At 46.8% G+C, this 230686-nt stretch carries 209 protein-coding genes and 1 CRISPR repeat array; of the genes, 113 read left to right on the top strand and 96 right to left on the bottom strand.

What is annotated here, in order from left to right; translation table 11 throughout:
- Positions 1-247 precede the first annotated feature (247 nt).
- From RIG68_RS22045 to RIG68_RS22090, 10 genes are all read right to left on the bottom strand, one after another.
- The gene (locus RIG68_RS22045; protein ID WP_350127343.1) at positions 248-937 is read right to left on the bottom strand and encodes a heavy metal transporter; all 690 of its coding nucleotides are present in this window, start codon (positions 935-937) and stop codon (positions 248-250) included.
- Positions 938-1087: 150 nt separating this feature from the next.
- A complete protein-coding gene (locus RIG68_RS22050) occupies positions 1088-1648 on the bottom strand; it encodes a DUF4256 domain-containing protein (RefSeq protein WP_350127346.1) in 561 nt (186 codons plus the stop codon).
- A gap of 4 nt (positions 1649-1652) precedes the next feature.
- Entirely contained in the window at positions 1653-2231 is a 579-nt protein-coding gene (locus tag RIG68_RS22055; RefSeq protein WP_350127349.1) for a YdeI/OmpD-associated family protein, read from the bottom strand.
- Between the two features lie 71 nt (positions 2232-2302).
- The gene (locus tag RIG68_RS22060) at positions 2303-2704 is read right to left on the bottom strand and encodes a DoxX family protein (protein ID WP_350127352.1); all 402 of its coding nucleotides are present in this window, start codon (positions 2702-2704) and stop codon (positions 2303-2305) included.
- A 49-nt stretch (positions 2705-2753) separates the two neighbouring features.
- A complete protein-coding gene (locus RIG68_RS22065) occupies positions 2754-3215 on the bottom strand; it encodes an SRPBCC domain-containing protein (protein ID WP_350127355.1) in 462 nt (153 codons plus the stop codon).
- A gap of 10 nt (positions 3216-3225) precedes the next feature.
- Positions 3226-3546: a metalloregulator ArsR/SmtB family transcription factor gene (locus tag RIG68_RS22070; protein WP_350127358.1), complete on the bottom strand. Its 321-nt coding sequence runs from the start codon at positions 3544-3546 to the stop codon at positions 3226-3228.
- A 114-nt stretch (positions 3547-3660) separates the two neighbouring features.
- A complete protein-coding gene (locus tag RIG68_RS22075; RefSeq protein WP_350127361.1) occupies positions 3661-4026 on the bottom strand; it encodes a DUF2200 domain-containing protein in 366 nt (121 codons plus the stop codon).
- 354 nt (positions 4027-4380) lie between these two features.
- A complete protein-coding gene (locus RIG68_RS22080) occupies positions 4381-5283 on the bottom strand; it encodes a hypothetical protein (RefSeq protein WP_350127364.1) in 903 nt (300 codons plus the stop codon).
- A gap of 482 nt (positions 5284-5765) precedes the next feature.
- Positions 5766-6122: a bleomycin resistance protein gene (locus RIG68_RS22085; protein ID WP_350127367.1), complete on the bottom strand. Its 357-nt coding sequence runs from the start codon at positions 6120-6122 to the stop codon at positions 5766-5768.
- Between the two features lie 87 nt (positions 6123-6209).
- Positions 6210-6449 carry a DUF1059 domain-containing protein gene (locus RIG68_RS22090; protein ID WP_350097697.1) on the bottom strand — a complete coding sequence of 80 codons (240 nt, stop codon included), beginning with the start codon at positions 6447-6449 and terminating at the stop codon, positions 6210-6212.
- 181 nt (positions 6450-6630) lie between these two features.
- Between RIG68_RS22090 and RIG68_RS22095 the strand changes: the two genes are divergently transcribed.
- The gene (locus RIG68_RS22095) at positions 6631-9570 is read left to right on the top strand and encodes a WD40/YVTN/BNR-like repeat-containing protein (RefSeq protein ID WP_350127370.1); all 2940 of its coding nucleotides are present in this window, start codon (positions 6631-6633) and stop codon (positions 9568-9570) included.
- A gap of 179 nt (positions 9571-9749) precedes the next feature.
- Here the strand turns inward: RIG68_RS22095 and RIG68_RS22100 are convergent, their stop codons facing one another.
- Complete coding sequence (locus RIG68_RS22100) at positions 9750-10004, bottom strand: hypothetical protein (RefSeq protein ID WP_350127373.1); 255 nt, start codon at positions 10002-10004, stop codon at positions 9750-9752.
- An 84-nt stretch (positions 10005-10088) separates the two neighbouring features.
- Here RIG68_RS22100 and RIG68_RS22105 point away from each other — a divergent pair, with 84 nt between their 5' ends.
- The 16 genes from RIG68_RS22105 to RIG68_RS22180 all read left to right on the top strand — a co-directional run bounded on the left by RIG68_RS22105 (position 10089) and on the right by RIG68_RS22180 (position 23270).
- Complete coding sequence (locus RIG68_RS22105; RefSeq protein ID WP_350127376.1) at positions 10089-10583, top strand: BP74-related protein; 495 nt, start codon at positions 10089-10091, stop codon at positions 10581-10583.
- Positions 10584-10638: 55 nt separating this feature from the next.
- Positions 10639-11463, top strand: coding sequence for a DUF4349 domain-containing protein (locus RIG68_RS22110; RefSeq protein WP_350127379.1), 825 nt, complete (start codon positions 10639-10641; stop codon positions 11461-11463).
- Between the two features lie 49 nt (positions 11464-11512).
- The gene (locus tag RIG68_RS22115) at positions 11513-11986 is read left to right on the top strand and encodes a hypothetical protein (RefSeq protein WP_350127382.1); all 474 of its coding nucleotides are present in this window, start codon (positions 11513-11515) and stop codon (positions 11984-11986) included.
- A gap of 178 nt (positions 11987-12164) precedes the next feature.
- Positions 12165-12638 (top strand): hypothetical protein, encoded by a 474-nt coding sequence (locus RIG68_RS22120; RefSeq protein WP_350127385.1) that lies wholly within the window; start codon positions 12165-12167, stop codon positions 12636-12638.
- A 113-nt stretch (positions 12639-12751) separates the two neighbouring features.
- The gene (locus tag RIG68_RS22125) at positions 12752-12994 is read left to right on the top strand and encodes a UPF0175 family protein (protein ID WP_350069845.1); all 243 of its coding nucleotides are present in this window, start codon (positions 12752-12754) and stop codon (positions 12992-12994) included.
- Between the two features lie 4 nt (positions 12995-12998).
- Positions 12999-13481, top strand: coding sequence for a PIN domain-containing protein (locus RIG68_RS22130; RefSeq protein ID WP_350127388.1), 483 nt, complete (start codon positions 12999-13001; stop codon positions 13479-13481).
- A 109-nt stretch (positions 13482-13590) separates the two neighbouring features.
- Positions 13591-14019 carry an SRPBCC family protein gene (locus RIG68_RS22135; RefSeq protein WP_350127391.1) on the top strand — a complete coding sequence of 143 codons (429 nt, stop codon included), beginning with the start codon at positions 13591-13593 and terminating at the stop codon, positions 14017-14019.
- A 21-nt stretch (positions 14020-14040) separates the two neighbouring features.
- Positions 14041-14883 carry an AraC family transcriptional regulator gene (locus RIG68_RS22140; protein ID WP_350127393.1) on the top strand — a complete coding sequence of 281 codons (843 nt, stop codon included), beginning with the start codon at positions 14041-14043 and terminating at the stop codon, positions 14881-14883.
- 102 nt (positions 14884-14985) lie between these two features.
- Positions 14986-15780, top strand: coding sequence for an SDR family NAD(P)-dependent oxidoreductase (locus RIG68_RS22145; RefSeq protein WP_350127396.1), 795 nt, complete (start codon positions 14986-14988; stop codon positions 15778-15780).
- A gap of 1 nt (position 15781) precedes the next feature.
- Entirely contained in the window at positions 15782-16192 is a 411-nt protein-coding gene (locus tag RIG68_RS22150) for a hypothetical protein (protein ID WP_350127399.1), read from the top strand.
- 53 nt (positions 16193-16245) lie between these two features.
- The gene (locus RIG68_RS22155; RefSeq protein WP_350127402.1) at positions 16246-19257 is read left to right on the top strand and encodes a VPS10 domain-containing protein; all 3012 of its coding nucleotides are present in this window, start codon (positions 16246-16248) and stop codon (positions 19255-19257) included.
- Between the two features lie 110 nt (positions 19258-19367).
- A complete protein-coding gene (locus RIG68_RS22160) occupies positions 19368-19832 on the top strand; it encodes a hypothetical protein (protein ID WP_350127405.1) in 465 nt (154 codons plus the stop codon).
- On the top strand, positions 19822-20025 hold the full coding sequence (locus RIG68_RS22165; RefSeq protein ID WP_350127408.1) for a helix-turn-helix transcriptional regulator: 204 nt from the start codon (positions 19822-19824) through the stop codon (positions 20023-20025). Before RIG68_RS22160 ends, RIG68_RS22165 begins: the two co-directional genes overlap by 11 nt.
- Before the next feature lie 34 nt (positions 20026-20059).
- The gene (locus RIG68_RS22170; protein WP_350127411.1) at positions 20060-20743 is read left to right on the top strand and encodes an SGNH/GDSL hydrolase family protein; all 684 of its coding nucleotides are present in this window, start codon (positions 20060-20062) and stop codon (positions 20741-20743) included.
- 204 nt (positions 20744-20947) lie between these two features.
- A complete protein-coding gene (rpiA, locus tag RIG68_RS22175; RefSeq protein WP_350127414.1) occupies positions 20948-21646 on the top strand; it encodes a ribose 5-phosphate isomerase A in 699 nt (232 codons plus the stop codon).
- A 97-nt stretch (positions 21647-21743) separates the two neighbouring features.
- Positions 21744-23270, top strand: coding sequence for a M20/M25/M40 family metallo-hydrolase (locus RIG68_RS22180; RefSeq protein WP_350127417.1), 1527 nt, complete (start codon positions 21744-21746; stop codon positions 23268-23270).
- 82 nt (positions 23271-23352) lie between these two features.
- Here RIG68_RS22180 and RIG68_RS22185 read toward each other — a convergent pair whose 3' ends face one another.
- Positions 23353-24285 (bottom strand): glycoside hydrolase family protein, encoded by a 933-nt coding sequence (locus RIG68_RS22185; RefSeq protein ID WP_350127420.1) that lies wholly within the window; start codon positions 24283-24285, stop codon positions 23353-23355.
- A 104-nt stretch (positions 24286-24389) separates the two neighbouring features.
- Between RIG68_RS22185 and RIG68_RS22190 the strand changes: the two genes are divergently transcribed.
- The 6 genes from RIG68_RS22190 (at position 24390) to RIG68_RS22215 (ending at position 32645) form a co-directional block, all read left to right on the top strand.
- Positions 24390-24827, top strand: coding sequence for a MarR family winged helix-turn-helix transcriptional regulator (locus tag RIG68_RS22190; RefSeq protein WP_350127423.1), 438 nt, complete (start codon positions 24390-24392; stop codon positions 24825-24827).
- Between the two features lie 49 nt (positions 24828-24876).
- Positions 24877-25782 carry a hypothetical protein gene (locus tag RIG68_RS22195; RefSeq protein WP_350127426.1) on the top strand — a complete coding sequence of 302 codons (906 nt, stop codon included), beginning with the start codon at positions 24877-24879 and terminating at the stop codon, positions 25780-25782.
- A gap of 72 nt (positions 25783-25854) precedes the next feature.
- Positions 25855-26298, top strand: a complete 444-nt coding sequence (locus RIG68_RS22200) for a hypothetical protein (RefSeq protein ID WP_350127429.1) — start codon at positions 25855-25857, stop codon at positions 26296-26298.
- A gap of 131 nt (positions 26299-26429) precedes the next feature.
- Entirely contained in the window at positions 26430-29603 is a 3174-nt protein-coding gene (locus tag RIG68_RS22205) for a WD40/YVTN/BNR-like repeat-containing protein (protein ID WP_350127432.1), read from the top strand.
- A gap of 130 nt (positions 29604-29733) precedes the next feature.
- Positions 29734-30060 carry a PadR family transcriptional regulator gene (locus RIG68_RS22210; RefSeq protein ID WP_350127435.1) on the top strand — a complete coding sequence of 109 codons (327 nt, stop codon included), beginning with the start codon at positions 29734-29736 and terminating at the stop codon, positions 30058-30060.
- Entirely contained in the window at positions 30057-32645 is a 2589-nt protein-coding gene (locus RIG68_RS22215; RefSeq protein WP_350127438.1) for an ABC transporter permease, read from the top strand. Before RIG68_RS22210 ends, RIG68_RS22215 begins: the two co-directional genes overlap by 4 nt.
- A gap of 1 nt (position 32646) precedes the next feature.
- Here RIG68_RS22215 and RIG68_RS22220 read toward each other — a convergent pair whose 3' ends face one another.
- Positions 32647-33444, bottom strand: a complete 798-nt coding sequence (locus RIG68_RS22220) for a ThuA domain-containing protein (RefSeq protein ID WP_350127441.1) — start codon at positions 33442-33444, stop codon at positions 32647-32649.
- 99 nt (positions 33445-33543) lie between these two features.
- Between RIG68_RS22220 and RIG68_RS22225 the strand changes: the two genes are divergently transcribed.
- From RIG68_RS22225 to RIG68_RS22240, 4 genes are all read left to right on the top strand, one after another.
- Complete coding sequence (locus RIG68_RS22225; protein WP_350127444.1) at positions 33544-34710, top strand: glycoside hydrolase family 5 protein; 1167 nt, start codon at positions 33544-33546, stop codon at positions 34708-34710.
- Positions 34711-34716: 6 nt separating this feature from the next.
- Complete coding sequence (locus tag RIG68_RS22230) at positions 34717-35427, top strand: hypothetical protein (protein WP_350127447.1); 711 nt, start codon at positions 34717-34719, stop codon at positions 35425-35427.
- A gap of 86 nt (positions 35428-35513) precedes the next feature.
- Positions 35514-36758 (top strand): alkaline phosphatase family protein, encoded by a 1245-nt coding sequence (locus RIG68_RS22235; protein ID WP_350127450.1) that lies wholly within the window; start codon positions 35514-35516, stop codon positions 36756-36758.
- Positions 36759-36769: 11 nt separating this feature from the next.
- A complete protein-coding gene (locus RIG68_RS22240) occupies positions 36770-37369 on the top strand; it encodes a YdeI/OmpD-associated family protein (protein ID WP_350127453.1) in 600 nt (199 codons plus the stop codon).
- Here the strand turns inward: RIG68_RS22240 and RIG68_RS22245 are convergent, their stop codons facing one another.
- On the bottom strand, positions 37370-38116 hold the full coding sequence (locus RIG68_RS22245; protein WP_350127456.1) for a DeoR/GlpR family DNA-binding transcription regulator: 747 nt from the start codon (positions 38114-38116) through the stop codon (positions 37370-37372).
- Positions 38117-38197: 81 nt separating this feature from the next.
- On the opposite strand from RIG68_RS22245, the gene nudK reads away from it, so the two are divergent.
- The 6 genes from nudK to RIG68_RS22275 all read left to right on the top strand — a co-directional run bounded on the left by nudK (position 38198) and on the right by RIG68_RS22275 (position 41866).
- The gene (nudK, locus tag RIG68_RS22250; protein WP_350127459.1) at positions 38198-38779 is read left to right on the top strand and encodes a GDP-mannose pyrophosphatase NudK; all 582 of its coding nucleotides are present in this window, start codon (positions 38198-38200) and stop codon (positions 38777-38779) included.
- Positions 38780-39152: 373 nt separating this feature from the next.
- Positions 39153-39692 carry a DinB family protein gene (locus tag RIG68_RS22255; RefSeq protein ID WP_350127462.1) on the top strand — a complete coding sequence of 180 codons (540 nt, stop codon included), beginning with the start codon at positions 39153-39155 and terminating at the stop codon, positions 39690-39692.
- Positions 39693-39740: 48 nt separating this feature from the next.
- The gene (locus RIG68_RS22260) at positions 39741-40769 is read left to right on the top strand and encodes a glycoside hydrolase family 43 protein (RefSeq protein ID WP_350127465.1); all 1029 of its coding nucleotides are present in this window, start codon (positions 39741-39743) and stop codon (positions 40767-40769) included.
- A 121-nt stretch (positions 40770-40890) separates the two neighbouring features.
- Complete coding sequence (locus RIG68_RS22265; RefSeq protein WP_350127468.1) at positions 40891-41232, top strand: hypothetical protein; 342 nt, start codon at positions 40891-40893, stop codon at positions 41230-41232.
- Positions 41233-41316: 84 nt separating this feature from the next.
- On the top strand, positions 41317-41535 hold the full coding sequence (locus tag RIG68_RS22270; RefSeq protein ID WP_350127470.1) for a hypothetical protein: 219 nt from the start codon (positions 41317-41319) through the stop codon (positions 41533-41535).
- Positions 41536-41572: 37 nt separating this feature from the next.
- Entirely contained in the window at positions 41573-41866 is a 294-nt protein-coding gene (locus RIG68_RS22275; protein WP_350127473.1) for a hypothetical protein, read from the top strand.
- Here the strand turns inward: RIG68_RS22275 and RIG68_RS22280 are convergent.
- Both RIG68_RS22280 and RIG68_RS22285 read right to left on the bottom strand, forming a co-directional pair.
- Positions 41863-42426: a gluconate 2-dehydrogenase subunit 3 family protein gene (locus RIG68_RS22280; protein WP_350127476.1), complete on the bottom strand. Its 564-nt coding sequence runs from the start codon at positions 42424-42426 to the stop codon at positions 41863-41865. The two genes, RIG68_RS22275 and RIG68_RS22280, sit on opposite strands and share 4 nt — an antisense overlap.
- Before the next feature lie 10 nt (positions 42427-42436).
- The gene (locus tag RIG68_RS22285; RefSeq protein ID WP_350127479.1) at positions 42437-44122 is read right to left on the bottom strand and encodes a GMC oxidoreductase; all 1686 of its coding nucleotides are present in this window, start codon (positions 44120-44122) and stop codon (positions 42437-42439) included.
- Positions 44123-44274: 152 nt separating this feature from the next.
- On the opposite strand from RIG68_RS22285, the gene RIG68_RS22290 reads away from it, so the two are divergent.
- Both RIG68_RS22290 and RIG68_RS22295 read left to right on the top strand, forming a co-directional pair.
- On the top strand, positions 44275-45156 hold the full coding sequence (locus tag RIG68_RS22290) for a cyclase family protein (protein WP_350127482.1): 882 nt from the start codon (positions 44275-44277) through the stop codon (positions 45154-45156).
- A gap of 112 nt (positions 45157-45268) precedes the next feature.
- The gene (locus RIG68_RS22295; protein WP_350127484.1) at positions 45269-46375 is read left to right on the top strand and encodes a DNA alkylation repair protein; all 1107 of its coding nucleotides are present in this window, start codon (positions 45269-45271) and stop codon (positions 46373-46375) included.
- 166 nt (positions 46376-46541) lie between these two features.
- On the opposite strand, the gene RIG68_RS22300 is transcribed toward RIG68_RS22295, so the two are convergent.
- Together RIG68_RS22300 and RIG68_RS22305 are read right to left on the bottom strand one after the other, a co-directional pair.
- On the bottom strand, positions 46542-46967 hold the full coding sequence (locus RIG68_RS22300; protein ID WP_350127487.1) for a PIN domain-containing protein: 426 nt from the start codon (positions 46965-46967) through the stop codon (positions 46542-46544).
- 8 nt (positions 46968-46975) lie between these two features.
- On the bottom strand, positions 46976-47191 hold the full coding sequence (locus RIG68_RS22305) for a hypothetical protein (RefSeq protein ID WP_350127490.1): 216 nt from the start codon (positions 47189-47191) through the stop codon (positions 46976-46978).
- A 541-nt stretch (positions 47192-47732) separates the two neighbouring features.
- Here RIG68_RS22305 and RIG68_RS22310 point away from each other — a divergent pair.
- Entirely contained in the window at positions 47733-49658 is a 1926-nt protein-coding gene (locus RIG68_RS22310) for an alpha/beta hydrolase family protein (protein WP_350127493.1), read from the top strand.
- A 71-nt stretch (positions 49659-49729) separates the two neighbouring features.
- Positions 49730-50593, top strand: coding sequence for a hypothetical protein (locus RIG68_RS22315; RefSeq protein ID WP_350127496.1), 864 nt, complete (start codon positions 49730-49732; stop codon positions 50591-50593).
- A 431-nt stretch (positions 50594-51024) separates the two neighbouring features.
- On the opposite strand, the gene RIG68_RS22320 is transcribed toward RIG68_RS22315, so the two are convergent.
- The 3 genes from RIG68_RS22320 to RIG68_RS22330 all read right to left on the bottom strand — a co-directional run bounded on the left by RIG68_RS22320 (position 51025) and on the right by RIG68_RS22330 (position 53524).
- Positions 51025-51462: a hypothetical protein gene (locus tag RIG68_RS22320; protein WP_350127499.1), complete on the bottom strand. Its 438-nt coding sequence runs from the start codon at positions 51460-51462 to the stop codon at positions 51025-51027.
- Positions 51463-51581: 119 nt separating this feature from the next.
- Positions 51582-52418 (bottom strand): SH3 domain-containing protein, encoded by an 837-nt coding sequence (locus tag RIG68_RS22325; RefSeq protein WP_350127502.1) that lies wholly within the window; start codon positions 52416-52418, stop codon positions 51582-51584.
- A gap of 278 nt (positions 52419-52696) precedes the next feature.
- Positions 52697-53524 (bottom strand): alpha/beta hydrolase, encoded by an 828-nt coding sequence (locus RIG68_RS22330; RefSeq protein WP_350127505.1) that lies wholly within the window; start codon positions 53522-53524, stop codon positions 52697-52699.
- Between the two features lie 288 nt (positions 53525-53812).
- Here RIG68_RS22330 and RIG68_RS22335 point away from each other — a divergent pair, with 288 nt between their 5' ends.
- Positions 53813-54064, top strand: a complete 252-nt coding sequence (locus tag RIG68_RS22335) for an HU family DNA-binding protein (protein WP_350127508.1) — start codon at positions 53813-53815, stop codon at positions 54062-54064.
- Between the two features lie 148 nt (positions 54065-54212).
- Here RIG68_RS22335 and RIG68_RS22340 read toward each other — a convergent pair whose 3' ends face one another.
- The gene (locus RIG68_RS22340; protein WP_350127511.1) at positions 54213-54740 is read right to left on the bottom strand and encodes an REP-associated tyrosine transposase; all 528 of its coding nucleotides are present in this window, start codon (positions 54738-54740) and stop codon (positions 54213-54215) included.
- A gap of 747 nt (positions 54741-55487) precedes the next feature.
- Between RIG68_RS22340 and RIG68_RS22345 the strand changes: the two genes are divergently transcribed.
- On the top strand, positions 55488-55946 hold the full coding sequence (locus tag RIG68_RS22345; protein ID WP_350127514.1) for an HU family DNA-binding protein: 459 nt from the start codon (positions 55488-55490) through the stop codon (positions 55944-55946).
- 85 nt (positions 55947-56031) lie between these two features.
- On the opposite strand, the gene RIG68_RS22350 is transcribed toward RIG68_RS22345, so the two are convergent.
- Complete coding sequence (locus RIG68_RS22350) at positions 56032-57129, bottom strand: DUF695 domain-containing protein (protein ID WP_350127517.1); 1098 nt, start codon at positions 57127-57129, stop codon at positions 56032-56034.
- 532 nt (positions 57130-57661) lie between these two features.
- Here RIG68_RS22350 and RIG68_RS22355 point away from each other — a divergent pair.
- Positions 57662-58351 carry a matrixin family metalloprotease gene (locus RIG68_RS22355; protein ID WP_350127520.1) on the top strand — a complete coding sequence of 230 codons (690 nt, stop codon included), beginning with the start codon at positions 57662-57664 and terminating at the stop codon, positions 58349-58351.
- Positions 58352-58421: 70 nt separating this feature from the next.
- Here RIG68_RS22355 and RIG68_RS22360 read toward each other — a convergent pair whose 3' ends face one another.
- Together RIG68_RS22360 and RIG68_RS22365 are read right to left on the bottom strand one after the other, a co-directional pair.
- On the bottom strand, positions 58422-59504 hold the full coding sequence (locus RIG68_RS22360; protein WP_350127523.1) for an NAD(P)-binding domain-containing protein: 1083 nt from the start codon (positions 59502-59504) through the stop codon (positions 58422-58424).
- Positions 59505-59517: 13 nt separating this feature from the next.
- A complete protein-coding gene (locus tag RIG68_RS22365) occupies positions 59518-60540 on the bottom strand; it encodes an LLM class flavin-dependent oxidoreductase (RefSeq protein WP_350127526.1) in 1023 nt (340 codons plus the stop codon).
- Between the two features lie 447 nt (positions 60541-60987).
- Between RIG68_RS22365 and RIG68_RS22370 the strand changes: the two genes are divergently transcribed.
- The gene (locus RIG68_RS22370) at positions 60988-61887 is read left to right on the top strand and encodes an NAD-dependent epimerase/dehydratase family protein (RefSeq protein ID WP_350127529.1); all 900 of its coding nucleotides are present in this window, start codon (positions 60988-60990) and stop codon (positions 61885-61887) included.
- Between the two features lie 460 nt (positions 61888-62347).
- Here the strand turns inward: RIG68_RS22370 and RIG68_RS22375 are convergent, their stop codons facing one another.
- Positions 62348-62893, bottom strand: a complete 546-nt coding sequence (locus RIG68_RS22375; RefSeq protein ID WP_350127532.1) for a GRAM domain-containing protein — start codon at positions 62891-62893, stop codon at positions 62348-62350.
- Between the two features lie 137 nt (positions 62894-63030).
- On the opposite strand from RIG68_RS22375, the gene RIG68_RS22380 reads away from it, so the two are divergent.
- On the top strand, positions 63031-64068 hold the full coding sequence (locus RIG68_RS22380; RefSeq protein ID WP_350127534.1) for a hypothetical protein: 1038 nt from the start codon (positions 63031-63033) through the stop codon (positions 64066-64068).
- A gap of 119 nt (positions 64069-64187) precedes the next feature.
- On the opposite strand, the gene RIG68_RS22385 is transcribed toward RIG68_RS22380, so the two are convergent.
- The 4 genes from RIG68_RS22385 to RIG68_RS22400 all read right to left on the bottom strand — a co-directional run bounded on the left by RIG68_RS22385 (position 64188) and on the right by RIG68_RS22400 (position 67504).
- Positions 64188-64895: a class I SAM-dependent methyltransferase gene (locus RIG68_RS22385; RefSeq protein ID WP_350127537.1), complete on the bottom strand. Its 708-nt coding sequence runs from the start codon at positions 64893-64895 to the stop codon at positions 64188-64190.
- Between the two features lie 163 nt (positions 64896-65058).
- On the bottom strand, positions 65059-65916 hold the full coding sequence (locus RIG68_RS22390) for a hypothetical protein (protein WP_350127540.1): 858 nt from the start codon (positions 65914-65916) through the stop codon (positions 65059-65061).
- A 218-nt stretch (positions 65917-66134) separates the two neighbouring features.
- Positions 66135-66980: a hypothetical protein gene (locus RIG68_RS22395; RefSeq protein ID WP_350127542.1), complete on the bottom strand. Its 846-nt coding sequence runs from the start codon at positions 66978-66980 to the stop codon at positions 66135-66137.
- A 155-nt stretch (positions 66981-67135) separates the two neighbouring features.
- Positions 67136-67504, bottom strand: coding sequence for a VOC family protein (locus RIG68_RS22400; protein WP_350127545.1), 369 nt, complete (start codon positions 67502-67504; stop codon positions 67136-67138).
- Between the two features lie 161 nt (positions 67505-67665).
- Between RIG68_RS22400 and RIG68_RS22405 the strand changes: the two genes are divergently transcribed.
- Positions 67666-68472 carry a 3-keto-disaccharide hydrolase gene (locus RIG68_RS22405; RefSeq protein WP_350127548.1) on the top strand — a complete coding sequence of 269 codons (807 nt, stop codon included), beginning with the start codon at positions 67666-67668 and terminating at the stop codon, positions 68470-68472.
- Positions 68473-68481: 9 nt separating this feature from the next.
- On the opposite strand, the gene RIG68_RS22410 is transcribed toward RIG68_RS22405, so the two are convergent.
- Both RIG68_RS22410 and RIG68_RS22415 read right to left on the bottom strand, forming a co-directional pair.
- The gene (locus tag RIG68_RS22410) at positions 68482-68880 is read right to left on the bottom strand and encodes a VOC family protein (protein WP_350127551.1); all 399 of its coding nucleotides are present in this window, start codon (positions 68878-68880) and stop codon (positions 68482-68484) included.
- Positions 68881-68989: 109 nt separating this feature from the next.
- Positions 68990-70411, bottom strand: a complete 1422-nt coding sequence (locus tag RIG68_RS22415) for an amidohydrolase family protein (RefSeq protein WP_350127554.1) — start codon at positions 70409-70411, stop codon at positions 68990-68992.
- Positions 70412-70522: 111 nt separating this feature from the next.
- Here RIG68_RS22415 and RIG68_RS22420 point away from each other — a divergent pair, with 111 nt between their 5' ends.
- Positions 70523-71449 carry an SGNH/GDSL hydrolase family protein gene (locus RIG68_RS22420; protein ID WP_350127557.1) on the top strand — a complete coding sequence of 309 codons (927 nt, stop codon included), beginning with the start codon at positions 70523-70525 and terminating at the stop codon, positions 71447-71449.
- A 163-nt stretch (positions 71450-71612) separates the two neighbouring features.
- Positions 71613-72353: a peroxiredoxin gene (locus RIG68_RS22425; protein WP_350127560.1), complete on the top strand. Its 741-nt coding sequence runs from the start codon at positions 71613-71615 to the stop codon at positions 72351-72353.
- 165 nt (positions 72354-72518) lie between these two features.
- Here RIG68_RS22425 and hisB read toward each other — a convergent pair whose 3' ends face one another.
- From hisB to hisG, 4 genes are read right to left on the bottom strand one after another with little or no spacing between them, the layout of a single operon-like run.
- Positions 72519-73613 (bottom strand): bifunctional histidinol-phosphatase/imidazoleglycerol-phosphate dehydratase HisB, encoded by a 1095-nt coding sequence (hisB, locus tag RIG68_RS22430; RefSeq protein ID WP_350127563.1) that lies wholly within the window; start codon positions 73611-73613, stop codon positions 72519-72521.
- 9 nt (positions 73614-73622) lie between these two features.
- Positions 73623-74693, bottom strand: coding sequence for a histidinol-phosphate transaminase (gene hisC / locus RIG68_RS22435; RefSeq protein WP_350127566.1), 1071 nt, complete (start codon positions 74691-74693; stop codon positions 73623-73625).
- Positions 74683-75984, bottom strand: a complete 1302-nt coding sequence (hisD, locus tag RIG68_RS22440) for a histidinol dehydrogenase (RefSeq protein WP_350127569.1) — start codon at positions 75982-75984, stop codon at positions 74683-74685. Before hisD ends, hisC begins: the two co-directional genes overlap by 11 nt.
- Positions 75985-75998: 14 nt before the next feature.
- A complete protein-coding gene (hisG, locus tag RIG68_RS22445; RefSeq protein WP_151998906.1) occupies positions 75999-76850 on the bottom strand; it encodes an ATP phosphoribosyltransferase in 852 nt (283 codons plus the stop codon).
- Positions 76851-77334: 484 nt separating this feature from the next.
- Here hisG and RIG68_RS22450 point away from each other — a divergent pair, with 484 nt between their 5' ends.
- The 5 genes from RIG68_RS22450 to RIG68_RS22470 all read left to right on the top strand — a co-directional run bounded on the left by RIG68_RS22450 (position 77335) and on the right by RIG68_RS22470 (position 80757).
- Positions 77335-77655: a Dabb family protein gene (locus tag RIG68_RS22450; RefSeq protein WP_193217858.1), complete on the top strand. Its 321-nt coding sequence runs from the start codon at positions 77335-77337 to the stop codon at positions 77653-77655.
- 422 nt (positions 77656-78077) lie between these two features.
- Entirely contained in the window at positions 78078-78458 is a 381-nt protein-coding gene (locus RIG68_RS22455; RefSeq protein ID WP_350127572.1) for a DUF1987 domain-containing protein, read from the top strand.
- 33 nt (positions 78459-78491) lie between these two features.
- On the top strand, positions 78492-79055 hold the full coding sequence (locus RIG68_RS22460; RefSeq protein ID WP_350127575.1) for a hypothetical protein: 564 nt from the start codon (positions 78492-78494) through the stop codon (positions 79053-79055).
- Between the two features lie 582 nt (positions 79056-79637).
- Positions 79638-80018, top strand: a complete 381-nt coding sequence (locus RIG68_RS22465) for a DUF1987 domain-containing protein (RefSeq protein ID WP_350127578.1) — start codon at positions 79638-79640, stop codon at positions 80016-80018.
- A 157-nt stretch (positions 80019-80175) separates the two neighbouring features.
- Positions 80176-80757, top strand: coding sequence for a hypothetical protein (locus tag RIG68_RS22470; protein WP_151998901.1), 582 nt, complete (start codon positions 80176-80178; stop codon positions 80755-80757).
- 26 nt (positions 80758-80783) lie between these two features.
- Here RIG68_RS22470 and RIG68_RS22475 read toward each other — a convergent pair whose 3' ends face one another.
- The 10 genes from RIG68_RS22475 to RIG68_RS22520 all read right to left on the bottom strand — a co-directional run bounded on the left by RIG68_RS22475 (position 80784) and on the right by RIG68_RS22520 (position 89023).
- Positions 80784-82262 (bottom strand): dihydrolipoyl dehydrogenase family protein, encoded by a 1479-nt coding sequence (locus tag RIG68_RS22475; protein ID WP_350127581.1) that lies wholly within the window; start codon positions 82260-82262, stop codon positions 80784-80786.
- Between the two features lie 31 nt (positions 82263-82293).
- On the bottom strand, positions 82294-83238 hold the full coding sequence (ctlX, locus tag RIG68_RS22480) for a citrulline utilization hydrolase CtlX (protein WP_350127584.1): 945 nt from the start codon (positions 83236-83238) through the stop codon (positions 82294-82296).
- Between the two features lie 45 nt (positions 83239-83283).
- Positions 83284-83883 carry a bifunctional phosphoribosyl-AMP cyclohydrolase/phosphoribosyl-ATP diphosphatase HisIE gene (hisIE, locus tag RIG68_RS22485; RefSeq protein ID WP_350127586.1) on the bottom strand — a complete coding sequence of 200 codons (600 nt, stop codon included), beginning with the start codon at positions 83881-83883 and terminating at the stop codon, positions 83284-83286.
- A gap of 12 nt (positions 83884-83895) precedes the next feature.
- Positions 83896-84651 carry an imidazole glycerol phosphate synthase subunit HisF gene (hisF, locus tag RIG68_RS22490; protein ID WP_350127589.1) on the bottom strand — a complete coding sequence of 252 codons (756 nt, stop codon included), beginning with the start codon at positions 84649-84651 and terminating at the stop codon, positions 83896-83898.
- A 33-nt stretch (positions 84652-84684) separates the two neighbouring features.
- On the bottom strand, positions 84685-85083 hold the full coding sequence (locus RIG68_RS22495) for a four helix bundle protein (RefSeq protein ID WP_350127592.1): 399 nt from the start codon (positions 85081-85083) through the stop codon (positions 84685-84687).
- 53 nt (positions 85084-85136) lie between these two features.
- A complete protein-coding gene (hisA, locus tag RIG68_RS22500) occupies positions 85137-85853 on the bottom strand; it encodes a 1-(5-phosphoribosyl)-5-[(5-phosphoribosylamino)methylideneamino]imidazole-4-carboxamide isomerase (RefSeq protein ID WP_350127595.1) in 717 nt (238 codons plus the stop codon).
- Between the two features lie 2 nt (positions 85854-85855).
- The gene (hisH, locus tag RIG68_RS22505; protein ID WP_350127598.1) at positions 85856-86437 is read right to left on the bottom strand and encodes an imidazole glycerol phosphate synthase subunit HisH; all 582 of its coding nucleotides are present in this window, start codon (positions 86435-86437) and stop codon (positions 85856-85858) included.
- Between the two features lie 108 nt (positions 86438-86545).
- Positions 86546-87280 (bottom strand): phenylalanine 4-monooxygenase, encoded by a 735-nt coding sequence (gene phhA / locus RIG68_RS22510; protein ID WP_350127601.1) that lies wholly within the window; start codon positions 87278-87280, stop codon positions 86546-86548.
- A gap of 241 nt (positions 87281-87521) precedes the next feature.
- On the bottom strand, positions 87522-87770 hold the full coding sequence (locus RIG68_RS22515) for a hypothetical protein (RefSeq protein ID WP_350127604.1): 249 nt from the start codon (positions 87768-87770) through the stop codon (positions 87522-87524).
- A gap of 92 nt (positions 87771-87862) precedes the next feature.
- On the bottom strand, positions 87863-89023 hold the full coding sequence (locus RIG68_RS22520) for a Gfo/Idh/MocA family protein (RefSeq protein ID WP_350127606.1): 1161 nt from the start codon (positions 89021-89023) through the stop codon (positions 87863-87865).
- Positions 89024-89476: 453 nt separating this feature from the next.
- Here RIG68_RS22520 and RIG68_RS22525 point away from each other — a divergent pair, with 453 nt between their 5' ends.
- Positions 89477-90664 (top strand): pyridoxal phosphate-dependent aminotransferase, encoded by a 1188-nt coding sequence (locus tag RIG68_RS22525; RefSeq protein WP_350127610.1) that lies wholly within the window; start codon positions 89477-89479, stop codon positions 90662-90664.
- A 4-nt stretch (positions 90665-90668) separates the two neighbouring features.
- Here RIG68_RS22525 and RIG68_RS22530 read toward each other — a convergent pair whose 3' ends face one another.
- Complete coding sequence (locus RIG68_RS22530) at positions 90669-90797, bottom strand: hypothetical protein (RefSeq protein WP_350127613.1); 129 nt, start codon at positions 90795-90797, stop codon at positions 90669-90671.
- 21 nt (positions 90798-90818) lie between these two features.
- Between RIG68_RS22530 and RIG68_RS22535 the strand changes: the two genes are divergently transcribed.
- Both RIG68_RS22535 and rlmF read left to right on the top strand, forming a co-directional pair.
- Positions 90819-91934 carry an AEC family transporter gene (locus RIG68_RS22535; RefSeq protein ID WP_350127616.1) on the top strand — a complete coding sequence of 372 codons (1116 nt, stop codon included), beginning with the start codon at positions 90819-90821 and terminating at the stop codon, positions 91932-91934.
- 214 nt (positions 91935-92148) lie between these two features.
- Positions 92149-93093, top strand: a complete 945-nt coding sequence (gene rlmF, locus RIG68_RS22540) for a 23S rRNA (adenine(1618)-N(6))-methyltransferase RlmF (protein WP_350127619.1) — start codon at positions 92149-92151, stop codon at positions 93091-93093.
- 63 nt (positions 93094-93156) lie between these two features.
- On the opposite strand, the gene RIG68_RS22545 is transcribed toward rlmF, so the two are convergent.
- Positions 93157-94563 (bottom strand): four-carbon acid sugar kinase family protein, encoded by a 1407-nt coding sequence (locus RIG68_RS22545; protein WP_350127622.1) that lies wholly within the window; start codon positions 94561-94563, stop codon positions 93157-93159.
- Positions 94564-94674: 111 nt separating this feature from the next.
- On the opposite strand from RIG68_RS22545, the gene denD reads away from it, so the two are divergent.
- The 19 genes from denD to RIG68_RS22640 all read left to right on the top strand — a co-directional run bounded on the left by denD (position 94675) and on the right by RIG68_RS22640 (position 119853).
- Positions 94675-95631, top strand: coding sequence for a D-erythronate dehydrogenase (gene denD, locus RIG68_RS22550; RefSeq protein ID WP_350127625.1), 957 nt, complete (start codon positions 94675-94677; stop codon positions 95629-95631).
- Positions 95628-97085, top strand: a complete 1458-nt coding sequence (locus tag RIG68_RS22555; protein ID WP_350127628.1) for a GntP family permease — start codon at positions 95628-95630, stop codon at positions 97083-97085. The genes denD and RIG68_RS22555 overlap by 4 nt, the downstream gene beginning before the upstream one ends.
- A gap of 377 nt (positions 97086-97462) precedes the next feature.
- A complete protein-coding gene (locus RIG68_RS22560) occupies positions 97463-97720 on the top strand; it encodes a DUF6364 family protein (RefSeq protein ID WP_350127631.1) in 258 nt (85 codons plus the stop codon).
- Complete coding sequence (locus RIG68_RS22565) at positions 97713-98138, top strand: type II toxin-antitoxin system VapC family toxin (RefSeq protein WP_350127634.1); 426 nt, start codon at positions 97713-97715, stop codon at positions 98136-98138. The genes RIG68_RS22560 and RIG68_RS22565 overlap by 8 nt, the downstream gene beginning before the upstream one ends.
- Before the next feature lie 132 nt (positions 98139-98270).
- Positions 98271-101123, top strand: coding sequence for a DUF1549 domain-containing protein (locus RIG68_RS22570; RefSeq protein ID WP_350127637.1), 2853 nt, complete (start codon positions 98271-98273; stop codon positions 101121-101123).
- A gap of 11 nt (positions 101124-101134) precedes the next feature.
- A complete protein-coding gene (locus RIG68_RS22575) occupies positions 101135-102568 on the top strand; it encodes a DUF1501 domain-containing protein (protein WP_350127640.1) in 1434 nt (477 codons plus the stop codon).
- Positions 102569-102629: 61 nt separating this feature from the next.
- Positions 102630-104264, top strand: a complete 1635-nt coding sequence (locus RIG68_RS22580) for a M1 family metallopeptidase (protein ID WP_350127643.1) — start codon at positions 102630-102632, stop codon at positions 104262-104264.
- Positions 104265-104326: 62 nt separating this feature from the next.
- On the top strand, positions 104327-104809 hold the full coding sequence (locus RIG68_RS22585; protein WP_350127646.1) for a DinB family protein: 483 nt from the start codon (positions 104327-104329) through the stop codon (positions 104807-104809).
- A gap of 127 nt (positions 104810-104936) precedes the next feature.
- The gene (locus tag RIG68_RS22590) at positions 104937-105410 is read left to right on the top strand and encodes an SRPBCC family protein (RefSeq protein WP_350127649.1); all 474 of its coding nucleotides are present in this window, start codon (positions 104937-104939) and stop codon (positions 105408-105410) included.
- A gap of 138 nt (positions 105411-105548) precedes the next feature.
- The gene (locus tag RIG68_RS22595) at positions 105549-106406 is read left to right on the top strand and encodes a helix-turn-helix transcriptional regulator (protein ID WP_350127652.1); all 858 of its coding nucleotides are present in this window, start codon (positions 105549-105551) and stop codon (positions 106404-106406) included.
- Positions 106407-106489: 83 nt separating this feature from the next.
- Entirely contained in the window at positions 106490-106714 is a 225-nt protein-coding gene (locus RIG68_RS22600) for a putative antibiotic biosynthesis monooxygenase (protein ID WP_350127655.1), read from the top strand.
- A gap of 100 nt (positions 106715-106814) precedes the next feature.
- Positions 106815-107723: an NAD(P)/FAD-dependent oxidoreductase gene (locus tag RIG68_RS22605; RefSeq protein WP_350127658.1), complete on the top strand. Its 909-nt coding sequence runs from the start codon at positions 106815-106817 to the stop codon at positions 107721-107723.
- Positions 107724-107774: 51 nt separating this feature from the next.
- Complete coding sequence (locus RIG68_RS22610; protein ID WP_350127661.1) at positions 107775-108746, top strand: NAD(P)-dependent alcohol dehydrogenase; 972 nt, start codon at positions 107775-107777, stop codon at positions 108744-108746.
- A gap of 19 nt (positions 108747-108765) precedes the next feature.
- On the top strand, positions 108766-109530 hold the full coding sequence (locus RIG68_RS22615) for a DUF4386 domain-containing protein (protein WP_350127664.1): 765 nt from the start codon (positions 108766-108768) through the stop codon (positions 109528-109530).
- A gap of 117 nt (positions 109531-109647) precedes the next feature.
- The gene (locus tag RIG68_RS22620) at positions 109648-110331 is read left to right on the top strand and encodes a porin family protein (protein ID WP_350127667.1); all 684 of its coding nucleotides are present in this window, start codon (positions 109648-109650) and stop codon (positions 110329-110331) included.
- Positions 110332-110461: 130 nt separating this feature from the next.
- Positions 110462-111058 (top strand): short chain dehydrogenase, encoded by a 597-nt coding sequence (locus tag RIG68_RS22625; protein WP_350127669.1) that lies wholly within the window; start codon positions 110462-110464, stop codon positions 111056-111058.
- A 305-nt stretch (positions 111059-111363) separates the two neighbouring features.
- Positions 111364-113325, top strand: coding sequence for an alpha-L-fucosidase (locus tag RIG68_RS22630; protein WP_350128030.1), 1962 nt, complete (start codon positions 111364-111366; stop codon positions 113323-113325).
- Between the two features lie 9 nt (positions 113326-113334).
- Complete coding sequence (locus RIG68_RS22635) at positions 113335-115446, top strand: family 43 glycosylhydrolase (RefSeq protein WP_350127672.1); 2112 nt, start codon at positions 113335-113337, stop codon at positions 115444-115446.
- Positions 115447-115560: 114 nt separating this feature from the next.
- The gene (locus tag RIG68_RS22640; protein ID WP_350127675.1) at positions 115561-119853 is read left to right on the top strand and encodes an NACHT domain-containing protein; all 4293 of its coding nucleotides are present in this window, start codon (positions 115561-115563) and stop codon (positions 119851-119853) included.
- A 200-nt stretch (positions 119854-120053) separates the two neighbouring features.
- Here the strand turns inward: RIG68_RS22640 and RIG68_RS22645 are convergent, their stop codons facing one another.
- Together RIG68_RS22645 and RIG68_RS22650 are read right to left on the bottom strand one after the other, a co-directional pair.
- Positions 120054-121070 (bottom strand): WD40/YVTN/BNR-like repeat-containing protein, encoded by a 1017-nt coding sequence (locus RIG68_RS22645; RefSeq protein WP_350127677.1) that lies wholly within the window; start codon positions 121068-121070, stop codon positions 120054-120056.
- A gap of 301 nt (positions 121071-121371) precedes the next feature.
- Complete coding sequence (locus RIG68_RS22650; RefSeq protein ID WP_350127680.1) at positions 121372-122259, bottom strand: glycoside hydrolase family 16 protein; 888 nt, start codon at positions 122257-122259, stop codon at positions 121372-121374.
- 539 nt (positions 122260-122798) lie between these two features.
- Between RIG68_RS22650 and RIG68_RS22655 the strand changes: the two genes are divergently transcribed.
- The 5 genes from RIG68_RS22655 to RIG68_RS22675 all read left to right on the top strand — a co-directional run bounded on the left by RIG68_RS22655 (position 122799) and on the right by RIG68_RS22675 (position 126700).
- On the top strand, positions 122799-123857 hold the full coding sequence (locus RIG68_RS22655) for a ligand-binding sensor domain-containing protein (RefSeq protein WP_350127683.1): 1059 nt from the start codon (positions 122799-122801) through the stop codon (positions 123855-123857).
- Positions 123858-123908: 51 nt separating this feature from the next.
- The gene (locus RIG68_RS22660) at positions 123909-124238 is read left to right on the top strand and encodes a hypothetical protein (RefSeq protein ID WP_350127686.1); all 330 of its coding nucleotides are present in this window, start codon (positions 123909-123911) and stop codon (positions 124236-124238) included.
- A gap of 178 nt (positions 124239-124416) precedes the next feature.
- Positions 124417-124800: a hypothetical protein gene (locus RIG68_RS22665; RefSeq protein WP_350128033.1), complete on the top strand. Its 384-nt coding sequence runs from the start codon at positions 124417-124419 to the stop codon at positions 124798-124800.
- Positions 124801-124976: 176 nt separating this feature from the next.
- Positions 124977-125675: a helix-turn-helix transcriptional regulator gene (locus tag RIG68_RS22670; protein ID WP_350127689.1), complete on the top strand. Its 699-nt coding sequence runs from the start codon at positions 124977-124979 to the stop codon at positions 125673-125675.
- A 65-nt stretch (positions 125676-125740) separates the two neighbouring features.
- A complete protein-coding gene (locus RIG68_RS22675) occupies positions 125741-126700 on the top strand; it encodes an alpha/beta fold hydrolase (RefSeq protein WP_350127692.1) in 960 nt (319 codons plus the stop codon).
- Positions 126701-126949: 249 nt separating this feature from the next.
- Here RIG68_RS22675 and RIG68_RS22680 read toward each other — a convergent pair whose 3' ends face one another.
- Entirely contained in the window at positions 126950-129346 is a 2397-nt protein-coding gene (locus tag RIG68_RS22680; protein ID WP_350127695.1) for a GH92 family glycosyl hydrolase, read from the bottom strand.
- A 221-nt stretch (positions 129347-129567) separates the two neighbouring features.
- Here RIG68_RS22680 and RIG68_RS22685 point away from each other — a divergent pair, with 221 nt between their 5' ends.
- From RIG68_RS22685 to RIG68_RS22700, 4 genes are all read left to right on the top strand, one after another.
- The gene (locus RIG68_RS22685) at positions 129568-130059 is read left to right on the top strand and encodes an Xre family toxin-antitoxin system antitoxin (RefSeq protein WP_350127698.1); all 492 of its coding nucleotides are present in this window, start codon (positions 129568-129570) and stop codon (positions 130057-130059) included.
- Positions 130059-130520, top strand: a complete 462-nt coding sequence (locus RIG68_RS22690) for an RES family NAD+ phosphorylase (protein WP_350127701.1) — start codon at positions 130059-130061, stop codon at positions 130518-130520. Before RIG68_RS22685 ends, RIG68_RS22690 begins: the two co-directional genes overlap by 1 nt.
- A 172-nt stretch (positions 130521-130692) precedes the next feature.
- Entirely contained in the window at positions 130693-131007 is a 315-nt protein-coding gene (locus RIG68_RS22695; protein WP_350127704.1) for a hypothetical protein, read from the top strand.
- Positions 131004-131270 (top strand): type II toxin-antitoxin system RelE family toxin, encoded by a 267-nt coding sequence (locus RIG68_RS22700; protein WP_350127707.1) that lies wholly within the window; start codon positions 131004-131006, stop codon positions 131268-131270. The genes RIG68_RS22695 and RIG68_RS22700 overlap by 4 nt, the downstream gene beginning before the upstream one ends.
- A gap of 79 nt (positions 131271-131349) precedes the next feature.
- On the opposite strand, the gene RIG68_RS22705 is transcribed toward RIG68_RS22700, so the two are convergent.
- The gene (locus RIG68_RS22705; RefSeq protein WP_350127710.1) at positions 131350-134481 is read right to left on the bottom strand and encodes a VPS10 domain-containing protein; all 3132 of its coding nucleotides are present in this window, start codon (positions 134479-134481) and stop codon (positions 131350-131352) included.
- 263 nt (positions 134482-134744) lie between these two features.
- Here RIG68_RS22705 and RIG68_RS22710 point away from each other — a divergent pair, with 263 nt between their 5' ends.
- A complete protein-coding gene (locus tag RIG68_RS22710; protein WP_350127713.1) occupies positions 134745-137246 on the top strand; it encodes a phosphocholine-specific phospholipase C in 2502 nt (833 codons plus the stop codon).
- Between the two features lie 212 nt (positions 137247-137458).
- Here RIG68_RS22710 and aroF read toward each other — a convergent pair whose 3' ends face one another.
- The 8 genes from aroF to RIG68_RS22750 form a co-directional block, all read right to left on the bottom strand.
- Positions 137459-138481 carry a 3-deoxy-7-phosphoheptulonate synthase gene (gene aroF / locus RIG68_RS22715; protein WP_350127716.1) on the bottom strand — a complete coding sequence of 341 codons (1023 nt, stop codon included), beginning with the start codon at positions 138479-138481 and terminating at the stop codon, positions 137459-137461.
- 113 nt (positions 138482-138594) lie between these two features.
- On the bottom strand, positions 138595-139392 hold the full coding sequence (gene trpA, locus RIG68_RS22720; protein WP_350127719.1) for a tryptophan synthase subunit alpha: 798 nt from the start codon (positions 139390-139392) through the stop codon (positions 138595-138597).
- 136 nt (positions 139393-139528) lie between these two features.
- Positions 139529-140725, bottom strand: coding sequence for a tryptophan synthase subunit beta (gene trpB / locus RIG68_RS22725; protein ID WP_350127722.1), 1197 nt, complete (start codon positions 140723-140725; stop codon positions 139529-139531).
- Positions 140725-141381 carry a phosphoribosylanthranilate isomerase gene (locus RIG68_RS22730; protein ID WP_350070151.1) on the bottom strand — a complete coding sequence of 219 codons (657 nt, stop codon included), beginning with the start codon at positions 141379-141381 and terminating at the stop codon, positions 140725-140727. Before RIG68_RS22730 ends, trpB begins: the two co-directional genes overlap by 1 nt.
- A gap of 5 nt (positions 141382-141386) precedes the next feature.
- The gene (gene trpC / locus RIG68_RS22735) at positions 141387-142205 is read right to left on the bottom strand and encodes an indole-3-glycerol phosphate synthase TrpC (protein WP_350127724.1); all 819 of its coding nucleotides are present in this window, start codon (positions 142203-142205) and stop codon (positions 141387-141389) included.
- 11 nt (positions 142206-142216) lie between these two features.
- On the bottom strand, positions 142217-143230 hold the full coding sequence (gene trpD / locus RIG68_RS22740) for an anthranilate phosphoribosyltransferase (RefSeq protein WP_350127727.1): 1014 nt from the start codon (positions 143228-143230) through the stop codon (positions 142217-142219).
- 4 nt (positions 143231-143234) lie between these two features.
- Complete coding sequence (locus tag RIG68_RS22745) at positions 143235-143810, bottom strand: anthranilate synthase component II (RefSeq protein WP_350127730.1); 576 nt, start codon at positions 143808-143810, stop codon at positions 143235-143237.
- Positions 143807-145210: an anthranilate synthase component I family protein gene (locus tag RIG68_RS22750; RefSeq protein WP_350127733.1), complete on the bottom strand. Its 1404-nt coding sequence runs from the start codon at positions 145208-145210 to the stop codon at positions 143807-143809. The genes RIG68_RS22745 and RIG68_RS22750 overlap by 4 nt, the downstream gene beginning before the upstream one ends.
- Before the next feature lie 436 nt (positions 145211-145646).
- Between RIG68_RS22750 and RIG68_RS22755 the strand changes: the two genes are divergently transcribed.
- Positions 145647-146048, top strand: a complete 402-nt coding sequence (locus RIG68_RS22755; RefSeq protein ID WP_350127736.1) for a tellurite resistance TerB family protein — start codon at positions 145647-145649, stop codon at positions 146046-146048.
- Between the two features lies 1 nt (position 146049).
- Here the strand turns inward: RIG68_RS22755 and RIG68_RS22760 are convergent, their stop codons facing one another.
- From RIG68_RS22760 to moaC, 4 genes are all read right to left on the bottom strand, one after another.
- The gene (locus RIG68_RS22760; protein WP_350127739.1) at positions 146050-146640 is read right to left on the bottom strand and encodes a fasciclin domain-containing protein; all 591 of its coding nucleotides are present in this window, start codon (positions 146638-146640) and stop codon (positions 146050-146052) included.
- A 152-nt stretch (positions 146641-146792) separates the two neighbouring features.
- On the bottom strand, positions 146793-147335 hold the full coding sequence (locus RIG68_RS22765) for a YceI family protein (protein ID WP_350127742.1): 543 nt from the start codon (positions 147333-147335) through the stop codon (positions 146793-146795).
- 137 nt (positions 147336-147472) lie between these two features.
- Complete coding sequence (locus RIG68_RS22770; protein WP_350127745.1) at positions 147473-148645, bottom strand: NTP transferase domain-containing protein; 1173 nt, start codon at positions 148643-148645, stop codon at positions 147473-147475.
- Positions 148611-149099 (bottom strand): cyclic pyranopterin monophosphate synthase MoaC, encoded by a 489-nt coding sequence (gene moaC / locus RIG68_RS22775; RefSeq protein WP_350070172.1) that lies wholly within the window; start codon positions 149097-149099, stop codon positions 148611-148613. The genes RIG68_RS22770 and moaC overlap by 35 nt, the downstream gene beginning before the upstream one ends.
- Positions 149100-149182: 83 nt before the next feature.
- Here moaC and RIG68_RS22780 point away from each other — a divergent pair, with 83 nt between their 5' ends.
- On the top strand, positions 149183-150382 hold the full coding sequence (locus tag RIG68_RS22780; RefSeq protein WP_350127748.1) for a molybdopterin molybdotransferase MoeA: 1200 nt from the start codon (positions 149183-149185) through the stop codon (positions 150380-150382).
- A gap of 56 nt (positions 150383-150438) precedes the next feature.
- Here the strand turns inward: RIG68_RS22780 and RIG68_RS22785 are convergent, their stop codons facing one another.
- The 3 genes from RIG68_RS22785 to RIG68_RS22795 all read right to left on the bottom strand — a co-directional run bounded on the left by RIG68_RS22785 (position 150439) and on the right by RIG68_RS22795 (position 153760).
- Positions 150439-150918, bottom strand: a complete 480-nt coding sequence (locus RIG68_RS22785) for a hypothetical protein (RefSeq protein WP_350070178.1) — start codon at positions 150916-150918, stop codon at positions 150439-150441.
- A 98-nt stretch (positions 150919-151016) separates the two neighbouring features.
- Positions 151017-151301 carry a hypothetical protein gene (locus RIG68_RS22790; RefSeq protein WP_350127751.1) on the bottom strand — a complete coding sequence of 95 codons (285 nt, stop codon included), beginning with the start codon at positions 151299-151301 and terminating at the stop codon, positions 151017-151019.
- Positions 151302-151306: 5 nt separating this feature from the next.
- Positions 151307-153760: a YfhO family protein gene (locus RIG68_RS22795; RefSeq protein WP_350127754.1), complete on the bottom strand. Its 2454-nt coding sequence runs from the start codon at positions 153758-153760 to the stop codon at positions 151307-151309.
- Between the two features lie 277 nt (positions 153761-154037).
- Here RIG68_RS22795 and RIG68_RS22800 point away from each other — a divergent pair, with 277 nt between their 5' ends.
- From RIG68_RS22800 to ffh, 4 genes are all read left to right on the top strand, one after another.
- Positions 154038-154946 (top strand): prephenate dehydrogenase/arogenate dehydrogenase family protein, encoded by a 909-nt coding sequence (locus RIG68_RS22800; RefSeq protein ID WP_350127757.1) that lies wholly within the window; start codon positions 154038-154040, stop codon positions 154944-154946.
- Between the two features lie 134 nt (positions 154947-155080).
- Positions 155081-156484, top strand: coding sequence for a Gfo/Idh/MocA family protein (locus tag RIG68_RS22805; RefSeq protein WP_350127760.1), 1404 nt, complete (start codon positions 155081-155083; stop codon positions 156482-156484).
- A 95-nt stretch (positions 156485-156579) separates the two neighbouring features.
- A complete protein-coding gene (locus RIG68_RS22810; protein ID WP_350127763.1) occupies positions 156580-157842 on the top strand; it encodes a DUF2264 domain-containing protein in 1263 nt (420 codons plus the stop codon).
- Positions 157843-157950: 108 nt separating this feature from the next.
- On the top strand, positions 157951-159276 hold the full coding sequence (gene ffh / locus RIG68_RS22815; protein ID WP_350127766.1) for a signal recognition particle protein: 1326 nt from the start codon (positions 157951-157953) through the stop codon (positions 159274-159276).
- Positions 159277-159336: 60 nt separating this feature from the next.
- On the opposite strand, the gene RIG68_RS22820 is transcribed toward ffh, so the two are convergent.
- Both RIG68_RS22820 and RIG68_RS22825 read right to left on the bottom strand, forming a co-directional pair.
- Positions 159337-161190, bottom strand: a complete 1854-nt coding sequence (locus RIG68_RS22820; RefSeq protein WP_350127769.1) for an ATP-binding protein — start codon at positions 161188-161190, stop codon at positions 159337-159339.
- Between the two features lie 163 nt (positions 161191-161353).
- Positions 161354-161779 (bottom strand): YciI family protein, encoded by a 426-nt coding sequence (locus tag RIG68_RS22825; protein ID WP_350127772.1) that lies wholly within the window; start codon positions 161777-161779, stop codon positions 161354-161356.
- Between the two features lie 195 nt (positions 161780-161974).
- Between RIG68_RS22825 and RIG68_RS22830 the strand changes: the two genes are divergently transcribed.
- Genes RIG68_RS22830 through RIG68_RS22840 form a run of 3 tightly spaced genes read left to right on the top strand, consistent with a single transcriptional unit; the run spans position 161975 to position 163247 of the window.
- Positions 161975-162298, top strand: a complete 324-nt coding sequence (locus tag RIG68_RS22830; protein ID WP_350127775.1) for an ArsR/SmtB family transcription factor — start codon at positions 161975-161977, stop codon at positions 162296-162298.
- A 6-nt stretch (positions 162299-162304) separates the two neighbouring features.
- Positions 162305-162802 carry an SRPBCC family protein gene (locus RIG68_RS22835; RefSeq protein WP_350127778.1) on the top strand — a complete coding sequence of 166 codons (498 nt, stop codon included), beginning with the start codon at positions 162305-162307 and terminating at the stop codon, positions 162800-162802.
- Between the two features lie 13 nt (positions 162803-162815).
- Positions 162816-163247: an SRPBCC family protein gene (locus RIG68_RS22840; protein ID WP_350127781.1), complete on the top strand. Its 432-nt coding sequence runs from the start codon at positions 162816-162818 to the stop codon at positions 163245-163247.
- 64 nt (positions 163248-163311) lie between these two features.
- On the opposite strand, the gene RIG68_RS22845 is transcribed toward RIG68_RS22840, so the two are convergent.
- The 11 genes from RIG68_RS22845 to RIG68_RS22895 form a co-directional block, all read right to left on the bottom strand.
- On the bottom strand, positions 163312-164070 hold the full coding sequence (locus tag RIG68_RS22845) for a YoaK family protein (protein WP_350127784.1): 759 nt from the start codon (positions 164068-164070) through the stop codon (positions 163312-163314).
- A 194-nt stretch (positions 164071-164264) separates the two neighbouring features.
- Positions 164265-165689, bottom strand: coding sequence for a DUF1593 domain-containing protein (locus RIG68_RS22850; protein ID WP_350127787.1), 1425 nt, complete (start codon positions 165687-165689; stop codon positions 164265-164267).
- 381 nt (positions 165690-166070) lie between these two features.
- Positions 166071-167964: direct repeats of the CRISPR family, unit length 47 nt; unit sequence GTTGTGATTTGCTTTCAACCTTTGATCTTTGACGTATCGGAAACAGT.
- A 138-nt stretch (positions 167965-168102) separates the two neighbouring features.
- The gene (gene cas2 / locus RIG68_RS22855; protein ID WP_350127790.1) at positions 168103-168453 is read right to left on the bottom strand and encodes a CRISPR-associated endonuclease Cas2; all 351 of its coding nucleotides are present in this window, start codon (positions 168451-168453) and stop codon (positions 168103-168105) included.
- Positions 168450-169349, bottom strand: a complete 900-nt coding sequence (gene cas1 / locus RIG68_RS22860) for a type II CRISPR-associated endonuclease Cas1 (RefSeq protein WP_350127793.1) — start codon at positions 169347-169349, stop codon at positions 168450-168452. The genes cas2 and cas1 overlap by 4 nt, the downstream gene beginning before the upstream one ends.
- 4 nt (positions 169350-169353) lie before the next feature.
- A complete protein-coding gene (gene cas9 / locus RIG68_RS22865) occupies positions 169354-173889 on the bottom strand; it encodes a type II CRISPR RNA-guided endonuclease Cas9 (RefSeq protein WP_350127796.1) in 4536 nt (1511 codons plus the stop codon).
- Positions 173890-174382: 493 nt separating this feature from the next.
- Positions 174383-174802 (bottom strand): HU family DNA-binding protein, encoded by a 420-nt coding sequence (locus RIG68_RS22870; protein ID WP_151999146.1) that lies wholly within the window; start codon positions 174800-174802, stop codon positions 174383-174385.
- Between the two features lie 1129 nt (positions 174803-175931).
- On the bottom strand, positions 175932-176414 hold the full coding sequence (locus RIG68_RS22875) for a RidA family protein (RefSeq protein WP_350127799.1): 483 nt from the start codon (positions 176412-176414) through the stop codon (positions 175932-175934).
- 11 nt (positions 176415-176425) lie between these two features.
- Positions 176426-177208: an MBL fold metallo-hydrolase gene (locus RIG68_RS22880; protein WP_350127802.1), complete on the bottom strand. Its 783-nt coding sequence runs from the start codon at positions 177206-177208 to the stop codon at positions 176426-176428.
- A gap of 62 nt (positions 177209-177270) precedes the next feature.
- Positions 177271-178152: a helix-turn-helix transcriptional regulator gene (locus RIG68_RS22885; RefSeq protein ID WP_350127805.1), complete on the bottom strand. Its 882-nt coding sequence runs from the start codon at positions 178150-178152 to the stop codon at positions 177271-177273.
- A 15-nt stretch (positions 178153-178167) separates the two neighbouring features.
- The gene (locus tag RIG68_RS22890) at positions 178168-178749 is read right to left on the bottom strand and encodes a cysteine hydrolase family protein (protein ID WP_350070254.1); all 582 of its coding nucleotides are present in this window, start codon (positions 178747-178749) and stop codon (positions 178168-178170) included.
- A gap of 186 nt (positions 178750-178935) precedes the next feature.
- Positions 178936-179913, bottom strand: a complete 978-nt coding sequence (locus RIG68_RS22895) for a pyruvate dehydrogenase complex E1 component subunit beta (RefSeq protein ID WP_350127808.1) — start codon at positions 179911-179913, stop codon at positions 178936-178938.
- Positions 179914-180264: 351 nt separating this feature from the next.
- Between RIG68_RS22895 and RIG68_RS22900 the strand changes: the two genes are divergently transcribed.
- Positions 180265-180651 carry a GxxExxY protein gene (locus RIG68_RS22900; RefSeq protein WP_350127811.1) on the top strand — a complete coding sequence of 129 codons (387 nt, stop codon included), beginning with the start codon at positions 180265-180267 and terminating at the stop codon, positions 180649-180651.
- 74 nt (positions 180652-180725) lie between these two features.
- Here RIG68_RS22900 and metG read toward each other — a convergent pair whose 3' ends face one another.
- Positions 180726-182795: a methionine--tRNA ligase gene (metG, locus tag RIG68_RS22905; RefSeq protein ID WP_350127814.1), complete on the bottom strand. Its 2070-nt coding sequence runs from the start codon at positions 182793-182795 to the stop codon at positions 180726-180728.
- Positions 182796-182967: 172 nt separating this feature from the next.
- Between metG and RIG68_RS22910 the strand changes: the two genes are divergently transcribed.
- The 4 genes from RIG68_RS22910 to RIG68_RS22925 all read left to right on the top strand — a co-directional run bounded on the left by RIG68_RS22910 (position 182968) and on the right by RIG68_RS22925 (position 186954).
- Entirely contained in the window at positions 182968-183777 is an 810-nt protein-coding gene (locus tag RIG68_RS22910; RefSeq protein WP_350127817.1) for a helix-turn-helix domain-containing protein, read from the top strand.
- Between the two features lie 64 nt (positions 183778-183841).
- A complete protein-coding gene (locus tag RIG68_RS22915; RefSeq protein ID WP_350127820.1) occupies positions 183842-184594 on the top strand; it encodes an MmcQ/YjbR family DNA-binding protein in 753 nt (250 codons plus the stop codon).
- Positions 184595-184706: 112 nt separating this feature from the next.
- The gene (gene typA, locus RIG68_RS22920; protein WP_151999122.1) at positions 184707-186518 is read left to right on the top strand and encodes a translational GTPase TypA; all 1812 of its coding nucleotides are present in this window, start codon (positions 184707-184709) and stop codon (positions 186516-186518) included.
- A gap of 85 nt (positions 186519-186603) precedes the next feature.
- Positions 186604-186954: a hypothetical protein gene (locus RIG68_RS22925; RefSeq protein ID WP_350127823.1), complete on the top strand. Its 351-nt coding sequence runs from the start codon at positions 186604-186606 to the stop codon at positions 186952-186954.
- An 84-nt stretch (positions 186955-187038) separates the two neighbouring features.
- Here RIG68_RS22925 and fabD read toward each other — a convergent pair whose 3' ends face one another.
- The 5 genes from fabD to RIG68_RS22950 all read right to left on the bottom strand — a co-directional run bounded on the left by fabD (position 187039) and on the right by RIG68_RS22950 (position 195609).
- On the bottom strand, positions 187039-187914 hold the full coding sequence (fabD, locus tag RIG68_RS22930) for an ACP S-malonyltransferase (RefSeq protein ID WP_350127826.1): 876 nt from the start codon (positions 187912-187914) through the stop codon (positions 187039-187041).
- A gap of 78 nt (positions 187915-187992) precedes the next feature.
- Positions 187993-190788, bottom strand: coding sequence for a T9SS type B sorting domain-containing protein (locus tag RIG68_RS22935; protein ID WP_350127829.1), 2796 nt, complete (start codon positions 190786-190788; stop codon positions 187993-187995).
- Between the two features lie 88 nt (positions 190789-190876).
- On the bottom strand, positions 190877-191314 hold the full coding sequence (locus RIG68_RS22940; protein ID WP_350127832.1) for a thiol-disulfide oxidoreductase DCC family protein: 438 nt from the start codon (positions 191312-191314) through the stop codon (positions 190877-190879).
- Positions 191293-194130, bottom strand: coding sequence for a T9SS type B sorting domain-containing protein (locus RIG68_RS22945; RefSeq protein ID WP_350127835.1), 2838 nt, complete (start codon positions 194128-194130; stop codon positions 191293-191295). Before RIG68_RS22945 ends, RIG68_RS22940 begins: the two co-directional genes overlap by 22 nt.
- Positions 194131-194205: 75 nt before the next feature.
- On the bottom strand, positions 194206-195609 hold the full coding sequence (locus RIG68_RS22950; RefSeq protein ID WP_350127838.1) for a T9SS type A sorting domain-containing protein: 1404 nt from the start codon (positions 195607-195609) through the stop codon (positions 194206-194208).
- A 200-nt stretch (positions 195610-195809) separates the two neighbouring features.
- Between RIG68_RS22950 and RIG68_RS22955 the strand changes: the two genes are divergently transcribed.
- Genes RIG68_RS22955 through RIG68_RS22965 form a run of 3 tightly spaced genes read left to right on the top strand, consistent with a single transcriptional unit; the run spans position 195810 to position 199229 of the window.
- Entirely contained in the window at positions 195810-196496 is a 687-nt protein-coding gene (locus tag RIG68_RS22955) for a succinate dehydrogenase cytochrome b subunit (protein WP_350070295.1), read from the top strand.
- Between the two features lie 13 nt (positions 196497-196509).
- Positions 196510-198441: a fumarate reductase/succinate dehydrogenase flavoprotein subunit gene (locus RIG68_RS22960; protein WP_350127842.1), complete on the top strand. Its 1932-nt coding sequence runs from the start codon at positions 196510-196512 to the stop codon at positions 198439-198441.
- 38 nt (positions 198442-198479) lie between these two features.
- Positions 198480-199229, top strand: a complete 750-nt coding sequence (locus RIG68_RS22965) for a succinate dehydrogenase/fumarate reductase iron-sulfur subunit (RefSeq protein WP_151999113.1) — start codon at positions 198480-198482, stop codon at positions 199227-199229.
- Between the two features lie 56 nt (positions 199230-199285).
- Here RIG68_RS22965 and RIG68_RS22970 read toward each other — a convergent pair whose 3' ends face one another.
- Entirely contained in the window at positions 199286-199450 is a 165-nt protein-coding gene (locus RIG68_RS22970; protein ID WP_350085875.1) for a type II toxin-antitoxin system HicB family antitoxin, read from the bottom strand.
- A 34-nt stretch (positions 199451-199484) separates the two neighbouring features.
- A complete protein-coding gene (locus RIG68_RS22975) occupies positions 199485-199976 on the bottom strand; it encodes a DUF4494 domain-containing protein (protein WP_350127845.1) in 492 nt (163 codons plus the stop codon).
- A 293-nt stretch (positions 199977-200269) separates the two neighbouring features.
- Between RIG68_RS22975 and RIG68_RS22980 the strand changes: the two genes are divergently transcribed.
- The 4 genes from RIG68_RS22980 to RIG68_RS22995 all read left to right on the top strand — a co-directional run bounded on the left by RIG68_RS22980 (position 200270) and on the right by RIG68_RS22995 (position 206239).
- Entirely contained in the window at positions 200270-201424 is a 1155-nt protein-coding gene (locus RIG68_RS22980; protein WP_350127848.1) for a THUMP domain-containing class I SAM-dependent RNA methyltransferase, read from the top strand.
- 88 nt (positions 201425-201512) lie between these two features.
- Complete coding sequence (locus RIG68_RS22985; RefSeq protein WP_350127851.1) at positions 201513-204257, top strand: hypothetical protein; 2745 nt, start codon at positions 201513-201515, stop codon at positions 204255-204257.
- 68 nt (positions 204258-204325) lie between these two features.
- A complete protein-coding gene (locus tag RIG68_RS22990) occupies positions 204326-204766 on the top strand; it encodes a hypothetical protein (protein WP_350127853.1) in 441 nt (146 codons plus the stop codon).
- Positions 204767-204910: 144 nt separating this feature from the next.
- Positions 204911-206239 carry a M20 metallopeptidase family protein gene (locus RIG68_RS22995; protein WP_350127856.1) on the top strand — a complete coding sequence of 443 codons (1329 nt, stop codon included), beginning with the start codon at positions 204911-204913 and terminating at the stop codon, positions 206237-206239.
- A 5-nt stretch (positions 206240-206244) separates the two neighbouring features.
- On the opposite strand, the gene RIG68_RS23000 is transcribed toward RIG68_RS22995, so the two are convergent.
- Positions 206245-206712, bottom strand: coding sequence for a DUF6702 family protein (locus tag RIG68_RS23000; RefSeq protein WP_350091328.1), 468 nt, complete (start codon positions 206710-206712; stop codon positions 206245-206247).
- Positions 206713-206838: 126 nt separating this feature from the next.
- Positions 206839-207270 carry an Hsp20/alpha crystallin family protein gene (locus RIG68_RS23005; RefSeq protein ID WP_350127859.1) on the bottom strand — a complete coding sequence of 144 codons (432 nt, stop codon included), beginning with the start codon at positions 207268-207270 and terminating at the stop codon, positions 206839-206841.
- A 287-nt stretch (positions 207271-207557) separates the two neighbouring features.
- Between RIG68_RS23005 and RIG68_RS23010 the strand changes: the two genes are divergently transcribed.
- Together RIG68_RS23010 and RIG68_RS23015 are read left to right on the top strand one after the other, a co-directional pair.
- Positions 207558-207890 (top strand): PadR family transcriptional regulator, encoded by a 333-nt coding sequence (locus tag RIG68_RS23010; RefSeq protein ID WP_151999104.1) that lies wholly within the window; start codon positions 207558-207560, stop codon positions 207888-207890.
- Positions 207891-207900: 10 nt separating this feature from the next.
- Positions 207901-210633, top strand: a complete 2733-nt coding sequence (locus RIG68_RS23015) for an ABC transporter permease (RefSeq protein WP_350127862.1) — start codon at positions 207901-207903, stop codon at positions 210631-210633.
- A 137-nt stretch (positions 210634-210770) separates the two neighbouring features.
- Here RIG68_RS23015 and RIG68_RS23020 read toward each other — a convergent pair whose 3' ends face one another.
- From RIG68_RS23020 to RIG68_RS23030, 3 genes are all read right to left on the bottom strand, one after another.
- Positions 210771-212420, bottom strand: coding sequence for a discoidin domain-containing protein (locus tag RIG68_RS23020; RefSeq protein ID WP_350127865.1), 1650 nt, complete (start codon positions 212418-212420; stop codon positions 210771-210773).
- Between the two features lie 242 nt (positions 212421-212662).
- On the bottom strand, positions 212663-213922 hold the full coding sequence (locus tag RIG68_RS23025; RefSeq protein ID WP_350127868.1) for a sensor histidine kinase: 1260 nt from the start codon (positions 213920-213922) through the stop codon (positions 212663-212665).
- A complete protein-coding gene (locus RIG68_RS23030) occupies positions 213919-214620 on the bottom strand; it encodes a response regulator transcription factor (RefSeq protein WP_317490464.1) in 702 nt (233 codons plus the stop codon). Before RIG68_RS23030 ends, RIG68_RS23025 begins: the two co-directional genes overlap by 4 nt.
- Positions 214621-215280: 660 nt before the next feature.
- On the opposite strand from RIG68_RS23030, the gene RIG68_RS23035 reads away from it, so the two are divergent.
- From RIG68_RS23035 to RIG68_RS23070, 8 genes are all read left to right on the top strand, one after another.
- Positions 215281-215715 carry a hypothetical protein gene (locus RIG68_RS23035; RefSeq protein WP_350127871.1) on the top strand — a complete coding sequence of 145 codons (435 nt, stop codon included), beginning with the start codon at positions 215281-215283 and terminating at the stop codon, positions 215713-215715.
- 775 nt (positions 215716-216490) lie between these two features.
- On the top strand, positions 216491-216721 hold the full coding sequence (locus RIG68_RS23040) for a hypothetical protein (protein ID WP_350127874.1): 231 nt from the start codon (positions 216491-216493) through the stop codon (positions 216719-216721).
- Between the two features lie 159 nt (positions 216722-216880).
- Positions 216881-218650, top strand: a complete 1770-nt coding sequence (locus RIG68_RS23045; protein WP_502880688.1) for a helix-turn-helix domain-containing protein — start codon at positions 216881-216883, stop codon at positions 218648-218650.
- A gap of 104 nt (positions 218651-218754) precedes the next feature.
- Positions 218755-219747, top strand: a complete 993-nt coding sequence (locus RIG68_RS23050; RefSeq protein WP_350127880.1) for an NAD(P)-dependent alcohol dehydrogenase — start codon at positions 218755-218757, stop codon at positions 219745-219747.
- Positions 219748-219788: 41 nt separating this feature from the next.
- Positions 219789-220472, top strand: a complete 684-nt coding sequence (locus RIG68_RS23055) for a DUF4386 domain-containing protein (protein ID WP_350127883.1) — start codon at positions 219789-219791, stop codon at positions 220470-220472.
- Between the two features lie 287 nt (positions 220473-220759).
- Entirely contained in the window at positions 220760-221944 is a 1185-nt protein-coding gene (locus RIG68_RS23060) for a PQQ-dependent sugar dehydrogenase (RefSeq protein ID WP_350127886.1), read from the top strand.
- Positions 221945-222085: 141 nt separating this feature from the next.
- A complete protein-coding gene (locus RIG68_RS23065; protein WP_350127889.1) occupies positions 222086-223519 on the top strand; it encodes an amidohydrolase family protein in 1434 nt (477 codons plus the stop codon).
- 22 nt (positions 223520-223541) lie between these two features.
- Positions 223542-224567, top strand: a complete 1026-nt coding sequence (locus tag RIG68_RS23070; protein WP_350127892.1) for a serine hydrolase domain-containing protein — start codon at positions 223542-223544, stop codon at positions 224565-224567.
- Positions 224568-224844: 277 nt separating this feature from the next.
- Here RIG68_RS23070 and RIG68_RS23075 read toward each other — a convergent pair whose 3' ends face one another.
- Genes RIG68_RS23075 through RIG68_RS23085 form a run of 3 tightly spaced genes read right to left on the bottom strand, consistent with a single transcriptional unit; the run spans position 224845 to position 230569 of the window.
- Entirely contained in the window at positions 224845-226278 is a 1434-nt protein-coding gene (locus tag RIG68_RS23075; protein WP_350127895.1) for a TolC family protein, read from the bottom strand.
- 5 nt (positions 226279-226283) lie between these two features.
- On the bottom strand, positions 226284-229460 hold the full coding sequence (locus RIG68_RS23080) for an efflux RND transporter permease subunit (protein WP_350127898.1): 3177 nt from the start codon (positions 229458-229460) through the stop codon (positions 226284-226286).
- A gap of 26 nt (positions 229461-229486) precedes the next feature.
- On the bottom strand, positions 229487-230569 hold the full coding sequence (locus RIG68_RS23085; RefSeq protein WP_350127901.1) for an efflux RND transporter periplasmic adaptor subunit: 1083 nt from the start codon (positions 230567-230569) through the stop codon (positions 229487-229489).
- Positions 230570-230686 lie beyond the last annotated feature (117 nt).

The following is a 230686-nucleotide window of genomic DNA, read 5'->3' on the forward strand; positions in this document are numbered from 1 at the left end:
CAATCACGACATACAGGAGTTTGTGCACCTTATGTGCTTTACGGGTGAGGATGCTGACGAAAAGCACAAAGATTCCCCCTATATCAAGCAGTTTGTGGACACCCTCTACCCTATCTGCGAGAGCGAACCCAGGTTTCATCATCTTGGGTTGGTGGCGGAGAAGTAAATCCGCCTCATTAAGGTAGGTAGTCAGCGGGGCCAGCGACATTTCGCCATCTGAGCTACCTCTTTTCCGCAACCAGCTAAACTACTTGGAAATTTTGGCGTCCTTCAAAATGGGTTCGTAGTGAGCTTTCAGCGCTTCATCAATCGAATTATAAAAGTCCGCCAGCTCCATTTCATCAAGGTCTATTATCACCTGGCTGTTATTGTTCAGCTGCACTTGAATCTTATGAAGAACATTTCGCTCGTCTTTCACAGGGGTGATGTGTTGCACATCAGTTACTTTAAATGTGCCCTCTTTCCTATTGTTTTTGTAGGCGATCTCCTCGTTTGTCAGCTTCAAAAAGTCATTGTAGTTATTGATCCCGGAAATTAGCTTCCCCGCAACCGGTGCAATCACACAAATGGCCGCCCAGATAAAGAAACGAACCTGGTTTACTTCGTAGTTGGCATAAATGAAAACGAAAATTGCTGGTATGCTGAAATAGATGAATAATTGTGTCAGCAACTTGTTTCGGTGGTTTCTGAAGACCACCTGCCCTTCGGTGGGTACTACTGTAATGGGGAACAAGAATTCTTCCCAAAGGATTAACACCATAATAACGACCGCAAGACCCACCAGAGCCATGCCTATATACCCGCTGGTATCCTCCTTGAGTTCGCCGAAGGGAGCCTCAAAAAGCTGGGAGCCCAAAAAGGAAGACAAAGCGAAAATAAGCAAAAGAAGCCCTACGCTGAACTCAACCGGATAGGTTGGCCTGATGATCTTTCCCATAACACTGACGTCTAGCTACGATTATTTTTTCTGCGATATTACTAAAAAAAGAATCTCGAAATCTGCTTTTGTTTTGGGTGACAGGAATAAATGGCTCGAAGGAACAGACTGGGGGACAAAGAACTTGACGACAGCGTTGATCTTGCCTATCTAAACCCTCAGCGAGCCACGGAATCCCCTGGCGCCATAGTAAGACTCTGCACCATTGTGGTACAGAAAAACATGATTGAAGCGGCGGTCGCAGAAGAGTGCCCCGCCAAGTTTTCGTATTGCAGGAGGCGTTTGCACCCAGCTTGAGGTTTTCAAGTCGAACTCTCCAAGGGTTTGCAGAATGCGATACTCTTCTTCGGTCAGCAACTCAATCCCAATGGTGGCGGCCATATTGGCGGCACTGTCCACTGGCTTATGTTCTTTCCTCGACTCAAGTGCTTCATGGTCGAAACAAAGGCTTCTACGCCCTTTCGGGCTTTCAGCGGAGCAGTCATAAAAAATGTACTCCCCGGTACTGGCATCAAAGCCAACAACGTCGGGCTCGCCGCCTGTTGTTTCCATGTCGTCGAGCACCCATAACTTGTCCGGGCTGGCTTCCAACTTTGCTTTTACTTTGGTCCACTCCAGTCCTTTATGGCGATTCATGTGCTTCTCAAAGCGGGCCTTCAGTGTATTGAGCAGCTCTTCGCTTTGTGCTGGTGGTAGTTCTTTTTTTGACATCTGGCTAATCGTTTAGTCCTTTTCCATTCAAAATATGCTGCATATACTTTTCGATCCTTGCCTCCCGGGTCTTGGATTGCTTGGGTTGAGAAAAATGCAGCAGATACCCCCTTTGCCTCCCTGGCGTCAATGCCTCAAAAGCAGCTTTGAAACCAGGGTTTTCGTCCAGCGTCTGGCGAAACGCTTCCGGCATATTGAATTCTGATGTTTTTTTAAGCTCCACCTGAGCACCCGATTTTTCTACTCGAATGGCGTCGAGAGTATAGCCTTTGATGATCGGCTCCATCTCTGCTACTTGCTCAGCACTTGTAAACCGGAGTTGGCGTGCCACCTGCACATTCTCAGTTTGCTGTATCAGCAAGCCATGCTTATCCTCCAGCAGCACACCCTTATGGAAAAGCACAGCACAATATTCCTTGAATCCATGGATTAACACCACATTGTTTCCCCGCAACGTGTAACAAGGCTTTCCCCATTTCAACTCCTCCTCCAGCTCAGTGTCGAGAATAATCCTCCTCAATTGATGGAAGGCCTCTTGCCAGCGGGAAGTTTTACTGAAAAAAGCATCGATACTGGGGCTCATATGGCTCATGTTGCTAAATTTAGGTGAGAGGCAGTAAAAACACAATCCGAGGCGTACATATCGCTACCGGCTCAGGCAACTGAAGCAAGTTTGCGGGACGATGGCCTGAAATACCACGACACCACAGTCAGCACCAGCAACAACGTTGGCCCAAAGAGCTCCATAGCATCGCTGCTGGCGGCTACATGAGAAAAGATGGCGCCCACCATATTGAAGAAAAAGCCAGCATAGGCCCACTCCTTCAGCAGAGGAAATTTGGGGACAAGCACGGCCACTACTCCCAAAAGCTTCAGCGGACCAAGTATGGTGAGTATGTAGCTGGGGTAGCCCAATTGAGCCATTTTTTCTACCTCTTCCTGCATTTTTATGATCTGCACTATGCCAGTTGAAGTCATGCCCAGGGCGAGCCAAATGGTGGCAATCCAGTAAGTGATTTTTCCTACTCTTCCGGCAGGTGGGTGTGTCTTTGTCATGGTTAGTTATTTTGTGTGTTCGGGTGTAAGTTTTAATGTCTTTCAGCGATTAGCTTTGGCCTAATATTTCCTGGATGCGGTTGTGGGCCATATTAATGCCTTGCGCAAAGGGCAGCTGCAAAATTTGGTCACGGATGGCCACCGACCTGTAAACGACGTGCATGGTGAGTTTGCTGGTATCGGCACCCAGCTTTTCAAATTCAAGGAATTCCAGTTGCACTCCAAAAGGTGCATTGTCCATTTCAAAAGTCCTCGTTATCTTTTCATTGGGAACGAATTCATGTATTGTCCCATTGAAGCCATGCTTGTTCCCTTTTGGATCGGTGGTTTCAAATTGCCAACTGCCGTGCTTTTTACTTTCAAGCTTCAGCACTTTCGTGCCCATCCATTGTTCCACAATCCCTGGCTCTACATAGGCCTTAAACAGCAGCTCCAATGGTAAATCGAATTCTCTCGTGATCAGCAATTCCTGCTTGCCATCTTCGGCATGAATTTTTGTTTTGCGTTCCATAAAATCCTTTTTACGGGGTTTTGTGCTGTTTCATCACAGCTTCCAATTTATTGAACCTGTCGTCCCACATTTTGCGAAATGGTTCAATGAAATCGGCTACTTCTTTCATTTTTTTCGCATTGAGGTGATAGGAAATCTCCCTTCCGTTCTGCTCTTGCTCAAGCAATTCGCATTCAGTGAGAATCTGCAGGTGCTTTGACACCGTCGGCCTGGCAGTGTCGAAGTTGGAGGCAATGGCCCCTGCTGTCATCGACTGGGCAGCCACCAGGAGAAGAATGGCCCTCCTTGTGGGGTCGGCTATGGCCTGGAAAACGTCACGTCTTAAATTCATTATGTAGCTATTTGACTACAAATATATATGTAGTTATTTAGCTACGCAATAATTTTATAGAATAATCAGCACTTTCCGACAGGGTCAGGGCATTTCGGGGGCTCGCAGGCAAACTTAAGCTACCCGCAAAATCTTCTCCATCTTGCGGCCTCTTGCCAGCTCGTCGACCAGCTTATCCAGGTACCGGGTTTGTTGTGTCAATCGATTTTCGATCTCTTCCACCCGATAGCCGCAGATGACGCCGGTGATCAGGTGAGCATTGGGATGGAGCGAGGCACCCTCAAAAAATTGTTCGAATGTGGCCTTGTTTTCAATGAGCTCGTGAAGCTTCTTTTCGTTATAGCCGGTTAGCCATTGAATGACCTCGTGCAATTCAGCTTTGGTTCTACCCTTCTTCTCAACTTTCGTTGCATAATGCGGATACACGGAAGCAAAGATCATTTTTGCAATACGCTCATCGTGGTGACTTGTGTCCTTCATATTCGATCTGTGTTCTAGCTAATTTCGGTGTTGCCAGCTGGCACGCTCCTGATAATAAGTTTGGGTAAACAAAAATACACAAAGTGGCGAGAACTAGGTTCGAAAGCATTTAGAAGCCACCGCCATGTCCTGATCTACATGCCCAAACAGTTTATTACTTTTTGGCCAGGGTCAAAACTACTTTTCCAATAGCGTAGTGGGTTCCAAATAGTTATTAAACGTGATTGTTATTGGAAGACGTTACCTTAGACAATACCGTGTCGATTGAGTCAGAGTCTGTTTTGCTTTTTATTTGAGCTATACCACATTGAAACGTTAACAGCGAAACAGAGACCACAGAATAAATATGTCTTTTTACTGTATGCTCCATATTACTCTCTGATCGTTTTGTTCATTCAGTAGGGTTAAGTGAGGTTTAGGGGTGCTTCCATCAAAAATCAATTGCGATGAAAACAATAGTTTTTCTTTGTTCCAGAATGCCACCCAGTGAGGTGTCAATGGTTCAGTTTGTTGAAGAATAATTTGACGGTTTCCTTTTGCATCAATTAAATCAAAAGATCTTCTGCCCCAATAAGAAAGCAGTAATTCTCCATTAGAATAATCTGCGTCAAACAATTGATTTCGGTTCAATGGCGAATTTTGCACACTAGGATCAGTTAATTCATTCCATTGTTCAAGGATGCTTCCATTTTGTTGCACCAAATAGCAACCCTCATCATCCAAAAGAAGGATTTGGCTGTCCTCAACAGCCCGGATTCTTTTTATTGGAAGGTCAAATTCGAAATACTTTGTGGGCTGCTCTCCTTTTTTCGAGCTATATATTTCAGGGTATTTCCCGAAAACCATTTGATTGTCAGAAAGCATAAAAAATCCACCTTCTCCAATCCTGTAATCGTCTTTGAACCAATCCCAAATAACCTTTGGCTGCGAACCAATTGTTGATTTTAAAACCCTTATATGAAATTCATCGGATGCTTGCAAAAACCTCCTTTCTATAATGTAGATTTCATTCTGGTTATTGTAAAGCATAAAGTCACTTGCTGCATACTCGGATTGAATAAACACTTTTGGTTGAGAACCTTTTGTCCAAATCATTACACAGGCATAATGGTTTATGTCATTTATTGGATTTATATATGACCATAGCACACTCTCACCAATAGTAATCATATTTCCTGTTGGGTGTGCAAATGCAAACGACGTGAGGAAAAACAGAACAGTTCCTAATATTGTGTTTTTGATGCTTAGTGTTTTCATTTTCCAAGTTAACGCCCAGAAGCAGCCCTTGGGATGGGTAAGAGATACCGCTGCCCTCAGCAAATAGCCACGCCGATGAATAAAAATACATAATGTGTGCGGGGACTGCAATCCCTACTGCGATTTCCTTGCAGGTGAGGCCCCATAATGTCTTGTGTTAGCGCACTATTTAACGGTGATTTTTTTGGACGCTACATAGGCATATTTATCAATCAGCATATTCGCCGCAAATAGCTCTAAAATCGTACAAGACTCTGTTACCGTTTTATCTTCGAACAACAGCCAGTTCACGTATAGGTCTTACACCCTTAGCAACCCAAGCTCAGCAAAAACTGGACTTTTCTGAAGAGGAATTTGCGACGTAGCATACGAAGATGGGCTGTATTGCAAAGAATAAAGAGGCAAAAGGTGAAAGAATGAGACACAAACGCCTTCGACCAATAATATTCGAAAAAGAAGCCGAAATGCCCGTATTTCGCACTTTAACTGAAGGCCTCCCCAAACGTGAGACAAGTACCGTTGGGGTCGGCGATGGCAAACTCCTTTTGCCCCCAGGGTTTCGACTCCAAACGGGTGATGATTTTTACCGCCGAACTGCCCTGCCTGCACTTTTCAAAAAGACTTTCAATGTCGCTGTCCACACGCACATAAATCATAAAGTCGGACTTGGCCGGAACAATAGTGGGGAATGAAAAGAAATGCAACTCCACCCCGTCTTTGTCCATGATCAGGTAGTCGACATAATCGGACCGCAGAGTAAAACCCAGCTGATTCACATAAAAATTGACAGTTTCCTGCTTGTTGATAAAAGGAAGCTTGGGAACAACGGAAGTGAGCATATCTTTTTTTAGGCAATTTATACACTACCATACATATGAGCACTTGATTGGAATCAAGAAACGAGGCGCACAAGCCGCCACGCAGTTTTACAAATGATCAGGAAGGGCTTTAAACTCCTTTTTCTTTGCCTCAAACCAGGCTTTCATTTTCTCCGGCGATTTCATTAGCTCGCCCATGGCCTGCATCGCTTCGAGATGGGCCGTATCTCCTTTTTGAAACATTTCAGTGCCATGGGCTTTGCTTAGCTGAGCTATTTCGTCGAACGTGGCAGCATGGAAGGCTTTGTCGCAGGCCCCTCCCAACTGTCGGCAGGTCATCGTTTTCATAGTAGGGTAGTTTGTGTAAATGTTTGGGATAAACAGCCTTATTCAGCATTTCTACAGTCGACACCTACTTAAAGGTAGTCAATTTGCCGATTAATCCACGACCAACATCACCCCACTTACCACTATTCACATTTCACCTTTGCCTACTTTTAGTTAAATAGTACAAAAAAAGAGGATTCAAATGAACAACAGACAATTACTAATCACTTTATCGTTGACCCTTTTCCTGGCCTTGCCAGCATTGGCGCAGCGAAAAAAGGCTGCTCCCGCCGAAATAGTACCCAAAGCAACACTCGCCGCAGAGCGCTGGCAGGGCTACCAGCAAAGGCTGGCTCTTCAGCAAAATTCTCTGGTGAAAAACATTCCCTTTCGCAATGTGGGCCCCACAGTAATGAGCGGCCGTGTGGATGACATAGAAGTAGACCCCTCCGACCCTACCCACTTCTATGTGGCCTATGCCTCGGGTGGCTTATGGGAAACAAAAAACAACGGCATCAGCTTCACCCCTATGTTTCAAAATGAGATTGTGATGTCGATAGGCGACATAGCTGTCGACTGGAACAGTGGAACGATCTATCTGGGCTCTGGCGAAAACAACTCCAGCCGTTCCTCCTACTCCGGCTATGGTGTGTTCAAAAGCACTGACAATGGTAAAACCTGGAGCCACCTGGGCCTCGAAGAAAGCCATCACATTGGCAGGATCGTCCTGCACCCCACTAACCCCAACACCTTCTGGGTAGCAGCCCTTGGTCACCTTTATTCCGACAATGCCGAAAGAGGCGTTTACAAAACCACCGACGGCGGAAAAACCTACACAAAGACATTGTTCAGCAACGACAAGTCGGGCGCTATTGAGTTAGCAAAAGACCCCTCCAACGCCGACATCCTTTACGCCGCCCTTTGGCAGAAAGACCGCAAGGCGTGGAACTTCGACGGCGCAGGTGAAGGCTCCGGCCTCTACAAAAGCACCGATGGTGGCAGCAACTGGACGAAAATCAATACCGCAGCCAGCGGCTTCCCTACTACCAAAGGTGTGGGGCGCATAGGCCTGGAGGTGTCGGTGTCCAATCCGTCGAATGTGTATGCAATGCTCGACAACCAGGACTTCCGTGACAAGGATGACAAGAAAAAAGAGGAAGACAAGGTCACCAAAGACCTGCTGAGAACTATTTCCAATGCCGACTTTCTGGCCCTCGACAACAAGGACATCAACGCCTACCTGGATGCCAACCGATTTCCTCAGAAATACAATGCACCCGACATCAAAAAGGACGTGGAAGCGGGCAAAGTAAAGCCGCTCGACCTGGTGGAATACACTGAAGACGCCAATTCCCTCCTGTTTGACACCGAAGTGAAGGGCGGAGAAATGTACCGCTCCAACGATGGCGGGAAAACATGGTTCAAAACACACCCAGGTTACATCGAAGACCTGGTGTACAGCTACGGCTACTACTTTGGACAGGTGCGTATCGACGCCCAGGATCCCGACCATATCTACACCATGGGTGTGCCCATCGTCCGTTCGCTCGACGGCGGCAAAACCTGGGAGTCGATCGACAACGACAACGTACACAGCGATCACCACGCCCTGTGGGTGAACCCCAATCGCACTGGTCACCTCATCCTCGGCAACGATGGCGGCATCAACATTTCTTACGACGATGGCAAAACCTGGAACAAGTGCAACCCCATTCCGCTGGGTCAGTTCTACTCGGTGAGCTACGACATGGCCAGCCCCTACAATGTGTACGGAGGCCTGCAGGACAACGGCGTGTGGATGGGGCCAAGCAACTACGAATACAGCAATGGCTGGCAGGCCGAAGGTGAGTATCCGTTCAAGTCCATTTTCGGCGGCGACGGCATGCAGGTGCAGGTCGACTTCAGAGACAACCTGACCTACTACACCGGGCTGCAGTTTGGTAACTACGTGCGTGGCAACTCACAAACCGGCGACAGAAAACGCATCACTCCATCGCATGAGCTGGGCGAGCGGCCCTACCGTTGGAACTGGGAAACGCCCATCTTCCTCAGCCGCCACAACCAGGAAGTGCTCTACATGGGCTCCAACCGCTTCCACCGCAGCATGGACCAGGGCGATAGCTTCGAAACCCTCTCCCGAGACCTGACCAACGGCGGCAAAAAAGGCAACGTGAGCTACGGCACCCTGACGGTGATCGCTGAGTCTCCCACCCGCTTCGGACTGCTCTACACAGGCAGCGACGACGGGCTGATCCACGTAAGCAAAGACGGCGGCTACAGCTGGACAAAGATGATGAACGGGCTGCCTCAGAACTACTGGGTAAGCAATGTGGAGCCTTCCAAACACAAAGAAAGCCGGGTGTACGCCTCGCTCAACGGCTACCGCTGGGATAATTTCGATGCGCTCATCTATGTTTCGGAGGACTATGGTGTTACCTGGAAGAAGATTGGCACCAACCTTCCCAAAGAGTCTGTAAACATCATCAGGGAAGATCCTGAAAATGAAAATGTGCTGTACGTAGGCACCGACCACGGCTTGTATGTATCGGTAGACAGAGGTGCCAGCTTCATGGCCTTTGATGGTGGCCTGCCAAACGTAGCCGTTCACGACCTGGCCATTCACCCACGGGAAAAAGACCTGATCGTAGGCACACACGGCCGATCTATCTACATCGGCAATGTGGCCCACCTGCAAATGCTGACTGGCGAGGTGCTGGCCAAGGCATTGCACTTGTTCGACACCGACAAGGTAACCTACAGCGAACGCTGGGGCATGCCAGGCTTCAGCCAATGGAGACCTGCGAACGAGCCAAGCCAAACACTGCCGTTCTATACGAAAGCAGGCGGCGACGTATCACTGACCCTTGCTTCTGACAAAGGCACCAAAGTATATGAGACAACAGTAAAAGCCGACAAAGGGCTCAACTACTACGCTTACGACCTCTCGGTAGCCGACGCACAAGTAGAAGCACTTAAAGCAGAGCTGGGAGAAGAAAAAGCCAAAGCAGTGAAAAAGGCCGACAATGGCAAAACCTACCTCGTACCCGGCACCTACACAGTTACCATTAGCCAGGGAGGAGAAACCTCCACCACCAAACTAAAAGTAGACGAACCAAGAAAACGGCCTGAGAGGAAGGGGTAATTAATTAAGAGGTTAAATAGAAAAGAAAAAGGTCCAAGCCTGTCCCGGCCGGGCGGGACGCATTGAACCAGTTTTTCTTTTCTATTTAACCTACACAAATCCCTTGATAGGTACTGACCAACGGGATAGGAACAACTCCGTTTTCTCGAATACTAATCTTAGTTCGGAGCAGTACCCGCTCAGGAGGGCGGGGGAAAAATGGCAGAGGATGAGCCTTTCTCGGCGAACACAAGGTCAACGAGTATTGGCTGGTTTCCCCTAACGACAACATCGTGGAGATTTTTCTTCTCAACCCAGAAGGCCATTACCTGTCTGCCGCCCGGCTTTCCGGCAGCGATCATGTTCAATGCGGCATGCTTTCCGCAATCAACCTCACAGTAGGCGATATTTTCGAATAGATCAATAGTTGTGGCGTTGCCTGGATGTAATTCCATGAGGCAAAGCGCTGCCTATTTTCGCTCGCCGCCCCAACTCCTTCCAGCTTCCCTGTGTCCTATCGCTCAAGCATTAAATTCATTATGAGTATCAGGCACTTTTTCATCTTACTTTTGAGCGGACTAGCACTTGCAGGCTGCGGAGTAACCGACGACGACATTCCCAGAAACGAAACCACCGTCTTCTTTCTGGTCACTGAGTTTAGCGCAGAAAATGGCGACTCCTACATCCTGCCACTTTCGAGCGCTGAAGACATTGCAAAGGCAAGGGCCATCGTTGCTGATAGAAACAACGAAGCGCTGGACAGGCTGGTGGTGGCTAAAGTGGCGGCAACCGATGGCACCGAAACCTACCTGAACAAAGACCTGCTCCGAAATGTCACGTGGTCGTGGAAAGTAACGGAATTTAGCAGCTTCGCTGGCTCCACAATTGAAATTCTAGATGGCGGCCCTCAAGACGTAGAAAATGACATGGATTGGTGGTTCGACAACACAGGCCAGGAAGAAGGCACTGGCAATATCGGTTTTTGGGGATACACTGTACAGAGAGAAGTGTCGCCAGAGGAAATAAAAAAATAAAAGGAACGGCTCATGGCATGAAAAATGCCAGAGATTGCTCAAACACAAAATAAAGATGAACAACACAATCAAACTGACCGGCCTGGCGCTGGTACTTTTATTCACGCAATGCGGCAACAACAACTCCGGCGGCGAACCCATGGGTTTCAGCAGCGAAATGGCACCTGCCGCCGATCGCAAGATGGCTGCTACCGAAGAGGCTCCCCAAATGCACTCCGGAGACGCCCCCAACACCATTGAGCGCAAGCTCATCAGGGAAGGCAACATGCGTTTCAAAACTGAAAACGTGGGCAAAACACGCACCTTTCTTGATTCGGCTGTAACAGCTTACGCCGGCTACGTTTTCAATGAAAACATGTACAAGAACGAGGGCATGATAGAGCAAAGCGTAGCCGTTCGCATTCCTGACGACAAGTTTGAAGTATTTATGGCTGCCATTTCTTCGTACGCAGGCAAGGTGGATAGCAAAAATGTGAACGCCATTGACGTGACAGAGGAGTATGTGGACGTGGAAACCCGGCTCAAAACCAAAAAAGAGCTGGAAGCCCGCTATATCGATTTGCTCAAGCAAGCCAAAACAGTCACTGACATGGTGGCCATCGAAGCGCAACTGGGGCAGGTGAGAACCGACATTGAATCGATGCAGGGCCGCATGAACTACCTGCAAAACCGTGTGAAGTTTGCCACGCTTTGGATCAACTTCTACCAGACCGACTCAGAGGGCTTTGGCTTTTTCTATAAAGTAGGAAGCGGCTTTGGCGTAGGCTGGGCCAAGTTCCTGGGCTTTATGGTTTGGACAGTAGAACTGTGGCCTTTTGTGCTGATTATCCTCACAATCGTAATTATAGTGAGAGTAAGAAGAAGGCGTAGAAATATTTAAATCTACACAGGGGAGCTTTTGCTCCCCTTCTTATATCTTGTCTTTGCCCATGGTCAAACACCTGCTTGCCCTGCTTTTCATATTTTTCATTGCGTCAGAATGCCTTGCCCAGCAGCCATTTCTGTTGTTTCATAAAAGCAGGATAAGGGAAGCCAAGTATTACGCAGGAGAAGTGATCGCCTTTCGCATCAAAGACAACGATTTCAAGGTGACTGACCAGATCAAAGGCTTTAAAGACGGCCTGATACTCTTCGATGGTTATGAAGTTGACCCAAAGGACGTCACCCACCTGTATATGGACGACAAAACCATTATCTGGTTTGCCCTGCGGTTCAAGCTGTCGAGGCTCTGCTCCATTGCCGGCGCTGCCTACCTGGGGCTCGATTTACTGAACAATTATGAAACCGACAGAAGCACCATCATCCTGGGCAGCTCCCTTATTGCTGCCGGTGTTCTAAGTCATGTCATCTTCAGAAGGGTCTTTAAAATCAAGGGGAAAATGAAGTTGGTGGTTATAGCCTGATGTTCACCGGCACTTCCACCCACTTTCTGAAAATAGTATTGGCCCTGGTGGGAATCGTGCCCGCAGGGTCAGCGGTAAAACACCAACAAGGCTGCTACTTGAGGATAATGTCCTTTCGATGGGTGGCAAGTGGGTCGAAATGCCATTTCAATAAATATCTCTTGCTACATTGCTAACTATGCCGAAAACTCTGCTACTGTTCTCCTTCGTTACCCTCCTGTGCTTCCCACTCCGGGCTCAGCAGCCTTACCTGCTGTTCCATAAAAGCAATGCTCGTGAGGCTCAGTATTTTGCTGGCGAAGTCATTGCTTTTCGCATCAAAGACAATGACTTCAAAGTAACCGACCAAATCAAAGGATTCAGAGAGGGCATGGTATTGTTCGATGGCTATGAGGTGCACCCTAACAATTTCGAAGTGCTTTATACTGATCAAAAAACCAGGGCCTGGTTTGCTTTCGGCTATAAGTTTGTGAAGCTTACCATGATTGCCGGCGCTGGTTACCTGGCCCTCGATGTGATCAACACGGGCCGTTTCGACAAAAACACCATGATCATCAGCGGCTCACTGATTGGAGCAGGATTGATCGGCCGCCTATTCATCAGGGAAAAGTTCAAAATAAAGGGCAAAAAGAAGATGGTGGTGATTGAGTGACTTGCCTCAGCAAATAACTGATTTTCAAAAAAAGGAAACTCTTTACCGTTACTTCGTCGTTTTAAACCTGACATGTGAAGTGATAAATTTCTATCTTTACTAAAAGCAAGTAGATGACTCTGGTGATCGACAATACTATCTTAGACAACACAGGCCTAAGCAGCGAGGAACTGCAGCTGGAATTGGCTATTGCGCTGTACAAACACGGTAAGCTCTCAATTGGCCAGGCTTGTGAGCTCGTTTCATTAGATAAAATCGCTTTTCAGAGAGAACTCGCTTACAGAAACGAGTACCTCAACTATGATTTGAATGATCTTTCTGACGATTTGAAAACTATCAAATCTTTCAACTCCTAAAAACTTGGTAGTAGTAAGTGATAGTTCGGTTATTACTGGTCTGCTGGCTATTAACAAACTACACCTTCTCCAAAGCCTTTTTCACAACGTTCTTCTGACTCCTACAGTTTACTCAGAATTATCCACGCTCAGAAAATACAACTACCCTATAGAAGACATAAACACGTCCTGGATCAATGTAAAGGGAATAAAAGACTACAAGAAACTTCAATCGCTTAAGCTGGAACTTGACCTCGGTGAGGCTGAATCCATCGTGCTCGCCCTTGAAGAAAAGGCCGATTACCTACTGGTTGATGAAAAAAAGGGAAGAGATATCGCAAAAAAAGAAGGTCTCAAGATAATTGGACTTTTGGGTATCCTTGTTCAGGCAAAAACTGTCGGCCTAATACCCCTCTTGAAGCCAGAAATAGAGATCCTCACCTCAAAAATTGAATTTAGATTGCACCAAAAACTTATCCAGGCAGCGCTTGACGCAGTTGGAGAGTAAAAGAATACTTTCTGCCGCAATCCACCCTCCAATTTGCCGGTTTAAGCAAGCTTCCACTTTGAAGCTATGACCTAAATTTGTATCATTCATTCATTTAAACACAAAAGTCATGAGCGATAACAAAACCCTTGCACCTATCACCATAGAAGCCGTTGTCAATGCTCCTATTGAAAAAGTTTGGACCTGCTGGAACGAGCCTGAGCACATTACCCAATGGTGCCATGCCTCCGACGACTGGCATGCTCCCTTTGCTGAAAACGACCCAAAGACCGGGGGCAAATTCAAAACTACCATGGCCGCCAAGGACGGCAGCTTCAGCTTCGATTTTGAAGGAGTCTACTCTCTCGTGAAAAAAAATGAGCAAATTGCCTATGGTCTGGCCGATGGCCGCCAGGTAAACATAACTTTCACTGCTCAGGGCAACAAAACCAAAGTGGTGGAGACCTTTGACCCTGAAAAAGAAAATCCCATCGAAATGCAGAGAGGTGGCTGGCAAGCTATTCTTGATAACTTTAAAAAGCACACAGAAAGTGTCTAAGCAGTTCGCTAAACTATAACGATGGTCATCAGTCACGAAAAGTTTGACTATCGTAACAAATGTCTGATCGAAAAGGTGGTCATTAAGGCCCCTTTTCGATTTGCTGTTGACTTCCACGAAGAAGCCTGTTTTATCCACTTTTCCGCTGGTGAAGCGAGGATCAATTCCCCCTCCGGTCAGCTACCTGTTGGGCCGGAAGACTCCGTGCTGCTGAAGTGCGGCAGCCACTTTGCTGATTTGCTTAAGTATGGAGCTTCCAACACATACGAGATTCTCGTTGTACACCTTTACCCTGATATCCTCCGAAGCGTTTATAAGCATGAGATTCCGTCTTTTGTAAAGGCTTCGGAATCAAATTCATTTTTCAGAAAGGTAATTCCTGACCAGCTGATTGGGAAGTTTATTGAAAACCTCTACTTCTACTTCGACAACCCCTCCCTGGTCAGCGATGAGCTGCTTGAACTCAAAGTAAAGGAGCTTGTGCTGCTGCTCGTTCAGACTAAAAATGCCGACTCGATGCTTCAGCTGTTTTCTGACCTCTTCACCCCCCGACAGGTCAACATCAGGGACGTGGTCAACAATCACCTTTTTTCCGGCCTTTCCCTGGAAGACCTCGCTAGGCTTTCCAACATGAGCATATCTACTTTTCAGCGCTCGTTTCAAGCCAGTTTCCATCAAAGCCCCGCCAATTACATCCGCACCAAACGACTGGAACGGGCGAAGGAGTTGCTCGGCGTAAGTACCTTTAGTGTGAGCGAAATAGCGTTCCAAACTGGTTTCAATGATGTAGCTCATTTTTCCAGGGCTTTCAAAGCCGCTTTTCAGTTGTCCCCGTCCGATTACCGGAGTTCTTTGAAGGCATAGACACCTCCCCGACCAGAATAGTCAACTCATTGACCTATTTGTACAAAGCAAATAAGTGCCAGCTTCGGACTTTTGCTGTGAACATGACTATTCGCAGTAACCATGAAGAAGATAGACAAAGGAAAGTTTGGCCCCTGGGCCCTGATTACAGGCGCCTCCGCTGGTATTGGAGAGGAGTTTGCCCGGCAACTTGCATCCGACGGATTTGATCTGGTGCTGGTAGCGAGAAGAAAACAACTGCTGGAACACCTGGGACAAGAGCTAAAGCAAAAACACGACATCAACTATACAGTAATCGAGGCTGACCTTTCCACACCAGCCGGAGTAGAAAAAGTGATTGAAAGTACGGGTGAGCTAAACATTGGTCTGCTGATATCAAACGCAGGTACCGGCAACCCCGGCAAATTTCTCAGCTTCGGTCTTGATCACCTCATGGCCACCATTCAACTGAATGCGCTTTCCCACATCACATTAACCCATCATTTTGGACGAAAAATGGCGGCTGCAGGTAAAGGTGGCATCCTGCTAACCGGAGCCATGGGCGCCATAGATGGTTTGCCTTACATGGCCAATGAGTCAGGCACCAAAGCCATGGTTCAGGCCCTGGCTAAAGCCCTTAACACGGAGCTGAAGGCCAGTGGCATCCACATCACTGTGCTGGTGACGAGCCCTACAGAAACGCCGGTGCTGCCAGTGCTTGGCTTCACAAAAGACAACCTGCCCATGACACCGCTGTCGGTTCAGCAATGCGTGAGTGAAGCACTTGAGGGATTGAAGAAGAACCGACCATCGGTATTGCCTGGCCTAAAGTACAGAGTAATGAACACTCTGGTGCCGGCCTCATTTTCACGGGCGATGATGGCCAAAGTATTTAAAAAGAACAACAATATCGACTAGTATGAAAACCATCAAAATCAATTCCATCCTTCTGGGATCCATGAGCCTTATCTTTGGCTTGCTGAAATTTACCGATCCCTTCCAAACATGGTACGCCACACAAATAGAAACATCTGGTCTGCCTTCTATTGCCTACTCCATGGGTATTGGAGGCGAAATAGTTACCGGCTTGCTGTTGCTCATGCCATGGCTCCTGTCATTTTCTGCTGCCTCGAAAAAGGTATCACTGCTAGCAGGTCATGGCTCACTAGGCATCATGATGCTGGTTGCTTGTTACGTCCACCTCCTGCCCAATGTGCCTGCCGATGTGCTGCCGCTGAAGATCAAGCCGCCATTTATTCCGTTGGCGGTTTTCGCCTACACGCTGTTGAATATGATTCAGATATACCGATCTAAGCCATTTAACAACTAAGGCTGCTACACTTTCAACTTTTTTGGTAGATTCCGACACCAAACGAATCTGCCATGTCAAACCAACCGAAACCAATACTAGCCCTTTTGCTGGGCGTATTTTGCCTGCTGAACGCTCAACTATCCGCTCAAGTTTATCAGCCAGAAAAGTTCGGCGACATGAAGTGGCGCATGATAGGCCCGCACCGGGGTGGGCGCACCGTAGGCGCTGTGGGCGTGCCCCAGCAACCGAACGTGTTCTACATCGGCGTAAACAACGGCGGCGTGTGGAAAACCACCGACTATGGTCGCACCTGGGTGCCGATTTTCGATGACCAGCCTACAGGCTCTGTGGGAGACATTGCCGTTTCACCGTCCAACCCCAATGTGCTCTACGTAGCCTCGGGCGAGGGGTTGCAACGCCCCGACCTTTCTGTCGGCAACGGCATGTACAAAACCACCGATGGCGGTAAAACCTGGGAGCACCTCGGCCTGGAAGACGGGCAGCAGATTGGTCGCATCGATATCGATCCGAAAAATGAAAATAGGGTGTTTGCAGCAGTACTTGGTCACCCCTACGGCCCCAACGATGTGCGTGGCGTATACCGCACGCTTGACGGCGGCACTACCTGGGACAGGGTGCTGTATATGGACGAAAACACTGGTGCCATTCAGGTGCTAGTTGACCCACAAGATCCAAATACAGTCTACGCCTCCATGTGGCAGGCTCGCCAGGGCCCATGGGAAAACGCAGCCTGGCAGGGACCGAACAGCGGGCTTTACAAGTCGACCGACGGCGGCAATACCTGGAAAAAGCTAGCCAAAGGCTTGCCTACTTATGAGCAGGGCCTGGGCCGCATCGGTATTTCGGTAGCACCGAGCGACAACAAAAGGCTCTACGCCAGTGTGAACGCTCCGGACGTAGGCGGCATCTTCCGTTCCGATGATGCAGGGGAATCGTGGTACCTCATCAACAACGACCCAAGGCCCTGGGGCCGTGGCGATGACTTTGCAGAGATTCAGGTCGATCCCACCAATCCCGACATTCTCTATTCAGCTAACGTGGTCACTTGGAAGTCTGTAGATGGCGGGAAAACTTTTTCTGCCTTTCGTGGTGCTCCGGGTGGCGACGATTACCATCGCATCTGGATCAATCCTACCAACCCCGACATTATTTTGATTGCCGCCGATCAGGGAGCCATCATCACGGTAAACGGCGGAGAAACTTTCAGCAGCTGGTACAATCAGCCTACGGCACAGTTTTACCATGTCAGCACCGACAACGACTTTCCTTACAATGTGTACGGTGGTCAGCAGGAAAGTGGTTCGGTGGGTATTGCCAGCCGTGGCAACGATGGGCAGATCACCTTCCGGGAATGGCATCCGGTGGGCGTAGAAGAATATGGCTATGTGGCCGCCGATCCCCTTGACCCCAACATCATTTATGGTGGCAGGGTAAGCAAATACAACAAAAAGACCGGTCAGGTGCAAAACGTATCGCCTGATCCCGTGCGTGATGGCGGCTATCGCTACATCCGCACCATGCCCATCCTGTTTGCACCCACCGACCCCAGAACACTGTACTCCGCCGCCAACGTAGTGTTCAAAACCCAAAATGGAGGTGACAGCTGGGATGTCATTAGCCCCGACCTGACAAGGGCCACCTGGGACATTCCTGCGAGTGTGGGTATTTACACCGACGAAAGCATGAAAACCATGCCACGTCGTGCTGTGATCTACACACTGGCACCGTCGCACGTGGATGGTGATGTGATTTGGGCAGGCACCGACGATGGACTGATTCATGTAACCAAAGACGGAGGCAAAACCTGGACGGACGTTACACCACCCCAGGTCACGTCATGGGAAAAGGTGTCGCTGATGGACGCCGGTCACTTCGACAAGGAAACCGCCTACGCCGCCATCAACAGCATTCGCAACGACGACATGAAGCCACATATTTTCAAAACACATGATAGCGGCAAAACCTGGACGGAAATCGTGAAAGGGCTGCCCAACGACCCCATCAATGTGGTAAGAGAAGACCCCATCAGAAAGGGTTTACTATACGCTGGATCGGAAACGCAGGTGCATGTGTCGTTCGACGACGGTGCCAACTGGCAGCCATTGCGCCTCAACATGCCAGCGACCTCCATCCGTGACCTTGTGATCAAAGACGACGATGTGGTAGTGGGCACGCATGGACGTTCGTTTTGGATCCTGGACGACATCACCCCTTTGCGCCAGTTGACGACGACAGCTGCAACTCAGCCAGTGCTGTTCAAACCCCAGGATGCCTACCGGGTGCGCTGGAACATGAATACCGACACACCGCTACCACAAGAGGAGCCGGCAGGGCAAAACCCACCCGACGGCGCTGTCATCAATTATTATCTACCAACCAATGCTTCTGAAGTAACGCTGGAGGTTTTTGACCTAAATGGAACTTTAGTGAATAAGTACAGTAGCCAAGATAAGCCCTATGAGGTACCACCGGTGAACTTTCCGCACTATTGGATAAGACCACAGAAAATCCTTTCTGGCAAAGCAGGCCTCAACCGCTTTGAATGGAACATGCACTACACCCAGCTCGAAACGCCAGGCCGTTTCTCCATTGCTGCCATTTATCAAAACTCAGCGCCAGAACCTGACGGGCCATTTGTGCTGCCCGACACTTACAATGTAAAACTAACCGTGGACGGCAAATCGTACAGTCAGCCAATTACCATCAAAATGGATCCCAGGGTAAAAACTTCGAAGGTGGATTTGCAAAAGCAGTTTTTCCTTTCAATGGCCTGTTACGAAACGAGGAAAAAGAGTCTCGCTCTGCTGGATGAAATGGAAAAGGTGAGTAAAAACCTGGAAGCTGGCAAGGGAAAAAGCAAATCGCAGGCAGCTGCTGCAAGCCAAATGCAGCGGGAGCTGATGGGAGCCGACAGAAGGCTCAGCCGATTGATGTCGATCCTTCAGGAAAATGATATGACGCCCACTACTTCGACAGCGAAAGCAGTAAAACAGTATGTTGACGTGGTAGCCAAACAGGCAGCCGACTGGGCAGCATTTAAGAAAACAAACAAAATGCGATAGACCAAGCCATCACCTACCTTTACAAAAAGAAACAAAAATTTTACTAAATGTAAAACAAACTTTACTTTTGGTCGTATAAGGTTTACATATTCGATGAACTTTACTTTGATATGAAAAATCTGGATCAAATTGAAACGTTTTTATTAGCCCCTTCCTATAGAAAATGGGGTTGGATACTATTGATTGGAGGCATTCCCCTGGTGCTGCTCATCTTTACGCTCGTTGTGATGACCGGTGCCATGGATCGTTTTTCCGCATTCTGGGCTGGCTGGGGCCTGTTCTTTCTCCATGTTCCTCTCAGCATCGGGTTGTTTTTTCTGCTTTTTTCAAAAGAAAAGAATGAGGACGAGATGTTTCTGGCACTCAGGTTCAAGGCCATGATGCACGGCATTCGTTTTACTTTCGCAGCCATGCTACTTTTCCCGTTGATGGTGTGGGCGTCTACCATTTGGACCGAGCAACCCTATCATTTTCCTGAGGTTGGGGGAAATCTGGCTGTCGTTACACTATTGCTTTTATATTCTAATGCCACCTATGGTTACTTTAAATATCAACTAGCCAAAGATGAAGAATAGCATCAAGGTGGAAAGAGCGAAGAAAGACCTCACGCAGGAAGACCTGGCTCAGGCAATTGGCGTATCGAGGCAGACCATCAATTCTATTGAAAAAGGAAAATACGTGCCCTCCACAGCGGTATCATTGAAAATGTCAAAAGTTTTTGGAGCACCTGTCAACGATTTTATGGAATTGGACGAAAATGATGCTTAGATTGAGACATCACTAAACTACCTGAACCACTATTATGAAAAACAATGCCCTGTTGCTCACGATCGTCATGCTGTTTTCTTCCCAGGCGTTTGCCCAGGATTGGCCCAACTTTGCCAAATACCGTGAACAAAATGCGGCCCTGGCACCACCAGCCAAAGGAGAAAACAGGATTGTGTTCATGGGGAACTCCATCACTGAAGGCTGGAGCAAAGTGAACCCAGAATTTTTTGAAGGTAAGCCTTACATCAACCGGGGTATCAGCGGCCAAACCACGCCACAAATGCTCGTTCGCTTCCGGGCTGACGTCATTAACCTGAAACCGGCTGTGGTGATCATCCTGGCTGGCACCAACGACATTGCGGGCAACACAGGCCCTTCCACACTTGAAATGATTGCCGACAATATCTACTCGATGGTGGAGTTGGCCCAGGCCAATGGCATCAAAGTGGTGCTTTCGTCCACCCTTCCTGCCTATGATTACCCCTGGAAGCCCGGTATGGAGCCTGCTCCAAAAATCGTTGCCCTCAACAAAATGATCAAGGCCTATGCTGACAAAAACAAGATCATATATGTCGACTATTTTTCAGCCATGGTCGACGATAGAGACGGACTACCTACGGAACTGGCTAAAGATGGCGTGCATCCCACTAAAGCGGGCTACAACGTGATGGAACCGCTGGCAGAGGCGGCGATTGCTAAGGCACTGAAAAGTAAGTAGCGGCACCATCAACTGTACCAGACCTGGGTTGTTTTGAAAGCTCTCTTCTATGGCATTTGCTGTTGTCACAGTAAGTCCCATCGGGACGACACATCGGTCAGAGAGCTCAGGCACCAGTCCAGTCCCATAGGGACGACATATCGGTAAGGAGATGGCCTCTAGCGCATGGCAAGTGCCGTAGGTACGACACATAAAAAAGAGAGAATGGACTGGAACAGCAAACTAATCAACAATCTCAACTTCGGCACCAACATCAACAACCTGGAGGCAAAACTTAAGATTGCAAAAATGGTCGCTGCCAAAGCCAAAAACGGCGAAACCATAGGCTTTGGTTCCGGCTCCACCAGCTACCTCACCATCCTCGAAATAGGAAAGAGAGTGGCTAACGAAGGCCTTCGGATCAAAGCCATCCCTACTTCCCATGAAGTAGAATTAACCTGCATTCAGCTCCAAATTCCCGCCGTTTCGTTCAATGCCCTCCGACCCGACTGGTGCTTTGATGGGGCCGACGAAGTAGACGCTGCCAATAACCTCATCAAGGGGAGAGGTGGAGCCATGTTCAAAGAAAAGCTCATCATGGCCGCTTCGCCCAAAACTTTCATCCTTGCAGATTCCTCCAAATTGGTGAAAAGGCTTGGTGAGAAATTTCCGGTTCCGGTGGAAGTGATTCCGTTTGCGCTGAGCGGTGTCGAAAGCAGCCTGTTGACATTGGGTGCCACTAGCATACAATTAAGAATGGCTGGCGGCAAAGACGGACCAGTGATTACCGAAAACGGAAATTTTATTTTGGATGTACACTTCAACGATATTGGAGAGGGGCTTGAGAAGCAGATCAAATTGATACCCGGGGTGCTGGACAGCGGGCTTTTTATCGGATATAACATCGAGGTAGTGTCTTCCTGACAGCAATAGTTAACCGTTGACCATCAAAGTGGTGGGTGATTGAATAAAAAGGCACCAATTTACACTCTCAATTTTCGAAACCGACCCTTTCTGATCCATGACTAAATCCCGCTTTCAAGCTATCTCCGCATGTTGTGCATGCATGCTCATCGCCGGGGCCTTTCAGTTGGCTGCCCAAAAAAACATCGACGCTGCCATTGCCGAAGTGCTCCCCGCAACGCTCAAAAAACACCGGGAGTTCGTTAGCCTGCCCAACATTGCTTCCGACACAGAGGGCATTCTCAAAAATTATGAGTGGGTGAAAAAGGAATTGGAGCAGCAGAAGTTCACTGTAAAAATGCTGGAGTCTTCTACCCTGCCATTGATGCTAGCGGAAAGAACGGTCAGCAAAAAAGCGAAGACAATTCTCTTTTACCTGCACATTGATGGCCAGCCGGTGAATGCTGCCAACTGGGATCAGGACGATCCCTTCACACCGGTATTGAAGCAACAAAGCAGCGATGGCAGCTGGTCGGCAATAGACTGGAAAAATCTCGACGGCGCTATCGATCCCGATTGGCGTATCTTTGGTAGGGCAGCAGCTGACGACAAAGCACCTATCATGATGATGCTTACTGCGGTAGCACTGCTCGACAAGGCCAAGACAAAGCTCGGTGTCAACATCAAAATCATCCTTGACCCACAGGAAGAAGCGGGCTCCGAAGCGTTTCTTTCCACCCTCGACCAATACAAGGCTGACTATGCCGCCGACTACATGATCATCATGGACGGGCCCGCCCACCCTACCAACCAGCCTACCATTACCTTCGGCTGCCGGGGCAATGCCACTTGCAGTATCACCACTTATGGCGCCAAGCTGCCCCAGCACAGCGGCCACTATGGCAACTATGTACCCAACCCTATTTTCACCTTGTCCCACCTGCTAGCCAGCATGAAAGACGAAAATGGTAAAGTGCTGGTGGATGGCTATTACGATGGCATCGAAATGACCCTGAAAGTAAAAGCGCTCCTCAGCCAGGTACCCGACGACAATGATGAAATCCGAAAAGGATTGGTCATCCACGAAGCTGAAAAAGTGGGCAATAACTACCAGGAAGCGCTGCAATACCCGTCTCTCAACGTCCGCCACATCGACACCTCGTGGAAAGGCCCTGGCCTGAAAACCATTATTCCTGAACAAGTAACTGCTTTTATCGACGTTCGCCTGGTAGCAGAAACTGACGGCGGTGAGCAGCTTGAAAAGATCAGAAAGCATATTGAGAAACAAGGATTCCTCGTATTGAACCGAGCACCTACCGATGAAGAACGGCTCACGCACCAAAAAATAGCGGCTTTCAAAACCAACGGCTTTGTCAACGCTTTCAGAACGGACATGGAAGCACCTATTGGTCAAAAGCTAAGAGCAGCCTTTGCAAAAGAGTTCGGCACACCACCGGTCAGCATCCGCACCATGGGCGGCACCGTGCCTATCATTCCGGCGATCAATACGTTGGGCATTCCGGCCATAATTGTGCCGATGGTGAACATGGACAATAACCAGCACAACCCCAACGAGAACATCCGCATTGGCAACATCAGCCAGGGCATCAAAATGTGCATGACGATTTTGACAATGGAGCTTTAAAATTAAAGAGGTTAGTCTCTGCGCAAGCGCAGATAGGTTAGATTAAAGAGGTTACTCTGCCACAAAGCACAGAGTAACCTCTTTAATTATTTGGGAAAAACACCTCCACCTTGTCATGCATGGTATACAGCCGAAACTTTGAACCATCCGGAACCAGTATACCACTGGACCGGTTTTCACCCATGATGGGATTGCCCTCATATTTCGTCCAGTGCACCAGGTCCTTAGATGCAGCCACGTTGGTTGACCACTCGTGCCAGTCTTCAAAGGCTGTGCCGTGGTAGTAGGCATAATACGTTCCCTTGTACTTGACGATTTGGTTAACCGCTAAGCCATACTTATCATATACCTCAGGCCCCATTTCAATCACCGGCTCGTCCTGCACATTGGTCCACACATGCATATCTTTGGAGGTGGCCAACCATATACCCAAATCGTTGCGTTCGTAAAATAAGTGCCATACATCATTCTCAAGCCAAACGGTTGGCGTGCCGTAAGGCCCCTCGCTAAGTGGCTCTCCGCTCATTTGCCGAATGTCCAGCGAACCATGATCCGTCCAACGAATACCGTCTGGCGAAGAAAGACGATGGGCAATATCTCCCCTGCCTTCAGCAAACATCTGGTAGACACCGTCTACCTTTATTACCATCATGTCTTCCGTCCAACTCCCATCAAATACTGGGTTGCCAGGGTAGCGATCCCAATTGATGCCGTCCGCAGAAGTGGCATACCCCAACGACAAAGTCTTGTTCTCAGTCTGGAAGCCCGTATACCACATTTTGTAGATGCTATCCTCCTTCAGTATATAACCCCGTTCCCTGATGTGCTCATCCCAGGTGGTTTGGCCAGTGCCAGTAAAAATCGGATTGTCTGGGTACGCATTGAAATCAATCAGTTCAGAAGGAAATTCAGGCGATTCCTCTTGTTCCTTCCCTTCCGTCGATTGCTTATTTGATCCGCCGCAACCCAGCAAAAACGTGCAGGCAATAGCTATTAATGGCTTATAAGTTTTCATTTTCTTCACTATTAGCAAGGAATTTAAATTTTATGAATCAATAAGAATAATTGATCCCGGAACTTCTTTTTTATACTTTTACATTAGATGCATATACAACCAATATGAAAGCACCCAATTCTCTGGAAGAGAATCTACTGTTTCAGATCAGTGAAGTGGCGAAGCTGCTACATAAGAGGCTTACAATGGCTTTCGAAGAAAATGGATTCGATGTTACGCCTGAGCAGTTTTCAGTACTGGCCCTGCTGTGGTACAAAGAGGGTGTCAATCAGCAAGACATCGCCGATGAATTGAGGAAAGACAAGACAACCATTGCCCGAATTATTGCCAATATGATCAACAGGGACCTGATTGTTAAAATACCTGACCAGCTTGACAAACGAAACAACCTCATTTATCTGACAAAAAAAGGAAAGGAATTGCAAACCGAAATGGTGGAAGTATCGGGCAAGGTTTATTTCCAAACCATGCAACACCTCCCGGCAAAAGACGTCCGGGTGACCCTGTCCGTGCTAAAACAAATAACAAAAAACTTTGAATGATTTTCTGTTAACTAATTAGTTGTATTACCCACTATTATTCTAACACTCTATGAAAAGTTATTTTAAAATCACTGCCATTTGGGTCGTCTTATCAGTGCTGATGTTGGTGCTCTGGGTTGTAGGCCTCATTGTTGGCAATATCATCTTTCCCAGCGATCTGATGAAAGCGTCGAACGGGTCGGGAGACGATGGCCTGCAAATCATGCTGCTCATCTGTGGCCTCAATACAGCCGTTGTCATGTACTTTATTCACTGCAGCCACCGTCGGGGCTGGCTACTAGTCGCCACACTATCCTCGGTGCTTTTTAGCATCCAATATTTCATGTCACAAATTGAGACTCTTTGGTTCAACGACAGTCTCAAAATGGCTCTGAACAGCATTTGGGCATTGGTGGCGGGAGGTGCAATCTCTTCCATGCTGTTTTCCGTACTTGCGGTATGGATAACAGGAAACTTCAAAAAAAGGGAACAACTAGCTTCAAAAGGTGAGATAATGCCTTTTTACAATACCTTAACAATGACAGCACTGATGGCAATAGTCATCTGGCCTTTGATCTACTTTCTGGCCGGCTACTTCATTGCCTGGCAGTTTGAAGAGGTTCGCATTTACTATTCAGACAGTAGCGAAAAAGCTTCCTTCCTGTTCATGATGAAAGAGAATGTCGCTTCACATCTATATTCATTTCAGGTACTAAGAGGTGTTTTGTGGACATTAATTGCCCTCCTTGTATTTCGCTCAATCTCCGGCAGTTGGCTGCAAAAGGCAGTCGTACTTGGACTCATGCTTGCTGTGGTGGGGTGCAGTCAGCTGCTGCTGCCCAACCCTATCATGCCCGAACCTGTGAGGCTGGCCCATCTTCTGGAAACCTCTCTTTCAGGAGTAGTACTTGGCATGGTGATGGCCTGGCTCTTTGCCAGAACTTCGCCAAAGAAAGCTAGTGAACCATTGGCTTGACAAAACCATAAAACGAATCGACGTTTTAGGAATTACCCCTAAATTGCTTCTCTTGCATCCCATCTTTGCAGTATGAACAACGAACTACTAAGCCATACAGTGGCTGCGATCAGGTATCGGCTGACAAGGGCCGTCGCCCAGACTTCGGATGGCTTTGGAGAGTACAAAGTCAGTGCTCACACACGAACTCCCAATGAGATCATCAACCACATGACTGATTTGGCTTTGAAGGCAACAATGATGGTGGAAGAAGTCCATTTTAACAGCCCTGCACCAACGCAGCTCACTTTTGAAAAAGAGCTTGCCAGGTTCAATGAGAGTTTGACTGCCCTTAGTAAATTATTAGAAGCAAAAGAGCTGGATCCTTCTCTTATGAAAAAGTTACTACAAGGGCCTATCCTCGATATGGCCACACACGTAGGGCAAATAGCCATGCTCAATGGGCTCAACGGGAACAAGGTGCCTAAGGAAAATTACTTTGCTGCTGATATGAAAAACAGCCACCCGGAAGAGTAGAAAATAACCCCGCCACCGTTCATCCTTCATTATTTTCGCTGCTCCTTTCTGTATTTTAATTGAATAGCACTTGGTGTAATTTGACCTCAATTACTACTTGTTAAGGTTCATTAATTAATCGAAAACTGTATATGAAAATGACTTACAACCCAAAAATGCCCTGGCAGGGGTTTTTGCTGGCTTTGGTTGTCCTGATGGGCGCTACCGACGCTTTTAGCCAGCGACGAGGAAGCAGCTCTGCTCCGGCAACTACCAAATTTGATGAATCACTGTATTCTGCAATAGAATGGCGCTCTATTGGGCCTTTCAGAGGTGGACGAGCCGCAACAGTGACAGGAGTGCCCAACAAGCCTAATCTCTTTTACATGGGCGCAACCGGCGGTGGCGTTTGGAAAACAACTGACGGCGGACAGCGCTGGGAGAACATCTCCGACGGTTTCTTCGGAGGCTCCATTGGCGCAGTAGCCGTGAGCGAATACGACAACAACGTGATCTACGTCGGTGGTGGAGAAGGTACCGTGCGTGGCAACGTTTCTGACGGCCAGTTTGGCATCATGAAATCTACCGATGCCGGCAAAACCTGGACAGATATGGGGCTACCTAACGCACTACATATTCCGAGAATAAGAATCCATCCTAAAAACCCCGATCTGGTATACGCTGCCGTATTGGGTGATATTTGGAAGTCCTCAGCAAACCGGGGTGTTTACCGTTCTAAAGACGGCGGTAAGAGTTGGGAAAAAGTGCTTTTTGCAAATGCTGACGCTGGTGCCGTGGATATCTCGATGGACCCTGGAAACCCAAGAGTACTTTTTGCCACTACCTGGAGATTCAATCGTTCACCTTACGGTTTCGATAGTGGCGGAGAAGGCTCTGCCCTTTGGAAATCAACTGACGGTGGTGATACCTGGAAAAACATCTCGACCAACAAAGGTTTGCCTTCCGGCCTCTGGGGTATTGCCGGCGTATCTGTGTCACCGGTTAATTCCAACAGAGTGTTTGCCATCATAGAAAATGACAAAGGTGGTGTATACCGTTCTGATGACGGTGGAGACAACTGGAGTTTGATCAACAGCGACCGTAGCCTTCGTCAGCGTGCATGGTACTACACCAAAATATATGCCGACACCGAAAACGAAGACATCGTTTATGTAATGAACGTCAACTTCCACAAGTCAAAGGACGGTGGAAAGACTTATGAAGACTACGACACACCTCACGGTGACCATCACGATCTTTGGATAGCACCAGACGACCACAACAGAATTGCAGTGGCAGATGACGGCGGTGCGCAGGTAAGTTTCGACGCCGGCGACAACTGGTCAACCTACATGAACCAGCCTACTTCACAGTTTTATCGTGTGGTCACCGATAACAGCTTCCCTTATCGTATCTATGGTGCTCAGCAAGACAACTCAACGGTAAGAATTCGCCACAGAGTAGACGGCGGCGCTATAACAGAAAGCGATTGGGAAGAAACTGCTGGTGGTGAAAGTGCACATATTGCACCTGACCCTGACAATAATGACATTGTGTACGGCGGTAGCTACGGCGGGTACCTCACAAGGGTTAATCACGCCACGGCTGAAGAGAGAAACATCAACGTTTGGCCCGACAACCCAATGGGTCATGGTGCTGAAGGCATGAGGTTCCGTTTCCAATGGAACTTCCCGATCTTCTTTTCTCCCCACAATAGCGACAAACTATACACTACCTCCAACCAGGTGCACGTGAGCTACAATGAAGGCCAAAGCTGGGAAACCATCAGCCCGGATCTGACCAGAGCTGAGCCAGAAAAGTTGGGCCCAGCAGGTGGCCCGATCACCAAAGACAATACAGCGGTGGAGTACTATGCCACTATTTTCGCAGCGGTTGAGTCGCCTTTCGAAAAGGATCTTATCTGGACAGGATCTGATGATGGGCTGGTGCACGTGACCAAAGATGCTGGAAAAACCTGGGAAAATGTAACGCCTCCCACGGCACCCAAATACGTGATGTGGAACAGCATCGACCCTGACCCTTTTACAAAAGGTGGAGCCTACCTGGCTGGTACGCAATACAAAATAGGTGATTTCAAACCATACCTCTTCAAAACAGAAGACTACGGCAAAACCTGGAAGCAAATCACCAGCGGCATCAACCCTTCACACTTCACCCGTGTGGTGAGGGCCGATCCAAAGCGCAAAGGCCTGCTGTATGCAGGTACCGAGTCAGGTATGTACATCTCGTTTGACGACGGCGCCAGCTGGTCGACATTTCAGCTGAACCTGCCTACAGTGCCAATCACCGACTTGACCATCAAAAACGACAACCTGATTGCTGCGACCCAGGGAAGAAGCTTCTGGTTGATCGACGATTTAACACCTTTGCATCAGCTCAACAGCACAGTGGCTGCTGCTAACGTGCATCTGTTTAAGCCAATAGACAGCTACCGCATGGGCGGCTTTGCATGGCGTATTCCTTCAGGCGCTGGCAAAAACCACCACAATGGCGTACAGTTCTTCTTTTCATTAAAGAACGAACCTGGTGAAAAGGACACTGTGACATTGGAAGTAATGGAAGCCGACGGCGACCTTATTAAGAAGTTTTCTACTGTATCGAAAGAGCGTGGCGAAAAGCTGACTGTGAAGAAGGGCAGCAACACCTTTGTTTGGAACATGCAATATTCAGCTCCCGAAGGTTTCGACGGCTTGATCATGTGGGCGGCTCGTTTGAGTGGGCCAAAAGCAGTGCCGGGCACCTACAAAGCCAGGCTTACCGCCAATGGAAAGACCAGCGAAACTGAGTTCACCATTTTGAAAGACCCACGCACAGAAGGCACAGTTGCTGACATCCAGGCTCAGTTCGACTTCATACAGGGAGTTAACGCCAAAATGACGGAGACTCACCAAACAATTAAGGACATTCGTTCGGCTCGTGTGCAAATGAATGACCTGAAAGAAAGGCTGGGCAAAGAGGATGCTTACAAAGAGTTGGTTGAGTCGATCAACGAGATCAACAAAAAGATGACAGCCGTAGAAGAAGAGCTGTACCAGACCAAAAACCGCAGTGGTCAGGATCCTTTGAACTACCCCATCAGGCTGAACAATAAACTTGGGCACCTGAGCTCTGTGGCTAACAGCAGCGACTACAAGCCAACCGATCAGACGATCGCTGTAAAGACCGAACTTGAGTCGGCCATCAATGAGCAGCTGACCAAGTGGGAACAAATCAAAAACAGCGACATCCCTCAGCTGAATGAGAAAGCCAAGCAGAAGGGCGTAGAAGCCGTGATGCTGAAAAAAGGCGATGCTTCAAGCATGTAAATCATTAATTTGAATTGAAATAGTAAGAAAACCGGAGAGCTTAGCTTTCCGGTTTTTTTTGTGACACATTCTATTTTTTAAACAAATATTAATTATACTCGTATTTATATTTTATACAAATGACAATAATATGAGTTTACACTTGGGCGTACTTGAAGAGATCATACTTATCATACTACTATCAAAGGAAGAAACCTACGGCTTCGATATCGCTGTTGAGTATGAAAATCAGTTTAACCAAACCATTTCCCTGCCAGCCATCCATGTCGTGTTGAAGCGACTCGAGAAGAAAGACTTGGTAAGCACCCGCATGGGCGAGCCAACGCAGGAAAGGGGCGGTAAAAGGAAGCGCCTGTACAAAGCCACCAGCAAAGGATACGAAGCCGCCAGAACACTTCAGGAAAAAAGAACAGAGCTCTGGAAAGGCGTTCCTTCATTCAATGTGGCAGCCCAATGAAATCAAATAATACAACCCCACCCCGCTGGGCAGATCGCTTTCTCAAGTGGGCCTTAAAGTTCGATAGCTACGAAGAAGTAAGCGGTGACCTTCATGAGGCTTTTCTTTGGAGAGCAAGCAGCAAGGGGCCTGGCTACGCTAAATGGATGTATACCGCAGAAGTAATCAAGTCAATTAGATTTTACAACATAAAACCAATTGCCGCAATGAATCACTACCTCATTATGTACAAAAGCTACCTAAAAACAGGATGGAGATTCCTCATGAAGAACAAGTTCTACGGCACGCTAAATATCATGGGCCTTGCGCTAGGTATTTCATTTTGCTGGCTTGCGTATTTGTATGCCAACGATGAAATGAGCTACGATAAACATCTGGACGGCTACGAACGGCTCTACAGAATTGTGATGGATATGAACCATGGTGATGTGGTAGATCAATTCGGTGGCAGTTCAAATGCCATGTCTGTCTATTTTCGAGACAATGTCCCGGAGATATCTGAGGTGGCGAGGATAAAAACTGGATTCGGCTTGGTTCAAAAAGAAGAAGAGGTGCTGAAAGAGTCTTTCCTGTATGCTGACAGAGCGCTATTCGACCTGATTGACATGGAGTTTACCGATGGAAACCCTGGCACATTTGACCTACCTAACGACATTGTCATCTCTGAATCGATGGCTAGCAAACTCAGCCTTAGCGGTGAGGCGGTTGGTAGTATTCTGTCACTCAATGAGTCAGGAGACGCTGAAGACTTTATTGTACGTGCCGTATTCAAGGACATTCCTGAAAACACCTCTGTCCGTAGCCATGTTATGGTGTCGTACACAAACTACGAATCTCATGCGCCAGAGCGACGGCTTACCACGTGGATGGACATTAACATGAATACGTTGATTCAGCTACAGGAAAATGTGGAAAAATCACAGGTAGTAGAAAAAATGAATCTCATACAAGCTGAAATGGAGGAAGATCCCGAGCTTAAAAGCAATGTGAAGCTAGGGCTACAGCCAATTACTGAAATTCATCTCGACACAGTCTACGGTCACTACAATGGAATAGCCAGAGGAGGAAACAACACGCTCATCAAACTGTTTGCTGTGATAGGGATATTTTGTCTGGTTATATCCATGATCAACTATTCAAATTTTAACATTTCACTTTATATCAACCGCTCCAGGGAAGTGGCGTTGCGAAAGGTAGTCGGTGCTGGACGACGTAGCATTTTTAGTCAATTAATCACCGAGTCCGTTCTTTCTTCGTTGTTTGCCGGGGTTTTTGGCGTCCTCCTTTTGGTTTTCATTCTGCCTTATTTCTCTTCCTTTGTCAGCAAAAGTTATGAACTAAGTTTCTTACTCAATGCAAAATTCCTAGTAGGTGCCGTTATCATATTGTTAGGCACTGCCTTCGTGAGCGGAGTATACCCAGCCTTTGTCTTGTCCAGGTTTTCTATCGTCAAGTCTCTCAAAGGAGAGCAGAAAATACGCAGTGGAAAATGGATTACACAGACATTGCTGGCTACACAGTTTGTCATTGCCACCGTACTCATTGCAGGCATGCTGACTTTGAGAAGTCAGATCAGCTTTCTTACTTCCTTCGATACCAAACTTGACTACAACCAGGTGCTTTATATCGACGACTTCAACTCTGATGACGACCGGGTCAAAGCGTTCATGAACGACCTGGAGCAATTGCCGGAAGTTTCTAGCGTGGCTTCAACTTCTGGCTATAATGGAACAAGGTTCAAAATGGAAGAAGATGAAATTCGGGTCAGGCACTTGAGGGTAGATCATGACCTCATGCAACTGCTTGATATCGATATTGTGGATGGAAGAAACTTTGATCCGGCGATAAGTTCCGATGCCACGCAAGCCATCCTGATCAATCAGGCTTTGGCGGAAAGATTGGGCATGAGTGACCCCATCGGAGAGATAATTCCATTCGATTACGGCGATCTGAAGAACCCCAAAATCATCGGCGTGGTGGAGGATTACCACTTTCAGTCGGCGAAAAGCATCGTGGAGCCATTGGTGATTTATCAATCGCCACAATACCAGCTTCAAAATGTTTATATCAAGTTGTCTGGGGGCACGCAATTCAACGCAGCTAAGTTTGAAGCCGTATGGAAAAAGCATTTTAGCCCGTTCCCTCTGAACTATACTTTTCTCGAAGACGAATACATCAGAGCATATGCCGCCGAGCAGCGAATGATGCAGTTGGTCAGCATCGGCTGTTTCGTATCCATTTTCCTTGCCGCTATGGGCCTACTAGGCATCGTTGGTTTGCAATTGAATCAGAAGTTGAAGGAAATAAGTATCAGGAAGGTGCTGGGTGCCAGACCCAATCAGCTGTATCAACTCTTCACTCAAAGGTTCCTTATTGTCATAGCCACTGGGCTGGCTCTTGGCCTATTTGTCAGTCATCAGTTGATCAATGAATGGCTGAGCAGTTACCCCTATAGAGTGGATTTTGGAGCAGAAATTATTCTTATGACCATCGGAATTGCCCTTTTTATCGGACTGAGCACAGTATTAAGCCAGGTATTCAAAGCCGTCAGAGCTAATCCGGTGAGGTATCTAAAGGACGAATAGCCTATTCGCCTGCTGTCCAAAAGATGGCATTTCTGACAAGGGTAGTATATGCTTCGTTGTCGAAAAGAAGGGGCGAATGTCCCATGAAAATATAGACATTACGGGCGGCCAGCAGCGGATTAGTCCAGACCACAGGATGGTCGCCCATTTTGATCTCTGAGTCAGGTTGGTAAGTTGCTTCATCTACGGATGCCAGCACCTGCACGTTGGCTCGGGGGCTTTGGTTGTAGGTATACCACTCTTCCTTTTTAATGCGTACCCGTCCAGGCAATCCTTTCATCACTGGATGTTCCATGGCTTCTACCCGAACATCTGCTTCAGCAAAAGTGGCTATGTAGTTTTTGTATCGAATACCTCCCATGAATCCGGAAAACCAGTCCCACATTGGGTAACCGTCAAACTCACCTAGTAAAGTAGCATGGTGAAAACCAATCCAGCCGCCCTTGCCTTCTTCGATAAACTTCTCAAAGGCTATCACTGCTTCTTCCGTCCAACCATAAGGTGGATAGTCGAGTTGAATAAACAACTGATAATTGCTCAGCAAAGCCTCATTGATTGTTTTGGTGTCGGTAATAAAATCCACAACAAAAGAGCTGTCTGCAGCCAGCTGCTTCAGCCAGGGAACGGCTGCGTTGGTATACTCGAGGTGGTGACCACTGTTTTCGTAGAGAACTAAAACATGAATCCTTGTGCCTACTTGCGACTGCTGCGCATGTGTGCTTCCCAGGCTAAGAACAATGAGGTACAAGGGAAACCAATGCCTCCAGCATATTATACTTCCAATGCCTATACCTTCCATTATCCCTTTGAGTAAAAACGATCCATATTCTAGGCCAAGTTATTTATATTAGTTGAAACCTATTCTGCATCGAATGCGAATATTAATTAAACACTCGCTATGAACAACCCCGACCCCCAACACCGCCGTGAGTTCCTAAAAAAATCAAGTCTTGCTGCTGCCGGAGCTTTGCTGGCTACCAATGCATCTTTCAATCTTTCGGCTGCCCCCGCTCCGAAAAATAAATTACCTGAGTGGAAAGGCTTCAACCTTCTCGACTTCTTTTCACCTAACCCGGCTAATTCCAGGGAAGGCACCAAAGAGGAATACTTTAAATGGATGGCCGACTGGGGATTTGACTTTGTGAGGCTTCCCATGGCTTATCCCTCCTACCTCAAATTCGACCGCAGCCGAAACATTACTCCGGAAGAAGTCAGGAATATCGACACGGAAGCCACTGATAAAATTGAAGAGTTGGTGTACCTGGCCCACAAGTACAAACTACATGTGAGCCTCAACCTGCACCGGGGCCCTGGTTACTGTGTAAATGCCGGTTTCAATGAGCCCTACAATTTGTGGACCGACCAGCAAGCCCTTGACGACTTCTGCTTTCACTGGAACTTTTGGGCCACTCGATTCAAAAATGTCTCGAAAAAGAAAATAAGCTTTGACCTGCTGAACGAGCCCAGCAACCGGGAAGACATGAACGACCAGCACTCAAAAAGAGGGCCGGTGCCGGGCGATGTCTACCGAAAAATGGCTATCGCAGCTTCTGAAGCTATCAGAAGCGTCAACAAAAAGCACCTCATCATTGCCGATGGCAACAATACAGGCAGCACGGTCATTCCGGAAATCGCCGACCTCGACATTGCGCAAAGCTGCCGTGGATACACCCCCGGCATCGTTTCTCATTACAAAGCTCCCTGGGCCATGAAAGACATCGACAACCTGCCGGAAGTGAAGTGGCCCGGGCAGGTGGGCGACCAATACCTGAGCAGAGAAATGCTGGAAAAGTTCTACGCACCCTGGATAGCCCTGAAGGAGCAGGGTGTGGGCGTGCACTGTGGCGAGTGTGGCTGCTTCAACAAAACGCCTCACGATGTGTTCCTTGCCTGGTTCGACGATGTGCTGGACATCTTGCATACCAACCAAATCGGGTTCGCACTATGGGAGTTCAAGGGCAGTTTCGGCATTTTGAACTCTGGCAGAGAGGATGTGCAATATGAAGACTGGTACGGGTTAAAACTTGACAGAAAATTACTTAACTTACTGACAAAGAATGTGTAATCGCCAATGAAAAGCCTTCTCCTCTTTGTACTGTGCATTGCCCAATCCTTTTTTTGCTTTGGGCAATCTAACTTTGGGTTTGGATTCAAAGCAGGAGTGGGCTACAGCGGTTGGGGCAAAACGCTTTCCGCCGACAGTCCTGAGGCGGCATACACCCCCACCGGTGCCAAAGCACTGGGTATTTTCGCCAGCTACAAATTACCCTACCGACTGAGAGGCACGGTGGAAGCTATCTTTCTTCAATCGGGCAGCCAATACAGAAATGAGTCGGCGGTTTCCAGTTCATTTGTTGGTGCGCCATCGAACGCAGCAGAAGTAACCTACAGGGTTTCGAGAGTTTACGCCCCCATTCGACTATCTTATGACATCCTCAATACCAAGGTAACGCCCTACGTTAGCTGGGGATTCGGGCCATCGTTTGTGCAGCAGGCGTCAAGAAGTCACCGTGACGATCTGTCACCAAATGAACAGTCTGAGAATTTGAACCTGGAAGCATCCTACAACAGAGAGCTACGCCTTGCTTTCCCTATGATTTCGAGCGCAGGTGTGAGGATATTCGAGAGGCTCACTTTGGAGGCATCGCTCATCCTGGGGAGAAAGTTCTATTATCGATTCCAGGCCGACGATGCAGTTTGCTACGAAGGCTGCGCACCACCGGAGCTTAGCTACAACAACCGGGTGATCATGTTCGCTGCCGCCTACAACATCCTGCCCTAGGGTTCTGCACAGATTATCTTTTTGTGAAGTCGACACTGCTTTGGCACGTTTGCCCTATTTTTAAGCATTGATAAGCCAACCAGACGATGACTAAACGTATTCCCATTTTATTGCTGTTCACTATTGTTGCTCTTCTTTTTGAAAGCTGCAACCCTTCCAAAAAAGAAGCTCCCTACGTGCTGCTTATCTCATTCGACGGTTTCAGGCACGACTACGTTGCCAAATTTCGGCCACCGCACTTTCTCAAGTTTATCGAAGACGGAACAGCCGCTGAAACCATGCTCCCCTCCTTTCCCAGCAAGACATTTCCCAATCACTACTCGATTGTGACAGGCATGTACCCGGGGCATCATGGCCTGGTCGACAATACCTTCTACGACTCCGCCCGAAACGTGGTATATACGATGGGCAAAAGAGAGCTGGTGCAGGACGCCTACTATTATGGCGGCACTCCCTTGTGGCAACTCGCCCAGCAACAAGGCCTCAAATCTGCCTCCTACTTCTGGGTAGGTTCCGAGGCGCCGGTAGCAGGCAATTACCCCACGTACTACAATATTTACGACGGCAGTGTGCCCAACGAGGACCGCATCAGCCAGGTGGTGGACTGGCTAAAACTACCTGTAGCTGAACGGCCACAATTTATTTCGCTCTACTTCTCGTTGGTGGACAGTGAGGGGCACAACTCTGGTCCCAAATCAGAAAAGCTTCAGGGAACAGTGATGGAAGCTGACAGATTACTGGGCCTGATCGATCAAAAAATAGCTGAATTGGATCTGCCGGTGAATATCATCGTTACGTCCGACCACGGCATGTACGAAATGAAGGAAACGCCGGAAACATTCGTATATCTCGACAGCCTTTTTGCCCCTGAAGACAGCATCAGGTTTGCGAACAGCGGGCCGATCGTGCATGTGTATGAAGATGATAGTGCCAGGCAAGATCAGATTTTTCAGTCGCTGGCTGTCAAAGAAGCTCGCTTCAAAACCTACCGGCGAAAAGACACACCAAAGCAATGGCACTATGACCAGCATCCCCGCATCGGCGACCTGCTGCTCGTGATGGAGCCCGGTTTCTACTTTAGAAACGGCTCGCCCGACACGACAAAAACGACGATGGATTCACCATGGGGTGTGCATGGATTTGATCCGTACGTCACGCCAGAGATGGGAGCGATCTTCTACGCCAAAGGGCCCAACATCCAAAAAGGACTACTAGTGCCTCCTTTTGAGAATGTGCATGTGTATCCACTGGTCGCAAAAATCCTCGGTTTGACAACTCCTTCGAACATTGACGGCGACCCGGACGTTCTGATAAAGGCATTTGTTGAGTAACTGGGTCGAATATGGGCAACGCACGGGAAGATGGAATAGCAACACTGCACGCCGCAAGCCAGCAGGCATGGAGAGAGTGGCTGGAAGTCAACCATGAGACAGAAAAAAGTGTGTGGTTGATTATCTACAAAAAGGAAAGTGGTACCCCCAGCGTCTACTACCCTGAGGCTGTCGATGAAGCATTGTGCTTCGGGTGGATCGATAGCAAACCTAACAAACGTGACGAGAAGAGTTACTTTCAATTCTTTGCAAAAAGAAATCCGAAAAGCAAATGGAGCGGAGTAAATAAAAGAAAGGTGACTCGACTGCTCAATGAAGGGAGAATGGCGCCTGCAGGGCAAAAGATGGTAGAACTTGCCAGGCAGACTGGCACCTGGGAAGCTCTCAACGACGTCGAGGCCCTTTCAATTCCACATGACATGGAAGCGTTGCTGAAGAATACTCCCGCAGCGGCCACCAACTTCAGCAGCTTTCCGCCCTCGACAAGAAGAGGCATCCTTGAATGGATTTCCAATGCGAAAAAGCCTGAAACGAGACAAAAAAGGATTGAGGAAACTGTATCGCTTGCAGCACAGAACATTCGTGCCAATCAGTATAAGCCGAAAGGTTAGCTACCTGATCAAATGGATGCCGGCTTGTTCATACCTGGCAGCGAGCGCTGGAGAAATCCCCCTATCTGACACCAGAGAATCAATAAGAGACATTCCGGCAAACTGTAAATAGGCGTCTTTTTCCAACTTTGAAGCATCGCAAAGCAGATAGGTTTGCTCCGCCCTATGGGCCATCGCCAGGGTGATGGACGCTTCTTTTTCGCTGGCTGCGCTGAGTCCGTTGGCAAGCGACACGCCATCCACCCCGACAAAAGCTTTGTCAGCCTTATAGCGGGCTATATGTTCCAGCGCCATGCTACCATGCACCGCTCTCCGCTGAATGTCAATTTCCCCTCCAATCAAATTGATGGTGAAGCCAGGATGGTTTAAAAGCTCCGAAACTATCGGTAGCGAATTAGTAATAATCGTCAACCTCTCCAGCTTTCTTAAATGAGCACACATTTGGAAAACCGTGCTACCGCAATCCATAAAAATGACATCGTTAGGTTCTACGCACGAAGCCGCCAAGTTACCAATGTATGCTTTGGCTTCATTGTTCCTCGATTCTTTTTGATGAAAGCCCGTACTCTCCGGCAACATGGCCCCGCCATGGGTGCGCACCAGCAGCCCTTTTTCCGCCAGAGCGACCAGGTCTCTTCGTATGGTAATGTCCGAGGTCTCGAACAGGTCGGCCAGCTCTTTCACCGACAACTCTTCACCAGCCTTCAATTGATCAAGTATTCCTTTTTGCCGGGCCTTACTGCTCATGAGATTCTTTTTTGTGAAGATAGCAAATAATTCTTGATAATGATTGTTTTGTGATTACTTTTGATCGATTAATGATTACATATGAACAATCCCAACATTAAAATTGAAAAGAAAGAGCTGCTATCCGGCAACTGGTACAAGCTTTACAAGGTTGACTTCCAAATCAGAGGAAAGGCAGGAGAATGGCTTAGCCAGTCGAGAGAATGCTACGACAGAGGCAATGGGGCTACTATTTTGCTTTACAACACTGAACAAAAGACAGTGATCCTCACAAAGCAATTCAGGATGCCCACATATGTAAACGGTAATGACACAGGCATGCTGATCGAAGCATGTGCTGGTTTACTGGATGCTGACAGCCCCGAAGAGTGCATCCGCAGAGAAACAGAAGAAGAAACAGGTTACAAGATCAGCAAGCCGGAGAAAGTATTTGAGCTTTACATGAGCCCCGGATCCGTCACCGAGATCCTGTACTTCTTCATTGCATCATACACCAAAGAGCAAAAAGTAAGCGACGGCGGTGGCGTTGACGAGCATGAAGACATTGATGTGCTGGAGGTTGCGTTTGCAAAAGCCCTTGAAATGGTGAAAACAGCGGAAATCAAAGATGCGAAGACAGTGATTTTACTACAGCATCTACACCTGGGTGGAAGATTAAACTAGGTACAGGCTTCGGCCCAACAACACCAGAGAGCCCCATCGGGGCGACACATCATAGGCGTGGGTTTCAACCCATGCCTACTAATGCAGCAGGTAGTTTTGGCGACATTTTTGCCCTTTCCAGCAAAAATGATGACAAAAAGGGGCTCAGAATTTTCGTTCGCAAGACAATCAATGGACGATTGGCTTTTTAGTAAACAGCAGCGCTTAACAAGCCCCATCGGGGAGGCACACCATAGGCGTGGGTTTCAACCCACGCCGACTAATGCAGCAGGTAGTTTTGGCGACATTTTTGCCCTTTCCAGCAAAAATGATAACAAAACGGTTCCAACATATTCGTCCAAAAAAACCATATATTCGGTAAATCCTTTTGCCGATGAACCGAAAAGAATCTCTCACCAAAATAGCTGCGGGTGCTGGACTGCTCACAACCTTGCCAATAGTCGGTTGGGGCAGAAGTCACACAACAGATTTCAAATCCGACTTCCTCCCCCGCTGGGAAACCAGCAAAGGCTATACACTGAAAGTGCTTGACAAAATGCCAGAAGAGCATTTCAACTATGCCCCAACTCCTGAGCAGATGGGCTTTGGCAAGCAGCTGACGCACATGGCCTTCTGGAACTCCTTTTACATTGCACCCTTCGAGGGGAAGCAAGCCATGCCGGAACCCAAAGAAATCACCAAAGCGTCAGCCAGCATCTACATCGAAGAAAACTTTGACTACTGCACTTCAATAATCCAAAAATTAACAGCCGCCGACCTGGATAGACAAAAGGTCATCGATGAGGATTATTGGAGAGAGCACACTGGCAGGGATTTGCTTCTCCGGGCCTTCGCTCACACCTCCCACCACCGGGCCGAGGCTATTGTCTATCTAAGGCTGAAAGGAATTGAACCTCCTTTTTTTGAGTTCTAGTGTTCTCTCACTTTCTTCACTTTTTCGTTCAACCGATCAATTTACACAATGAACAAAGTGTTTGCTTTTTCAGGACTGCTACTTGTCCTATCCGGGTGTCAGCAAAACACCAAAACCAGTCAAACGGAAGAGAAGGTGCTATCAGGCAACCCTCTTTGGGAAGGTTGGTACGCCGACCCGGAAGGTGTGGTGTTTGGCGATGAGTACTGGATTTACCCCACGTTCTCAGCGAAATATGAAGAACAGGTTTTTCTTGATGCCTTTTCATCAAAAGACCTCGTCACCTGGACAAAACATGAGAGTATTATTGACACCACTATTGTGAAATGGGCCAACCGGGCCATGTGGGCTCCATCAGCCATTGAAAAGGATGGGAAGTACTTCCTATTCTTTGCAGCCAACGACATCCAAAACCAGGACGGGCCTTACTGGAAAGACAATCCTGATGCAGCCAAACAGCAAGGTGGCATCGGCATTGGCGTGGCTGACAGTCCGTCCGGGCCATTTACCGACTACCTGGGCAAGCCATTAATCGATAAGTTCTACAATGGAGGCCAACCCATCGACCAGTATGTATTTAAAGCGATGGATGACAAATACTATATCGTGTACGGCGGGTGGAGACATTGCAATATCGGGCAGCTGAATGAAGACTTCACGGCTTTGGTGCCATTTGAAGACGGTGACCTGGTGAAAGAGATTACACCAGAAGGCTATGTGGAAGGCCCCACCTTTGCCATTAGAAACGGCAAGTACTACTTTATGTGGAGCGAGGGCAACTGGGGTGACGAAACCTACCGGGTGGCCTATGCTATTTCCGGTTCTTTGTTTGGCCCATTTGAAAGAATTGGCACCATCTTATCGCAAGACCCTGAGGTAGCTACCGGCTCTGGTCATCATTCTGTGATCAACGTTCCCAATACCGACGAATGGTATATTGTGTATCATCGTCGCCCCATCCCGAACGAAGGACGGGATCACAGAGTTACCTGCATCGACAAACTGGAGTTCAATGAGGACGGCACCATCAAGCCTATAAAAATTTCTTTTGAAGGCGTAGAAGCCAGGCCACTTTAACAGGTCTTGGTTTGTATATTTGAGCAACTACTTCAATACCATGAAAACCATCTTTTCAATTGCTGCTACCCTGTTTTTCTGTTACTCCTGTGGCTGTAAGTCAGAATGCACCAGTCCGCCAATGACTTTTACACTAGAAATTGTGGATTTGGAAACCGGCGCTAATCTGATAGAAAATGGAACGATCAGCACAGCCGACATCAAATTGAAAGCCACCGATACCGGGCAAGAGGTGGACTTTTTGATTACAGACAACCAGATAGTATCCAATGAAATAGGTTGGAAAAGCGCAGACGGGTCTACAGAGTTTGAGCTAAAGCTTGGTGATTCCGGAACCGTGATTTGTACGATTGTATACAAGGGCGTATCTGAAAATTGCTGTAGCTTCTTTGAATTGCAAGGTGCCAGCTTCAGCATAGAGCACGAAATGATTGATGAGTATAGTTATTTGATTAAGCTGTAATTTTTCAATTACTGTTTTCAAGTCTAAAACCCAGGCTTCTGACTTCACCCAATTTTTCTTATATTTATTGTAAACGAAAGTGATATGACCTTGACTACCCAAAATCAACTGGCTGAATGGATTCTAAAGCTTGAAGATGAGGGTCTACTTGACGCCATTAGCCAACTAAAAGAGTCATCGCAGCAAGGAGATTGGTATACTGATTTAACAGGGGGCCAAAAAGAATCCATTTATAAAGGAATGGAAGATCATAAAAATGGGAGAACCTTGAGCAGCGAAGACTTCTGGAAGAAAAATGGCTGACCTCTCCCGCTCTGAATTAAGTAAAAACTAATCTTTTATGAAAGCACTAGTTCACACCAGAAAAAACCAGTTGGCTCATAGCCTCTTCTTGACGATAGCCTCGATAATCACTCTCATACTATTCTACGTTGACGAAGGAAGGTACTCTTTTGAAGGTCTATTTTCTTTGGAGTTCCTGCCTGTCTTTCTTTTTTACGGAACGATCTTCTTCGGTTTGCAAGCTGCTCCCTTTCACCTGACAGAACGAATCCTTGGCTTCTCCGGCAGGCTCATCACCTCGTTCTCCTTTTTCCTCTCCTTGCTTGTTGCCGCCTATTGGGCCATTTCCTAAGCCCAGGCCCTGTCGCCTTTAGCATAGGGCACGCATCCCTCCCATCGCCCCGGTACGGCGATATACCTGAGCGCCTGCGTAGCGCCCGGCTCTGAAGTAAAGTAGCCCCAATTGGTGAGCTGATGCATCATAGTAAAGTAGTGAACAGGCTCGTCCTCAGCTTTGCTTTCATTGTACTTTTCCGCTTGCTCCAAAAGAGCAACAAGCAATAACTCCCTCTTCCCAGCACCAATGACCATAAAGTCATCTCCCTGCATTTGCTGGCTTGCCTTGTTGAGTTTCACCAGCCCCTCTGTAAATACCTTTTGCTCCTTTTCAGAATAGCAATCAGTGACTATCACCTTCATAAACTCACCAATTTTAGCGGCTTTGGCACCCGCAGAGCCCTCCGTTGTTGGAAGGATAGTTTCCCCAACCTCATCCAGCAATGCTATGTCGTCGACACCAAAAAGCCCCTCTTTTGGAGCCGATGGCTTGCACCCGCTTAAAAATGCCTGGGCACCTACCATGGTTCCACCCATAAGGAGTGCAGTCGCTGATATCGCTTCTCTTCTGTTCATAGCTCTCCGTTTACAAATTACCTTTCTTAAACTCCTCAGCAGCATAATTCGCCGCCCTGGCAGTCAGGGCCATATACAATATCGACGGGCTCTGGTTGCCGGTACTGGTCATGCAAGCCCCATCGGTAACAAACACATTTTTGCACTGGTGCACCTGGTTCCATTTGTTCAACATGGAATTAGCAGGCTCTGTACCCATGCGGGCACCACCCATCTCATGAATATCGAGGCCTGGTGCCTGCTTGCTGTCGTTGGTCTCAATGTTTTTCACACCCGCTTTCTCCATCATCAGCATACTTTGCGAGAGAAAGTCTTGTAGCATTTTTTCATCGTTGTCGTCATATCCCACCGAAGTCACCAAAAGCGGTATCCCCCACTGATCTTTTTCTGTAGCACTCAGCCTCACATGATTTTCCGCTTTGGGAATGGTTTCTCCCTGCATGTACATGTACACATGCCAGCCGCCAGGTTCGGTCTGTGATAGCTTGTAAGCCGCACCTATCGCAGGCTGCTTGAAGTGCACACCTCTGTCACGCCATGCCCCGGAAAAGATAGTGTAGCCGCCCACAAAGTCAGTATCCCTTTCTCCAAGGTTTCTGAAGTTGGCAATAATGGGCTCAGTTGGGTTACGGCCATAGTAGTACTTGTCTTCAAACCCTTCCACTTCTCCGCTTGCCCAACCCCGATAGTTATGAAACGCCACATACCTACCCAGTAGGTCATGGTCATTGCCCAGGCCATTAGGAAAACGGTTCGATTTGGAATTGAGCATGATCAGCGTGCTATTGAGTGCAGAAGCATTGAGGAAGATGATCCTGGCCTTGAAATCAGTCACCTCTTTGGTATTGGCGTCGATGACCCGCACGCCGGTGGCCTTACTTGTTTCTTCATCGTAGAGAATGGAGTGCACTACAGAAAAAGGCCGAATAGTCATATTACCAGTTTTCTCGGCCCAGGGCAAGGTGGATGATATGGAGCTGAAGTAGCCACCAAACGGACAACCCCGCATACACATATTGCGGGCCTGGCATTGGCCTCTTCCCTGCTGAATGTGGATCTCCTGCGGCTCAGTAATATGAGCCCAGCGGGCATGCACCATGTGCCTGTCAGGAAAGTGCTCTTTGATTTTGTCGCTCATGTGCTGCTCCACACAGTTGAACTGGAACGGGGGAAGAAACTCACCATCAGGCATGGCTTCAATGCCATCTCTGGTGCCACACACACCCATAAATTTCTCCACATGAGAATACCATGGTGCTACGTCATCGTAGCCTATCGGCCAGTTCATGCCATAGCCTTGTCGCTCAGGAGCAGTAAATTCATACTTGCTCCAGCGCTGGGTAGCCCTTCCCCAAATAATCGACTTGCCCCCCACCTGATAGCCACGGATCCAGTCGAAAGGTTTTTCCTGCACGTAAGGATGGTCTTTGTCTTCAATAAAAAAATGTTTGTTATCCTCTCCAAACCCAGCCGCCTTTGTTATCAGCGGGTTGTCCTTCCTGAATTTCTCTGTCAGCGCACCCCGGTGCTTCAGCTCCCAGGTGTGCAGGTTGGCAGTGGGGTAATCTTTGTTGTGCACAACATCCCGGCCTCTTTCCAGCACAAGGGTCTTAAGTCCTTTATCGCAAAGCTCCTTTGCAGCCCAGCCCCCTGAAATTCCCGAGCCGATTACAATAGCGTCGAAAGTGTTGTCCATATCATCAAGATACCGTTATCAAAAAGTTAGCCTATCAAGTTAGGAAATTTCGAAGGGACTTGACCGAGAATATTGTACTTTTACCTCTCCAACACCCACTACTACCTGGCAAGCCATTTTGTATCACTTTTTGATCACTAGAGTTCATAGCCATGTCCAAACGTGTAATATTCGACTTCGATATCAGTTTCACCAACGGTGGCGGCATACAGGGTCAGGAATTTCGGCTCGACATCGGCGGAGAGTCTATATCTGATCAGGATTTGGCCGACTACATCGTATGGGACATGCGCCTGCTGATGGTGGGCAAAGTCAAAATTATCAACAAGCGCTACATTGCTGAAGAGCACAAAAAATCACCTATCTCGCTGGCACAAGGAGAAGAACTCATCGATCTCAGTCATACTATTTTTGACGGATTGGTGACCTACAAAGGTCTGCCTGCCCCTGTCATTTGCGACTACCTGAGCAGAGAGCAGTCAAAAGAGATTTATGACAAGGGTGCGACCGTTCAAATTGGGCGCATTGACATGGTGGCCAACACCGGCACCTACATCGACTGCCCATTTCATTTCTTTGAAGAGGGCATGGATCTATCGGAAGTGCCCCTCACAGCGTTTACAGGGCTAGACGGCATTACCATTGAAGCCAGAGGCGTCATGGAAATTGGCGTAGACTTTTTCAAAAACAAAGAGATCAGAAACAAAGCTGTGCTGGTTCACTCGGGCTGGGCCACCAACTGGAACACGGAGGCCTATTTCACTGATCATCCGTACCTGACCAAAGAGGCGGCAGAATACCTCAGGGAGTGCAGCGTAAAACTGGTGGGCATCGATAGCCATAACATTGATGACACCAGAGGCAAAAGCCGACCCGTGCACTCCACCCTTCTCGGCGCCGACATCCTTATTGTGGAGCACATGTGCAACCTCGACATGCTACCTGCTTTTGGTTACACCTTCCACGCCGTGCCTCCGAAAATCAAGGGTATGGGTACGTTTCCTGTGCGGGCTTATGCCAAGGTGGGTAGATAAATGTCGGATGGGGCAGGATCGCCACTATTATTTTCTGGGCTGAGAACTTTCACTGACATACTGTTGTCAGTAGCTGTGGATACTTTTGGCAGCTAAAGACGACATTCAAATAATGGCTACTCCCCTCAAATACCTTTACTCGGAGAAATTCACCAACGACTTCACGGAAATCATAAGCCAGGTATTCCCTTCGTTCCCAAAAACACAATTCTTTAACCTTGTTCACGACGATTCATGGGAAGGCAAAGAGCTCAAGCAAAGGATGAAACACATCGCCTGGGCCTTGCACCAGGTTCTGCATGGCGGCTTCAAAGCGTCAGCTGCCACAATTGAAAGCGTGGTTCAAATTCTACTACGCCGCCATCCAAACTCCATGTCGTTTGAATACATGTTCTTGGCCGACTACATCGAAACCTATGGCATCGACGACTTCGATACTTCAACACGGCTAATGGAATTGCTAACTCAATTCGCTAGCTGCGAGTTTGCTGTGAGACCTTTTATCGTTAAGTACGGTGAAAAAATGATGCGGCAGATGCACGACTGGAGCCTGCATGAAGATCATCGGGTAAGGCGGCTGGCCAGTGAGGGCTGTAGGCCACGACTGCCCTGGGCCATGGCATTGCCTGAGCTGAAGAAAGATCCGTCGGCCATACTTCCCATCCTCGAGAACCTCAAGCACGATCCTTCAGAATTTGTTCGGCGCAGCGTGGCTAACAACCTGAATGACATAGCAAAAGACAATCCTGAACTTGTGATTTCTATTGCTCATCGATGGAAAGGTAAAACCAGGGAGACCGACGCTATTGTGAAGCATGGGTGCCGAACGCTGCTAAAGCAAGGCAATGTGGCGGTGCTGGAGCTGTTCGGAATTTCAAGTCAGCCAGTTGTTGAGCTAAAATCTTTTGAAGTCCATACATCAGCCGTTAATGTAGGCCAGCACCTCGAATTCTCATTTTCTCTCAGAAACATAACCGAGCAAGACCAGGCGCTACGACTGGAATATGCCATCCATTATCTGCTGCAAAATGGCCAGCACTCTAAAAAAGTATTCAAAATAAGCGAACGGAAAATCGCCGGCAATGGTCAGCTTGATATAGAGAAAAAGCACAGCTTCCGACCCATTACAACCAGGACATTCTACCCAGGGAAACACAAAGTCTCGCCGATCGTGAACGGGCAGGAAAAAGGAGTTGCAGAGTTTGAGCTAATTGCTTGATAGGATGCTTTACCGGCATCCTCATTTTATTCCACTCCGTCCGGGGTCGGTCAACGCCTCGAGCGAACGAAAGTGGCGGTACGGCAAGCAGCCTTAAGTAAGAGCCGTCAGACACCGGTTAGCTATCCGGCGCAACATCTGGTGTTTTGTTTTTGCCCCTATTTTTTTACTTCAAAAATGATCTTTTTTGAAATTCATACAAGTCATCAGTAGTGATTGTTATATCGTAGCCCTTCTTCGTCAGACCAGCCCTTAAGGCTTTGTCACCCGTCCATATTTTCACTCCCATAAAATCTGCAAAGGCTACGTATGGGGTGTCGTTGGGATCAATGCCACTCACAATTTCTTCTGCCGTTATCCAATGCTGAAATGGAATCTCAGACTCCGAAATAAGTTGTACATTCTTTATAGTGCTGGCATAAATCCTTTCAATCTCATCAAAGGGCTTATTAGTAATTTTCTCAATCTTTGAAAAATATTTTTTCACCTCGTATATCATATACTCCGGTGCCACGTACTCTATAAGACTGGTAGAATTTAGAAGGAGATAGCCAATTTTTCCGTTAGTATTCAAAATGGCGCTGAACACCATGTTAGCATCTACAATAACTTACACTTGATAAACTTATCCCTATTTTTAGCCCACCAGGTGGCATTCAATTCATCAGCAAGCTTATCAGCATCTCCCTGTTTGCCCTTTACATCGGACGTCATTTCCAGGTACTCGATGTATTCGAGCAATCGTTCCATTGCGAACTTGTCGATATTGGGGGATATCTTCAATAAGATTTCATTTGGAGTTCTTTCAACGATCATATTACCTCCCTTTTTAGTAAAGATACCATATTTTACGAACACACTTAAAAACTTCTTTTCCATAATTATTAGCCCAATGCGAGGAGTCATGCTAAGCCATTGAGTTTCTCGAAATAGTTCGGATGAGGTAGGACTGCCATCCTCTTTTTATTAAACCATTTCTAGCGCTTTGAACAGTCGGAGGTTTCGGAACGGCCCAATAGCCCCGCCTGCAAGCGCCGTCAGACACCGGTTGCGTCTCTAAAACGGCGGCCGACCACCATAACGTCATCCGACGCAACAACCGGACATCACCGCCACAAAGGCACGAACACACAAAGAATGCACAGCCAAGGCGGACCACTCTTCCCCCCCCGGCGGCTGACGGCCCAAACGCCACAAGCCCACTAGCCGTACCGACGCCCTCACTTCCGTCTCCCGTCTTCCTCGCCCGCCGAAGCTTTAGCTCAGGCGGGCCACTACTTACTCCCCTACTGCTTACCAACTACTTCTTGTTTTCCCCTATCTTTACCTTACCTAATAACCAAAACTTACCAATTCTATGAAAAGACTTATCCTGCCAGCAACGGCATTCGGCTTGTTTTTCGGTTGCCAGCAAACACCGGAGAAAGTGGCTGTGAAAACTTACTCCATTGAGCAATTCTACAAAAACATCAACGTGAGCGGCGGCAGCTTCTCGCCTGACGAGTCGAAGATGCTCGTTTCCACCAACGAAACCGGTATTTACAATGCCTACGAAATACCAGTGGATGGCAAAGGCGAAAAGAAACAGCTGACCAACTCCACGGTCGACTCCTACTTTGCCCTCTCCTATTTTCCGAACGACGAGCGGGTGCTCTTCACCGCCGATCAGGGGGGCAATGAGAACAATCATATTTACCTGCAAACACCAGATGGCACGCAGAAAGACCTGACGCCCTACGACAGCGCCAAGAGCTCGTTTTACGGCTGGAGTCAGGACAAGCAGAGCATGTTCATTGCCTCCAACAAGCGGGACGCAAAATACATGGACGTATATGAGCGCACCATTGCCTCACTTGATAGCGAGACTGGTTTTGGTGAGGTGATTTACCAAAACAACGACGGCAGAGATGTGGCTGCCATTTCGCCAGACAAGAACTACTTCGCACTGACTGAGTCCATCACCAGCGCCGACTCCAAAATGTACCTCTTCAACAAAGCAACAGGCGAAACTACCGACATCAGCGAGCATGAAGGCGATGTGCAATACAACCCACAGTTCTTCAGTCTAGATAACAAGGAGCTGTACTACCTGACGGACGAAGGTGCTGAGTTTGTGTATCTGGTAAAACTCAATCTGGAAACAGGTGCCACCGAAAAGGTATACGAAGACAAATGGGATGTGTGGTATGCCTACGAATCACAGAGCGGCAAATACAGAGTAATTGGTGTAAATGAAGATGCCAGCACCAAAGTGCATATTTTTGACATGACCACCGGCAAGGAGGTCACCCTTCCTGCCATTGAAGGCGGCAGCATTGCCTCGGTGAACATTTCTGACAGCGAAAAGCTGGCCCGGCTGACAGTGAGCACCTCGGCATCGCCCAGCAATATCTATGTGTACAATTTCGAAACCAATGCCCTTACCAAGCTAACTGACACGCTCAACCCAGAAATGGCAGCCAGCGACCTGGTGGAAGGCAAGGTGGTGCGATTCAAGTCGTTTGACGGCACGGAGATTCCGGGTATCTATTATCAACCCAAGAATGCTGCTCCCGGCGAGAAGGTACCAGCCCTGGTGTGGGTACACGGTGGCCCGGGCGGACAAACCAGACTGAGCTACTTCGCTCTCATCCAGTACCTGGTGAACCATGGCTATGCGATACTGGCGGTGAATAACCGGGGCAGCAGCGGCTACGGCAAAACCTTCTACCACATGGACGACCAAAACCATGGCGACAAAGACCTGAAAGACTGCGTGGCTGGCAAAACCTACCTGGCCTCTACTGGTGTGATTGACATGGATAAGGTGGGCATCATTGGTGGCTCTTACGGCGGCTACATGGTAATGGCAGCGCTGACCTTTGCGCCTGAGGAGTTCAATGTGGGCGTGAACCTGTTTGGCGTGACCAACTGGCTACGCACACTGAAGTCCATTCCCCCCTATTGGGAAAGCTTCCGCAAGTCGCTATACGACGAGATGGGTGACCCTTACACGGCGGACTCTGTAAGACTATATGAGATTTCACCTCTCTTCCATACAGAAAAAGTAACCAAGCCTCTCATGGTACTGCAAGGCGCCAACGACGTGCGGGTACTTCCGGTGGAATCTGACGAAATAGTAGCCGGCGTAAAAGCCAATGGCGTACCGGTAGAGTATGTAGTGTTCGACGACGAAGGCCACGGCTTCCGCAAAAAGGAAAACGAGATCAAAGGCTACGGCCAGGTGCTGGTGTTTTTGGATAAGTACCTGAAGGGAGAAGGAGAGCCTGTGGCGGAGGAGTGAAGTAGATATACCCTCAGATGCTCTTAAAACATAGCTTCTGAGGGTATAGGCTATCAAAATAACCCAAACTCATGAATAAGCGATATAAATATTTCTCAGGGAAGTTCAATCGAAGACAAATAGCGGGTAAAGATGCAAGCCCAGCCGAAAAAAACGAAATTGAAGATTTTATTTCAAAATCGTTGAAAATTGCCCCAGCCCTCCTTATAGTAATAGGTTATTTTGACCTTCATTCATACTATAATGAATTCGGAATAACTATCTATAACTACATTGATTCTTTTGAGCTATTGCTTCGCTTCACACCATTTCTATATACGCTGATAGTCGTTTTCCTAGGTGCGATATTTACTTGGCTTTATTACACATTTAGAACAATCGCTGATGAGCCCTTAGGTTTTTCTAATTCCAAACGCACAGTTGGAGTTAGAAACAAAAAGAGGGTTAGGCTTTATTTTATATCGTTAATGACGCTTGTACTTACAGGAATATTATCCGTTGTCGGTGTGGTGTTTCAAATAAACAATGCTGCTACCACCTACCCAAGTAGGGTACCTGAACTTGCCCTGAGTGGCTACTTCATCCTAATTTCATTTTTCGTACTAATGATAGTTGTGGTTGCCGCTGATGGCACCGTTTATGAAAAACTTAGGAATTGGTTTGTATTCGTTTTTCTCTTCACCATGGCTATTGGATATGTATTAGCTAAAAACAAAATCAGTGCAAACAATGTCATTAATGGAAAGCCAAGATATACCGTTGAGTTCAAAGTGGACGAGGAAACCATAAAATCTGATACAACTACATTATTGTTTATCGGCAACGTCAGAAATCACACCTTTTTACTGGATCGCAAAAATGATCAAGTCTTAATCTATCGAAACTCAGAGATAAAATTATTCACCTTGAAAGAATTGAGAAAAGAGCAATTATGACCCCTACCACAAGTCAGCACTTAGCAAAACAACGCCGCTCTTCGGGATGTTCCGAAGGGCATCCCGAGGTACAGATAAAAGGGATTTAATCCCCACTAAACCTAAGTCAACTCCAACAACCACTTCCTCACCCTACAATAATCGCCGCAGCTACTGATATTCAAAATAATATTACTTAAATCGGTAATAATAAATAAATAATATAAATTACAACATGATCATCAACTAAACTGCAATGGCTAAACAACCTAATTCTCCTCAGCCACCTAAGAGGGATTCCCCACAACCTAGCAGAAGAGAATCACCACACCAACCTCAACGAGAATCCCCCCAACCTCTTCGCCGAGATTCTCCCTCACGTCCAGATCACAGACCTGATGGCCCCGGAAAAGGCAACCGACAAACTCCAGATGGTGGCGGAAGGCCTCCAGCTAGAAGCTGAATAGGAAATAAAGAATTAGACTTATAAGCGCAACCAGCATCGTTATCATGCTGATAAGGTTCAATGCATTTGTCCATTTTGTGTAAATGTCTGCTAAGTCGTCACACTTAGTAATTTCCTTGGCCTGTTTTTTGTTGGGTTTTTGGCCGGCATCAAGTTTCGCTTGACACATCTTCATATCCATCTCATTCGCACTCTTTCCAGTAAACTGGCTTATGAAATTAACGACGATTGACAAAACAAATAGAGCGCCGGCTCCCTTGATTAACGTTAAGCTTTCGAGAGGATTAGTCTTCGAAAACTTAAGCGTTTCCAAAATCACATATATTCCTGCACCGCAAATAGATATGATTAATAGATCAATTCTTTGAATGGCGTAAAACCATCCCTGCCATGACATTTGTTTTCTTTCTTTTAGACTATCCATATTGGAATAAATTTAACTAGTTGAGGTCTTTAAAAAAAGTTCCATGCCGCAAGGGTCTCCCTTGTGGCTGATGCTAATCTGGCGTCCGCCAGCTCTGGGCTGATGGTCGAACTCGCTCTCTATTTTCTATTCAGTTTATATATCCTCACCGCCTCAAGATACCTCTCTCCGTTTTCTCCATCCAAGCCGCCACCTAGATAGTCTCCCAGGTTCAAAAAAAGCACTTCACAATCGTCGCAGTCATTAAGAGCTAATACTAGAGCTTTGTCGATGGACAGGGGCAGACTAGCACTAGAAAGCCCTGATTTCAACTCCTTCAATTCTTCTTCCAACTCATTTGCTGTAAATTTTGGGAATGAATAAGCGCCAGCGTTTATCTGCGTGATAAGCCGATCATCAATGAAGAAATAAGAGTTCTTCGTTACCGGAACAAGATTATACTTCCAGCTTTTCGAAACAGGCAAATTTGCGAGCTCTGTTATTGAAATCCTTCCATCTTTCAGCTCCACCTTTTGGGGCAATGTCGACGGTTCATTTAGCTTCTCGTGATGCAAACAGTCCTGCACAAGCATTTCCGTTCCATAAATCACTTTATTTTCTACCGAGTCGATGGTGCCACATACAGATAATACTCTTCCCGCTTCAGTATATCTTAACATCGGCTTACTGTTTGAACCCCCATACCCATTGCAACCACACTCAAGCTTTACATCTTGGATTTTCGAGCTGTGCATGTATCCGGAAAGACCATAATTAGTCCAGACCTTGTACCAACTTGATCCAGACCCATCAAATTCAAATATTTCTCCGTCATTAATCTGTCCAATAACGCCTGCCTGGCCACTTGGTTCACTTCGCACGTTGGTGTAACCATCAGCATCGTTTATTTGACCTAGTCTTGGTTGAGAAAACAGATGGATTGGTAACAAAAGGAGGAGTATGGCTGTGTATTTCATTTATCTTAAAAAGTTAGCCCTGGCTGCCCTCTCTTCGGATGTTCTCCAGGCCATGAATTAAGATAGGGAATTAGTTTAAATTTAGGCAGGGCACTTCTGGATTAAAAATCCAGATTCCCGCTCTACGACATGTTCCGAAGGGCATGTCGAGGTATAGATAAAAGGGATTTCAATCCCGCTGCTACCAACCCTCTACCAACTTCAACAACCCTTTCCTTACCCCATAATAATATCGACCTCGCTCAGCGATGTTCTTCGGAACATCCAGAAGTGCAAAATCATTCTTTAGTCACATTCCCATACAGCTCCCTAAATCCACGGGAAATAGTAGCTGGAATGCCAGACATGTGGTTTTCTCCCTCAAAAATGTGAGTTGCCAAATTCAATCCCTCATAGTCTCTTGATTCAATTCTATCCTTTAATTTATTCCAGCTCACCTTCACTTCTTCGAAATCGTCAGATCCAGCCGACAGAAAAACAGAAGCAGGAAGCTGCTTATTCCTGGCATAATATTCCTCTTCATATCTCAATGTCACAAAGTCGTCACTGTAAAGCGCAGGACTACCAATCAGGTATTTGTCAAATGACCCTGGGCTGGTAAACAAGACGTATGTCGCAAAAAGAGCCCCGTTAGAAATGCCGAAAATTCCTGATCCGGTTTCCTTAGTTCTGTAATTTTCTGAAACCATTGGTTTCAGCTCCTTGTCCAAAAACTCCAGGAATTTTGACGCTCCACCCGAAAGAGGCGGAACCATATTATCAGCATTTCCTTTGTTCACTTCCGTAATCACAGTTGGGTAAAAATCTCGTGACCTATATGACCAGGCATCATAATTTGAAGCATTCTCATAGGAAATCCCTACCAAAATCAATGGAGCGATTTCTTTGTAGGCCCTAAGCAATCTGTATGTTTCGATGACGGTACCTCCCCAATAGTAGGCGTCCAGATAATAGACCACAGCGAAACTATCCTTAGATTGCTGATAGTTGGCAGGAAGAGTTATATGAAGTTCATACGACATTCCTTCCACAATCTTCGATTCTATCTGCTTCACCTCTGTGCCCCGGATTGAAACTTCTTGCTTAGAATATATTGGTTTCTCCAAGCTCTTTTCTTCATTTTTTGTTTCCGGCGCAGAGCAGCCAAGTAAAAAAATAACTAATAGTTGAAACAGACGAGTATTCATCATTGCTTTAAAGATTGCCCTTCCGTTCATCAATATATTCCGAAGAAGTCCCGCCAAACGGATAAGTCTAAGTTACAATAAAAAGGACTTTAATCCTCACTCAACCTCCGCCAGCTCCAGCGGTTCAATCTTCACTATCCCTGTGCCCCGCTGCCGCAAGGGCATTCCTTGTGGCTATTGACATTCTGGCGTCCGCCAGCTCTTCGCATGTTCCGCAGGGCATTGGACTTGCAGCTTGGGCGCTTCAAGGTGAACCTTAGCAGCCGGGGTTACGAGACGCCCGAAGAGGTGCTCAACTACGCCATTAAAGGCAACAAGATCATCTTTTCTCCCAGCCCTGAAATGAAGGAAAACATGAGTGGTGTGAGGTACACCAAAGTGGCCGGGCAGTCGGCGTATACGAAAGTGGCGGAGCAGCCAGCCCCTCCCATTACCTTCACGAAACGAAAAAGAGGATGATGCTAGTGCACTGGGCATTTACCCTAACCTGACATCCCGCATGACCTGCGGGATTTTTTTGTGCGGGTTCGGTGTTGTCTGCCACCTGCTCTTCGGGATGTTCCGCAGGGCATCCCGAAGTACCGATAAAAAGGGATTTTAATCCCTACTAAGCCTCCGCCAATTCCAACAAACCCTTCCTCACCCCATAGTAATCCCCACAACTACTGTGTAAGTATTCTTCCTCTTTCTCGACAAGACCTGCTCTCACCGGGTTCATATGTATATATTGAAGTTTGGAGTCAAAAAAGTCACGAGTAGTTATCTCCTCTCCATGATAGCCTTCTTCCCAAAACCACACCTTATCGTCTTTTCGCAGTAACCAAAGCAACCAGTTCTTTCTACTTTCCCTCTGGTTATTTTGAATAGCAGCATACACCTTACTGGCTGTATATTTCTTGAAATCCCTTATGATATCACTCAGCTTTTCTTTGTTGCTGCTAATGATCAAGTGGATGTGATTGGTCATAAACACCCATCCGTATATCTGGAGTCCTTTCTCCTTCTGGCAGAACCTCAAGCTGTCGATCAATATATTCTTGTACTCCTCTCTCGTAAAAACATCCACCCATTGGTGAACCGTAAAGGTGACAAAGTATTGACCATACTGGTCTTTTATTCTGTATTCAAAGGCCATGAGTTAAGATAGGGAATTAGTTTAATTTAGGCATACCTCTTCCGGATTAAAAATCCACCTCTATTGAAACTTCGGGATGCCCTGCGGAACATCCCGAAGAGCTAAGTCCGCCAGTTCCAACGGCAGTTCCCACCTTTCCGTATTGCGCCCATCTGTTTTCGGTAAAGCGCTTTACCGATTTCCGTTAAGGGCTTAGTGAACTTTCGTTAAGCGCTTAGCGAAGTTCCATTAAGGGCTTAGTGAGAATCCATTAAGCGCTTAATGGGAATCGGCTGTCTCTTTCGCTCTGTCTACAGTTGATTTTACTTTCCCAAAAGGAATAGCCAGTGACCAAAAATAGTGCAATTGTGTTGTGTTCTCAGCTCGCATGCATAGGCCCACTTGCTACGACCGAAAACAACTTTAACAACGAATCAAAGCCAGGTAGTGACAAACGATTGAAACAAGCATTAAACACGATTAAGAAGCTGGTCTTAAACGACCATTGTATCATATGGTTACGAGATAATCATTGGAATTCCCACTTTTTTCACCATCTAACAAAATGAGAAAAATAATATAAAAAAATGAAGCGGATTACAGCGATAAAATTAGTTTTTGGCATCAATATTGAATCGCTTTCTACATACCCCGAGTGGTCTTTTCCTTCAGCTGAAAGTTTAGTTTTACTCCGCCAGGCTCTGTAAACAGGGCCTGAACAGGGTGCCAATTGTCAATCATTTTATTCACATTTAACCATTTAAAGTCATGTCAATTCAATACAAAGCAATTCGCCGTACCGAGCCGGGAGTGGCAGGTGGCGGCCAAATCAAGTACTACGCAGGCATCGTAAGAGAGCGGGAGGTTTCGCTCCGTGATATGGTGAAGGAAATTTCTTCCCGCAGCACCGTTACCACCGCCGATGCCTTTGCGGTTATCGAAAACTTCCTGGAGCTGGTACCCAAGTTTTTGCGAAGCGGTCGCAACGTGAACATGGGACAGCTTGGGCGCTTCAAGGTGAACCTTAGCAGCCGGGGTTACGACACGCCCGAAGAAGTGCTCAACTACGCCATTAAAGGCAACAAGATCATCTTTTCTCCCAGCCCCGAAATGAAGGAAAACATGAGCGGGGTGAAGTACACCAAAGTGGCCGGGCAGTCGGCGTATACGAAAGTGGCGGGGCAGCCAGCCCCTCCTATTACCTTCACGAAACGAAAAAGAGGATGAAGCTAGTGCACCGGGCATTTACCCTAACCTGACATCCCGCATGACCTGCGGGATTTTTTTTGTGCGGGTTCGGTGCTGCCTGCCATCACAAGGCCTCCCTAAACTGTTCGAAAGACTGCCAATATTTGTCCTTGCGGATTTCGCTGCTGATACCGAGCTCTTGTGAATATTTAATGGTCAGCTGGCGCAATACTTTTGATGGCTTTCTGAATTCTTTGCAGCCAAAATAGATTACTCTGGTATTGTCCCCGGTATGCCGGCCAATGCACAAATAGCCGTCTGCATCTTTCAGTTGACTGATGGCCTCATTCTCAATTTCATCCAGCAGTTGATAGGTTTCTACGGTTGGCATACCTGTTTCTTTATCTCCGTCATACCTGATTTGCAGTTCGGCGATCCAGGGATGTGAGGGCTTTCTGTCCCAGTCGAGTAAGGTGGTGTTAATGATCCCTGTAACTGGCATGCCCTCTTCCATCACTCCCTCCAGGCTGGCATAGGCATCGTGTTCCGTATCGTACCTTTCGCCCTCATACTTTTCCAAAAACTCTGTTTGTCTCCAGGTGAGGTAAGCCTGTAGCTTTTCAATTGGAACCAGCTCTTTTTCGATTTCACTGCCATTTGCTACAGAAAGATTGTCAATGGTGGTGGCGAAAACCAGTTCTCCAAGGTAGCTGTCGATAAATACATAGACACCATTCCTAATAAGGTTTTCATCTTCTTCCTTGTAGTCGCTATAAACAACGGTAATATCAATTACGTCGGGGTAAATCGGGAAGTCATTCGAATAGAAGAAAAGATTGTCACTATTGAAAACGTAGCCTTGCATCTCTATTTGCAGGTCGTTTATGTCCATTGCCTGCTTCAGCGCTGTAAACTTCCAACCCGGGATAGCGGGGGCGGCCCTAATAATGTTCTCAGTAAAGGCAAAATTCTCCACTATGCCATCAGATGTTAACACCAACTCCACCGTGCTGTCATTGTGCATGCCAGCTAGAAAGGCAATGCCCTCTCTCAATTCTGCAAGTTTGGCGGAGAGTTTGTTAAAAAAAGTAGCCTCAATATCACTGCCGTTTTTTATTGCATTAAAAAATGCTCTTTCATTTTCCTGAAACCATGCCCAGAAGTTTGAGAAAGCTTCTTCAGGCTCCTTGTTCCCATTCAAAAGGTCGGTTACAAAAGTCATTATCCAGCTCTGGTTTAGTTATCTCATCTTTTAACTATCAATCGAAGCTACCTGCGAACTGTTACACTCGACAGGTAGAAAAACCGAGATAGGCCAGGCAGGTTGGTTAACCTGCTACGAAAGGCCATGATTTAAGATAGGGAATTAGTTTTAATTTGGAATATGCGGATTGGATTAAAATCCATTTTAATTATCACCCCAATGCCGCAAGGGTCTCTCCCAGCCGGGCAGGCTTGTGGCTATCGACTGTCGGGCGTCCGCCAGCTCTGTCCCACTCTTCGAGTTTTATAGTCGCCAGGCGAGAAACTCGACGACCCATCGTATCGCTTGCTGTCGGGTAACTACAAAAAAGTGAAATATTAGAACGGGTCGCAGACCCTACGATAAGGCTCCCCAATTACAAATTGGGAAGAGCTGGGTTGGCGCTTAGGCGATCTTTTCCGCTCTTCAACAGGTTACGAAGACTGGAACTACCGAATTAACCTCATTGCATTTTGCCAAAAACTGTTCTATCGCCGTATCTTCATAAGCGATGAATAAAACTATCAGCTTTGGCCTTCTGGTTTGTATGGGGCTTGGAGTATCGTGTCGTGAAGATATGCCCACTCCAGGTAACCCTTACGTCAAATGCAACGAACTGCTGTCGGCGTGTGCAGGCAATGGTGATGGCGCTTTCTGCACGTTCGGATATAAGTGGGGCGAAAGCAACCCTTTCTACGACAATGCGGGCCTTGATATCGACGGGCCTGGTGACTGGGGAGGACAAATTTCGTACAGCCTGGCTCCGGAGGGCACCAGTTTCAACACCCATTCGCAAACCAATGTGACTAGCGTTTCGCTGAAAGAGATCACCGTCTGCACAGCCGAGCATGAAATCAAAAGGGCGCTGGAGGCCTGGGCGTCAGTCGCTGACCTGGAATTCGTAGAAGTGACAGATCAGAGAGGCGATATCCAGTTTATCGTAGCCGATATAGAGCAGGGCGGCATTGGCTATCCCAACTACACGGACGATCTCTGCTCAACGCTGGCAGGTCAGTTAATTATTGACGTGCCTACCCGAAACACTTGCGATGGTTTTTACAACCTGGTACTACATGAAATAGGTCATACACTCGGGCTAGGACATGTTAGCACCGCCAATATCATGAATCCTGGCTTCTCTTCGACGGAACTGCAGCCTGGAGACATTCAGGGGATTCAATCAATTTATGGCGCAAGGTAGACACAGTTTGTCCTGCCACCGCTCTTCGAGGCTGCCCTGCGGAACATCCCGAAAAACTACGCACACAGCACTACAACCCCAACTCCCTCATCAATTCCCGGGCTGCTGCGCCGCCAGCACGATTGGCGCCGATAGTAGAGGCGGAAGGCCCATAGCCCACCAGGTGGATCCTGGGCTCTTTCGCCACCATGGTGGCCAGGCTTCCGGCCATCACAATGCCGCCACCCTCTTCTCTTGGCAGCACCGCATCCAGATGTGAGAGAGCACCTTTGAAGCCCGTATTCCAAAGAATCACGTCAGCTTTTTCTTCTCTGCCATCGGGCCACTTTACGCCTGTCTTGGTGATTTCGCTGAACATCGGGAAGCGGTTGAGCACGCCCCGCTTTTTCATATCGATTACTGTCGGTGACATGGGTAGTCCGGTAACCGATACTACCGACAAAGGCGGCAGCCCATTCCGTACACGCTCTTCCACCATGGACACAGCACGATGGCCGGCCTCATCATCAAACGGCCCTTCTTTGAACTCAGGCGGACGCCTTGTTACCCATGTGATGGTGGTCACTTTCGATATCTGATCCAGCAGCTGAATGGCCGAGATACCAGCACCTACTATCACCACATGCTTTCCTTTAAAATACTCTGCCGTCCTAAAATCTTTGGTATGGAGCTGCTCGCCTTCAAAAAGGGCCGCACCGGGATACTCCGGAAGGTGGGGGTTTTGCCAGGTACCGGTGGCATTCACAAGGCCCAGCGCTGAGAACAGCGCAGTGGACGTATCGATATGCAGCCGGTCGTTGTGCCAGTACACCCTCTCCACCTTGATGGGGCGATACACCTGCAGCCCAAACTTCTTTTCGTACTGATCATAATAGTGTGGCACAGCCACGTTGGCTCTCACCTCTTTGGCGTCGGTTTCCAGGCTGTCTTCAAACGGCATACCCGGCAGGTCGTGAATCCTGTTCACTGTGCTCAGGGTGAGTGAGGGCCAGCGAAACTGCCAGGCACCGCCGGGGCTGGGTGCTTCATCGAGCACCACAAAATCCCGACCTGCTTCCAGCCCACGTCTCTTCAAATGATGAGCCGTGGAAAGCCCGGCCTGCCCTGCTCCTATGACCGTAATTTTAGTTTTGTAGCGAATTTTGTTAGCCATCCAAAACCTCTCATTATCGCCAACCCAGGCCTGGTGCTACGTGTTCCAGAATAGAGGACAATACATGCACATTGTAATCGACTCCCAGGGTATTCGGTATCGTCAGCAGTACAGTATCTGCTTCCTGAATGGCCTCGTCTTTTGCCAACTCTTTGATCAGTTGATCCGGTTCGGCCGCATAGCTCCTTCCGAAGATGGCCTTCCTGTTACTTTCTATGAAGCCTATTTTATCTGTTCTGTCAGCCTCACGGCCAAAATAGTACCTGTCCTGTTCGTTGACCAGGGCAAAGATGGATCGGCTCACTGAAATCCTTGGTTCCCGCTTGTGCCCGGCCTCTTTCCACGCTTGCTTGTACAGCCTGATCTGCTCAGCCTGCTGGATATGAAAAGGCTTGCCGCTTTCATCAAACTTCAGGGTGGAGCTTTGGAGGTTCATGCCCATTTTTCCCGCCCACGCTGCCGTGGAATCAGAACCAGACCCCCACCAAATGCGGTCACGAAGTCCCTTTGAGTAGGGCTCCAGCCGCAGCAAACCCGGAGGGTTCGGAAACATGGGATTTGGATTCGGTTGGGCAAAACCTTCGCCCTTCAGCCTTTCGTAAAACTCTAATCCCTTCCGGCGGCCCATGTCGGCATCGGACTCTCCCTCTTCGGGCTCATAGCCAAAGTACCTCCATCCATCAATCACCTGCTCAGGGGAACCTCTGCTGATGCCCAATTGCAGCCTTCCCTCTGAGATCAGATCGGCAGCACTGGCGTCTTCTACCATATACAGCGGATTTTCGTACCGCATATCAATTACTCCGGTGCCAATCTCTATTTTACTTGTTTTGGCCCCAATAGCCGACAACAAGGGAAAAGGTGATGCCAGCTGCCTGGCGAAGTGGTGCACCCGAAAGTAGGCACCGTCTATCCCAATTTCTTCCGCCGCTACCGCCAGGTCAATAGATTGCAGCAGTGTGTCACTTGCAGTTTTGGTGGCATACGCCGGATGATTGTCCCAATGCCCAAATGATAAAAACCCAATTTTTTTCATAGTTCCCCCCAAGGGTTGAATGTAATGTGTAAAGATAGTCAGCTGACTCCTGCTCCGAACAGAAAGCCCTGCTGCTTCATCTCAGCTAACCACAAACACTAAGAGATGAAAATTGGTGCCATTACTTTCAATCAGTATAGTATCGACTCAGTAGAGTCCAAGCCAGCCCCTGCCGCAAGGGTCTCTCCCAGCCGGGCAGGCTTGTGGCTTTCACAAACTGGCGTCCGCCAGCTCCCAAACAAACCCTGTGCTACCCAGGGCTGAGCATGCTAACGCAGGTGTCGGCACGGCCAAATAGCCCCCAAGCAAGAGCCGTCAGACACCGGTTGTTTCCTGTATCCGGCGATTGACGGCTCCCATTGCATAGCCCGGGCTTTTTCCCCTTCACATTTTGGCTTTATTTCCATCACTGCGTAAGTTGCCTTTGGCATCAAAACACCGGCATACATGAACAATAAGAGAATATTTTTCACAGGCGGATCAGGAAAAGCAGGAAGGCACGTAGTACCCTACCTTCTGAACCAGGGACATAGGGTGATGAATGTAGACCTGGTGCCTTTGGATCACCCTGGGGTGGACAACCTGAAGGCCGACATTACCGATTCAGGGCAAATGTTTAATGCCATGAGTTCGTATGCCGGGCTGGATGAACTGGAGCCCAGCAATGGCGTACCAAAGTTTGATGCTGTGGTGCATTTTGCTGCCGTGCCCAGGATCCTAATCACTCCTGACAATGAAACGTTTCGGATCAACACCATAGGCACCTACAATGTGATTGAAGCGGCTGTAAAGCTTGGCATCAAGAAGATTATTATTGCATCGTCGGAGACCACGTACGGTGTCTGTTTTTCGGATGGTAAAACCGACCCGCATGTGCTGCCTTTGGAGGAGGACTATGACGTCGACCCCATGGATAGCTATGGATTGTCGAAGGTGGTCAATGAAAAAACAGCCCGCAGCTTCCAGCGACGTTCAGGCTTTGATATTTACGCCCTTCGTATTGGCAATGTGATTGAGCCTCATGAATACACGGAACTGTTTCCTGGATATTTCAAAAACCCTGAAGTGCGCCGCAGGAATGCCTTTTGTTATAGTGACGCACGTGACCTGGGGCAGATCGTGGATTTATGTTTGAAAAAAGACGGCCTTGGTTATCAGGTTTTCAATGCCGGCAACGATCATAATGGTGCGATTATCCCCAGCAAGGACCTGGCTGAACAGTTTTTCCCTGGTGTGCCCATTACCCGTGAATTGGGCGAGCATGAGGCATTGTTTTCCAACCGCAAAATCCGTGAGGTGCTGGGCTTCAAAGAGCAGCACAACTGGCGAAAGTATTTAAACGGGTAACATCCAATTAGATATGCTCAGAAGAGATCTGTTTCTCCAAAACCTCTTGCACGGCATAAAACAACACCGAGCTAAACAAAGTCAACGCCATCTCATGCTAAAATCCTTATCTGCTGATAAGCCAAGCGGAACATCCCAAATTGCCAGCAACCAGCACAAATAAGGAAAAAATCTGCTTATCCGATGTAGGATGTCGTAGCGTAAACTCCCGACCAACACCAGCGAAAAGATAGAAATTACGAGCAGACCAGACACACATTGGCTCATAAGAAATTTCCCAATCGGGCTTCCTTCGTTGCTTCCGTGCAAGTCGCCATACCAATATGTTTGTGGCTTAGTAAAATGGTTATAGAGATATCAAACAGGATTGCTCAAACGGGTGGATCAATAGTATTAGCTTCTTCTTGGTCATTAAACTGGTGTTATTCTATTTTTGCGTCGCAGCGTATTATCCCTAAAATCATCCCATTTTGTTGCTCAGTTTCTCCAGCCAAACATCTCTGTCATTCAAAACGAAGTCGTACTTTTTTCCATCATTAGTAGTCACTCTCATTCCATTGTCTACCAACCCACCTGTTCTTCTTTTGTGAACGCTTGCAATTTCCTTATAGAGAATGTCAGTAGGGCCCTTTTGTAGATTAAGAGAGTGAGGTCGGAACATGAGCCCCCGGTTTGTGAGGAATAACTTTCCACCCACAGCCTCCATTCGCCGAAACAAATTGGCTAAACCTTCCATCTCCACTTGTTCACCGTCAGCTAAGCTCTTGTGAAGTTCTTCACCAATCCGGGGTATTACCTTCCTGTCAAATTTATTTATGATATAAGGAAAACTGAGCCCAAAGAACACTCCAAAGAAAATACCCTGAAAAGCGATACTGGCCAGAGAGTAGTTAATAGCGGATACTATCCAGTCATACACCAGCATCATGCTGGAAAACAGTATTCCACACACAGCCATCAATAGGATGCGTTTCTTCCAGCTTAGTTTCAATAGAGTGTCGCTCATAGTTATCACAGCAAAATGACTTGCTCTGCCAATAGATGGTAAAATAGCCACTCCGGGTAGAACTTTGACATTTTAAGTCAAAAAATTATTCTGGTATAGTAATTGAGTCTAATTGTTTCAAAAAAGCACCTACCATTATGAAAAGAATCTACCTACTTACCCTAACAGTGATACTCTTCTCTTGCGACAAAGAAGATGAAGCCCCAGAATACCCCGACCTGTCAATCTACGTAGATCGTTTCGTTGAAGAAGCCAAAGACAGGGGATTTGATTTCGATTTATCTGGCTTGGAGGCTGTATATGTTGACGAAATAGATCTGGATGGGAATGAGTATTGCGGATATGGTTATTGGGACTACAAGGGAAGTGGAAAGAAAAGGATTGAAATTTCCAAGTCTGCCAACTGTGATTGGAAGAACAGATCGGACATAGAAAGAGAGAATTTATTTTTCCATGAGATGGGCCATGCATTCCTAAGAAGAGTTCATGATGAAACCCTCCTTTGCGATGGAAAGCCGATGTCGCTTATGGCCTCCGCCAATGGCCTCGGCTGGCGATTTTATACAGAAGCAGAAGTTAAAAAAAGAGACTACTACATTACAGAGTTGATTGATAGACTCTCGATAAAAGACGAGTGTATTGATTACGGGCAAAACTGGGCAACGAATCCTTTCTTCTATCAGGATATCTATCAAGATAATGAATGGTACTTCCATTCTGACAATAACAATTACTCTGGCAACAAGGGGTTCATTGGAGGAGATCCAACAAAACCAATTTTTACAATTCAGCAAATTGATGGAACAATCACGGACAACACTGGTTATTGGCTCAGGCAATTCAATAATCCCAATATTCCGCAGTGCGCCAAGGTAAAGCTGAAAGTTAGCATGAGTTCGGAAAGCCTGGAGGGAACCGGTGCCGCCATCGGCGTTAGGGCCTTTCACTCTCCTCCAAAAACAACCGGAGCAGTTAATGAGGAATATCTTGTGCTCTCTACCGAGGAAACAGCCCCTCTTACAGGCACTTTCTCCAAAGAAATACGGGAGCTAGAAATAGACTGCTTCAGCAGAGATACAGACTACCTCATTGTTTTTATTGTAATGCTTCCCGGAAGCAAGGGCGTGTTAAATATCGACGATGTTGAGATAGTAGTGACTGAAAGTCTGGGGTAAGGAATCTCATTTGCGGCTAGCCCATCCCTGACGGGCCAGCTACAAGTGTTTAGCAACCAACTCTCGGAATGGCCTGAAGAACTAGAAGTCACTGCATGGCCTCCGCACGTCTTTCCTACCTATTTGATCCCGCCGAAAGCTCCAAAACACATGTTCTTATGAAGAATTTCCACCTTCCTAAACCCGGCCTTCTTCATCAGATCAAGCTGGTAGTTCATTGACCTCGGCGAATCCTCCTTTTCAACATAGGCCAGTACTTTCGAACGGTATTCGACCCCTCCTATTTCTTGCAGGTAGTCGCCATAGCGCTCCCAGGTGTAGTCAGTCATCACTTCCGTATCCTGCGAAATCAAATCTGAAATCATCAAACACCCACCTGGCTTCAGTAGCCGATAAAGTTTGTTGAAAGTTGTTTCCCAGTCTTGGTCGTCCCGCAAATGGTGAAGTACTGCGCCCGCCAAAATGATATCGAAGTGCCCTTCCGCCAGGTCGACTTCCCTAATATCCCCATGTAGCGTTTCAACACTTTTGACCTTTTCTTTACGCACTCTTTCTCGTGCTTTATCAAGCATTGGCTGGCTCAGGTCAACCAAACTGCAGTTCAGGTTGGGCAACTTCGACAGCATCATGATGGAATAGTTACCTGCCCCACAGCCTATATCCAACAGATTTTCGGCGTTAGGAACAATTCTCCTCGCAGCCTCTGTGATGAGTTCCAGCGATAACCTGGCGTCAATTGTTGAGAGCTGCCCTGTGTCAAGGTTTGAAAACCTGTCCACATCATTATCAAACCGTTCCCTAATCTCTGCAACTGTTGATTTGTTCATTGCTTTTTAATTATACCCCTTCCCGGGTGATTAAAAAATCGTTCGTGCATAACCTGGTGCTGGTCAAAGATATTTATCGGGCAAGCAGATCGCAATAATGCACCGCTTCCAAAGCAGAAAAGAGTGGTGACTTCCGCACTTTGTCACCAAGTCGCCCCCCTTCTCAACTTTCACTTTCCCATCCCAAGCTGTTGGACTCCAGATCAGCATTGATTTTTTTAACCACCGCATCAATTTCATTGGCCTGATCTATCATTTTCTCCACCAGTTGATCAGGCTGCACATCAGAGCCCATTTTGTAAACAGCGGCCAGGCCCAGCAGCCTTGCCACAGGACCCCGCAAATGATGGGCGTTGATGTGTCCATACCTGATAAGCATTTCGTTTTGAGACTTAATTCTTGCCGTACGCTCAGTCACAATTTGCTCCAAATTTTGGTTCAATGAGCTAAGCTCCGCCTGTGTTGCATGCAGCTCTTTGTTTTGCTCAGCTATTTCGTTCGCCCTCCGCTGGAGTTCTAAATTGGTGTTTCGCAAGTGATAATGAATCCCATCGTAGCTACCTTTTAATACAGCCGTAGCAAACGTAATAACGAAGTATAGAATAGAAAATGTGATACAGGCAGTAACCTTTTCCGACACATGATAGACAAACACAGTATTGAGGAGAATGAATGCTATCCCGTGCATAACCCACATGGTTCTTCCCTTCAGCATCACTGAGATAACAAAACCGACAATCATAACCACGGCCAGTGTGACAGAAGCATGGGGGGCAATAAGCCGTTGATAAGCCACTACAGTTAGCGTTATAGAGGTTAAAAGAAGCACAGCTTGCGTAGGGTATTTATCCCTCAACTTATAGGCAGCAATGCAGGCCAAAAGAATGACTAGTGAAACCACGGTGGGCAGCATCTTCTCCGGACGGAAAACAATACTGGACAAGAGAATAAAAGAGACCCCAAGAATACTTATCCTCAAAAGGGTGTTGAGAAAAAACTTCTCAATATTCCTTACTATCATTTAGCTGGTTGCTCAAAAAATCAGTTCGCTTTCAATTTAACAAAAGTTTACTGCGGTGAAACGAGTCTTTTTACTAATTGACGGGTAACGAGTGAATTCCTTAGCGAAGTGCCTTTTTATCTACTCACAGTCCAAGTTAGTTTGTTGTTTTGTGGCGGTATGAGAAATATTCATCTTTTTGCAGAAAGGCTTCGAGGGCCACAGGGAAACGCCTGGCTTTACATTTCCAGTTCTTTAGACTCCAGATCGGCATTGATCTTCTTAACCACGGCATCAATCTCATTGGCCTGCTCTATCATTTTCTGCACAAGCGCATCCACTTTACCGCCAGATTCAATCTCGTAAATGGTAGCGAGTCCCAGCAGTCGTGCCACCGGCCCCCTTAAATGATGCGCATTGGTATGGCTATAGGAAATCAGCATGTCGTTTTGCGCCTTAATTTTCGCTGTGCGCTGGCCCACTATCTGCTCCAGATTTTTGTTCAAAATACTAAGGTCATGCTTCGCTTTGTGGAGCTCTTCGTTTTGCATGGCTATCTCCTCTGCCTTTTTCTTCATCTCCTTATTTGTGTGCCGCAGGTGTTGGTGGATTCTGTCATAATTAACTTTCAGCACTCCACTGGCATAAGCGATGATGAGGTATAAGATCGAGTAAGTGATGGCAGCCGTCGCAACGTCCGACACGTGATACAAAAACACAGAATTCAGCATAATAAAAGCAATACCATGCATGACCCACATGATTCGCCCCTTTAACATCACCGAAAAAATAAAACCAATAATAATCACGGTAGCCAGTGTAATAGAAGGGCTGATTTGCATGAGCCGTTGGTAGCACACCACTGCCAAAGTAATGGACGTAAGAATTACTATGGCAGCGGTGGGGTGCCTCTCCCTGATATAGTGAGCCACCAGACAAGCCAGCAAAATAACGAGCGCAATAATTACACCCACGGTGTCTTCCGGGAACAAGAAAAAGTTAGAAGCGAGAATCAAAGCGACTCCTACAACGCATGCTTTCAGGAGCGTGTTGAGAAAAAAAGGTTCTATGTTTCGGCCTTCCATTATTGTACCTAAGTAGCTATTAGTTTCTTGTCAATTTTACAAAAGATTATTGGGCCAAGCTACGATTTTGTCTGGTTACGGGCATATAACCAACGGCGTATTGAATAGCGATTTCAACTCCTCCGGTTTCTCTGAAAGCACATACAAGAACGGGTTTATACGTCCTGCACCACAAAAATGGCATTGTGGTTTAGGTCATAGAAGCCAAATTCGTGTGTACCCCAGGGGGTGTTCATTCGCAATTTCTCTTTTGTGATCGTTCCCCGCTCCATAAATTCTTGGAAATAAGGCTTGATATCGGCGACAAAAATCTTCATGACAGAGCCGCCGGTAATAGGATCTTCCTCATTGCCATGATGGAACTGCAAATGGAACTCCAGGTTTTCTCTTCTTAACCCGGCGTATCCGTTATCACCAAAACAGTAACTAAACCCGGCGTACTTGTCATACCATTTGAGGTCACGTTGTATGTCGAGTGAGGGAAGAACCGGGATGATACCTAAAGGTGAGGGTGTGGCAGCCATGGCTTTGTTTTGGATGTTCTACGATTTAATATACACATTGCAACTGGTTATTTCCAGTGATTGTGTCACCGGATCACGGTGCACCAGCCTGATCGAAGCCAGGGAGTCAATCCCACGCACTGTTGAGATGCGAGGTAACCATAAAAGTCCTATCTTCCCTTATGAAACACAACCAATCACTATCGTTACCATTACTATGCCTTTTGTTTGTTGCTACCATGTGCAACCCGCCTACAGCAGACGAAACAGCCAAAGAAAGCATGCCTAATTCAGAAACCATAGCTCCGGAAGGGTTTAGGGCGCTGTTCAATGGTGTTGATTTGGAAGGCTGGTATACCGTTAGTGATGGAAATGGCCCCGATAGCCTGGAATTATTTTCGGCAGAAAATGGAACCATCCACGCTTACCCCAGCCAACAGGCAGGTTCCAGACAGTCATTTGCTGGTTTGGTGACCAAAGAAGAATACGGCAGCTATATACTGGTGTTTGAGTTCAAATGGGGTGAGAAAAAATTCGAACCCAGGACTGAAAATGTAAAAGACGCTGGTGTTTTGTTCCATCTCTTCGACGACACCGATTTTTGGCCCTATGGCGTAGAATGTCAGATACAAGAAGGAGATCTTGGGGATTTATGGATCATTGGGGCAAGGGCATCAGCCAGAGTAGACGCCTCAGAGCACTATGCTGCCAACGGCGAACTTAAAACAAAAGGAGAAATAGAAAACAAATACCATCGCTTCTCCAGATCCAATTCATGGGAAGGTCCAGGATGGAACCAGGTGGAAATTGAAGTAAACGGCGACCATGCCACGTTCAGGATCAACGGCAAAGTTGTCAATGAAGCGATTGACATGAAGTACTGGGATATTGAAAAAAATAGCTGGGAGCCACTCACCAAAGGCAAGATTCTTTTGCAGGCTGAAGGTGCAGAGATTTTTTACAGAAATGTATTTATCAAAACATTGTAACAGACACCATCAAATTCTTTTCTCAATCATCCACTTGTGGCCGAAAGGGTCTTTCACCACTCCCTGGCGATAGCCGTAATCATAGTCTTGCGCAGGGCTAATCTCCTCGGCCCCGGCAGCTACTGCTTTGGTCATCCATGCATCCACATCGTCGACGAAAAGGCCTATCAGAGCGGTGCTTCCACCCAGCGCAACCGGATCAAAGCAGGCATTCCTCTCTGAATTTTCATGTAAATGAAAAAGTTGACCTTGTAACGAAAACTCAGCCACATGGTAAGTGCCGTCGTCGTTCATAAACGTTCGCAAAAGCTCGGCACCGAAGGCCCTGGTGTAAAAGTCGACATTGGTGGTGCCATGAGGAATGTAGAGTTCCGGGGCAAAAGAGGGGAGATTCATATCGTTTGTCATAACAGTTGAGTATTTATGGGTATAATTCAAAAATACGACTAATTATAAAACCACTTGCTTAAGCGTGTGAAGACATACGCTCAGGCTGCTGAAGAATTACAATTGATATTTACCGAATCCCCACATATCCTTCAGCCGCTTTGAATAGCTTTTTTGAATCATAGCCAACTCCATTTTTAAAAACAGTATTAAGCGATCTGATGGCGGTAATGTCCTTACTGATGTCTTTGTCCATGATCAGCAGGTCGGCGATTTTTCCTGCTTCTACGGTGCCGATGGAAGATGCCTGTTCCAGATAGGTAGCGCCATTAAGTGTACATATTTTAATGGCTTCGGGAATGGTGAAACCCATTTCTATAAATAGCTCCAGCAGCCTCATATTGGCGTAACCAGCCACAATTCTCCCGTCGTAAGTAGGGTCGGTGCCTGCTACTAATAAGCCACCTGCATCGTAAAAAGCCTTCTCCCACACCTTGGCCTTGTTGAACGCCAGGTAATCGAGCGAGTCCCTGCCCTGCTTGCTAGCCCAGCGTTTGTACACCTTTTCTTTAGCATTAGGAAACAAAGCGTCGATGCCTCCTCCCGGCACCACCTCTCTACCGGTGTAGGGCTCAAATACATTGATGGTAGAGGTCAACGCTACTTTCTTGCTCACCAGGTGTGTTATCAGGTCGGTCACTTCCTTTGAGTCGACCGGAATAGTCAACAGGGCCTTACGCATTTCAAAAGGATCGCAAATATCAACTTGCTTGCCTTTCACAAAGTCGCTGCAGGAGAAAAAACCATGCTCAAGGTTATCGATCCCAATATCAGCGGCTTCCCTGTAGGTAATGGAACAGATATGACCAGTGACTTTCATATTTCTTGCATGAGCCGCTCTAACAATCGCTTTAAGGTCTTCCCGGGTGATGAAATTGTACACCTTGATGGAGGTGATCCCCATATCCGCATAGTAGTTCACCGCCCGGGCTGCACCTTCCGGAGACTCGATGGCACCGAGTTCAAATATCCCCACTCCTGCCCTGTCAATATGTGGACTGGTTACGTCCATTTTTGGGCCTGGCACTTCACCTCTCCCAATGGCTCTCTTAATATTCAGGTCGGCCTGCGGCATGATACTTCCGGCCGTTCTCATGCTGGTAACACCACCGGCGAGATAGAGCCTGGGAAATGAGTAGCTCATTTGGTCCACTCCGTAGTTTGCATCTGGCGTTGTTTTCGGATAAAACAGGTGCTCATGCAGCATCACCATGCCTGGCATGGCACTTTTGCCTTCCATGTTGATGGCCGTCACCCCCTTTGGCACGGGTAGATCAACACCTACTTTTTCAATTTTGTCACCCACAATAAGTACATCCTGATTGGCTTTGGCAGGGCCGCCAGTTCCGTCTAAAAGTGTGAGATTTTGCAGCAGGTACGATCCTCTTTGGTGCGTGACAAAAACGCTCGTTTCGTCTGTCAGCTGATCTTGTGCCAGTGCGCCAAGGCAAGTAGAAATAACGATAAGGATTGTGGGAAATAGTCTTCTCATGGTCGGGAATCAGGTTGGTTAGCTTGCATATTCGCACAAGTCAATACGGCACATACGAAACTACAAAAAAAGCGAGCAAGTCGTATTTCGATATTTCCTATCTTCGTCAATATGACCCGACTGGTTGCCTGCTTTCTTTTCGTTACCGCTTTCCAATTGAGCGCCAAAGGTCAGGGCTCCTTCGCTATCCCCGATTCAGTTCACAGAATCGTCTTCCTGGGCAACAGTATTACTTACGCCGGGCAGTATGTGTCCTATATCGAAGCATGCCTCAAGTTGACTTACCCCCACAGGAAGTTCGAAGTAATCAATGTGGGACTGCCCAGTGAGACCGTGTCTGGCCTCTCTGAACCCAACCATGCAGACGGTAAATTTCCCCGACCAGACCTCCGGGAGAGGCTGGCTCGTGTTCTTGAGCAAACCCAACCCGATCTGGTATTTGCCTCCTACGGCATGAACGATGGCATCTACCTACCCTTCGATGACGCTCGCTTCCAGGCTTATAAAGAAGGAATCAACTGGCTGCACACAGAGGCAGAAAAAGCTGGCGCCTCGATCATTCACCTCACACCGCCAGTCTTCGATGAGCGAAAGGGTGCTGCTTATGCCAATGTGCTCGATATTTATTCCGACTGGCTGATTAGTAATAGATACACAAAGGGTTGGAACGTGGCTGATGTGCATGGGCCTATGAAAAAGCATCTGGAAGACAGGCGCATGACAGATCCTGATTTCAAATACGCTACAGACGGTGTGCATCCTGACAAAGCTGGCCACTGGATCATGGCACGTGCGATCCTGGCTTACCTTGGGCTCAACGCCATGTCCAAAGCTGACAGCATCGGGGAAGCCGTTTCCGCCACCAACAACGGTGAAAAAATACTGCAACTAATTGAGAACCGTCAGTTAATAATGAAAGATGCCTGGCTAACGGCCACCGGGCACACCAGACCTGGAATGAGTAAAGGAAAGCTACTGATCGATGCGCAATTGGAATATGGCATCATAGCTACCGAGATCGACAAATTACTCCGCTGAAAACAGAATACTCTATCTTTCACCAGCCATCCGTCACCACTTTGCCCACTGCATTAAACATCCTCTTTAGAGTGTCGAAAATCAAAGTGCCAGTGTGACTTAAATCACTGCGCCCCACTTGGTAAATCGCTAGCTTCACCTATCAATAAAAACAACAATAGATATGGAAACTACAATGAATGAAGAAGTGGTGGCTATGCCACGCATTGGCGATAAAGCACCAGCGTTCAAAGCAAAAACTACCCAGGGTGATATCAACTTTCCCGTTGATTACCACGGCAAGTGGGTCATCCTTTTCAGCCATCCGGCCGACTTTACACCAGTATGTACATCAGAGTTCATGACCTTTGCAACGCTGGAAGAGAAGTTTGCTAAAGCAAATACACAGTTGGTTGGATTGTCGATTGATGGATTATACAGTCACATTGCCTGGCTGCGCACGATCAAAGACAAAATCGAATTCAAGGGAATGAAGAATGTGGATGTCAAATTTCCGCTCATTGAGGACATCACGATGAACGTAGCCAAGAAATACGGCATGATCATGCCCAATGAAAGCAGTACGCAGGCAGTTCGGGCGGTGTTCTTTATCGACCCCAAGGGCATGATTAGGGCTATCATCTACTACCCACTGAGCCTTGGCCGCAACTTCGACGAGCTTTACCGTGTGATCGTTGCACTGCAAACAGCCGATGAGTTTGCTGTGGCTACACCAGCCGACTGGAAGCCAGGTGACGATGTGATCATTTCGCCCGCAGGATCGTGCGGCGTAGCTAAAGACAGAATGGATGGCAATGTCGAGGGTCTTGATTGCAAAGACTGGTTTTTCTGTACCAAAAAGCTCGACAAAGACATGGTGCTCGACAAGGTACTGAAAAAAGAAAAGGAACCTGTATTAGCGTAAGTAGGGACAACAAGTTAGTACGGTGGCTGCATTTCCAGGACAAAGTACCGGGCGGTGCAGCCTTTCTTTTTCGGCCAGCTCAGGAAGGCCACAGCCATACTCAAAATAGAGACGGTAAATGAGGCATGGAAGAGCCCCAAATTCACTAGCGATCACCAGCGCTTTCTAAAGCACTCCCTTAGTGCTAGGCAACTGATTCAGTGCATTGGCGTCTCTGCCTATAGCCATCTTGATGGCCCTCGCAAGCGCCTTAAAGGTTGCCTCTATCTTGTGGTGCTCGTTAGCGCCTTCCGCCTTGATGTTGATATTACTCAGCGAAGTATCAGAAAACGACTTAAAGAAGTGATAAAACATTTCCGTTGGCATATCGCCTACCATTTCCCGCTTGTATTCAGCCTCCCACACCAGCCAGGGCCTTCCACCAAAGTCGATAGCCGCCTGCGCCAGGCAGTCGTCCATAGGCAGCATAAAGCCATAGCGGCTAATGCCTTTTTTGTCGCCAATAGCCTTGCGGAAAGCTTCCCCTAAAGCCAGCGCTGTGTCTTCAATCGTGTGGTGCTCGTCGATATGTAGGTCGCCTTTCACAGTTACTTCCAAATCACAACCAGAGTGACGGCCCAGCTGATCGAGCATGTGATCATAGAACCCCAGCCCGGTATTCATCTTCGTTTGGCCCGTGCCATCGAGGTTGAGTTTTATCAATATATCGGTCTCTTTCGTGGTTCGTTTTACTTCCACTATCCTTGGCGGCAGCTTGAGGAAACGATAAATTTCATCCCAATCCGAAGTACTTAAAGCTGCATCTGGGTTTGACTCTCCTATAAAAATAGCTTTTGCACCGAGGTTCTTCGCTAGTTCCACATCCGTTTTACGGTCTCCTATCACATAAGAGTTAGCCAGGTCGTAATCTTCGGTCAGGTATTGTGTAAGAAGTCCTGTGCGGGGCTTTCTGGTTGGGGCATTGTCCTTTTCGAAGGTTTTATCGATGTGGATAGCAGCGAAATTGACCCCTTCGCCTTCCAGCGTTTCCAACATCTTGTTCTGTGCTGGCCAAAAAGTATCTTCAGGAAAGCTATCTGTGCCTAATCCATCTTGATTGGTCACCATCACAAGCTCGTAGTCGAGTTCTTCCGCTATCTTCCTAAGGTTGGAAATAGCACCCGGAATAAACTTCAACTTCTCCAGAGAGTCTACCTGAAAGTCTTCAGGTGGCTCCACGATGATCGTGCCGTCTCTGTCTATGAACAATATCTTCTTCATTTCTTCAAATTAATTAACAAATGAGTCCTCCTTTACCAAAGCCATGGCTTTTAGTAAAGCTTCGTTTTCTGTTCTCGTTCCTACCGTTATGCGCAGACAGCCGTGGCAGTGCATCACATTGCTTCGGTCTCTCACAATCACCTTTTGATCGATAAGAAACTGGTAGGTTTCCTTTGGCTTCGGCACCCGGATGAGCATAAAGTTAGCGTCGCTGGGGTAGATATGCTGCACAATTGGTAAGGCTGCGAGCTGATCTTCCAGCCAATTCTTTTGTTCCAGAATGTCAGCCACCATCTTTTCTTTGGCCAACACATTGGCCAATGCCTCTCTCACAATACCCTGTGTCGGCGCTGCTATATTATAGGGTGGCTTGATCCTGTTCAGGATGGTGATAATTTCCGGACTGGCAAAAGCCATCCCCAGTCGCACACCCGCCAGCCCCCAGGCTTTGCTCAAGGTTTGCAGCACCACCAGGTTAGGAAACCTGTGCAGATGCGGTAAAAAGCCGGCATCAGGTGCAAAGTCAATATATGCCTCGTCGATGACAACGAGGTTAGGAAATTCGTGAAGCAAAGTGAAAAGATCTTCTTTTCGGATCAGATTGCCTGTAGGGTTGTTGGGACTACAGAGGAACAGGATTTTCGTATCCGAACCAGTTGCACTTAAAACGCCCTTTACATCGAGCTGAAAATTCTCGTTCAAAGGTACTTTCAAAATTCCCACATCATTAATGCCAGCGCTCACCTCGTACATGCCATAAGTGGGGGGCACTGTGATCACCTTGTCTTTCCCCGGATCGCAAAACGCCCTTATAAGCAAGTCGATAGGCTCGTCGCTGCCGTTGCCAAGGAAAATAGATTCGGTGCCAATATTCTTGATTTTGGCAACCGCTTGTTTCACCTCCTGTTGGTAGGGGTCAGGATAGCGGTTGTAAGCTTCCTTTACCCCAGCAGAACCGTAGGGATTTTCGTTGGCATCCAAAAAAACGCCCTCTTTACCAGTGTATTCATCCCTGGCGGAAGAATATGACTTCAGGTTAACCAGGTGCTTACGAAGTAGCGAGTTCGGATCAAAGCTCATTGGTACCTTCTTTAATTTTCTGCAATCGAAGTGTTACAGCCATCTTGTGTGCATCGAGCTTTTCAGCTGAAGCCATCGCTTCAATGCTGGGGCCAAGCTGCTGCAATCCCTCCGGCGTAATTTTCTGGAATGTGACCTTTTTCACAAAGCTATCAACAGAAACACCCGCCATCGCCCTGGCCCAACCATTGGTGGGCAGCGTGTGATTTGTGCCCGACGCATAGTCTCCTGCCGACTCAGGTGTATAGTTGCCTATGAATACTGATCCGGCATTTTCAACCATTTCAGCATACTTGTCTGCATCTTTCAACGCAAGAATCAGGTGCTCAGGGCCATACATATTAATATAGTCCATGGCAGTAGCTTTGTCTTCAAAATAGATGGTTCTGCTATTCTCCAAAGCTTTTGCTGCCATTGCCTTCCGGGGCAAAGTAGCCAGCTGACGTTCCACCTCCTGTGCCACGCTGTCCACCATGCGCTTGCTGGATGTGACCAGTATCACCTGACTGTCGGCACCATGCTCAGCCTGCGACAGCAAATCGGCCGCCACAAACGATGGCTCTGCATGCTTGTCGGCAAACACCAGCACCTCCGAAGGGCCTGCGGGCATGTCGATAGCCACCGTGTCACGGCTCACCATTTGCTTGGCCGCCGTCACATATTGATTGCCCGGACCAAATATCTTATCAACCTTGGGCACCGACTCCGTGCCATAAGCCATAGCGGCAATGGCCTGAGCTCCGCCAATCTTCAGTATCTTCTTTATACCTAGTAAGTGGGCCACGTATAATACGGTGGCATTCACCTGCCCCATGCTGTCAGTGGGCGAAGCAATAATGATCTCTTTACAGCCAGCGATTTTGGCAGGAATACCAAGCATCAGGGCAGTAGAAAAGAGGGGTGCTGTGCCTCCGGGCACATACAGTCCAACCCTGTTTACGGGTATGCTCTTGCGCCGACATACCACACCCGGCATAGTTGCCACCGTTATGGGAGATTCCTTTTGCGCCAGATGGAATTTCTCAATATTTTCCCTGGCAACATGAATGGCTGCCTTCAGTTCATCCCCTACCTGATCAGCCGAGGCCAATAGCTCTTCCTCTGTTACAAAGAGGTCGTCCAGTTCAACATGATCATACTCAAGTGCAAACTTTCGCAAGGCCATGTCGCCGTTGCGCTTCACCTTTTCCAATATTGGCTTCACCACCTTCTCAAGCCTTGCCGGATCCTGAGCGGGCCTGCTTGTTAGCTCAAGCCATTGCTTCCGGGGTGGTTCGTATATTAGTTGCATGGTCCTCGATTTGTCTACAATATCATTTTTTCTATCGGCACCACAAGAATGCCTTCAGCACCGGCCTCTTTCAATTTCTCAATTATTTCCCAAAACCTGTCTTCATTGATCACAGAATGAATAGAACTCCACCCTTCCGTAGCCAGGGGCAGTACCGTTGGGCTCCTCATCCCAGGCAGAAGGTTTGCGATTTCCTCTATTTTATGATTGGGAGCATTGAGCAAAATGTACTTATTATTAGATCCATTCTGCACTGATCGAATCCTGAAAAGGAGCTGATCAAGGAGCTTTTTCTTTTCAGCACCGAGTCCTTTGTGGCCGACAAGCACTGCCTCGGATGTGAAGATGGTCTCTACTTCTTTCAGTCCGTTACTTAAGAGTGTGCTACCGGAGCTAACAATATCACACACAGCATCGGCCAGCCCAATGCTTGGCGCAATTTCCACCGAACCGCTAATTTCGTGAATGTCTGAACTGATACCGTTTTTCTTCAAATAGCTCCCCAAAATCTTTGGGTAGGAAGTGGCAATACTTTTGCCTTCCAGCATTTTTATGCCTCCATATTCCTCATTTCTGGGAATAGCCAAAGAAAGTCTGCACTTGGAAAAACCGAGCTTTACTACTATATCAAGGTCTTTTTCCTTTTCTTCTACCACATTCAGCCCAACAATACCGATGTCTGCTACGCCGTCGGCTACATAGCCCGGAATATCATCATCTCTGAGCAGCAGAAACTCCATCGGGAAATTATGGGAAGAGGCCTTTAGCTTACCGACACCATTATTAAAGTGTATTCCACACTCTTTGATCAAACGGAACGAATCTTCGCTTAAGCGACCTGATTTTTGAACTGCAATACGTAGCATGAAAAGCTTAATTAGAGAAATGAGTAAGTAAAATGAATACGGGCCAATGTTGAAGTAAAATGCTCTTCCTTAATGGGAATGACGAGACACATGATCGTGGTTCACGTGCAGATGATCGAATATATGGGAGTGTCTCAGGTACTTCATTTTACAAGGCCAAATTTAGGTTCCACTAACATCAATTAAAACCCAAAAAGACAAAATTGTTCAAGTTTTTTTCTCCCCTTCCTTTTACATCAAAGAATGGCTAAATATTGATACTATATAATAAGGTGTAGGCAACACCTGAAGAAGGCTTCATCCGGGCATTTCAGAAAAGGATTCGCCTCAAAACGAGGAAAAAATAATTTCAACCTTCTATCTTTAGCCCCTCACTTTACTCACAACCAAAATGGATTCACAACGTCGCTCATTTTTAAAAAAGGGAACAGGTCTGCTTGGCCTGCTCGGCTTAGGTACATATTCATTTGCAAAAACAAAAACTATGAAAGATTCATCTGTTAACTTCTATCACGTTGTTTATTTCTGGCTCAAGGATCCCAGCGAAGCCAATAAGAAAACTTTTCTTTCCCACGTGAAGGAATACACAGGCAGCATTGATGTGATTAAGGAAAGGTTTATCGGAACGCCTGCCGACACCAACAGACCCGTCATCGACAATACCTATACCTTCTCTATCGTTTTAGCTTTCGATAGCAAGAAAGATCAGGATGCCTACCAGGAGCACCCTGTCCATCTGGCCTTCGTTGAAAAAGCGCAACATATGTGGAGCAAGGTGCAGGTCTATGATTCAGTGAAAGTATAAGTACTCAAAAATAGACCGACAACCAGTCCGTTTTGATTCCTATGAAACGGACTGGTTGTCATCCCAATTTCCCCGCCGCTTTTGTGCTATAACACGCACCCCACCTCCCCTTTTATTGAAAAATGTGCCAGAAGGGTTCGCACCATTTCAAATTCCTACATCACGGGTCAGCTTTTTCGCATCTCCTCAACACCTACCTCAACAAAAGATATTCCACTTGTTTTCAGTTACTTAAGAGTTAAATCTCTTCGCACTCGGCTTTTAATTTTAGTTCTAAAGGCTTAAGAGTTCTCATAATCTTACATCAGATAGTATTCGTTCGCACTTGCCACTTTTGCTCCAGGCTTATGCATTTACTTTGTGATATAGTAAGAAGTAACCAACCGGTATAGCAATTATTTGTACCTCTTAATATCACCAGTATGGAAAAAATTTACATTCAGGCAACAGAATTCACTCCGCATGTCCACTTCGACCCTTCCAACGGGATAATAGAACTAAGGGGCAATTCCAACCCTCACAATTCGCTTACCTTCTACACAAAAGTGATTCATACGCTCGAAGACTACGTTGTGAACGACACAAGAGGGCTGGTAGCGAACATGGCGTTCAGATACTTCAACACAAGTTCCTCAAAATGCCTGTACGATATGTTCAAACAGCTCAACGCCATGAGGAAAAAAGGCCGTCAGGTAACCATCAATTGGTATTACAGTCTCGACGACGAAGACATGTACGAGGTAGGGAAAGATTTTTCTGACCTAATGAACCTGAACTTCAATTTTATTGCGATGTCAGCATAAAAACCTATCAATACAGCAACAGTATTATTTGAAATGAACGAAACTAGTAGCCTTTTCCACGTAGAAGAAAAGTCCTTAAAAGAATTTAAGGAGAAGGTGAAAGACAATGCACTTTCAAAAAAAAGTCTGATAGGCTTCGTTGACAATTACGATGACCTCATCACACAAAGCAAAGTAATCACTCGGGTTAGCGACAGGCTTCAGTCGAAGCTTAACAAGGCAAACGAGCAAATCGCTGCACAAAACGCAACCATCAGTGACAATAATAAGTTGCTCCATAATACTATAGAGCAACTGGTGAAAGCCAAAGTCAGTAAAAAAGCCTCTACCATCATACTTACAGCCGCCGTTGTCCTTTTCGTGGCTGAAGAAGTGCTTCTTGAAGAGGCAATCAATAGCTACGTTGATATTCCATATATCGGCTTGATCGTAAAACTTTGCATTGCACTTACCCTAAAGGCCTTCGAATCAACTATCGAGAAATTTTTTTTGCGGAGAGAGCATTCAAAAATTGTTGAAGAAGGTTTGTGGGAAGAGTTGGAGGTTAGCAGCCCACACTCTCCCGGGCTCATCACATCAGAAGCCGTTCCCCGATAGTTTTCTAAAATCACCCGGGCCGTTTCTTGGCCAGAATTAAACCTTGTACAATAACATCGAAAAAAAACAAGGCAGAAACGTGGGTGTAATCGACATAAATCATTGATTATAAATACATTAATAAAAAAAAGGTTAATGAAATCACTCGCAAAAGATTATCCAGCTCTCCATTTCATTCGCTAACATGAAAATTTTATCAAAAAAATAACATTCACTCTACTCACCCCTATAACCGTATGTTTTTTCAACTATCTGATGTTTATATCAATCTTAAGCCAATAAATATTACATCAGTTTCCAGCATCTTCGAAAAAAACTCTCTTAAGTGAAATAAATATATTACACTGATTAACAGTCATTTAAGTTACTTTTATTAATTAAACACTTCCATTTAAACAGGATTTTACTTCTCATACAATAGATATCTTACATAAGAAAGTATTGGCCAGAAATCGAAGGCAATCAAGCTTCTAAAAGAAATAACTTAATTAAAGATTATTAGGAGTAAGGGATGAGATGTAGAACCACCCTTCTTTTTATATACTTTAGTTGAGATTATAACAGTAACAAACCTGAGAGATTATGGAAAAAGTTTACATTCAAGCTACGGACTATACACCGTTCGTCTATTTCGACCCTTCGACGGGGCTGATAGAATTAAAGGGGAATTCAAATCCCGCCAACTCAAATAGTTTCTATCAAAAATTTATTATTGAGCTGGACGAGTACGTTACCCACGAAAGCGGGGGACTCACCGCAAATCTGTCTTTTCATTACTTTAACACGAGTTCTTCCAAGTGCATTTTTAATATGCTAAAAAAGCTCCACAAAATGCAGGAAGCAGGGCGATGTGTTACCATCAACTGGTACTATCTGGAAGAGGATGAAGAAATGAGAGAAGTAGGTGAGGACTTTTCAGACATACTTCACATGAATTTCAACTTTATTACTATAGCAGCCTAACGGTTTAGTTGCTGTGGTTTTCCTGACCACACAAATCACTAATCGTTATATCTAACAAAGGCAGCTAGTTGTTATTCGAAACTTTCAAAGACAGGTTACATACTTTGTTGACTACACTGTATACCTAATACCTATCTCCTAACTAATTTTAAAAGGTATGAATGACTTGTGGGGACTATACGACGAAGAAGACAAAGCGCTTCATGCGTTTAAGACCAAAGCGCAGCAGAACAATATTTCAAGAAAGGATCTTGCCCAATTTATAGATAGCTATCAGGATCTACTTATTCAGAGCAAGGTTATTACAAAGGTTAGTGACAAGCTTCAGTCTAAGCTGAACAAAGCTAACGAGCGAATCATAGAACAGAATGAGGAAATAGTTGAGAAAAACTCGCTTCTTGAAAGCACTATTGGTCAGCTAGTGAAGGCTCAGGTTGGAAAAAAAGCTTCCACTATCATATTTACTGCGGCCGTGATAATGTTCCTTTCTGAAGAGGTGTTCCTGGGCGAAGCAATCGCCGTGATCGTGCATATCCAGTACTTAGACCTTGTAGTTAAGGGCTGTATCGCTTTTGGTCTTAAGTTTTTAGAGGGTGGCCTGGAAACATTCTTCCTGAAGAAAGAGCAAATAAAGATTGTGAAGGGAAACAATGGGAATGTTCCGGAACTTGAAAACAAATTCAAGCTACCCACTATTAAACTATCACCATCTATTGGAAAGCTTTTGTTTTCGAAATAGAGGCCGTTTGATGATATGGAAGAAGGTTAATAGATAATGTTTTCATAAACTCCTTCGACGCAGGTTTTGCAGGCCATAGACTCCAGCAAAACAGTGGGCTTGAGCATGGACTTGCCCAGAAGCATTCTGGCACATTCTTGTATCCCTTCGATAATAGATGGGTGTGGGTGGATAAGTTCTGCGAGCTCCTCCACTCCTTTGTCCATAGAAATGAGGAGAGCCACAGCCTGAATGGCACTTGAGGCATGCTCTCCTACCACACGCATGCCCAGGATTTTCATTTTATCGTCGTTTGTTACCATCAGTTTGATGAAACCCTGGGTGTTACGCATGGCCGTCGCTCTTGAAATATTGCTATAACGTAAGCTGGTGACTTTGTAGTTGATTCCCTTTTGTTTGGCCTGAATCTCGTTGAATCCAACTCCAGCAACTTCGGGTGCCAAAAACATGATCGTGGATATGTTTTCATAAATAAGCTTGCGCAACGGCTTGCCGTATATTCGTTCTATGGCATACCTGCCCTCCAATTCCCCAACATTAACCAGGGCAATGTCCGCTGTAATGTCGCCAACAGCATAGATATTGGGCACTGAGGTTTGCGTGAGGTCGTCAATGATCCCACGGGCATCGGTATCTACGCCTATTTCCTGCAAGCCAAGGTTGTCGTGGTTAGGTATCCTTCCCACTGAAACGAGGGCCTTCTCTACCTGAAACTTCTTCTTTTCACCGTTATCATATTCCAGTTCATACTCCACCTCGCCGTTGACGATCTGCAAATCGATGAGTTTGGAATTATGATGCACCAGAACCTGCTTGGACTCAAGGTTGTCTGAAATAACGTCGACAATATCGCTGTCTTCAAACGGCAGAATCCTATCTCCTTTATCAATCAGGTTGACTTGCGTCTGGCCGAAATTGGAAAAAATCGTTGCAAACTCGCAGCCAATTACCCCAGCACCAACTATTACCATACTTTTCGGCCACTCTGTCCAATTGTGGATGCCGTCGCTGGTAACGACAATCTTTTCGTCGATCGGTAAATTAGGGATCTTCCTGGGCCTGCTTCCAGTAGCCAGAATAATATTATCCGCTTCTATAACTTCAACGCCATTTTCTCCCGAAATCTCAACATTGTTTTTACTCAACAGTCTGGCCTCACCTCTTTTGAATGTCAGCAGGTCATGGCCATTGTTGTTCATGGAAGTCATATGAAACTCCAGCAGGTCCTTTCTTTCACTCGTGGCTTTCAATACTTCCGCTTTTACCTTCTGAAAAGGTATTTCAGGTACCTTGAAATTAAATGCTTTACCATGCTTTCGAAGGGTGAAATAGTCTCTGGAAAGCTCCCACCATGTTTTACTTGAAAGGGCACCATCGTGCACGCCAGCACCCCCTACCTGATTTCTTTCAATAAGAATTACTCTTTTCTTAAAATCCAGCGCCCGCATAGCAGCAGCATAGCCGGACGGTCCCGCACCAATAACGCAAACATCAAACTTGTTCATTACCAGGTCATTAAGGTTCAAAAAATGTTGTTTAGCTAGCTGGCAAATGTATCCCAGCCATCATACAGCGGGCACTTCCCCCTCCATATTTCTCAATGGTTGGAATGTCTATGGCAATTAAGTTAGCATATTTTTCCAGAATAATCTTTTGCGATTGTGTGAGAGCGGTAAATGCGGTGATGGACATGACCAGTGCAGGCTTACTTCTGCTGGTAGCCACCTCCAGCATATTGCCAGCAAAATGTTCCATTTGATCAAAAGAAATGTCGACGATTTCGTGGTTCGTCGCAGCCAGACTTGCAAGAAATACTCTTTTTTCCTCACCCTCAGGAATGCTCGCAAGACAAACCACACAATAGGATGTGCCGAGACACATCATCACATTGGTGTGATAGATAGGCATGCCGCTTCTGTCGACGGCATCAAAAACCACAGCGCTGAAACCAAGTCTGGTGGCATGGGCTCTCACCAGGCCTTCGTTTGTCCGAATCGACCGGGAGGCATACATAATGCGGTTGGGGTAGTCAACGATCAAACTCCCGGTACCCTCCAGGTATAGCTCTTTTTCTTCAGTTCCTGAGAGGTCAGTGATTTTATGTACTGTAAACCGAGGTTTCACAGCGTCAATCACTTCTGGTCTTCTCTCGGTTCTCCTGGCTTTGGACTGCATGGGGTAAAGAAACACGTCGCCTGACTCATGAAATGACACCCAGTTGTTGGGAAAAACCGCATCACGTCGTTCTTCCAAAAATTCATCCTGGACCACAATTACTTCGACGCCACCGTTTCTGAGTGTATTTACGGCAGCGTCAAACTCTGCAATGGACTGCAAGCGAATCTGATCCAGTTCTCCCGTTTGGGCTGCGCTTTGGAAGGAATTGCTTCCGGCTGTTTCGGGATTGGGGCCGAAGTTGGCCGGTCTCACCATGAGGACTGCTGGTGCAGCGTTGCTTTGCAATTTTATTTCTCTGGGCATTTGCCCAATTTCGCACTTACAAAGCTAATTTTCCAGCAGGAGGGCCTATTTGTTATGCCTTTGTTTCAGAATATCAACCACATCATCCAGCTTACTTCCCTTGGCTTCAAGCAAGATCATCAGGTGAAAAAGTAAGTCTGCCGATTCATTGAGAAAAAGCTCCTCATTGTCATCCTTGGCCTCAATCACTACTTCAACAGCTTCCTCACCCACCTTTTGAGCCACTTTGTTAATCCCTTTTTCGAAAAGAGACGACGTGTATGACTTATCGGAAGGATTATGGTGCCGGTCTTTTATAATCGAGGTTAGGTTGTTGAGAAAATTGATACCATCCGAATTCACCTCATTAAAGCAGGTGTCGGCACCGGTGTGGCAAGCGGGACCAACGGGGCTCACTTTTACCAGCAGGGTATCTTTATCACAATCAGCAATAATGTCCTTTACGAAAAAGAAGTTACCCGAAGTTTCTCCTTTGGTCCACAGCCTGTTCTTCGTCCGGCTAAAAAATATGACCTTCCCCTCGGCCCGTGTCCTGGAAAGCGCCTCCTCATTCATAAAGCCCAACATGAGCACCTTGCTTGTTGCTTCATCTTGTATAATTGCCGGAATCAATCCGTCACCCTTACTAAAATCCAATCCTTCCATTATCCTCTCACTTTATAATCGCATGGGTATATTCTGGTCACGAAGGTACTCCTTTAATTCCTTAATAGGCACCTCCTGAAAGTGGAAAATGCTTGCCGCCAGCGCAGCATCGGCTTTTCCTTTGGTAAACACATCTCGGAAATGCTCCTGGGTTCCACCCCCACCAGATGCTATTACCGGCACACCCACTGTTTCCGAAACCTTTGCGGTAAGCTCATCTGCAAAGCCCGCTTTGGTGCCGTCGTGATCCATAGAGGTGAGCAAAATTTCGCCAGCGCCTCTTTCTTCAGCTTCTTTGGCCCAGCTAATTGTTTCCAAAGTCGTGGGTGTGCGACCACCATGCGTATGTACTACATGCACACCGTTGACAAATCGGGAGTCGATGGCCACCACAATGCACTGGTTACCAAACTCACGACTGAGCTCATCGATCAGTTCGGGCCGCTTCACTGCCGATGAATTGATCGACACTTTGTCAGCTCCGGCATTGAGCAGGGCTGATACGTCAGCAATAGAGCTGATGCCACCACCTACGGTAAATGGGATATTGATCTCTCTGGCCACATGCCGAACCAGTTCCACCAGGGTTTTGCGCTTTTCTACTGTGGCCGTAATATCAAGAAATACCAGCTCATCGGCCATTTCGGCTGCATAGCGGGCACCCAGCTCTACCGGGTCACCGGCATCTCGCAGGTCTACAAAATTGACGCCTTTAACGGTGCGACCGTCTTTGATATCGAGGCAGGGGATGATACGTTTTGTTAGCACAGAGATTACTGATTTGAGATTACTGATTTGAGATTACCGTCGGTCTTTGAACTTCTGGCCTTTGATCTCGGAACGGTTTAAATAACTAATAAAGCCAGCGATGCTGGCACTAAGCTTTTCATACTCTTCTATTTTCGCCTGATAAGTAGCTTCCTTTATATATGTCTGATCGAACGCCCGATGCAACTGTGACCGTACTTCTCCGGCAGAGCCCTTAGCAAAACCCAGAAAGTTCACAACCTCTAACCGGCCCGACCGTTCGAAACCTTCTGCAATATTATCCATCACAGAGCCCGCCGCAGCCCTAATTTGATCACGAAACCTGAAGTCAGTAGCGAATGGTGGCTCACAGGTTAGCTTGTAGACTTCAAAAGAAAGCCGTCTGGCTTCTTTCCAAATTTCCAAATCCTCAAACCTTTTGATCGTCGCCATAATTTCAATTTTTAAATAATCTTTGCGGCCTTTCCGCCAAGCAAATCAAAATCTCAAATCAAAAACCTTAAATCAGCAATATTGACCCTTCCTTCATAAATCGCCTTCCCTACAATCGCTCCTTTGCAGCCAATTTCTTTGAGTTTTTCGAGATCTTCCATAGAGCTTACACCACCACTGGCCACAAAATAAATGTCAGGAAACTGTTCCACCAGGGTTTTGTACAGGTCAACCGACGGCCCTTCCAACAGACCATCCTTGCTCACATCGGTGCAGAATATATTGGTAACGCCCTTTTGAACATACTTCTCCATGAAATCATACACCCAGATGTCTGTCGTTTCTAACCAGCCCCCTATGGCAATCTTTTCGCCTTTCACATCGGCCCCAAGAAAGAATCGGTCAGCTCCGTACTGCTCCAGCCAGTCGGAGAATATCTCCTCGTTCTTCACCGCCATACTGCCAACGGTAGCCAGCTTTGCGCCGCATTCAAAAACAATATCAACGTCCTCAGCACTTTTAATCCCACCGCCAAAGTCGATCACCATGGAGGTCTTGCTGGCCAACGCCTCCAGTACTTTCCAGTTTTTTACTGTTCCGGCCTTTGCTCCATCCAAATCGACCAGATGCAGGCGGGTAAGGCCGGCATCTTCGAACTGCATAGCCACTTCCACCGGGCGTTCATTGTATATCTTCTTTTGGTCATAATCACCCTGGGTAAGGCGCACGCACTTTCCATCGATGATGTCGATTGCCGGTATAATATCCATTCCTACAGTTCAATAAAGTTCTTTAGTATTCTCGCTCCGTCCACACCACTCTTTTCAGGGTGAGCCTGCACGGCGTAAAAATTGCCTTTTTGCAGCGCTGCACTAAAAGGCAGCATATAGTCCGATTGGGCAATGGTGCTGCTTCCCATTTCAGCATAGTAGCTATGCACAAAGTACAGATAAGCATCATCGGTGAGTCCTTTCATCAGAGGGCCTTTGAGTGAATGGATTTTATTCCATCCCATGTGAGGCACCTTTTCATTGGGCGGAAACTTTTTCACTTCCAGATCAAATACACCCAGGCAGGGCGTATCATTCTCTTCCGAATGCCTGCACATCAACTGTAGTCCTAAACAAATGCCGAGAAAAGGTTGTTTGAGCTCAGGGATGATTTTATCCAACCCGTTTTCTTTCACTGAAGCCATGGCCGTGCTGGCTTCTCCCACACCGGGAAAGATGACCTTGTCAGCACTTTTGAGCACTTCCGGATCATTACTCAGCACTGGTTCAATGCCCAGCCTATTGAGGGCAAAGGTGACCGACTGCACGTTTCCTGCGTTGTATTTTATAATCGCTACTTTCATTCTCTCCAATCGATAATGCTATTCTCGTTTCTGCCGCTTTTTGGACAGGCAATAGAAAACCCCGGCAAATTTATGTGAATTACCTAAAGTTCCGGGGTTAAAGTGAAATCAATGGACGTGCTGCGCCTTATCAACCTCCTCAGCAATCACCTGTTTGATCTCAGGAATCGCTTTGTAGAGCTGCTCATAGGAGTTGATAATGAAGTACTTGTCTTGAAATTTATCCTTCCAGTAAGGCGTTGCCATAATCTGCCTGACATTGAATTCATAGTGAGCAGGTTTATCGCTTAGCGAAAATTTGGTTTCTCCAGCTGAGCTTAAAATACCTGCACCATAAATCCTCAGTTCGCCATTCTCTCTGATCAAGCCAAACTCAACCGTAAACCAGTAGATCCGGGAAAGCAATTCTATGGCGTAGTCGTTGCCGCAGTATTTCAGCCCAATTTTACTCAACTCTTCCAGAAAGTTGACAAAGTTCTGGTTAGTAAGCATGGGTACGTGGGCAAATACGTCGTGAAACATGTCGGGTTCCTCCAGATAGTCGAGCTCTTTCATTTTTCTTAGCCATGTAGTGGCCGGAAAGTACCTGTTCGACATCAGTTCAAAGAAGGTGTAGTCTGGCACAAGCCCCGGCACCACCGCCAGCTTCCAGCCTGTAATCTCGTGGAGAATCTCATTAGTGTCTTCGAAATGAGGAATGTTGTTGGCCACAAAATTTGTTTGCTCAAGTCCTTTCAGGTGTGCCTTCGATGCTGCATTGGGAAGATTTACGATCTGGCGATCGTACAACAATTGCCAGACCTTGAAGTCCTCGTCGTCGTAATTCTCATAAATCTGTCTCATAAACGTATAATTTTCACTTGTTGGGTTAATGCAATTACTCTAATAACGAAAAAAGACCTGAATCATGCGATTGAGGTCTTTTTTCTAATAGCTATATAAATATCGTCTATTACTGCCTAAATCGCTCAGGAGCCACATGATGGTAATAGATATGATAGGTATTTCTGTTCATTATCTGGTATAAAGTTACAAAAAAATCAATGTTAGTAGACAGCGTTACGTCTGAACTCTCAATGAATATTCAAATGCTTCTTAATGGCCTCATGTCCAATGAATGTTTCTCGATCTCCTTCTTCAACCCTATCGCCTCAGTTACCTTACCATCGAGAGTATCAAGTTCGCCAAGCACCTTTCCTGCGAGAACATTAAAACTCTTCTTCACATCAGAAACGTCATTTTTCATGTCAGAAAGGTCATTTTTCATGTAGTCTAAAGTAACATGAATATCTCCAAGCGCATTAACAATAGCGTTTTCAGTGTTCTTGTCCATTCGTTATTGGTTTCAATTCGTAACAATATTACCAATATAATGATTCATGGCCGATATTTTGCCCCCATCACCCTTCACATGAATAAAATGTGTTAGTGCAGCTTCACCCACTTGGCGCCAGCGTCACCTGATTCAATCACGGCGTCGATGAACTTCATGCCACGCACACCATCTTCAACGGTTGGGAAATCGAGGTTTATCGGATCTGGTTTTTTGCCATCGATTCTTGCCTGCACAGTTTTGGCAAAGTTCTTATAGATATTGCCAAACGCTTCCAGGTATCCTTCGGGGTGGCCTGCCGGCGTACGTGTGTTCGCTTGGGCAACAGCGCCCATATATGCACGGTCACCACCTACCCGGTACACCTGAGTGGGTTTGTCGAGCCATTTCACCAGCATGGTGTTAGGTTCCATCTGGTGCCACTCTAAGCCCCCTTTTTCACCATACACACGAATATTGAGAGCATTTTCTTCTCCAGCAGCGATTTGGCTACAGTGAAGAACACCTTTGGCGCCATTGTCGAAACGCAGCAATATATTGGCATCGTCGTCGAGCAAACGGCCCGACACCATACGGCTTACATCGGCGCAAAGCTCTGTGATTTTAAGTCCGGTGATGGTTTCTGCGAGGTTCTCAGCATGGGTGCCTATGTCGCCCACAGCCCCTGCCTTACCTGAGCGCTTAGGGTCAGTTCTCCAGCTAGCCTGCTGGTTACCAGACTGCTCCAGCGGAGTTGACAACCAACCCTGTGGGTATTCTACCACTACTTTCCTGATCTTTCCGAAAACTCCCTCCTTAATCATTTCACGGGCTTGCTTCACCATCGGATATCCCGTGTAAGTATGTGTAACGGCAAATGTGAGTCCGGTCTTTTTCACCAAAGCCTCTAATTGCAGGGCTTCATCCAGGCTGAATGACAGCGGCTTCTCACAAACTACATGGTACCCGTTCTCCAGGGCCAACTTGGCAGGCTCAAAGTGAACAAAATTGGGCGTAACGATTGTAACAAAATCCATACGCTTGTCAGCCGGAAGTTTAGCTTCCTTCTCAAACATCTCATGGTAAGTTCTGTAGCAACGGTCTTCAGGCAGGTAAAAGTCTTTACCTGAAGCGACAGATATTTCAGGATCAATATGGAAAGCTCCGCATACTAATTCAACCTGTCCATCGAGGCCAGCTGCGTGACGGTGAATAGCGCCAATAAACGCACCACGGCCACCACCTACCATGCCCATTCTTATTTTTCTGCTCATTATCTATGATAGTTTTAGGGTGAAACAATCGAATGGCCGCCACCAGTGTCCGGCTTCTCCCGGTGGGTGGCCCGCCAATTTCACCTCAATAAATTCATTTTTCGGCTAAAAATGAAGTTTTATTCAACTCCCTGAGCGAATTTAATTTGAATGGCCCAGAGAGCGAAAAGCGTCAACAGGTCTTCAAGCAGTCTTAAGCGCTATCTGTTTTGCAATTATTACCCACATAAATTATCAACTTTCTAAAAATTAAGTAATACTTCATAACAGGCGACAATATTTTTGACTATTACCTGCGCTTTTGTTTATCTTTCCTAAGCTTATCTGAGCATCTACATTATTCGACACCCCTTTTATTTTCAGTTCCCAATCAGAGGAACATTTCAGGATTACCAGAGGCATGCTCAGGCTTCTTTTGATAATTAAACCAATATTCAAACCTGTAATAAAAGGATGGAAAAGACAACCAATCTTAATCGTAGATCGTGGCTGAAGTATAGTGCTTTGGCTGCCGGCGGTGTTGTAACCAGCGCTGCATTTCCCACATTTGCCAACAGCAAACCAGCGCTTGGCATGAAACCATATCAGGGCAAGTACAGCCTCATGGAAAACTACCATGTGATGATGGCTGACAGAGCTGATATGAAAGCGAGGCTACTTGCTAATGAAAACCCATGGGGGCCTTCAAAGAAAGCTGTTGCCGCTATTGCAGCAAGTGCTTCTATGGGCAATCGCTATGTTTACAATAGTTCGGCCAAAATGGTAGACTTCCTTGCAGAAAAAGAAGGTGTATCTAAAGAATCCATCCTTTTGTCGCCTGGCTCTACCGACATCCTCGAGAAAGTAGCTTTTTCATTGTTTATGAACGGAGGCAACATTGTTTCTGCCGACCCTAGCTACATGTCAATGATCAGAACCACTCAGTCGATTGGCGGTACATGGAAAAACATTCCATTAAAGGCAGACTATTCGCACGACCTGGATGCCATGGCCGCTGCAATTGATGATGAGACAAAGCTTGTGTACATCTGCAATCCGAACAACCCAACCGGCACCATGACGCCTGTAAGTGAGATCAAGGCGTTCTGTAAAAAGGTCTCTTCAAAGGTGCCTGTGTTTATCGATGAGGCTTATATGGAGCTACTTGATAACCCTGAAGCAAACACCGCAGTGAGCCTCGTGCAGGAAGGCTACGACGTCATCATTTGTCGTACGTTCTCTAAAATACATGGCATGGCCGGCTTGCGCCTTGGCTACATGGCCGCCAATGAAGCGAGGGTGAAAGCCATCAAGAGCATGGTTCGCACCGAAATGGGGATCAGCGTGACCTCACTTGAAGGTGGCATGGCGAGCCTGAAGGACGTTGAGTTTCAGGAATTCACCAGAAAGCACAATAAGGAGAACAGGGAGTATGTGTTCGCTGAGCTAAAAAAGGCCGGCATGAATCCAATTCCTTCGTTCACGAGCTTCATTTTATTCCCTATTCAGGTACCCACCAAGGAGTTCCTCACTCAGTTTATGGACAGAGGCGTGGGCATCAGAGGGTTTGAGATCGACGGGAAGCCTTATGCCAGGGTAAGCATGGGCACCATGGACGAAGTGAAACTGTTCACAAAAAGCCTTTATGAGATCGTCAGTTAACTGACTATGTGTTAGCTGCCCGGGCTGAGTTTCCGGCACTCAACCAGGTGCCCACAGTGATGGCCCGGGGCAGCGCCCACACATCGACAATACCCCTCTTTTCAATCGACCACCGTTCATTTTTTATAAGCACAAAGTATTTCTGTTTTAGTTCATGAATTCAGCCATTACTAAAACCATTTCATTCCTTCTCCTTATCGCTATTGGGTATTTTCTTCAGAAAAAAATCCAGGGCAAGGAGCGAAAGGATGGCATCAAGACGCTCATACTCAGCCTGGCGCTCCCTGCCACGATTTTCATTGCTTTACTGAAAATTGAGTTTTCATGGGGAATGATCATTGTTCCCGTGCTGGCTCTTGGCTTTAACCTGCTCATGTATTTGTTGGTAAGCAAGCTACCCCTGCCTTCGCTGTTTAACTTAAAAGAAGAGCAGTATCGCACACTGATCATGCTACTACCCTCACTGGCACCAGGCCTTTCGCTGTTTCCATTCATTATGGAGTACCACGGCGAGGAGCCACTGGCACTGGCTGCGCTGGCCGACGTGGGCAACAAAGTGTTTGTGCTGATAATTTTATACAGCATTGCCATGAAATGGTATTTCGACCGCAATGAGATTGGCAACCGAAACACTTCTGAAAAACTCAAAAGCCTTTTCAAATCGATGTTGGAAGAGCCTGTAAATATGGTGATGCTGGCTGCCATTGTGATGCTGGCTTTTGGACTACATTTCGACTCCCTGCCTGGCTTCCTGCGAGATTCAGTTGACAAAATGAGCCTGATGATGACTCCAATGATTCTCCTTTTCATTGGCATCTCAATCAAGTTTACCTGGCAACAAGTAAAAGCTATTTTCTCCTTCCTGTTCTTCCGGTCTGCCATCGCTTTTGTCATCAGTGGCTTGCTGCTGGTGTTACTGCCAGTAACCGACGTGCCTACCATGATTCTCATCGTGGTGTTTCCTCAGAGTGCCTGCAGTTTCTGGCCGTTTGCCCATATGTCGGCCGTTAATACGTTAGAAGGTGCGCAGGAAAACCCGATTCGCCCCCGAACATTTGACCTCGACTTTGGCATGAATGCATTAGCGTGCTCTTTGCCCTTTTCCGTAGCACTCATTCTCGGTATTTATGTATTTGAAGACTTCTTTGTGCAGCCAGCCAATGTCTTCCTCTCCTCCGGTATTTTCATTGCCCTGGCTGCGCTGCCACTCTTACTTTCCGCTCGCTGGTTCAAAACCTACGCAAGCCGACTGGTAGAAGAAAGAAGCTAATAATTCCTTTGCCCGCCTGACAAAAAAGGTGCTCAATGCATGAATGTTTTGTCGGAAATACGGCAGTTCATCGCCCAGCACACTTACTGGCAACAATTTGTAACTTTGGCCATGGATAGGATCACGTCTAAAATGAGCCTGTCGCAGAGAGAACGCCTCAATGTCAGATAAGAAAAAGAAACTTCCTGGTACATCTTCACAAGTTGGCCGAAGAATGGAAAAACCCAAATTGCATCCACGCAACAAGCACCGGCAGCGCTATGATTTCAAGCAACTTAGCAAAAGCCATCCAGCTTTGATGCCATTTGTGCGATTGAATGACTACGGCAACGAATCTATTGACTTTTTCAATCCAGAAGCAGTCAAAGCACTGAACAAAGCGCTTTTGAAACGCTATTACAATATAAAAGATTGGGATATCCCAAAAGATTATTTGTGCCCACCCATTCCCGGGAGAGCGGATTACATCCACCACATGGCAGACCTATTGGCCTCCTCTCATCCACTGTCGAAACGGGGCAAGCCTCCAACCGGCAGCGAAATTAAATGTCTGGATATCGGTGTAGGGGCCAATTGCGTTTATCCCATCATAGGGCATTCGGAGTATGGCTGGTCATTTGTTGGCACCGACATTGACCCTGTGGCCATTGAATGCGCTAACAAAATAGTTGAATCAAACGCCCACCTTCGAGGAAATGTTAGCCTGAGGCTACAACCGAACTCCAAAGACATCTTTAACGGGATCACTAAAAAGGATGAATACTTTGATCTCACCATTTGCAACCCTCCCTTTCATGCTTCTTTTGCTGAAGCCCAATCTGGAACCATTCGAAAGTTGAGAAACCTAAAGCAAAAGAAAATCACGAAGCCTGTTTTGAATTTTGGGGGACAGAATACTGAATTATGGTATGATGGAGGCGAAGAGAATTTTGTCCGGCAGATGATTCTTCAAAGCAAACAGTTTACCACTTCCTGTTTTTGGTTTTCTACGTTAATTTCAAAACAATCTAACCTTAAGAACGTCTACGAGGCACTGAAAAAGGTAGGTGCAGTGGATATTAAAACAATCCCTATGGGGCAGGGGAATAAAGTTAGCCGCATTGTTTCCTGGACTTTTCTAACTCCGGAAAGCCGAAGGAAATGGGCAAAAATGGGATAGTGAATACACTCGCATTTCTACCATTGCGTTCCCTCCAGTGCTTTTTCCTTCTCACACACAGTGCTACCCGCCGCCAAACTTTTCACACACGAGCGCCAGCGCCTGATCATCGCCGACATTTCCTGGAAACACCACGTAAACTAGCCCGGGAAACTTGCTTTCCCCTTGCAGCTTCCACACCGGCACTCCTGGAATAACCGGGCCCAATACTGTTGCCTTTTGAACTGAAAGCCCTTTGGACGCCAGGTCGCTGGAAGTAATGCCACCTTTGGCAACCATAAACTTCGGACGGACAGAAATCCCTTGCACAATGGCTACAAGGAAGCCGGACACCAGGGCATTGATTTTCAGGCTGCTTTCTGCATCTGCTCCAGTTTCCAGTCTGCGGCTCGTGTGAATCACCACATCGTCGCCAGCAGCGAGCCACACATCCACCTTGGCGCTGATGGCCTTTGCCTCGCCACTTAAGTCTTGCGGCCGAAGTAGCTGACTAACATCTACCTCCAGATTTTGTTGTTTTCCCTGCTTGAGCAGATAAGCCAGTTGGCTGGTAGTTTTAGGCACATGCGAGCCTACCACCACAAGCGACCCATGGCTGACAGCAGTGTCTTCTTTTTGTGGGTGATAAAGTTTACCTGATACCATGCCCGCCCTGATGGGCACAAAAGTGGCAGAGGTACGGTACAGAAACTTCCTACCTGACTTTTCGGCCAAGATCAAACCCATCACCCCTATCTCCAAATCCCGGTAGCTGGCAGCGTTCATAATACACACTGATCCATTGGCGCAAGCTTCCAGCTTCTCTGCAGCTACTTTGGGGCCGCCTGCCCGCAGGTCCTCGACGGACACCGAGTTGACTTCCGAGGCTTTGATCCGTCTCCTGGTTTTTTCCTCCACCCATTCCTTCAGGTTGGCGTGCCTGTACCCAAACGACACATCTTTAGCAAAAGGTGTGTCCGACACAGGCACCAGCTCTTCATTTTCGACGATGTAATGCACATCGTCCATCGTATACCTTGCTCCTTCAATGAAAGCTGGCACCAGCACGGTGACTGCTCCCTGAAGACCAAGAGCTTCGGCTACAGCGTCTACCTCCGCTGGAAAGTGGCCTCTTAAAGTAGAGTCGCTCCTGCTCACCACCACCACGTCTCTTTGACTCTCTTTTGCCGCTTCTTTAAGATTTCGCCCGATTTCCAGTGCCAGGTTAACTGCCTCTGGCTCCGGCAGGCTCCGAGAGTTGGTGAGGATGTAGAGAATGGAGGGTTTTTGTCTGAGTTCTGCCGCTATCAGGCCTACCTCCCACGAAGTAAGCACCATCACGTCGTAGCATGTCTGTGTGCCTGTGGGATCATCATCCAGCACCACAATGGTTTTTTCACTTGCCAGAAATTCCTTGTGAATGACAGGTAGGAGGTCTTCTGGATACTCCGGCGGCAATTGATTTAATTTTTGGTTTACGTTTTCGTACATCGCAAGCATCTCATCAACCACTCAAATAAGCTTCGTAGGTGGTGGGGTAACAATTTTATTATTTATCTTTTTAAGTCGAACCGATCGACCCGTTTAACAAGCCCTGAATCTATGCAAATAATTATTACCGGAGGAGCAGGTTTCCTTGGTCAGCGCCTGGCAAAAGCCCTGCTCAGCAGTAACCTTGTTTTTGACGAGCTATTGCTGGTGGACATTGTGATGCCTCCCAATCCTGAAAATGACAGCCGGGTTCGGTGCCTGCAAGCTGATCTTTCTGAAGAGGGAGTAGCCAAATCTCTTATCTCCGCCGAAACAGGTTTTGTTTTTCACCTGGCAGCCGTGGTGAGCAGCCATGCGGAGAAAGACTTCGACGTTGGCTGGAAAGTCAATATGGACATTACCCGCCAACTGCTCGAGGCCTGCCGTCATCAAAAACCAGGCATTAAGTTTATTTTCTCAAGCTCCATTGCTGTGTTCGGTGGTGACCTGCCCGCCACCGTGCTAGACACCACGGCGCTTACTCCCCGCTCGTCGTATGGTGCCCAGAAAGCGATTGGTGAACTGCTGGTCAACGACTACTCCCGAAAAGGATTGGTCGATGGCAGGGTGCTGCGATTGCCTACCATTTGTGTGCGACCAGGGAAACCCAACCTGGCGGCTTCTTCGTTTGTCAGCAGCATCATACGTGAGCCGATTAATGGAGAAGACGCCATCTGCCCGGTGTCGACCGACCTGGCGCTTTGGCTCTCAAGCCCCGAAACTGCTATCCAAAATCTTATCCATGCCACCACGCTAAAAGCGGAAGCTTTCGGTGGCTGGCGTACTGTCAACTTGCCGGGCGTCAGTGTTACGGTGCAACAAATGCTCGACTCGCTGGAGCGCATCTCCGGCCAGGGTGCTCTGGCCAGGGTGCAGTTCAAACCGGATTCAGCTATCGACGCCATTGTAAGTAGCTGGCCTGCCGCCATCGACAATACCAGAGGACTGGCACTTGGCTTCACAGTCGACGGGCAGTTCGATGCCTTCATCACGCAGTTCATTGCCTCCAGCAAACCGTCAGCGGGATGAGCGACCTCTCCATTCCCATCATTGGTCTGGCGGTTGCCGTCTTCGTCTTGATTTTGCTGGTGCTGCGCACCAAAGTGCACCCACTCATTGCTATGATTACAGCCGCTTGTGTGGCAGGCATAACAGGAGGCTTGTCGGTGAATGAAACCCTCGACGCTATTACCAAAGGTTTTGGAGCTACACTGGGCACTATTGGCATTGTGATCGGGCTGGGGGTGATGATGGGGCGTATCCTGGAAGTATCGGGGGCCGCTGAACAAATTGCCTACTCCTTTATCAAGTGGCTGGGGTATCGACGGGAAGAATGGGCATTGGCTCTCACCGGCTATCTGGTGAGCATTCCCATCTTCGTCGATTCCGCTTTTGTCATTCTCTACCCTATCGCCAAGGCGCTGGCACAAAAAGGCAGCCGATCACTCCTTACCCTCGGAGTCTCACTCGCAGGCGGCCTTATCGTGACTCATACCATGGTGCCACCAACTCCGGGGCCTCTGGGTGTGGCGGGGCTCTTCGGTGTCGACATTGGCGCCATGATGCTGCTCGGCATTGTACTAGCCCTGCCTTGCACCCTGGCGATCGTGTGGTATGGGCAGTGGCTTGGGAAAACATATCCCGACTTAGTAGGCACCGTGGTGCAGGAAGACCTGAAAGCCGTCCACGCTGATTACTTAAAAGAAAAAGAGGCCAAGCCCCTCCCGAGTCTGACAAAGTCGCTGCTTCCCATTCTTGTACCCATCGGGCTGATCTTCTTGAAGGCAGTAACCAACCTGTTCCCTTCGCTTGCAGCCACCGACAGCACAACTTTGTCATGGGTCTTGCAGGTAGTTGCCTTTGCTGGCTCGCCTGTCATTGCTTTGTGCATCAGCACGCTGATTGCGGTTTACACCCTGGTGCCTCACCTCAACCGCCACGAGACCTCCGAACGACTGGAGGAAGGGCTCAAGTCGGCGGGCATTATCCTGATGGTGACTGGCGCCGGAGGAGCGCTTGGCTTCGTGGTAAGAGAAAGCGGGTCTGGTGCTCAGCTGGCCTCGCTGATGGCCAACCTCCCTTTTTCCCCAATCATGATCCCGTTCTTTGTCGCCACCATTGTGAGGCTGATCCAAGGATCGGGAACGGTGGCCATGATCACAGCGGCGTCTATCACAGCGCCTATCCTGATCAATATACCCGATGTTAATATGCTGTTCGCAGCACAGGCAGCCGTGTTGGGTTCCTTGTTCTTCAGCTATTTCAACGACAGCTTCTTTTGGGTGGTGAACCGCATGATGGGCATTGCCGATGTGAAGCTGCAGCTCATGACCTGGTCGGTGCCTACTACCATCGCCTGGGCCATTGGTGGGGTATTAATTGCGCTGACTAATTTAATCTTTGGTGCCAATGGCTCCCTGCTCGATCCGCTGATTCCGCTGGCTGGTTTGGGCCTGATGTGGGTGGTGATAAGGAGGAAGTGAGGTTTCAAACAATAGCGAAACCATCTGGGCAAAACATGCTTCATTGAAGGTGCGTGAAGGCACGGCACCTTAACGGTAAATGGACGAAAGACCGGAGAAGGAAGGCAGGGAGTGAACAGGCGTCGGTACGGCGAGCAGGCCCTTGCGTTGAAGCCGTCAGACGCCAGGAAGGCTGAGGAAACTCCATCGGATAATCCAATCCTTGTGGCTGACGGCCACTCCACACCATCATGTCCTTATAGAAAATTTTCTGTAACTCGGTAAACTAAGGCAGACAGTCTCCGAATGTCGGATACGTGTAGTATGGTAATTATTTGCACGTATTGGCGAGTTAATATATCTTTGCACGTGTAAATTGATAATCATACAGACGTGTTATGAATACAAAGTTAACCTTGACAATTGAAGAGACTTTAATTGAGAAAGCGAAGGAATATGCAAAAGGAAAAGGGAGAAGCCTTTCGGATATAGTGGAGAATTATCTTAAGGTGATAATCAAAGAGGACAATGCAAAAGTGATAGATTCAACACCAATTGCTTCTTCTTTGAGAGGTTCCTTCAAAGCGCCTGAAGGGTTTGACTATAAAGAGGAGTTATCCAAAGGATTGTCAAAGAAATACTTGCAGGATGGATAAAGTATTAATTGATACAGATGTCATTCTCGATTTCTTTTTTGACAGGCAGCCTTTTGCCGAATATTCGGCCCAAGTAATTGGTTTATGTGAAACTGATAGGATAAAAGGATTTGTGACGCCGGTGATTTATAGTAATGTATATTACCTCCTAAGACAAACAGCAAGGCATGATAAAGTGATTGATCATCTTAAGCAATTACTCATGATTACCGATGTTTTGTTAATGGATAAGGAGGTTGTAAGCAACGCACTTAACTCTGGATTCAAAGACTTTGAGGATGGTTTACAAAACTTTGCTGCTATGAAAAATGGTGGAATTGATGTGATTCTAACTCGAAATTTAAAGGATTTTAGTAAAAGTGAGATTGGAGTATTGACTCCAGAATCTTACATTAAATCAATTATTGCCAGCCGCTAGTCGAGTAGATATCTCCACCACCTGCCTGATTAGGTTCTAATACTCCTCGGTCCGCCTAATCCGCTCGTTCAGTATCTCTGCCAATCATAACCTAAAGAATGTTTTTGTGAAAAATTCCTCCTATTTTCAAACATGGAGGAAAATGCGTGGTCTTGGATATTTCAGCTACTAGGTCGCCTGCACCCGGTAGCAGTGCACTTTCCTATTGGATTATTGATTGTTGCTCTTTTTCTTGAGGCGCTCACCCTGAATGGCAAACGGGATGGTCTAAGGGAGGGCATCAACTGGATGGTGTACCTGGGAGCCGCTTCAGCTGTATTGGCCGCTGGTCTTGGGTGGTTCCTTCGCACTTTCGATGATTACACGGGCGAGTTGGTGCAGCTTCATCAAAATCTGGGCATCGCCACAGCCGTACTTTCTATCATTGCCGCTTTCTTGCTCCAAAAAACAAATGCAGGGAAGTTACCCAATTTCTTCGCCTACCGGTCACTGCTGGTGCTATCGGTTATCTCGCTTACGATTACAGGTCACTTGGGTGCCAGCCTTACACATGGCGAAGATTTTCTATCAAGCGTACTCCCAGGAAACTCAAATCCTTATGATGATAGCAGAGGCGTGGCATTATTGGCCCAATTGAATCCACTGGACTCGCTGTCAGAAACAGAACTTGATGACCTTAATTTGGAAGTAAGGGCCATTTTTGCACACAACTGCTATCAGTGCCACAGCGAAAACAAGCAAAAAGGGGAACTGGTATTAGAGAATAAAAGAGGCGTTTTCCAGGGTGGAAAATCCGGAAAAGTGATTGTGGCGGGCCACCCTAAAGACAGCGAGCTATACAGAAGAATTTCACTGTCGTCCAACGACGATGATGTAATGCCCAAAAAGGGCAAGGTGCTGAAGAAAAACGAAGTTGCCCTGATCAAATTATGGATAGAAAAGGGAGCTCATTGGTCGGACCGGGCGTTGAAAGTATTCCCAGAAGCGGCCCTTGCTTTGTCAAAGCCGGTGTTGCCCGCTTCCTCAGAACAAGTACATCCCGTGGACAAGCTGTTGCACGTCTACTTTGAAAAGAACGGCATCGCCTGGCCTCAGTTGGTAGACGACAAAACCTTTATTCGACGAGCTTATCTGGACATTGTGGGGTTGCTGCCAGAACCGGATGCCATCATTCAGTTCGTCGATAATCAGGACGCCAACAAACGTACGCAACTGGTCGACCGCCTGGTGGCAGATAATAGCAACTACACACAGCACTGGCTGAGTTTTTGGAACGACCTGCTAAGGAATGATTACTCAGGCACCGGATTCATCACTGGCGGCAGAAAGCAGGTCACTGACTGGCTGTACAAATCGCTGCTAGCAAACAAGCCGTACAATGCGATGGTGAAGGAACTGATCAACCCCACACCTGCCTCCGAAGGGTTTATCAAGGGCATCCAATGGAGAGGCGTGGTCAACGCCAGTCAGCGAACCGAAATGCAGGCTGCCCAAAATATTGGCCAGTCACTACTGGGAGTAAATGTAAAGTGTGCCTCTTGCCACAACAGCTTTGTAAGCAACCTTACCCTGGAACAGTCTTATGGCTTTGCTTCCATATTTGCCGATTCGGTGATGGAACTCAACAGGTGTGATATACCCACTGGAAAAATGGCCCAGGTCAGTTTCTTATATCCGGAATTGGGGTCGGTGGAGGCCGACAGCCTAAAAGAACGCTTGCTAAAACTTTCAGAGGTCATTGTGAAGCCGGAGAATGGCAGGCTGTACCGAACCATTGCCAACAGAATATGGCAAAGGCTGATGGGGCGGGGTTTCATCGAGCCTCTGGATGAGATGGACAAGACCCCATGGGATGCTGATTTGCTCGACTGGCTGGCGGCGGATTTCATTGAGTCGGGGTATGACCTAAAGCAATTGATGCGCACCATCATGACATCTAAAGCCTACCAACTGCCAACGGTGAGCTACGAAAAGTTGGAACAGGTGAAATCAGCTCGCTACGTGTTCAATGGGCCGATTGTCAGGCGAATGAGTGCCGAGCAATTTTCTGACGCAGTAAGCCAGGTCATAGCCCCGGTTTATTATGCAGCCGCTTACAACCCTTCCGGCGATCAGCTATCTTCGAACAGGGTTTGGCACAGGGAAAGGAAATTTGACAGGGACGTACTGCCTGAACCCGGCACGAGATATTTCCGCCACAAGTTTACCCTGACTGACCGGGAAATCATCAACGCTCAGGCCCTGATTTCAGTTGATCATTCTTATTCGTTTTACCTGAATGAGAGCAAGGTGGCTGAAGATACCGACTGGAGAAAAGTAAATAAGCTGGACGTGACGAAGTTCCTGCGAAGCGGGGAAAACGTCATCGCCATCGAGGGAACAAACGAAGGCCCAATTGCCAACCCTGCGGGGATATTGTTTGCAATGAAGATTCAGCAAAAGACCAGTCTTGAAACCACTATCCAATCAGCCAACGGCGAAGGTTGGAAAAGCACCGACGTGAACCCCGGCAAAGAATGGCTGAGCGCTGCGTTCAATGATTCTGGTTGGGAAAACGTCCGCAACTATGGCTCCATGCATTGGGACCAGCTATTGGGTTTCATCTTCGAAGACAGTATGCCTACCTATGCCCGGGCCAGTCTCGTCAGGCAGCATCCGTTTTTGAAAGCACTTGGTCGGCCAAGCAGGGAAAATGTAGCCACCTCCAGAGATGATCAGGCCACTTTGCTGCAATCGCTGGAACTCACCAATGGTGCCTATTTCAACCAGGTACTTGAAGAAGGTGCCAGCAGCTGGCTACAGCAATATGGTAGCGACGGAGCAAGCATTGTCGACGCTCTTTACTTAAAGTGCCTTGGCCGGAAACCCTCGAACAAAGAAAAAGACATTATGCTGACTGCTTTGGGAGACACACCGGACAAAGAAGGCTTGCAGGATGTGTTTTGGGCCACGTTGCTCTTGCCTGAATTTCAGTTTATCTATTAGAACGAGAAACAATGAACCATCACATAGCCAATTCACGCAGAGAGTTTATGAAGAAAATGGGGGCTGCCAGCCTTGCCGCTGCGGCTGTCAGCCTTCCCACTACCAGTTTTTTAAGCTCATGCAGCACTGCCCCGGCAATTCGTTCTACGGCTGACACCGTCATACTGCTATGGATGGCCGGAGGCATGGCGCATACCGAAACTTTTGACCCAAAGACCTACACACCCTACACAAAGGGCGTCGAGAGCAAAAGAATTTTAAGTTCGTTTCCAAAGGTTCCGACAGCGGTGGATGGACTATATTTTTCAGAAGGCCTTGAGTCCATTGGCAGTGTAATGGACAAAGGCGCTATCATTCGATCCTACAAATCGGCCGACCTGGGGCACATCCTTCATACCCGCCACCAGTACCACTGGCATACTTGCTATGAGCCTCCACAGTCGGTGCAAGCGCCGCATATTGGTGCCTGGATTGCCAAAGAGCTGGGGCCAGTCAACCCGGTGATTCCTCCTTTTATTGCTATGGGCCAGCGTTTCACTGTTGGGGAAGGCGAAGAACTAAAAGCTTTCCATACGGCTGGGTTCCTGGGCAGTGAATATGGCCCGTTTCTCATTCCCGATCCTTCAAGTGGGCTGGAGAGCGTTCGTCCTCCTCAGGGCATGTCAGTCAAAAGGTTTGAGGCAAGAAATCAGCTTTACAAAGAATTGGCCAACAAAAGTGAGGTGATGGAACGAGGCAGTGATTACCAGCGGGAGTCACTGATGCGGTCGATGGAGCAGTCGTACCGGTTGTTGAATTCGCCCGAGTCGCAAGTGTTTGATTTGACACAGGAGCCAAAGGAGAAGTACGACATCTACAACACCGGCCGGTTTGGGCTAGGCTGTCTGACCGCCAAAAGGCTGGCCATGAATGGTGCCAGGTTTGTGAGCGTATCCACAGAATATGAGCCATTTCTTGGGTGGGATACGCATGAGAACGGACATACCCGTGTGGTGAAAATGAAGGAACTGATCGATGGCCCGGTTGCGCAGCTTGTTAAAGATTTGGATGAATCGGGCCATTTGGACAGAACGCTCATTGTGCTGGCCAGCGAATTCAGCAGAGATGCGCTGCTGGAAGGACGCCCCGGCGAAAAAGTACAAGACCAGGTGGATCAACCAGACATCATTGAAAACGAAAAATTCTATGGCATGCACCGGCATTTCACCGACGGCAGCTCTATACTCATGTGGGGAGGCGGCATCAAAAAAGGGTTGGTTTACGGCAAAACTGCCGATGAAAGACCTTGCTCGTCGATTGAAAATACCGTCGTTATTGACCAAATACACCAGACGATCTACCATGCTTTAGGTATCCACCCTGAAACAAACTACACGATTGAAGGCCGCCCCTTCTACACCACGCCAGACGGGCAGGGAAAAGCCGTTTTGGAGTTGCTTGCATAAGGCGGCTTAAGTTGGATTGGCTAAAGCAAAAGTTATATCTTGCTTCCTCTTATTCTCGCTTATGAAATCGTTGACATTATCCCTTTGCTTCGTCATTGGCTTTGCGACTACGGCACTTGCACAGTCTCCCAAATTCACTCGTCAGGACACACTCCGTGGCTCCATCACCCCGGAAAGAGCATGGTGGGATTTGGTACATTATGACCTCGGGGTGAAGGTCGATCCGGAAGCGAAAACTTTCTCGGGTCAGAACACGGTAACCTACAAAGTGCTTACGGAGGCCAAAACCATGCAAATCGATTTGCAGCACCCCATGAAAATCACTGAGGTGATGCAAGACGGCAAGGCCTTGAAATTCCTTCAAAATGGCAATGCCTGGTTCATTAGCCTAAAGAAAAAGCAGGTGCCCGGTGCCGTGAACAACCTGACGATTAGCTATGGTGGAAGGCCGCAAGTGAGCAAACGCCCACCCTGGGAAGGAGGCGTTACCTGGACGAAAGACAACAACGGCAACGACTTTATTGTGACGACCTGCCAGGGAGACGGTGCCAGCCTGTGGTGGCCCTGCAAAGATCACATGTACGACGAAACCGACAGCATGACGATCAGCGTGACGGTGCCAGACCACCTGATGGATGTTTCCAACGGGCGATTGAGAAAAACCACCGACAACAACGACGGCACCAAAACCTTCGAATGGTTTGTGTCCAACCCCATCAACAACTACGGAGTGAATGTGAACGTGGGTGACTATGTTCACTTCGGGGAAGTATATGACGGTGAAAAAGGCCCGCTTGACTGCGACTACTACGTTTTAAAAGACAACCTGAAGAAAGCCAAAACCCATTTCGAAGACGTGCCCAAAATGCTGGCAGCTTTTGAGCACTGGTTTGGCCCCTACCCTTTTTATGAAGACAGCTACAAACTGGTGGAAGTGCCCTATTACGGCATGGAGCATCAAAGCAGCGTGACCTATGGCAACTTCTACAAAAACGGCTACCACTCCACTGATGTGAGCGGCACAGGCTGGGGCTTCAACTTCGATTTTATCATCGTGCACGAATCGGGGCACGAGTGGTTCGCCAACAACATTACCTACAAAGACATTGCTGACATGTGGGTGCATGAAGGATTCACGGCGTACTCGGAGAGTTTGTTTCTTGACTACTTCTACGGCAAAGAAGCGAGTGAAGAATACGTGATTGGCACCCGCCAGAACATTCGAAACGACAGACCAATCATTGGGTACTACGAGGTGAACAAATCAGGCTCTGGGGACATGTACTCGAAAGGAGCCAATATGCTGCACACCTTACGGCAGCTAGTAAACGACGACGAAAAGTGGCGCATGATGCTGCGGGGCCTCAACAAAGAGTTTTACCACCAGACAGTAACCAGCGACCAGGTAGAGCACTACCTTGCCATGCAGTTTGGGGGAAATTTGAGGCCGTTTTTTAACCAGTACCTGAGGGATGTGAGGATTCCTGTGTTGGAATACAAGGCTGACGGCAGCGGCCTCAGCTACCGATGGACGAATACGGTGGAGAATTTTGCCATGCCCGTAGAGGTGACTATTGATGGTAAAGCACAAAGATTGAAACCCACTGGCGAATGGAAAACATTGAAACTTGATAATCCAGCCAAAAAGGTGGAAGTGGACAAGGATTACTATGTAGAGAGTAAACTGGTCAAGTAGTATGTTTGTTTCTTCTGTTCCGGCGATTGAATCGAACCATCATTAATTGAAGTGCTTGCACCATGATGCTGAACTATATACTGGCCGAATTTTATCAAAGAGACCTTCGTCAGCTGATTAAGGAGGTTAATCAATTTAAAGACGAAAGCAACCTCTGGAAAACGACGGGGGCAGTGAAGAACTCAAGCGGCAATCTCGTTTTGCATATTCTGGGAGGAACCAACTACCTTATTGGCACCGTGCTGGGCGGCACAGGCTATGTTCGTCATCGTGATGAGGAGTTTACCCGGAAGAACATACCCGGAAATGAGCTGGTCGATCAGCTGGAAGGGCTCGCAGTTATAGTCACTAAAACATTGCACTCCCTTTCGTCCGACCAAATGGAAGCCGAGTACCCCATCTTTTTTGACAGGCCCAAAACTACTGTAGCGTATGTGCTCACACAACTGGCGCTGCATTTGAATTATCATTTGGGGCAGGTGAACTATCTTAGGAGAATACTGGAAGCTCCTGAAAACACCACCCAGCCGCAATCGACCCCTTAAATTATCGGGTTGACACGCCTGATCTGCAACGATTTACAACTACATTTGATGTAGTTGAATCAATGATCCCTGGCCGTTAACCATCGATTTGTCGGCACGGGGCAACCCACTATAAATGAAAGCTGATATGAAAAAGTTGCAATTCAAAAAAGACATCAAAGCACCTGCTGCCAGGGTTTACAACGTCATGCTCGGCATTGACAATATCAAAACCTACCAGGAGTGGACAGCCGCCTTTAACCCGACCTCTACCTATGAAGGGGATCCCTTTGAAGGGAGCTGGAGCAAAGGCAGCAAAGTACTTTTTGTTGGGCAGGATGAAAATGGCAAAAGAGGCGGCATGGTGTCAGAAATTGTGGAAAATAAGCCCTCTGAGTTTGTCTCCATCCGGCACTATGGGCTGATAGATGGCGACAAAGAAATCACCACTGGCCCGGCCGTTGAAAAATGGGCTGGCTCGCTGGAAAACTACTCTTTTCAGGAAAAAAATGGCATTACCTCTCTCGTCATAGACATTGATGTAGCCGAAGAGTACATCGACATGTTCAGCACAATGTGGCCTGCAGCACTTGATAAACTGAAGGAGATGGTGGAAGGTTAACCTGCTACACGGAAAAAAGTATTCAATCCACTCTGATACAATCATTTGGGGAAATTGTAAATTAACGTTGTCGCAATAAGTCAGGAGACAAACCTCTGTACTGAGGAGTCTGGACTAGCTACTGATCAACGAGGTCGTATGGAGAAAATCCCAGTGAGAGATATTCGTACCACTGACAATCAGGTCTTTGGTCGATGTAGCATTCGAAGGATAGAAGATATTCTGGAAGGAAAGGATTTGCTTCACGCTCTACACAGACACAACTTCTTTTTTATTCTGGCGGTGTCGCAAGGTGAAGGCGTTCATGAAATTGACTTTGTACCTTTTCAGGTGTCGCCGGGATCAGTCTTCTTTTTGCGGCCAGGCCAGGTCCACCGACTGCTGTTGAAAGCCAACTCAAGTGGCTACCTGATGGAGTTCGATCTTGAGTTTTGCGGATCCAAAGACAAAAGTGTGGCTCAGCGCCTTAGAAAGGCTAGCAGTAAAAACTTTTGCCAACCAGAGGATAGCCGGTTCAAAAAATTGGATAGCCTTTTGTTAAACATGTTTGATGAGCACTCCACCAGACAGGACGGCTACCTTGACGCAATTAAAGCGAACCTGGAGATATTTTGTATCGAGTACAGTCGACAAAGTACGAACCCCGGTCCGGCAACAAATAGCAACAGCCTCTACGCTCAGGAAAGATTTGAAGAGCTACTGGAACTACTGGAGGACAAAATCAGCCAAATCAAAAATGCTTCGCAATATGCTGAAATGCTCCATCTTTCTCCCTACCAGCTAAATGCCATCACTAAAGCTTCGGTAGGCAAAACTGTCTCTGACCTCATTGAAGAGCAAGTGATCCTGGAATCAAAACGTTACCTGCTTGCCACCCCCAATCAAGTGAAAGACATTGCCTGGGACCTTGGCTACGAAGATGTTTCCTATTTCATCCGGTTCTTCAAAAAGCACACCGGACTGTCGCCGGACGCCTTTCGTAAGAACTTCCGATAAGTCCTACCCAACTTCACTTTCGTCCTACCCCACCCCCTTTTGTTCATTCTACTTTTGTAACGTAAAGTTTAAAGAGTATCAAAATGAACAAAAAAACACGCCTGATGGCCTCGCTAAAGATATGGCTGGTCATCTATCCCTCTATCACTCTGTTTCTGGCCATTTTCGGTGAAAGTCTCGCTGAATTGCCTCTTTATCAGAGAACCTTCATCCTGACCATCTCCCTGGTACCATGGATGATGTTCGTAGGTGTGCCCTTGGTCGACCTCGTGATAGGGCAATTTTCCAACAAGACCAATAACAGCTAAAGTCGTGCTTTCACGACGTCAGGTCATACAATTCGTGGGTATCGCAACAGCCATAGCTCTCTTGCCAATCCCACCATTTGCACATTCAATCAGCAAAAATATGGAACAAGAGGAAAAATTAGACGCAATAATTATTGGTGGCAGTTATGCAGGGCTGGCAACAGGCCTCGCATTGGGCCGGGCACTAAGAAAGGTGCTGATCATCGATAGCGGGGAGCCTTCGAACCGACAAACACCGTATTCACACAACTTCCTTACTCAGGACGGCATACCCCCAGCTGAAATTGCAGCAATTGCCAAACAACAGGTATTGATGTATGGCACCGTAAGCTTTCTGCAAGAACGGGTAGTAGATGCCACAAAGCAGGCGAAGGGATTCAAAATTAGTGTTCAATCCGGCGAATCCTTTACAGCTAAGAAATTGGTTTTTGCTACAGGCATCACAGACGTCATGCCGGACATTCCCGGGCTCACCGAAAGCTGGGGGAAAAGTGTGCTTCACTGCCCCTACTGCCACGGATACGAGGTGCGGAGTCAAAAGACCGGAATACTTGCCAACGGAGATAGCGGCTATGAATTCTGCTCGCTCATTGCTCATTGGACGAGCGACCTGACACTATACACCAACGGCAGTAGCACACTGACACACGAGCAAACCGTCCGACTGCACAAGCACAAGATTAACATCGTTGAAGATGAAATCTATAAACTAGGCCAGACGAACGGGTACCTGAACAGCATACAGTTCAAGACAGGCAGGGTGGAGCTGGTGACTGCCTTGTATGCCCGGCTCCCTTTTCAGCAGCACTGCGACATTCCACAACTACTCGGCTGCGAGCTGACTAGCGATGGCTACATCAAAGTGGACGCTGCACAAAAAACATCTGTATCAGGTGTATTTGCCTGCGGCGACAATGCCACTCGTATGAGAACAGTCGCCAATGCGGTTTCTATGGGTACAACAACCGGGTTGACGGTAAACAAAGAACTGATTGAGGAGGAGTTTTGAGGGCACATTAATTATGCAATTAATCCAAAACGAAAACAATACACTTTCGCTATGAAAGCCTACACAAAAACAACCTATGGAGGGCCGCAAGTCCTCAAATTGGACGAAGTGGCCCGGCCTGTGACCAAAGAAGGCCACATTTCAGTAAAAGTTCATGCCAACTCGGCCAATCCAGCCGACTGGCATATCCTGCGGGGCAAACCCTTTTTTGCCCGCCTTAGCTATGGCTTATTCAAACCGAAGAATAGAGTCCCCGGGGCAGATTTTTCGGGCATTGTTGAAGAGGTGGGAGCAAATGTGGGCCAGTTCAAGGTTGGCGATCGGGTATTTGGCGGCACACTCAGCGAGGGTGCTTTTGCCGAACTTAAAAACGTGCCAGCAGGTATGTGTGCCATGATGCCCGAAAATGGAGCTTTCCCGGAAATGGCAGCCGTTGCAATGGCAGGTGCCACGGCGCTCCAGGCACTGATCACTCACGGTAAGCTAGAAAAAGGCGAGAGCGTCCTCATTAATGGATCCAGCGGCGGAGTCGGCCACCTGGCCGTGCAGATTGCCAAAGCCTATGGTGGTTACGTAACGGCAGTTTGTTCAAGCAAAAAAGTTGATTTTGTCCGATCCCTCGGGGCCGATCAGGTCATTGCCTATGACAGGAAAAATATTCACAAGCACGCAGGACAGTATGACCTAATCATTGATACCCACGGCAATTTGTCCTTTGATGACTACCAAAGAATGGGCAGGCGGGGAGTAATGGTTGGATTCACTTCCATGAAGCAAATGATGTCTTTGATTTGGCGAAAAGCATTTAGCCGCTTCTCCATCGCACAATTCACCGCTGAACCCAATACGGCCGACCTGACTACGCTAGCCTCACTAGTGGAAAGTGGCAAAATCAAGGTTCACATAGAGAAGATTTTTTCCTACAGGGAAATACCCCTGGCCATCAGCCACATTGAACGCATGAAAACCAGTGGAAAAGTAGCGATGGTGTGGGATAACCCCAGTGCAAAGACAAGACAATAACCCAAAACAAAAAAGAAAAATGAACTCACACTCATCCATCGGTTCGCACAGAGCAAATGCTATTGCAGCAGGTGTGTGCTACATCGTCGCAACTGTGGCGGCCATCACAGCAGTCGTATTTTACGGGCCCTCGCTTTTTGAGCAAGGACAAAGCCTGCCAAACGCTGACCGTGCCCCACACATCATTACCGGAGTTTTCTGTGACTTGCTCGTAGTCTGCTCAGCAGCAGGCACTGCCATCATGCTTTTCCCGTATATCCGGCGATACAACGAAAGCCTTGGCCTGGTGTACCTTTGCTTTCGCTGGTTCGAAGCCCTGATCATACTGGTAGGGCTTACCGCTGTTCTCACCATGTTGTCGTTAAGCCAGGAACTCGCAGCTTCGGATGCATCTGGTATCAAAGACTTTTCAGAAAGTTACTCAACGCTTAAGGCGATACACGCCTGGACGATGATACTGGGGCCAAATTTCCTCCTCGGCATCAACACCTTTACCTACAGCCTGGTCTTCTATCGAACAGGATTAGTACCCAGGCAGCTAGCCATTTTTGGCATCACTGGTGCCACACTTATTTTCATTGCAGCCCTGCTTGAGCTTTACGGCGTCATCGAACAGGTGTCGGTGGCAGGCGCTATGTTTGCCTTCCCGATATTCCTCTACGAAATGATCCTGGCTGCACGACTGATCGCCAAAGGGTTCAACAACAGCGGTCTGCAAATGCTATTTCCATCGGAGAGCACGGACAAAAAGCAACACTACTTCAGACAAGTGCTACACAACTAAAAAAATGTCCTATCCGGGGCGCTAAGCCTCCATCTACCTTTGTAACAACATGGGAAAGGGGCTCCCAAAACAAGCTCCATTTGTTAAATCATATTCTAAAACCAAATCAAATGAACGATGAAAAAGTCAATCAAAACAATCGCAAAATCGGGATTAACTGCAAGCTTGCTCTTGCTGTTGGCAGTCCCTTCGTTTTCACAGACAAACAAGCTCGGTCTGTCTTTTAACTCTCTGACCACCAACTTCAACTATGGTGAGTCAAACAGTAACCTGAAGTCCCACAAGAAAAACTTTACAGGTCTGCAGGTAGGCGCCATTTACCAGGCGAGCATTAGCGAACGTGTATCGGTCGTTCCCGAACTCTATTTTTCAATCAAGGGCGGAACGCTCAAAGCAAACAACCCATTGACAACTGACAAAACCACTTTGAGGCTGTACTCCCTCGAAGCGCCAGTTGTGGCTCGCTTACACCTTAAGCAGCTCTATCTCAATGCGGGCCCCTATGTAGCCTACGCCATGGGTGGTCGATTGAAAACAGAGAATTCAGAAACTTCAGAAAAAACCAAGACTGTCGTTTCCTTTGGCGATGATGCAGACGACTTCAAACGCTGGGATTTTGGCTTTCAAGCGGGTGGTGGTTACAATTTCAACGTAAAAAGGTCTGTGCTTACGCTTGATGTGCGCTATGGATATGGACTTGTGAATATCTCCAGAGACGTGGAGCGCTACAACAGGCTCCTCAACATCAGCCTTGTGCTTTCAAAACCAGCCAAAGCTGGCAAGAGCGACAAACAGTCATAACAACTTTCATTCAGGAAAAAGCCGCAACCAGCACTAGTACATATTTCGCTTAGTCGACTATAGAAAAAGCGACCTCATGCTTCAGCAGCATTTCCTGTTGCGGTTTATACATCAATTTCAAAATACATTCATGAAGATTATCATTGTAGGTGCCTCAGGCACCATGGGAAGCCATTTGTCAAACGCTTTCGAAAAAGAGCACGAAGTTATCCGTGCCGACCGCCACGGAATGGATATCCAGATCGATATTACCTCTCCTGAGTCCATCGAAAACATGTACAAAACAACAGGCGCATTTGACGCACTGATTTGTACAGCCGGGCCTACCTATGTGGGACCGTGGAAGAGCCTTACCGATAAAGCGTTCCGCCAGGGGGTAGAAGGCAAAATGATGGGGCAAATCAATTTGGTGTTGATTGGTCAGCACCATATCAACGCCAAAGGTTCTTTTTCATTGATCACAGGAGCTTTGACACACGAACCACAACGGAACTTTGCCAACGCTTCGGCAGCCAATGGGGCAGTTGAGGGCTTCGTTCGGGCGGCGGCCATTGAGCTGGATAATGGCATCAGAATCAATGCAGTGAGCCCAACGGTGATTGAAAACTCACCGCAGTACTTCCCTTTTTTTCCAGGAGAAATACCAACAACGATGCGGCAGTTGGAATACGGCTTTCGCAAAAGCGTTTTCGGGGCTAACACGGGTCAGGTTATCAAAACCCATTAGTCAACAAAACTGTCATAAAGAGACTATCCTGTAGGGTGGTCTCTTTTTTTATTCTATTAAGCATATAACCACAGCCTCCCAACCCCATCAATAGGTGTATATTTGACACTTATATGATAACTTGGTCCTGAATCATAGGACATAAGCGCTTATAGTACCTTCTAACTACTGAAAACATGACTGGCAAAAAACTTCTTTCTGGTATTCTCCTTTTTTCGAGCCTCTTTTTCTTCTCATGTACCGAAGTAAAGCCCCCAGCTCCTTACGGACCCGTTCCCACCGAAAACCAGTTGAACTGGCAGAAAATGGAATACTACGCCTTCGTCCATTTTTCCGTCAACACCTATACCGACATGGCCTGGGGCCTGGGCAATGAAGACCCCGCCATCTTTGATCCTAAAGAGCTGGATGTGCGGCAATGGGCCAGGATCTGCAAAGAAGCTGGCATGAAAGGCATCATTATCACTGCCAAGCACCACAGTGGCTTTTGCCTCTGGCCTTCGGAGTACACTGAGTATTCGGTCAAAAACTCTCCCTGGAAAGATGGCAAAGGCGATCTGGTAAAGGAAATGGCTGACGCTTGTAGAGAGTACGGACTCAAATTCGGTGTTTACCTCTCTCCCTGGGACAGAAACCATGCCGACTACGGAAACCCTGAATACATTACCTATTTCAGGAACCAGCTGACAGAGCTACTCACCAACTACGGCGACGTATTCGAAGTATGGTTTGACGGGGCCAACGGTGGCTCAGGATACTATGGCGGTGCCAACGAAATCCGCAAAATTGACCGAACCACCTACTACGACTGGCCCAATACCTACAAGCTGGTGCGGGAGCTGCAACCCAATATCGTGATTTGGAACGACGGCGGTGACCGGGCCGACCTGCGCTGGGTAGGTACGGAGGCTGGCTATGTAGGTGAAACCAACTGGAGCCTGCTGAATGCCACTGGCGATGTGCCGGAAGACATGCTGCGCCATGGCGTAGAAAATGGCAATGCCTGGGTACCTGGTGAAGTGAATACCTCCATCCGTCCTGAGTGGTTTTACCACCCCAAGGAAGACCGCAAAGTGAAAACCCTGCCGCAGCTGATGGATATTTATTACAACTCTATCGGGCGCAACGCCACCTTGCTCCTCAATTTCCCCATTATGCCCAACGGCCTCATTCACGAGAAAGATGAAAAGGCCGTGCTGGAATTTGCGGCAGCTGTCGAAGAGGTATTCGACGACAACCTGGTGAAAAACGCTGAGGCTGAGGCGTCCAATGTCCGGGGCAACAGCTCACTGTATGCAGCAGACAAATCCATTGACGAAGACACCGAAACCTACTGGGCGACGGATGACAATACCACCACAGGTTCACTGACCATTAGCTTCAAGGAGCCTACCACATTCAACCGCTTTCTGGCCCAGGAGTACATCCGGTTGGGGCAGCGGGTCAAAGCGTTTACTGTGGAAGCACTGGTAGATGGCAACTGGCAGGAGTTGGCCAGCGAAACCACCATTGGCTACAAACGCATATTGCGCCTGCCCACGGTGGAAGCCACCAAAGTGCGGTTGACCATTGCTGATGCCAAGGCTTGTCCCTTGATCTCCAATATCGGCGTGTACAACGCTCCTCAAATACTCACCGCACCCATCGTTGTCCGTGAAAAATCGGGGCACTTGCGCATTACCCCTGCCGATCCGGAATCAGAAGTGTACTATACGCTGGACGGCAGCATGCCCACCACAAGTTCGAGCAAGTACACCGAACCCGTATCCACCAGTGATGGCAAAGTGGAAGTGAAAACCCTTGCCTACAATCCCGTGACAGGAAAGAGCAGCCCGGTAACAGAAGAGGAGTACGATATCGCCAGAGCAAACTGGACCATCCTGGGTGAGGACGATAAAAATGCTGCGGTCATCCTCGACGGCGACGAGCAGTCGTCCTGGCGCAGGGGTAACGACGATAAATTACCAACTGATCTGGTGATCGACCTGGGGAAAGTACAGGAGCTAACCGGCTTCCGTTACCTGCCCGACCAGCACTGGTGGGCAGAAGGCAGCATCATTACGCAATACCAATTTTTTGTATCGCAAGACAACAAGCAATGGAACCTGGTGAGTGAGGGAGAATTCTCCAATATCCAGAACAATCCGTTTTGGCAAGCCAAGTCGTTTGCACCGCAGAAAGCCCGCTACATCAAACTTCGGGCGCTGCACAATGTGAACGAGGACAACGGCGTAGGTTATGCGGAAATTGATGTCATCACCCAATAAAAACAGCCTATGAAAGCTATGCAGTTTACTTTTCGCTCCAGCGTCGTACTGGCGTTTCTGACGGCTGTTTCACTTACAGCCGTAGGCCAGAGCCTTGCGGATGATAAAGGCACCTGGCATGCCGACAATGGCAACGGCACCTTCACCAACCCTTTGTTCTTTGAAGAGTTTTCGGACCCCGACATGATCCGTGTGGGTGACGACTACTATCTCACCGGCACCACCATGCACACCATGCCAGGGTTGCCGGTGCTTCATTCCAAAGACCTCGTGAACTGGGAACTGCTAAGCTACGCTGTCGATAGGCTCGATGTGGGGCCAGAGATCAGAATGGAGGCCGGCAAAGAGTTTTACGGACAGGGCATTTGGGCGCCTTGCTTTCGGTATCACAACGGCACCTTCTATATCATATCGAATGTGAACAGGGTGGGCACACAGGTATTTTCAGCTACCGACCCCCGTGGCCCGTGGAAGCAACAGCAAATGAAAGTGCGCCTCCATGATCTTTCCATCCTTTTCGACGACGATGGCAAAGCCTATGTTGTCTGGGGCTACGACGAAATCAAAATGGCCCAGCTGACCGATGATTTGCTGGACATCGTTCCAGGCACAGAGAAAATCATCGTGCCACGAGGCAGCGGTGCCGGCGAGGGCGTGCATTTCTATAAAATTGATGGCCGTTACTATATCACCAGCACCAACTACGATCCGGTATGCTACCAGGTTTGCCTGAGAGCCGATGCTCCCTACGGACCTTACGAAATCAACGTGATGAGTGCTGAAGAAAGCCTGGGTGAAGGCCAGCGCATGCGCATTTGGAATACCAAAGACGGCCCTCCCTTCAATATCACCACCTACCCCGACGACTATGTAGGCTGCATCCCCATGCACCAGGGCGGCATTGTGCAGGTGCAGTCTGGCGAATGGTGGGGCTGGTCGATGCTCGACTACAATTCCATTGGCAGGGTCACTGCCCTGTCGCCTGTGACCTGGGAGGATGGCTGGCCTCATTTTGGGCTGCCGGGCAACCTGAACCGCTCGCCACGTACGTGGGTAAAACCCAACACCGGATTTAGCTCCGAGCCCATAGCACCCTTCGAAAGAGACGACGATTTCAGCGGCCCAGCCTTGAAAAATGCCTGGCAATGGAACCACCTGCCCGACGACAGCAAGTGGTCGCTCAAAAAACGAAAGGGTTACCTGCGTTTATCATCCCTGCCCGCTACCGACTTTTTCCATGCCCGCAATTCACTGACCCAGCGGGGTGTGGGCCCGGAGTCGTATGCTACTACGGAGGTGGATGTGTCTGGTCTCAAAGAAGGTGATATGGCCGGACTGGCCCTGCTCAATCTGCCCTATGCCTGGATAGGCATAGTCAAAGAAAAGAACGGACAGGTGCTGCGCTTCTTCAACCAGCAAACACAGGAAACTATCAACGTACCTTCTGCTCAAAAGACCCTTTGGTTCAGGGCCCATTGCGATTTCGACAAAGACCTGGGCCGACTCAGCTATAGCTTCGATGGAGAACACTTTAACAACATTGGCGGTGATATCCTTCTCCCTTACCAGCTCAAAACCTTCCAGGGCGTGCGCTACGCCTTGTTCAACTTCAATAGTACCGGAAAAGCCGGCGGCTATGCCGACTTCAACAGTTTTGAAATAGCCGAACCGAGACCGAAAGGACTAATGCGCCCCATCCCGTTGAATTCGGTCATTTCTTTCCGTTCTGTAGCTGATAGCACCTTATTGGTCAACTGGAAAGACTTTGTTCGGCCGGTGGCCGCCGACAGCCGATTTGCAAGCGACAAGGCGTCTCACTTTAAGGTAATCGACCAGGGTAATGGCCGGATGGCTCTCCAATCTGTATCAAGCGGTGGTTATGTCACTGTAAAAGGCCAAGCTGGCATGGCCGAAGTGCGGATTGAGCAGGAAATGCTTGGCGACGCCTCCACCTTCCAGTGGCAGGAGCTGACCGATGGCACCATTATGCTTATGTCGTTGTACAACCACCGCTACCTATTTGTAGACCCAAATGCTGGCAGCCTCTGCTCAGCCGATGCGCCAGGTGCCATACCTACTCACCAGGGCGGGGCCTGCTTTTGGTGGGAGTGGGTGGAGTGACCATACATTCAGTAGTATAATTTTGGCGTATATTCACAGAAACATATAAGGGCGTAATACGAACTAGTTTGTGTTTCCCAGATTTGGCTTCATTGAAAAAAAGATACCGAAAACTTGAGCATTAACTGGAACAATATCAGGGCAATTGAAGGCCAACGAGAAGGCTTCGAGGAACTGGTCTGCCAACTTGCAGGGCAAGAGAAAGTTCCAAATCAGGTATTGTTTACCAGAATTGGTAAACCTGACGGTGGTAAAGAATGCTATTGGGAGTTGGGCAATGGAGAGAAACATTGCTGGCAGGCTAAGTATTTTACAATCAGCTTGTCGGATAACCAATGGACACAGGTAGATAAATCAGTAAAATCGGCCATTGATAATCATCCTAAACTAAAGAAATACTATATAGCTATTCCTGTTGACAGGCCTGATGGGAAAGTGCGAGGTAAATCAATGCTTCAGAAATGGCAAGATCATGTTACCGAGTGGGAAAAGTATGCCACATCAAAGAAAATGAAGGTTTCCTTCGAGTATTGGGGGAAACATGAACTGGAAACACGCCTACGCAAGCCGGAAAATGAGGGACTAATCTATTATTTCTTTAATGAGACGGAACTAACGGATCAATGGTTCGATACAAAAAATCAGGAAAGCATTGATGCACTTGGTGTTAGGTACACTCCTGAGTTGAATTTCGATTTACCTTTTTTAAGTTTCCACGACGGATTGACACGGCAACGAAAATTTTCCAACCAAATCAATTCGCATTACGAAGTCGTTCTCGAAAAGCGTAGGAGAGCATATTTACGAGCACGGCAAAAAGAACTTGAAGAAAAAACATCCAGTTTAGACAGGGCCATCAAGTCGTTGAGAGAGGTTTACGAAAAAATCGTTTTTTCTGGTATTGGTGCAATTCCTTTTGGCGATATTAAAAGTCAACTGAAATGTGTAGATGAAGCTGCCCAGGCAATATCTAACCAACTGTATGAATGGCAGGAAGAGGCAGAGAGTACTAAGAAGGAAAAAGGGGAAAGAATAGACTACTATTCTAGGCCTTACAATAACGAGCTGAACGAGTTGCGTAATCTTTCCGATGCAATTGATGACTTCCGCACCTTTTTGGATTCAGAAGTGTGTACACTGGCTAATGATCCCTACCTAATATTGGTTGGCCCGGCGGGAATTGGAAAGTCTCACGCTCTTGCCGATATGATTTCCGGAAGAAATTCAAATAATTATACCAGCCTACTACTGTTGGGAGAGAACTTTTCTACAAATGAAATGCCGTGGACACAAATTCTACGAAATCAACTCCGGTTTGATGGTAATGAAGATGTTTTACTTGGGGCTTTAAATGCGAAAGCTGAAAGCCAACAAAATCGCATTATCATTGTAATTGATGCCCTCAACGAGGGAAACGGAAGACGTGTTTGGCCAAAAAAACTGAAGTCCTTCGTCCGTTCGTTTCGTCGGTTTCCCTGGCTAGGTCTTATTGTCAGTATCCGCAATTCCTTTGAAAACCTAATAGCTCCAGTAAGCGAGATTGATAATTCAATTGCCTCGAGAATTTATCATCCAGGCTTTGAGGGTTTGGAGTATGAAGCTTCCATTCATTTCTTCAAACATTATGACATTATTCCTCCAGGTTCACCATTGCTACATCCTGAATTTCAGAACCCTCTATTTTTAAAGCTCTTTTGTGAGGGCTTGAAGAAACGAGGACTTAAACTGGTGCCGAATGGATACCAGGGCATCTCAGCCATCATTGAAAACTACCTCGAAGGAGTTGAAGAAAAATTAGCACAACCGAATGAGTTAGACTATGACAGAAAGTTGAAACTTCTGCGCAAGGCTGTGGAGGGAATACTGGCAAAAATGGTTGAAGATCGGGAAGATCATCTACCCTATGAAATAGGCGAAGAAATTGCCAACAATATATTTTCAGGTAAGTGCGGAAGTCAAGATAAGCAGTACTTAAAGCGTTTGATCTCCGAAGGCGTAATCAACGAAGACCTTTATTGGAAAGAACGAAAAGACTATGACGGTATTCACTTTGCCTACCAACGATTTCAAGACCACTTGATTGTTTCTGCCTTGCTGGATAAATACCTTGATCCGTCCGATCCTAGAAAATCGTTCGATTCAGGGGCATTGAAAGAGTTATTGGCCGACAAATCAAGGGCATATTATAATCAAAACATTATCGAGGCACTCTCTGTGCAAGTACCGGAGCGCATCGGAAATGAACTTCATGAGGTGGCTCCATATGCGGCAACTTACTATGTAACGGCAACAGCATTTATTGATGGGTTGATGTGGAGACGCACTGACACTATAGGTGAGGCTTCTCGGAAATACGTCAATGAGGTCTTGGGACGAAATGATGATCTCTTTTATCGATTCTTGGAAATGGCTGTCTCAATGGCCACCAAGCCAGATTTCTATTTCAATGCCGACAGGCAACACAAGTTTCTTTATCAACTGTCTTTGTCCGAACGAGATAAATTGTGGACAACGTGGCTACAAAACAAATACGGTGAGCACTCGGGCCACAATGCTGTTAAGCGTTTGATTAATTGGGCTTGGAACGAAGACCTCAAAGCAGAGATTAGTGATGAGTCGGCAAGGCTCGCAGGAGTGATGCTGGCTTGGTTCCTCACCAGTTCAAACAGATATTTAAGGGACGCCGCAACAAAGGCATCGGTCTGTCTTTTGCAAAACCGCATTGTAGTACTTATTAAGGTGTTGCAACAATTTGAAGGAGTCAACGATCCCTATGTGTACGAACGATTGTATGCCGTTGCCTACGGCTGCGCTCTGCGGACGCAGGATCAGCAATCGTTAGTTCCTCTTAGCAACTACATATACAAAGCTGTTTTTGACAATGAACTCATTTATCCGCACATTTTGCTTCGGGATTATGCTAGAGGTGTTATTGAGTATACTATTCACTTGGATTTGAAACCTGCCATCGTGCTCGAAACGATTCGCCCACCATATAAAAGTGAATTTCCAAGCGAACTACCGACTATTGACGACATTGACGCTAAGTATCAACCAAAAGGAAAAGACGGCAACCATGGAAGAAAAGCATGGGGGGCAACTGCAATACTGATGTCAATGACGACCGAATACGGTCGAGGAACCGGTAGCTATGGTGATTTTGGTAGATATACTTTCGAAAGTGCTTTAAGCAATTGGGAAGTAGATTGTGATGGTTTGAGCAATTACGCTATTCAGCGAGTTTTTGAGTTGGGCTACGACCCAGAGGTTTTCACCGACTTCGACGCTAGACAAGGGTCAGGTAGAGGGAACGGGCATCTGGAGCGCATTGGGAAAAAGTACCAGTGGATTGTGTTTTATGAGATTCTTGCAAGCGTGTCGGACAATTGTAAAATGCATGATGAAGGTAGCTATTCGTGGAGTAATGAAAAAAAATATACAAATTATAACGGCCCTTGGCGACCCTATGTAAGGGATATTGACCCAACGATCATTGTAAAAACAACCCAGAAAGAAAACTCCATAGAAAGACTGGAACATTTGCCCTGGTGGGTTCCGTGCAAATACGAGAACTGGAAAGAAGATGCAGAGGCATGGAAAAGGAGATTCGACGATTTTCCACCCATTCAAGAGTTGATGACGGTAAAAGATTCAGAAGGTGTGGAGTGGTTGAGTCTTAATATGCACCCAGATTGGGGAGAGCCGAATAAGTTGGGAGAAGATCGCTGGGGTACTAACCGCAAAAGAATTTGGTACGATATCGGGAGTTGGTTGGTAGAACCAAGGGAACTTCGCAAAATGCTAAAAGTAGATCATTCAGCTAACTACGGGAGAGGTTGGTCACCGGAGGTGAAAAACCGCTACCAAGTTTTTAGTCGTGAGTATTATTGGTCTCCGGCGTCATTTTTCTTTCAACTCACCCCGTATTACGGTGGCGATGTTTTACCGATAGCGCTTGAAGTGAAAGAATCAAGAAAAAAGATTGCTATGGCACACCATACAGCAATATATTTTTTGTGGGAAGAGGAGTTTGATTGTTCTAAAGAAGAGTCAATTAGCTATTTCAAGCCCGCTCCATTAATTGTAGTTGGGTTGAATCCTTCACAGAAAGAGGGCGAGTACCTTAACGACCAAGGCGAATTAGTTTGTTTTGATCCATCCGTTTATGAAAAGGGGCCAGCCTGTCTTTTAATGCGCAAAGATCACATTCAGAAGATTCTAAAAGAATCTGGTTTAAGGCTAGTGTGGATAATTCAGGGTGAGAAGCAAATACTCGGAAATAGTCATACACAACTGCCAAGAGTCGATCATACAATTGGCGGTCTTTATCACATGGATGTAAAGGGGACAATTAGCGGAGAGATGCAAAGTTATATCCGGGATTATGACATGGGGAAGGAAGAATAGGAGATAAAACTTCTGTAGCCAACAACTCCAATCGGCAATATTCTTCGGGACAGTGCGCATTGCAAACCGATGAACTCGCCATTAAAACACAGCCGCTCACCTTGGCGAAACTTGCTCAGCCATCGGCACAAAAAAATCCCGCAAACAGTTGCGGGATTTCAATTGTAGGGTGCGGAGTCTGAGGATAACCCCCTGCTGACTCAGCAGCCGGGAGATACTGCCACAGCGTAGAGGACATTGCCGGAAACATAGAGCTTAAACACTTTCTCAACAGGACCGGCCGGCGTCCACAAGGCGAATTTCAGTGAAGCATATAGCGGGTTGCCAAAACCAGCATGAACACGCTGCCATGTTTTGCCCATGTCCCGTGAACGGAATATACCATCTGGGTGACCCACGAATAAGTCGCTGCCCAGTTGTTTTACAGATGAAATGTTCGACGACGGCTGAAGTCCTTCATTAATGGCTTGCCAGGTTTTTCCATCATCAAATGAAGTATGTATGCTTCTGGATTCAGTTTGGGTATTGTAGACTATCGCAGCAAATCCACCATCGATCCGTTCAAGGGCTATACCTACCCCTCCCTCGCTGATGACCCATTCCCAGTTGTCACCATGGTCTGTCGAGCGCATGATTCCCTTTTCACCAGTAGCCAATAGCACCCCTTCTGACTCCAATATATTGTCCACCCAGCCTATATGTACTGGCTTCCAGCTTTGTGCTTTGTTGGTAGATTTGGAAAGGCTCTTACCGGTACCAGAGAATACCGTCTCATTAGATGCTTCAAAAATAGTGGCTACCGAATGCCTGATACGCTCTGTATATATCGGCAACCAGGTGTCTGATAAGGCCTTTTTTCGATAAATGTATCCATCATTACTGAAGGCTATCACTCCTGATTGATTGAAAACAATCGAAGTACTTTTTAGCTCAGGAAGATTCTCTTTCTCCCAAACAGGGGTTTTAAGATGGCTCTTACTGTGATACAATGCCCCGTTGGTACTTAAATAGACCTCCGACGCACCAGCAAAAAAACCTATGCGTTCTTCTGTTTCAGGCAAACCGTGGCTGATATCTTGCCATGTCTGGCCGCCATCTGTTGACTGGAGAATGACGTTGGTGACTTCGGCTTCTTTAGTCGGTTCAGCCATCTTTGTTTCGGAAGCCTGATCGCCGGCAAAGAAACCAAGCAGAAAATACAAAAGGGGTAATTGCATGAAAGGCATAGCGAATTGGGGTTTAATTGAAAATGATACCTCAAAGCTACAGGCATCACAGCCGTATACAGCCATTTCATTTGTAAAATGATTGTAAATGATACGTAAAAAGATGAGCACAAAGCCCATGAAAAGTGAGAATAGCCGACAACGACATGCAAAGTATATTAAATCATGTAGCCATACCCTTTTTGTAACTACGTATTCCCGCCTGACTCTCTCAGAAAATAAAATTAAATTTCAAGTAGCGCTTATACTCTATTTGACTTGACACCCGATTAGTCGCACAATAGTAATGATATTACTTACTTACAAAAGGGTCATAAGACATCCAGTCTACCTCCATTTGGTATGGCTGCAAGGGTTTTTCAATAGATTGTGGATTCGTCTCAACCGACCAATTGTCGGTATGCCAGAAATTCATACGGTAGTGCGTTGGGTTTTGTGGTATGCCCCTTGAGGATCCCTGGTAATCCCATAACACCACTTTTTCATCACTGTCGGGATGAATAATCCACCAGCGAATGCGGTCCTCAAACCAATCAAAACCGTAGGTGTAAAATGCAGAAGAGCCATCAAAGTTCGGAATGGCGGCGATAGTTTCTGGTTGGTTTTGTTCGCCAGTCAAAGGTATACGTGTACCTGCATGCCCTTCTCTGTAGGTGGTTTCATAGATTATTCCTTTGGCCAGGTTAATGGTTCTGCCAATTCGTTTTAGCTCTCCCGACTGCCCTCCCGTCCAAGTACCTACATAAATAACCGTAGGGTCGGCGGGGAGCCATTCAAAGTCAATTTCACTCAGTCCGGCTATACTATCTACATGGTAAGTGAAATATCCCACCACTGCACCCAGATTCGGTTGAATATCCCTTACTTCAGGAACTTTCAACCGGGCTGAATAGGTGCCGAAATGCGTAAAGTCTTTGGAGATAATTTCAGGCCCACGTCCAGCGCCAGCCCTATCCTCGGGGTCCATTCGAAAGGAAAGAATTTTAGTGCCCGGTTCAGATGGAGAATCCACGCCCAGTTCGTACTTAAAATCGGCTTTGGTTCCGGTAGAGCCATACCTAAAGTAGCTGGAAGCAGCACCCTCAAAATTCTCGACAAATGAACCATGATACTTGTCAGTCTGAGGAAGTGCGAGAAAAGGAATGAAAAATAAAATTGCCAACAAAAAGTGCTGTTTCATAGTAGTACCCAATTGAATGAAGGATTGAAAATACAAAAAAGAAGCTTTTCTATTTTCACTCATTTAGAAACAAACAGTCGCTTCTAAAGTCGACTTGCTACTAGATTTACATAACCGAGTTAAAATATACTATAGCTGGTCAAGTACAGACTTTTGACCCCCATAAATCCACAGCCACTCACTAAAACTTGCTCAGCCATCAGTACAATAAAATCCCGCAAGCAGTGGCGGGGTTTCAATTGTAGGGTCTGGAGTCTGATGTGCGGCTCATTTTTCTGACTGGTTCGTATACACCAAGGGTTGGGCACCAGCTCGAGCAAGTTCTCGATAACAGCCAGGCTTGGGCTCCAACACCCCGGGGCTATCCCCACGCACCATAACGGAGCCTTTTTTGGTAGGGATTAGGCAGTGACCTTGCCAAAAGCATACTTTCAACAGCATGATTTTGGTGTATATTCACCGATAACATGTAATGGGTATAAACCACACTTTTGTCGCTTACTCAAATGTTAGCTACATAAAAAAAAATGATACAGTTAATGAAAAATATGTTTATAACGATTTTGGCTGCGATTGCTATTTCTTGTAATGGACAAGTACAAAAAGAACAACAAACTCTCCAGGCTGAGAAAGGTTCAGAAATGGTCAAAATTCCTGTTCCTAAAAATGGGTTTTCAGATGCTTATCTCGACAAAGACGGTTCTATTTGGTTTTGCAGTAACGGCGGTGGTATATATCATTATAATGGAAAAGCATTTAAAAACTATACCGAGGAAAACGGATTGAGCAGTAACCAAGTCTATTCCATTACCTCCGACCATAATAATAATATGTGGTTCGGAACTCAAAACGGTTTAACCAAATACGACAGAAAACAGTTTGAAAATATTCCTCTACCATACCAAGACACCACAACAGGTTGGATTAGCACTGTTTACCCTACGCTAAGCCCCAATGCTGCGCATTCTTTAGCAACTGATAATAACAATAATTTATGGATTGGTACCGCTGGTAATGGTGCTTATAAATATGATGGGGAAAACTTCAAATCCTATTTAACTGAAATAGGCAAAAAGCAAGAAGATAGCTTATATCACAATTGGATTCCGTGTATAAGTAAAGACAACAAAGGAAATATGTGGTTTGCTTCAATGATTCATGGAGGAATTAACAAATTTGATGGGGAAAAGTTTACTCAATTTTCAATTAAAGATGGCTTAAGCGATAGCCAAGTAAGAACCATTTATTCTGACCAATCAGGAAACATATGGATGGGCTTTAATGGAAATAGAAACAGCGGACTAACGGTATACGATGGCAAGTCATTTATAACATTTTCAGAAACAGATGGTCTTTGCAGTAAGAGAATAAGGGCCATTTACGAAGATAGAAATGGTAATCTTTGGCTTGGAGCACAATTTGGAAATTTATGTGTCTTAGAGGGTAAAAAGTTTTCTGAATTTAAATACAACGGTCAGACTTTTTCTGACCTGTTATTCATTTTAGGTGATTTGGAATACAATATTTGGTTTGGAGGAGTAAATGGAATTTGGAAATATGACGGAGAGATAATAACAGCAATGACAACAAATAAATGATAAAATTTCTACAGCTAACCATGTATATAAAAATAAGCGAAATGGTGCTAAATGAATAGCTTGTGGGTAGTATCAAACTTTGTGCTTAACCGAAAGTTCAGGGCTTCAAAATCGCCTGCTTTTGATATACTATACGTTGTGGGTCAGCCCAAATGCATTCCCCATAAAATCACTGCCAGTCACCTTGGCAAAACCGGTTCAACCATCAGCACAAAAAAATCCCGCAAGCAGTGGCGGGATTTTCAATTTTCGGGTGGGGAGCCTACAGATGTGCGGCTCATTCTTCTGACTGGTTCGTTAACACTAAGTGGCTATTCACCAGTGGAGGGCCGGCTTCTGGTGGCGATTAGTGGAGTAACCTTTACAAAAAATTACTTTTAGCCGCTAGATTTTGAAGTATCTTCATGCATAACATATGAGGTGCATCACATGTACTGTGCGTGTTACTCAAATGTTGCCAATAATGTGAATAGACGACACGAACGAAATAATTATGACTTTAGAAGAATATACATATTATCGCACAGGAACCACAAAAGTCTCTTTGATTATTCGAAATATGTTCTTCAAACCATTCTTCTCGTCTTCACTTAGGTCCTTTTGGAAATATTGGAACCCAAGTTGGGGGTATTTTCTTCTATTCTATTGCTACAAGCCATTCAGAACCGTTTTCCCGAACTGGGCATCCCTGATTATGACTTTTTTAATTTGCGGTTTGCTTCACGATATGATTTATATAATACCAAAGGTGATGAACAAGGGCGAATTTGTATTTCCCTTTATAACAGTGTGGTTTTTGATAATTTCAATTGGAATTTTATTGACCGAATATCTTCGAATTGATTTTAAAAAAACCAACTTAATGTACCGTCCGATTTTTCATTCAGGTTATCTGGTAGGTACGTTTATCTTGACAAGATATATTGATTTATCAATTGGGTAACGGATAAAACTATTGACAACACGGCATATAAAAAATGGCAAGTTTTAGCTAAACCAATCTTAGTTGCGTGTTTGGTGGCCTCTGATTTTCCTTCGAAAGATCCTCGCACACAAACACCCATCTTTCCATGCACCAACTGTTGTCGACCACTTAAAAACCAGTAACCAAATAGAAAAATGGAATATTCCGAGGTAAATAGGTTATCTCGACTAACCGCAATTTTAGTTCGATTTCAGACGAAAAGAATTATCACAGCTACTGAATTGTCGGAAAAATTTCAGGTGAGTAAAAGGACCATCTACCGGGATGTAAAAGCACTTGAAAAAGCCGGTGTACCCATTTTGACCGAGGAGGGAAAGGGGTATTCCTTGATGGAAGGGTATAGAATTCCACCAGTGATGTTCACTGAAAAACAAGTAAACGCCCTGATACTGGCAGAACAGCTCGTATTGAAAAGTAAAGACACCTCTTTTGTGCAGGATTATGCAGAGGCCATTGATAAAATCAAGTCCATTCTCAGATATACCATTCAAGACAAAGCCAATCTACTGGCTGATAGAACACAATATGACGAGGCGCTCAATCAGGAAAGAAACAGCAGCAACTTGTCGGACCTGCAAAATGCGCTCACCAACTACAAGCTGGTCAAAATAAGGTATGTTAATAAGGAGGGCTCCACTACTGACAGAATCATCGAACCTTTTGCCGTGTTGAGTGCTGAAAATTGGTATTTGATTGCGTGGTGCCGCTTGCGGAAGGAATTTCGGTTTTTTCGGCCGGACAGGATTCAAAAAATGGAAGTGCTGTCAGAAAATTTTGACCCTCATAAGTTGACCCTACAAGAATATTTTGACAAATATCAAAGCGCTCCCTGACCCTTGACATAAGGCTGTCTCACCCCGGTCATACGTTTGTCTTAAATCTTTAAAAAAACATAAAAATGACAAACGTTACGAACTCACTTCTTGCTGAAACAGGGTTTCCAAAGCCTACTATGATTTCAGTGAATGGCGTAGAACTGGAAGTATTTGAAGCTGGTCGACAAAATGCGGGAAAACCAATTGTACTATGTCATGGCTGGCCAGAACACGCCTTCTCCTGGCGTCATCAGGTGCCTGCGCTGGTCGAAGCCGGCTACCACGTCATTGTGCCAAACCAACGGGGTTATGGCAACTCATCTCGTCCGAGCGAAGTTACTGCCTACGACATTGAACATTTGTCGGGTGATCTTATCGCACTGCTCGATCATTACGGATACAAAGATGCCACCTTTGTAGGTCACGACTGGGGTGCGATGGTCACCTGGTGGTTGACGCTGTTGCACCCAACTCGTGTAAAGAGAGTTATTGCCCTGGCCGTGCCCTACCAGGTGCGTGGCGAAAGACCCTGGATCGGTTGGATGGAAGAAATATTGGGTGGCGATTATTATTTTGTCCACTTCAACCGACAGCCGGGGGTGGCAGATGCCATTTTGGATGAAAATGCTCCGCAGTTTCTCCGCAATATATTCCGGAAGAACGTCCCCCAAACCGTTCCTGAACCAGGCATGGCTATGATCAATCTCGCCAGAGCCAAAGCACCACAAGGCGAGCCCGTGATGAGTGAAAGTGAGCTGGCTGTTTTCGTCTCCTCTTTCGAATCGACAGGGTTTACAGGGAGTATCAATTGGTACAGGAACCTTGACCGCAACTGGCAATTATTGGCCAATGCAGACCCCATCATCCAACAGCCGACACTTATGATCTATGGCAATCATGATGTGATACCAAAGTTTGAAGGACTATCGGCCTTTGTGCCCAACGTGGAAGAAGTGAGCTTCGACTGTGGTCATTGGATTCAGCAGGAAAAACCAGCCGAAACTAACAAGGCAATCTTGAAATGGTTAGAGCAGCAAAACTGATGTTGAAATAGAATCATTTTGACCAAATAGCCGAGCAGATTGGAAGAAATGGCTGGAGAATAATCATCGATTAAAACAGTCTGTTTGGCTTATTTTTTTTCAAAACATCAACAAAGACTGCTTACCCCTATCGTCCTTGTTTGACCGCTGCGGAAAGGCTGCCCGCCCGGGAGGACATGATGAGTCAGGCGATTGTATCGCCCCATGCCTACTACTATAGTCGGCCCTTTGAAATTACCCTTTCCGACTTCAATTCCCTACCGACATCGAAGCTGGCGCTGCGCCTCGTCCCGTACCCCATTTCTCATTGGGTGTTGGCCCCATTTGGAAGATGAGCTCACCTCCTGCCGTGATTTCGTCCTGGGTAATCCAGGTGCGGTTGAAAACAGTACCGTTTAATGTAGCCGATTGAATGTACTTATTGTCTTTAGAATTGTTGAGCGCTTTGATTGCAAAGGTTTTATTTCCGGCGACCCTAAGGATTGCCTCGTCAAAAAACGGGCTGCCAATCACATAGTTGGTGGAGCCTGGCGTGACAGCATAAATACCCAGGGAGCTGAGCACATACCAGGATGACAAGGAACCCATGTCTTCGTTGCCACACAGCCCGCCAGGGCCAGGCCGATACAACTCTTCGCAAATCTGTCGCACCCGCTCCTGCGTTTTCCAGGGCTGTCCTGCGTAATTGTACAAATAGGCCACATGGTGCGAGGGTTGGTTGCCGTGCACATACTGGCCTATGGTGCCCACCACTCCCACGTATTTGGGAGGCGTGATCAGCGGGCTCATCTCAAAAAACGTATCCAGCTTTTTGGTAAATGCTTTGTTACCACCAAAGAGGTCAATCAATCCCTGAGGGTCGTGCTGCACCGACCAAACGTACTGCCAGGCATTGGATTCTGTATAGTGTCGGTTAGGGCGACGCCCCACCAGCAACGGATCAAAATATTTGTAGTAGCGGTGCCCCTCGTATTCCTCAATTTCCTGTTCATGGTTACCCAGAGGCTCAAGCCATGTTCCATCCGCTTTCCTGGGGCGCATAAACTGTGTTTCCTTGTCCCATAGTTTGGCGTAGTTTCCTGCACGTTTCATAAACAGCTTGTAGTCGTCAGGCTTGCCAAGCGCTTGCGCCAGCTGAGCAATACACCAGTCGTCGTAGGCAAGCTCCAAGGTATTAGGCACAGCTTCGGTCACCCGGTCGACAGGTGTGTAGCCCAGCTCCAGATAGTAGCCCAAGCCTGCTCTTCCCATATATTCAGGAACGGGAGGCTGAGGGTTTTGCAATGCTTTGGTGCGCATAGCATCGTACAGCTTCTTAATGTCGTAGTCACGGTAGCCTTTCATGTAGGCATCCACAATAACCGGAATCAGGTGGTCGCCCACCATCGACTCCTTAAAAACGCCCTGAAAATGCTGGGCAGGCAACCACCCAAAGTTGTCTACTTTGGCTTCAATCGACCGGATAAAATCATTGACGTGCTCCGGTGCAGTTAGGGTTAACAATGGATGCTGTGAACGATAGGTGTCCCAACACGAAAAAGAACCATAAAAATCGAAGCCTTTGGCAACGTGGATCTTCCCGTCCGATCCTCTGTACCTGCCATCTACGTCCTGGGAAATGTATTGCGACAAGAACGAGCGATAGAGAGCGGAATAGAAAATCTGCTTTTGATTGTCGGAAGCGCCGTCAATTTGAATGGTAGAAAGCTCCTTTTCCCAAACCTGGCTGGCCGCCTTTCTCACCTTTTCAAAATCCCAATCGGGGATTTCAGCTTCCAGGTTCTTCCGTGCTCCTGCTACATCGACATAGGAAATGCCCACTTTAACAAGGATTTGTTCCTTCTCGTCGGTTTCAAACTGCACAAAGGCTCCTATTTTCTTACCGGCTTCCCCACTTTTATAAGGAAAAATACTGGCGCCCGACTCAGGCGTCACATAGTTGGCATCGAAGGTGCCGTAGTATAGAAATGGCTTACTGAATTCAGCAACAAAATACAACTTGCCCTGCTCAGTCGTTTTCACGCCTTCAATCCGGTTGTTGTTCACTATACTCAATTCTGAGTTTTCCTCGGAATAAGCACTTCCTATCTGATGCCCCAGATCCAGTATCACCCGAGAGTTTTCTGCTTTGGGGAAAGTATAGCGGTGCAGCCCGACACGCCGTGTGGTGGTCAATTCCACCTTCACATCGTAGTCTTTGAGCATGACGGAATAATAACCTGGCGATGCTTCCTCCTCTTTGTGTGAATAACGGGAACGATAGCCACTATCCGGGTTTTCCTCTGTCCCTGGAACTACCTGCAGCATATTGCCAACTGTCGGCATCAGCATCACTTCACCGCCATTTACCATGCCCACACCACTCCAATGGGTATGGCTGAATCCGATAATTGACGTGGATTGATAGATGTAACCAGCACAATACGTCCACCCGTCGGTTCCCACATCCGGACTTACATGGACCATTCCGTAAGGCAAGGCCGGCCCGGGAAAGGTGTGCCCGAAAAAATCAGTTCCCAAAAAGGGATTGACGTGGCTTGTCAGGGCCTGTCCGGAGCTTTGAGCGAAGGCAACCTGATGGGTAAATACCAACAGAGCCAGGGCAAGTCTGAAACGCAAAAGGAGTGTCGAGAATCGTGAGGGCATTGTGCTAAAATTTTAAAATCAATAGTGGGCGACTAAAATAGTATTTAGAATGGTCAATGCCGAAGCGGTTGAAAGGAATGGGCATTTCTATAGTCTTAATATGACTGCCAGGCTACCGGGGAGGTTAAGAAACTAGAAGGTGGCACTACCTTACAAACTAATCAAACAATTTTTTCGTTATTAGGACAAATAAGATATTTTTACAGACAAATGTCCTAGCCATGGAATTAGCAAACACTGAAAAGCAGCTGTCCAAAGAACTCACATCTTTTCTTAAAGATACTGCGGCATATGAACACATTAGTATCCCAAACGAAATAGATTATAGCGATTTTCTGAAAAGCAAAATTTTTCTCGTTTTCGCTATAAGAAGTGGCCTACCCTATTCTATTTTCAATTTAATTCAGAGGCAGAGCCCATTTTCGCTACATGATTGGTCCGGATTTTTGAACATCTCTTATAAGTCCTTACAACGTTATAAAGCCGAAAAAACCAGGTTCAAACCCCTGTATACTGAGAAAATATTTGGGATGGCAGAGGTGCTCGATACTGGTGTTGAAGTATTTGGTGACTTGGAAAAACTAAAACTCTGGTTGACTACGGAAAATTATTCCTTGGGTAGCTTGAAGCCAATTGAGCTTTTGCGAGATTCTTATGGCAAAGACTTGGTTTTGGCGGAATTAACGAGGATTGATCACGGCATTCTTGTCTAATGGAAGTATTCAGACTATCCAGGCTAAAATACATTTCAGACCTGTCAGGAAAAGGAGCAGCAATCAAAGGAGCCAGATGGAATAGTATTGGTACCGAAATAATTTATACTGCAAGTAATAGATCTTTGGCTATGGCCGAAGTGGCCGTCCATTTTTCATTGGCAACAATTCCGGACGATTACTATATGCTCACCATATTTATTCCAGATAACACCTCAATAATAACTTTACAAGTCAAAGACCTTCCTCCAAGATGGAATCAATTTCCTCACAATGAAAATACCCAGAAATATGGCGATGATTTCGTGAATGCGAATAAGCACTGCCTGCTGAAAATTCCTTCTGTCGTAACAAGGGGTGATCACAACATCCTTATAAATCCATTCCACTCTGAATTCTCAAAAATTAAAATAACCACTCAGGAAAAATTTCCCTTTGATGAAAGGTTGTTTCGTCCGTAAATACTAAAACTACACAACGGCTTCGCAGGCAAGGAAATGACATTGGGTATCGCAGTCAGGCATCTTGAAAACTCGACAGACAAGAACTTTTGTCCTCCTACAGCTTACAACAGTATATCCCCTGGCATCACTCTCTAAACCAACTTAATTCCCCTTCTTCCACCTGCTTTTTGTGGGCAGACCATTCGGTCACGTAAAAGCTGTCCACTGCCTTTACAAACTCACCTACCTAAAAGCCACATTTGAAAAGATACCGATAATGCTGATATTTAGGAAAATTACAGAAACCATGAAGGCAGCTATTTTATCCAGTGATTCTGATTCTGACATGAAGCTACTCATAGAACTAGCAAATAAATTAGGAATTAAAACCAAGATCTTGAGCAGCGAAGATGCTGAGGATTTGGCAATGGCATACCTCATTGATGAAGCAAAAACAGGGGAGTATGTAGACACTCAGGATTTCATCAGTAACCTTCGTAAATGAATATCCGAATCGATAAATCCTTTGAAAAGGACGCCAAAAAGATAAAGGATAAAAAAGTACTGGCTCAACTGGCTGACGTAATTGAACACACCCAGGCCGCCGGAAATATTACTGAAATCAAAAACATCAAGAAGCTGAAGGGTGCCGACAGCTATTTCCGAATCAGGCTGGGAGATTTCAGAGTCGGTGTATCAATCGAAGGTGACACTATCGATTTCATCAGGTTTCTTCCCCGAAAGGATGTCTACAAATACTTTCCGTAGAGAAAAATTAGTTTTCGCTTAGGTCCTCGTTTGAGCAACAGCGCCAACAAAACCTAGCCATCGATTGTGGAGGCTATCATCACTCCCTAAACCAACTCAACTTCGCCTCCTCCACCTGCTTTTTGTAGGCAACCCAATCGGAAGCGTAGAAACTGTCCACCGCTTTCACAAAGTCTCCAACCAGCTGCTCGGCCTCTTCGATTACCTTCACGTCCTGGCTGGTTGGCACGAATAAACGGCCTCTCAGCGCCTGCGATGCATCGCTCAGCTTAGACGTCGCCGTAACGGCAAATGACTGCCAGGCACCTACCTGCTTGTCGGGGCGAGGGGCACGGGCCATGTCGTTAAGCGCTTTGATTTTTTGCTGTATGGCTTCGGAAGCCGTCACAACTTCTATGGCTGCGACCGCTTTAGCCTGGACTAGCACATGTTCTATCGTTTTGTCGCTTGCTTGCAACCTGGCCATGGCACTGGACAGCTTTTCGGTAGACATATTGAGTCGCTTGCTCAGTGTGTAAATAGCCTTGTCCACCTCCTCGTTGTACTCAAAGCGAGGATCCGGAATCACCTTCACAGTTGTTTCCGAGCTGTTGTCGCCATATTTGATCTTGATACTAAAGACGCCGGGCAGCACAGGAATATCACGTGAGTCCTCTCCTACCCACGCACCCGGCAGGCGGGCCATTTGCTCGTCGAGCTTCCAGGTAATGTAGTTGAGCCCAGCCACCACGCTGTCGGTGCTTACTGTTTGGATCAGCTGGTTGCCGGCATTGTACACCTCAGCCATGGCTTTGTCACCTGCGTTGTTGTCTTTGACAAAAAACGGAATTTCCACTTTCTGAAACGGCTTATTGGCGCCCTCGAAAGTAGTATAAAAGCCTGTCCAGATATTGCCGGGAGGATTGATAAACAAGCCTTTTACCTGCACAGCGTCGTTGACTGGCAAAGCCGTCAACGGCAGTTGCTCCAGCTTGCCTTTGGCTAATTCACGCAGCGACAACAGGTCATCCAGCACCCAAATGGCCCGACCGAAGGTGCCTACAATCAGCGCCGATTCCCTTTGCTGAATCGTCATGTCCATAGTTGACACAGATGGGAAACCATTTTTAAACTGCTCCCAGGTTTTGCCTTCATCAATACTGATCCACAGGCCGTTTTCAGTCCCCAGAAACACTAGCTTCGGTTCCTTGCTATCCGGCATTACCGACAGGGCATAGCCTTTCACCTGACTGGCGTCCGCCATGCGTACCCAGGTTTTCCCATAGTCTTGCGTGCGGAACAAGTAAGGTGCATAGTCGCCCTGGCGGTAGTTATTAGCCACCAACCACACTTCACCTGCGTTATGCGGTGAGGTCTTCATTTGAGCAATCCAAGCATGCCTGGGCAATCCTTTGATGTTGGCAGTGACGTTGGCCCAGCTTTTTCCGCCGTCTCTGGTAAGGTGTACCAACCCATCGTCGGAACCCGTCCAAATCACGTTTTTATCCAGATAGCTCGGTGCGATGCTCAAGATCGAGTTGTAAATCTCAGCCCCGGAAGCATCGATGGTCAGTCCGCCGTAGTCCTGCCGCTGATGGTCAGGGTTGTTGGTGGTGAGATCAGGCGAAATGATCGTCCAGGTTTGGCCTTTGTCGGTGGTTTTGTGAACAAACTGGCTGCCGTGGTAAGCCAGGTTGTTATTGTTCGGGTCTTGCGCAAAACCTGCATTCCAATTGTACCGCAGGCGGGTTCCCATATCGGGTGACTTAGGCTGTATGTTTTGGTAGTAGCCGGTCAACTTGTCGTAGCGATAGAGCTCGCCATTTTGCGAAGTGCCGTAGCCAAACCGTGAGTCAACCGAGTCGGGTTGAATGATAAAACCATCACCCCCCACCAGGTACTGCCAGTAGAGTGTGCGGATGCCGCCCCGCTTCCACACATAACCGGGGCCCGACCAGTTGCCGTTGTCCTGCATGCCGCCGTACACATTGTAAGGCATGTCTTCATCTACATTGATGTGATAAAACTGGGCCACGGGGATCGTTTCCGGGAAATACCAGGCTTTGCCATGATCGTGGGTAATGCCAATGCCACCATCACCACCAATGATGAAGAAAGTGGGATCGTTCGGGTCGACCCAAAAAGCATGAAAGTCAGCGTGGATGCCCTTGGTCTCATCCGCCGGGATCATTGGCACCGGATCGAAAGACACACCTCCGTCGTAACTCACATGCAGCGGCTGGTAGATATTGTAGAGCCTGTTGGGGTCTTTGGTGTCCACAGCCAGCTCCTGAAAGTAAAACGGTCTGTTATTGGTAAACCTGGGGTTGTCGTTGATCATTTTCCACGACAAGCCGCCATCGTCGCTGCGGTAAAGGGCATTTCTGGTAGCTTCCACTTTAGCGTAAATCCTATCCGGGTTGCTTGGGGCAATGGCCAATCCTATCCTGCCCAGCTCTCCGGCTGGTAGTCCTTCTTTTTCTCCGAGCTTTTTCCAGGTTTCCCCAGCATCGTACGTGATGTAAAGTCCCGATCCAGGACCACCGGAAGTAAAGCTGTACGGGGTACGGCGATGCTCGTACATGGCTGCAATTAACTTATTAGGGTTAGCTGGATCTATCACCAAATCGGCAATGCCTGACTTGTCGTTGGTATAAAGGATTTTCTTCCAGGTAAGGCCCCCGTCTGTTGTCTTATACAATCCTCGTTCGGTATGCGGTGTAAACGGATCGCCCATCACCCCCACGTACACCGTGTTCCCGTCAGTCGGATCAACGATAATTCTGTGGATAGTTTTGGAGTTTTCCAGCCCTACCTGCTTCCATGTTTTTCCCGCATCAATCGATTTGAACAATCCCAATCCTAGGCTCATGGAGTTGCGGGGATTGCCCTCACCTGTGCCTACCCACACTACGCTCGGGTTGCTCTGCTGCACAGCAATGGCGCCGATATTGACCGTTGGGGCGTTATCAAATATGCTTTCCCAGGCTGTTCCTCCATTTTCCGACTTCCACACACCACCTGAGGCAGCCCCTATGTAAATGATCTTTGTGGGCGTATCGGCCACAGCGGCAATGGCAGTGATCCGTCCGCTCATATTGGCAGGACCGACATTCCTTATTTTGAGATTTTGAAACTTGTCGGAGGGGAATTTTTGTGCGAGACTGCCAGAAAGGGTAGCAATACTCAGGACAAAAACCAGAACGTATTTGATGTGCTTTTCGGAGATCATACCTGTATGTTTAACGAAGGAAAGGTATTAACCAATCTCCGATAACTCAACCGGCAAAAGGATGGATGGAGAAAACAACCAACCTTCAGCCATTCTTTTGACGTCTGCCAGCAAAACCATTTGGGGTATTTCCTTTATGTTAACATATTCGTATGTTATTAAAGAACACTTAATGGCCGAGTCAATCCATTTTGCAAGCCGGGTCGATATTATTGCACCCAGTGTCCAATTGCGCTGGCCTAACCTATCTGAAAACAATATTTATGAGTGATTCGAGAAGAGAGTTCCTGAAAAAAGCGGCCCTGCTGGCAGGCGGCACCAGCGTATGGAGTACCCTGCCCATTTCGATTGAAAAGGCTTTGGCTATTTCACCTGATCCCGGCACTACTTTTTACGACGCCGAACATGTGGTGCTGCTCATGCAGGAAAACCGGTCGTTCGACCATTGCTTTGGCATGCTCAAAGGGGTACGTGGCTTCAACGATCCCCTCGCTATTTCGCTGCCAGATAAAAACCCCGTTTGGTTTCAGCCTGACAGTGCCGGCAACAGATTCGCCCCATTCCGCCTCGATATGAAAGACACCAAAGCCACCTGGATGGGCGGCGTGCCCCACTCCTGGGAAGATCAGGTCGACGCCCGCAACGATGGCAAGTACGATGGCTGGATAGAAGCCAAACGACCCGGCAACAAAGACTACAAGCACATCCCCCTTACCATGGGTTACTATACCCGGGAGGACATTCCTTTCTATTATTCTCTGGCCGATGCCTTTACCGTCTGCGACCAACACTTCTGCGCCGCCCTTACCGGCACCACCACCAACCGCAGCTACCACTGGACAGGTAAAACACACGGCGAGCCAGGCGACAAGGCTAAAGTGAGGAATGGGGAAGTGACTTATGATAGAGAGGCGAGCTGGACAACTTTCCCTGAGCGACTGGAGGACAACGGCATTTCATGGAAAGTATACCAAAATGAAATCAGTCTCCCCACTAATGTAGAAGACGACTCGCTGCTGGCCAACTTCACCGACAATAACCTGGAGTGGTTTACGCAGTATGGCGTGCGTTATAGCAAAGGCTTTCACGAATTCCTGAAGACCAAAGAAAAAGAACTGCCCGGTGAGCTTGCATCATTGGAAAAACAACTGAACACCCCTGGCGCAGATAAAGCCAAGCTACAGGCGCAAATTGATGCAACGAAGCAAGGTATCGTTCAGGTAAACGACCTTCTTCAGCAATGGACACCAGAAGCGTTTGAGAAGCTTTCTGCTCGTGCCAAAAACCTGCACAACAAAGCTTTCACCACCAATATTGGTGACCCCAACTACCACAAGGTGGAAGACATGACCTACTCCGGCAATGGAACAGAGCGTACCACCAAAGTACCCAAAGGGGATATCCTCCACCAGTTCCGCAAAGATGTGAAAGAGGGTAAACTCCCCACTGTTTCCTGGCTGGCAGCACCACAGAAATTCTCCGACCACCCGAGTGCTCCGTGGTATGGTGCCTGGTATGTCTCTGAGGTGATGGACATCCTGACTGAAAATCCAGAAGTTTGGAAAAAGACCATTTTCATCCTCAACTACGACGAGAACGACGGCTATTTCGATCACATCCCTCCTTTTGTAGCACCCAACCCAGCCGACCCAAATGATGGCAAAATCTCAGATGACTTAAAAGCCGATGGCGAGTATGTGACCGTAGATGAAGAAATAAAAGCTGGCTTTGACGAGAAGGAGGCAAGGACTAGTCCGGTAGGTTTGGGTTACCGTGTGCCACTTATTGTGGCCTCACCATGGTCTCGGGGTGGATGGGTGAATTCAGAAGTGTGTGATATCACGTCTACCATCATGTTCATGGAAAAATTCCTTTCCAAAAAGACAGGTAAAAAAATTGAAGAGCCCAACATTAGTTCCTGGCGCCGGGCAATCAGTGGCGACCTCACCTCTGTATTCAGACCATACAATGGCGAGCAGATTGACATACCAGCGTCACTTGATAGAGATAAGTATATTCAGGAAATCTACAATGCCAGCTTCAAAGGCTTGCCCAACAACTTCAAAGCCCTTAAAGCAGATACCAACATGTTGACTTCACAGCTCCCAAAGCAGGAGCCTGGCACCAAACCTTCCAGTGCACTGAACTACGAATTGCATGTCACCGGCAATTTGACCTACGATAGCAAGTATTTCCGTGTTCGCTTCAAGGCCGGAAAGAGCCTGTTTGGCGAGAACTCTTTGGGCGCACCGTTCAACGTGTATGCTCCCGGCAGTTACCGCAACCCTGCCACAAATACTTTTGAACCTGTAAAAACCTGGGCCTTCGCTGTGAAGGCTGGCGATGAAATCGAGTACCAGTGGCCACTGGATAACTTCGAGGGTGGACAATACCACCTGAGAGTGTATGGGCCAAACGGCTTTTTCAGGGAGTTTGTTGGCAATGAAGGGAATGGCATAGACGTAACTTGTATCCCGGAAATGATTGGAGGAAAAGTCAATGGTAAGCTAAAAGTTTCCATCATCGACAGAAGCAAAAGTGCCTTAAAATTAGAGCTGAAAGACGATAAATACCAGCACGTTGAAGAAGAACTAAAGCTAAAAGCCGATGGTTTGGAAAGTGTAACGCTCAATACTGCATCTAGTAAGGGTTGGTACGACTTTTCTGTAACAAGCCCCGGCGACCCCAATCTGAAGGTACGCTTTGCAGGCAGGCTGGAAACCGGAGCGGATAGTATTTCAGATCCGTATATGGGGAGGGGGTAACGATTCCTTGACGTCATTGCGATGGAGGTTGCCAATTGCCATCTATGTAGCCAATTGTCAAGCGACAGAAGCAATCTTGGTAGTTAGAACCCGGCTCCGAAATAGGCAAGATTGCTTCGTCACTCCCTCACGACAAACACAATGAGAAATGCCGGAAGTTCCTCGCAAAGACGGCAAAGTTTGTAAGTCAGTATCCAATTGGCAGGCTCCACTTAAACAGCCATCTCAAACTCTTCTCTCAGCGCATAGGTCTTCTTCATCTTCCTGATGAGTGCCGCCGACTGCTGGAAGTCCAGTGTCTGCTGGCCGTCGCTGGCCGCCTTTTCGGGAAGCGGATGTATTTCGAAGATCACACCATCAGCTCCTGCCATCACTGCGGCCAGCGACATGCTATCGACATAGTCACGAATCCCGATGCCGTGAGATGGATCAACCACCACAGGCAAATGGGTTTTGTCTTTTAAAATGGGCACAGCATTCAAGTCAAGCGTGTTGCGACTGGCTTTCTCGTAGGTACGAATACCTCGCTCGCAAAGGATGAGCTTCTCGTTGCCACCTGAAAAAACATATTCTGCCGAATATAAAAGCTCGTCAATAGTGCCTGAGATACCCCTTTTGATCATTACGGCCTTATCCACTTTACCCAATTCGTCAAGCAAGTTGAAGTTCTGGGTGTTTCTGGCGCCTACCTGAAATACATCCACGTATGGATACATCTCGTCAATCTGCGACACCTGCATGACCTCAGTTACGATCTTGATGCCTTCCTCTCTGGCGATGGTATACCACATCTTAAGTCCATCGATGCCCATGCCACGGAATGAATATGGCGAGCTCCTCGGCTTGAAAACGCCACCCCTCATGATGTTCACGCCGTTCTCTTTCAGGTGTTTGATAGTCTCCCTGACGTTCTCCTCTCCTTCTATGCTGCAAGGGCCAGCCATTATAGAAAAGCTTCCTTCTCCAATGACCACGCCGTCACCCAAATCGATAGTGGTTGACTTCACTTTCCACTTTTTCGACACCAGCTTGTAGTCGTCCGACACCTTGTGGATGTCGATTATGCCTGGCAGAAAGCCGAGCTGCCTGATATCCACATTGGTTTTGCCTATACACACCAAATAGTCGCCCATCTGGGTTTTTACCTCTGTGCCTTTGAATTTCAGTTTGCCAAGGGTATCGATGATCTTGGCTTTGGCCTCCTCGGAAATGGCCGGGTCGAGCTGGATAATCATAACGGGTGTTTCTTAAAAGTTTCTATTTGATATTGAAAGCATAAAGCTTTTTATCAACGATTTTCTGGCTTCATTACCCCTGTCCGCCAGATGGCGGATGTGAAGCCAGAAAATCATTTACCTTGTTTTATGCCTTTTACGAACTGCTTGATGTCCGCCTCCATATTGTCTGACTTCTCCAACAGGTCAATGAAGGCGCTGCCAATAATGGCTCCGCTGGCATAGCGACAGGCTCTTTCGAAGGTTTCATGGTTGGAAATACCAAAACCAATTAACCGTGGGTTCTTCAGCCGAAGCATTTGTATGCGGGCAAAATAAGCTTCCTGCACCTCACTCACGGCCCCTTTGGCACCAGTGGTGCTGGCAGAGGAAACCATGTAAATAAAACCTTCGGTGTGCTCGTCTATTTCTCTGATTCTTTCCTCAGACGTCTGAGGCGTAATGAGGTAAATATTGTGGAGACCATATTTGGTGAAGATCTCCTTGTAGAACTTTCTGTATTCGTACACGGGCAGGTCTGGCAAAATCAGCCCATCAATGCCAATCTCCTGGCATTTGACGCAGAACTTCTCCAATCCGTATTGCATCACCGGATTAAAGTAGCCCATCAATAAAACCGGGATATCGATCTCAGAACGCATGCCCTTCAATTGATCGAAAAGCAGCTTCATATTCATGCCGTTCTCCAATGCCTGCTGATTGCTTTTTTGGATGGTAGGCCCATCGGCAACAGGATCCGAAAAAGGGATACCGACCTCAATAACATCAGCACCACCGTCCTGCAAGGCCTTCATGATCTTTCTGGTGTCATTAATGCCAGGATAGCCAGCAGTAAAATACATCGACAATATATGATCTGCCTTTTCGGTAAAAAGGGTGTCTATCCTATTTGCTTCTACTATTTCACTCATGTCATTCTTGTTTCAAAAATTACCTCTTTTTGGGTTGCTCGCAAAGACGCAGGAGACGCAAAGCTTGTACTTCAGCCTTCGATCTTTCTTTCTACTTCTTACTTTCGCACTCTCCTACTCCTTACTCTCCCACTCTCTAATACCCTCCCCACTTAATATAAGTCTCCAGGTCTTTGTCGCCACGGCCGGAAAGATTAAGCACCACAACATCATCTGGCTTGAATGTCAATTTCCCCAAAGCGGCAATGGCATGGGCCGATTCGATAGCGGGAATAATACCTTCGAGGCGGCTCAGCTCAACGCCAGCCACCATGGCCTCTTCGTCTGTAGCATTCAGGAATATACCCCGTTGACTATCGAACAAGTGAGCGTGCAAAGGGCCAATGCCAGGATAGTCAAGCCCAGCTGAAATAGAATGTGGCTCCACAACCTGGCCATCTTCAGTTTGCATCAGTATCGTGCGGCTGCCATGCAAAACACCATCCCGGCCCAAAGCCGTTGTAGCTGCTGACTTGCCCGAATCAACTCCGTGCCCAGCTGCCTCCACAGCTACCAGTTGCACTTCTGGCTCATCGAGAAAGTGATAAAATGCACCAGCCGCATTGCTTCCGCCACCTACACAAGCAACGACATAGTCGGGGGTTTCGGTTCCTTCTTTGAGCAAAAGCTGCTCCCGCATTTCCTCACTGATCACCGACTGAAAACGAGCTACCATGTCGGGATAAGGATGCGGGCCAACCACGCTTCCAATGATGTAGTGCGTTTCGTTCGGATTATTGATCCAGTGGCGCATCGCCTCGTTGGTGGCATCTTTCAACGTACGGCTGCCCGATTTTGCCGGACGCACTTCCGCTCCCAATATTCGCATTCGCTCTACATTCGGCCGTTGCCTGGCCATGTCCACTTCACCCATGTACACAATGCACTCCATGCCCATGAGCGCACAGACGGTAGCAGTGGCCACTCCATGCTGACCGGCACCAGTTTCCGCAATGATCTTTTTCTTACCCAACCTCTGAGCGAGCAAGATCTGCCCAACAGTATTATTCACTTTATGGGCACCAGTATGACACAGGTCTTCTCTTTTCAGGTAAATTTTTGCACCGTACTTTTCAGACAAACGGCTGGCAAAATACAATGGCGTAGGTCGCCCAACATAGTCTTTTAGCAGCCCGTGAAAGGCTTCCTGAAATTCCGGAGCATACATAATGTCGAGGTATTTTTCCTTCAGCTCCTCTACATTTGGATAGAGCATCTCAGGAATGAAGGCACCTCCAAACTTTCCATAGTATCCCTGCTCGTCCACTGCATATTTGGATATTGTTTGTTCCATCAGATTGTCTCTTTTTTCAGTTTTCCCATTCTCTTCTTCAATGCCAGCAGCTTATCGATGTCTTTCAAGCCGGGCGAAACTTCAAACCTGCTGTTCACGTCAATCCCGAAAAGCTTAGGCAAGTCCAACTGCTCTATATCATCTATATCCTCAAGGCTAATGCCCCCGCTCAGAAAAAAGGGAATACTTAGCTTGTAAGAGTTGAGCAATGTCCAGTCAAATTTCTCGCCCGACCCTCCGTAGTTAGGTGTCTTGGTGTCGAAAAGAGCATAATCGATACATCCTTCAAACGCCTCCACTTTTTTGAAATCAAAAGAATTGCTCACCTGAAAGGCTTTGATCACCTTCATTCCTTTTTTCCTCAACTCGACACAATACTGAGGAAACTCGTCTCCGTGGAGTTGCACATACTCCAACTTGTATTCCTCTACCACTTTCACAATGTCCCAGAGAGGAGCATTCACAAACACCCCTACCTTTTTTGCACCCGGAGGAAATATGCTCGTGCCTGTAAACAACAATTCGCTACCAACGAACCGGGGCGACTTTGAGAAAAAAATCATCCCCATGAAATCAGGCTCCACTTCTTTAAGCCTCTTAATGTTGTCAGGAAATTTCATCCCGCACACTTTCAAATGCAGACGTTGGTTAGCCATATGTGTTAAACCGTTTGGGTTTTGGTTTTCTCCAGGTAATGAAAGCGCTCAATGAAATGCTTCGCACCCACCTCAGGCCTGCTTTCTTTCATAAACTGCTCGCCAATCAGGAAGCCTTCAAAGCCACATTCTTTTAATTCGAGCATAACCGCTGGATCACTTATGCCGCTCTCCGAAATCTTCACATAATCCTCAGGAATTTTTGCCACTAGCTCCTTGCTGATATTGATATCCGTCACGAAGCGCTTCAGATCACGATTGTTCACCCCTACTATATCTAGTTCGGGATGGATATTGTTCAATAACTCTTCTTCGTTGTGCACCTCCATCAGCACCTCCAGCCCGAGCGACTTAGCAAACTGAGCCAGGCCTTTTAATCGCTTTGGTGGCAAGGCTGCGGCTATCAGCAGAATCACATCAGCGCCAATTGACTTGGCTTCAATGATTTGATATTCGTCGATGATAAAGTCTTTTCGGAGAATTGGGCAAAAGTTGAAGTTTCTGGCGGTGGTCAGGTCCTCATTTTTACCTCCGAAGAACTCACTGTCAGTAAGGATGGAAAGCCCACTTGCGCCAGCTTGCATATACCCTATGGAAATGCGCTCCACCGAGACGTTGGGATTGATGACTCCTTTCGAAGGGGACTTTCTTTTGATTTCGGCGATGATGCCAGACTTATCGGGTCGGAGCAGGTACTTTTTCATCGACACAGTGGGCGAAGGAAAGTAGATGCTCTCTTCCAGTAGCTTAGCTGGAAACAGCTCTTTCCGTCGCTCTACTTCCTGCTTTTTTACGGCAAGAATCTTATCCAGGATATTCTCCATTGCTTACAAAATTATGAAATACTTACAGATATCTTTGAATCGCCAACTAAGTTTCTGAATGTTTGGAAAGCCCTTCCAGATTCAAGAGATTCTTTGGCCATTTGCACTCCCTCCTTCACAGAACTTAGCTGCTTACCTACGTAAAGTGCCAGCCCGGCATTGGCCAAAACGGCCTCTGTCTGGGCTCTGGTTCCCTCCCCTTTGATCACTTTCAAAAAGATAGCCGCCGACTCTTCAATTGTCTCGCCACCCTTTAGTTCAATTGCCTTCACGGTCGACAAACCCAGGTCTCCCGGGTACAGCACTTTCTCGCCCTGATTGGTAATCATTTTAAACCCTCCGGTGAGCGACACTTCGTCGTATCCATCCAGAGAATGAAGGATGACAAACTCCTTACCCGACCGCTGGTAGAGGTAGCCGTAAAGCCGGGCTAATTCCAGGCTAAAAACACCGACAAGCTGCTTGTCGGGGAAAGCCGGATTTACCATGGGCCCGAGCATGTTGAAGAAAGTTTTCACGCCCAGCTCCTTCCTGATAGGCGCTATGTTCTTCATGGCCGGATGAAAGAGGGGAGCATGCAAAAAACAGATGCCACTTTCGGCAATACTCTTCTCAATCTTGTCCTTGTCGTTAGTGAATTCGTAGCCAAAATAGGCCAGCAGATTCGACGAGCCACAGATAGATGAAACGCCATTATTGCCATGCTTGGCCACATTTTGGCCAGCCCCAGCCACCACAAAGGATGCCAGCGTGGAGATGTTGAACGTGTCTTTGCCGTCGCCTCCAGTTCCGCACAAGTCAATGGCATCGTATTTTTTAAGGTCGAGCGCAACGCATAAATCCAGCATGGCATCACGGAACCCCTCAAGTTCTTCTACGGTAATCGACCGCATCATAAAGACTGTGAGAAAAGCAGCCATTTGCGATGAGTTGTATTCCCCCTTAGCAAGGTTCACTAGTATTTCCCTGGCCCGCTCCTTTGTCAGCGATTTATACTCGAATAGTTCGTTCAGTACTTCCTTCATTGCACTAACATTTTGTTACCCAGTTATTAATCATTTGTTTGCCATGCTCGGTCAGAATAGACTCAGGATGAAACTGCACACCCCTTACGCTGTATTGTTTGTGGCGCATCGACATGATATTGCCCTCGGCGTCTCGTGAAGTCACCAATAAATCAGCGGGCAAGTTGCCAGACACCACAGACCAGGAATGGTAGCGACATACCCTAAACTTGTCGGGCAAGGTTTCAAATAGCTTATCTTCCACACCAGTCATGATCGTGTCGTTAGCCACGCCATGCAGCACGACAGGCATATTAAAAAGCTCCCCTCCAAATGCTTCACCAATGGCCTGGTGCCCCAAGCACACTCCCAGAATACTTTTGGAAGGCGAATACCTTTTCAAAAGCTCCGGCATAATCCCAGCATCCTTCGGTAGACCAGGGCCAGGCGATAGCAGCACTTTGTCGTACTTTTCCACCTCATCGAGGCTGATCTTGTCGTTCCTGAACACATCTGTTGTGTCGCCATAACCCAGCTCCACCAATATGTGGACAAGGTTGTAGGTGAATGAGTCGTAGTTATCTAATACAAGGATCTTCATATTTCCTGCGCCAGCTCAAGCGCCGATTTTAAAGCCGCCAATTTGTTATATACTTCCTGCACTTCACTTTCCGGGTTCGATTTGGCCACAATGCCCGCTCCTGCCTGGTAGAACAGCGTATTGTTCTGCGCAAGAAACGACCTGATCATAATGGCATGATTAAAGTCACCATTCAGCCCCAGGTAGCCAATGGCTCCGCCGTAATAGCCCCTTTTAACCGCCTCGTACTTATCAATCAACTGCATGGCCATGTGCTTTGGTGCGCCCGACAAGGTGCCTGCCGGAAAAGTGCTGCCCACCATTTCCAGTGGAGAAGTACCTTTTTTCAACTTACCCGACACCTTCGAAACCAGGTGAATCACATGCGAATAGTACTGAATCTCCTTGTAGGTTTCCACCTTCACGGCATCACTGCTTTTACTCAGATCGTTCCTTGCCAAATCCACCAACATCACATGCTCTGAGTCCTCTTTGGGGTCTTCATAAAGCTTCTTGGCCAGCTCGGCATCCGACTGGTCATTGCCTGTTCTTCGGAAAGTGCCCGCTATAGGGTAAATAGTGGCTTCACCGTCTTTTATCACTATCTGCGCCTCAGGCGAGGAGCCGAAAATTTTGAAATTACCGTAGTCAAAATAGAAGAGATAGGGAGATGGGTTAATAGAGCGCAACGCTCTGTACACCTGAAATTCATCGCCTTCGAAGGAAGACTGAAACCTGCGGGAAAGCACTATCTGAAACACATCGCCTACCTGGCAATGATGAATTCCTTTCTTTACAATCTCCAAAAATTCCGCATCTGTAAAGTTCGATTCCTCTCCGTTCTTTATGCTAAAATGAAAAGTAGGCACATTGCGACTAGTGATCAGGCTCACCATTTCATCGATACTGGATGTCTGACCGTCGATCTGATTTTCGACGATAAACAGGTCATTCTTGAAATGGTCGATGGCAATCACATACCTGAAAAGCGAATAGTGCATATCAGGAATATGGAATTGATCCTTTTTGGATGAGTCAAACTTAATGTCCTCAAACCGTTGTACAGCATCATAGGCCAGGTAGCCAAACAGACCTGCTACAGAAAACTTGACACCCGCCTCTTCTTTAATATCAAACTTACCCATGAAGGCACTCATCAATTCGGTAAGTTTACCAGCGTCGCCTAACGAATGGTTCTCCACGCTGCTGTCGGGAAATTCGGATGAAAATTCCCTGCCTCTTAGCGTCATAGAGGCCATTGGTTGACAGCAGATAAATGACATACTGTTTTCCTGTCCATGATAATCAGAACTTTCAAGCAGAAACGTATTCGGATACTTGTCTCTCAGTCTGAGGTAAATACTCACTGGAGTGTGGGTATCTGCCAGCAATTTTTTGGATGTTTGCCTGATGTGATACATAAAAATTTGGTTCATGGTGCAACAAAAAAGGGCCTGCGTGAACAGGCCCTTTTTTCAAGATCATAAAATCTACCGGTTCACGATTCGAATGTCGAATTGTGCCACCACCAGATCATATGAGTGCTTGCTTTTGTCATAACGGACGCTAATGTAGCAGCCGAAGAATTACGCCGCAAGACATCCGGGAATTTTTTGAATAAATCTTTCTTGTGACTGAGCAATGAAGAAAGCTATTTGCATGAGTTTTTACTCTTTTTGGCGAAATGAGTGTTGAGCATCACTCGCCATCCCATGAGGTTTTGCCGTTTGCATTTTTTTGCAGGCAAAAAGGTAGAAAATCAAGAATTAGTTGTAATTTTAATTTGATCCAACCTAACCAAATAGCTTTACTTTTTTATCATTTTGGCCTGAGTATAGATACTTTTAACTTTGCTTTATGGATGTTGTCGATCAACTAAGTGTTTTGGTTCATTTGTCGAGGGTAGATAAATATGTAGCCCCGTCTGAGTCAAAACTGATTCATTACATAGGTGCGCTCAATGGCTTGTCAAAGTATCAGATAGAAACGCTGATTGATCACCCAAAGCCAATGCCTACACTGGAAGGCGTCAACGAAGACGACAGGCTCGACTACCTTCTGAACATTGTGCAGTTAATGAAGGTAGATGGCAAAGTCTTCACCAGCGAAATCGAGTTTTGTGAAAAAATAGCGCTTAAACTTGGGTATTTGCCCGGCGTGATTGCTGAGCTTTCGCAGTTTACTTATGCAGACCCGGAAATCAGCACAAGCAAAAAATTCCTGAGACAACTGGCTCTGAAATATCTGATCAAGAAATAGCTCAAGGGCCCCTTCGATTAGGGTTATTTCCTCCCACACCTCCCCCATCGGCACCCGGAATTCCTATAGAACCGTCAGAAGCCTTTATAAAGAAGGTGTGATCAACTATATGAAGAACGCCGTTTGAAGCTTCAAAATCGCCAACGATGACATTTGACACTCCATTGATCGATACATCACTATTCAATCGTGCAATAAAGGCCTCAAAGCCATTAAATAACGTCGGGTAGCCAAGCTCTTCGCTGAAATTCTTCAGGAACAACCGGTCATCGACTACATGATACAGTACCACTATCTGTAAATCCTGAGGGCTTAAGTTGGCAAGACCTTCTGTAAAGCCAAATTCTTCAAAAAAGATCAACATGGCCTCGTTAGTGGGTGCAAAAACCGTGTAGGGGCCTTGTTCCTCAAAAAGTGGCTGTAGGCCAGCCACAACAATAGCATTCTCGAAAATGCTCAGTTCCTTTGCCTCTTCTATTGCCTGCCAAAGATTGCCCATTTCTTTGGGTGATTCTTTGTCACGACAAGCACTCTGGAATAGCAGGACTATTCCCATCAGGAAAATAAGTACAATTTTTACCAGGCGATTCACTTAAGCAATAGCTAACTCAAATTTGAATGTAGGCATTAGCTGGGGGAAAAGAAAGGCAGCCAGTTCGATAAAAGAGTACCTTTCGCTATAAAAATCAACAAAAAAGTCTCTCATTAATGAGAGACTTTCACCTACGATTGATTGAAATATGCTTACTGAGCCTTTGCTACCTGAATATTTCCCAGGATTTTAACAACATCGCCTACCACCACACTACCAGCTTCGGTAACGCCATTCCACTTGAGGTCAAATTCCTTTCTGTTCACTTTCCCTTCTACCTCAAAACCTGCTTTAGTATTGCCGTATGGATCAACTGCAATGCCTCCCAACACCACATTCAAGTCTACTGGCTTGGTAATGTCACGGATTGTAAGGTTTCCTGAAAGAATGAAGCTTTCCTCATCAACTTTTTTGATGCCAGTGCTTTCGAAAGTCAACGCAGGGAATTTCTCAGCATTGAAAAAGTCGTCGCTTTTGAGGTGTCCATCTCTTTGCTCATTGCCGGTATCAATTGTCCTCACATCGGCAGTCAGCTTTATTTGTGCAGTTGTAAAATCGTCGCCTTCTGTGGCTACCTCCACATTGAAGTTTTTGAATGAACCGGTTACTGTTGAAATGACCAGGTGCTTCACCTTGAACTGAAGTTCAGAGTGCATAGTATCAAGGTTCCATTGGGTCAGAGTTTGTGTTTCCATTGTATGTATTAATTTAAATGTTTGTACTTATATGTATATACATACAATTGAATGAAATTGTTTCACTTTGAGAAAAAAAATTTGAGTTGAGTTGAGGTAGTGCCTTAAACAGCCAGAAAAGCCATGTTTTAGTTAGCTCAGCTAAATTTGGCTGAGGCGGCAATCAGGTTCAGTGCTTTGTCCTTTTCGTCTGGAGTGTTGGCGTTCATCATAAATGCGTGGTCTGCCACATTCACCAACTCAATATCTGAATTGATCAATACCTTTCTTGGACAGGAATAGCCTTCTGATAGATAGTTGAGCAGCACCTGATAAGCCTTTGGCTCCCAAATGGTGATAAGAGGCTCAGGGAAGTCGGTCTCGGGGTTATAAAAAGCCGTTGCTACCTTTGAAGGGTTTCGGTACTGTAGCAATAGATCGATGTGTTCCTTACCCAAAAGTGGCAAATCGCAAGCCACAGTAAGCCAGGCCGCATTCGGGTCGCTCATCAATGCCGATAAAATGGCTCCATACGGCCCAAGGCCTAAAAAACGATCCATAACTGTATTTGCTTCCTCAGAGACAGAGTAAGTCTGATCGGTTCTGATAGAGAGGTGAGGCTGAATGCCTGCCGCACTAAGCAAATCATACATATACTCTCTTTGTGGCTTTCCATGGTAGAAAATAAGCCCCTTGTCAGTCTCCATTCGCTGGCTTTTACCTCCAGCCAATACAAGCCCTTTGACAGGTGCCACGGAAAGGTCGAGTTGCGATGCCACCCAGTTGATGATCCTCTGTTTGTCGCTGACAGAAATAACGGGCGTGCCGGGGTTCATCCGTGCCTGTACCTCGTCGGAAATCTTTGTTTGCCCTTCCGCCATTAAGACCAGGCAGATATTGGTGAGCCGGTCTATCTTCTTTACAACATCCTTTCGTGGATCAATCACCACGATCTGCCGGGAAGCAGTGAAATGATTTCCATTGATAAAGATGGCATCGAGTGCATTGAAAATTGCTTTTGTCGCAAAGGGTGATGGTGCCGTTGCGTGGTCGAACCGAAAATAGTTGATTTTATTGGTTGCCTCCAGATATGCCTGCCCACTAAGCATGGAGGTTTTATACTCTTCTTCTGAAGCCTTATGGTCTTCATCTAAATAAGCCAGTTTCCATTTTTCACCCAGAGCAGCGCATAGGCTGCCGACCAGCTTCCTGATTTCTCCGCAAGGAGTTCCCAATATGGCCCACTCCTGGCGGTGATAGCTGCCGCCCATTGGCTTGGCTAACTTGGCATGTTTGCTATGCTTCTCTTTTGAAATCGCTTTTTCCTCCACGCTTCTCCAGTAGTTTGATTTCTTTAATGACAATGTCGTGCGAAAGAGCCTTGCACATATCGTAAACCGTGAGTGCCGCCACTGACGCTCCGGTCAAAGCCTCCATTTCAACACCTGTCTTACTCTCAATCTTTGTAGTGCACTGAATGATGAGCTCATTGCCTTTCCATTCCGTGTCAAATGAGCAACTCTCCAGACCTAACGGATGACACATGGGTATGAGTTCCCCCGTTCTTTTAGCCCCCATGGTACCAGCAATGATGGCCGTTTGAATCACGGGCCCCTTTTTTCCCCAGAGCTCTCCATCTTTCAACAAGGACATCACCTCTTGCGGAAGCACAACAATGGCTCTTGCCGACGCCATTCTTCGAGTCACCTTCTTTTCGCCCACATCCACCATGGCTGCCTGCCCCTCTTTGTTTACATGGCTAAGTTCCTTTTCTTTAATGTTCATTTACTTTGGGCTGGGATTCAGTTAAGAATACTCGCTAAAGATAAAAAATAAAGTTGGACAGTTGATCTAAGTATGTCAAACCAATGATTTCAGTTAACGAAGCTACTTCGCTTATTTTATCCACTCAGCTCAGGTTGAAAAAGGAGCACGTCAACCTGCAGGAGGCGTCGGGCAGGGTGTTGGCCATGGAGGTTTTTGCAGACAGAAATTTCCCTCCCTTCGACCGGGTAACGATGGACGGCATCGCATTTTCCTACAAAGCGTATAAAAATGGACGCAGAACCTTTCCGCTTGAAGGCACCCAATTGGCAGGTGAAGAGGCAAAAAATCTTCAAAACCCTGACGCAGCTTTGGAGGTGATGACCGGTGCCGTACTGCCTGGCAGTTGTGATACTGTGGTGGCCTACGAAGAGATTGAGATAGCCAATGGAGAAGCCACTTTGTCTGGTAAACAGGTAAAGGAAGGTCAAAACGTACACAAAGAAGGAGGAGACCAGAAAAAAGGCACCAAGCTACTGGATGTAGGCACCCTCATTCGTGCATCGGAAATCGCCGTGCTGGCAACGGTGGGAGCAGCCGTACCCAGGGTGTTTTGCCTGCCAAAAGTAGCAGTTATTGCCACAGGCGATGAGCTGGTGGCTGTAGACGAGCATCCTGAACCCTATCAAATACGGTCCTCCAACAGTCAGGCACTTGTAGCCGCCCTTCAAGGATGGGGTGTGGAGCCTGAGGTTTTCCATATCAGGGACGACAAAGAAAGCCTGACGGAGCAACTTGGAAACATTCTGAAGCAGAATGATGTGTTGCTGCTGAGTGGTGGTGTATCAAAAGGCAAGGCTGATTACCTGCCGGAAGTACTTGAATCGCTTCAGGTGCAGAAAGTATTCCACAGAGTGGCACAAAAACCAGGCAAGCCGTTCTGGTTTGGCCGCATCGAAGAGAAAAAGTTTATGTTTGCGTTTCCCGGCAACCCTATTTCGACATTTATGTGCTTTCACAGGTATTTCCTGCCCTGGCTGAAGGCCTGTCTGGGCATTGCACCTACGGAGCAACACGCCAAACTGAGTGAAGATTTTGACTTTGAGCCGCCTCTTACCTACTTTCTACAGGTAAGGACTCATTTGGACACGGAAGGCGTTCTTTGGGCACAACCACGGTCAGGTGGTGGATCGGGTGATTTAGCGAACTTGCTGTATGCTAATGCATTTCTCGAACTGCCACCGAATCGCCAAAATTTCAAAAGGGGCGAAAGCTTGCCGCTGATTACCTACAACCCTCTGTAATAGCAAAGGCAGAAGCTAACTGCCTCTGCCCCTGCTCACTTTGTTAAGAAAGTTGCCTATTGAACTGGTGTTAAATAGACTTCCTTGTTTTTCTTGCGGCCATCATGGCTTTTTTCATAAGCCACTAAATTCTTTCCATCGAACATCCAGAAATCGTCTTCATCGTCGTCACCTATGTTGAAATGATCCGAATCACTGATCCAAAGCTCCCCATCTTTATTAATGTGCCACTCTGAATATTCAACATCGGTCTCACCAAAGGCATTGGTTTCGACCCTTAGTCGATTATCAGGAAGAAATTCAAAGCGAATATCAATCTTCTCAATAATATTGAAAGCGAAGTCGGTGATCGTCTCAGCGAAGATTTGCGCCACAATATTGTCTTCATCCTCAATCTCCTCTCTCACTTCATCCTTGTCGACGTCGATAACAAGTTTCCAAACGCCTTTAAGATCCCTTTCATTCACACGTCGTTGCGCATTGGCGGCAACATAAGTAAATGCAAATATTCCGATCAGTAATAGTGTCCTTTTCATTTTGGTAGTATTTTGTATTACAAGGTACTATATATACTATTATTCATTAAGAAAGGTTGCATTAAATGCGGGAAAGTGTGACAAAACACTCTTGAGTCTTACTTATGCTTGTTGGAGGCCCTTTTTTCGAGCACCTTCAGCTTTAGCTTCAAAAGTTTGGTGTCTGCCTGATGATAGAAAATTGTACTAACCAGTGCGGCCAAAATGACCCATGCACCTTCTCTGTTCAAGTCGAGAAACATTGAAAGGTTGGCCAGGTTCCAAACGACTACAAACAACACTATCGAATTGAGGATGATGGATAGGTTTTTCGAGATCGACTTTCTGGTTTCCAGTTTCTTGATTTGCCTATTCAAATCACTTTCTTCGGTCCCGTCTATCATGGCCATTAAACTTGATCAAACAACATCTTTCTCACCTGATACCCAAATACCAGCACCACTACAATCAACAGAATGAAGGAGGAACCAAGCATCACTTTGTTGCCAACGGAGTAAATCACAGGCTCGAAAGTAAACACGATCTCATGGTCTCCCGCAGGCACCTGAAGCGCCCGGAGCACATAGTCGGCCCGAAGAATCGGCACTTCATTGCCGTCGATACGGGCTACCCACCCCTCAGGATAGTAGATTTCGGAGAAGATGGCCAAAGCCTCGCTGGAAGAGCTTGACTTGTACACCAGTTTGTTGGGTGCATAACTCTGCAAGGCGATGGTGCCGGAGTCGTCATATTCAGTAGCGGCTACATCAAACTTGGTGGCATCAATAATGGCTACCGATTTGGTGTCAGTTCCACACAAAACGTCTATTTCCTCATCCGCTGAATTTACTTTATAGACGTTGGAAACGAACCAGGCCGGGCCATTGGCGTCACTATTTCTAAGCACTTCCCCTTTGTTATCGCCAAATTTGAAATACCTGGTATTAAGCATATTGACTACTCCAAGGCCTGAAAAATCTCTCGAACCAGCCTGCACAGTGGAGTACAACTGGTTAGCCTCACCCGACAAGCAGTACTCGATCAAATCCTGATACCTCCTAAGCTTGGCGGCATGATAGCCCCCTAGGGAATGGTGGAAATAGGATGTTTGGGCGTCGTTGAAAGGATCATTGAGATTGAAGACCCGGTAATAGTCTTTGTCACTCAAAATCACCTGGTCTGCCTCAGAGGGGGCAAAGAATTGACGAGTTGGGTTGGCTGTAAAGTTTTTGTCGTTCAGATATCTTCTACTTACTGAAATTACATCCACAGAGGTGACCACAACGAGCAACACAGGAGCCCATATAGCTGACAGTTTGCCCTTTGCCCAGAAATAGATACATGCTCCCGCCGCAACAATGAACAGCAGCGACCTCAGCGCATCGGCTCTAAGCAACGACGCCCTGTCGATCCTCACCGCCTGCAACAACCGGGGATATTGCTCAAGCCCTGCGTCATTTGGACTTGCGTAGCCACCCATGCCAGCAAACACTATGGCCAATAAGGCAAAACCGCCCGTTGCGCCGAGGGCGATGTAGAAGCTCTTCATCCATTTTTTATCAAATGATTTTTCCAGGCCAAGCTGAAGCCCCAGCATGCCCAACAGTGGCAGACAGAGCAATGGCATGAACAAGGCAAAAGTGACTGACCTGAATTTGTTGTAGCCCGGGAAATAGTCGAAAAGAAAGTAGTTGAACGAAGAAAAATTCTTGCCCCAGGTGAGGGCGATGCCAAAAGCGATCACCACGAACATCCAGTACTTCTGTCTGCCAGGCAATACGATACCTCCCAGCACTGCCAGAAAAATGACAATTGCTCCTGCATAGTACGGCAATGTGCCCGGCTGGTTACCCCAATAGGCGGGCAAGCTGTTCAATTGCTGGGCTACCTGCTGACGGGGCACTCCCATTTTTTGTAGTTCTATGGCTGCGGCTCCATCTGTATCGAATCCGCCGAACATGGCTCCCCCATAAAAATTGGGGATGAACATTACGATAGGCTCGAAAATGCCGTTGCTGTGATTGAAGGCATAGCTTTTGTCGAGGCCGTCAGCATTGGGCTTGGCCTCTTTTTGGGCTGTCAGCTCAGGCCTTCCCCTTTGCGTGTATTTGGCGTAGTCGTAAGTTGCCCAAAACTCGCCAAAGAAGGTCCCCAGTCCCAGCAGGGCTGCCAAAATGAGTACAAAACTATGTTTTAGAAATGGCTTCAGCAGCCCTTTCTGCGTCTCCACCACCAACCGAGCTATGGCATAGATGATAATGATAAGCAGTAAATAGTAAGTGATTTGAAGGTGGTTGATCCGCAAGTGCATCGCCAGGCCCAGCGCAGCCAGTGCAAATCCTATTCTCTTTTTGCCGTCGTAGGCCTTGTGAATACCTGCGAGAATAAGCGGTGCAAAAGCGATGGCTCCAAGTCTTGCGTTGTGTCCGGCCATCAGGCAAATCATGTTGTAGGAGGTAAAAGCAAAACCGACCGCCCCCACTATAGCCAGGTAGGGAGTGACACCAAAAGCCAGAAGCAAAATGTAGTACGACACCATGCTGGCAAACACCAACCTGACTGGGTGAGGCAGCCATAAGCTGTAGGCCGATTGCAGAAACTCCACAATGTCGTTGCTCCAGTCCACATCGATCATGTAGGCTGGCATTCCGCCAAACATCGAGTTGGTCCAGAGTGGTTCCTCTCCCGTCGTTGCTCTAAACTCCCTTATTTCCTGCACGGAGCCCTGCCATTGGAGAATGTCCTGCTGATTGATGTTTTTATTGTCGAAAAAAACAGGGCTGAAAAAGAATATAGTCAACAGGTAGAAGACTGCTATGGCTATAAGGTGTTGTATGACCTTCTTGCTAAAGGTAATTTTCATGTGTTACAATTTTATAATTTTCAAGAGAGCCAAAAACTAACCCCCTCCTCACCACCCTCACAGTAGTAGTATATTGACCACAATGACTAACTATCATCGTCTCAATGGCTTTTCGGCCATTTACCCAAGCCCAGATTCTATCCGGCAATAATATAATTTCAATGCCGATTTAAGAACGAACGTTCAGATTAAATTGAGTTAACCGGAAGGAACGAAAAGATAAAATTATGTATTTAGCAGACTTTTATAAGAAAACGTGCTATTCAATTACTTTAGCATGACCAATAGTTTTATGAAAAGCGAGCATTCGAAAAGTATAGGTGTGGTTGGTGGAAGCCGTGGTATGGGCAAGTGGCTGGTGGAATTTCTATCTGACAGAGGCCACAAGGTAAGCTTCACATCCAATGATGAATCAAGTCAGTACAGCTCTAACATTGAGCTTGTTGCAGCCTCCGACGTGTTAATTTTGGCGGTACCCATTTCGGCCATGGAGGGTGTGCTTGCCGAAATATACCCATCGTTGAATGACAAGCTTTTGATAGACGTATGCAGTGTCAAATCGGGCATAGTAGCTGCTCATCAAAAAATCTCCCAGGAACAGAGCGATATTTCTTCCCAATACATTTCTATTCATCCCATGTTTGCCCCTTCGGTGAAGAATGTGGAAGGCCAGGTAGTGATCTTTAACTACGTTGCAAATGTTGGGAGTGAAACTGAGCTTTACTGGAAAAGCCTTTTTTCAACCCAGGGAGCCCTTGTGCAAGACATCTCTTATGATGAACACGACAGGCTAATGGGTGTCATTCAGGGACTGAACCACTTCAATGTATTTGTGAGTGCGAAAACCCTGGCGCATATGGGGGCCAATCTGGACTTCATCAAAAGTCTCTCTTCTCCCACTTACCGGATATTCCTGCTTTTCTACACTCGGTACGTGCTGCAAAACCCCCGGCTATATGCGGAAATACAGATCTTCAACCCGTTTGTGAAGGAGGTTACACAATTGTTTATGAAAGAGGCTGAAATATTGCTTTCCCTTGTCGAAAAAAGAGACTTTGAAGGCTTCGAAAATTACGTAAAAGAGATACAACCTTTCTTTAGCGGCAACAAAGAGGACTCGGTTTTATCGGACAAGCTCATTGACGCCCTGGGGCATTTGTTAGCGGACACACCCGCAAATAAGTGATATTTGGCATTACCTTCCGCAGTGCCTGTCCAGCCACACTTCACCAATAATCACCAACGACAGCCTGCCGTTTGAAGCTTGGACTTTTATGGAGTATATTACTTTCAGTTTCGATAGTTAATAACTCCCTTACAATGAAAAAACCTACTTCAAACAGACGGAATTTTATTAAGAAAGCAGTAGGAACCTCGCTGCTGGCTGGTGCTGCCCCTTCGCTGCTTATGGCAGGAAAAAGCAAACAAACCTTTCTTATTAAAGAGCCTGAAAACGAGCTAAAAAAATACGCCGCCAACGACAAAGTCAATATTGCCGTCATTGGTATGGGCATCATGGGTTTCAACAATCTGAGTACGTCGGTGCAAATACCTGGGATAAAGCTTGTAGCGGCTTGCGACCTTTATACTGGAAGGCTTGATCGCACGAAAGAGCTTTACGGAAAGGATATCTTCACCACTAAAGACTACAAGGAGATATTGGACAGAAAAGATGTTGATGCGGTGATCATTGCCACTTCTGACCACTGGCACGACCGCATTTCCATCGATGCTATGAACAAGGGAAAGCATGTGTATTGCGAAAAACCAATGGTGCATAAGCTCGACGAAGGCCAGGCAGTCATAGACACACAAGCCAAAACGAAGAAAGTGTTTCAGGTGGGTAGCCAATCGGCCAGCAACCTGGTGAGCCATAAAGCTAAGGAGATTTATGAGTCCGGCGCCATCGGGCAGTTGATCATGGTGGAAACTTACAACGACCGCCAGGGCGGCAACGGTGCCTGGCAGTACTCAATTCCCACCGATGCCAGCCCGGCCACGGTTGACTGGGATCGTTACCTTGGCGATGCACCAAAAGTGCCCTTCGATGCCAAGAGGTTCTTCCGCTGGAGAAACTATCAGGACTACGGCACAGGCATTGCGGGCGATCTTTTCGTTCACTTGTTCACTAACTTCCACACGATCACCGGCTCAACAGGGCCTAATAGAATCTATGCGTCGGGTGGCTTGCGCTATTGGAAAGACGGCCGGGACGTGCCAGACCTGATGTGCTCCATCCACGACTACCCTGCCACTGCCAAGCACCCGGCCTTCAATTTACAAATGAGGGTCAACTTTGTGGATGGCGGAGGTGGTGGCTCCAGGGTACGCCTGGTGGGCAGCGAAGGCACCATCACCCTGGGCTGGAGTGGACTCACAGTTGAAAGAAACAAAACCAAAAAAGCCCCGGGTTACGGCGGCTGGGACAGCTTCAGCACTTTCACAGAAGCACAGCAAAAAGAATTTGAGAAGTGGTACAAAGCGGAGTTTCCACCAGAAGCACCAGAAATGCTGATACCGGAAGTAGAATACAAGGCGCCACAAGGCTACAGCGCCGATATTTCGCACCACACTAATTTTTATGCGGGCATTAGAGAAGGCAAGCCCATTCTGGAGGATGCTTTGTTTGGCATGCGGGCGGCTGGTCCGGCCCTTTGCTCTAACCTGAGCTACTTCGAAAACAGAATTGTGAACTGGGATCCTGAGAAGGCGAAGCTCGCTTAGCAACAGGCAGTTTGCTAACAAATTACTTACAGCACCTGGCATATTGAAACATGTCGGGTGTTTGTGTTTTTTACCGAATTGCAGTAACTAATACCATGGAAAGAAGAAACTTTATCAAAAATGCCGCTGGCGTTGGCGCACTTGGCTTAATGACACCAGCTTCTCTATCTGCCTTCCCTACTGGCACGCAAATCGCCGCAGAAGACGACAGAACCTATTGGGTCAACATGCTTGTGAAAATAGCTGACCCTGTGCTGACGAACCTGGCAGCAGGAACACTGAAGAAAAACATGCCAGTGGAGTGCAAAGAAGGGCAGGAAGCTTCCAGACGACAGGTCACCTACCTCGAGGCTTTCGGACGGCTTTTGTCTGGAATGGCGCCCTGGCTGGCATCAACAAGCCTGACAGGCAAGGAAGAGGAGCTGCGGAAAAAGTACGCAACCCTTTCAAGAACAGCCATCGGCAAAGCGGTAGACCCTGGCTCTCCTGATTTTATGAATTTCACGGAGCATGCCCAGCCCCTGGTAGATGCCGCCTTCCTGGCCCACGCATTGATCCGTGCCCCAAAAGAGCTTTGGGAATCGCTCGATAGCGCCACAAAAATCAATCTAAAAAACGCATTTATCTCCAGCCGGGTGATCAGGCCCTACCATAGCAACTGGATTCTTTTCAGTGCCATGGTGGAAGCCGCCCTGGCCAAATTCTACAATGAAGGTGACGCTGTAAGAATAGAACTTGCGGTGAGGCAAATGGAAAGCTGGTACAAAGGCGACGGCGTTTTTGGCGATGGTGAAGACTTCCACTGGGACTATTACAATAGCTACGTCATCCAACCATTTCTCCTGGACATCACTGCCACGATGATCCCCTTCGACAAACGCAACGATCAGTATTTTCAAAAGGCATTTGACAAGTTCCTGAAAATCGGGCAGCGCTATGCCGCCATCCAGGAGCGGCTGATCATGGCTGATGGCTCCTTCCCGCCTATTGGCCGCTCACTACCCTACCGAATCGGTGCCTTTCAGTTGCTGGCACAAATAACACTAATGGAAAAGCTTAACGAAGGGATATCGCCCGCCAGCATCCGGCCGGCGCTTACCACTTCCATGAAGAAAATAATGGGAGCAGAAGGCACATTTGACAAAAATGGCTGGCTTACTATTGGGTTCTGCGGGCATCAACCTGCCATTGCCGAAGGATACATCTCCACCGGCAGCCTTTATCTTTGCTCAATGGCTTTTCTACCACTTGGATTACCACCCAATAACAGCTTTTGGGCCGCACCAGCATCAGACTGGACTTCCAAAAAGATATGGAATGGGGTAGATGTGCCCGCCGACCATGCGATGTCTTTGTAGCCAGGTTGCGATTCCCTGCCAGCTTGTTTACGTAAACACTTATCCGATTGAATGCATGCACACTTGCACACTTTGTCCTATCTTTGCACCTCAAAATAGTATTGAAGCATGTTCGATAGTTTAAGTGTAAAGCTCGACAGAGCGATTAAGACCCTCAAAGGTCAGGGTAAAATATCAGAGATTAACGTTGCCAGTACGATCAAAGAAATCCGTCGTGCGCTGGTAGAAGCTGACGTAAACTATAAAGTAGCCAAGGAAGTAACGGACGGCATCAAAGAAAAGGCACTTGGCCGTGATGTGCTCATTGCCGTTTCTCCGGGCCAGTTGCTTACCAAAATCGTGCACGAAGAGCTTACCAGCCTCATGGGTGGCTCGCAGGCTGATATCAATATCAGTGGCGACCCCGCTGTTGTGCTTATATCGGGTTTGCAGGGTTCAGGTAAGACCACTTTCACTGGCAAGCTTGCCAATAGATTGAAAAAACAAGGTCGTCAGGTTATGCTGGTGGCTTGCGATATTTATCGGCCTGCAGCGATTGACCAGCTGAAAGTATTGGGCGAGCAAGTAGGTGTAGATGTATATGCTGAGCCAGAAAACAAAAACGCTCTTCAAATTGCCCAGAATGGTATTGCACAAGCAAAGAAGACCGGCAAGAAAATAGTGATTGTCGATACGGCGGGTCGTTTGGCTGTAGATGAACAAATGATGGCTGAGATTGAAGGCCTGAAAAAAACATTAAAGCCTACCGAAACACTTTTCGTAGTCGACTCAATGACAGGGCAGGATGCTGTGAACACAGCCAAAACCTTCAATGAAAGGCTCAACTTCGACGGCGTGGTGTTGACCAAACTGGATGGTGACACCCGTGGTGGTGCGGCACTTTCTATCCGGGCCGTGGTTGACAAGCCTATCAAGTTTATTTCGACTGGTGAGAAAATGGACGCCATCGACCTGTTCCACCCCGACAGGATGGCTCAGCGAATCCTGGGCATGGGTGACGTGGTGTCTTTGGTAGAAAAAGCACAGGAGGCCTTTGACCAGCAGGAAGCCGACAGGATTAACAAAAAGATCCGCAAGAACCAATTTGGTTTCGACGATTTTCTTTCGCAAATCGATCAGATCAAAAAGATGGGCAACATCAAAGACCTGATGGGTATGATCCCCGGCATGGGCAAGGCCCTGAAGGATGTGGATGTAGACGATGACTCCTTCAAGCCCATTGAAGCGATCATTAAGTCGATGACTCCTAAAGAAAGGGAAAACCCCGATTTGATCAACGGCAGCCGCCGTCAGCGCATTGCTAAAGGAAGTGGCACCAGCATTCAGGAGGTGAACAACCTGATGAAGCAATTTGAGCAAATGCGCAAAATGATGAAAACGATGAACAAAATGGGTGGAGCAAAAGCGGCGCTGGGCAACATGATGAGACGCTAAAAGCAGGGTCAGGGCTTGTTGTTTTCCAGCTTTAGCGCCGTTGAGGTGGTTGGCGATATCCTATGACGCTGTGGCAACGGGAATATAGAGGGTGAATACGGAGCCCTTTCCCGCTTCACTCGACACCTCCACCCTGCCGCCATTTTTTTTCATGAAATCATTCACCAGATACAGCCCGAGCCCTTTACCCTTTTCACCGTCAGTGCCCAATTCTCCTTCACTCTGTTTCAACGGGCTTTGAAACAAAATACTTTGCTTTTCTGGGGAAATACCCGTTCCGTTATCTTCTATTTTCACAGCCACCATGTTTCCTTCGGAAAAGGCTCCGATACCGATGTGTCCCCCCGCAGGCGTGAACTTTATCGAGTTGCTTAAAATATTCCTAATGCAAAACTCCACCTGATCCCTGTTAGCAGACACCATCAAGTGGTTGCCAATTTCTGCCTGCAAAACAATCCCTTTCATTCGCAGCTGTTCTGCTGCCACCTTGACCACAGCTTCGATAGCTTTATTTACTTCAAAAGCATCATTTATTCCGGGAGCCTGATTAATCTCTGCCTTCGCCCAAAGAATGATATCATCGGCCAGCGAAAGTGTCGAGGTCAGTTGTGCGTCAAACTTTCCGAGCACATCCTCCATTTCCTGATCTGAAAAATTTTTGTAGCTAGTTTTCAGCATCAACACAAACTGGGCCAGGGTGCTTATGGGGCTGCGAAGGTCGTGAGATATGATGGAGAAGAACTTGTCCTTTACCCGCACCAACTCTTCAAGCTTTTTCGATTTCTCTTCTATCAATTCGTTTGTTGCGGCCAGTTCCTCGGTATACTTCTTCCGCAGCCTGCCTGAACGAACCAAAAGAAGTGCCAACATACCGAGCAAGGCAATGGAAAACACAAAAAAGTAAATCTGATATTGCTGCAGCGTAATCCTTTCTTCCTGCAACCGCCTTTCCTGCTTGAGCAGCTCATTCTCATTGGCCACCTTTATCGTTTGAAGCACTTGCTCCATCATATTGGCCATTTCTATTTTTTGCTGCTCGTATATTTTTTCGTTGATAAGACTGAAAGCATCAAAAGTTTTGTCTGCCAACTCATATTCCTTGTAGAAAAAATAATGGTTAACAAGTTGTGTGTAGGCCCGCCGTTCCTGCGAAAGCAGCACGTTGTCGCCAGCCAGCAAAAGTGCCTTTTTTAACATCGACTCCTCCTCAGATCTCTGCCCCTTTTGCTGGTATATCTTCGCCAGCATCAGGTATACATCAAACGTGGCCTCTTTTTGAGCATCTTTCCCCAACTCGTCGGAGATCGCCAGCGCTTCCCTGAAGTAACTTTCGGCACCTTTAAAATCCTTCCTTTCAAAGGCAATCTGTCCAAACACTTTGTAGCAAGAAGTTAGCACCTGCTTGTTGTCAACAGCTTTAAGAATTTTTGTGGCCTGCTGGGTAACTTGTTGCGCCGTTTTCAGGTCGCCGATAAAAAGATAGTTCTCACCAAGATTATGGAGAGTGATACCATAACGCTCTGGTGTATCGAGCTTTGCATAGATGTCAGCGGCCTTCTTTTGATATTCAATAGCCTTGAAGTAATCAAGCTGCCACCTGTACACATGCCCCATGGAGATATAACAGTCGGCCACTCCTCTTTGCGAGCCAATTGTCTCGAAAAGTGCCTGCGCTTTCTCCAACAGCTGCACAGCAGTGACAAAATCCTGCCGTATCGCATAGCTGCTGCCAAGGTTTCGGTAAGCATAGGCTTCACCGTTCACGTAGCCAATTTCCACACTTAGTTCCAGTGCCTCACGTCCGTAGGCAAATGCTTCGAGAATAGAAACAAACTGATTTTCAAGGGCCAGCCTGTTGAGCATATCAACTTTTACACTATCCAAGGAGGTATAGGCTTCGTTTTCTGCTTTCAATCTATCAATAGTGCTCGCTTGCGAAAAAACAGCGGAGGGCATAGAAAGCAGAACAACAAAAAGAAAAACTTTGGCTGGTCGGATAAATCTCAAGGCTGTAAGCAATGTCCTCCCGAAGATAAGCCGCCGACGCAATTATTACTACTAAAGCGTTGATTTTCAGTTAGCGCAACACACCTCCTTTGGCGCACCACCAGGGATATATCTTCATGACCAACCTGCCTGCTTTTACCGCCGGATCCATCGCCACCAGCTTTTCTACCTCCTCCAAAGAGGTTACATTGAAGACCAAAATCCCTCTGAATTCATCTTCGGACTCAACAGGCCCAGCCAGGTTTACATAGCCATTGCTCGCCATCCAGTTGATGTGTGCCAGGTGCTTTTCCTGAATGGCCGCCGCTTCCTCTTTCGTCTGGCTTCTGGTTGGGCCGCTATTAAGCATCACAAAAAAATACTTTTTCATGATGTACGTTGTATCTCCATCCTGCATTTCAAAGTACTCAAAGCCATCGGCATCTTTTTGTACACCCTGAGCAGCAACACTAAATACAGAGGTGCCGAACAGCATCATGATCAGGTATCGTTTCATAGTTGAAAAATTAGAGTTGTTAAAGACTGAATTTACAATTATTCAGCGGCCTCGCATTTTGATCACCACTGAAACCCAAGAATTTGTAGCCAGAGGCGTCCAAAACCAGCCTCAGGCAGCTATTGAAAAAAATGGCTAGTCATATTAGGAAACTAAAAGGTTTCCTTTATATATTTGAAACCAAAAGGTTCCCTAATGCAAAGAGACGTATTCACAGCCATTGCTGACCCCACGAGGCGAGAGATCATTACGATGCTTGCCAGCCAGCCTCTGAATCTTAACACCGTAGCCGACAAGTTCGACATCAGCAGGCCGGCAGTGGCCAAGCATTTAAAGCTGCTGAAAGAGTGCGGGCTGATCGATATTGAAAAAAGAGGAAGGGAGAGCTATTGCAGCGCCAGGCTCGATGGATTGAAGGAAGTTACCGACTGGACAGCGAAGATGAGAGCATTCTGGACGGAAAAGTTGGATGCACTGGAGGCCTTTCTGGAAAATGACCAAAGCACAAAACAAGACTGATAAGAAATGATGAGCAACATGTTAAACCCCGGAAAGCTCACCAATGAACCCGACGGGTACAAAGTGGTATTCGAGCGGGAGCTGCCATTTAGTTCCGAAGCTGTTTGGGAAGCAATTACAAATCCTGAGAAGCTGGCGACTTGGTTCATGGCAACAGAAATGGAATTTAAACCAGGTGGCAAAATGGTCATCCGCTTTCCTGAACCCGACAATTCTGAATCGTTTGGAAAGATAACCAGGATCGTTCCTAACAAGCTGTTTGAATACTACTGGGAAGAGGAACTCGTGACCTGGGAGATTAGGAAGCTGGCCCCTCAACGATGCCTTCTCACACTTACCCACAGTAAAGTGGATGGACAATGGGCAAAGTCCGTTCCGGCGGGCTGGCATTTTATGCTTGACACACTGGAAGAAACACTGGCAGGCAATAACTTAACCTCAAACACCCCCGATAGACAAGAAACCCTGAAGGCGCAATACGCCGAACTGTATAATCACCTGTAAACAAACACTAAATATGGCGACGACTCCATTCACCATAGAAAAAACATACAAGGCGCCCGTGAAAAAAGTATGGGAAGCCATTACCGACAAAGACAAAATGAAGGTTTGGTACTTTGACCTGGCCGAGTTCAAGGCTGAGGTAGGTTTTGAGTTTTCCTTTACCGGAGGGCCTCCCGACGGAAAACAATATTTGCACATTTGCGAGGTGACGGAAGTGATTAAGGAGAAAAAGCTAACCCACAGCTGGCGCTACGACGGAGAGCCAGGCATCTCCTACGTGACCTGGGAGCTGTTTGACCAGGGGAATTCCACACTGGTGCGCCTCACTCACGCCAACCTTGAAAGCTTCAACAGTGGCAACCCTGACCTGGCGCCAGAGAACTTCGCTGCCGGCTGGACTAGTATTGTAGGTAAAAATTTGAAGGAATTCGTGGAGGGGAAATAGCAACAAAAAGGCACTGCATCACTTCACAAAAAGCTTTTGCAGCTACCCTTGCCGGTAGCTGCACTCAGTTAGAGGTAGCCGACTGCATTTTCTTTGACTGGCGATATTTTCTTCGAGCCATTATCAGCTTGTATCTAAAATCGTCGTATAGCAAACTCAAGAGCAAAATCAGGCCAGCAAAAATCAGCGTATTCAATTTCAGGTCGATTTTGGAATAGAAAAACCCACCGGCCAACCCACCGGCAAAAAAGAATGAAATAATATATATGCGCAGTTTGATAGTCGATTTTAGCTTTTCCCTGTTCGGATGCGATTTAGGGAACAGTAGCTGGGAAATTTCAATGCCCAGGTCAGTAAAAAGTCCTGTAAGGTGGGTGGTTCTTACGATTGTATTCGAAATTTTTGTTACGTAGGAGTTCTGTAGCCCCATGGCAAAAAGCAGCAAACAGGCGATGACGTCAGGATACCTGATGTCCACTACATTGCTCAACAGCCCGATAGAGAGCAAAACCAGAGACTCAATTGTTGTGGGCAAAACATAAACATTCCATTTTTTATTTTCCCGAAAGAGCTCAATAAGAAAGCTTGACAGGAACGAGCCAAAGAAGAAAGAGAAAATGTAAAGGAAATACACCGTCCCTCTCCAAAACTCCAGATTTGACACGTCATAGATAAACAGTGCGAAGTGGCCGGTCACATTGGTAGTTAATTGCTTGAGAGACAGAAACCCGGTCACATTCACAATGCCAGCTACGAAGGAAAGCACAGTAGCAATTTGCAGGTTGTGTTTTACCGTTCTGCTTTTGCCCTGATGCCTGAACATTGGATGATTTTTTTAAATTGTGCACTGATTGGAAACAACACCACTTTGCCTGTTATCCCCCAGGGCTCGCTAAGCTACTTGTTTTTTCTTCACAGCGAAAGGATTACCACAAATGTCCGAGGCAGGTACCCGAACCTTGCCAGCTCGAAACCTTTGCCGGCAATGCGTAGAGACTGGAGCACCTCAGATGTTAGCTATTTTGGCACAACAGTCACAATCACTCTTTTGTATCTGGTTAATACCGGACTCCCCTTGTCTGACAGTTTCAGGATGAAATGCAGTGTTTCTTCCTTGTCGACGACCGGTGCCTTCACATACACGCCATGTACGTTTTCAGCAGAGATATCTATTTGCTTCTTATAGCTGCCTGCTTCGGGATAGTGGAACCAGAGAAAGCTTAAATTGTCTCCGTCGGGGTCGGTGGAGCTAAAGGCATCCAGGCCAAAGCCCTCTCCCGACTTCACAGTCAGCCGGTCGGCATGTTCCAGCACTGGGGTTGGCGGGTGGTTAGCTTCTTCGTACGACAAAGTGCACCAGTCCATTCTGGCAGCAAAGTCATTCTGAAAGTCGTCTCTCCAGCGAAACAACGTCGCCTTGTTGTTATTGAAAGAAACGGTATCTCTGCGAACGGTGCGTCCGTACAGACTGGGCACATACGGAGTATAATTATCCTTGGTATCCGTCCATATAGGCCTGGTTTCCTGTTCGAACGGAACCCCTGAGCTTCCCTGCTTCAGTGTGGCAATATCTGGCTTGTAGAGCTCATAGCGGCCACCCCAGCCACCCCATTCCGGATGCTCGGGCTCATTGAGTCCGTTGGGAATCAAACCCAGGAACGATGGTGTGTCGCCTTCCATCCCCCAGGCTACGTCCGGGTATTCCACCCCCACCGGGCCATGGCCCTGCTGAATGTTCTGCGCTATCCATGGGTTGCTTATTTTTTCATTGTCTGTGCCTTTAATCACGTTGTTGATGGCACTCCATGTGGCGCTGCCGTAGTGGTCGCCGGGACTTACAATGTAAAACAGGCTGGGGAAATTATTCCTGATCCAAATACCGCTGTCATCCTGATCCGATATGGTGTAAACCCGCAGCTTGGCGATGAGCCTTTTTGCTTCTGCCGGCGATTTGGTTTTCTGAATCTTGTGCAGGGCCTGAGCCAGTGTGTTCACGCCCCCCCAGGCTGTCACCCACAAAGGGCGGTCGTCCTTTTCCTCCAGCACTTTAATGATCCAATCCGACCCTTCTGAGTCCTTTCCATCGCCCACTCCCAGCATGCCATACACCGGCAGCCCCTCCTTCACTATCGCCAGCAAAGCGCTGGCCTCAGGAAAACCAGCCTCATGCTTCAACAGGTTAGGCTGCACCTTGCCATAAGCCCTGATCACTTTCCGAATTGACTCCGGGGCTACACTCGTTTTCTTCCAAATGGAGGTGGTGGCTACCATTCCCTTGATGTCTATTACATTCGAGTACAACACCAGCCGGACGAAAGACTCAATATCGTCGGGTTCCGCCTCAATATCGGACAGGATAACTACCCGGTGTTTTTGCATAGGCTGACCAAACAGATGACTGGTAGTAAACATCAAAAAAAGGAGGGTAAGGAAATTCTTCATGGCAAGTGTAGTTTAATCAACAATCAACGACCTGAATTTACTGTCGATTGTGAACCAAAACTATCCGTACGTATAATTAAACATGACTGTAGCCTTCCCCTACAACCAGTTGTGATTTGCTTTCATCCCGGGCGGGCAGCCTATTGATCTTTGACGTATCGGAAACAACAACCTTGTAGAAGAAGCTATTGAGGATTTAGTTGTGATTTGCTTTCAAGCCCATAAGGGCGAAATATGATCTTTGACGTATCGGAAACAGTGTTTCTCATGAATCCTAATTACCTCGTTTGGTTGTGATTTGCTTTCAAGCCCATAAGGGCGAAATATGATCTTTGACGTATCGGAAACAGTGGTATCTTAGGTGGCGGTTCCGGCAAAATCGTTGTGATTTGCTTTCAACCTTTGATCTTTGACGTATCGGAAACAGTTTAATTGTTTGGGTTTGGTGAAAGGCCCGGGTTGTGATTTGCTTTCAACCTTTGATCTTTGACGTATCGGAAACAGTGGGCAAGGAAGTGAACTGATAGTAGTACTGGTTGTGATTTGCTTTCAACCTTTGATCTTTGACGTATCGGAAACAGTTGCTGTCTCACAGATACGAGAGATGATAGAGTTGTGATTTGCTTTCAACCTTTGATCTTTGACGTATCGGAAACAGTTAGGTTAACTTTTCCTCGTTCTTATCGTATGTTGTGATTTGCTTTCAACCTTTGATCTTTGACGTATCGGAAACAGTTTTGCCCTGATAAAGCCTTTTCACGGTCAGGTTGTGATTTGCTTTCAACCTTTGATCTTTGACGTATCGGAAACAGTAAAGTAACTCCATTAAATGCCCGGGTTGTGGTTGTGATTTGCTTTCAACCTTTGATCTTTGACGTATCGGAAACAGTCTTTGTATTTATTTCTAACAGTTAAACCCCGTTGTGATTTGCTTTCAACCTTTGATCTTTGACGTATCGGAAACAGTAACCGCTTCAGGTCAATTCCCTTCCGCTCCGTTGTGATTTGCTTTCAACCTTTGATCTTTGACGTATCGGAAACAGTGATAAACTATGGAGGAAATTGCCCTTTGGCGTTGTGATTTGCTTTCAACCTTTGATCTTTGACGTATCGGAAACAGTCTCAGGAGGGAAGGAAGCTTGGCTTTGGGTGTTGTGATTTGCTTTCAACCTTTGATCTTTGACGTATCGGAAACAGTACTAGCTGACATTTTGGGACTAGATGATCCGTTGTGATTTGCTTTCAACCTTTGATCTTTGACGTATCGGAAACAGTATATGCGTTTGGCATTCCTTCTTCATTGTAGTTGTGATTTGCTTTCAACCTTTGATCTTTGACGTATCGGAAACAGTCTTTGTAATTTATTAAGTTTATCAATATTAGTTGTGATTTGCTTTCAACCTTTGATCTTTGACGTATCGGAAACAGTACTTGTAGTATCTTCACCATTATTTGCACCGTTGTGATTTGCTTTCAACCTTTGATCTTTGACGTATCGGAAACAGTTTGCCCTTTCAGGGTTGAACTATATTATAAGTTGTGATTTGCTTTCAACCTTTGATCTTTGACGTATCGGAAACAGTGCTTTCATTTGATGAGGTTGAAGGATATAAGTTGTGATTTGCTTTCAACCTTTGATCTTTGACGTATCGGAAACAGTAGAATGCTTGCAGTTGAACGCCTTTACAGAGTTGTGATTTGCTTTCAACCTTTGATCTTTGACGTATCGGAAACAGTAAATTGTTGTATAGTTGCACCCATTATTCAGTTGTGATTTGCTTTCAACCTTTGATCTTTGACGTATCGGAAACAGTCCATGCGTCAATCATAAGGACGGAAATAAGGTTGTGATTTGCTTTCAACCTTTGATCTTTGACGTATCGGAAACAGTCAGTCCTGTAAATTCCCTTTATCCAGGTGAGTTGTGATTTGCTTTCAACCTTTGATCTTTGACGTATCGGAAACAGTCAAAAAGTACACATCAAGAACGGCAAGTCAGTTGTGATTTGCTTTCAACCTTTGATCTTTGACGTATCGGAAACAGTAAAGTACGCTAACAGTGATTAAGAAAGCATGTTGTGATTTGCTTTCAACCTTTGATCTTTGACGTATCGGAAACAGTAAGAAATTCTATCTCAAATCGAGATTCTGAGTTGTGATTTGCTTTCAACCTTTGATCTTTGACGTATCGGAAACAGTAGTATCGAAGTGGTTGTGTGAAAACTGTCGTTGTGATTTGCTTTCAACCTTTGATCTTTGACGTATCGGAAACAGTATACCCTACCATTACAAACTGGTAATCAGCTGATTAACCGAACAAACAGGATCAAAAAACTAGACAACTTGTGGTACAGACCGAATGTTGACCGATACTTTCTAAATCCTGGCTCCGAAAAGGGCCGGGATTTTTTGTTTAAAACAATTCCAATTGCTGGGGGGTATCGGGCCTGTCCTTCATTTCCGGCCCGATAAAAAACTCCATCATGCCAAACTGCTTGTCAGTTAAAGTAAACACAATCACTTCCCCCTTGGGCGGCAAAAACCGCTTCACTCGCTTGATGTGCACGTCGGCATTTTCCCGGCTGTTACAGTGGCGCACATAAATGGAGTATTGCATCATGCTGAAGCCGTCTTTTTGCAAATTCTTTCTGAACTGGGTGTAGTGGTACCTGTCCTTTTTGGTGTCGGTAGGCAAATCAAAAAATACGAAGACCCACATGATGCGGTATTGGTTGAGTCGCTCGGTGGCGGCAGCACTGCTCACATTTCCGGATAGGCAAGTGTTCGGCTTTCTCCTTCGTAGCAGGCCATCAGGCTGGCCGTGGTGCGTTGCATGGCCACCATCAGGGGGCTTTTCATGCCATCGATGCTAACGTCCAGGGTAGGAACAGTCAGCAGCCGGGCTTTTTCTTCCTTACCCAGCTCTTCGGGCAGTTCGTCCATGGTGTGCACCATGTCGAGCACCAGCCTGTCCACATAGGGGCGGTAGGGCTCCATCACGTCGTCGGCCAGGCAAAAGGCATTGTATTTGTTGCGGTGGTGGATACCCATAGCCGGCAGGCATCCGCTGCCCACCAGGCTGCGGGCTACTACTGCCCTCAGTATGGCATAGCCGTAGTTGAGCATGTTGTTGGGCGGCTCTCCGTAGCGGTGGCGGGTGAAATGGTCTACATGCTCAAACAGGTTTTTCCAGTACCACGCCGCTGCCCGGCCTTCGAGGTTCACCGGGTCGCCACTGCCTACCTGTTCGGCCCAGCGCTGCATATTATCGGTGAGCAAACCCAATTCACCCAGCACAGCAGCCTGATTACGGATTTTAGCTTGCACGGTCTGCTTCCAGAGCTGTTTCTTCAGGGGCTGGCTGGCGTCGAGCTGGGCCCTGAGCTTTTCGGTAAACAGGCTGTTAGCACTCATGGGCAGCACCAGGCCATTGGGCAGGTGGCGCTCATCGCAAAAGAGCAATGCAGCGTTGTTATTGATCAGGGCATTGGCCAGGCCATGGGTAAGGCTCACCTGCTGGTGATCCAGCACCACCAGGCCAATGTCCTCAATAGGTACCGAAGCGGGTGGACGGCCTTCTTCTTTGAAGTCCACCACCAGCTGATCCTGCTGTTTTTTCAGGTAGGCGGGGTTGCCGAAGTAGAGGGTGCGTTTGATCATTTCATTAAGCTTTGGAGATATTCCCTAGCCGATCTACTTTAAGCTTGAGGCAGACTGACTTTATTTGCACACCGTCAATAGTATTCTGACTTTTGTTGTTAGATCCCATTTCATTGACGAGAATAGGAGATGCATAGTGAATTGGCACACATTCCAATTTATCTTGAGTTGTACTGACCATTTTATATATCCTTTTAACATGCTCACTATTCAAGTTCTCAAAATCTATCTGGCTGGGGCTCTCTATTTCATCGTGAGAGGGCACGTAAATTAAGTCACTTGGGGAAAGGTACGTCAGTAACTTATTTCCGATTTCATTAGAATCCGGTACAGGATACAACCCTTGTTTTTGCCGCTCAATGACAATGTTTAGCGGGATCGTATTGTAGCTGCGGTTTCCGTTTTCATCTGTGTAAATCGCTAGAAATAAATTTGTCCCCTTGTCGGCTTCTACCCACTTATGCCTTGTACCAATTTTATTTCCAACAGCAAAACGACCACTGCCACTTTCGGCAATGGGTAGCTTATAGACAGGAGTCTTCCTTTTAGTATTGAAATTTTCTAATCCTTCAGCACTGAAAGCCTTATCTATATCGTTGTCGGCCTCTCGTAAATGACCGAGCAAATCATTCCGAAGGCTAAGTTCAGCCACTTTGTTGATATATTTGACAGCATCTTCTAGTGTTTTTATTCCGCCTTGTCCACGATTTGAAAGTTCTGTGATAGGTTGGCGTTTTCTGAACTTTTCCAATTTGATCTTGAATGCTGTCACTTTTATAGGATCGCCAGTATCATCATTGATTGGATTCTCTTTTAGCACCTTTTGCGCTTCAGTGATTTTTCCTCCGCACTCTGCGAGCACCTTTTCAACTTTAGCTTTTACGCCATCATCGATTATATGCTCTCGCTTCCCAACAGATTTGGCGATTTCCAATATGTCAAAATCATAAGTTTTCTTCCCGTAAGGCATTGGAGTGTGCAATGACTTCCGAATCGCCCAATTCACACCTTTCTGTTTTACTTGTACTTTTTTACCGTTTTCGTACTTTTGATACCTATTGCTTGCTTTATTAATGATCCTGAGGTTTTGTTTGAAACTAATCACCACTTTTTCTAATTCGTTTTTAGAATCACTAGCAAAATTTTTCCAGGGCTTTTTAAAGTCCGTGAATTTTTCCCTTTCTCTTCCTTCTTTGTCTATCCACTTTTCGGTATTGCGTAGTTTGTGTTGCAAATCGTAGCGCCTCGAATCTGATTTCGCCGACTGGTTGTTCAATAAATTGACATGATCCCTTGTGGCACAAGCAATAACCAAAGCATCTAAAGCATGATGCCTGTGGTCTATCCGCTTTTTCTGAAACCCTTTTGATAGCTCCATTGGAACAGTTGGAATGGTGTGACCTTCTTTGTTCTTTGAGGTAAACGCAGTGCTGTTTGTTAACTCATTCATCCGTTCAAACCTGGGAAGGATCAGGTCGTTCCAAACGTCGTTCAACCCCCAATCTTGCTTGAGTGTCGAAGTGATTTTGCCATTGCCTGGTATAATTTTTTTGGAGTTTACTCCCTCATCGTCTTTGTCGGAACGCACTATATTAGCCAGTAGGTTGGAAATGAACTTGCTGATATAGCGAGTGTCATTCAGCTGCCGTTCGATCATCTTCTCTGGGATTTCTTCTAGTAGTAATTTATTGCGCTTGCCACGGTTTTTGTTGTAATGCTGTGCTACAAAGTCTTTGTAGTCATTCTCATTGAAAACCATGACCGGAGGCTTCCCATTCCCCGTTTCAACCATTTCTCCTTGATGGCTTTTAATAAATTCTAACCCGAGCTGTTTATCCTTAAGCTGGTTTACGGCAGCTTCGCAGATCACTTTGTTGTTGAAGCTGTCATCAAAGTAGCGGCTTTGTGGTATGATGTGCTCAATCTGATAATCTTCAGTGAACAACCGGCTCAAAGGAATCACTTGACCGGTATAGGGCGAACGGTATTTTTGTTCTAACCAGAGTTTGTAACGTATGAGCTCGGATTTTGTCGGTTGGGCTGTTTTACTGATTTTGATAATTTCATCTGGGATTTCTATTCCGGAGTTCAAAACACCATCTTCATAAATCTTCAGAGCTTCCTGTTGCATGGGCGAGTAAGGCCGGACGTTTTCAATGTCGCTATGGCTTTTTAATTCAGCAATCAATGCTTTTATACGCAGGTTGGTGTTTTCATTGTCTGAAATCTGGCTGGTGATCCTCTTGCGTTCCTCAGCCGTATTTTTCATCTCCCGACCCAATTCGATGTGGATTTCATCAAAGTAGTTTTCCGCCCCGTTTCCATATCTTATCCAAATGTCTCGAACTACCCGCAGCGTTTCTGTTACTACCTGCTCCACTATTGGGTTTCTCAGAGAGTGTTGCTTGAATTCTTCCAGATACTTTTCCAAGTCAGCAACAGACTTCCATTTGCCTGCCAAAGCCGCTTCCGAGTGCCGGTCATAGACAATGTACTGTGCCAACCAAAGTTGTAGACCCTGAAAATGTTCTTTATCTGTCAGATGGATAGCTTTTTCCCGGACACGGTTTTTCATTTCTTCATCGTACTCTCCCGTCAGGATGTTATCAATCCTACCCTTCGTTTTGTGGTCTATCGCTTCCCAATTCCAGTATTTTCCTAAGCGCATGAGAGGTAGAAGCTTTTTGATAGCCTTTTCGGAGTAGGAGGCATAGTCGCTGTCAAATGGCTTAAATTTTCTGAAGCTTTCAATAAACGATTCTTCATCTAACCCATGTCTAATGGCAAAGGATTTAAGCGCTTTTTCAAACTCCTTTTTATCCGTAACCGAGTAAATGACATGCCATAAATGCTGCTCGATTTGGGGTGTCAAAAAGTTGTCAGAAACGTTCTTCACATTTCCCAGCCGCCTCCTGATATCGTAACCGGTTTCGTTGCAGGGGTATTTCTTTGATTCGTCCTTTTCGGGGTCATAAACATAGTTCCATCGGTATTTGGCTATTTCCGCATTCAATGCTTTCCCTTTCAAGGCAAGGGGCTCAAGCAAATGCTTTAGAACCGATTTGTGGTCGGCCTCTTTTTGTGCCATCAGAAACCCAAACAGCCTCTCCTTATCTTCAATGCTTTGGAGGAATTCAAGTGTTACATCAGTTTCGTCATCCTTTTTATGAATTTTGAGATTATAGAGCCACTGCCAAACTCTAAATTCCTGGTATAAGGGGTGAGATTTGGGGATGGCTTTCAGGTGCTCCGTTTTCGTTACTTCCTTCCCGTTCTGATCTTTTGCTTTATACTCCCTAAACTCTAATGAGCAGTCTCCAATCGATGATTTTTTGCTTTTGAGCGGACGTTGGTAGAAAATAATGTCATCCACCAGCAGGTGTACAAAATCTCTTTTGCTCAAAGAGAGTTGGTGTGCTTCATTATGGCGGTACAAGTCACGCACACAGTCATTATACAAATCGTCCTTAAACAATTCCGGCTGTAGTTCAACCTGCTTTGAGAGAATAGCTTTCAACTCGTCTTTGTAGAACTTGCGCTCAATGGTGCGAACCAGCCTACCTCTTATCTTTTGATTGGGATTTTGTAGAAGCGCATCATATATAAAGGCTCCAACAGTTTTAGCAGATTCATCGATCTCCTGTTCTGTCTTCTTTTTCAAGAGCGTCCAGTCATCTTCGCCAGGCGCCCTGAAACTTCTTTTTTCGCCTCCTTCTTTGTCCGTTTTTATAGAGCCATCATCATTTAAATCAGTTGTAACAATGAAATTTCGAATCTTATCTTTCCAATCTGACAGATCAATTTTGCTCGATCTCCTATATATCCAGCCGTTTTCAAGGTGCAACGAATACCACAAATCACCTTTACTATTAGCCTGATTATCTGGTACGACATCAACTATTTTCAAAGAGTGAAATTCGACCAGTTTGTTAGGGTTTTCCTCCTCCTCCTCGCCTCTCAATTGATAGTATCCTCTTTTTTGATTAAAGCCCAACAACAGCCAGGCCAACTCTTCTTTTTCAATTTTATAGGTTAAGGCCTTCTTACGCAGATAGTAGATTGTCCAGTCATAAGGAACCTTCGCATCCTCGCCCTTTTTATTCTTTCTTTTCAAAAGTGTGGGCTGATTTTTCTTGAAGTCTTCTAGCATTTCCTCAAAGGACCTCTTAAAAATGAAATCGGTTTTGCTGTAGGCAAGTTTGGGTTCCGTTTCGTCAAGGAATTGTCCAAGCCGCTTTTCAAAATCAATCTGGCTGGCATAATGTTCAGGAAGAAATCCCAAAATATTTAAGACTCGATGTAAACGCTCTCTTCTGAGTAGATGACGTTCTCGCAATCGTCTGATAGATCTGTAACTGGTTCTTGCTGCCGTTTGAGAAACAGAGTTACCTTTATCAAAATCCCCTAAGATGTCCTGACTCATGGGGATGATTCGACTTCCCATTCCTAGGATTTGTCCTCGTTTATCGGCAAAATCTTGTTCAATAAGTGCCCACCCAATTGAGTTTGTCCCCAAATCCAGTCCTAAAATCTTTTTCATATGTCTTTACTTATTCGGTATTATTTCTAGTTTTACTACCTGAAAGCAAATCACAATAAGGATTATTCCGTTGTGAAAACATTTAAAGCGGGGATTCTAACGAGTCCTCGCTTTTTCTTTTTGAATGTGTCACGAACTCCTTTTATATCTACTATTTGATGAGTAAAACATTTAAGCCGCCTCGCCTTACAATGCGGGGCTTTTTTTTACCTCAATTCCTAAAATTTCTCGAATACAATAAGAAGTTTCTGCCATTTGTCGGCAGAAAAAACACTTCACTTAGAAAGGTTCACAGGGAATAATTAAAAAAATATGGCTGGCCAGTGAAAATTTAGGGAACAATTCGATTAAAACCTAGCAAATTTCCTTCGTAAATTATTTCAAGAATTAGCGGTAGCTTCAGAAACTGCAGCCCTCACCACCAACCCACATAAAAAAATCCCGCAGATCGCTGCGGGATTCTAGGTTAGGACCTTAGCCTTAAGGACACTTATCATTCAGCCTCCTCTTCAAAGTCCTGCTCATGGCCGGCCGCCTTGGTGTACCTGATGGTCATAAGCTCCTCCTTCATTTCCAGGCTAGGGGTAAAAGACACCTTGCTACCAAGAATGCTGTAGTTACTTACTTCACCAGGTAGCTCGTGCCCTTTGCTTTTCAAATTCACTTTGAAACGACCCAGCTGCCCAAGGTTCACATTGCGACCGTTGCGCAGAAACTTAGGCACCAGCTCCAAAAAGTTTTCGATAACAGCAAAGGCATCAGCGGTGGTAACGGTGCTTCTGGAAGAAATCTCCTTCACCATTTCCCGGAGAGTGGCTTCCCGCTCTCTTACGATACCTGCGTAGAACTTGTATTGACCGCCGCCTGCCACTCCCGGCTCGGCTTTGCGGATGGTTTTATACAAAATAGACATAATTGAAAATTGTTAAAATGTGAATAAATGATTTAAGGTGTACTTATGACGAAAAACCAACTTTGGAAAACCTGTCTGGCGCCTTGAACGAAGCTTTGTGAGAGGGAATATTCAGTTCATTTCGTACAGTAATTCTCATTTCAATATTAGTGCCAAAACACCCCTACTCACTCCAATTATTAGAAAAAAATTCTATTATTTTTCTCATTTAGTTTTTTTATCCTGATTGATAAAGAAACGCCTTATAAAGGTAAACCATTTTGGAGTTTCGTCGTTTAAAACACATCTCAATAAAGCACATTCTTTACATTTCAATCGATTGTATTTGCATACCCGAATTTTTGCATCCATCTTAAGTCATGCATCGAAATCTGCTCTAAAAGTCGCCATAAGCTGCCCTTCAATATTTGCATTATTTCATAATAACGAAAACAGGCATTTTATTACAATCAACTTCCTAAATACGTGATAAATCACCCACTTTCCCTCAGCAAAAAATGAGCGTTTTCCGTTGAAGCTTCAATGGACTCTTGTCGAAGCTTCAATGAGCTCCCGTTGAAGCTTCAATGAGTTCTGGTTGAAGCTTCAGTCGGACCCGGTTGAAGCTTCAAATGTAAACGGAACAAGCTAGCACCGTTAACGATACAAGCTTGAGCAGGAAAAGGTCGAAGCTTCAGCGACAGTCGACACAAGCTTGAAAGGGAATCGGCTCAGGCTTGAGTGGAGATGAGAGGAAGCTTCAGATGGAAACGATCTGTAAGGTGATGATAGCAGTGAGTCTTTAGAAGACACTGCAAGGTCATGGGGATCTCTCTCCGCCTCCCGATAGCCATCGGGGTAGCGGATCGAGATGACGTTGCGATGGAGACTGTAGTGCAGCGGCGGCCTTGCTGGTGAATCCCTTCAGGTTCTCAGCGTGAGGGATAGGAGTAGATGCCCCGTTGGGTGAACCACAAGTCGGTGCCGTCAACAGGGAAAGCAAAGGCCACCAAAAGCCTAAGTTGTTACCGGTTTACTTTTCATCTTTGATGTACTCCATTGTTCAAACGTTTTGCCTTGGGAGTCCTTTTTCAATTCGGGCTACATCCACCACCTCCTGAATAAATTAAGCCCGGTTTCAAACTGGTAGTCAGGCGAAAATCCACGGAATTCGCCTGCGCAAGGTCAGGGTTACGGCGAGCCCAACCGAAAACTGTCGTGGCAAGGCATGTACGCCAATGATAGCCCGTGAGTGATGACCCTTCTCGCCAAGCACTTCTACAAAAAGATCAGAAGCGCCATTGGCCACCTTTGGGGCATCGTCCCAGTCATCGGTACTGCGGTAAAATATGTCGACATGGTTGAGTCCTTCAATATGTTCAAGCTCGAAATATTTGTTTATCTGCGCCAACACATTGAGCCCGCACAGGCGCATGGCCTGATAGCCAGCCTCGGTGTCCAGGTCGGCGCCCAGCTTCCCCTGGTAAAGGTATTCTTCATTTTTTATCGGAAACTGTATCGCCACCGATACGAGGTTTCCCCGGGAATTGCATGAAGAATAGTTACCACCCGGCGTTGACGGATCCGGCAGAACAAGCCCCAATTTTTTTACTCTTTTTTCAATGCTGGTCATATCATCTGTTGTTAAAAAATCATTTCCTCTCCGTCTTCGGGTACCAGAAGCTGTCCTCTTTCTGCCTGCGTGGCTGCCTTGTTCCGAAGCTCCTGCCTGGTAAAGGTGTCATGGTCCAGGGCTCCTATATGCGTAGCCACCACCTGCGCTTGCGGAGCGTAGTCACAAAGCGTTAACACCTGCTCTGCGTCCATCACCAGTGACTCACTGTCACCAGAAAAAGCTGGCCCAAATACATTGTAGGACTGCAAAAAAGCGTTTCCTCCTGCATGACAGACAATTATACCTGGATTGTGCCTGTCGATCACCTGCTGCACTCCATCGTACCAAACCGTATCGCCACACCAGTAAAGAGTCTTCTCTTCCAAATGCCGGAATACAAAACCAGATGCAACGCCCATCAGCGGCAGAATCTCACCTGAGCCATGCTGACAGTCCGTTCGGGTGATGCTCACCCCCTGGATGTCTAACTCCTGAGCAATGGCCCGGGTGTTTCCAAAACCACTTGACTTGAGTGCGGCCAAATCTTCAGGCTGACAAAGAATGGGGGCTTGCCTGGAGAGATTACGCCGAGCTCCGTCATCAAAATGATCCGGATGCAGATGAGAGACAATAATGTAATCAACACCTTCCATCACCTCTTTGATGCTAAATGGCAAATCAACCGTTGGATTTTCAGACCGTCCTGCCAGCGAGGGTTGGCTATGTTTTTCTCCCAAATAAGGGTCAATCAAAAAAGTAATACCACCATAGCATAACTTCACCGTAGCATTTCGAATGAGTTGTAGTTCCATGTCTCCGTTGTTTTTGACACAAAACTAGCCTCAGGTCAGCCTCCGCCAGCTATTCGAAATTGCTAATTAAATTCAAATCGTCTCCCTCTTATCAAAGGGTAAAGAGAGTTAGCCTCCTGAAAGCCAACTTTCTCAGCTACGTCGGTTATAGTCATCTCTCCACTCTTGATATATTCAAGTGCTTTTCTCACCCTCACCTGCTGAATTAGTTTATGAGGCGTGAAGCCGAAAGCCTGCCTGAATACCCTGATAAAATGAAACTTCGACATCAGCACCTCTCTGCTCAGGGCGTCTACCGTAAGAGAGGGGTCACTATACTGACTGAAAATGATATCTCTGCCGATGGCCACTCTTTTGAAAAGCTCAGCTTTTGTCGCACTTTTTTGCGACGGAATCCTCATAGCAGATTTACTGTTTTTGCCAATCAGTCCTCCAATCACATCCATCAACTCTAAGAGGTATTCGTCGCCGTTGTCACGCTGGTAGCTAAGTAACTTACCTCTAAACAGGGGCTCATTGAAAAAAAGGCGGTTATCAAACAGATAGGGTTCACTGCGTCCGGTCAGGTTGTCAAGCAGCCTCTCATCGTCCGACAGGATACTGGAAAGGAGTTCGTTGTAAGTATCAAAGCCCAGGTGCACATTCATAATGTTCACAGGTAATGAGTCACGAATTGAGAAGCTGAAGTGCTCAAAGGGGTTAACAACACAAATAGTCTCTCTGCAAAACCTGACATCACGGTCTTTTGTGGTAAGCGTCACCAGCCCGTCGGTATTGACAGAAAAAATAGTGAATGAGCTCTCGGGTATCTCCTTCTCGAACACCTGATAATGGCCATTTACTACCACATCGGGCCATTCCAGCACCCGGTTGTCTCCGTTATTGACTTTATTCCTTAGCCGTGTGAGAATTTCCTGATCCGGACAGCGGTTTGCAACGATCATTTGGAGCGATTTTATTTAATTCAATATTGGTGCCATCGCTTTTAGCGAATCGGTTGAAACAATCTGTGCAAACTCGTCTTTCAAACTTGCTAATGCAGTGGCATGAATGACTCCAGCAGAATACTCGTTTCCGTCGTGTCCGATTTTGTTGAAAGTGGCTGTGGCGTCGTGCACCAAATAGGTTTTGTAGCCCAGGTTGCCGGCCATTCTTGTTGTGGTAGAAACACAATGGTCTGTAGTCAACCCCACAATAACCAGGCTGTCAATACCTTTTTCATTCAGTCGCTTTTGCAGATCCGTGCCAATAAAAGCACTGTTGACACTTTTTTCTACCACAGGCTCTCCAGGTAGCGGCTCCACCAGTTCATTAAAAGCATTGCCCGGGTTGGAAGAGTGTAGCGGCGACCGGGGGTTGGCAGAACAATGTCGAACATGGAAGACTGGCAACTGGTGCTTTCTCCAAATAAAGAGCAGCTCCGATGCATACTGTTCTGCGTTGGGATTGTTTCGCTGTCCACCCCAGTACGCAACATCTTCAAAGGCTTTTTGTATGTCTATTAGAATAAGTGCAGGTCTTTGTTCAAAAAGTGATTCCATACTAGTTTTATTTGATATGGCATTTACGGATGAGCCTTGACCAGGGTTTTTCTAAAATCCAGAATCTGTATTAAAATCAGCCTGTCGACTCATCGACGACCGGCATGCAACAATGGCCCTCCTTCAGCCCACAAGGCATAAAAAAAGGCCCATCGACGGGCCTTTCCAATTTTAGTGTTTTAATCCTTAACGATACATCACCGCATTCACAGCATCAATCGTCTTCTTTGCGTTGGGCAAAATGAACTCGATCAATGTAGGGGCGTATGGCAGTGGCACATCGAGGTTGGTCACCCTCCTTACTGGCGCATCGAGGTAATCAAAAGCGTAGCGCTGTATATGGTAGGTGATTTCTGAGGCAATCGACGCCAGAGGCCAGGCTTCTTCAACAATCACCAATCTATTGGTTTTCTTTACTGAATTCACCACTGTTTCGTAGTCAATCGGGCGAACACTCATCAGGTCAATTACTTCGGCAGATACGCCTTCCTGCTGAAGGGCGTCGGCAGCTTCGAAAGCCACTTTCATCATTTTACCAAATGAAACGATGGTTACGTCATTTCCTTCTCTCACCACCTTGGCTGTGCCTAACGGAATCAGGTATTCACTTTCCGGCACTTCACCTTTATCGCCATACATCAGCTCCGACTCCATGAAAATAACCGGATCGTCGTCACGAATAGAAGACTTTAGCAAGCCTTTGGCATCGTATGGGTTGGATGGCACCACCACCTTCAAACCAGGAGTGTTGGCAAACCAATTTTCAAAATTTTGTGAGTGCTGTGAGCTCAACTGACCTGCATTGCCTGTAGGGCCGCGGAAAACGATAGGCACATTGAACTGCCCACCTGACATCGACATCATTTTGGCAGCACCATTAATGATCTGGTCGATGGCTACCAATGAGAAGTTGAAGGTCATAAATTCTATGATTGGTCGAAGGCCGTTCATAGCGGCACCTACGCCCAGTCCACCAAAACCTAATTCAGCAATGGGTGTGTCGATCACTCTTTCTGGTCCAAACTCATCGAGCATACCCTGGCTTACCTTGTAGGCGCCATTGTATTCTGCCACTTCTTCCCCCATCAGGAATATTTTGGGGTCTTTTCTCATCTCTTCGTTCATCGCCTCACGAAGGGCTTCTCTGAATTGTATTTCTCTCATCGTATAGTCTTTCTAACGGCGTGCTAAGTTAATATGGGTTGGTACAAGAAACAACATGGATTTTGATGAGCGAGGAATATTGCTCGGAGAGACGCAGAGACGCTAGAGGAAAGTGACTCGCAGAGGCGCAGAGACGCTAGAGAGGAAAGTGGCTCGCAGAGGCGCAGAGACGCTAGAGGAAAAGGGTTCTCGCAGAGACGCAGAGGCGCTAGAGAGGAAAAGGGTTCTCGCAGAGACGCTAGAGGAAAGTGGCTCTAGCAGGAGCGCAGAGACGCTAGTAGAGCGGAGGGAAACACGAGATTTTGAAATATTGTAAGTTCAGTTTATTATTCGATAAAAAAATAAAGAAATATGGCATCACTACACGAAAACGAGATTTCCAGAATTATTATCAACAAACTATACGAGATACACAGCCAGCTTGGTCCTGGACTATTTGAGACTGTATACGAAACCATTTTGCACTACGAGTTGAAAGCTGAGGGGCTCAAAGTGGAAAAGCAGAAAACAATACCAGTGGAGTGGAAAGGCATAAAGATGGATCAAGGTTTTCGGGCCGACTTGATTGTCGAAGACAAAGTCATTATTGAGATTAAATCCATTGAGTCGCTGGCTGACGTTCACAAAAAACAGCTTTTAACCTACCTGAAACTCACGGGGATAAAATTAGGCTTGTTGGTCAACTTCAACGAATCTTTAATAAAAAACGGCATTGTTAGAATTGTCAATAACCTGTAGCACCAACGAAATTCCGTATAAAATCAGCTTTTACTTTGCGTCTCTGCGAGCTTTAAATCTGCGAGCTACTAAAACTAGCTGATGGTCGCTCCCGGATTTGTCACTGCATTGGCCTGTAACAGTCTCAAGTTGCCTTCCTCATCTTCCGCCGAAAGAATCATTCCCTGCGATTCAATGCCCATCATCTTGCGGGGTGCCAGGTTAGCCAGCACCACCACCTGCTTACCTATCAAATCTTCCGGTTGGTAATGCTTTGCAATGCCACTCAATATGGTGCGTTTGTCGATGCCCGTGTCGAGCAAAAACTTGAGCAGCTTGTCCGACTTGGGCACTCTTTCGCACTCAAGCACAGTAGCCACTCTCATGTCAAGCTTGGTGAAATCATCATACACTATCTCTTCCTTAAGCCCGGGTACTTCCATTTTTTCTGCTTTTTTTATTTCGCCCGCTTTTTCGGCAGGACTGTTTAGTTTTTTTGTTGCTTCCAGCTTTGCTATCTGAGCCTCCACCACATCGTCTTCTATTTTTTCAAACAGCAGCGTCGGAGCCTCTAGCTGGTGCCCGCCGGGCAAAAGATCACCTTTTCCAAGGTCGCTCCATTTGACTCCACTCTGATTGAACATGCCACCCAATTTGGTGGCAGTAAACGGCAAAAAAGGCTCACATGCCACCTGTAGCGTGGCGGCTATTTGCAGAGCGACGTTCATGATGGTTTTCACACGCTCTGGGTCTGTCTTGATCAGCTTCCATGGCTCCGTGTCGGCCAGGTACTTATTACCTAACCTCGCCAAATCCATCAATGACGCCAACGCTTCCCGGAATTTGAATTGCTCAATAGAACCAGCAATTACTGCGGGGAATTCCGTCAACTTAGCCAGCGTTTCTTCATCAAACTGAAAGAGCTCTCCCCTCTGAGGCACCCTGCCTTCATAATACTTATGAGTGAGCACCACTGCTCTGTTCACAAAGTTGCCAAAGATGGCCACCAGTTCACTGTTATTTCTTGTCTGGAAATCCTTCCAGGTAAAGTCATTGTCCTTGGTTTCCGGCGCATTGGCGCAAAGCACATAGCGCAACACGTCCTGCTTGCCAGGAAACTCCTCCAGGTACTCGTGCAGCCACACCGCCCAGTTGCGGCTGGTACTGATCTTCTGACCCTCAAGGTTCATAAATTCGTTGGCAGGCACATTGTCGGGCACCACGAAATCGCCGTGCTCCATCAGCATGGAAGGGAAAATGATACAATGAAAAACAATATTGTCTTTACCAATAAAGTGCACAAGCCGTGTATCATCGTCCTTCCAGTACTTCTCCCAGTCATTGGGCTTCAATTCCTTGGTGGCCGAGATGTAACCAATGGGTGCATCAAACCAAACATAGAGCACTTTACCTTCCGTGTCTGGCAGAGGTACTTTCACACCCCAGTCGAGGTCACGAGTCATAGAACGGGGCTGCAGCCCCTGGGTGAGCCAGCTTTTGCACTGACCAAATACGTTGGTTTTCCACTCGGGGTGACTGTCGACGTACTTCTCAATTTTAGGCTGTAGCTTATCTAGCGGCATGTACCAGTTTTTGGTGGGCTTCAGCACTGGTTTCTCGCCGCTCAGCATGGAGCGGGGATTGCCGAGCTCCTGAGGGCTTAAGGTGCTTCCACATTTTTCACATTGATCGCCGTACGCATTTTCGTTGCCGCAAGTAGGGCATGTGCCCACTATATATCTGTCTGCCAAAAACTGATTGGCCTTTTCATCAAAATATTGCTCGGTTGTTTGCTCTTCAAAAATCCCCTTTTCATAAAGATTAAGAAAAAAATCCTGCGAGGTTTTATGATGAATCTCCCGGCTTGTGCGTGAATAGGTATCGAAGGAAATACCAAACTCAGCAAAGGAGTTTTTGATGATATCATAATACTTATCCACCACAGCCTGAGGGGTTGTTCCTTCATTGCGGGCTTTCAGCGTGATGGGCACGCCGTGCTCATCCGTTCCACTCACAAACACAATATCCTCCCCCATTGAGCGCATATACCTCACATAGATATCGGATGGGAGATAGCAGCCAGCCAAATGACCTATATGGATAGGCCCATTGGCATAGATCAATGCAGCAGTAACGGTGTGTCTTTTGTAAGTCTTCTTAGCCATTATTCTTGGTTTGGGCTGCAAAGATAGGGGAAAGTACTTAAGTGTGTAAGCTCCCGTAAGAGTTATTGGCTATACTACTCTAATGTAAGTGGTGACCACATCTCCTTTCATTTTTATAGTATACTTTGTAGTAACCAGAGCTATTGTGCAAGTTGCATTAAAGTATTATCGCATGGAATACAAAACCATTCCTCCACCGCATTCCCTGGCCGACTACGTCCGGTTTTTCTGGACGCTCGAAGCCGAAGTGCCAATCGGTGGTCACTATATCCACCGTGCCATGGCCGATGGATGCAGCGAATGGCTTTTTCACTATCAGGGGACTTTTCGACAGGTGCTTGACCAAAACAAGACCGACAAGTCGTTTACTTCGGGATTTCAGGGGCAAACAAGCAGATACAGGCGTTTCGTTACTGACCAAAGCTTTGGCATCTTTGGGGTATACCTTTACCCGCATGCGCTACCGGCCTTATTTCAAATCCCAGCCTGCGAGGTCAGCAATCAAATGCCGGACATCAGGTCTGTGATGGGAAAAAAGGGCGATGAGCTTGAAAACAGAATAATGACGGCAAAGAACAATGAGCAACGAGTGGCCATCCTGTCTGCGTATCTGCATTCGAAGCTTCAGCAAGTGAAAAGTGAACCTTATTCGCTGGAACATGCCGTCAAAGACATTATACGATTGAAGGGCCAGGTTTCCGTCGACGAACTTGCCAGTAGACACTGTCTCTCGAAAAGGCATTTTGAAAGGAAATTCAAAGCGCTGGCAGGCATGAGTCCGAAGCTTTATTCCCGGGTAGTACGGTTTCAGTCTATTTTTCCCGAGCTAAATCAGGTCAGACCGTCGCTGACAGAAATCGCTCTTCAATGTGGCTATTACGACCAATCGCACTTCATACAGGATTTTAAAGAGTTTGCCGGATTTAGTCCAGGAGCGTTTTTGCGTGGCAACACAACAGAAACGGTGAACTGGGCAGGTTGAAAGTCGCTTTTTTCCAATTTTTACCTCTTCTTTCTCTCAATATTGCGGTCATAAAATTTGAACTATGAAAGCTACATCTATTATTCCCTGCCTCGGCTACAACGAAGCCCTGAATGCAATTGACTGGCTATGCAATGCTTTTGGATTTGAAAAACACCAGGTGTTCGCCGAGGAGAATGGCGTGGTAAGCCATGCCGAGCTTGTGCTTGGCAACTGCATGATCATGGTAGGTACTCAAGACAGCGGAAGCCCCTACAGCAGGCTCATCAAGCACCCTTCTGCCGTGGGAAGTTTTGAAACTCAAAGCCCCTACATAGTGCTGGATGAAAGTGAGGTGGATGCACTGTACGAAAAAGCGAAGAAACACGGTGCCCGGATGGCCATTGAGCTAAAACAGGAGAGCTATGGAGGGAAAAACTTCTCTTGCTACGACCTGGAGGGTCACCTGTGGAACTTCGGCTCTTATGACCCCTGGCAAGTCAAAAAAAAAAACAGTAAGCGTATGGTGTCTAATGACAGGTTCAAGGAAATGGCCCTCTCACTACCTGAGGTAGAAGAGCGGCCTCATTTCGACAGAGCTGCCTTCAAAACCAGGGTAATCTTTGCTACGCTTCATGAAAGCAGCCACACTGCCAACATCAAGTTCAATGAAGTGGATCAATCGGTTTTTTGCGAATTTGAAAAAGGGGTGTTCCCTGTTCCAAATAAATGGGGGCAACAAGGCTGGACTATGTTTGAGCTGGACAAAGTGCCGGAAGAGTTAGTCAAAGATGCACTAGAAACAGCCTACAGGGAAACGCTAAACAAGAAGAAATAGGGTAAACACCTGACTCACCGCTCACTTACCTTGTCTTTTAAATTACTATTTCTTAACATAGCTTCTTTTAGCCATGTTTTATTCGTACCTTTGCGGGCGAATTTCATAAGACATGTCTAATAATATCCGTAATATCGCTATTATAGCGCACGTTGACCACGGTAAAACTACCTTGGTTGATAAAATCATCCACCAGTCCAAGCTTTTCAGGGATAACCAGGAGTCTGGTGACCTCATCCTTGACAATAATGACCTGGAGAGAGAAAGAGGAATTACCATCCTTTCAAAAAATGTATCCATTCGATACAAAGACGTCAAGATCAACATTATTGATACGCCTGGTCACTCCGATTTCGGTGGTGAGGTAGAGCGAGTATTGAAAATGGCCGATGGCGTTCTTTTGTTGGTAGATGCCTTCGAAGGCCCTATGCCACAGACACGCTTTGTGCTTAGCAAAGCACTTGCTCTGGGACTTAAGCCTATCGTAGTGATCAACAAGGTAGACAAAGAGAACTGTCGTCCCGACGAAGTGCATGAGCAGGTATTTGAGTTAATGTACAACCTTGACGCCACTGAAGACCAGCTTGACTTTAGAACTGTATATGGTTCGTCGAAGCATGGCTGGATGAGCCACGACTGGAAAGAAAAAACAGAAGACATCACAGCATTGCTGGATACCATTCTGGAAGTGATCCCTCCGGCTCCTTTGAGAGAGGGCTTACCCCAAATGCAAATCACTTCTCTGGATTTCAACGCCTACACAGGTCGTATTGCTATCGGTAGAGTATTTCAGGGCAAACTTGTTGAAGGCACCGTTATGGGTCTTTGCAAGAAAAACGGAGTTGTTAAAAAAGTAAAAATTAAGGAAATCAGTGTATTTGAAGGCCTGGGAAGGCTAAGAGTACCTGAAGTTTCTGCGGGTGATATTTGTGCACTTGTTGGTATTGAAGATTTTGAAATTGGTGACACCATCACCGACGCAGATAATCCACAGCCACTGCCAAGGATTTCTATTGACGAGCCTACCATGAGTATGCTCTTTACTATCAACAACTCACCTTTCTACGGCAAAGAGGGCAAATTCGTGACATCACGTCACGTTAGAGATCGCTTGTTCAAGGAAATTGAGAAGAACCTTGCTTTGCGTATTGAAGAGACTACTTCTGAGGATAAATTCCTGGTATATGGTCGTGGTGTGCTTCACTTGTCTATTCTTATTGAAACCATGCGTCGTGAAGGCTATGAGTTTCAGGTAGGTCAGCCACAGGTATTGTTCAAGGAAGTCGACGGCATCCGCAATGAGCCTATCGAGCTTCTGGTAGTCGACGTGCCACAGGAATCTGCTGGTAAGGTGATCGAACTCGCTACGCAAAAGAAGGCTGAGCTTAAGATTATGGAGCCAAAAGGCGACCTGCAGCACCTCGAATTTGAGATTCCCGCCCGTGGCATCATTGGCCTGCGAAATAGCGTACTTACTGCTACGCAAGGTGAGGCAATTATGACGCATCGTTTCTTGAGTTACCAACCCTACAAAGGGCCAATACCTGGCAGGATCAATGGTTCGATCATTTCAGTAGACACCGGAAGTGCCACTGCTTACAAAATTGACAAGCTTCAGGATAGAGGCACTTTCTTCGTTGAAGCAGGAGACGAAGTGTATGGCGGCATGGTGATTGGAGAGCACTCGAGAAATAATGACCTTGTGGTCAACATACAGGAGGGCAAGAAACTCACCAACGTAAGGGCATCCGGAACCGACGACAGTGCAAAAATATACCCAAAAAGAAGGTTCTCTTTGGAGGAAGCACTGGAGTACATCAAGAAAGATGAATACGTGGAAGTAACTCCCCTTTCGATCAGGATGAGAAAAATCTATCTTGATGAAAACGAGCGCAAGCGCATGGACGCTAAAATGTCGGAGTAAGGTTCTGCTGAATATTTCGTAAACCGCAAAAGCCAAAAGGCTTAATTTAGGGATAACAAATAATTGTTATCCCTTTATTTTTGTGATGAACTTCGAAAACCTAGACAGCTTATATCGCAGCAGCCCTGGCGCCTACAAGCAGCTACTCGAATTTATGTACCAGGAGTTTGAAAAAGCTCACAGCAAAATAACTTCAAGCATTGAAAAAGGTGATTCTACAGCCTTTTCTCACCTAAAGCATAAGATTTTCTCTACACTCAATACGCTTGAGTATGTGGAGCTCATGGACGCACTTACTCAAGTAACAAGTTTCTATGAAGGCGACAAAAGCCTGAGTGCAAAAGAATTGACATTCAGGGTGAGTGACCTTTTTCAACACCTATTCCATCGCCTTGACGACAAGATAGCCGAGCTAGATGAATTGAAGGTGATGTAATGTTTTGTGAAAGATTCAAGAAAAGACCGTGTCCTAATGGCTTATCACATAACAATTTGAATATCAGCTTTCAATATTTACATATCACAAGCTGCCAGCAGAAACCTCAGGTGAAATTTTCTTCACAAGTCCCTGAAGTACCTTGCCAGGGCCACATTCAATAAAGTTTGCAGCGCCATCGGCTACCATATTCTGAACCGACTGCGTCCACTTCACAGGAGCCGTAAGCTGCGAAATCAAGTTCTTTTTAATTTCATCAATACTAACCAACCCTTTGGTTGTCACATTTTGATAAACCGGGCATATCGGCTGAGAGAAATGAGTCGCCTCAATAGCGGCTGCGAGCTCTTGTCTGGCTGGTTCCATCAAAGGAGAATGAAACGCCCCACCAACGGGTAACACCAACGCCCTTTTTGCACCTGCCTCTTTCATTTTCTCGCAAGCAATTTCTATCCCCTTCACAGACCCTGATATAACCAACTGACCCGGGCAGTTATAATTAGCGGGCACTACCACCTCGCCAGTAACTGAAGCGCATACTTCCTCAACCTTTGCGTCGTCGAGGCCAAGCACTGCGGCCATTGTAGATGGCGTAAGCTCACAAGCCTTCTGCATAGCAAGTGCACGTTTGCTTACCAAACGGAGGCCATCCTCAAAAGAGAGGGATTTATTGGCAACAAGTGCCGAGAATTCGCCAAGAGAATGGCCAGCTACCATATCGGGTTTGAAATTATCTGAAACCATCGCCATCACCACCGAATGTATAAAGATGGCCGGCTGGGTGACTTTAGTTTGCTTTAGCTCTTCATCAGAGCCACTAAACATGATATCTGTAATCCTGAATCCCAGTATTTCGTTGGCCTTTTCGAACAACGCTTTTGCCTTTTCATTGGTGTCATACAGCTCCTTGCCCATTCCGGAAAACTGAGCCCCTTGCCCGGGGAAAACATATGCATTCATAAAGGATGTGAGTTGGTTTGAACGAACAAAGCTACAAAGAATATGCAAATGTCAGTTCCTGAAAAGAGGATGTACGGATCACCTAACCAGTTGAACCCAGCCTTTCAACTCTTCCTTGGCCTGCTGCTGATCAAGCACATCAAATTCTACCTCGACCACATAATAGTAAACCCCCGAAGGGAGGTCTATCCCAGCCTCTGTTTGGCCCGCCCAGTTGATAAAAATGGAGCCTTCAACACCACGGGAATTGGTATAGAACACCATCTTTCCTGACCTGTCGTATACTTTGAAGTCGACCGACTTCACAAAACGCATGCACCTCGTTAAGTCAAAATCGGCGATGGTTCCATCATTGTAATAAGGAATGAAAAGATCATTCTTCCCGTCGTTGTTGGGGGTAAAAACATTGGGCAGCTCAAAATAGGGGCAGTTATCGTTGCATACCGGATCCGTCCACTCACTTTCATTTCCTGACTTGTCCACTGCCGCCACCCTATAACAGCCCTTGAAAGATTTTAGGTTTTGATGGGTAAAGTTTGTGGTGTTCACCTGAGCAATCAGGTTGTAGGTTCCCTCCTCCCCAAGAGCAGAAAAGTACACATTGTAGCTAACAGCCTCATCCTCACAATTTAACACAGCGTCTTTTTGCCACAGTATTCTATTCGAAAAGTCGCTATCTCCACAATCACTGAACTGAGTCTGTGCCTCGCAGGAAAATGCTTCGTCCAGCGCCAGGCTAATCGGCGGGCAGGGCGGCACTTTGTCATCGAGGTAGCCGCAAATAATCTGTGATCTATTGAGGAGAGGAGCAGCAATTGCGGAATTACCGTAGCTGCCCTGCGTGGTTACATAGTAGCAGTATTCGGTTTTTGGCACCAGGCCCCGGGTATCTGCAAAATGAAAATTCTGACCAGTGACATCTATGGTTGAAATAAGGTAAAAGCCATCGGGGTCGACCAGGTCCACATTATTTCGGTAGATGAAATGCTTCGGGAATTCCTCTGAGTTGTTTGACCAGGGAACATCAAACCTCCAGTTGACATCAATACTTGTACTGTCTGACTTCAGTTCAAGCCTGACGGTGGAGGCAGCCGATGAAGCGCCAACAACCCGACCGCTGTCACCCAAATGACGAACAAAATAGTTGTAGGGAAGATCGACTGTGTTCAACCCCTGATCGACCCAGGTTGTATCCTGCGTTGTGCCAAGGCTTACTATTTCATCATCGCCACTGAGGCCTTTTGCTCTTAACACTTCATAGGTATAAGGCGGGGGGAAGTCAGCCTTATCAATATCGAATGGAGATCTCCATGATATATTTACTCTCCCGTTTTCAACTGAAGTAGCATCTACATCTACATGCGTAATCACTGGTGCGTCAGCTCTGGCGATAGCGCAAGCTTCCGCAGATACATAGGAAATGCCGCCCTCCGGCTCGTAAAAAGAAGCGACTAACCGATAGCAATAAGAAGCTCCCGGATCTAACCCGGCTCCCAGGTTGTCGTCTGCATACCCAAGAGCACCGGCGTCAACTACATCAATCAGCTCGTAACCGGCATAACTCGGCATGCCTACCTCACAGTTGGCTGGGGTAAAGTCGTAACTCTCGACCCGTCTCCAAATTTGCAGCAATTCAGCATTGGAGCAGGTGTACTCATCCCACGACAGTCTGACTGTTCCATCGGACTCAGCGCCTGCCGCAAGCCCTGTTGGCGCTGGTGCCACTACTGTGATGTTCCAGGTATCAAAGTCCACAAGCTTTGCGCCACCATCGGCGGGCTCGTCTGTCACTTTGAAACGAATTTCATATGGACGCTGCCGGACATGGCTGCAAGCAGTCTGCCACATAAAATTCAATGCTCCGGGTGTTTGTTGATAAACTGGTGGGTCAGGAGAAAACGAAGCATTGCCACTCGAAAATTCAAAAGGGCCACCAAAAGCTTCCATCAAAACCCTCTTTCCTTCCGGGTCATTGCCAGTTGCCTGGTCTTGTATGAGCGTACCAGCCTCTACACAAATGTCTACCGGCACAATTAAATCCGGAGGCCTGTTGTCCGACTCCTCTACTATAATTTGCATGTCCCGTGTTACCTGGCCCAGAAGCTTCCACTCACCAAAAAACAGGCGCCATTCTTCCACAATAAATGCAATGTTGTATTCGCCAGCCATCCCTGGCGCATCCCAAACAAGGTCGCCACTTATGGGATCAAGTGTAAATGATGGAATGCTGTTCTGGTCTTGGTTAGCCGCAAAATAATCCCTGCCTTCGTAAAAAATTCTATTGTTAGGAATCCGATAGTTAAAAACAGAATCAAATCGGTTTTGCTTTGGGTACCACATCCTGTAGGCCAGGCTATCACCGTCCTGATCGAAGGCTCCTGGGTTGTGAACAAAACGTGCACCTACGACAGCATGGTCTACCGGAGGCACCAACAGCACGGGGCTGCTATTCAGCTTGTAAGCTGGGTCTATTGCCAGCATGGTTTCAATGTAAAAGGGAGTCTCCACTGAGCGCACCATGTTGAGAACACCCGCATTTCGATTACTTTCCTGGTAGCTGATGGTATAGCCACCTGGTGCCGGGTATGTGTAAGTAAACACAAACCTGTTAAAAGCCACATCATCGCCCAACGGAATGGTTTCCTTGGGAGCCAGGTTTTTCAATGCATAAACTGATCCGTCCCCCATACTGATATTCCCCTCCCCAAACTGAATCGGCGAGCCGGTGTCTGTGTAGGCGATGACAGTTATTTCGTAGGTATGAGCACCGTTGGAAATACGCCTGGCGGTGATCTCGCCTGCCCGGATGTGGGTAGCAAATGTCGCTGTGCAGGAAAAAAGCAACAAAAGAAATACCGGTAATAGTCTTCTCATTAGCTGGAATTACTTAAGTGACTAACTCATGTAATAACAACTCAACGAGGATTTACCGTTAATTATCTCTTCCTTTTAACGTGCATTTTCAAGCAGGTACGCTCTCTACAAACCGCTTCTTAAGTCCTGGCTCCGGCATACGGCATTGATCTCTCTTACCAAACCATTTGTATCTGTTGGCTGCTACAAAATCGTAAACGAAGTTTCTCAGAAAGACAGGCACAATTCTGAAAACATACAAAACAGGCCAAAGCCCCCCTAATTGTCTGCTAATTTCAAGTGCCGCCCGGCTCTTCTTGTAAAGCACACCATTCCGCCAAAGCATCACACTTTCAAGCTTTGCATCGGTTATGCCCTGACTGCGCAACAGCACCTGCCCTGCGTCCGACTGAAGAGAAGCAAAGGAAAAAATGGCCTTTCTGTCTCTTTCAATCACGAAATTGACTGAAGAGTTGCAGAGATTGCACACGCCGTCAAAAAGGATCAGGTTGTCGGGAATGCCTGCTATTTCATGATCTGCACCCATCCCTTATACTGTTTATTCATTTGTTTAGGATCCAGCACGTCAAACGTTACGTCAGCAGTGTAGAAATAAACACCCGATGGAAGCTCCGAGCCTTCGTTGGTACGGCCATCCCAATCAATCAGGATGCTGTTCTCCACGCCCGCAGAAGTGAAGTTGTAGATAGCGTTACCTGCCCTGTCGAATACAGTAAATACCACGGCATCAACAAACCGAATACATTTCGCCCTGTCGAAACCTGTGATCGTTCCGTCGTCGTAGAAAGGTCTGAATACATCATTCCTGCCGTCGCCATTGGGGGTAAATACATTTGGCAGTTCAAAATAAGGACAATTGTCGTTGCAAACGGCCTCGCTCAGCTCACTTTCATTGCCAGATCGGTCTACGGCCGAAATTTTATAACAACCCTTAAACGAAGCCAGGTCAACGTGACGATAGGTAGTAGTAATAACGTTATCAATCAGGTTAAAGGAGCCCTCAGCACCAGTTTCGCTAAAATAAATATTGAAGCTTCTTACGTCGTCCTCGCATCCATCGGAGGAATCCTTTTCCCAGCTCAGTTTGTTGCTAAAGGCGCTAAAATCGCAAGACTGGCTTTGAAGCACTGCATCACAGCTAAAGCTTTCGTCAAGCACAAAATTTACGGGGTCGCAAGGCGGCGTCTTGTCATTGGGTTGCCCGCATATAATTTGCGAACTATTGATCAGCGGCTCAGCCAGGGCATCGTTACCATAAGAGCCCTGGGTGGTTACATAATAACAATATTCCAGATTCTCGTTTAACGGCACTCCGTTGAACGAACCATCGTCCCAAAAATAGAAGCCCTCTTCGTTGACGTCCACAGAGGCAATTTGAACAAGCTGGCCTGGGTCATTCTCATCTACCCTGTTGCGGTAAATGTAATGAATCGGGTAGTCCTGAGTGTTGTTCGACCAGGGCACATCTGCATCCCAGGTCAATTCTATAGATTGCAACAATGGCTTTAGTTCCAGCCTCACCTGAGAAGCTACACCAGAAGTATCGATCAACCCTCCCTGGGTATCCACCAGATGAACCCTGTAATTATAGGTTACATCCCTGGTGTTCAACCCATTATCCAAAAACACCGTATCGTTAGCAATCACCCCAAGGCTTATCATGTTCTTTTCTCCTTGTAGCTCTTCGGCTCTGAACAATTCATAATTATATGGAGGCGGAAAACTAGCCTGATCAATTTCAATCGGTGGGCTCCACCTTACCTCTATTTCGCCTTCTTCTACTGACGTGGCCTTCACATCCACATTCATAATAACCGGAGCATTTATTTCGAGAATACCGCAGGCCTCTGCTGACGCATATGAGACCCCACCGCCCGGGGTAGGAAACACAGCCACCAGCCGGTAACAGTAGTTGGCCGCCACATCCAGTTTTTGGCCTTTGTTGTCGTCAGTGTACGAGCGGGCGCCGTCATCCACCACATCAATAAGCTCATACCCGGCATAGTCAGGCATGCCCACTTCACAGTCTATGGGCGTAAAATCGTAACTGTCGACCCGCCTCCATATCTGTATATACTCAGCATTGGCGCATTCATAGGCATCCCATTCAAGCGCTATGACCTTGTCAGGTTTTATTGTTGCCGTTAACCCGGTAGGGGCCGGTGCCACCACGGTGATGTTCCAGGTTTTGAAATCCACAAGCTTTGGACCTGCGTTTGGCGGCGGATGCGTATCCACTACCTTGAACTGCACCTCATAAGGCCTGTCACGCACATGTCCACACACCGTTTGCCATGTAAAATTGAGAGTTCCTGGCGACGGCTGATAGGCCGGTGGAAACGGAGAAAAGGTGGCTGGAGACCCAAGAAACTCGAAAGGACCGCCATAGGCCTCAAGTATTACAGGAAGCCCATCCGGATCGATGCCAAAAATATCTTCTTCTATTAGTGTACCCGCCTCAACGCAGATATCTTCAGGCACGATGACTTCCGGACGTTCATTCTCAGAATCTTCAATAATGATCTGCATATCCCTGGTTACATACCCCAATTTTACCCAGGTGCCCAACACATTTCGCCACTCTTCCACAATAAAGGCTACGTTGTATTCGCCTCTCAATCCAGGCGCATCCCACACAAGATTGCCCGAAACAGGGTCGAGCGAAAATGTAGGAGGGCCGTCTTGGTTTTGATTAGCGGTAGCGTAGTCTACCTTGGTATAAAACTTAGGATCGATAGGGCTTCTGTAGTCAAATACTGTATCGTTATAATTTCTTTTGGGTACTGATATCCTGTAGGAAAGGCTGTCTCCATCGGGGTCGTAGGCACCAGGGTTGTGGATGAAGGTGGCACCAACTGCACCCCTGTCGACTGGTGGCACCAGCAATACAGGCGTATTGTTGAGTCCATAAAAAGGGTCGATGATCAGCTGCGTCTCAGTATAAAATGGAGTTTCTACACTGTTGGCCATATTCACCACACCAGCGTTACGATAAAACTCTCTGAAACGAACTGTATAAACACCAGGTGCCTGATAGGTATGGCGAATGGTAAACACATTTGACGCCACTTCGTCACCCAAATTGATGGTGACAACAGGGTCGGCTTCCGACTCAACATTCAGCACTGTTCCATCACCAAAATCAATATCACCCCCGCCAAATTTCACCGTCGAACCGGTATCTGTATATCCTATGATTGAGAATTCGAACTCGAGGCTGGAATTGGAGATTCTGCGGGCGATAATCTCACCGGCCCTGATGTGGGTGGCAGATACATTTGAAGTGGACGACAGAAGAAAGATCAGCCCTGCACTCAGCGTCAGTATTAACTTTTTCAACATAGGTTGTTGTCGACGGGTTTCTATCAACCAAGTAAACACTTGTTTCATCTAAACGGTTGCAAGTATTTTTTTGTATTACTCTTTTATAAATCTCGAATAATAAATTTGCTGGCCCAGATAGGTGCGAAGCAAATAAATTCCTCCAGGTAGGTCTTCAGTGTTCAAGGTAGCCAAATTACCATTAATGGGAATGCCGGTTTTTAAAATACTTTGTCCGGCAGTATTAATAAGCTCTATTTCCTGCACTTTGTTCGAATGCATTACTGGAAATTGAATAATCATTGTGCCAGCCACAGGATTGGGATAAGTATGTAAAATGACCGCCTCCTTCGGATTACCGACGGCATTAATCACATATTCTTCTCCGGTTGGATTAACGGCAAACGATTTAACAGTTTTAAAAGGATTGAGTCTGTTTAGGCTGCGAGCCGCCAGCACAAAATAGACGGGTTTAGTAGCCGACTGAGGCAATGCTGCAAACCCATTGAAACCGGTACCCCCGACAATGGTATCTGCAAGCTGATGTCCATCTATATCCGCTCCATCCCAGCTTAATAAACCACTAGAGTAAAAGCTCCATTCGAGCGAGTCAGCAACCATTGTTTCATAACCAACTGTAAAATCAATCCTTCCATTTGATGTAACCTGATAGTCAAAATCGATATTGGGGGGTAGCATGTCACTTTCCATATTGATAATTTGTAAGTCGACCGTAGTTTCGCTCAGCTTGTGGACTTCACCGTCCACCCTTCGGTATTCAATGACTTTGTAAGCGATGCCAAACTCTCCGGCAAGTTCAGGGGTATCCCAGGTCAGCTGACCACTAAGCTTGTCCAGCTTTAAAACAGGCGTTTCGCCATGGTTCCCTCCAGCATAAAACGAAATATCATTCGGCCATCGGTAGCTATATACCTCCTCATCAAAATCTCTCAAAGGCACAGCCAAACTATAAACAAGGCTATCATCCTGCTCGTCTTTGCTACCAACGGAACTGAAAAAACGACTTCCAGTCCTGGAAAAAACAGCTGGAAAAACACCCAACTCCGGAGTGGAATTGGCGCCAAAGAAAGGATCAACGATCACTTGCGTAGAAACGAAAAAGGGCGTTTCGGCCGAATTTTCCATATTTATCACGCTGGCATTGCGGGAAAATTCTTTAACCCTGACTGTGTAAGCGCCAGGTGCCTGGTAGGTGTGGCTAATAGCGTATTTGGTAAGTGAAGTTTCATTGCCCAGCAAAATAGTTTCCTTGGCAACATCACCACCCTCAAGGCTGATAGTCGTCCCATCCCCAAAATCCAGCTCCCCTCCACCAAAACCCACAGAAGAGCTTGTGTCGGTAAATCCAATCACCTCAAACTTATAAGTCAATGAGCCGTTACCCGACACCACTCTGATGTACCCGCCTCTGATATGGCTGGCAAACAGGCAACTGAGAGAACCCAGCAGGAAAGCTGCAAAGCAAGCGATGACTTTCATAAGGTCTATTTTAGATAAAACAATTCCATTTTACGGCTGGTTGTAGCCCAGGTAATCAATCAATAAACAACGAACCAGGTGCTTCCCCCAATGGATAAATTTAGAAGCGTTCAAAATAGGACAGGCGGATTGGTAAAGTGCCGCTCGGGAATTACCTTTGGCTGGTTCTATTTAAAACGTTTGTGTAATACAAAAAACATATGAGTTGGTTAACTGATTCACTAAAAAGCAGCATCTTCCGAAAGCTCCTTATGGCGCTCACCGGGCTTTTCCTCATTCTGTTCCTCACTGTTCATCTTGCAGGAAATATCCAGTTAATTTTTAACGACGAAGGGCAGGCGTTTAATATCTATGCGCACACAATGGCTCATAATCCTTTTATCCAATTGGTATCCAAATTCAACTTTGCCTTTATTGTCATTCACGTCATTTACTCCATTTGGCTTTCGAGGATAAACAAGACAGCCAGGCCTGTGAAATATGGTTTTTCCGCTGCCAGCACCAACAGTCCATGGACATCCCGCAACATGGGTATTCTGGGCACACTGATATTGGTTTTCCTGGTGATCCATTTAAAAGGTTTTTGGTGGGAATTCAAAAACGACAGCATTCCCATGATCACGTATGACGGTGAAACAATGCCCAATGTGTTTCTGGTTGTGAAAGCGGCTTACAGCAATATATGGTATGCAGCAGTGTATGTGGTGAGTATGTTCTTTGTGGGCTTTCACCTGTCTCACGGATTTGCCAGTGCGTTTCAAACGCTGGGTCTCAATCATGTGAAATATACACCGGCCATCAAGGCTATCGGTAAAGGCTATGCCATTATCGTTCCGGCCGTGTTTGCCCTTATTCCAATCCTTATTTACATCAAGAGTTTAGGTTAATCATCATCGATATATGAAGCTAGATTCCAAAATACCTGCAGGCCCACTGGCTGAGAAATGGACCAAACATAAATTCAATGTGAAGCTGGTTAACCCGGCCAACAAGCGTAAATATGACGTGATTGTGGTAGGTACCGGCCTGGCTGGCGCCTCAGCTGCAGCCTCATTGGCCGAGCTGGGCTACAACGTGAAGTCCTTTTGCTTTCAGGATAGCCCAAGAAGGGCGCACAGTATCGCTGCCCAGGGTGGTATCAACGCCGCCAAAAACTATCAAAATGATGGTGACAGCGTATTCAGGCTTTTTTACGATACCATTAAGGGTGGTGACTACAGAAGCCGTGAAGGCAATGTTCACAGGCTTGCTGAGGTGAGTGTCAACATTATAGATCAGTGCGTAGCCCAGGGAGTTCCTTTCGCCCGTGACTATGGCGGGCTCCTGGCCAACCGTTCATTTGGTGGCGCTCAGGTGTCACGTACCTTCTACGCCAAAGGCCAAACAGGCCAGCAGCTTTTGCTCGGTGCCTACAGCGCATTGAGCCGCCAGGTAGCCAATGGCAAAGTGAAGATGTACCCACGCACAGAAATGCTTGACCTGGTAATGGTAGATGGCAAGGCCCGTGGTATTGTGGCACGCAACCTAATTACCGGCGAAATAGAGTCACACAGTGCCCATGCAGTATTGCTTTGCACAGGTGGCTACGGCAACGTCTTCTTCCTTTCTACCAACGCCATGGGCTCCAACGTAACCGCTGCCTGGCGAGCGCACAGAAAAGGTGCTTTGTTCGCCAACCCCTGCTTCACTCAGATTCACCCCACCTGTATCCCCGTTCATGGCGACTTCCAGTCAAAGCTTACACTGATGTCCGAATCGCTCCGTAACGACGGTCGTGTGTGGGTACCAAAAGACAAGGCAACAGCCGAGAAGGTAAGGAAGGGAGAAGTAAAACCTGCCGACATTGCTGAAGCGGATCGTGACTATTACCTGGAAAGGAAATATCCATCATTTGGTAACCTGGTTCCCCGTGACGTGGCCTCAAGAAATGCAAAAGATGTGTGTGATGATGGCAAAGGTGTCGGATCTACCGGTCTTGCAGTGTATCTGGACTTTGCTGATGCGATAAAAAGAGACGGAGAAGACACCATCAGAGCAAAGTATGGCAACCTCTTCGATATGTATGAGCAGATTGTTGGGGAGAACCCTTACAAAACGCCAATGATGATTTACCCGGCGGTGCACTATACAATGGGTGGCCTTTGGGTAGACTACAATCTTCAGACAAACGTGCCTGGTCTTTACGCACTTGGGGAAGCCAACTTCTCAGATCACGGCGCCAACCGGTTAGGTGCTTCGGCGCTAATGCAGGGGCTGGCCGACGGCTATTTTGTAATCCCCTATACACTTGGCGATTATCTGGCGCAAAATCCAGCGGACAAAATCGGAACGGATCATCCGGCTTTCAAAGAAGCAGAAGCTGGCGTTAAAAGCCAGATAGAAAAGCTTCTTTCCATCAATGGCAAGAAGCCCGTTGATCAGTTCCATAAAGAGCTTGGCCACATCATGTGGGATTACTGCGGCATGTCTAGAACTGCTGAAGGCTTGAAGAAGGCCAAGAAAATGGTGCAGGAGTTGAGAGACGAATTCTGGAAGGATGTAAAAGTTGTGGGCACTGCCGATGAGCTGAACATGTCGCTGGAAAAAGCCAACAGAGTAGCTGACTTCCTGGAGCTTGGAGAGTTGATGATAGACGATGCACTGAATCGCAACGAATCTTGTGGCGGGCACTTCAGGGAGGAATACCAAACTGAAGAAGGAGAAGCCAAGAGAGATGATGAGAACTATTCTTATGTAGCGGCCTGGGAGTACAACGGCCCTGGCAAAGCCACTTTGCACAAGGAAGATCTTGTGTTTGAAAACGTCAAGTTGACTCAAAGAAGCTACAAGTAACGGATAACTATTAACGATTAACTTTTAACAGGTTAAGCATGGATTTAACATTAAAGATCTGGAGACAGAAAAATAGCAATACCGAAGGCAAGTTTGTCACCTACGAGGTGAAAGATATATCGCATGAGTCTTCGTTTCTTGAAATGCTTGATGTGCTGAACATCGGGCTGGAAGAAAAGGGAGAAGAGCCGGTGCATTTTGATCATGACTGCCGTGAAGGAATCTGTGGCATGTGCAGCTTGTATATTAATGGTAAGCCACATGGCCCTCAGCAAACCACTACTTGTCAGCTCCATATGCGCAGTTTCAAAAGTGGCCAGACTATTTGGATTGAGCCATGGAGAGCCAAGGCATTCCCCGTGATCAAGGACCTGGTGACCGACCGCAGTGCATTTGACAGGATTATCCAGGCGGGCGGCTATATTTCCGTGAACACTGGTGGTGTGCCTGATGCTAACGAAATTCCTATTCCAAGAAAAATAGCTGATGAAGCGATGGATTCGGCTACCTGCATTGGCTGTGGAGCTTGCGTGGCAGCTTGTAAGAATGCGTCTGCCATGCTTTTCGTTTCGGCAAAAGTGACCCACCTCGGCTTACTTCCACAAGGCAAAGTTGAGGCCAAGACAAGGGTGGAAAACATGGTGGCTCAAATGGATGCCGAAGGCTTTGGAGCTTGCACCAACACTGGTGCTTGTGCGGCTGAGTGTCCCAAGGAGATTCCTTTGGCTAATATTGCCAAGATGAACAGAGATTTTATTGGAGCCAGATTGACTTCAGAGAACGTTTAGAAATATTTGACTTAAATAGAAAAGGGGCTTCGGCCCCTTTTCTATTTACAGAATTATCACTTTTGTATTGTGTTCGTATCCAATAAAAGCTTAAGCGCATCCGCCAAGTTACTTTTCACCTCTTCAATCGTCTTGCCTTGACTGATCGCTGCTGGAACTTCTTCTATCTGGCCTACATACCATCCATCCTCTGCTTTTTCAATTATTGCAGTAAGTTTCATGGCCAAAAATTAACACTATTTGATGGTAAAGTAATCAATCCTCCTCTACCTCACTCACTGGCTTAAAACCGGCAGGCACTTCTTCTTCCTTCTCATTATCCTGTCCGTAGGCAAAAACTTCGACAATAGACGTTTCCACCACTTCCGGCACTCGGAATGTTACCAGCATATTGTTCAGGCTCTGATGAATGCGGTCGTAAGCATCTTTTACATCGTGAGCGGTTACAATCATCAGGTTCGTTACCTTCTTCTCTTTTCCACTGTCAGCATCGGTGACGAAATAGGTGATTTTGCACTTGTGCCAGAAGTCGGCGTCTTCATACAGGAACACATCGGTGATGCGGCTTTTGGTCAGGCTGGTGATCACAAATTCACCCCTTACCCGCTCGCTCAGCTTTTCGTACATGATGGCCTCCGCCTCAGTATAACTCACCGCATCAAGCAGATAAGTTTCTGTGGTGTTTTTCAAATGACCTTCGTCGTCTTCTTTCTGATACTTCGCCTTGCAAACAAACCAAATACGCATAATACCTCTGTTTTTTATTGGGCTCCAAAGATAGGGCATCCTTCCGGAAAATGGCTAGGCGCTCCACCAAAACTGTCAGGCTTTTTTCAGAAGACCACATCGACCGCAAGCTGAGCATTTCACGAGTCACAATATTTAGGTGGCGTGCAACCCTCCGGTGTCTGACGGCCCCGACCCAAGGTGCCGACTAGCCGTGCCGACACCAGCCTCCATCTTCGGTCTTCCGGCTCCCGTCTTCGATCTTCTGTCTCCCCTTCCCACTCTCCGACTTTAATAACTATCTTTGCACACTTATGTGGAATATTAAAAGAAAAATCACTGTTCAGTGCCATCCCGGCCTCCCTCCTTTTGCCGCCAACGAACTCAGAAGCCTGGGGTTTCCTGTAACCGAAGAAGCCAATATGCATGTGGTAACTGAGGGGACCCTGCACGACTGCATGTACCTGAATCTGCACCTCCGCACCGGCAACCGCATCCTTTGGGAGATGGGTAGCTTTGAACTGAAAGATTCGGAAGGGCTATACAAGAATATTTTTGAAATGCCATGGGAAACCATCATTCCCAACGACGGTTATTTTAGTATCCACTCATTCGCCAAGCATGAGTCGATTAACGACACAAGGTATCCAAGCCTAAAGGCCAAGGACGCCATTGTTGACAGAATCAAATCCAAAACCGGCCGCCGACCTGACTCTGGCAACGACTTCAACGAAGCCGTGGTTTACTTCTTTTGGAACAGGGAAAACTGTACCGTTTATATCGACACATCCGGCGAAACTATATCGAAGCATACCTATCGTAAAATGCCTTTCAAGGCACCAGTAGCCGAACCGCTAGCTGCGGCTATTGTTCAGGCAACTGAGTGGAGCCCGTCCATTCCACTCATCAATCCCATGTGTGGTAGCGGCACCATCGCCATCGAAGCGGCCCTAAAGGCGGCCAACATCGCCCCTGGACTGAACAGGCATAATTTCGGTTTTAAACACCTCATCGGGTTTGACAACAACGCCTGGAAAACCATGCTGGCCAGCGCCAAATCAAAGGTGAATGCGAAAATCAACGTCACTATTATTGGTAGCGACAGAGACATGAAAGCACTGCAGGCTGCCCGCACCAATGCTGCTGAAGCAGGCGTGGCTTCTATGATCAAATGGGAGCTTTGCCCCTACGAAAACACCACGCTGCCAGACGGTGAAGGCATTATCATCCTGAATCCCGAATATGGCGAGCGCATGGGAGAAGAATCGGAGCTGGAAGCAGTTTACAAAGGCATAGGTGACTTTTTCAAGCAGCGTTGCCAGGGAAAACGAGGTTTTATATTTACCGGCAACCTCAATCTGATCAAAAAGGTGGGCCTTCGCTCGTCAGCCAAATGGCCGTTCTTCAATGCGAAGATCGACTCGAGGCTCGTGGCCTACGATATGTATGAAGGCTCCAAAAAGAATTAGGTTTCCGTTTGTAGAAGCAAAGTGTACTCGAAGCAATTTGTTGCTTAACTTTCGTTATTGAATTTGATGCTGTAGACCCAACTTTCCATTGAAGAGGTTCATTATTTTTATAATTATTCTGGTAATTGGCGGCGGGGCTTTTGTGGCCTACAAAACCTATTTCGAAAGGGGTAATATTTCCCTCTGGACGTTGGTTCCTGACAATGCACTGGCCGTCTATGAGTCTACCTCTCCCATTAATGCCTGGGCAGCATTTACGTCTTCGAATATTGGCAAAGGGCTCCAGTCCATTGCTGCATTCAATCGTCCCGGTCAAATGCTTTCAAAGCTTGACACAATTTTGGGAGGAAATGAGCAAACAGCAACGCTTTTCAACGACAAAACTTTCCTGGCCAGCCTGCACAGTGTCGGCAGCCAATCGCTCGATTTCCTTCTTCTGGTTGACCTGCCCACGCTGGATAGCCGGGGAAAAATGGACGACATCCTGGCGTACTTTTCTGAGAAAAACGGCTACACCATTTCCAACAGAACTTACCAGGGCTATACCATTAGCGAGCTAAGGTCGCAAAAGACGAAAGATCTGTTCACTTTCATTTACTACAAAAACTTCTTCATAGGGAGCTTCACACCCTTCCTCGTGGAGGATGCCGTCAGGAATATTGAAACTGCTGGCTTAGGTTTTTTTGATAAAAATATCGGCCTTCTCACCCTCTCCAGATTACAAAATGACCAGGGCAATTTGTACATCAACACCGACAAGCTTGACAGGCTGGGCGACACTTTTATAGATGAGAAATTATTGAACCTGAAGACTATAGCGAGCCTTGGTTCATCATCTTTCCTCGACGTAAAAGTGACCGAGCCACAGCTACTAATGAATGGCTTCACGCTGATACCACAAGACTATTCGGGCTATTTCAGTGGGTTTGTCAACAATCCGGCGCAGTCGCTAAAAATGGAAGAAGTAGTGAGCAACCGAACCGCTGTTTATTTTAACCTCACTTTTGAGTCTGCCGAGCGTTGGAACACTAAGATGATACCCTATTGGCAAACAAACGAGCCTGAATTGGTCGATTTAAGAAACACAACGTTGAAAGATCAGGACATTGATATTGCCTCCTTTTTTGAGGGTATTGGTGGACATATAGGCGTTTCGTTGCAGGAATCTTCTTTAGGTCATGATCCTGACAAGGTAGTTTACATGGAGATGGAGGATTTGCCGGAAAGCCTGCAACAGTTCAGGGAGCTTTCCGAGAGAATCAACAAGTCGCAGGGAGACACACTTTACTACGAAGAGTATGCCGACTTCACCATTGGGCAACTTGAAATTGAAGAGTTTCCTTATCAATTATTTGGCGAGCCCTTTAGCGGTTTTTCGTCACTGTACTACACCGGCTACCGTAACTATTTGATTGGGGCGGGTTCAGTGCAAATTCTGAAAACCGTGATCGACGATATAACCAACGAAAACACATGGGGCCGATCAGTACAGATCAATTCGTTCCTTGACAACACGTTGAGAGAAGCCAATTTCAGTGTGTTCGTTCACACACCCAGGGCCTGGAACCTCTGGCAACAAAACCTGGATGATGCCTGGAAACAGCAGTTTACAGATGCTTCGTCCACCCTTCAGTCGATTGACCTGATGGCCATACAGTGGTCTTTTATCGAAGACAAATTCTACACCAGCATCATGCTGCAGCAGACAGAAAAGGCGGCGCAAAAAGGAACTCAAAAACCTCTACTGGCCGATAACTCCGTGACTTTTGCCCAGCCACTCATCTCAAAACCGTTTGTGGTTCGCAACCACAACGACAAAACGCTGGAAACCCTGGTGCAGGACTCCACCCAGATGATTTACCTGCTATCTGCCAATCAGGAGGTTTTATGGCTCGACTCTATCAAAGGGAAAATCATCAGTCCGGTCTTTCAGATCGACTACTACAAAAACGGCAAACTGCAATACCTTTTTTCTACCCCCAAATACATTTATGCCATCGACCGAACAGGCGAGTATCTTCCTGGTTTTCCTGTAGAGTTTAAGGGCAAAACAGAAATCGCTTACTTCAATCTGGTCGACTACGACAAGAGCAAAAATTATCGCTATTTCTTTGCTGACACCCGGGGCGACCTGTATATATCGGACAAAGATGGGAAAGTGCTGGAAGGGTGGAACCCAAAGGAAATCAAGCACCCGCTTGCCTCCTCCCCTCTGCACATCAGGGTGAGGGGACAGGATTTTCTAGTGGCCCTGCAAAGCAATGGCATCATGCGGGTATTCAACAGGCGGGCACAACCCGTGGCGGGCTTCCCGGTAGACTTCAAAGCACCGGTAAACAATCCGGTATTTGCAGAGGCGGGCTCAACGAATGCGAATAGTAAACTAACGACGATTACCGATGATGGATCAATTATTCAGATCAATCTCGCCGGCAAAGTGTTGCAAAGGGAGCAACTGTATCGACCATCGGCCCAGTCAAAATTCAAACTGATTCCGGAAGCTTCAGGTAATGGCTACATTTTTACCAGGCAGGATGCCAACAGAATCGCCATTGTAGACCAGGCTGGCAAAGTGCTCTTCGAAAAAGACTATCTATCCAGCGGCATTGCCAGTTCTCAGTTCTACGATTTTGGAGGGGGACGCAAGCTTTTCATTGTCAACGATCCTGTGCAGGCCTTCAGCTATTTGTATGACGAAAAAGGAAATCTCGTAAATTTCAGGCCTGCAGAAACCATGAACGAGGTGGCCATCATTTTTTATGAATCACAGGGCTTATATAAAATTTACAAAAACTACGAGAATGAGTTCTCCATCCTTACCCTGAAAAAGTAGTGTAATTTTCTTTTCCTGCCTCCAACCTATTGTTTGATCCGGCTGTCCTTTAGGAAACATTTTTTGATATGAAGAAGGCATTGGGAATTATTGGGGTATTTGTGGCTATTGTCTGCGTAGGCATGAGCTGCGGAAAGGAAGAGATCAATTCAGCTTTGGACGTCGCAGAAACTAACTCCGATACACTTTCTATTAAGCTCGGAGAAACCATCACCTCCACCGCTGGTGAGCAGCTCACTTTTAAAAAACTTATAGAAGATTCAAGGTGTCCGGCCAATGCCATGTGCATATGGCAAGGCATGGTAACTGTTGAAATGCAAGCACGGGTTGGCTCAAAAACGGAGACTTTCACCCTGACTACTAACCCACAAGACCCAAAGACATCGGCCGTTGCGTTGGGCTATGAGGTAACACTGGTGAATGTTTTCCCCTATCCGGGAACCAGCGTTGAAGAAGTAGAGGAGTCGGACTACTGGGTTGAAGTAACCGCAGTCAAAGCAAGCAATTGAGTTAGGGAATGTTTTAGTCAGCTATATTTATTAGAAGGCAGCCAATTGGCAGCCTTCTTTTTTTTTACCGCCCCCCGATTATCAAATTGGACTTGAGAATCAGCCATTCATGAAGTAATTTACTGTTTCATTAATGACCCTCCAATGCGCAAAGCTTCTCTTTTCCTCGCTTCTCTTTTAGCCACCTCGACCCTGTTAGCTTCAAATCCGGGTGGCCAGGCACTCGATGCTTTTGTCGCTGACCACATGGCGGAGCTTAAAGCATTTTACCTTGAAAGGCATCAAAGTCCCGAACTCTCGCTGGCTGAAAAGGAAACCTCAAAAACACTGGCTGCTGAGCTACGCAAACTTGGCTTTGAAGTGACGGAAAACATGGGTGGCTACGGCGTGGTGGGTGTGTTGAAAAACGGCAAAGGCCCTACAGTGTTGTATCGCACCGATATGGATGCTTTGCCTATGGTAGAAAAAACTGGTCTTGAATACGCCAGCCAGGTGATTGTAGCCGATGGCAGCGGCGGACAGGTCAGCACTATGCATTCCTGCGGACACGACATGCACATGACTGTGTGGCTGGGCACGGCCAAGGCGATGGTGGATATGAAAAGTCAATGGAAAGGAACGCTGGTGATGATTGGGCAGCCGGCAGAAGAAATTGGTGCGGGCGCCAAGCTCATGCTGGAGGCTGGCCTGTACGAGAAGTTTCCGGTGCCAGATTACGGTGTAGGCTTGCACTGCAGCCCCACCATCCCCACTGGCAAAGTTGGCTTTGGCAAAGGTTACACTATGGCCAACGCAGAGGCCATCAGCATCAAAGTATTTGGTCAGGGTGCCCACGGGGCTTCCCCCCACATGTCGATTGACCCGGTGGTGATGGCATCCATGCTGGTCATGGAGCTCCAGACAATTGTGAGCAGAAACCTGAACCCCCTCGACAACGCCGTTGTGTCGGTGGGAGTGATTAAGGGCGGCACCAAATACAATATTATACCCGACGAAGTGACCCTGGAACTCACCGTAAGAACTTTCACCGAAAATGTAAGGTTGAAAATTCAACAGAGAATCAAAGAAATAGCCAGGGGGGTGGCGATCTCAGCCGGACTTCCTGAAGACAAATACCCAGAGGTAATCATCCCCGAGACTTTCACGCCGGCCAACTTCAATAACGAAGCTTTGGTCGACCGGTTATCAGCGGCTGCTGTCAAGGCGATTGGAGCGGATAATGTGGTGGCAGCAGAACCACAAATGGTGGCTGAGGACTTTTCGAGGTATGGAAAAACCACACACAAGGTGCCTACTACTTTGTTTTGGCTGGGCACGGTGCCTCCTGAAAGAACAGCGAAGGTGGCCAAAGGCGAAATGTCATTGCCCGGCCTTCATTCTCCATTTTACTACCCAGCCATTGAAACATCGATAGCAACGGGCGTAAAGGTAACCAGCACTGGGCTGCTTGATTTGTTCAAAGGCGGGAAATAGCAGAGCTATTCAAGCTGAAGCCGTTTGACTCCGGCATTGAACCGGAGGTATCGCTTCTCTCCATCCCGCTCGATGGCAACCACGTTTTCCTGATCGCTGAATAGCTCGACCAGCAGGGCATTCTCTATCACGTCAATCGATGCCCCTTCTACAATAAAGTACGACCAAACCGTATCATTTTCTGCACTGCCATTCACCCATTTCAGTGCAAGCTCGTTTCCCTGCCGAGTGATGAAATGCATCTTTGCTTTGATATAACTGGCAACAAGCGCTTCCGATTTTTTGATGTCGCCATCGGTTCGAAGCGAAACACTTTCTCCCGAGAAATCCCGAATAGCATCTTCCAGGTCAGTATTAAAAAGCCTACAGCTCACCTCCCAGGTATCGTTGCCTGCATACTTCACATTGGTTACCGACACGTAGAGACCATGGTCGGCCCCAAAAAATCCGAAGAGAAAAATCAGGAGATTCATATCACAAGGTAAGATAAAAAACCCTTGCACCTGAAGGTCTATTGCCATGGCCGCAGCTGCCTGCATAAAAAAAGCAATCCCGTCACAAAGACGGGACTGCTCACAACCATCATCCCAAAAAAATTATTACTCAACCAGCACTTTCCTCACCGGTTTCGCTGGCTCAGCCATTTTGTTGAGCTGGAGTTGCAGGACTCCATTTTTGTACTCAGCGTGTACTTTTTCTTCGTTTACATCCTCAGGCAAGGAAAAGGAGCGCTTGAAGTTGGTTTGAAAAAACTCTCTTCTGGTGTAGTTGGGCTTTTTCTCTTCGTTCTCCTCCTTACGTTCAGATGTCACTGTCAGCATTCCCTTTTCAATGGAAATCCTGAAATCATCCTTTTTGAAACCGGGTGCAGCCATTTCTATTTCATAGCCTTTGTCGGTTTCCTTAATGTTCACTGCGGGCATCAACGGTCTTTGCAGGAAATCATCCCCAAAGAATTTCTCGGTGTCCCACAAATCAGTCAGCAGCGAGTCTATCATTGGCAGGCTGCCGTTTCTTTTGACGAGTGTCATAGCTACCTCCTTGTGTTAACGTTATACCCAAAAGTGGCACCAAAACCCTGCCCCTGAAATGATTTAGAACAGCAGGCTGTTATGATTTTCCTCATACCTGTCTTACAGATACTGCGACAATCAGCAAATCGATTTTTGGCTAAATATCAGCACGAAAGATGCCTGTTTGGTGAATTTTTCTTATATTTTCTACATATATGAAAAATAATAGAACCTCAGGGTGCCAGCGCCGTAAAAAGAGGACATAAACGGAGTTACAACGTTTTTAAGTCATTACACTACCGATCATGAAGGGAACACATCTTGGAGAATTTGAAGAATTGATATTGCTCACGGTTGCTTTGCTCAATGAAGAAGCCTACGGAGTTGCCATACAAAAAGAGATCAGGAAAAAAGCTGGCAGAAGTGTTGCCATCAGTGCCATACACAGTGCGCTGAACCGTCTTGATTCGAAAGGCTTTGTGGAGTCCGCTTTTGGCGAGGCCACTCCCGAACGAGGCGGCAAACGAAAGCGAATTTTTAAAGTAACAGCCTTCGGCATCAAGTCGCTGGAGCAGGCCAAGGAGCTAAGAGAAAGCTACTGGACGGAAATTCCTCAGCTCTCTATTGAGGGGATGTAAAATCTGACCAATGCCTACCTTGATAAAAAAGGACAACAGAGGGAATAAAAGACCTGAGCCGCCAGCCTGGGCCACTGGCTTCTTGCATTGGTATTGCCGGGAAGAGCTGGCCGAAGAAATAGAAGGAGACATCAGGGAAATATTTGAAGAGACAGCCAGCGCAAAAAACAGCAGGCTGGCCTCGCTTCAATATGTGTGGCATGTGCTTAAGTTTTGTCAGCCCTTTGCCTGGAAGAAAAAGAACAACAAATACAATCAAACTCAATTTAATAATTGGACTATGCTTAAGAATTATATCATAATCGCTTACAGGAGCCTCCTCAAGAAGGTTGGCTACTCGCTGGTGAACATCTTCGGCCTGGCTGTAGGCATCACCGTCTGCCTGCTCATTGTCATTTTCGTACAATACGAACTCTCCTTCGATAATTTTCAAAAAGACGATGTGTACAGGATTGCCCTCAAAAGAGTATACCCCGAACGAGAGGTGAACTACGCCTTCATTCCCCACTCCATTGGCCCTCAGCTAAAAGAGGATTTCCCTGAAGTGATCCAATCTGCCAACCTGCTAAAGGCGTTTGCTCCCATTGTGGTGCGTTACAACGACAACTACTTTTATGAAGAAAATATACTTTTCGCAGACAGCACGCTGTTTGAGGTATTAGAGATTCCGCTGATAGAAGGCGACGCCGAAACTGCCCTGAAAGAGCCAAACAGTCTGCTCATAACTGAATCCATGGCCAAAAAATACTTCGGGGATGAGTCGCCCATGGGCAAAAGCATGGAAACCGGACAGGGTAATTTCATTGTGAGGGCCGTGGCCAAAGACTACCCCGGCAACTCGCACATGGCATTTGACTTCATTGGGTCGATGAGCACCTTCCCGTTCATTGCGCAGCCCAATTGGATCGGCTTTGATGTGCTTACCTATCTCAAACTACAACCCGGCGCCAATCCGGCGACCCTCGAAAAACAGTTTCCTGAGTTTGTGAAAAAATATGCAGCGGGACCCATTCAGCAGCGCAATGGCATTTCTTACGACGAATACATCGCTGCGGGCAATGGTTACATCTACACACTTCAACCATTGAAAGACATCTACCTCCATTCTAACCTTGAAGGAGAAATAAAGGCGAACGGCAATATCACTTACGTATATATTTTCATTTCAGCGGCCATATTCATCCTGCTTATTGCCTGTATCAACTTCATGAACCTATCCACCGCCCGCTCCACCGAAAGAGCAAAGGAAGTGGGGATTAGAAAGGTGCTTGGATCGGTAAGAAATCAGCTGATAGGTCAGTTTATCACCGAATCGGTTCTGCTTACTTTGATCAGCTTTGTGCTTGCCATGGTAGCGCTGGTATTTATCCTTCCTTTCTTTGCCGATGTATCGCACAGAGCACTCACATTAAATTTCCTGCTGGCACCCGTTACCATTGCAGTGATCGTTCTGGTCATTTTCTGCATTGGCTTCCTGGCCGGCGTGTACCCCGCCTTCGTGCTATCTTCCTTTCAGCCCGCAGCGGTGCTCAAAGGGAAGATGCAAACATCAAAGTATGGCGTTTTTCTTCGCAATGGCCTCGTCGTTTTTCAGTTTGCTATCTCTATCGGCTTGATATCCTGCACCATGATCATTTTCAATCAAATGAGCTTCATGCTCAATAAGTCTCTGGGCTTTGAAAAAGATCATGTGGTGGTGATTGAAAGTGCCTTCAATGTCAACAGAGACAATTTTCAGAACCCGGACGCCGATGTGTTTCAAATCAGAAGCCGCTACGAAACCTTTGAGAACGAGATCAAAAAGGTGCCTGGAGTGAAAAATGCCACTTACACCTCAGCAATGCCCGGCGACGTAATGCCCGGATTCATAGTGAGGGTGCCGGGTAGCGGCGAAAAAGAAAGCATGGTAGCGAGAGGGCTTTCGGTAGATGAGAGCTTCTTCGAAACAATGCAGATCGAGCTTTTGGAAGGACGACTGTTCTCGAAGAGCTTCAACGATTCATTGTCTATGATACTTGCGGCCTCCACCGTAGCCAAGCTGGGATTGGAAGACCCAATTGGTAAGAAAATAATCAATGTGAATAACGGCGGCGACACTGACATTACCTATACCATCATAGGAGTGGTCAATGATTTCCATTTTCAGTCGTTGCATGTTGGGCTGGAGCCTGTGGCCATCATTCACGTTAACTCGCCCAATACTTTCATTAACAAAATGGTGGTAAAGGTTGATCCTTCCGAACTAAAGGCTTCTCTGGCTGGCGTGGAAGCAACATGGAACCAGTTCACGAAAGACACGCCGCTGCGCTACTACTATCTGGACGAAAACCTGAAGCGCTTCTATGACGCAGAGAAAACCAGTGGCGACATGTTCACCATTTTCACATCGCTGGCCATTATGATCGCTTGTATTGGCCTGTTTGGCCTGGCTGCTTACACCGCCGGTCAAAAACGCAAAGAAATTGGAGTACGTAAAGTGATGGGCGCTTCCATCTTCAACATCGTATTGCTGCTGAGCAGGGACTTTACGAAACTTATCCTGATTGCCGTGCTAGTGGCTGTACCTGCCGCCTGGTGGGGCATGGACAAGTGGCTGGATAATTTTGCCTACCGCATCGACATCAGTGTGTGGACATTCTTCCTCGCAGCCCTTACTGCGGTAGTCATTGGCTGGTTAACGGTCGGCTATCAGTCGTTCACAGCCGCCAGCGTGAACCCTGTGAAGTCGTTGAGATCAGAATAAAACAAGTTCGGAAACAGTTAACGGAAAGCCGCCTGAAAGGGTGGCTTTTTTTCAATAAAGTCAACGAGGGTTTCTTCCTAAACAATGCTTCATTGATGAAAATCTCCAGCAGAGAGATTTTCCAACGGGGAAATCGACTAGTCATACACTTCAATTTCCTTCCACGACACCCATGATGGGCCAGCGGTAGTGGTTATCCGAACATATCTATAGGCCGCCCCCGGCGGAAGAGTGTATTCAAGTGGATCAGCTTCCTGCGTGACACCGCTAAACGTAGTTAAGGTGACCCACGCACCTGCACTGGTTCTTGCCTCAAGCAAGTGAGCCGTGCTTCCTACCGGGTACTGAGCCACAATCATTTTTACTTTTGTGATGGCCACATCGGCCCCCAGGTCAACTGCAATCCACTGCGGCGGATGTTCACCAGATCCCCATTGGGTTTCGTAAGAGCCATCAACAGCCATCTCGGGCGCCTCTCCTGAAATGCTTCGAGATACGGTAACGGTCTTATTAAGGGCAAGGTTCTCAGGAAAAAGTAATTCAGGATCGCAAGGATCAGGAATTTTTACTGGAGATAACCCCTCCATCATTTCCATACCTCTGTCCATAAAACCGTGGGTAGCATCACCAATGCCAGTAGGTGCCTGATACATACCCCAATGCAGCCAGCCATCATAGCCGTACTCGCACGATTCTGCCTGCCAGGCCTGCAATGCCCGCACAGCTTGCTCAAGGTCTCCATAGCGTTCGATGAAGGCCCCAAACTCACCCATAATTACGGGCTTTGCTTCAAAGCCCAGCATCCCGTAATTTTCAGCCAACGGCTCCAACGAATCCTCTCCCGGGTAGGCATGGAAGTCAAAAAAATCCAGATTTGCCATTGTCAGCAGGTCAGCAGTTTCAACATATCGAAAATCACCTACTCCTATTGGATTAGGGTAATCAGGGGCAAAGAAACCCATTGTGACCAATGCATTTGGATCATATTTGTCGATTATCTCATGTACTTTTTCAATGTAGTGCGCAGCCCCTTCTACGGCCATCGTTTTCTTATGTGAGGCTACTCCCATATCATAACTGTGCCCATTTGCCGTGGTTACGACGCCAGATGTCAGACTAAATGGTGGCTGGAACCTGAAATACCACTGCTCGTTAAGTATTGACCATGCCAATACATGCTCCAGGGGAGACTCTCTGCTAAGGACTCCTTTCAACAAATCTGTCCAGTATACTTGTGCAGATTCGATTCCTTCAGGCGTTAGATAGTGTGCATTCCTGTAGCCTTCGAAAGTTTCTGACGCCCCTGCATTGGAAATTTCCCAGTAGCCACCGGCATCCGGCAGATCATTTGATGTGAGAATCAGGTAAATACCTTCTTCACTTGCAATTTGAATGGTTTCGGCAACATTATCCAGGTACGCTGGATTGAGCCCGGAGCCGGTCACCCTGCCGATGCATCCCGGGCCATCGTTGCAGGTATCCAGAAATATTCTCACAGTGTTGTAGCCCCATGTAACAAGGCGCCTGAAATCACTTCTTACCCGATCTGCATCAAACTCATCCTCAGCAAAAAAACGATCCTGATAACCTCCATCAAAAGGAACTATCCAAAAATAATTGGTGCCTCTCAGTGTGTATTCACTGCTGGTTTCCTTATTCCAGAATTTTGCTTTGCCATCAATACTCCGCACCACTATAGGGTGATCCACACCAGCGGGAGATGATTCCGGAATGTCGTCGGAACAGCAAGCTAAACTAAAGGTAAGAACGATCAACATTGCTGGCATCCAGCGGCATGTATAAACTCCGCTCAAACAATATATCCCCATGGCCATGACCTCATCAGTTAGTTTTTCTTTTGACTTTCGGAACGCTTCACGAACCCGCAAGTCATTGATATTAAATTAATTAAAAAAAACCTCTGATCCTATGGTCAACAAACACAAACAACAAATGTGGCCCAGTTCAAAAAAGACGACTCAGCAAGACAACTTTGCCAGACTGAGTATTTAACAAGAAAACTATTGCATTACCCAGGGTGAAGCCCAATGGAAACACTATAGGCGTTGTCTTCCTGTACCACCTTGAAATTGAGCTGATGCCTGTTGCAGATGGCCTTGATAATGGACGCACCTACTCCCAGCCCCTTGATAGAAATAAAATCGGCGCCCTCGTGAGACAACTCCCCGACCTCACGGGTGCTGTTAGTAACTTTTAACTCCCTTGGCGTCAACTTCACCTCAATAAAGCCATTCTTGATGTTGTGACGAATACTGTTCGAAATGATGTTGTTCAGCAGCGTATCTATTAGTTGCGGATGGATATCAAGCATTACGTCCGGCACAATCTCTGCTTTCAGGCTAATCTTCTTCAGCTTGATCAGCTCTTCTGTTTGCTCAAGTTTCGAGGTCAGCGTGGCTGAAAAGTCGATGTGGCCCATTTGGTTAAACTGCCCCAGCTCTATTCTCTTCAGGAAAATGAGGGTTTTCTCAAACTCGCTGATGCCTTGAATAGTATTACGAATGGCCACGAGGCTTCTCAGCTGGTCTTCGCTCAGGCTCTGATCCTGAATGAGCAGGTCGATCTTTCCACTGACCACCGCAAGGGGTGTTTGCAGCTCGTGGGTAAGGTAGGAGGTGAAATCCTTCAACTCATCGTACTCACTCTGAAGCCGGCTTGTTATTTCTCGAAGAGTGGCATCAAGCATTTGGAACTCTTTCACGCTGCTTGGGGCACTCACATATTCGCTGGAGCCATCCAGGTTAAAGCGGGTCAGATTAGCTAATATCCTATGGAAAGGCATCCAGATTTTTCGAAAGAAATAAAAGTTGAGAAACAAGATAACCACAGCCATTAAAAGACAAGTAATGACGATGGTGGTGATGACCGATTGTAGTACCTGATCGTTATCAACTTCGGCAGTGCGTGCCCAAACCATATAATTCCTGCCATTTGTGCTGTACTGAAACCGCAATTGGCGATACAGTATGGATTCGTTAAGCTTGGGGTTATTAATCACTGTATCGGAGAAAACATCCGTCACTGGCAGGTGCAAGGCCTCCTCTTCTTCTATTTCGTAGATATCGGCAAATGCATGCTCAATAAAAGGACTTTCTCCTTTGTAGTTGTCCAGTAGGTCAATGATATACTGCTTTCTTATTTTCAACACCTCGTCTTCATTCGTCTCCAGCACCGACTCAATGGACTGGTAAAAAATACCACCACCAAGAGCAACCACTATGATAATGGCGGGGAGGTTAAAGATGAGTTCTTTTACGACGAGCCTCATGCCACTTCAAACCGGTATCCGATACCGTGAACGTTTTTGATGTTGTCCGTGGCTCCTGCGTTCATCAATTTCTTTCGCAGGTTTTTTACATGTGTGTATATGTAGTCGTAGTTATCGGAAAACTCAATGCTTATGCCCCATAAGTGGGCAGCCAGGCTCTCTTTTGTGATCAGGCGGTTTTTGTTCGACATGAGGTAAAGCAGCATCTCAAACTCCTTCTTGGTCAATTCAAGCTCCACATCATGCACAAATGCCTTGAACTCATTGGGATAAACGGAGATCGATTCCGAAACCACCTGATGGCGGCTGTCGCCAAGCTTCCTTCTCAGCACAGACCTGATCCGGGCATTTAGCTCATGCAGGTCGAATGGCTTGGTGAGGTAGTCGTCGGCCCCGAGATCCAGCGACTGCACCTTGTCCTCGGTCATGTTGTGAGACGAGATGATGATGATGCCTGTTTTTTGCTGTTTTGACTTGATGAGATTGATGAGTGAGTTGCCACTGCCGTCGGGTAGGTTGATGTCGATCAGGCACACATCGTAGTTCTCGTTCTTTATTTCCTGCTGCGCCGAGCGATAGGTTTCCACTGCCACCACTACATACTTCTCCTCTTCAAGGAAAGTTCTGATTGCCTTTAGTAATTGGTATTCGTCTTCTACGAGAAGTAGCCTTACTTCCTTCATTTCGACTTTTGACATTGAACGATACAATTTACCAGAAATCGTTATTTACTTAGCCAGCCCGGGCAATTAAGTTGCCCACCTATCTCCCTGCTGCAACTAAAAGAAACCCTGAACCACATGTCAACTTTGTATTGTGCAGGCCCTGGCAGCCCTGGGCTGCATCCCCAATGGCCGCCACCCGGGCCTGCAAACTACCAACTGAAAGAAATAAAACAAGTGATGAGTATCACTCCTTTACAGGAAACCTGTTAAACGCAAAAATCATCATTCAACCTTCAACGCTCTTGTGGCAAACCATTCTTTCGATACCACAAATTTCACTTATGATTTCTGAAGTATTTTGGGAGCATTCCTGAAGTTTTCCTGAACATTTGGAGTCGAAACGTTCATTTATCGCAATCATTAAGTATAATCCGGACAATCAGGGGATTGAGGCGAAAAAGAGCGTACCACCACCCAAGTCAATCCGCATACCACTACCGCAGACCTTGGCCAGATAAAAACCCAAATGAACAGATTGGATGATTGAGTTAAAAAATATATGTTTATCATGGAGATTTGGGTTAAAAAAAGCATCAAAAATTCCTATCTTTCTATAGTGGGGATGACTCTAAGTCTGAGTTGGAATTTGGGGTTATTCGTATGTTGTGGTTCATTTGTGCTTACTTGACTTATATGAAACTTCGTAAAGAATTCTCGTACTTGGCTCTCCAGCTAGTCTTCTTATGCTGTTCGAGCTTTGTCTTCGCTATAACCCCAATCGACAGCGACAAAATAAGTGGAATATACAGCGTAGAAGCGTATCCAGAATCAGATGGACTTTCTTGGCAAGTCGAACTCAAAAGAAACGGCAAAGGATACCAAAAATCTTTCCATGACGGTTGCTCACAATCCGAACTTAGATTTATTTGGGCTATTGAGAATGATCAACTAACATTTTCGCAAACACTTATTCGTGAACGATTCTCGTGCGAAGAAAAATGGAGTAAATGGGATGATGAATTTGTTGATGATGAGGATCCTTTCGAAGTTGAAATGCTGAGTTCATCTGAGTTTATACTCAAGAGTCAATTGGAAGAGTATCAAGAAAAATGGGTCAAAATAAAGTAAAACAAACCAGAGCGACATATATGAAGGCTTGTACTGAGATGCATTCTACAATCTTTGGTTAAACCATCAGACATTACTGTCATACCACCACGACTTGGCATATGTTTTATTCGCAGGAGTTGAGGCTCATTTTACATGCATGAAGGTATTCAAGGTCATCTTTTTCCACGTATACAACACTTACTATCAAGACGGAAACTACTCAAACGACATTCCTCATTTGACAGCATTTGGAATAACGGGATGTTCGTGGAGTTTGCTCCTAACAACTCTGACCGCCTTAACTTACTACCAACTGACTGGAACGAGATTGAACTATATGATAGTTGTGAGCACAATGATCATCGGGCTAACAGTAAGTTTTTTCCTACTACTCTTTCAACGACGCTACGACTCGATATATAACGAATTCAAAGGAACCTCCCTTGATAGTAAGATATTTAAGGCATTATCATGGACGTCTGTAATTGCTGGCTTTCTCACTGTAGGAATATACGCATACATATTTAACCGATAGCTGGCGAAGTTGTGATTGGAAAGAGCCACAACAACGGCCTAAAAATGAATGTGGGCTTCGTTAGTTTTCAAGCATTTGCTGGCTTGGAATCTCCGCCACAAAGTATAATTTTAACATCATCCAACCTTCGCTGAAGCTACGGTTGGCAAGGCTGGGCTAAGAGCTAGTGGGAGCCGAGCTGCATAAAACTCCCACACTCATTTTAGGCATGCGCTGTGGTTCATTGACTGCAAATAGGAAATTCTCTAACTTTATCGCATGGCAACCAAGGAAAAACTAAGAAAATCGATCCTCAACAAGATCAAGAAACTTTCAGACGACAAACTTTCGAACCTGGATGCCTATATCTCTGATTTGGAGTCGCACTTGCCGACTGACAAATCACCATTGTCTTTCAGCGGAATTTTTAAAGAACACGAATTAACCGAACTAACTTCTGACCTCCATAAATCAAGAGAAGATAATAATTATCGAATTCCACAATTTTGAACAGATCACTTATTGACCCTTCTTTCACCAACTTTTCATCCATTATCTGTGTACCAGATATTTCACCGTGGGAAACTAAAAAAATCGAGCTATTTTCGAACTGAACTATTTTAATAAGCATCCGTCATTCTTAGTACTCCCACGCACATAAAGACCTCCATTGCGGTTCTGCCATTCGTTAATATGAGTGCCGATGGCGAGAACGAATACTTCTGTGATGGCATCACCGAAGAGATCATTAATGCCTTGGCCAGGGTCACAGAGCTCAAGGTTACTTCCCGCACTTCCAGCTTCTACTTTAAGCATCACAAAGCATCCATCCGGGAGATTGGCGAAAAGCTGAATGTGTCGGCAATACTGGAAGGCAGCGTGCGGGTGGGTGGCAATATGCTGAGGATCACAGCGCAGCTGATCGAAGTAGCGACGGATTCTCATTTCTGGTCACAGACCTGGGACAGAAAGCTCGAAAACATCTTTGAAATACAGGACGAGATCAGCCTCCACATTGCAGATAGACTCAGGGAGCAGTTTGGGCACATGGAGATTGGCGATCACCTGGCAAAGTCCCCTACCCAAAACTTCAATGCTTATGAATTATTGCTCAAAGGTAAATACCTGTTTAATCGCTGGAACCCCGAGGATGTAAACAAAGCAATTGGTCTCTTTGAACAAGCAATTGAGCAGGATCCTGATTTGCTCGACGCTCACATGGGATTGTCGGATACCTATGGATTTCTGGCTACGGCGGGCTTTGCTCCGAGGGAGGCCTCCTGGAAGAAGGCTTTTGAGCACATGAAGATTGTGGAGCGAATTAATCCGAACCATGCACCACTCAACTATCAGCTTGCCAATCATGCCTTTTTTACGGAAGCTGATTACAATAAAGCTTTCAAATACACCCTGAAAAGCATCGAGTCGAGGCCCACCTACCCTGAGGGGCAGCAATTCATGGCCTTTCTATACCTGCTCAAAAACGACGTTGCCAAAGCGAATGAGCACCTGCAATATGTGCGCTCCGTCGACCCGCTTAATCAGGAAACCCTGTTCTATCAGGCCTACTACTCTTACCGAACGGAGGACTTTGAAGAAGCAGCGGCCATCTGCCGACAGTTGCTGGAAGTAAATCCTAAAAACCTACCGGCCTACATCGTTCATTGCTACTGCCTGTTTCATCTGGGGCAGATTGATCAGGTGATTGAAGAAACTGCTAACATGCCGGACGAAATCATGATACCCGACGAAAGAGCAGGCATCAACGCACTGGCTTACCTAATGAAAGGGGATAGAAAAAATGCCAAACCCTATATCAATCAGGTGATATCCCGATCCAATGAAAATGCCTCTTTTCAGGCAGATGCCTATGCTTTCTGGATCTATGCACAGCAGTCCAAAGCAGATGAGGCCTTTGCCATCGTAGAAAAGTTGTTCACGCATCAGTCGTCCATATTGCTACTCAATTATTATGATCCGTTGGCGAAAAACCTCAGAGGGGATGAACGATTCCGGCGGTATGCTGATCGGATCTACCCTGAGTTGAAACATAAGGAGCCAACCCCAAAGACCAATACATCGCAATTGGATGAGGCCACGGCCGCCGCCTATGAAGAAAAGTTGATGGCATTCGTCAATGATGAAATGCCTTATCTGAATCCCTCGCTCAGCTTGAGGTCGCTGGCCGGGCAAATCGAAATACATCCGAACCAGCTCTCCTGGTTGCTCAATGAGAAAATCGGCAAGAACTTCAATGAGTTCATCAACGACTATCGGATTGAGCATTTCAAAAAGCTGGCGGTAGATGCCGCCAACTCACATATTTCGCTGGTCGGACTGGCTTTCGAAAGTGGCTTTAATTCCAAAACGGTCTTCAATACCTACTTCAAAAAAGTAGAAGGAATGACTCCCAGCGCCTTCCTGAAGCGCCAATCTTAACCAAATGAGTTCCATTTTATAATTCCGAACCCATCGCCATTGATTCGGAACACATGCCGCTCCGGTTTGCTTTTCCTTTGCTTCATCATTAAAAACTCAAAAGCATGAACGCAAATCAAATGAAAGCTATTGTCGCCAGCGGATACGGAACACAGGAAGTGTTAAAATTCACCTCTGTGGAAAAACCAACCCCTGGCCCGAAGGATGTATTAATCAAGGTAATAGCCTCTGCTGCCACTACCGCCGACACCATGATGGTGACTGGCAAACCTTATATCGCCAGGCTATTCGTTGGCCTGACAAAACCCAAGCATCCAATAACAGGCACTGGGTTTGCAGGAATAGTTGAAGCCATCGGGAGTGAGGTCGGTAATTTTTCTGTTGGTGACGAGGTTTTCGGTGAAACTACCCTTGGCTTCAGCACCAACGCAGAGTATGTAGTGGTGCCGGCCAGCGGAGTAATGCTACCCAAGCCAGCCTCCTTGCCTTTTACTGAAGCAGCCAGCTATTGTGATGGTCATTTAACCTCCTATAATTTCCTGAAGCGGATAGCGCAAGTGCAGCCTGGCCAGCGGGTGTTGGTCAACGGAGCTGCCGGCAGCCTGGGCACGTCAGCGATACAAATTGCCAAATACCTGGGGGCTCATGTGACGGGAGTTTGCAGCAGCAAAAATGCAGGAATGGTGAAATCGCTGGGCGCTGATGAAGTCATCGACTACCAAAAACAAGATTTCACCCGATTGACTACTCAGTATGATATCATTTTTGATACAGTCGGCAAGAGTTCGTTTACCAAAGCTAAAAACGTATTAGCTGAACGTGGTATGTACCTGTCGCCGGTTCTAAAGTTTCCACTGCTCATGCAAATGATTGCCTCCTCGCTCTGGGGCAAAAAGAAAGCAAAGTTTGAAGCTACAGGTGCCAATGCGGACGACACGCTGAAAACGCTGCTGCTGGAAGTAGTCGAGCTTCATAATAATGGCCATCTGAAAACAGTGATAGACAGACAATACCCACTCGAAAGAGTCGCTGAAGCGCATCACTACATCGCCTGTGGGCACAAAAAAGGCAATGTGGTCATAGTAGTGGCAGCATAAGGAAACGAATCAGTCTGATCAATTTTAAATATCTCTCAATTATGAAAAACTTAAACAGAAAAGATGCCATCGTCGCCGGTGTTTCACTCATCATCATGGCCCTTGCAGCCGGTTATGCTTACGGCTATGTGCAGAGCAGCCTTGTAGTGGTTGGTAATCCAGCAGCAACACTAACCAATCTCAACAACACACCTGGCCTGTTCGGCAGCGGCGTCATCGGATGGTTCATCATCCTCATCACCGACCTGTTGGTGGCATGGAGTCTTTACCGATTTTTCGCCCAGGTGGATGCTAAAATCTCCTTTGCTACCGGTCTGGTGCGAGCTGTTTACTCCGGCATACTGGCTTTTGCCATCTTCCATTTGGCAGGTGTGTGGCAAATGCTTTTCTCTGCCAATCAAGATGCGGTGGCCCTGATGAACCTGGTAGCTGGCTTTGAAAAATACTGGTCGCTTGGTCTGATCCTGTTTGGCGTTCACCTTTTAGGCCTGGGGTACCTTTCTCTAAAATCCAGCACGGTTCCAAAGTGGATAGGCTGGTCGTTGTATGTCGCCGGACTTAGCTATATGGCCATCAATGCAGCTAAAGCCATGGCTCCACAAGCTGCTGATGCCATCGCCATGGCTGAAATGATCCTGGGGGCACCTATGGCTATTGCCGAGATGGCATTGGCTGTGTGGTTGATATGGAAAGGCGGAAAGCGGAAAAAGTCAGTAACTGGCTAAGGCTAGCCTATTCAGTTTGCGTCATAGTTTATAGCCCCGCATCATAATTTATAGGCCTTGCCTAAACTTGATGGATTTCGCTTCATAGCTCATAACTGGCCTCTGCACTTCTGACAGACCTTTGTAAGATCAAAAACACAAAAAACATTAAAGCTGATAGGACTATGAAATAGCCATAAGGGATGCCATACCCAGCGGAAATGAATAAAGTCGGAGAACACTCGACTATCACTTCCGAAATGCTATTGGCTATTCCATCTGGCCTCTAAAAAGTAAATTTTATACAGATGAAATTAATTACTATTCTCTGGCTGCTGGCGCTCTCATTTGGTTGCCTGGTTAGCTGCAAACAAAACCTTGTGCTGGTTCCGGATTCTCCCTATGCGGTAAGCGATGATTCTTTTACTACTAAAACGATAGCAAGTGGCTTCACTATCCCCTATGGAATAGCCATCGTTGGTGAAAATGAGTACTTTATTACCGACAGGGTCGGAAAAATGTTCCACTTTGAAGACAGCACGCTTACGGAGATCAATGGAATGCCGGAGGTGGCGACTTTTGGCACCCCGGGTTTAGCTGCCATTATGCACGGTGGGTTAATGGATATAAGTCTTCATCCTGACTACTCAACCAATTCCTGGATATACATTTCCTATCTGGCATCGGACGGCTTTGCTAAAGTATCCCGACTAAAAGTACAGGACGATACTGCCTCTCAGTTGGAGACTATTTTCACTACCCGGCATCAAAACTACACCGGCAACGGCATGCGGATAGTTTGGGAAGACGAAACTCACTTTTTTCTCAACATCGGAAATTCCGATTTCTCAACCAGTGAGTATCCAGTGTTGCATGCACAAGACCTCAACCACGATGCAGGAAAGATCCACAGGTTAAAGGACGACGGGAGTATCCCTGCGGATAATCCCGTCTTCGATGGGTATGCTTCCCCTACCACCATTTGGAGCTACGGGCACCGGGACGTGCAGGGTTTGTTTTTTGAGGCGTCCAGCCATACCCTTTTTGGGATTGAGCATGGCCCCAAAGGCGGGGATGAGTTCAACATAATAGAGAAAGGAAAGAACTACGGTTGGCCGCTTTTTACTTATGGCATCAATTATGACGGTGCTTGGGTGTCTACTATTTCCGAAGATTCTGCTGCTAAATTTACTGTCTTTCCAGAGCACTACTGGACGGTGCCAACGAGAGATGGTGGTCAGGCCGTTGCTCCCGCCTGTTTGTTAAAGGTGAGCGAAAGCAATATTTCGGACTGGAACGATTATTTTATTTTTGGTTCGCTGGCCTATAGAAGGCTGATGAAATACAACCACAAAACGGGTGAAACTTTTGGCTTGTCGATAAAAGGCAGGGTCAGGACAGTCAAACAACTTCCCGGCGGAGACATCATCGCACTGATTGAAAGAAGCGACCTGAGGAAAACCAATGGGAAAATTATCAGGATAGGGAATTAGTGTCCAAAAAAATTTCGAAATCGACTACCCCGCTTAAAATGGCGAAAAAACCGCTTTTAAGAGCATGACCGGGATGAGATTTGTATTTTAACTGGTTTTAAAGGAGATAAATATTTTTTGACAAACTGAAACGTAAATAGCATGAAAATTTTGAAAATAACTGCTCTGGCCATTGGCGTTCTCATTTTGATGATGGTTTTGGTGGCAGCCGGAGCTTTGATTATAGATAAAAAGGGAACCGCCTATCTGGAAGTCAGAGGCAATCCAGCATTTGAATCCAACACTTACCTGATCACAAACGTCAATATTGTGCCAATGACCGCCGACACAGTGCTTTTGAATCAAATGGTGCTTATTCAGGATGGAGTGATTGCCAGGATAGCAGATGCAATAACCGACTCAAAAGCAAAAGTGTTTGATGCCGGAGGAGGGTACCTTACGCCGGGTCTGGTCGATATGCATGTTCATGTGTGGGACGAGTATGAGCTTGGTCTTTATTTGGCAAATGGTGTCACTACTGTGAGAAATCTGTGGGGGCAACCAATGCACCTGCGCATGAAAAAAGCCATAAGTAACGAAGAGGTTATTGGGCCTGTTTTTTTCACTTCCGGTCCCAAACTCACAGGCCCCGAGTATATGGGCGATGATAATCTCCAATTGTTCACTGCCGAGGAGGCCTATTCAAAAGTTGCCGAATACAAAGAACGAGGGTATGATTTCATCAAGACCTATTACGGACTGACCGGCGAGCTCTTCGATGCGGTAGTGGAAAAAGGGCGGGAGTTAGATTTTGACATTGTTGCACACCCAAGCCCCAAGGTGCCTTATAGTTACCATTTCAAACCTGAAATCGTTACCATTGAGCATGCCGAGGAGATTGTACAACAACCGCTGGAGTACCGCCTGGACACTGCCAGGCTAAGTGAGGTGGTCGATCTCTATGCCTCGCACCCACATACTGCACTTTGCCCTACCCTTGTGGTTTATTACAATATTTACCGACTCCTGACAGAAGATGACATTCTAAACTCGGAAGGGCTGGCATACATGAACCCAATCATTCGTGCCGTAGACAGCCAGGCCCAGTTTGATCGCTGGGCAGGCACAAAGAGCAATGATTCAACCATAGTGAGCAGGATCAAAGACCAGCACGACTTCCACTTGCTTGCCATCAAGAAATTGCATGAACACCAGGTGAAGATCGTTGCCGGCACGGATGCTGGCATTGGCGTAACACCACCGGGTTATTCCCTGCACGAGGAGCTGAATTTCTACACACAAGCGGGTATGAGCAACTATCAGGCACTTCAAACAGCCACAATTAATCCTTCAAAAACCCATGATTTCTTAAGTAACCAGGGAAGTATTGAAATTGGAAAGCTAGCCAATTTAATTCTGACGAAAGACAATCCCCTGGATCGCCTGGAAGTGCTTAGGAATCCTCAAATGGTGATGGTACGGGGACGGATGATCAATCAAGAAATGCTTGATGAGTTTAAGGAAAAAGCCAGGAATCGAAGCAATCTGTTGGCATCGGCCCTCAGGTATGCCGAGAATTTAATAATAGAAAAGTAAACAAACCCATACAGTGTCAAATATGAACAATATAAAACGAGTACTCAGAATAGTATTTATTCTCGCAAGCATCGGCTCCCTGTACTTTGTGCCGTGGCCTATAGTGTGGGCGTGGATACTACCCCTGCCGGATACAGTGCAGGCGCAGGTAGACGAAGCGCTTGAGCATGGGTTTGACGGAATCATTGTTTATGTAGATCAGGCTGGTAAGGAACCTGGCTTTTACGCTGCAGGCTGGCACGATCGAAAAGCCAAAATACCGGCCAACCCACACGCCCTATTCAAGATTGCCAGCATTACCAAGCTATATGTGGCTGTTGCTACCACAAAATTGGTCAAAGAAGGGCGCTTGTCTTTGGATAAAACACTTGCTGAGTACTTTCCAGAGCTTGCGGGAAGAATTGAAAACTCAGACAAAATAACCTTGAGGTTAATGCTACAACACCGGAGCGGCATTCCCAATTTTGTAGACCATCCTGATTTTTGGAAAAATCCACCCAAAAACAAACAGGAAACACTTGAGTACGCACTGGATTTACCAGCTGACTTTGAACCAGGTGAAGACTATGGCTATTCAAACACCAATTATATGTTGATTTCCGACCTCATTGATAAGGTGGTGGGTTATCCTCACCAGCAATATATCAAGGAGGAGATTTTGATACCACTTGGGCTAAAAAACACTTTCGGATCGCTAAGTGAAGTGGACATAGACGACGTAATGAGTGGCTATTATGTAGGCATTGATGAAGACTTTAAGTATGAAGATACAGGCTTAATGCTAGCTACAGCAGAGGACGTTGGGACATTCCTGAGGGCGTTAAACGATGGTTCGGTGTTCAAAGAGGGGGAACAGGAAATCTATTCCTCCGTGTACGAGTATGAACATACAGGGCTGCTTGTCGGCTATCAGAGCATTGCTGAATACCACAAAGACATTGACACGGTTGTGATTCAATTCACGAATACAACGAATTTTGATGGTTATAACTGGAATTTGTCGGAGGTCGTATATAGCCGGATTGTTAAAATTTTACGAAGGCAATGAAGGCCGGGTAAAGGGACATTTGCACGTCAAATTGGCGCACCTCCCCAGAGGGGCTTTCTTCCCTCCAGGGCCTTTGCGACAAACGGGAGTTAACAGTGGACGATGCTACGTTCCACTGCTGCGTTTACACAAGGCCACTTCGTGCGTAAAAGAAAAAGCCCCCGAAATCTTTCGACTTCGGAGGCCTCTTGTGGAGTTGTTCTACTACTGTTACTACAATCGATCAACCTTTTTTCCTAACCCAAACAGCTCCATTTCTTACATTAGGCGGTGGTGCTTACCTCCATCCACCACCCAGCGCCTGATACACATTCACGACGGCGTGCATTTGTGCCATTTTGGTGTCTATCAGTTCAAACCTTGATTCCAGCGCATCTCGTTGAGTCAGCAGCACCTCCATGTAGTCGGCACGGGCTGAACGAAACAGGTTGTTTGAAATGTCGACCGATTCGGTCAGGGCATCTACCTGAAGCGATTTCAGTTCGAAAGTACTTGCCAGGTTGCCGATATTGGATAGCTGATTAGCCACTTCAATGTAAGCGGTCAATATGGTTCGCTCGTAGTTGTACACGGCCTGTATCTGCATGGCATTGGCGCTTGAATAAGCTGCCTTGATCGCATTTTTGTTGATCAACGGCCCCGCTAAATCCGCCGCCAGCCCATATATCAGCGACTCAGGCATTTTGACCAGGTCAATCGGGTTAAATGCCTGAAAGCCCAGGCCTGCAGAAAGGCCCAGTGAAGGGTAGAACCGGGCTTTGGCCACCTGCACATCCAATTTGGCTGCCACCAGGTCTAACTCAGCCTGCCTTACGTCAGGACGATTTTCGAGCAGCTGAGCGGGCACACCAGCGTTGAGCACATTGGGCACCAAATCAATAAAATTTTGTGAGTTGCGCTGAATGGGTTGAGGAAACCGGCCAACCAGAAAGTTGAGCTTGTTCTCTGTTTCGATGATTTGCTGCTGAATACCGAACTGAAGACTTCTCGTGTTGAGCACCTGCGCCTCAAACCTGCGAACCGCCAGCTCAGTTACCCGGGCCGACTGCTTCTGCAGTCTTACTATTTGCAGGGCATTGCTTTGTATTTCAATGTTCTGCTGCACTATTCTTAGCTGATTATCCAGCGCCAGTAATTCATAGTAGGAGTTGGCAATTTCTGCAATCAGGTTAGTCACCAGAAAGTTCTTGCCCTCCATTGTTCCCAAATACCTGTTAAAGGCTGACTTTTTTGCATTGCGCAGCTTGTGCCAAATGTCCACTTCCCATGAAGCATACAGCCCCGCCATAAAATCGGGCAACGGATCTGGTGTTTCCTTTCCTGGTTTAATTTCCGTGGTAGCCTCGCTGGAGCCCTTGCTCGTGTAGCGGCCAGGCTTGTCGACACCCGCACCTGTACCATAGCCAACAAAAGGTAAATACTCCCCTTTTCTGGCCTGCACCTCGTTTCTGGCTATTTGAATTTCCTGCAAGACAATATTCAACTCCTGGTTGTTTTGCAACGCTGTGTCAATCAGGGAGATCAGGTACGGGTCAGTAAAATAGTCCTGCCACCGAACCTTGCCAGTGTTGGTGGTGTCCTGCGAGCTGTTGTAGCTCGCAGGCACTGCCTTGCTCTCCGTTTTTTGTACCAAGTCGGGCGTTTTACAGGCCCAAACCGCTAAGGAAAGACAAGCCACTCCAACCCATCTATATATGATTCGTTTCAACATGATAATCAATTTATTTCTTTCGAATGTTTGTGTTGGGGCTCCTCACTCAGAGGCCTGTCGTATTCATCCCGGATCAGCTGACGGCCGTCCGCTAGTTTTCCAAAAATGTAGTACAGTCCCGGAATGATGATCACACCGAATATGGTTCCAAAGAGCATGCCGCCAAGGGCCGATGAGCCAATGGTTCGGTTACCTATGGCACCCGCACCTGTGGCAATCACCAGAGGAATCAAACCGGCTATGAAGGCAAATGATGTCATCAGGATAGGGCGGAAACGCACCCTGGCACCTTCAATGGCTGCTTCAAAAATTGTTGCTCCATGTCGCCGTTTCTGTACGGCAAATTCCACAATCAACACTGCATTTTTACCCAGCAAACCTACCAGCATGATGAGGCCAATCTGGGCATAAATATCGTTGTCCAATCCCATTACCTTAAGGAACAGGAAGGAGCCAAACACGCCAACTGGCAAAGAAAATATTACTGCCAGAGGCAAAAGGAAGCTCTCATACTGAGCTGCCAGCACAAAGTAGACGAACAGCACTACGATGATAAAGACATACAGTGCTTCATTCCCTCTTTTTGATTCATCGTAAGAAAGACCTTCCCATGCGATGTCATACCCTTTCGGCAACGTTTGGGCGGCCACTTCAGAAATGGCCTGAATAGCATCGGCGGTCGTATATCCCGGTGCGGGTAGTCCCCTGATGGCTGCCGAGTTGTACATGTTGTAGCGGGTAATCTCGTTAGGCCCCTGCTTCTTCTCGAGTGTCATGAACGATGAGTAGGGCACCATTTCGTCCCGGTCATTCTTCACGAACAAGTTCAAAACATCGGAGGGAAGTCTTCTAAACTCAGGAGCAGATTGAACATACACTTTGAAAAACCTGTCGAACCTGATAAAGCCCTGTTCATAGGTACTTCCGATAAGTATGTTGAGGTTTTCCATCGCCTTGCCGATAGAAACGCCCTTTTGCATGGCCAATTCGTTATCTATCAACAATTCGTACTGAGGATAGTTAGCGGCAAAGAAGGTAAACAAACCAGTGAGCTCCGGACGCCTGTCCAGGTTATCCATGAACTCTTTGTTTATTTTATCAAACTCCTGGTAGTCGGTGTCTGTAGTTTTATCCAGCAAACGCATGGAGAAGCCACCGGAAGAGCCAAACCCGGGGATAGCAGGCGGCTCGAAGAATTCAACAATCGCCCCAAGGCCTCTGGATTCTTCTTCCAGCTCTTCCATGATTTCTTTCACCGAATGCTCCCGCTCCGACCAGGGCTTTAGGTTAATCAAACAAGTACCTGCGTTCGAGCCCCGACCCTCCGTCATGATCTCGTAGCCTGCCAACGAAGAAACTGATTCCACGCCGTCAATTTCCTCGCAAATTTTCTGAAGCTGCTGCGACACCTGATTGGTTCTTTCCAGGGTAGCGCCCGGGGGCGTTTGGATGATAGCGTAAATAGTACCCTGGTCTTCGCTGGGGATAAATCCAGCCGGCAGAATTTCATTCTCAAAGAATATGCCTGCGCAGAACACTCCCAAAATGATGAAAGTAAGTGCTCTTCTGTTAACTATCAGCTTTAGCAAGCCCGTGTATTTGCCAGTCACTTTTTCGAAGCCGCTGTTGAAACTATCGAGCGCCCTGTTCATCAGCGTTCTCTTTCTGGGTTGCCCGTGCGTATTCTTCAGCAGCATGGCGCACAATACCGGCGTAAGTGTAAGTGCTATCACCGCCGAAATCACAATGGAGCTGGCCATCGTAATAGAGAATTGCCGGTAGAACGTACCCACCGGGCCGGTCATAAACGAAATAGGCAGAAACACCGACACCATTACCATGGTGATGGCGATAATCGCTCCACTGATCTCCCCCATTACTTTTTTCACAGCATTGTAAGGCGAAAGGTGCTCTTCTTCCATTTTGGCGTGCACAGCCTCCACCACCACAATGGCATCATCCACCACTATACCAATGGCTAGCACAAGTGCAAACAATGTCACCAGGTTGATAGACAGCCCAAAAAACTGAATAACAAAGAATGCACCGATAAGGGAGACCGGAACAGCCAGAATCGGTATGAGCGTGGAGCGCCAGTCGCCAAGGAATACAAACACTACGAGAGCCACAAGGATAAAGGCATCCCGCAAAGTGTGTGTCACCTGCTCAATAGAGGCATCCAGAAACTTGGACACGTCATAACTGATTTTGTAGTCAACTCCGGGAGGGAAACTGACCCTCATCTCTTCAAGCGTCGCCTTCACCTGAGCAATAACTTCACTGGCATTGCTGCCGTAGTTCTGCTTCAATACGATGGCCGCTGAAGGGTGCCCATCCAAGTTAGAGTAAATGTCAAAGAATTCGCTACCCAGCTCAATTGTGGCAATGTCCTTCAGATGTATACTTTCACCTTCAGCGTTGGCACGAACGATGATTTGCTCGTATTCTTCCGGCTTGTTGTACCGGCCTTTGTATGTGAGTACGTATTCTAACGACTGCGCAGCGATACCTGAACTTTGGCCTATTCTACCCGGACGGCCGATAATACTTTGCTCTCCCAGCGCCTCCATTACTTCCTCAATGGAGATATTGTAGGCCCTCATGCGGTCAGGGTTGAGCCACACCCGCATGGCATAGGTGCGGCTACCCAATATCTGCGTTCTGGCCACGCCATTGATCCTGTTTATTTCAGGAATCATTTTAACGTTGGCGTAGTTGTACAGGAATTTTTCGTCCAATCCCTCCTCAGTGCTGTAGAGGTTCACATACATCAACATACTAGGCTGGATGGGTGTGATGATAACCCCTTCACGTTGCACAAGTGCGGGCAAGAGAGGCATCACCTGATCCACCCTTGTCTTCACCCGTATAACGGCCTGGTTGGGATCCGTACCTGGTTCAAAGATGATAGTAACAGTGGCTTCTCCAGCACTTGTGGCATCTGTTGTCATGTACCTCATGCCCTGAACACCGTTGATGGAGTTTTCCAGGGTAATGAGCGTCGACTTAACCAGCACGTCGGCACTGGAACCTGGGTAAGCAATGAAAATGCTTACAGTTGTTGGGGCAATTTGGGGAAATTGCGAGATAGGTAGCTGCTTAATTGCCAGCGAACCCACAAAAACGATAATGACCGAAATTACAATGGCAAAAACGGGCCTATGAATTATTTTACTAAACATTTCTTCTGGATTTTAAGGATGCTTAATTATTCCGCATAAAGCGTTAAATGCGACAGTACTTCTGCCGGATCCTTGAATTCAAAACTTATTTCCTGATTTTCTCTGACCAGCCTCAGCCCTTCCAGAAGGATTTTATCGTTTACTTCCAACCCGCTCTGAACAGCATAAATGTGTGGCATTTCGGCAGTGATAGTAATTGCCCTTGACCTGATCTTATTCTCTTCGTCGATCACATAAACATATCTTTTGTCAAGGATTTCGAAAGTCGATTTCTGCGGGATAAGCAGGGCACCATTAAGGTCTACCGTCACCTGTATATTGCCTGTCTCGCCATGTCTGAGTAATCCATTAGGGTTCGGGAAGGTTGCTCTGAAAGCGATATTGCCGGTTTCGTTGTTAAAATCAGCTTCAATGGTTTCTACTATCCCTCTATGGTCAAACAGGCGGTTGTTGGCCATCAAAAGACCAACCTCCATCTTGTCTTCAGATTTAACACTGGATTCGTATTCCAGATACTCTGCTTCCGGAACATTAAAGTAGACCCACATTTTGCTATTGTCCGAAAGGTTTGTCAACAGGTCTCCCTCGTCAACAAGGCTGCCCTGCCTTACGTGAAAACGATCCATTAGCCCATCAAAAGGAGCCCTGATTTGAGTGAATCCGAGGTGAACTTCAGCCAGCGATACCTCAGCCATTGCCTTATCAAACTTTGCTTTGGCCAAGGCCAGCTCATTTGGTGCTACCACATTGCTTTCGGCAAGTCGTTTTGTGTTCTGGTACTCAATTTCAACAAAGCTGGCCTCAGCCTGTGCTTTTTGGAGCTCCGCTTCATATAGTTTGGGCATTATCTGGAACATTAGCTGCCCCTTTTTTACACGCTGCCCTTCGTCCACGTATATCTTTTGCAAATAGCCTTTTTCAAGCGCTCTCAGTTCGATGTGCTGTACGGATCGAATCTGACACACGTAATCTTTTGTAATAGTTGTGTCCATCCTCAAAGGGCTAGTCACCAGAAATTTAGTTTCCTCTTTCTCTTCTTCCTTGTGCGACTCACAGCCTGTGTGGCACAACAGGGCACACAAACCCACGAACATGAGTGTTCTATTCATAATAATTTTGCGTTCTTGATTCTTCAAAAGACTAGATTATTTCAGTTGTCACTTTTGACTGGACAAAAGTCATCTACTGATTCTGAAGTATTTTGGGAGTAATTCTGAAGTTTTGCT

Origin of the sequence: Imperialibacter sp., assembly GCF_040222385.1 — a bacterium.
GTDB lineage: Bacteria > Bacteroidota > Bacteroidia > Cytophagales > Cyclobacteriaceae > Imperialibacter.

Bases quoted from the DNA above. Each gene is read 5' to 3' on its own strand.
- RIG68_RS22045 (WP_350127343.1), bottom strand. From the start codon at position 937: ATGGGAAAGATCATCAGGCCAACCTATCCGGTTGAGTTCAGCGTAGGG.
- RIG68_RS22050 (WP_350127346.1), bottom strand. From the start codon at position 1,648: ATGTCAAAAAAAGAACTACCACCAGCACAAAGCGAAGAGCTGCTCAAT.
- RIG68_RS22055 (WP_350127349.1), bottom strand. From the start codon at position 2,231: ATGAGCCCCAGTATCGATGCTTTTTTCAGTAAAACTTCCCGCTGGCAA.
- RIG68_RS22060 (WP_350127352.1), bottom strand. From the start codon at position 2,704: ATGACAAAGACACACCCACCTGCCGGAAGAGTAGGAAAAATCACTTAC.
- RIG68_RS22065 (WP_350127355.1), bottom strand. From the start codon at position 3,215: ATGGAACGCAAAACAAAAATTCATGCCGAAGATGGCAAGCAGGAATTG.
- RIG68_RS22070 (WP_350127358.1), bottom strand. From the start codon at position 3,546: ATGAATTTAAGACGTGACGTTTTCCAGGCCATAGCCGACCCCACAAGG.
- RIG68_RS22075 (WP_350127361.1), bottom strand. From the start codon at position 4,026: ATGAAGGACACAAGTCACCACGATGAGCGTATTGCAAAAATGATCTTT.
- RIG68_RS22080 (WP_350127364.1), bottom strand. From the start codon at position 5,283: ATGAAAACACTAAGCATCAAAAACACAATATTAGGAACTGTTCTGTTT.
- RIG68_RS22085 (WP_350127367.1), bottom strand. From the start codon at position 6,122: ATGCTCACTTCCGTTGTTCCCAAGCTTCCTTTTATCAACAAGCAGGAA.
- RIG68_RS22090 (WP_350097697.1), bottom strand. From the start codon at position 6,449: ATGAAAACGATGACCTGCCGACAGTTGGGAGGGGCCTGCGACAAAGCC.
- RIG68_RS22095 (WP_350127370.1), top strand. From the start codon at position 6,631: ATGAACAACAGACAATTACTAATCACTTTATCGTTGACCCTTTTCCTG.
- RIG68_RS22100 (WP_350127373.1), bottom strand. From the start codon at position 10,004: ATGGAATTACATCCAGGCAACGCCACAACTATTGATCTATTCGAAAAT.
- RIG68_RS22105 (WP_350127376.1), top strand. From the start codon at position 10,089: ATGAGTATCAGGCACTTTTTCATCTTACTTTTGAGCGGACTAGCACTT.
- RIG68_RS22110 (WP_350127379.1), top strand. From the start codon at position 10,639: ATGAACAACACAATCAAACTGACCGGCCTGGCGCTGGTACTTTTATTC.
- RIG68_RS22115 (WP_350127382.1), top strand. From the start codon at position 11,513: ATGGTCAAACACCTGCTTGCCCTGCTTTTCATATTTTTCATTGCGTCA.
- RIG68_RS22120 (WP_350127385.1), top strand. From the start codon at position 12,165: ATGCCGAAAACTCTGCTACTGTTCTCCTTCGTTACCCTCCTGTGCTTC.
- RIG68_RS22125 (WP_350069845.1), top strand. From the start codon at position 12,752: ATGACTCTGGTGATCGACAATACTATCTTAGACAACACAGGCCTAAGC.
- RIG68_RS22135 (WP_350127391.1), top strand. From the start codon at position 13,591: ATGAGCGATAACAAAACCCTTGCACCTATCACCATAGAAGCCGTTGTC.
- RIG68_RS22140 (WP_350127393.1), top strand. From the start codon at position 14,041: ATGGTCATCAGTCACGAAAAGTTTGACTATCGTAACAAATGTCTGATC.
- RIG68_RS22145 (WP_350127396.1), top strand. From the start codon at position 14,986: ATGAAGAAGATAGACAAAGGAAAGTTTGGCCCCTGGGCCCTGATTACA.
- RIG68_RS22150 (WP_350127399.1), top strand. From the start codon at position 15,782: ATGAAAACCATCAAAATCAATTCCATCCTTCTGGGATCCATGAGCCTT.
- RIG68_RS22155 (WP_350127402.1), top strand. From the start codon at position 16,246: ATGTCAAACCAACCGAAACCAATACTAGCCCTTTTGCTGGGCGTATTT.
- RIG68_RS22160 (WP_350127405.1), top strand. From the start codon at position 19,368: ATGAAAAATCTGGATCAAATTGAAACGTTTTTATTAGCCCCTTCCTAT.
- RIG68_RS22165 (WP_350127408.1), top strand. From the start codon at position 19,822: ATGAAGAATAGCATCAAGGTGGAAAGAGCGAAGAAAGACCTCACGCAG.
- RIG68_RS22170 (WP_350127411.1), top strand. From the start codon at position 20,060: ATGAAAAACAATGCCCTGTTGCTCACGATCGTCATGCTGTTTTCTTCC.
- rpiA (WP_350127414.1), top strand. From the start codon at position 20,948: ATGGACTGGAACAGCAAACTAATCAACAATCTCAACTTCGGCACCAAC.
- RIG68_RS22180 (WP_350127417.1), top strand. From the start codon at position 21,744: ATGACTAAATCCCGCTTTCAAGCTATCTCCGCATGTTGTGCATGCATG.
- RIG68_RS22185 (WP_350127420.1), bottom strand. From the start codon at position 24,285: ATGAAAACTTATAAGCCATTAATAGCTATTGCCTGCACGTTTTTGCTG.
- RIG68_RS22190 (WP_350127423.1), top strand. From the start codon at position 24,390: ATGAAAGCACCCAATTCTCTGGAAGAGAATCTACTGTTTCAGATCAGT.
- RIG68_RS22195 (WP_350127426.1), top strand. From the start codon at position 24,877: ATGAAAAGTTATTTTAAAATCACTGCCATTTGGGTCGTCTTATCAGTG.
- RIG68_RS22200 (WP_350127429.1), top strand. From the start codon at position 25,855: ATGAACAACGAACTACTAAGCCATACAGTGGCTGCGATCAGGTATCGG.
- RIG68_RS22205 (WP_350127432.1), top strand. From the start codon at position 26,430: ATGAAAATGACTTACAACCCAAAAATGCCCTGGCAGGGGTTTTTGCTG.
- RIG68_RS22210 (WP_350127435.1), top strand. From the start codon at position 29,734: ATGAGTTTACACTTGGGCGTACTTGAAGAGATCATACTTATCATACTA.
- RIG68_RS22215 (WP_350127438.1), top strand. From the start codon at position 30,057: ATGAAATCAAATAATACAACCCCACCCCGCTGGGCAGATCGCTTTCTC.
- RIG68_RS22220 (WP_350127441.1), bottom strand. From the start codon at position 33,444: ATGGAAGGTATAGGCATTGGAAGTATAATATGCTGGAGGCATTGGTTT.
- RIG68_RS22225 (WP_350127444.1), top strand. From the start codon at position 33,544: ATGAACAACCCCGACCCCCAACACCGCCGTGAGTTCCTAAAAAAATCA.
- RIG68_RS22230 (WP_350127447.1), top strand. From the start codon at position 34,717: ATGAAAAGCCTTCTCCTCTTTGTACTGTGCATTGCCCAATCCTTTTTT.
- RIG68_RS22235 (WP_350127450.1), top strand. From the start codon at position 35,514: ATGACTAAACGTATTCCCATTTTATTGCTGTTCACTATTGTTGCTCTT.
- RIG68_RS22240 (WP_350127453.1), top strand. From the start codon at position 36,770: ATGGGCAACGCACGGGAAGATGGAATAGCAACACTGCACGCCGCAAGC.
- RIG68_RS22245 (WP_350127456.1), bottom strand. From the start codon at position 38,116: ATGAGCAGTAAGGCCCGGCAAAAAGGAATACTTGATCAATTGAAGGCT.
- nudK (WP_350127459.1), top strand. From the start codon at position 38,198: ATGAACAATCCCAACATTAAAATTGAAAAGAAAGAGCTGCTATCCGGC.
- RIG68_RS22255 (WP_350127462.1), top strand. From the start codon at position 39,153: ATGAACCGAAAAGAATCTCTCACCAAAATAGCTGCGGGTGCTGGACTG.
- RIG68_RS22260 (WP_350127465.1), top strand. From the start codon at position 39,741: ATGAACAAAGTGTTTGCTTTTTCAGGACTGCTACTTGTCCTATCCGGG.
- RIG68_RS22265 (WP_350127468.1), top strand. From the start codon at position 40,891: ATGACTTTTACACTAGAAATTGTGGATTTGGAAACCGGCGCTAATCTG.
- RIG68_RS22270 (WP_350127470.1), top strand. From the start codon at position 41,317: ATGACCTTGACTACCCAAAATCAACTGGCTGAATGGATTCTAAAGCTT.
- RIG68_RS22275 (WP_350127473.1), top strand. From the start codon at position 41,573: ATGAAAGCACTAGTTCACACCAGAAAAAACCAGTTGGCTCATAGCCTC.
- RIG68_RS22280 (WP_350127476.1), bottom strand. From the start codon at position 42,426: ATGAACAGAAGAGAAGCGATATCAGCGACTGCACTCCTTATGGGTGGA.
- RIG68_RS22285 (WP_350127479.1), bottom strand. From the start codon at position 44,122: ATGGACAACACTTTCGACGCTATTGTAATCGGCTCGGGAATTTCAGGG.
- RIG68_RS22290 (WP_350127482.1), top strand. From the start codon at position 44,275: ATGTCCAAACGTGTAATATTCGACTTCGATATCAGTTTCACCAACGGT.
- RIG68_RS22295 (WP_350127484.1), top strand. From the start codon at position 45,269: ATGGCTACTCCCCTCAAATACCTTTACTCGGAGAAATTCACCAACGAC.
- RIG68_RS22300 (WP_350127487.1), bottom strand. From the start codon at position 46,967: ATGGTGTTCAGCGCCATTTTGAATACTAACGGAAAAATTGGCTATCTC.
- RIG68_RS22305 (WP_350127490.1), bottom strand. From the start codon at position 47,191: ATGATCGTTGAAAGAACTCCAAATGAAATCTTATTGAAGATATCCCCC.
- RIG68_RS22310 (WP_350127493.1), top strand. From the start codon at position 47,733: ATGAAAAGACTTATCCTGCCAGCAACGGCATTCGGCTTGTTTTTCGGT.
- RIG68_RS22315 (WP_350127496.1), top strand. From the start codon at position 49,730: ATGAATAAGCGATATAAATATTTCTCAGGGAAGTTCAATCGAAGACAA.
- RIG68_RS22320 (WP_350127499.1), bottom strand. From the start codon at position 51,462: ATGGATAGTCTAAAAGAAAGAAAACAAATGTCATGGCAGGGATGGTTT.
- RIG68_RS22325 (WP_350127502.1), bottom strand. From the start codon at position 52,418: ATGAAATACACAGCCATACTCCTCCTTTTGTTACCAATCCATCTGTTT.
- RIG68_RS22335 (WP_350127508.1), top strand. From the start codon at position 53,813: ATGTTCCGCAGGGCATTGGACTTGCAGCTTGGGCGCTTCAAGGTGAAC.
- RIG68_RS22340 (WP_350127511.1), bottom strand. From the start codon at position 54,740: ATGGCCTTTGAATACAGAATAAAAGACCAGTATGGTCAATACTTTGTC.
- RIG68_RS22345 (WP_350127514.1), top strand. From the start codon at position 55,488: ATGTCAATTCAATACAAAGCAATTCGCCGTACCGAGCCGGGAGTGGCA.
- RIG68_RS22350 (WP_350127517.1), bottom strand. From the start codon at position 57,129: ATGACTTTTGTAACCGACCTTTTGAATGGGAACAAGGAGCCTGAAGAA.
- RIG68_RS22355 (WP_350127520.1), top strand. From the start codon at position 57,662: ATGAATAAAACTATCAGCTTTGGCCTTCTGGTTTGTATGGGGCTTGGA.
- RIG68_RS22360 (WP_350127523.1), bottom strand. From the start codon at position 59,504: ATGGCTAACAAAATTCGCTACAAAACTAAAATTACGGTCATAGGAGCA.
- RIG68_RS22365 (WP_350127526.1), bottom strand. From the start codon at position 60,540: ATGAAAAAAATTGGGTTTTTATCATTTGGGCATTGGGACAATCATCCG.
- RIG68_RS22370 (WP_350127529.1), top strand. From the start codon at position 60,988: ATGAACAATAAGAGAATATTTTTCACAGGCGGATCAGGAAAAGCAGGA.
- RIG68_RS22375 (WP_350127532.1), bottom strand. From the start codon at position 62,893: ATGAGCGACACTCTATTGAAACTAAGCTGGAAGAAACGCATCCTATTG.
- RIG68_RS22380 (WP_350127534.1), top strand. From the start codon at position 63,031: ATGAAAAGAATCTACCTACTTACCCTAACAGTGATACTCTTCTCTTGC.
- RIG68_RS22385 (WP_350127537.1), bottom strand. From the start codon at position 64,895: ATGAACAAATCAACAGTTGCAGAGATTAGGGAACGGTTTGATAATGAT.
- RIG68_RS22390 (WP_350127540.1), bottom strand. From the start codon at position 65,916: ATGATAGTAAGGAATATTGAGAAGTTTTTTCTCAACACCCTTTTGAGG.
- RIG68_RS22395 (WP_350127542.1), bottom strand. From the start codon at position 66,980: ATGGAAGGCCGAAACATAGAACCTTTTTTTCTCAACACGCTCCTGAAA.
- RIG68_RS22400 (WP_350127545.1), bottom strand. From the start codon at position 67,504: ATGGCTGCCACACCCTCACCTTTAGGTATCATCCCGGTTCTTCCCTCA.
- RIG68_RS22405 (WP_350127548.1), top strand. From the start codon at position 67,666: ATGAAACACAACCAATCACTATCGTTACCATTACTATGCCTTTTGTTT.
- RIG68_RS22410 (WP_350127551.1), bottom strand. From the start codon at position 68,880: ATGACAAACGATATGAATCTCCCCTCTTTTGCCCCGGAACTCTACATT.
- RIG68_RS22415 (WP_350127554.1), bottom strand. From the start codon at position 70,411: ATGAGAAGACTATTTCCCACAATCCTTATCGTTATTTCTACTTGCCTT.
- RIG68_RS22420 (WP_350127557.1), top strand. From the start codon at position 70,523: ATGACCCGACTGGTTGCCTGCTTTCTTTTCGTTACCGCTTTCCAATTG.
- RIG68_RS22425 (WP_350127560.1), top strand. From the start codon at position 71,613: ATGGAAACTACAATGAATGAAGAAGTGGTGGCTATGCCACGCATTGGC.
- hisB (WP_350127563.1), bottom strand. From the start codon at position 73,613: ATGAAGAAGATATTGTTCATAGACAGAGACGGCACGATCATCGTGGAG.
- hisC (WP_350127566.1), bottom strand. From the start codon at position 74,693: ATGAGCTTTGATCCGAACTCGCTACTTCGTAAGCACCTGGTTAACCTG.
- hisD (WP_350127569.1), bottom strand. From the start codon at position 75,984: ATGCAACTAATATACGAACCACCCCGGAAGCAATGGCTTGAGCTAACA.
- hisG (WP_151998906.1), bottom strand. From the start codon at position 76,850: ATGCTACGTATTGCAGTTCAAAAATCAGGTCGCTTAAGCGAAGATTCG.
- RIG68_RS22450 (WP_193217858.1), top strand. From the start codon at position 77,335: ATGAAAGATTCATCTGTTAACTTCTATCACGTTGTTTATTTCTGGCTC.
- RIG68_RS22455 (WP_350127572.1), top strand. From the start codon at position 78,078: ATGGAAAAAATTTACATTCAGGCAACAGAATTCACTCCGCATGTCCAC.
- RIG68_RS22460 (WP_350127575.1), top strand. From the start codon at position 78,492: ATGAACGAAACTAGTAGCCTTTTCCACGTAGAAGAAAAGTCCTTAAAA.
- RIG68_RS22465 (WP_350127578.1), top strand. From the start codon at position 79,638: ATGGAAAAAGTTTACATTCAAGCTACGGACTATACACCGTTCGTCTAT.
- RIG68_RS22470 (WP_151998901.1), top strand. From the start codon at position 80,176: ATGAATGACTTGTGGGGACTATACGACGAAGAAGACAAAGCGCTTCAT.
- RIG68_RS22475 (WP_350127581.1), bottom strand. From the start codon at position 82,262: ATGAACAAGTTTGATGTTTGCGTTATTGGTGCGGGACCGTCCGGCTAT.
- ctlX (WP_350127584.1), bottom strand. From the start codon at position 83,238: ATGCCCAGAGAAATAAAATTGCAAAGCAACGCTGCACCAGCAGTCCTC.
- hisIE (WP_350127586.1), bottom strand. From the start codon at position 83,883: ATGGAAGGATTGGATTTTAGTAAGGGTGACGGATTGATTCCGGCAATT.
- RIG68_RS22495 (WP_350127592.1), bottom strand. From the start codon at position 85,083: ATGGCGACGATCAAAAGGTTTGAGGATTTGGAAATTTGGAAAGAAGCC.
- hisA (WP_350127595.1), bottom strand. From the start codon at position 85,853: ATGGATATTATACCGGCAATCGACATCATCGATGGAAAGTGCGTGCGC.
- hisH (WP_350127598.1), bottom strand. From the start codon at position 86,437: ATGAAAGTAGCGATTATAAAATACAACGCAGGAAACGTGCAGTCGGTC.
- phhA (WP_350127601.1), bottom strand. From the start codon at position 87,280: ATGAGACAGATTTATGAGAATTACGACGACGAGGACTTCAAGGTCTGG.
- RIG68_RS22515 (WP_350127604.1), bottom strand. From the start codon at position 87,770: ATGGACAAGAACACTGAAAACGCTATTGTTAATGCGCTTGGAGATATT.
- RIG68_RS22520 (WP_350127606.1), bottom strand. From the start codon at position 89,023: ATGAGCAGAAAAATAAGAATGGGCATGGTAGGTGGTGGCCGTGGTGCG.
- RIG68_RS22525 (WP_350127610.1), top strand. From the start codon at position 89,477: ATGGAAAAGACAACCAATCTTAATCGTAGATCGTGGCTGAAGTATAGT.
- RIG68_RS22535 (WP_350127616.1), top strand. From the start codon at position 90,819: ATGAATTCAGCCATTACTAAAACCATTTCATTCCTTCTCCTTATCGCT.
- rlmF (WP_350127619.1), top strand. From the start codon at position 92,149: ATGGAAAAACCCAAATTGCATCCACGCAACAAGCACCGGCAGCGCTAT.
- RIG68_RS22545 (WP_350127622.1), bottom strand. From the start codon at position 94,563: ATGTACGAAAACGTAAACCAAAAATTAAATCAATTGCCGCCGGAGTAT.
- denD (WP_350127625.1), top strand. From the start codon at position 94,675: ATGCAAATAATTATTACCGGAGGAGCAGGTTTCCTTGGTCAGCGCCTG.
- RIG68_RS22555 (WP_350127628.1), top strand. From the start codon at position 95,628: ATGAGCGACCTCTCCATTCCCATCATTGGTCTGGCGGTTGCCGTCTTC.
- RIG68_RS22560 (WP_350127631.1), top strand. From the start codon at position 97,463: ATGAATACAAAGTTAACCTTGACAATTGAAGAGACTTTAATTGAGAAA.
- RIG68_RS22565 (WP_350127634.1), top strand. From the start codon at position 97,713: ATGGATAAAGTATTAATTGATACAGATGTCATTCTCGATTTCTTTTTT.
- RIG68_RS22570 (WP_350127637.1), top strand. From the start codon at position 98,271: ATGGAGGAAAATGCGTGGTCTTGGATATTTCAGCTACTAGGTCGCCTG.
- RIG68_RS22575 (WP_350127640.1), top strand. From the start codon at position 101,135: ATGAACCATCACATAGCCAATTCACGCAGAGAGTTTATGAAGAAAATG.
- RIG68_RS22580 (WP_350127643.1), top strand. From the start codon at position 102,630: ATGAAATCGTTGACATTATCCCTTTGCTTCGTCATTGGCTTTGCGACT.
- RIG68_RS22585 (WP_350127646.1), top strand. From the start codon at position 104,327: ATGATGCTGAACTATATACTGGCCGAATTTTATCAAAGAGACCTTCGT.
- RIG68_RS22590 (WP_350127649.1), top strand. From the start codon at position 104,937: ATGAAAAAGTTGCAATTCAAAAAAGACATCAAAGCACCTGCTGCCAGG.
- RIG68_RS22595 (WP_350127652.1), top strand. From the start codon at position 105,549: ATGGAGAAAATCCCAGTGAGAGATATTCGTACCACTGACAATCAGGTC.
- RIG68_RS22600 (WP_350127655.1), top strand. From the start codon at position 106,490: ATGAACAAAAAAACACGCCTGATGGCCTCGCTAAAGATATGGCTGGTC.
- RIG68_RS22605 (WP_350127658.1), top strand. From the start codon at position 106,815: ATGGAACAAGAGGAAAAATTAGACGCAATAATTATTGGTGGCAGTTAT.
- RIG68_RS22610 (WP_350127661.1), top strand. From the start codon at position 107,775: ATGAAAGCCTACACAAAAACAACCTATGGAGGGCCGCAAGTCCTCAAA.
- RIG68_RS22615 (WP_350127664.1), top strand. From the start codon at position 108,766: ATGAACTCACACTCATCCATCGGTTCGCACAGAGCAAATGCTATTGCA.
- RIG68_RS22620 (WP_350127667.1), top strand. From the start codon at position 109,648: ATGAAAAAGTCAATCAAAACAATCGCAAAATCGGGATTAACTGCAAGC.
- RIG68_RS22625 (WP_350127669.1), top strand. From the start codon at position 110,462: ATGAAGATTATCATTGTAGGTGCCTCAGGCACCATGGGAAGCCATTTG.
- RIG68_RS22630 (WP_350128030.1), top strand. From the start codon at position 111,364: ATGGAATACTACGCCTTCGTCCATTTTTCCGTCAACACCTATACCGAC.
- RIG68_RS22635 (WP_350127672.1), top strand. From the start codon at position 113,335: ATGAAAGCTATGCAGTTTACTTTTCGCTCCAGCGTCGTACTGGCGTTT.
- RIG68_RS22645 (WP_350127677.1), bottom strand. From the start codon at position 121,070: ATGCAATTACCCCTTTTGTATTTTCTGCTTGGTTTCTTTGCCGGCGAT.
- RIG68_RS22650 (WP_350127680.1), bottom strand. From the start codon at position 122,259: ATGAAACAGCACTTTTTGTTGGCAATTTTATTTTTCATTCCTTTTCTC.
- RIG68_RS22655 (WP_350127683.1), top strand. From the start codon at position 122,799: ATGAAAAATATGTTTATAACGATTTTGGCTGCGATTGCTATTTCTTGT.
- RIG68_RS22660 (WP_350127686.1), top strand. From the start codon at position 123,909: ATGAATAGCTTGTGGGTAGTATCAAACTTTGTGCTTAACCGAAAGTTC.
- RIG68_RS22665 (WP_350128033.1), top strand. From the start codon at position 124,417: ATGTTCTTCAAACCATTCTTCTCGTCTTCACTTAGGTCCTTTTGGAAA.
- RIG68_RS22670 (WP_350127689.1), top strand. From the start codon at position 124,977: ATGGAATATTCCGAGGTAAATAGGTTATCTCGACTAACCGCAATTTTA.
- RIG68_RS22675 (WP_350127692.1), top strand. From the start codon at position 125,741: ATGACAAACGTTACGAACTCACTTCTTGCTGAAACAGGGTTTCCAAAG.
- RIG68_RS22680 (WP_350127695.1), bottom strand. From the start codon at position 129,346: ATGCCCTCACGATTCTCGACACTCCTTTTGCGTTTCAGACTTGCCCTG.
- RIG68_RS22685 (WP_350127698.1), top strand. From the start codon at position 129,568: ATGGAATTAGCAAACACTGAAAAGCAGCTGTCCAAAGAACTCACATCT.
- RIG68_RS22690 (WP_350127701.1), top strand. From the start codon at position 130,059: ATGGAAGTATTCAGACTATCCAGGCTAAAATACATTTCAGACCTGTCA.
- RIG68_RS22700 (WP_350127707.1), top strand. From the start codon at position 131,004: ATGAATATCCGAATCGATAAATCCTTTGAAAAGGACGCCAAAAAGATA.
- RIG68_RS22705 (WP_350127710.1), bottom strand. From the start codon at position 134,481: ATGATCTCCGAAAAGCACATCAAATACGTTCTGGTTTTTGTCCTGAGT.
- RIG68_RS22710 (WP_350127713.1), top strand. From the start codon at position 134,745: ATGAGTGATTCGAGAAGAGAGTTCCTGAAAAAAGCGGCCCTGCTGGCA.
- aroF (WP_350127716.1), bottom strand. From the start codon at position 138,481: ATGATTATCCAGCTCGACCCGGCCATTTCCGAGGAGGCCAAAGCCAAG.
- trpA (WP_350127719.1), bottom strand. From the start codon at position 139,392: ATGAGTGAAATAGTAGAAGCAAATAGGATAGACACCCTTTTTACCGAA.
- trpB (WP_350127722.1), bottom strand. From the start codon at position 140,725: ATGGAACAAACAATATCCAAATATGCAGTGGACGAGCAGGGATACTAT.
- RIG68_RS22730 (WP_350070151.1), bottom strand. From the start codon at position 141,381: ATGGCTAACCAACGTCTGCATTTGAAAGTGTGCGGGATGAAATTTCCT.
- trpC (WP_350127724.1), bottom strand. From the start codon at position 142,205: ATGGAGAATATCCTGGATAAGATTCTTGCCGTAAAAAAGCAGGAAGTA.
- trpD (WP_350127727.1), bottom strand. From the start codon at position 143,230: ATGAAGGAAGTACTGAACGAACTATTCGAGTATAAATCGCTGACAAAG.
- RIG68_RS22745 (WP_350127730.1), bottom strand. From the start codon at position 143,810: ATGAAGATCCTTGTATTAGATAACTACGACTCATTCACCTACAACCTT.
- RIG68_RS22750 (WP_350127733.1), bottom strand. From the start codon at position 145,210: ATGTATCACATCAGGCAAACATCCAAAAAATTGCTGGCAGATACCCAC.
- RIG68_RS22755 (WP_350127736.1), top strand. From the start codon at position 145,647: ATGGATGTTGTCGATCAACTAAGTGTTTTGGTTCATTTGTCGAGGGTA.
- RIG68_RS22765 (WP_350127742.1), bottom strand. From the start codon at position 147,335: ATGGAAACACAAACTCTGACCCAATGGAACCTTGATACTATGCACTCT.
- moaC (WP_350070172.1), bottom strand. From the start codon at position 149,099: ATGAACATTAAAGAAAAGGAACTTAGCCATGTAAACAAAGAGGGGCAG.
- RIG68_RS22780 (WP_350127748.1), top strand. From the start codon at position 149,183: ATGATTTCAGTTAACGAAGCTACTTCGCTTATTTTATCCACTCAGCTC.
- RIG68_RS22785 (WP_350070178.1), bottom strand. From the start codon at position 150,918: ATGAAAAGGACACTATTACTGATCGGAATATTTGCATTTACTTATGTT.
- RIG68_RS22790 (WP_350127751.1), bottom strand. From the start codon at position 151,301: ATGATAGACGGGACCGAAGAAAGTGATTTGAATAGGCAAATCAAGAAA.
- RIG68_RS22795 (WP_350127754.1), bottom strand. From the start codon at position 153,760: ATGAAAATTACCTTTAGCAAGAAGGTCATACAACACCTTATAGCCATA.
- RIG68_RS22800 (WP_350127757.1), top strand. From the start codon at position 154,038: ATGACCAATAGTTTTATGAAAAGCGAGCATTCGAAAAGTATAGGTGTG.
- RIG68_RS22805 (WP_350127760.1), top strand. From the start codon at position 155,081: ATGAAAAAACCTACTTCAAACAGACGGAATTTTATTAAGAAAGCAGTA.
- RIG68_RS22810 (WP_350127763.1), top strand. From the start codon at position 156,580: ATGGAAAGAAGAAACTTTATCAAAAATGCCGCTGGCGTTGGCGCACTT.
- ffh (WP_350127766.1), top strand. From the start codon at position 157,951: ATGTTCGATAGTTTAAGTGTAAAGCTCGACAGAGCGATTAAGACCCTC.
- RIG68_RS22825 (WP_350127772.1), bottom strand. From the start codon at position 161,779: ATGAAACGATACCTGATCATGATGCTGTTCGGCACCTCTGTATTTAGT.
- RIG68_RS22830 (WP_350127775.1), top strand. From the start codon at position 161,975: ATGCAAAGAGACGTATTCACAGCCATTGCTGACCCCACGAGGCGAGAG.
- RIG68_RS22835 (WP_350127778.1), top strand. From the start codon at position 162,305: ATGATGAGCAACATGTTAAACCCCGGAAAGCTCACCAATGAACCCGAC.
- RIG68_RS22840 (WP_350127781.1), top strand. From the start codon at position 162,816: ATGGCGACGACTCCATTCACCATAGAAAAAACATACAAGGCGCCCGTG.
- RIG68_RS22845 (WP_350127784.1), bottom strand. From the start codon at position 164,070: ATGTTCAGGCATCAGGGCAAAAGCAGAACGGTAAAACACAACCTGCAA.
- RIG68_RS22850 (WP_350127787.1), bottom strand. From the start codon at position 165,689: ATGAAGAATTTCCTTACCCTCCTTTTTTTGATGTTTACTACCAGTCAT.
- cas1 (WP_350127793.1), bottom strand. From the start codon at position 169,349: ATGATCAAACGCACCCTCTACTTCGGCAACCCCGCCTACCTGAAAAAA.
- cas9 (WP_350127796.1), bottom strand. From the start codon at position 173,889: ATGAAAAAGATTTTAGGACTGGATTTGGGGACAAACTCAATTGGGTGG.
- RIG68_RS22870 (WP_151999146.1), bottom strand. From the start codon at position 174,802: ATGTCTATTTTGTATAAAACCATCCGCAAAGCCGAGCCGGGAGTGGCA.
- RIG68_RS22875 (WP_350127799.1), bottom strand. From the start codon at position 176,414: ATGACCAGCATTGAAAAAAGAGTAAAAAAATTGGGGCTTGTTCTGCCG.
- RIG68_RS22880 (WP_350127802.1), bottom strand. From the start codon at position 177,208: ATGGAACTACAACTCATTCGAAATGCTACGGTGAAGTTATGCTATGGT.
- RIG68_RS22885 (WP_350127805.1), bottom strand. From the start codon at position 178,152: ATGATCGTTGCAAACCGCTGTCCGGATCAGGAAATTCTCACACGGCTA.
- RIG68_RS22890 (WP_350070254.1), bottom strand. From the start codon at position 178,749: ATGGAATCACTTTTTGAACAAAGACCTGCACTTATTCTAATAGACATA.
- RIG68_RS22895 (WP_350127808.1), bottom strand. From the start codon at position 179,913: ATGAGAGAAATACAATTCAGAGAAGCCCTTCGTGAGGCGATGAACGAA.
- RIG68_RS22900 (WP_350127811.1), top strand. From the start codon at position 180,265: ATGGCATCACTACACGAAAACGAGATTTCCAGAATTATTATCAACAAA.
- metG (WP_350127814.1), bottom strand. From the start codon at position 182,795: ATGGCTAAGAAGACTTACAAAAGACACACCGTTACTGCTGCATTGATC.
- RIG68_RS22910 (WP_350127817.1), top strand. From the start codon at position 182,968: ATGGAATACAAAACCATTCCTCCACCGCATTCCCTGGCCGACTACGTC.
- RIG68_RS22915 (WP_350127820.1), top strand. From the start codon at position 183,842: ATGAAAGCTACATCTATTATTCCCTGCCTCGGCTACAACGAAGCCCTG.
- typA (WP_151999122.1), top strand. From the start codon at position 184,707: ATGTCTAATAATATCCGTAATATCGCTATTATAGCGCACGTTGACCAC.
- RIG68_RS22925 (WP_350127823.1), top strand. From the start codon at position 186,604: ATGAACTTCGAAAACCTAGACAGCTTATATCGCAGCAGCCCTGGCGCC.
- fabD (WP_350127826.1), bottom strand. From the start codon at position 187,914: ATGAATGCATATGTTTTCCCCGGGCAAGGGGCTCAGTTTTCCGGAATG.
- RIG68_RS22935 (WP_350127829.1), bottom strand. From the start codon at position 190,788: ATGAGAAGACTATTACCGGTATTTCTTTTGTTGCTTTTTTCCTGCACA.
- RIG68_RS22940 (WP_350127832.1), bottom strand. From the start codon at position 191,314: ATGGGTGCAGATCATGAAATAGCAGGCATTCCCGACAACCTGATCCTT.
- RIG68_RS22945 (WP_350127835.1), bottom strand. From the start codon at position 194,130: ATGTTGAAAAAGTTAATACTGACGCTGAGTGCAGGGCTGATCTTTCTT.
- RIG68_RS22950 (WP_350127838.1), bottom strand. From the start codon at position 195,609: ATGAAAGTCATCGCTTGCTTTGCAGCTTTCCTGCTGGGTTCTCTCAGT.
- RIG68_RS22955 (WP_350070295.1), top strand. From the start codon at position 195,810: ATGAGTTGGTTAACTGATTCACTAAAAAGCAGCATCTTCCGAAAGCTC.
- RIG68_RS22960 (WP_350127842.1), top strand. From the start codon at position 196,510: ATGAAGCTAGATTCCAAAATACCTGCAGGCCCACTGGCTGAGAAATGG.
- RIG68_RS22965 (WP_151999113.1), top strand. From the start codon at position 198,480: ATGGATTTAACATTAAAGATCTGGAGACAGAAAAATAGCAATACCGAA.
- RIG68_RS22970 (WP_350085875.1), bottom strand. From the start codon at position 199,450: ATGAAACTTACTGCAATAATTGAAAAAGCAGAGGATGGATGGTATGTA.
- RIG68_RS22975 (WP_350127845.1), bottom strand. From the start codon at position 199,976: ATGCGTATTTGGTTTGTTTGCAAGGCGAAGTATCAGAAAGAAGACGAC.
- RIG68_RS22980 (WP_350127848.1), top strand. From the start codon at position 200,270: ATGTGGAATATTAAAAGAAAAATCACTGTTCAGTGCCATCCCGGCCTC.
- RIG68_RS22990 (WP_350127853.1), top strand. From the start codon at position 204,326: ATGAAGAAGGCATTGGGAATTATTGGGGTATTTGTGGCTATTGTCTGC.
- RIG68_RS22995 (WP_350127856.1), top strand. From the start codon at position 204,911: ATGCGCAAAGCTTCTCTTTTCCTCGCTTCTCTTTTAGCCACCTCGACC.
- RIG68_RS23000 (WP_350091328.1), bottom strand. From the start codon at position 206,712: ATGAATCTCCTGATTTTTCTCTTCGGATTTTTTGGGGCCGACCATGGT.
- RIG68_RS23005 (WP_350127859.1), bottom strand. From the start codon at position 207,270: ATGACACTCGTCAAAAGAAACGGCAGCCTGCCAATGATAGACTCGCTG.
- RIG68_RS23010 (WP_151999104.1), top strand. From the start codon at position 207,558: ATGAAGGGAACACATCTTGGAGAATTTGAAGAATTGATATTGCTCACG.
- RIG68_RS23015 (WP_350127862.1), top strand. From the start codon at position 207,901: ATGCCTACCTTGATAAAAAAGGACAACAGAGGGAATAAAAGACCTGAG.
- RIG68_RS23020 (WP_350127865.1), bottom strand. From the start codon at position 212,420: ATGCCAGCAATGTTGATCGTTCTTACCTTTAGTTTAGCTTGCTGTTCC.
- RIG68_RS23025 (WP_350127868.1), bottom strand. From the start codon at position 213,922: ATGAGGCTCGTCGTAAAAGAACTCATCTTTAACCTCCCCGCCATTATC.
- RIG68_RS23030 (WP_317490464.1), bottom strand. From the start codon at position 214,620: ATGTCAAAAGTCGAAATGAAGGAAGTAAGGCTACTTCTCGTAGAAGAC.
- RIG68_RS23035 (WP_350127871.1), top strand. From the start codon at position 215,281: ATGAAACTTCGTAAAGAATTCTCGTACTTGGCTCTCCAGCTAGTCTTC.
- RIG68_RS23040 (WP_350127874.1), top strand. From the start codon at position 216,491: ATGGCAACCAAGGAAAAACTAAGAAAATCGATCCTCAACAAGATCAAG.
- RIG68_RS23050 (WP_350127880.1), top strand. From the start codon at position 218,755: ATGAACGCAAATCAAATGAAAGCTATTGTCGCCAGCGGATACGGAACA.
- RIG68_RS23055 (WP_350127883.1), top strand. From the start codon at position 219,789: ATGAAAAACTTAAACAGAAAAGATGCCATCGTCGCCGGTGTTTCACTC.
- RIG68_RS23060 (WP_350127886.1), top strand. From the start codon at position 220,760: ATGAAATTAATTACTATTCTCTGGCTGCTGGCGCTCTCATTTGGTTGC.
- RIG68_RS23065 (WP_350127889.1), top strand. From the start codon at position 222,086: ATGAAAATTTTGAAAATAACTGCTCTGGCCATTGGCGTTCTCATTTTG.
- RIG68_RS23070 (WP_350127892.1), top strand. From the start codon at position 223,542: ATGAACAATATAAAACGAGTACTCAGAATAGTATTTATTCTCGCAAGC.
- RIG68_RS23075 (WP_350127895.1), bottom strand. From the start codon at position 226,278: ATGTTGAAACGAATCATATATAGATGGGTTGGAGTGGCTTGTCTTTCC.
- RIG68_RS23080 (WP_350127898.1), bottom strand. From the start codon at position 229,460: ATGTTTAGTAAAATAATTCATAGGCCCGTTTTTGCCATTGTAATTTCG.
- RIG68_RS23085 (WP_350127901.1), bottom strand. From the start codon at position 230,569: ATGAATAGAACACTCATGTTCGTGGGTTTGTGTGCCCTGTTGTGCCAC.